The organism is Pleomorphomonas diazotrophica, assembly GCF_002844595.1.
GTDB classification, from domain to species: Bacteria; Pseudomonadota; Alphaproteobacteria; order Rhizobiales; family Pleomorphomonadaceae; genus Pleomorphomonas; species Pleomorphomonas diazotrophica.
On sequence record NZ_PJNW01000002.1, the window covers coordinates 733,985 to 959,142 of the forward strand.

Annotated in this window: 215 protein-coding genes, 4 tRNA genes, 2 pseudogenes and 2 riboswitches (1 of these 223 cut by a window edge); of the genes and pseudogenes, 99 read left to right on the forward strand and 122 right to left on the reverse strand. The window is 63.8% G+C overall.

What is annotated here, in order from left to right:
* Positions 1-237 carry the final stretch of a cold-shock protein gene (locus CXZ10_RS04305; protein ID WP_101287751.1) on the forward strand. 339 nt of this gene lie to the left of the window's left edge, so the window shows 237 of its 576 coding nt (coding positions 340-576); the start codon falls outside the window, past its left edge; it ends in the stop codon at positions 235-237.
* 94 nt (positions 238-331) lie between these two features.
* Entirely contained in the window at positions 332-847 is a 516-nt protein-coding gene (locus tag CXZ10_RS04310; protein ID WP_101287753.1) for a DUF192 domain-containing protein, read from the forward strand.
* 24 nt (positions 848-871) lie between these two features.
* Here the strand turns inward: CXZ10_RS04310 and CXZ10_RS04315 are convergent, their stop codons facing one another.
* Positions 872-2,710: a potassium/proton antiporter gene (locus CXZ10_RS04315; protein WP_101287755.1), complete on the reverse strand. Its 1,839-nt coding sequence runs from the start codon at positions 2,708-2,710 to the stop codon at positions 872-874.
* A 217-nt stretch (positions 2,711-2,927) separates the two neighbouring features.
* On the opposite strand from CXZ10_RS04315, the gene CXZ10_RS04320 reads away from it, so the two are divergent.
* From CXZ10_RS04320 to CXZ10_RS04330, 4 genes and pseudogenes are all read left to right on the forward strand, one after another.
* Positions 2,928-4,628, forward strand: a complete 1,701-nt coding sequence (locus CXZ10_RS04320) for an ArnT family glycosyltransferase (protein ID WP_101287757.1) — start codon at positions 2,928-2,930, stop codon at positions 4,626-4,628.
* 301 nt (positions 4,629-4,929) lie between these two features.
* Positions 4,930-5,268 (forward strand): annotated as a pseudogene (locus tag CXZ10_RS21740) (phosphatase PAP2 family protein); the annotation flags it as partial.
* Between the two features lie 213 nt (positions 5,269-5,481).
* Positions 5,482-6,237, forward strand: a complete 756-nt coding sequence (locus CXZ10_RS21745) for a glycosyltransferase family 2 protein (RefSeq protein WP_244617108.1) — start codon at positions 5,482-5,484, stop codon at positions 6,235-6,237.
* A complete protein-coding gene (locus CXZ10_RS04330; RefSeq protein WP_101287762.1) occupies positions 6,230-6,571 on the forward strand; it encodes a lipid-A-disaccharide synthase N-terminal domain-containing protein in 342 nt (113 codons plus the stop codon). The genes CXZ10_RS21745 and CXZ10_RS04330 overlap by 8 nt, the downstream gene beginning before the upstream one ends.
* Here CXZ10_RS04330 and ruvX read toward each other — a convergent pair.
* Positions 6,568-7,062 carry a Holliday junction resolvase RuvX gene (gene ruvX, locus CXZ10_RS04335; protein ID WP_101287764.1) on the reverse strand — a complete coding sequence of 165 codons (495 nt, stop codon included), beginning with the start codon at positions 7,060-7,062 and terminating at the stop codon, positions 6,568-6,570. The genes CXZ10_RS04330 and ruvX overlap by 4 nt on opposite strands.
* A gap of 76 nt (positions 7,063-7,138) precedes the next feature.
* Complete coding sequence (locus tag CXZ10_RS04340) at positions 7,139-8,026, reverse strand: GGDEF domain-containing response regulator (protein ID WP_180335852.1); 888 nt, start codon at positions 8,024-8,026, stop codon at positions 7,139-7,141.
* Between the two features lie 440 nt (positions 8,027-8,466).
* Between CXZ10_RS04340 and gatC the strand changes: the two genes are divergently transcribed.
* From gatC to CXZ10_RS04395, 11 genes are all read left to right on the forward strand, one after another.
* The gene (gatC, locus tag CXZ10_RS04345; RefSeq protein WP_101287768.1) at positions 8,467-8,754 is read left to right on the forward strand and encodes an Asp-tRNA(Asn)/Glu-tRNA(Gln) amidotransferase subunit GatC; all 288 of its coding nucleotides are present in this window, start codon (positions 8,467-8,469) and stop codon (positions 8,752-8,754) included.
* Positions 8,755-8,800: 46 nt separating this feature from the next.
* Complete coding sequence (gene gatA / locus CXZ10_RS04350) at positions 8,801-10,276, forward strand: Asp-tRNA(Asn)/Glu-tRNA(Gln) amidotransferase subunit GatA (protein WP_101287770.1); 1,476 nt, start codon at positions 8,801-8,803, stop codon at positions 10,274-10,276.
* Between the two features lie 59 nt (positions 10,277-10,335).
* Positions 10,336-11,766 carry an esterase-like activity of phytase family protein gene (locus CXZ10_RS04355; protein ID WP_425298915.1) on the forward strand — a complete coding sequence of 477 codons (1,431 nt, stop codon included), beginning with the start codon at positions 10,336-10,338 and terminating at the stop codon, positions 11,764-11,766.
* A 176-nt stretch (positions 11,767-11,942) separates the two neighbouring features.
* Positions 11,943-13,421 carry an Asp-tRNA(Asn)/Glu-tRNA(Gln) amidotransferase subunit GatB gene (gene gatB / locus CXZ10_RS04360; RefSeq protein ID WP_101287774.1) on the forward strand — a complete coding sequence of 493 codons (1,479 nt, stop codon included), beginning with the start codon at positions 11,943-11,945 and terminating at the stop codon, positions 13,419-13,421.
* 206 nt (positions 13,422-13,627) lie between these two features.
* Positions 13,628-14,407, forward strand: a complete 780-nt coding sequence (locus CXZ10_RS04365; RefSeq protein WP_101287776.1) for a MotA/TolQ/ExbB proton channel family protein — start codon at positions 13,628-13,630, stop codon at positions 14,405-14,407.
* Between the two features lie 31 nt (positions 14,408-14,438).
* A complete protein-coding gene (locus tag CXZ10_RS04370; protein ID WP_101287778.1) occupies positions 14,439-15,305 on the forward strand; it encodes a flagellar motor protein MotB in 867 nt (288 codons plus the stop codon).
* 64 nt (positions 15,306-15,369) lie between these two features.
* A complete protein-coding gene (locus tag CXZ10_RS04375) occupies positions 15,370-15,666 on the forward strand; it encodes a PilZ domain-containing protein (RefSeq protein WP_101287780.1) in 297 nt (98 codons plus the stop codon).
* 119 nt (positions 15,667-15,785) lie between these two features.
* The gene (locus CXZ10_RS04380) at positions 15,786-16,493 is read left to right on the forward strand and encodes a glutathione S-transferase N-terminal domain-containing protein (protein ID WP_101287782.1); all 708 of its coding nucleotides are present in this window, start codon (positions 15,786-15,788) and stop codon (positions 16,491-16,493) included.
* A 244-nt stretch (positions 16,494-16,737) separates the two neighbouring features.
* The gene (locus CXZ10_RS04385; RefSeq protein ID WP_143741471.1) at positions 16,738-17,070 is read left to right on the forward strand and encodes a PilZ domain-containing protein; all 333 of its coding nucleotides are present in this window, start codon (positions 16,738-16,740) and stop codon (positions 17,068-17,070) included.
* A 342-nt stretch (positions 17,071-17,412) separates the two neighbouring features.
* Entirely contained in the window at positions 17,413-17,679 is a 267-nt protein-coding gene (locus CXZ10_RS04390; protein WP_101287787.1) for an SEL1-like repeat protein, read from the forward strand.
* A gap of 185 nt (positions 17,680-17,864) precedes the next feature.
* Positions 17,865-18,542, forward strand: a complete 678-nt coding sequence (locus CXZ10_RS04395) for an orotate phosphoribosyltransferase (RefSeq protein ID WP_101287790.1) — start codon at positions 17,865-17,867, stop codon at positions 18,540-18,542.
* A gap of 162 nt (positions 18,543-18,704) precedes the next feature.
* On the opposite strand, the pseudogene CXZ10_RS21950 reads toward CXZ10_RS04395, so the two are convergent.
* Positions 18,705-19,049: pseudogene (locus CXZ10_RS21950) on the reverse strand (thioredoxin domain-containing protein); the annotation flags it as partial.
* A gap of 93 nt (positions 19,050-19,142) precedes the next feature.
* On the opposite strand from CXZ10_RS21950, the gene dusA reads away from it, so the two are divergent.
* Both dusA and CXZ10_RS04410 read left to right on the forward strand, forming a co-directional pair.
* Positions 19,143-20,129, forward strand: a complete 987-nt coding sequence (gene dusA, locus CXZ10_RS04405; RefSeq protein WP_101287792.1) for a tRNA dihydrouridine(20/20a) synthase DusA — start codon at positions 19,143-19,145, stop codon at positions 20,127-20,129.
* Between the two features lie 21 nt (positions 20,130-20,150).
* Positions 20,151-21,128, forward strand: coding sequence for a bile acid:sodium symporter family protein (locus CXZ10_RS04410; protein WP_101287794.1), 978 nt, complete (start codon positions 20,151-20,153; stop codon positions 21,126-21,128).
* Here the strand turns inward: CXZ10_RS04410 and CXZ10_RS04415 are convergent, their stop codons facing one another.
* From CXZ10_RS04415 to CXZ10_RS04425, 3 genes are read right to left on the reverse strand one after another with little or no spacing between them, the layout of a single operon-like run.
* Positions 21,129-21,440 carry a hypothetical protein gene (locus CXZ10_RS04415; RefSeq protein ID WP_101287796.1) on the reverse strand — a complete coding sequence of 104 codons (312 nt, stop codon included), beginning with the start codon at positions 21,438-21,440 and terminating at the stop codon, positions 21,129-21,131.
* A gap of 3 nt (positions 21,441-21,443) precedes the next feature.
* Complete coding sequence (locus CXZ10_RS04420) at positions 21,444-21,641, reverse strand: DUF1289 domain-containing protein (protein WP_101287798.1); 198 nt, start codon at positions 21,639-21,641, stop codon at positions 21,444-21,446.
* 5 nt (positions 21,642-21,646) lie between these two features.
* Positions 21,647-22,441, reverse strand: coding sequence for an adenosylcobinamide-GDP ribazoletransferase (locus tag CXZ10_RS04425; RefSeq protein WP_101287800.1), 795 nt, complete (start codon positions 22,439-22,441; stop codon positions 21,647-21,649).
* A 146-nt stretch (positions 22,442-22,587) separates the two neighbouring features.
* Here CXZ10_RS04425 and cobT point away from each other — a divergent pair, with 146 nt between their 5' ends.
* Positions 22,588-23,601 carry a nicotinate-nucleotide--dimethylbenzimidazole phosphoribosyltransferase gene (cobT, locus tag CXZ10_RS04430; protein ID WP_425298907.1) on the forward strand — a complete coding sequence of 338 codons (1,014 nt, stop codon included), beginning with the start codon at positions 22,588-22,590 and terminating at the stop codon, positions 23,599-23,601.
* A 60-nt stretch (positions 23,602-23,661) separates the two neighbouring features.
* On the opposite strand, the gene CXZ10_RS04435 is transcribed toward cobT, so the two are convergent.
* Positions 23,662-24,618 (reverse strand): polyprenyl synthetase family protein, encoded by a 957-nt coding sequence (locus CXZ10_RS04435; RefSeq protein WP_101288358.1) that lies wholly within the window; start codon positions 24,616-24,618, stop codon positions 23,662-23,664.
* Positions 24,619-24,856: 238 nt separating this feature from the next.
* On the opposite strand from CXZ10_RS04435, the gene CXZ10_RS04440 reads away from it, so the two are divergent.
* Positions 24,857-25,102 carry a putative signal transducing protein gene (locus tag CXZ10_RS04440; RefSeq protein WP_101287804.1) on the forward strand — a complete coding sequence of 82 codons (246 nt, stop codon included), beginning with the start codon at positions 24,857-24,859 and terminating at the stop codon, positions 25,100-25,102.
* Positions 25,099-25,872, forward strand: coding sequence for a tRNA1(Val) (adenine(37)-N6)-methyltransferase (locus CXZ10_RS04445; protein ID WP_101287806.1), 774 nt, complete (start codon positions 25,099-25,101; stop codon positions 25,870-25,872). Before CXZ10_RS04440 ends, CXZ10_RS04445 begins: the two co-directional genes overlap by 4 nt.
* Before the next feature lies 1 nt (position 25,873).
* On the opposite strand, the gene CXZ10_RS04450 is transcribed toward CXZ10_RS04445, so the two are convergent.
* The 3 genes from CXZ10_RS04450 to CXZ10_RS04460 form a co-directional block, all read right to left on the reverse strand.
* The gene (locus CXZ10_RS04450) at positions 25,874-26,908 is read right to left on the reverse strand and encodes an endonuclease/exonuclease/phosphatase family protein (protein ID WP_180335855.1); all 1,035 of its coding nucleotides are present in this window, start codon (positions 26,906-26,908) and stop codon (positions 25,874-25,876) included.
* Positions 26,909-27,042: 134 nt separating this feature from the next.
* On the reverse strand, positions 27,043-27,552 hold the full coding sequence (locus CXZ10_RS04455; protein WP_101287810.1) for a methylated-DNA--[protein]-cysteine S-methyltransferase: 510 nt from the start codon (positions 27,550-27,552) through the stop codon (positions 27,043-27,045).
* Between the two features lie 7 nt (positions 27,553-27,559).
* Complete coding sequence (locus CXZ10_RS04460; RefSeq protein WP_425298906.1) at positions 27,560-28,483, reverse strand: DMT family transporter; 924 nt, start codon at positions 28,481-28,483, stop codon at positions 27,560-27,562.
* 108 nt (positions 28,484-28,591) lie between these two features.
* Between CXZ10_RS04460 and CXZ10_RS04465 the strand changes: the two genes are divergently transcribed.
* A complete protein-coding gene (locus tag CXZ10_RS04465; protein WP_101287814.1) occupies positions 28,592-29,194 on the forward strand; it encodes a bifunctional transcriptional activator/DNA repair enzyme AdaA in 603 nt (200 codons plus the stop codon).
* On the opposite strand, the gene CXZ10_RS04470 is transcribed toward CXZ10_RS04465, so the two are convergent.
* The 3 genes from CXZ10_RS04470 to CXZ10_RS21455 all read right to left on the reverse strand — a co-directional run bounded on the left by CXZ10_RS04470 (position 29,182) and on the right by CXZ10_RS21455 (position 31,222).
* The gene (locus tag CXZ10_RS04470) at positions 29,182-29,829 is read right to left on the reverse strand and encodes an SGNH/GDSL hydrolase family protein (RefSeq protein WP_101287816.1); all 648 of its coding nucleotides are present in this window, start codon (positions 29,827-29,829) and stop codon (positions 29,182-29,184) included. The genes CXZ10_RS04465 and CXZ10_RS04470 overlap by 13 nt on opposite strands.
* A 30-nt stretch (positions 29,830-29,859) precedes the next feature.
* Entirely contained in the window at positions 29,860-30,891 is a 1,032-nt protein-coding gene (locus CXZ10_RS04475) for an acyltransferase family protein (RefSeq protein WP_180335856.1), read from the reverse strand.
* Positions 30,892-31,060: 169 nt separating this feature from the next.
* Complete coding sequence (locus CXZ10_RS21455) at positions 31,061-31,222, reverse strand: hypothetical protein (RefSeq protein ID WP_180335857.1); 162 nt, start codon at positions 31,220-31,222, stop codon at positions 31,061-31,063.
* A gap of 198 nt (positions 31,223-31,420) precedes the next feature.
* Between CXZ10_RS21455 and CXZ10_RS04480 the strand changes: the two genes are divergently transcribed.
* The 5 genes from CXZ10_RS04480 (at position 31,421) to CXZ10_RS04505 (ending at position 35,503) form a co-directional block, all read left to right on the forward strand.
* Complete coding sequence (locus CXZ10_RS04480; protein ID WP_244617076.1) at positions 31,421-32,275, forward strand: S49 family peptidase; 855 nt, start codon at positions 31,421-31,423, stop codon at positions 32,273-32,275.
* Positions 32,276-32,351: 76 nt separating this feature from the next.
* Positions 32,352-32,531 (forward strand): hypothetical protein, encoded by a 180-nt coding sequence (locus CXZ10_RS04485; RefSeq protein ID WP_101287820.1) that lies wholly within the window; start codon positions 32,352-32,354, stop codon positions 32,529-32,531.
* A gap of 560 nt (positions 32,532-33,091) precedes the next feature.
* Complete coding sequence (locus tag CXZ10_RS04495) at positions 33,092-34,030, forward strand: glycine--tRNA ligase subunit alpha (RefSeq protein WP_101287824.1); 939 nt, start codon at positions 33,092-33,094, stop codon at positions 34,028-34,030.
* A gap of 20 nt (positions 34,031-34,050) precedes the next feature.
* The gene (locus tag CXZ10_RS04500; RefSeq protein WP_244617075.1) at positions 34,051-34,728 is read left to right on the forward strand and encodes an HAD-IA family hydrolase; all 678 of its coding nucleotides are present in this window, start codon (positions 34,051-34,053) and stop codon (positions 34,726-34,728) included.
* A gap of 4 nt (positions 34,729-34,732) precedes the next feature.
* The gene (locus CXZ10_RS04505; RefSeq protein ID WP_101287827.1) at positions 34,733-35,503 is read left to right on the forward strand and encodes an ATP12 family chaperone protein; all 771 of its coding nucleotides are present in this window, start codon (positions 34,733-34,735) and stop codon (positions 35,501-35,503) included.
* A gap of 3 nt (positions 35,504-35,506) precedes the next feature.
* On the opposite strand, the gene CXZ10_RS04510 is transcribed toward CXZ10_RS04505, so the two are convergent.
* On the reverse strand, positions 35,507-36,055 hold the full coding sequence (locus tag CXZ10_RS04510; RefSeq protein WP_101287829.1) for a GNAT family N-acetyltransferase: 549 nt from the start codon (positions 36,053-36,055) through the stop codon (positions 35,507-35,509).
* Positions 36,056-36,240: 185 nt separating this feature from the next.
* Here CXZ10_RS04510 and secG point away from each other — a divergent pair, with 185 nt between their 5' ends.
* Both secG and CXZ10_RS04520 read left to right on the forward strand, forming a co-directional pair.
* A complete protein-coding gene (secG, locus tag CXZ10_RS04515) occupies positions 36,241-36,747 on the forward strand; it encodes a preprotein translocase subunit SecG (RefSeq protein ID WP_101287831.1) in 507 nt (168 codons plus the stop codon).
* A gap of 197 nt (positions 36,748-36,944) precedes the next feature.
* Positions 36,945-38,573 carry a CTP synthase gene (locus CXZ10_RS04520; protein ID WP_101287833.1) on the forward strand — a complete coding sequence of 543 codons (1,629 nt, stop codon included), beginning with the start codon at positions 36,945-36,947 and terminating at the stop codon, positions 38,571-38,573.
* A 62-nt stretch (positions 38,574-38,635) separates the two neighbouring features.
* Here CXZ10_RS04520 and CXZ10_RS04525 read toward each other — a convergent pair whose 3' ends face one another.
* The 3 genes from CXZ10_RS04525 to CXZ10_RS04535 are packed head-to-tail and all read right to left on the reverse strand — an operon-like array spanning position 38,636 to position 41,765.
* On the reverse strand, positions 38,636-39,622 hold the full coding sequence (locus CXZ10_RS04525; RefSeq protein WP_101287835.1) for a TRAP transporter substrate-binding protein: 987 nt from the start codon (positions 39,620-39,622) through the stop codon (positions 38,636-38,638).
* A gap of 23 nt (positions 39,623-39,645) precedes the next feature.
* A complete protein-coding gene (locus CXZ10_RS04530) occupies positions 39,646-41,439 on the reverse strand; it encodes a TRAP transporter large permease (protein ID WP_101287837.1) in 1,794 nt (597 codons plus the stop codon).
* On the reverse strand, positions 41,436-41,765 hold the full coding sequence (locus CXZ10_RS04535) for an NIPSNAP family protein (RefSeq protein ID WP_101288361.1): 330 nt from the start codon (positions 41,763-41,765) through the stop codon (positions 41,436-41,438). Before CXZ10_RS04535 ends, CXZ10_RS04530 begins: the two co-directional genes overlap by 4 nt.
* Before the next feature lie 48 nt (positions 41,766-41,813).
* A riboswitch (TPP riboswitch) is annotated at positions 41,814-41,916 on the reverse strand.
* Positions 41,917-42,106: 190 nt separating this feature from the next.
* Between CXZ10_RS04535 and CXZ10_RS04540 the strand changes: the two genes are divergently transcribed.
* From CXZ10_RS04540 to CXZ10_RS04550, 3 genes are read left to right on the forward strand one after another with little or no spacing between them, the layout of a single operon-like run.
* Positions 42,107-43,273, forward strand: coding sequence for an aminotransferase (locus CXZ10_RS04540; RefSeq protein ID WP_101287838.1), 1,167 nt, complete (start codon positions 42,107-42,109; stop codon positions 43,271-43,273).
* Between the two features lie 4 nt (positions 43,274-43,277).
* Complete coding sequence (locus tag CXZ10_RS04545; RefSeq protein ID WP_101287840.1) at positions 43,278-44,300, forward strand: asparaginase; 1,023 nt, start codon at positions 43,278-43,280, stop codon at positions 44,298-44,300.
* Between the two features lie 29 nt (positions 44,301-44,329).
* On the forward strand, positions 44,330-44,509 hold the full coding sequence (locus CXZ10_RS04550; RefSeq protein WP_101287842.1) for a hypothetical protein: 180 nt from the start codon (positions 44,330-44,332) through the stop codon (positions 44,507-44,509).
* 6 nt (positions 44,510-44,515) lie between these two features.
* Here the strand turns inward: CXZ10_RS04550 and CXZ10_RS04555 are convergent, their stop codons facing one another.
* On the reverse strand, positions 44,516-45,808 hold the full coding sequence (locus CXZ10_RS04555; protein WP_101287845.1) for an MFS transporter: 1,293 nt from the start codon (positions 45,806-45,808) through the stop codon (positions 44,516-44,518).
* 40 nt (positions 45,809-45,848) lie between these two features.
* The gene (locus tag CXZ10_RS04560) at positions 45,849-46,247 is read right to left on the reverse strand and encodes a MarR family winged helix-turn-helix transcriptional regulator (protein ID WP_180335858.1); all 399 of its coding nucleotides are present in this window, start codon (positions 46,245-46,247) and stop codon (positions 45,849-45,851) included.
* Positions 46,248-46,584: 337 nt separating this feature from the next.
* On the opposite strand from CXZ10_RS04560, the gene CXZ10_RS04565 reads away from it, so the two are divergent.
* From CXZ10_RS04565 to CXZ10_RS04590, 6 genes are all read left to right on the forward strand, one after another.
* Positions 46,585-47,601, forward strand: coding sequence for a substrate-binding domain-containing protein (locus CXZ10_RS04565; protein WP_101287849.1), 1,017 nt, complete (start codon positions 46,585-46,587; stop codon positions 47,599-47,601).
* 121 nt (positions 47,602-47,722) lie between these two features.
* Positions 47,723-49,225 (forward strand): sugar ABC transporter ATP-binding protein, encoded by a 1,503-nt coding sequence (locus tag CXZ10_RS04570; RefSeq protein WP_101287851.1) that lies wholly within the window; start codon positions 47,723-47,725, stop codon positions 49,223-49,225.
* Entirely contained in the window at positions 49,222-50,166 is a 945-nt protein-coding gene (locus CXZ10_RS04575) for an ABC transporter permease (protein ID WP_101287854.1), read from the forward strand. Before CXZ10_RS04570 ends, CXZ10_RS04575 begins: the two co-directional genes overlap by 4 nt.
* Positions 50,167-50,176: 10 nt before the next feature.
* The gene (locus CXZ10_RS04580; protein WP_101287856.1) at positions 50,177-51,133 is read left to right on the forward strand and encodes an ABC transporter permease; all 957 of its coding nucleotides are present in this window, start codon (positions 50,177-50,179) and stop codon (positions 51,131-51,133) included.
* Complete coding sequence (locus tag CXZ10_RS04585) at positions 51,133-52,170, forward strand: LacI family DNA-binding transcriptional regulator (protein ID WP_425298913.1); 1,038 nt, start codon at positions 51,133-51,135, stop codon at positions 52,168-52,170. Before CXZ10_RS04580 ends, CXZ10_RS04585 begins: the two co-directional genes overlap by 1 nt.
* A gap of 20 nt (positions 52,171-52,190) precedes the next feature.
* Entirely contained in the window at positions 52,191-53,435 is a 1,245-nt protein-coding gene (locus CXZ10_RS04590; RefSeq protein WP_101287861.1) for a Gfo/Idh/MocA family protein, read from the forward strand.
* Between the two features lie 6 nt (positions 53,436-53,441).
* Here CXZ10_RS04590 and CXZ10_RS04595 read toward each other — a convergent pair whose 3' ends face one another.
* Positions 53,442-54,020, reverse strand: a complete 579-nt coding sequence (locus CXZ10_RS04595) for a GNAT family N-acetyltransferase (RefSeq protein WP_101287863.1) — start codon at positions 54,018-54,020, stop codon at positions 53,442-53,444.
* Positions 54,021-54,266: 246 nt separating this feature from the next.
* On the opposite strand from CXZ10_RS04595, the gene CXZ10_RS04600 reads away from it, so the two are divergent.
* From CXZ10_RS04600 to CXZ10_RS04640, 9 genes are all read left to right on the forward strand, one after another.
* Positions 54,267-55,757, forward strand: a complete 1,491-nt coding sequence (locus CXZ10_RS04600) for an efflux transporter outer membrane subunit (protein ID WP_244617074.1) — start codon at positions 54,267-54,269, stop codon at positions 55,755-55,757.
* Between the two features lie 165 nt (positions 55,758-55,922).
* Positions 55,923-57,170, forward strand: coding sequence for an efflux RND transporter periplasmic adaptor subunit (locus CXZ10_RS04605; protein ID WP_101287866.1), 1,248 nt, complete (start codon positions 55,923-55,925; stop codon positions 57,168-57,170).
* 3 nt (positions 57,171-57,173) lie between these two features.
* On the forward strand, positions 57,174-59,138 hold the full coding sequence (locus CXZ10_RS04610) for a MacB family efflux pump subunit (RefSeq protein WP_101287869.1): 1,965 nt from the start codon (positions 57,174-57,176) through the stop codon (positions 59,136-59,138).
* 111 nt (positions 59,139-59,249) lie between these two features.
* The gene (locus tag CXZ10_RS04615; RefSeq protein WP_101287871.1) at positions 59,250-60,047 is read left to right on the forward strand and encodes an alpha/beta hydrolase; all 798 of its coding nucleotides are present in this window, start codon (positions 59,250-59,252) and stop codon (positions 60,045-60,047) included.
* 89 nt (positions 60,048-60,136) lie between these two features.
* A complete protein-coding gene (locus CXZ10_RS04620) occupies positions 60,137-60,841 on the forward strand; it encodes a CerR family C-terminal domain-containing protein (RefSeq protein WP_101287873.1) in 705 nt (234 codons plus the stop codon).
* Entirely contained in the window at positions 60,838-61,851 is a 1,014-nt protein-coding gene (gene hlyD, locus CXZ10_RS04625) for a secretion protein HlyD (protein WP_101287875.1), read from the forward strand. The genes CXZ10_RS04620 and hlyD overlap by 4 nt, the downstream gene beginning before the upstream one ends.
* Positions 61,848-63,593: an ATP-binding cassette domain-containing protein gene (locus CXZ10_RS04630; RefSeq protein ID WP_101287877.1), complete on the forward strand. Its 1,746-nt coding sequence runs from the start codon at positions 61,848-61,850 to the stop codon at positions 63,591-63,593. The genes hlyD and CXZ10_RS04630 overlap by 4 nt, the downstream gene beginning before the upstream one ends.
* Positions 63,593-64,720, forward strand: a complete 1,128-nt coding sequence (locus CXZ10_RS04635) for an ABC transporter permease (protein ID WP_180335892.1) — start codon at positions 63,593-63,595, stop codon at positions 64,718-64,720. The genes CXZ10_RS04630 and CXZ10_RS04635 overlap by 1 nt, the downstream gene beginning before the upstream one ends.
* Before the next feature lies 1 nt (position 64,721).
* Positions 64,722-65,834 (forward strand): ABC transporter permease, encoded by a 1,113-nt coding sequence (locus CXZ10_RS04640; RefSeq protein WP_101287882.1) that lies wholly within the window; start codon positions 64,722-64,724, stop codon positions 65,832-65,834.
* Between the two features lie 49 nt (positions 65,835-65,883).
* On the opposite strand, the gene CXZ10_RS04645 is transcribed toward CXZ10_RS04640, so the two are convergent.
* A complete protein-coding gene (locus CXZ10_RS04645) occupies positions 65,884-67,917 on the reverse strand; it encodes a HAMP domain-containing methyl-accepting chemotaxis protein (RefSeq protein ID WP_101287884.1) in 2,034 nt (677 codons plus the stop codon).
* A 715-nt stretch (positions 67,918-68,632) separates the two neighbouring features.
* Here CXZ10_RS04645 and ugpB point away from each other — a divergent pair.
* From ugpB to ugpC, 4 genes are all read left to right on the forward strand, one after another.
* Positions 68,633-69,952 carry a sn-glycerol-3-phosphate ABC transporter substrate-binding protein UgpB gene (gene ugpB / locus CXZ10_RS04650; RefSeq protein ID WP_101287886.1) on the forward strand — a complete coding sequence of 440 codons (1,320 nt, stop codon included), beginning with the start codon at positions 68,633-68,635 and terminating at the stop codon, positions 69,950-69,952.
* Positions 69,953-70,061: 109 nt separating this feature from the next.
* Positions 70,062-70,946: a sn-glycerol-3-phosphate ABC transporter permease UgpA gene (gene ugpA, locus CXZ10_RS04655; protein WP_101287888.1), complete on the forward strand. Its 885-nt coding sequence runs from the start codon at positions 70,062-70,064 to the stop codon at positions 70,944-70,946.
* 10 nt (positions 70,947-70,956) lie between these two features.
* Positions 70,957-71,805: a sn-glycerol-3-phosphate ABC transporter permease UgpE gene (ugpE, locus tag CXZ10_RS04660; RefSeq protein ID WP_101287890.1), complete on the forward strand. Its 849-nt coding sequence runs from the start codon at positions 70,957-70,959 to the stop codon at positions 71,803-71,805.
* Positions 71,806-71,807: 2 nt separating this feature from the next.
* Entirely contained in the window at positions 71,808-72,884 is a 1,077-nt protein-coding gene (ugpC, locus tag CXZ10_RS04665) for a sn-glycerol-3-phosphate ABC transporter ATP-binding protein UgpC (protein ID WP_101287893.1), read from the forward strand.
* On the opposite strand, the gene CXZ10_RS04670 is transcribed toward ugpC, so the two are convergent.
* The 3 genes from CXZ10_RS04670 to CXZ10_RS04680 form a co-directional block, all read right to left on the reverse strand.
* A complete protein-coding gene (locus tag CXZ10_RS04670) occupies positions 72,869-73,561 on the reverse strand; it encodes a cysteine hydrolase family protein (protein WP_101287895.1) in 693 nt (230 codons plus the stop codon). The genes ugpC and CXZ10_RS04670 overlap by 16 nt on opposite strands.
* Before the next feature lie 150 nt (positions 73,562-73,711).
* Entirely contained in the window at positions 73,712-74,611 is a 900-nt protein-coding gene (locus CXZ10_RS04675; protein ID WP_101287897.1) for a proline iminopeptidase-family hydrolase, read from the reverse strand.
* A 66-nt stretch (positions 74,612-74,677) separates the two neighbouring features.
* Positions 74,678-75,460 (reverse strand): helix-turn-helix transcriptional regulator, encoded by a 783-nt coding sequence (locus CXZ10_RS04680; protein ID WP_101287899.1) that lies wholly within the window; start codon positions 75,458-75,460, stop codon positions 74,678-74,680.
* Between the two features lie 158 nt (positions 75,461-75,618).
* On the opposite strand from CXZ10_RS04680, the gene CXZ10_RS04685 reads away from it, so the two are divergent.
* The 6 genes from CXZ10_RS04685 to CXZ10_RS04710 all read left to right on the forward strand — a co-directional run bounded on the left by CXZ10_RS04685 (position 75,619) and on the right by CXZ10_RS04710 (position 83,109).
* Positions 75,619-76,509, forward strand: coding sequence for a proline iminopeptidase-family hydrolase (locus tag CXZ10_RS04685; protein WP_101287900.1), 891 nt, complete (start codon positions 75,619-75,621; stop codon positions 76,507-76,509).
* A 45-nt stretch (positions 76,510-76,554) separates the two neighbouring features.
* Positions 76,555-77,493, forward strand: a complete 939-nt coding sequence (locus CXZ10_RS04690) for an ABC transporter permease (protein ID WP_101287902.1) — start codon at positions 76,555-76,557, stop codon at positions 77,491-77,493.
* Positions 77,490-78,326, forward strand: coding sequence for an ABC transporter permease (locus CXZ10_RS04695; RefSeq protein ID WP_101287904.1), 837 nt, complete (start codon positions 77,490-77,492; stop codon positions 78,324-78,326). Before CXZ10_RS04690 ends, CXZ10_RS04695 begins: the two co-directional genes overlap by 4 nt.
* Complete coding sequence (locus CXZ10_RS04700) at positions 78,323-80,044, forward strand: dipeptide ABC transporter ATP-binding protein (RefSeq protein WP_101287906.1); 1,722 nt, start codon at positions 78,323-78,325, stop codon at positions 80,042-80,044. Before CXZ10_RS04695 ends, CXZ10_RS04700 begins: the two co-directional genes overlap by 4 nt.
* A 17-nt stretch (positions 80,045-80,061) precedes the next feature.
* On the forward strand, positions 80,062-81,576 hold the full coding sequence (locus CXZ10_RS04705; protein ID WP_101287908.1) for an ABC transporter substrate-binding protein: 1,515 nt from the start codon (positions 80,062-80,064) through the stop codon (positions 81,574-81,576).
* A gap of 177 nt (positions 81,577-81,753) precedes the next feature.
* Positions 81,754-83,109 carry an esterase-like activity of phytase family protein gene (locus CXZ10_RS04710; RefSeq protein ID WP_101287911.1) on the forward strand — a complete coding sequence of 452 codons (1,356 nt, stop codon included), beginning with the start codon at positions 81,754-81,756 and terminating at the stop codon, positions 83,107-83,109.
* Positions 83,110-83,182: 73 nt separating this feature from the next.
* On the opposite strand, the gene CXZ10_RS04715 is transcribed toward CXZ10_RS04710, so the two are convergent.
* The 5 genes from CXZ10_RS04715 to rpsF all read right to left on the reverse strand — a co-directional run bounded on the left by CXZ10_RS04715 (position 83,183) and on the right by rpsF (position 87,371).
* The gene (locus CXZ10_RS04715) at positions 83,183-84,670 is read right to left on the reverse strand and encodes a replicative DNA helicase (RefSeq protein ID WP_101287913.1); all 1,488 of its coding nucleotides are present in this window, start codon (positions 84,668-84,670) and stop codon (positions 83,183-83,185) included.
* 249 nt (positions 84,671-84,919) lie between these two features.
* On the reverse strand, positions 84,920-85,483 hold the full coding sequence (rplI, locus tag CXZ10_RS04720; RefSeq protein ID WP_101287915.1) for a 50S ribosomal protein L9: 564 nt from the start codon (positions 85,481-85,483) through the stop codon (positions 84,920-84,922).
* Between the two features lie 57 nt (positions 85,484-85,540).
* On the reverse strand, positions 85,541-86,482 hold the full coding sequence (locus CXZ10_RS04725) for a hypothetical protein (RefSeq protein ID WP_101287917.1): 942 nt from the start codon (positions 86,480-86,482) through the stop codon (positions 85,541-85,543).
* Between the two features lie 191 nt (positions 86,483-86,673).
* Positions 86,674-86,922 carry a 30S ribosomal protein S18 gene (gene rpsR, locus CXZ10_RS04730; protein WP_084632951.1) on the reverse strand — a complete coding sequence of 83 codons (249 nt, stop codon included), beginning with the start codon at positions 86,920-86,922 and terminating at the stop codon, positions 86,674-86,676.
* Between the two features lie 2 nt (positions 86,923-86,924).
* The gene (gene rpsF, locus CXZ10_RS04735; RefSeq protein ID WP_101287919.1) at positions 86,925-87,371 is read right to left on the reverse strand and encodes a 30S ribosomal protein S6; all 447 of its coding nucleotides are present in this window, start codon (positions 87,369-87,371) and stop codon (positions 86,925-86,927) included.
* A 370-nt stretch (positions 87,372-87,741) separates the two neighbouring features.
* Here rpsF and CXZ10_RS04740 point away from each other — a divergent pair, with 370 nt between their 5' ends.
* Positions 87,742-88,278 carry an isochorismatase family protein gene (locus CXZ10_RS04740; protein WP_101287922.1) on the forward strand — a complete coding sequence of 179 codons (537 nt, stop codon included), beginning with the start codon at positions 87,742-87,744 and terminating at the stop codon, positions 88,276-88,278.
* A 7-nt stretch (positions 88,279-88,285) separates the two neighbouring features.
* Here CXZ10_RS04740 and CXZ10_RS04745 read toward each other — a convergent pair whose 3' ends face one another.
* The 3 genes from CXZ10_RS04745 to CXZ10_RS04755 form a co-directional block, all read right to left on the reverse strand.
* Positions 88,286-88,483: a hypothetical protein gene (locus CXZ10_RS04745; protein ID WP_101287924.1), complete on the reverse strand. Its 198-nt coding sequence runs from the start codon at positions 88,481-88,483 to the stop codon at positions 88,286-88,288.
* 138 nt (positions 88,484-88,621) lie between these two features.
* Positions 88,622-88,698, reverse strand: a tRNA-Asp gene (locus CXZ10_RS04750).
* 349 nt (positions 88,699-89,047) lie between these two features.
* On the reverse strand, positions 89,048-91,060 hold the full coding sequence (locus tag CXZ10_RS04755) for a lytic transglycosylase domain-containing protein (RefSeq protein ID WP_180335860.1): 2,013 nt from the start codon (positions 91,058-91,060) through the stop codon (positions 89,048-89,050).
* A gap of 229 nt (positions 91,061-91,289) precedes the next feature.
* On the opposite strand from CXZ10_RS04755, the gene dapA reads away from it, so the two are divergent.
* The 4 genes from dapA (at position 91,290) to CXZ10_RS04775 (ending at position 93,797) form a co-directional block, all read left to right on the forward strand.
* On the forward strand, positions 91,290-92,165 hold the full coding sequence (gene dapA / locus CXZ10_RS04760; protein ID WP_101287928.1) for a 4-hydroxy-tetrahydrodipicolinate synthase: 876 nt from the start codon (positions 91,290-91,292) through the stop codon (positions 92,163-92,165).
* Between the two features lie 13 nt (positions 92,166-92,178).
* Positions 92,179-92,661: an SsrA-binding protein SmpB gene (gene smpB / locus CXZ10_RS04765; protein ID WP_101287930.1), complete on the forward strand. Its 483-nt coding sequence runs from the start codon at positions 92,179-92,181 to the stop codon at positions 92,659-92,661.
* Positions 92,662-92,712: 51 nt separating this feature from the next.
* Positions 92,713-92,802: transfer RNA gene (locus tag CXZ10_RS04770), tRNA-Ser, on the forward strand.
* A 252-nt stretch (positions 92,803-93,054) separates the two neighbouring features.
* Positions 93,055-93,138: riboswitch (ZMP/ZTP riboswitch) on the forward strand.
* Positions 93,139-93,158: 20 nt separating this feature from the next.
* Positions 93,159-93,797, forward strand: a complete 639-nt coding sequence (locus CXZ10_RS04775; RefSeq protein ID WP_101287932.1) for a LysE family translocator — start codon at positions 93,159-93,161, stop codon at positions 93,795-93,797.
* 193 nt (positions 93,798-93,990) lie between these two features.
* Here CXZ10_RS04775 and CXZ10_RS04780 read toward each other — a convergent pair whose 3' ends face one another.
* Positions 93,991-94,854, reverse strand: a complete 864-nt coding sequence (locus CXZ10_RS04780; protein WP_101287934.1) for an alpha/beta fold hydrolase — start codon at positions 94,852-94,854, stop codon at positions 93,991-93,993.
* A gap of 51 nt (positions 94,855-94,905) precedes the next feature.
* Positions 94,906-95,847 (reverse strand): GlxA family transcriptional regulator, encoded by a 942-nt coding sequence (locus CXZ10_RS04785; protein ID WP_101287937.1) that lies wholly within the window; start codon positions 95,845-95,847, stop codon positions 94,906-94,908.
* Between the two features lie 77 nt (positions 95,848-95,924).
* Between CXZ10_RS04785 and CXZ10_RS04790 the strand changes: the two genes are divergently transcribed.
* Positions 95,925-96,629: a DJ-1/PfpI family protein gene (locus CXZ10_RS04790; RefSeq protein ID WP_101287939.1), complete on the forward strand. Its 705-nt coding sequence runs from the start codon at positions 95,925-95,927 to the stop codon at positions 96,627-96,629.
* A 79-nt stretch (positions 96,630-96,708) separates the two neighbouring features.
* Here the strand turns inward: CXZ10_RS04790 and CXZ10_RS04795 are convergent, their stop codons facing one another.
* The 25 genes from CXZ10_RS04795 to motA form a co-directional block, all read right to left on the reverse strand.
* The gene (locus tag CXZ10_RS04795; RefSeq protein ID WP_101287941.1) at positions 96,709-97,383 is read right to left on the reverse strand and encodes a response regulator transcription factor; all 675 of its coding nucleotides are present in this window, start codon (positions 97,381-97,383) and stop codon (positions 96,709-96,711) included.
* A gap of 331 nt (positions 97,384-97,714) precedes the next feature.
* Positions 97,715-98,281, reverse strand: a complete 567-nt coding sequence (locus CXZ10_RS04800; protein ID WP_101287943.1) for a transglycosylase SLT domain-containing protein — start codon at positions 98,279-98,281, stop codon at positions 97,715-97,717.
* Positions 98,235-99,452, reverse strand: a complete 1,218-nt coding sequence (gene fliK, locus CXZ10_RS04805) for a flagellar hook-length control protein FliK (RefSeq protein ID WP_101287945.1) — start codon at positions 99,450-99,452, stop codon at positions 98,235-98,237. Before fliK ends, CXZ10_RS04800 begins: the two co-directional genes overlap by 47 nt.
* Positions 99,449-100,621 (reverse strand): chemotaxis protein, encoded by a 1,173-nt coding sequence (locus tag CXZ10_RS04810; RefSeq protein WP_101287946.1) that lies wholly within the window; start codon positions 100,619-100,621, stop codon positions 99,449-99,451. Before CXZ10_RS04810 ends, fliK begins: the two co-directional genes overlap by 4 nt.
* Positions 100,618-102,048 (reverse strand): MotB family protein, encoded by a 1,431-nt coding sequence (locus tag CXZ10_RS04815; RefSeq protein WP_101287947.1) that lies wholly within the window; start codon positions 102,046-102,048, stop codon positions 100,618-100,620. Before CXZ10_RS04815 ends, CXZ10_RS04810 begins: the two co-directional genes overlap by 4 nt.
* Before the next feature lie 5 nt (positions 102,049-102,053).
* On the reverse strand, positions 102,054-102,677 hold the full coding sequence (locus CXZ10_RS04820) for a hypothetical protein (protein WP_101287948.1): 624 nt from the start codon (positions 102,675-102,677) through the stop codon (positions 102,054-102,056).
* The gene (gene fliF, locus CXZ10_RS04825; RefSeq protein WP_101287949.1) at positions 102,677-104,338 is read right to left on the reverse strand and encodes a flagellar basal-body MS-ring/collar protein FliF; all 1,662 of its coding nucleotides are present in this window, start codon (positions 104,336-104,338) and stop codon (positions 102,677-102,679) included. The genes CXZ10_RS04820 and fliF overlap by 1 nt, the downstream gene beginning before the upstream one ends.
* Positions 104,339-104,505: 167 nt before the next feature.
* Entirely contained in the window at positions 104,506-105,531 is a 1,026-nt protein-coding gene (locus tag CXZ10_RS04830; RefSeq protein WP_101287950.1) for a flagellin N-terminal helical domain-containing protein, read from the reverse strand.
* Between the two features lie 264 nt (positions 105,532-105,795).
* A complete protein-coding gene (fliP, locus tag CXZ10_RS04835) occupies positions 105,796-106,554 on the reverse strand; it encodes a flagellar type III secretion system pore protein FliP (protein ID WP_101287951.1) in 759 nt (252 codons plus the stop codon).
* Positions 106,551-107,075, reverse strand: a complete 525-nt coding sequence (locus CXZ10_RS04840; RefSeq protein ID WP_101287952.1) for a flagellar basal body-associated FliL family protein — start codon at positions 107,073-107,075, stop codon at positions 106,551-106,553. The genes fliP and CXZ10_RS04840 overlap by 4 nt, the downstream gene beginning before the upstream one ends.
* A gap of 8 nt (positions 107,076-107,083) precedes the next feature.
* Positions 107,084-107,767, reverse strand: coding sequence for a flagellar basal body L-ring protein FlgH (locus CXZ10_RS04845; protein ID WP_101287953.1), 684 nt, complete (start codon positions 107,765-107,767; stop codon positions 107,084-107,086).
* On the reverse strand, positions 107,764-108,330 hold the full coding sequence (locus tag CXZ10_RS04850) for a MotE family protein (protein WP_101287954.1): 567 nt from the start codon (positions 108,328-108,330) through the stop codon (positions 107,764-107,766). Before CXZ10_RS04850 ends, CXZ10_RS04845 begins: the two co-directional genes overlap by 4 nt.
* An 83-nt stretch (positions 108,331-108,413) precedes the next feature.
* Positions 108,414-109,481: a flagellar basal body P-ring protein FlgI gene (gene flgI, locus CXZ10_RS04855; RefSeq protein WP_101288363.1), complete on the reverse strand. Its 1,068-nt coding sequence runs from the start codon at positions 109,479-109,481 to the stop codon at positions 108,414-108,416.
* Positions 109,482-109,753: 272 nt separating this feature from the next.
* Entirely contained in the window at positions 109,754-110,212 is a 459-nt protein-coding gene (gene flgA / locus CXZ10_RS04860) for a flagellar basal body P-ring formation chaperone FlgA (RefSeq protein ID WP_101287955.1), read from the reverse strand.
* A gap of 18 nt (positions 110,213-110,230) precedes the next feature.
* Positions 110,231-111,019 (reverse strand): flagellar basal-body rod protein FlgG, encoded by a 789-nt coding sequence (gene flgG, locus CXZ10_RS04865; protein WP_101287956.1) that lies wholly within the window; start codon positions 111,017-111,019, stop codon positions 110,231-110,233.
* 10 nt (positions 111,020-111,029) lie between these two features.
* Positions 111,030-111,365 carry a flagellar hook-basal body complex protein FliE gene (gene fliE, locus CXZ10_RS04870; RefSeq protein ID WP_101287957.1) on the reverse strand — a complete coding sequence of 112 codons (336 nt, stop codon included), beginning with the start codon at positions 111,363-111,365 and terminating at the stop codon, positions 111,030-111,032.
* Positions 111,365-111,781, reverse strand: a complete 417-nt coding sequence (flgC, locus tag CXZ10_RS04875; protein ID WP_101287958.1) for a flagellar basal body rod protein FlgC — start codon at positions 111,779-111,781, stop codon at positions 111,365-111,367. Before flgC ends, fliE begins: the two co-directional genes overlap by 1 nt.
* Before the next feature lie 3 nt (positions 111,782-111,784).
* Positions 111,785-112,165, reverse strand: coding sequence for a flagellar basal body rod protein FlgB (gene flgB, locus CXZ10_RS04880; protein WP_101287959.1), 381 nt, complete (start codon positions 112,163-112,165; stop codon positions 111,785-111,787).
* Between the two features lie 79 nt (positions 112,166-112,244).
* A complete protein-coding gene (locus CXZ10_RS04885; RefSeq protein WP_101287960.1) occupies positions 112,245-112,676 on the reverse strand; it encodes a hypothetical protein in 432 nt (143 codons plus the stop codon).
* A complete protein-coding gene (flhB, locus tag CXZ10_RS04890; RefSeq protein ID WP_101287961.1) occupies positions 112,673-113,773 on the reverse strand; it encodes a flagellar biosynthesis protein FlhB in 1,101 nt (366 codons plus the stop codon). The genes CXZ10_RS04885 and flhB overlap by 4 nt, the downstream gene beginning before the upstream one ends.
* Before the next feature lie 8 nt (positions 113,774-113,781).
* Positions 113,782-114,813 (reverse strand): flagellar motor switch protein FliG, encoded by a 1,032-nt coding sequence (locus CXZ10_RS04895; protein ID WP_101287962.1) that lies wholly within the window; start codon positions 114,811-114,813, stop codon positions 113,782-113,784.
* A 17-nt stretch (positions 114,814-114,830) separates the two neighbouring features.
* On the reverse strand, positions 114,831-115,277 hold the full coding sequence (gene fliN, locus CXZ10_RS04900) for a flagellar motor switch protein FliN (protein WP_245412972.1): 447 nt from the start codon (positions 115,275-115,277) through the stop codon (positions 114,831-114,833).
* A gap of 46 nt (positions 115,278-115,323) precedes the next feature.
* Positions 115,324-115,641, reverse strand: coding sequence for a hypothetical protein (locus CXZ10_RS04905; protein WP_101287963.1), 318 nt, complete (start codon positions 115,639-115,641; stop codon positions 115,324-115,326).
* A complete protein-coding gene (locus tag CXZ10_RS04910; protein WP_101287964.1) occupies positions 115,622-116,554 on the reverse strand; it encodes a flagellar motor switch protein FliM in 933 nt (310 codons plus the stop codon). The genes CXZ10_RS04905 and CXZ10_RS04910 overlap by 20 nt, the downstream gene beginning before the upstream one ends.
* Positions 116,554-117,456 carry a flagellar motor stator protein MotA gene (motA, locus tag CXZ10_RS04915; RefSeq protein WP_101288365.1) on the reverse strand — a complete coding sequence of 301 codons (903 nt, stop codon included), beginning with the start codon at positions 117,454-117,456 and terminating at the stop codon, positions 116,554-116,556. The genes CXZ10_RS04910 and motA overlap by 1 nt, the downstream gene beginning before the upstream one ends.
* Before the next feature lie 132 nt (positions 117,457-117,588).
* On the opposite strand from motA, the gene CXZ10_RS04920 reads away from it, so the two are divergent.
* From CXZ10_RS04920 to fliI, 3 genes are read left to right on the forward strand one after another with little or no spacing between them, the layout of a single operon-like run.
* Positions 117,589-118,713 carry a DUF1217 domain-containing protein gene (locus CXZ10_RS04920; protein WP_180335861.1) on the forward strand — a complete coding sequence of 375 codons (1,125 nt, stop codon included), beginning with the start codon at positions 117,589-117,591 and terminating at the stop codon, positions 118,711-118,713.
* A 3-nt stretch (positions 118,714-118,716) separates the two neighbouring features.
* The gene (gene flgF, locus CXZ10_RS04925; protein WP_101287966.1) at positions 118,717-119,442 is read left to right on the forward strand and encodes a flagellar basal-body rod protein FlgF; all 726 of its coding nucleotides are present in this window, start codon (positions 118,717-118,719) and stop codon (positions 119,440-119,442) included.
* On the forward strand, positions 119,439-120,788 hold the full coding sequence (gene fliI / locus CXZ10_RS04930) for a flagellar protein export ATPase FliI (RefSeq protein ID WP_101287967.1): 1,350 nt from the start codon (positions 119,439-119,441) through the stop codon (positions 120,786-120,788). Before flgF ends, fliI begins: the two co-directional genes overlap by 4 nt.
* A gap of 80 nt (positions 120,789-120,868) precedes the next feature.
* Here fliI and CXZ10_RS04935 read toward each other — a convergent pair whose 3' ends face one another.
* The 18 genes from CXZ10_RS04935 to CXZ10_RS05020 form a co-directional block, all read right to left on the reverse strand.
* Positions 120,869-121,324, reverse strand: coding sequence for a hypothetical protein (locus CXZ10_RS04935; protein WP_101287968.1), 456 nt, complete (start codon positions 121,322-121,324; stop codon positions 120,869-120,871).
* The gene (locus CXZ10_RS04940; protein WP_101287969.1) at positions 121,321-121,782 is read right to left on the reverse strand and encodes a flagellar biosynthesis protein FlgN; all 462 of its coding nucleotides are present in this window, start codon (positions 121,780-121,782) and stop codon (positions 121,321-121,323) included. Before CXZ10_RS04940 ends, CXZ10_RS04935 begins: the two co-directional genes overlap by 4 nt.
* A 27-nt stretch (positions 121,783-121,809) precedes the next feature.
* Positions 121,810-122,391, reverse strand: a complete 582-nt coding sequence (locus tag CXZ10_RS04945) for a rod-binding protein (protein WP_101287970.1) — start codon at positions 122,389-122,391, stop codon at positions 121,810-121,812.
* A gap of 44 nt (positions 122,392-122,435) precedes the next feature.
* Positions 122,436-122,849, reverse strand: coding sequence for a hypothetical protein (locus tag CXZ10_RS04950; protein ID WP_101287971.1), 414 nt, complete (start codon positions 122,847-122,849; stop codon positions 122,436-122,438).
* Entirely contained in the window at positions 122,846-123,598 is a 753-nt protein-coding gene (locus CXZ10_RS04955) for a flagellar biosynthetic protein FliR (RefSeq protein WP_101287972.1), read from the reverse strand. The genes CXZ10_RS04950 and CXZ10_RS04955 overlap by 4 nt, the downstream gene beginning before the upstream one ends.
* Positions 123,595-125,688, reverse strand: coding sequence for a flagellar biosynthesis protein FlhA (gene flhA, locus CXZ10_RS04960; protein WP_101287973.1), 2,094 nt, complete (start codon positions 125,686-125,688; stop codon positions 123,595-123,597). Before flhA ends, CXZ10_RS04955 begins: the two co-directional genes overlap by 4 nt.
* 177 nt (positions 125,689-125,865) lie before the next feature.
* Entirely contained in the window at positions 125,866-126,132 is a 267-nt protein-coding gene (gene fliQ, locus CXZ10_RS04965) for a flagellar biosynthesis protein FliQ (RefSeq protein ID WP_100079153.1), read from the reverse strand.
* Positions 126,132-126,527 carry a flagellar hook assembly protein FlgD gene (flgD, locus tag CXZ10_RS04970; protein WP_101287974.1) on the reverse strand — a complete coding sequence of 132 codons (396 nt, stop codon included), beginning with the start codon at positions 126,525-126,527 and terminating at the stop codon, positions 126,132-126,134. Before flgD ends, fliQ begins: the two co-directional genes overlap by 1 nt.
* Positions 126,528-126,543: 16 nt before the next feature.
* A complete protein-coding gene (gene flbT, locus CXZ10_RS04975; RefSeq protein WP_244617072.1) occupies positions 126,544-126,951 on the reverse strand; it encodes a flagellar biosynthesis repressor FlbT in 408 nt (135 codons plus the stop codon).
* On the reverse strand, positions 126,948-127,295 hold the full coding sequence (gene flaF / locus CXZ10_RS04980; protein WP_101287975.1) for a flagellar biosynthesis regulator FlaF: 348 nt from the start codon (positions 127,293-127,295) through the stop codon (positions 126,948-126,950). Before flaF ends, flbT begins: the two co-directional genes overlap by 4 nt.
* 52 nt (positions 127,296-127,347) lie before the next feature.
* Positions 127,348-128,403: a flagellar hook-associated family protein gene (locus CXZ10_RS04985; RefSeq protein ID WP_101287976.1), complete on the reverse strand. Its 1,056-nt coding sequence runs from the start codon at positions 128,401-128,403 to the stop codon at positions 127,348-127,350.
* 14 nt (positions 128,404-128,417) lie between these two features.
* A complete protein-coding gene (gene flgK / locus CXZ10_RS04990) occupies positions 128,418-129,863 on the reverse strand; it encodes a flagellar hook-associated protein FlgK (RefSeq protein WP_101287977.1) in 1,446 nt (481 codons plus the stop codon).
* Positions 129,864-129,889: 26 nt separating this feature from the next.
* Positions 129,890-131,167 carry a flagellar hook protein FlgE gene (locus tag CXZ10_RS04995; protein WP_101287978.1) on the reverse strand — a complete coding sequence of 426 codons (1,278 nt, stop codon included), beginning with the start codon at positions 131,165-131,167 and terminating at the stop codon, positions 129,890-129,892.
* A 360-nt stretch (positions 131,168-131,527) separates the two neighbouring features.
* The gene (locus CXZ10_RS05000) at positions 131,528-132,613 is read right to left on the reverse strand and encodes a DUF4037 domain-containing protein (RefSeq protein ID WP_101287979.1); all 1,086 of its coding nucleotides are present in this window, start codon (positions 132,611-132,613) and stop codon (positions 131,528-131,530) included.
* A 13-nt stretch (positions 132,614-132,626) separates the two neighbouring features.
* Positions 132,627-133,952: a TadE/TadG family type IV pilus assembly protein gene (locus CXZ10_RS05005; protein WP_101287980.1), complete on the reverse strand. Its 1,326-nt coding sequence runs from the start codon at positions 133,950-133,952 to the stop codon at positions 132,627-132,629.
* Positions 133,953-134,075: 123 nt separating this feature from the next.
* Positions 134,076-135,377, reverse strand: a complete 1,302-nt coding sequence (locus tag CXZ10_RS05010) for a glycerate kinase type-2 family protein (protein WP_101287981.1) — start codon at positions 135,375-135,377, stop codon at positions 134,076-134,078.
* A gap of 10 nt (positions 135,378-135,387) precedes the next feature.
* Entirely contained in the window at positions 135,388-136,359 is a 972-nt protein-coding gene (locus tag CXZ10_RS05015) for a nucleoside hydrolase (RefSeq protein ID WP_101287982.1), read from the reverse strand.
* 185 nt (positions 136,360-136,544) lie between these two features.
* Entirely contained in the window at positions 136,545-137,597 is a 1,053-nt protein-coding gene (locus CXZ10_RS05020) for a sugar phosphate isomerase/epimerase family protein (protein WP_101287983.1), read from the reverse strand.
* Positions 137,598-138,094: 497 nt separating this feature from the next.
* Between CXZ10_RS05020 and CXZ10_RS05025 the strand changes: the two genes are divergently transcribed.
* From CXZ10_RS05025 to CXZ10_RS05035, 3 genes are all read left to right on the forward strand, one after another.
* On the forward strand, positions 138,095-139,426 hold the full coding sequence (locus CXZ10_RS05025; protein WP_101287984.1) for a 2-hydroxycarboxylate transporter family protein: 1,332 nt from the start codon (positions 138,095-138,097) through the stop codon (positions 139,424-139,426).
* A gap of 91 nt (positions 139,427-139,517) precedes the next feature.
* The gene (locus CXZ10_RS05030; protein ID WP_210199840.1) at positions 139,518-141,410 is read left to right on the forward strand and encodes a sensor histidine kinase; all 1,893 of its coding nucleotides are present in this window, start codon (positions 139,518-139,520) and stop codon (positions 141,408-141,410) included.
* Complete coding sequence (locus CXZ10_RS05035; protein ID WP_101287986.1) at positions 141,407-142,768, forward strand: sigma-54-dependent transcriptional regulator; 1,362 nt, start codon at positions 141,407-141,409, stop codon at positions 142,766-142,768. Before CXZ10_RS05030 ends, CXZ10_RS05035 begins: the two co-directional genes overlap by 4 nt.
* Before the next feature lie 5 nt (positions 142,769-142,773).
* Here the strand turns inward: CXZ10_RS05035 and CXZ10_RS05040 are convergent, their stop codons facing one another.
* The 12 genes from CXZ10_RS05040 to CXZ10_RS05095 form a co-directional block, all read right to left on the reverse strand.
* Complete coding sequence (locus tag CXZ10_RS05040; protein WP_101287987.1) at positions 142,774-143,526, reverse strand: ABC transporter ATP-binding protein; 753 nt, start codon at positions 143,524-143,526, stop codon at positions 142,774-142,776.
* A complete protein-coding gene (locus tag CXZ10_RS05045; protein ID WP_101287988.1) occupies positions 143,523-144,323 on the reverse strand; it encodes an ATP-binding cassette domain-containing protein in 801 nt (266 codons plus the stop codon). The genes CXZ10_RS05040 and CXZ10_RS05045 overlap by 4 nt, the downstream gene beginning before the upstream one ends.
* A complete protein-coding gene (locus CXZ10_RS05050) occupies positions 144,323-145,174 on the reverse strand; it encodes an ABC transporter permease (protein WP_101287989.1) in 852 nt (283 codons plus the stop codon). The genes CXZ10_RS05045 and CXZ10_RS05050 overlap by 1 nt, the downstream gene beginning before the upstream one ends.
* Positions 145,171-146,136 carry an ABC transporter permease gene (locus tag CXZ10_RS05055; RefSeq protein WP_101287990.1) on the reverse strand — a complete coding sequence of 322 codons (966 nt, stop codon included), beginning with the start codon at positions 146,134-146,136 and terminating at the stop codon, positions 145,171-145,173. Before CXZ10_RS05055 ends, CXZ10_RS05050 begins: the two co-directional genes overlap by 4 nt.
* Positions 146,137-146,215: 79 nt before the next feature.
* Positions 146,216-147,655 carry an ABC transporter substrate-binding protein gene (locus tag CXZ10_RS05060; RefSeq protein WP_244617104.1) on the reverse strand — a complete coding sequence of 480 codons (1,440 nt, stop codon included), beginning with the start codon at positions 147,653-147,655 and terminating at the stop codon, positions 146,216-146,218.
* 270 nt (positions 147,656-147,925) lie between these two features.
* Positions 147,926-148,348: an OsmC family protein gene (locus tag CXZ10_RS05065; protein ID WP_101287992.1), complete on the reverse strand. Its 423-nt coding sequence runs from the start codon at positions 148,346-148,348 to the stop codon at positions 147,926-147,928.
* A gap of 162 nt (positions 148,349-148,510) precedes the next feature.
* Entirely contained in the window at positions 148,511-149,239 is a 729-nt protein-coding gene (locus tag CXZ10_RS05070) for an SDR family oxidoreductase (protein WP_101287993.1), read from the reverse strand.
* 65 nt (positions 149,240-149,304) lie between these two features.
* Positions 149,305-150,183 carry an L-ribulose-5-phosphate 3-epimerase gene (locus CXZ10_RS05075; protein ID WP_244617071.1) on the reverse strand — a complete coding sequence of 293 codons (879 nt, stop codon included), beginning with the start codon at positions 150,181-150,183 and terminating at the stop codon, positions 149,305-149,307.
* A 26-nt stretch (positions 150,184-150,209) separates the two neighbouring features.
* On the reverse strand, positions 150,210-151,703 hold the full coding sequence (locus CXZ10_RS05080) for an FGGY-family carbohydrate kinase (RefSeq protein ID WP_143741473.1): 1,494 nt from the start codon (positions 151,701-151,703) through the stop codon (positions 150,210-150,212).
* A 164-nt stretch (positions 151,704-151,867) separates the two neighbouring features.
* Positions 151,868-152,866, reverse strand: coding sequence for an ABC transporter permease (locus CXZ10_RS05085; protein ID WP_101287996.1), 999 nt, complete (start codon positions 152,864-152,866; stop codon positions 151,868-151,870).
* The gene (locus CXZ10_RS05090) at positions 152,859-154,352 is read right to left on the reverse strand and encodes a sugar ABC transporter ATP-binding protein (RefSeq protein WP_101287997.1); all 1,494 of its coding nucleotides are present in this window, start codon (positions 154,350-154,352) and stop codon (positions 152,859-152,861) included. Before CXZ10_RS05090 ends, CXZ10_RS05085 begins: the two co-directional genes overlap by 8 nt.
* Positions 154,353-154,455: 103 nt before the next feature.
* The gene (locus CXZ10_RS05095) at positions 154,456-155,367 is read right to left on the reverse strand and encodes a substrate-binding domain-containing protein (RefSeq protein ID WP_210199861.1); all 912 of its coding nucleotides are present in this window, start codon (positions 155,365-155,367) and stop codon (positions 154,456-154,458) included.
* A 262-nt stretch (positions 155,368-155,629) separates the two neighbouring features.
* Between CXZ10_RS05095 and CXZ10_RS05100 the strand changes: the two genes are divergently transcribed.
* A complete protein-coding gene (locus CXZ10_RS05100; RefSeq protein WP_101287999.1) occupies positions 155,630-156,538 on the forward strand; it encodes a helix-turn-helix domain-containing protein in 909 nt (302 codons plus the stop codon).
* Between the two features lie 7 nt (positions 156,539-156,545).
* Here CXZ10_RS05100 and CXZ10_RS05105 read toward each other — a convergent pair whose 3' ends face one another.
* Positions 156,546-158,105, reverse strand: coding sequence for an FGGY-family carbohydrate kinase (locus tag CXZ10_RS05105; RefSeq protein WP_101288000.1), 1,560 nt, complete (start codon positions 158,103-158,105; stop codon positions 156,546-156,548).
* Positions 158,106-158,439: 334 nt separating this feature from the next.
* Here CXZ10_RS05105 and CXZ10_RS05110 point away from each other — a divergent pair, with 334 nt between their 5' ends.
* The 6 genes from CXZ10_RS05110 (at position 158,440) to CXZ10_RS05135 (ending at position 163,407) form a co-directional block, all read left to right on the forward strand.
* A complete protein-coding gene (locus tag CXZ10_RS05110) occupies positions 158,440-158,886 on the forward strand; it encodes a helix-turn-helix domain-containing protein (RefSeq protein WP_101288001.1) in 447 nt (148 codons plus the stop codon).
* 34 nt (positions 158,887-158,920) lie between these two features.
* Positions 158,921-160,885: an AfsR/SARP family transcriptional regulator gene (locus CXZ10_RS05115; protein ID WP_101288002.1), complete on the forward strand. Its 1,965-nt coding sequence runs from the start codon at positions 158,921-158,923 to the stop codon at positions 160,883-160,885.
* A 25-nt stretch (positions 160,886-160,910) separates the two neighbouring features.
* Positions 160,911-161,171: a hypothetical protein gene (locus tag CXZ10_RS05120; RefSeq protein ID WP_143741474.1), complete on the forward strand. Its 261-nt coding sequence runs from the start codon at positions 160,911-160,913 to the stop codon at positions 161,169-161,171.
* A gap of 54 nt (positions 161,172-161,225) precedes the next feature.
* Positions 161,226-162,383: a YcaO-like family protein gene (locus tag CXZ10_RS05125; RefSeq protein ID WP_101288004.1), complete on the forward strand. Its 1,158-nt coding sequence runs from the start codon at positions 161,226-161,228 to the stop codon at positions 162,381-162,383.
* Between the two features lie 95 nt (positions 162,384-162,478).
* On the forward strand, positions 162,479-163,084 hold the full coding sequence (locus CXZ10_RS05130; RefSeq protein ID WP_244617070.1) for a TfuA-like protein: 606 nt from the start codon (positions 162,479-162,481) through the stop codon (positions 163,082-163,084).
* A 92-nt stretch (positions 163,085-163,176) separates the two neighbouring features.
* Positions 163,177-163,407: a hypothetical protein gene (locus CXZ10_RS05135; protein WP_101288006.1), complete on the forward strand. Its 231-nt coding sequence runs from the start codon at positions 163,177-163,179 to the stop codon at positions 163,405-163,407.
* A 146-nt stretch (positions 163,408-163,553) separates the two neighbouring features.
* On the opposite strand, the gene CXZ10_RS05140 is transcribed toward CXZ10_RS05135, so the two are convergent.
* The 5 genes from CXZ10_RS05140 to CXZ10_RS05160 form a co-directional block, all read right to left on the reverse strand.
* Positions 163,554-164,636: an ABC transporter ATP-binding protein gene (locus CXZ10_RS05140; RefSeq protein ID WP_101288007.1), complete on the reverse strand. Its 1,083-nt coding sequence runs from the start codon at positions 164,634-164,636 to the stop codon at positions 163,554-163,556.
* 11 nt (positions 164,637-164,647) lie between these two features.
* Positions 164,648-166,162 carry a DUF5060 domain-containing protein gene (locus CXZ10_RS05145; RefSeq protein WP_101288008.1) on the reverse strand — a complete coding sequence of 505 codons (1,515 nt, stop codon included), beginning with the start codon at positions 166,160-166,162 and terminating at the stop codon, positions 164,648-164,650.
* A gap of 24 nt (positions 166,163-166,186) precedes the next feature.
* Positions 166,187-167,059: a carbohydrate ABC transporter permease gene (locus tag CXZ10_RS05150; protein ID WP_101288009.1), complete on the reverse strand. Its 873-nt coding sequence runs from the start codon at positions 167,057-167,059 to the stop codon at positions 166,187-166,189.
* Positions 167,056-167,955, reverse strand: a complete 900-nt coding sequence (locus tag CXZ10_RS05155; protein ID WP_244617069.1) for a carbohydrate ABC transporter permease — start codon at positions 167,953-167,955, stop codon at positions 167,056-167,058. The genes CXZ10_RS05150 and CXZ10_RS05155 overlap by 4 nt, the downstream gene beginning before the upstream one ends.
* Positions 167,956-168,038: 83 nt before the next feature.
* Positions 168,039-169,283, reverse strand: a complete 1,245-nt coding sequence (locus tag CXZ10_RS05160) for an extracellular solute-binding protein (protein WP_101288010.1) — start codon at positions 169,281-169,283, stop codon at positions 168,039-168,041.
* 305 nt (positions 169,284-169,588) lie between these two features.
* Between CXZ10_RS05160 and CXZ10_RS05165 the strand changes: the two genes are divergently transcribed.
* Positions 169,589-170,776 (forward strand): ROK family transcriptional regulator, encoded by a 1,188-nt coding sequence (locus CXZ10_RS05165; RefSeq protein ID WP_244617103.1) that lies wholly within the window; start codon positions 169,589-169,591, stop codon positions 170,774-170,776.
* A 64-nt stretch (positions 170,777-170,840) separates the two neighbouring features.
* Here the strand turns inward: CXZ10_RS05165 and CXZ10_RS05170 are convergent, their stop codons facing one another.
* The 5 genes from CXZ10_RS05170 to CXZ10_RS05190 form a co-directional block, all read right to left on the reverse strand.
* Positions 170,841-172,505 carry an ABC transporter permease gene (locus CXZ10_RS05170; protein ID WP_425298905.1) on the reverse strand — a complete coding sequence of 555 codons (1,665 nt, stop codon included), beginning with the start codon at positions 172,503-172,505 and terminating at the stop codon, positions 170,841-170,843.
* Between the two features lie 43 nt (positions 172,506-172,548).
* On the reverse strand, positions 172,549-173,559 hold the full coding sequence (locus CXZ10_RS05175; protein ID WP_101288012.1) for an extracellular solute-binding protein: 1,011 nt from the start codon (positions 173,557-173,559) through the stop codon (positions 172,549-172,551).
* A gap of 374 nt (positions 173,560-173,933) precedes the next feature.
* Positions 173,934-174,983, reverse strand: coding sequence for an ABC transporter ATP-binding protein (locus CXZ10_RS05180; protein ID WP_101288013.1), 1,050 nt, complete (start codon positions 174,981-174,983; stop codon positions 173,934-173,936).
* Positions 174,984-175,075: 92 nt separating this feature from the next.
* On the reverse strand, positions 175,076-175,606 hold the full coding sequence (locus CXZ10_RS05185) for a dihydrofolate reductase family protein (protein WP_101288014.1): 531 nt from the start codon (positions 175,604-175,606) through the stop codon (positions 175,076-175,078).
* Between the two features lie 113 nt (positions 175,607-175,719).
* The gene (locus CXZ10_RS05190) at positions 175,720-176,958 is read right to left on the reverse strand and encodes an MFS transporter (protein WP_101288015.1); all 1,239 of its coding nucleotides are present in this window, start codon (positions 176,956-176,958) and stop codon (positions 175,720-175,722) included.
* Positions 176,959-177,027: 69 nt separating this feature from the next.
* Between CXZ10_RS05190 and CXZ10_RS05195 the strand changes: the two genes are divergently transcribed.
* On the forward strand, positions 177,028-177,453 hold the full coding sequence (locus tag CXZ10_RS05195; protein ID WP_101288016.1) for a helix-turn-helix domain-containing protein: 426 nt from the start codon (positions 177,028-177,030) through the stop codon (positions 177,451-177,453).
* 71 nt (positions 177,454-177,524) lie between these two features.
* Here the strand turns inward: CXZ10_RS05195 and CXZ10_RS05200 are convergent.
* The 4 genes from CXZ10_RS05200 to araD all read right to left on the reverse strand — a co-directional run bounded on the left by CXZ10_RS05200 (position 177,525) and on the right by araD (position 181,144).
* Positions 177,525-177,618 (reverse strand) — tRNA-Ser (locus CXZ10_RS05200).
* A 178-nt stretch (positions 177,619-177,796) separates the two neighbouring features.
* Positions 177,797-178,783, reverse strand: coding sequence for an aldo/keto reductase (locus CXZ10_RS05205; protein ID WP_101288017.1), 987 nt, complete (start codon positions 178,781-178,783; stop codon positions 177,797-177,799).
* A gap of 189 nt (positions 178,784-178,972) precedes the next feature.
* Positions 178,973-180,379 (reverse strand): L-fucose/L-arabinose isomerase family protein, encoded by a 1,407-nt coding sequence (locus tag CXZ10_RS05210; protein ID WP_101288018.1) that lies wholly within the window; start codon positions 180,377-180,379, stop codon positions 178,973-178,975.
* 63 nt (positions 180,380-180,442) lie between these two features.
* A complete protein-coding gene (araD, locus tag CXZ10_RS05215) occupies positions 180,443-181,144 on the reverse strand; it encodes an L-ribulose-5-phosphate 4-epimerase AraD (protein ID WP_101288369.1) in 702 nt (233 codons plus the stop codon).
* A 364-nt stretch (positions 181,145-181,508) separates the two neighbouring features.
* Here araD and araC point away from each other — a divergent pair, with 364 nt between their 5' ends.
* The 3 genes from araC (at position 181,509) to CXZ10_RS05230 (ending at position 185,124) form a co-directional block, all read left to right on the forward strand.
* Positions 181,509-182,465 (forward strand): arabinose operon transcriptional regulator AraC, encoded by a 957-nt coding sequence (gene araC / locus CXZ10_RS05220; protein WP_101288019.1) that lies wholly within the window; start codon positions 181,509-181,511, stop codon positions 182,463-182,465.
* Positions 182,466-182,817: 352 nt separating this feature from the next.
* Positions 182,818-183,975: a galactokinase gene (locus tag CXZ10_RS05225; protein WP_101288370.1), complete on the forward strand. Its 1,158-nt coding sequence runs from the start codon at positions 182,818-182,820 to the stop codon at positions 183,973-183,975.
* Between the two features lie 108 nt (positions 183,976-184,083).
* Positions 184,084-185,124 (forward strand): UDP-glucose--hexose-1-phosphate uridylyltransferase, encoded by a 1,041-nt coding sequence (locus CXZ10_RS05230; RefSeq protein ID WP_101288020.1) that lies wholly within the window; start codon positions 184,084-184,086, stop codon positions 185,122-185,124.
* Positions 185,125-185,201: 77 nt separating this feature from the next.
* On the opposite strand, the gene yjfF is transcribed toward CXZ10_RS05230, so the two are convergent.
* From yjfF to lipB, 5 genes are all read right to left on the reverse strand, one after another.
* Positions 185,202-186,209, reverse strand: a complete 1,008-nt coding sequence (gene yjfF, locus CXZ10_RS05235) for a galactofuranose ABC transporter, permease protein YjfF (RefSeq protein WP_101288021.1) — start codon at positions 186,207-186,209, stop codon at positions 185,202-185,204.
* On the reverse strand, positions 186,206-187,240 hold the full coding sequence (locus tag CXZ10_RS05240; RefSeq protein WP_101288022.1) for an ABC transporter permease: 1,035 nt from the start codon (positions 187,238-187,240) through the stop codon (positions 186,206-186,208). Before CXZ10_RS05240 ends, yjfF begins: the two co-directional genes overlap by 4 nt.
* Complete coding sequence (gene ytfR, locus CXZ10_RS05245; RefSeq protein ID WP_425298904.1) at positions 187,240-188,760, reverse strand: galactofuranose ABC transporter, ATP-binding protein YtfR; 1,521 nt, start codon at positions 188,758-188,760, stop codon at positions 187,240-187,242. The genes CXZ10_RS05240 and ytfR overlap by 1 nt, the downstream gene beginning before the upstream one ends.
* 156 nt (positions 188,761-188,916) lie before the next feature.
* The gene (gene ytfQ, locus CXZ10_RS05250) at positions 188,917-189,873 is read right to left on the reverse strand and encodes a galactofuranose ABC transporter, galactofuranose-binding protein YtfQ (RefSeq protein WP_101288024.1); all 957 of its coding nucleotides are present in this window, start codon (positions 189,871-189,873) and stop codon (positions 188,917-188,919) included.
* Between the two features lie 568 nt (positions 189,874-190,441).
* On the reverse strand, positions 190,442-191,152 hold the full coding sequence (gene lipB, locus CXZ10_RS05255) for a lipoyl(octanoyl) transferase LipB (RefSeq protein ID WP_101288025.1): 711 nt from the start codon (positions 191,150-191,152) through the stop codon (positions 190,442-190,444).
* 118 nt (positions 191,153-191,270) lie between these two features.
* Here lipB and CXZ10_RS05260 point away from each other — a divergent pair, with 118 nt between their 5' ends.
* Both CXZ10_RS05260 and CXZ10_RS05265 read left to right on the forward strand, forming a co-directional pair.
* Positions 191,271-191,537, forward strand: coding sequence for a FliM/FliN family flagellar motor switch protein (locus CXZ10_RS05260; RefSeq protein ID WP_101288026.1), 267 nt, complete (start codon positions 191,271-191,273; stop codon positions 191,535-191,537).
* A gap of 127 nt (positions 191,538-191,664) precedes the next feature.
* A tRNA-Leu gene (locus CXZ10_RS05265) sits at positions 191,665-191,749 on the forward strand.
* A 53-nt stretch (positions 191,750-191,802) separates the two neighbouring features.
* Here CXZ10_RS05265 and CXZ10_RS05270 read toward each other — a convergent pair.
* Positions 191,803-193,857 carry a methyl-accepting chemotaxis protein gene (locus tag CXZ10_RS05270; protein ID WP_101288027.1) on the reverse strand — a complete coding sequence of 685 codons (2,055 nt, stop codon included), beginning with the start codon at positions 193,855-193,857 and terminating at the stop codon, positions 191,803-191,805.
* 487 nt (positions 193,858-194,344) lie between these two features.
* On the opposite strand from CXZ10_RS05270, the gene CXZ10_RS05275 reads away from it, so the two are divergent.
* From CXZ10_RS05275 to CXZ10_RS05305, 7 genes are all read left to right on the forward strand, one after another.
* A complete protein-coding gene (locus CXZ10_RS05275) occupies positions 194,345-195,910 on the forward strand; it encodes a putative bifunctional diguanylate cyclase/phosphodiesterase (RefSeq protein WP_180335865.1) in 1,566 nt (521 codons plus the stop codon).
* 200 nt (positions 195,911-196,110) lie between these two features.
* Positions 196,111-197,523 carry a magnesium transporter gene (mgtE, locus tag CXZ10_RS05280; protein WP_101288029.1) on the forward strand — a complete coding sequence of 471 codons (1,413 nt, stop codon included), beginning with the start codon at positions 196,111-196,113 and terminating at the stop codon, positions 197,521-197,523.
* On the forward strand, positions 197,520-198,329 hold the full coding sequence (locus CXZ10_RS05285) for a glycoside hydrolase family 25 protein (protein WP_210199841.1): 810 nt from the start codon (positions 197,520-197,522) through the stop codon (positions 198,327-198,329). The genes mgtE and CXZ10_RS05285 overlap by 4 nt, the downstream gene beginning before the upstream one ends.
* Positions 198,330-198,439: 110 nt before the next feature.
* Positions 198,440-198,928 carry a lysozyme inhibitor LprI family protein gene (locus tag CXZ10_RS05290; RefSeq protein WP_180335866.1) on the forward strand — a complete coding sequence of 163 codons (489 nt, stop codon included), beginning with the start codon at positions 198,440-198,442 and terminating at the stop codon, positions 198,926-198,928.
* A gap of 134 nt (positions 198,929-199,062) precedes the next feature.
* Positions 199,063-199,683, forward strand: a complete 621-nt coding sequence (locus CXZ10_RS05295; protein ID WP_101288032.1) for an ATP-dependent Clp protease proteolytic subunit — start codon at positions 199,063-199,065, stop codon at positions 199,681-199,683.
* Between the two features lie 224 nt (positions 199,684-199,907).
* A complete protein-coding gene (locus tag CXZ10_RS05300; RefSeq protein ID WP_143741475.1) occupies positions 199,908-200,249 on the forward strand; it encodes a hypothetical protein in 342 nt (113 codons plus the stop codon).
* Between the two features lie 39 nt (positions 200,250-200,288).
* Positions 200,289-201,089 carry a YdcF family protein gene (locus CXZ10_RS05305; RefSeq protein WP_101288034.1) on the forward strand — a complete coding sequence of 267 codons (801 nt, stop codon included), beginning with the start codon at positions 200,289-200,291 and terminating at the stop codon, positions 201,087-201,089.
* A 35-nt stretch (positions 201,090-201,124) separates the two neighbouring features.
* Here CXZ10_RS05305 and CXZ10_RS05310 read toward each other — a convergent pair whose 3' ends face one another.
* The 3 genes from CXZ10_RS05310 to CXZ10_RS05320 all read right to left on the reverse strand — a co-directional run bounded on the left by CXZ10_RS05310 (position 201,125) and on the right by CXZ10_RS05320 (position 204,143).
* Positions 201,125-201,493: a DUF3253 domain-containing protein gene (locus CXZ10_RS05310; protein ID WP_244617068.1), complete on the reverse strand. Its 369-nt coding sequence runs from the start codon at positions 201,491-201,493 to the stop codon at positions 201,125-201,127.
* On the reverse strand, positions 201,490-202,179 hold the full coding sequence (locus tag CXZ10_RS05315) for a DUF599 domain-containing protein (RefSeq protein WP_101288035.1): 690 nt from the start codon (positions 202,177-202,179) through the stop codon (positions 201,490-201,492). The genes CXZ10_RS05310 and CXZ10_RS05315 overlap by 4 nt, the downstream gene beginning before the upstream one ends.
* Before the next feature lie 74 nt (positions 202,180-202,253).
* On the reverse strand, positions 202,254-204,143 hold the full coding sequence (locus CXZ10_RS05320) for an ABC-F family ATP-binding cassette domain-containing protein (protein ID WP_101288036.1): 1,890 nt from the start codon (positions 204,141-204,143) through the stop codon (positions 202,254-202,256).
* Between the two features lie 211 nt (positions 204,144-204,354).
* On the opposite strand from CXZ10_RS05320, the gene CXZ10_RS05325 reads away from it, so the two are divergent.
* From CXZ10_RS05325 to CXZ10_RS05340, 4 genes are all read left to right on the forward strand, one after another.
* On the forward strand, positions 204,355-205,965 hold the full coding sequence (locus tag CXZ10_RS05325; protein WP_101288037.1) for a hypothetical protein: 1,611 nt from the start codon (positions 204,355-204,357) through the stop codon (positions 205,963-205,965).
* Between the two features lie 96 nt (positions 205,966-206,061).
* Entirely contained in the window at positions 206,062-207,093 is a 1,032-nt protein-coding gene (locus CXZ10_RS05330) for a histone deacetylase family protein (RefSeq protein ID WP_101288038.1), read from the forward strand.
* Between the two features lie 81 nt (positions 207,094-207,174).
* Positions 207,175-207,567: a VOC family protein gene (locus CXZ10_RS05335; RefSeq protein ID WP_101288039.1), complete on the forward strand. Its 393-nt coding sequence runs from the start codon at positions 207,175-207,177 to the stop codon at positions 207,565-207,567.
* A 61-nt stretch (positions 207,568-207,628) separates the two neighbouring features.
* Complete coding sequence (locus CXZ10_RS05340) at positions 207,629-208,009, forward strand: VOC family protein (RefSeq protein WP_101288040.1); 381 nt, start codon at positions 207,629-207,631, stop codon at positions 208,007-208,009.
* Positions 208,010-208,011: 2 nt separating this feature from the next.
* Here CXZ10_RS05340 and CXZ10_RS05345 read toward each other — a convergent pair whose 3' ends face one another.
* Together CXZ10_RS05345 and CXZ10_RS05350 are read right to left on the reverse strand one after the other, a co-directional pair.
* Positions 208,012-208,674, reverse strand: a complete 663-nt coding sequence (locus CXZ10_RS05345; RefSeq protein WP_244617067.1) for a class I SAM-dependent methyltransferase — start codon at positions 208,672-208,674, stop codon at positions 208,012-208,014.
* Positions 208,671-209,900, reverse strand: coding sequence for a BtaA family protein (locus CXZ10_RS05350; protein WP_101288041.1), 1,230 nt, complete (start codon positions 209,898-209,900; stop codon positions 208,671-208,673). Before CXZ10_RS05350 ends, CXZ10_RS05345 begins: the two co-directional genes overlap by 4 nt.
* A 342-nt stretch (positions 209,901-210,242) precedes the next feature.
* On the opposite strand from CXZ10_RS05350, the gene aspS reads away from it, so the two are divergent.
* A complete protein-coding gene (gene aspS, locus CXZ10_RS05355) occupies positions 210,243-212,024 on the forward strand; it encodes an aspartate--tRNA ligase (RefSeq protein ID WP_101288042.1) in 1,782 nt (593 codons plus the stop codon).
* An 81-nt stretch (positions 212,025-212,105) separates the two neighbouring features.
* On the opposite strand, the gene CXZ10_RS05360 is transcribed toward aspS, so the two are convergent.
* Together CXZ10_RS05360 and CXZ10_RS05365 are read right to left on the reverse strand one after the other, a co-directional pair.
* Entirely contained in the window at positions 212,106-214,289 is a 2,184-nt protein-coding gene (locus tag CXZ10_RS05360; protein ID WP_101288043.1) for a hypothetical protein, read from the reverse strand.
* Between the two features lie 141 nt (positions 214,290-214,430).
* Positions 214,431-215,603: a hypothetical protein gene (locus CXZ10_RS05365; RefSeq protein ID WP_101288044.1), complete on the reverse strand. Its 1,173-nt coding sequence runs from the start codon at positions 215,601-215,603 to the stop codon at positions 214,431-214,433.
* Positions 215,604-215,890: 287 nt separating this feature from the next.
* On the opposite strand from CXZ10_RS05365, the gene CXZ10_RS05370 reads away from it, so the two are divergent.
* Entirely contained in the window at positions 215,891-217,537 is a 1,647-nt protein-coding gene (locus CXZ10_RS05370; RefSeq protein ID WP_101288045.1) for an EAL domain-containing protein, read from the forward strand.
* A gap of 28 nt (positions 217,538-217,565) precedes the next feature.
* Here the strand turns inward: CXZ10_RS05370 and CXZ10_RS05375 are convergent, their stop codons facing one another.
* The 4 genes from CXZ10_RS05375 to CXZ10_RS05390 form a co-directional block, all read right to left on the reverse strand.
* A complete protein-coding gene (locus tag CXZ10_RS05375) occupies positions 217,566-217,850 on the reverse strand; it encodes a DUF6455 family protein (RefSeq protein ID WP_101288046.1) in 285 nt (94 codons plus the stop codon).
* 316 nt (positions 217,851-218,166) lie between these two features.
* The gene (glpK, locus tag CXZ10_RS05380; RefSeq protein WP_101288047.1) at positions 218,167-219,654 is read right to left on the reverse strand and encodes a glycerol kinase GlpK; all 1,488 of its coding nucleotides are present in this window, start codon (positions 219,652-219,654) and stop codon (positions 218,167-218,169) included.
* Positions 219,655-219,741: 87 nt separating this feature from the next.
* Positions 219,742-221,235, reverse strand: coding sequence for a glycerol-3-phosphate dehydrogenase (glpD, locus tag CXZ10_RS05385; RefSeq protein WP_101288048.1), 1,494 nt, complete (start codon positions 221,233-221,235; stop codon positions 219,742-219,744).
* 215 nt (positions 221,236-221,450) lie between these two features.
* Positions 221,451-221,918: an Lrp/AsnC family transcriptional regulator gene (locus CXZ10_RS05390; RefSeq protein ID WP_210199842.1), complete on the reverse strand. Its 468-nt coding sequence runs from the start codon at positions 221,916-221,918 to the stop codon at positions 221,451-221,453.
* 162 nt (positions 221,919-222,080) lie between these two features.
* Here CXZ10_RS05390 and CXZ10_RS05395 point away from each other — a divergent pair, with 162 nt between their 5' ends.
* Both CXZ10_RS05395 and CXZ10_RS05400 read left to right on the forward strand, forming a co-directional pair.
* Positions 222,081-223,253 carry an amino acid aminotransferase gene (locus tag CXZ10_RS05395; protein ID WP_101288050.1) on the forward strand — a complete coding sequence of 391 codons (1,173 nt, stop codon included), beginning with the start codon at positions 222,081-222,083 and terminating at the stop codon, positions 223,251-223,253.
* A 28-nt stretch (positions 223,254-223,281) separates the two neighbouring features.
* Positions 223,282-224,952: a thiamine pyrophosphate-dependent enzyme gene (locus tag CXZ10_RS05400; protein WP_101288051.1), complete on the forward strand. Its 1,671-nt coding sequence runs from the start codon at positions 223,282-223,284 to the stop codon at positions 224,950-224,952.
* Positions 224,953-225,158: the final 206 nt, after the last annotated feature.

Genomic DNA, 225,158 nt, shown 5'->3' on the forward strand with positions numbered 1-225,158 from the left:
AGCGGTCTCGAACAGGTCGAGGTGAAGTGGTTCAACCGTGTTCGCGGGTTCGGCTTCCTCACGCGCGGCGACGGGACCGAGGATATCTTCGTCCACATGGAAACACTTCGCCGCTTCGGCATCACCGAGCTCCGTCCGGGCCAGCGCGTGCTGGTGCGCTATGGTGATGGGCCGAAAGGCAAGATGGTTGCGGAAATCCGTCCGGTTCAGCCCGGCGGCATACCTTCGTCACATTGATGCCCTAATGGGGCGACGCGCGGAGCCGGGGTGGTCCGGCGAGGCGCGTCTTTTCGTGTGAAAAACGCCGAACAGTCAGGGATCGAAGGCCAAAATGTCGGAAGTCACCTCGTGGCGCCTCGTAATACGGGCGCTCGCCGCAGGTCTTGTTGCTGCAATCGCGATTCTCTACTTCTTCGGAAACGGCTCCAACGCCGGTCAGGGCAATAATCCCGTGGGCCCGCGTTCCAGCCTCAGCGTGGAGACGTCCACCGGCGTCTATCCCTTTGAGGTGGAGCTTGCCGATACCGACGAGAGCCGGTCGCGTGGCTTGATGTTTCGCCGCGAGGTCGAGCCCGGAACAGGCATGCTTTTCGACATGGGCATGACCCGAGACGTCGCCTTCTGGATGCACAACACATTCGTACCGCTCGACATCGCGTTCATTTCCGATAAGGGCTTGGTCGTCTCTGTGGCTCACGGCGCCAAGCCGCAATCAGATGCCCGCATTCCCTCGGGCTCCCCTGTGCGTTTCGTGCTCGAACTCGCAACGCCCGAGGCGAAGCGCATAGGCCTTTCGGCGGGCGATCGAGTTCGCCATCCGGCAATCGATGCCGTCGCCGGTCAGTGACGAATCCTTCGAGCTGCACCGACTTTATTTTGAGGGCTCGGCCGGCTTTCCTTGGGCCGAAAGCCGAAGACGCAGCCGATCGTAGAGACGACGAACCAGTGTCGGCGGCGGCAGCTGCGGTGCCCGCATGGAGAGATCGACGACATCCTCCAACCTGAGGCTGGCCTTGATGAGATGGCCGTCCTCGACGACGCGTGCAACGAGCTCGGCGTAGGCGGCCAGCGTCAACCGACTTCCAGCGTGCAGCCGGTTGCCATGGCGGGCCGAGAAAGCCTCCGCCACGGTTAGGCCGGCGAGGTTTGCGGGCACCTGCATCTCGTAGAAAGTGGCGAGATCGGAAAGCGAGGCATCCGGTGCCACGGCAAACTCTCCGAAGGCCGTGCGCTTGGCGGCCGCCAACGCTTCCGCCGGCAAAGGCGCGAACAACCTGTCGAGGCGATTGACGCGGTCCTGCGGCGAGATGAAGTAGGCGTAGTCACCGGCCTTGATCTGGCCGGCCTCGGCGGCGTTCTTGACAGCCCCATCGCGGACTACGAGCACCGGCTTCAGCCAGGCGGGCAGGGAGGCCGGCCGAAGCGCGGCATAGCTGTCCGGCTTGACGGGATAGCCCACCATCTCGTTGTCGGTCTGGCCCGGCAAGTCGATCTCGACACGGCGAGCGCTGGTCGCCAAGCGCTTCAGCGCCATGCCGAAGAAACGGGCGGCTGGTGCGATAGTCCATCCTTGGACAAGCAGCGAGATCAGCACCACGAAGAAGGCGACGTTGAAGTACATCGGCGCATTGGGAACGCCCGCCAATGTCGGAACGGTGGCCAGAAAGATCGAGACCGCACCGCGCAACCCGACCCAGGAGACAAAGTTTATTTCCGGCGGCGTAAAGCCGAAGGGCTTCAAGCAAACCCAGACGGCGGCCGGCCGGCCGATCACCATCAGAAAGAGGGCGATCGCCAGCCCCTCCGGCGCGTACTCGATCAGCTTGCTCGGCGTTACAAGCAAGCCCAGTATCAGAAACATGACGATCTGGCACAGCCAGGTTGCGCTTTCCAGGAACTTGCTGATGGCGGGATAGGCGCGGACACTGCTGTTGCCCACCACCAGACCGGCCACGTAGACGGCAAGGAAGCCCGATCCGTCGAGATAGGAAGTTGCGCCGAACACGCTGACGGTCAGCGCGATGACGAACAGCGGGTGGAGCCCGCCCGGCAGGGTCAGGCGGTTGAGGGCAACGGTCGCCAATGCTCCGCCAGCGACGCCCATTGCGCCTCCGAGGATCGCTTGCCGGGCCAGAGAGGTCAGCGTGCCGAAACCCGGCGCCGAATGGGCGATGGCGAGTTCGGTAAGGGCGATGGTGAGAAAGACGGCAACCGGATCGTTGGAGCCCGACTCGATCTCCAGTGTCGAGCCGATGCGCGGCCTGAGCTGTAGACCTCCCGTCTTCAAGAGGAAGAAAACCGCCGCCGCGTCGGTCGAGGCGACGATGGAGCCAAGTAGCAGCCCTTCGATGAGATCGTAGCCGAGCACCAGATAGCCGAACGTGCCGATGAGAATGGCGGTCACCGCCACGCCGGCGGTTGCCAGCGTGAGCGAGGGGCCCAGCGCCTCGCGCGTCTCGGCGAGGCGCGTCCTTAGACCGCCGTCGAACAGAATGATGGCCAGCGCGCACGAACCGATCAGGTAGGTGAGGCGATAGTTGCTGAACTCGATGCCGCCCGGTCCGTCGACACCGGCCAGCATGCCCACCACCAGGAAGACAAGAAGCAGCGGGGTGCCGAAGCGCGACGCCAGGAGGCTCGAAAGAATGCCGAGGAGGATCAGCGTCGCGCCCAAGGCCAAGACGAGGTTGGCGACCGCGATCTGATGCATACGAGCCTCGGATGGTTCAGGAATCTAGGATGACATGCTTCCACATTGGGGCGGCTTTGGGAACCGGTTCATGACGATCAACCGTTTTTTGCCGCGTTGCGCGGCTCGGTTCCAACAGGGGCATGGTTGCGCAAGTGTGATGCCCAGACCGGCCTTTCCGTGATAAGAGGCGCGCGTGTCCCTCGGCAGAGGGTTTTCTCGGTGCGGATTTCGATGCATGGACGATGTGAACGACAAGCTGGCCAGTGACGGGGAGGCGCCCATTGCGCCGCCGGTATCCGGCAAGACCCAGTGGTTCGCGCGTTCGCATCTCGCCAATCTGATCGCCCTTTTCCTGGTCGCTCTTGCGCTGCTGGCTCCGGGCATATCGTCGCTGCCGCTGACCGACCGCGACGAAGCGCTCTACGTGCAGGCCTCGCATCAGATGCTGGAGACCGGCAACTGGGTGGACATCCGTTTCCAGAACGAACCGCGCTACAAGAAGCCGGTAGGCATTTACTGGATACAGGCTGCAACGGCCGAGCTGTCCGGCTACGCTGCGAACGCCCCGCTCTGGGTCTACCGCTTTCCGTCTCTGGTGGGCGCCGTGCTGATGGTGCTTTTCACCTATGGCATCGCCGCGACGCTCGGCACGGCGCGGGCGGGCCTGTTCGCCGGCCTTCTCGCGGCGTCCACGATGCTCGTCGGGTTTGAGGCGCGCATCGCCAAGACCGACGCCATGCTCTGCGCGACGGTGCTTGCCGCCGAGCTCGCGTTGGTCCGCGCCTATGTCGATCCGGCAAGGGCGAGGTCGTTTCCACGCAACGCGCTGTTCTGGACGGCCATGGGCATCGGCATACTGATCAAGGGACCGATCACACCGCTGGTGGCCGGCCTCACGCTGCTTGCCGTATCGGCAAAAGAGAGGTCGACGACGCTCTGGCGGTCGCTGTCGCCGCTACGAGGCATCGTTTGGATGCTGGTTCTCGTGCTGCCCTGGCTCGTTGCCATCGGCTGGATATCCGGCGGCGCCTTCTTCAGCCAGGCGATCGGACACGACATGCTTGGCAAGGTGGCGACCGGGCAGGAGTCGCATGGCGCCCCGCCCGGAGTGCATTTGCTGGTGGCGCTTGGTACCTTCTGGCCGCTGTCGGTGCTGGCGCCTCTCGCCGTCGTCCAGGCCTGGAAGGCGCGACGGGAGCCTGCGATCTTCTTCCTGATCGCCTGGGCGCTGCCCGGCTGGATCGTGTTCGAGCTGGTGGCCACCAAGTTGCCCAACTATGTGCTGCCGTTCATGCCGGCGTTCGCCGTGCTCATAGCCCTGCTGCTCGACAACGGCGCATTGAGCTCGGCCCGGCGCGGCTGGCGGCTCTCGGTCGCCTTCATCGCGGTGGGGGTGTTTCTGGTCGGCTTCGGTATCAACATCGCTTTTCTCATCTATCAGGGATATGCGAGCTGGCAGGGGTTGGTGGGGGCGGTCGTCGTCGCCTGCCTCGGCTTCGCGGCGACCAAGCTCCTCGTTTCCGGGCGGCTGCGCTCCGGCCTGGCTGCCACGATCGCAACTTCGGCCGGCCTGATGCTGCTCGGCTACGTAATCCTTCTGCCGTCCGCGCGACAGATCTGGCTCAGCGACGACCTTGCCGATGCCGTGGCCACCGTTCGCCGCTGCGAAGCGCCCGCCATTTCGATCGCCGGATATGGCGAACCGAGCGCGGTCTTCCACCTGGGTACTGCCACCCTCAGGGTCGACGCGTCTGGTGCGGCGGACGTCTTTCGCGCCAATGACTGTGCCGTCGCCATCGTCGCGGCGGATGCTCGGGACGAGTTCGTCGCAGCGCTGGGCGAGGGCGAGAAGGCGCCGGAACCCGTTGCCACCGTTTCCGGCCGCAACCTCAACGGCATGAAGCTCCGCACCATGCTGCTGTTCTCGAAGCCGTAGGGAGCCGGTCATGCTGATCAACAGGCGGCCGGCTCGCTGGCGCGATCCCGACGTGGTCAAGACCGGCCTCTGGCTGGCAGGGATTCTGACGGTTCTCGCCGTGCTCGTATCCAGCCACTTCGACGAAGAGGCGCGCGCCTTTGTGGCAGCCGGTGGACCATCCGCTCCCATCTGGCAGATGTTGACCCGGCTGGGACAATCCGACTGGATGCTGATCCCCTCGGGCCTCGCCGTCATTCTTCTTCACTATCTCAATCGGCCGAAGTTTGGTCCGAAGGGGCAGTTTGAAACTTTGCAGGGCATGGTGCTGTTCTTCTTCACCGCCATTGCCGCGACGGGCATTGCCGTCCTGGTCATCAAATACTCGCTCGGCTTTTCTCGCCCGTCGGTCGAAGGCGAGCGGGTGATGCGGCTTTTTGCCTTTCGTCCGTCCCACGCGTCCTTTCCTTCGGGACACTCGACGACGGCGGCCGCCTTCGCCTTGTCGCTCACGCTTCTATGGCGGCCGGTGGCTGTCGTGGTCTGGCCGTTTGCCGTCGCCGTCGCTGCGTCGCGGGTGATGGTGAATGCCCATCGGGTCTCCGACGTGGTGGCCGGTCTCTCCTTTGGTGCCTGGGGTACGCTGTTCGTCGCCGTTTGGTTTGCACGGCGAGGGAAGTTGTTCCGGCTGTCGGAAAGCGGGCTGCCAATGCCGCTTCGCCTTGGGATCGACACACTCTCCAACGAGGCGAGGGCCTTGTTGGCGCGGCTTCGACTTGCCATAAGCAGGCGGAGCATCGTTCCCGATTTGCATCTTTCAGGGGTAGGGCAGCCGGACGCGGTCGTCGCCGCGCATCCGGTCGGAGTGACCAGCATGATCGTACCGAAACCATCCGAGACCGGCTTCGTCTCGGTCGTCATTCCCGCCCGCAACGAGGCGGATAATCTCTCGGTCATCGTGCCGGAAATCCTCTCGGCCATGGCGGGGCGGGCTTTCGAGGTGATCGTCGTCGACGATGGCTCGACCGACGGCACGGCAGCTGCCGTCGCTGCCTGGAAGGCGGAGGGCAAGCCTGTCCGGCATATCCGCCACGTCGAGGCCTGCGGTCAGTCGGCGGCCGTCCGCTCGGGCGTCCTCGCGGCGCGCGGTGAGATCGTCGCGACCATCGACGGTGATGGCCAGAACGATCCCGCCTATATCCCGAAGCTGATCGATGCGTTGGTGGCGGCCGGGCCGTCGGTGGGGATCGCCGCCGGTCAGCGTCTGAAGCGCACCGATGGGCTTGCCAAGCGCTACGCGTCGCGTTTCGCCAACTGGCTGCGCAACGCCATTCTGAAGGATGCGACGCGCGATACCGGCTGCGGCCTCAAGGCGGTGCGGCGCGACCTCTTCCTGCTGCTGCCCTTCTTTCATGGCTGGCACCGCTATCTTCCGGCGCTGGTGCTCAGGGAGGGCTATGGCGTCACCCACCTCGATGTCATCGACCGCTCGCGCATGCACGGTGCCTCCAACTACGGCATTTTCGACCGCGGATTGCAGGGAATCCTCGATCTTTTCGGCGTCTGGTGGCTGAAGCGGCGCATCAAGCGCCTTCCCATCGCCTCGGAAATCGGAAACGACAATGGCTGACCTTCTCGCGCAATTCGCCGGCTGGCTTCACGACGTGTTCGTCAAGCAGCTCGATTTCTGGGTGATCCTCGGTTTTGTAGCCCAGGCCATGTTCACCATGCGCTTCGTGGTGCAGTGGCTGGCTTCGGAGAAGGCCAAGGCGTCGGTCATCCCGGTGGCCTTCTGGCTGTTCTCGCTGGGCGGCGGCTTCCTCCTGCTGGTCTACTCCATCGCTCGGCAGGATCCGGTGTTCATTGCGGGGCAGGGGCTCGGCCTTCTCATCTATATCCGCAACTTGATGCTGATCCGGAAGTCGACGAAACGCACCGAGGTCGGAGAGGTCAAGGAGTCCTAGAGCCGCCGGGGATCGTCCGCGCGCGCGGAAAGATGCAGGCGATCGAGAAAGCCCTGCAGGATGAAGCTGGCGGCCAGTTTGTCGACCACCTCGTCGCGCCGACGGCGCGAGGCATCCGCCTCAAGGAGCGTGCGGGTGACCGCCGCCGTCGACAGTCTTTCGTCCCAGAACATGATCGGCCGGCTGTCGAGTGGGGCGAGGTTCCGAGCGAAGGCGCGTGTCGACTGGGCGCGCGGTCCTTCGCTTCCGTCCATGTTGATCGGTAGGCCCAGGACGTAGGCCCCGACACCATGCTTGTCGGCGAGTTCGATCAGCGCCGCGGCGTCCTTGCCGAACTTGACGCGAGGCAGGGTTATGAGCGGCGTCGCGATGAGAAAACGTTCGTCGGAAAGAGCGATCCCGATGGTCTTGGTGCCGAGATCGAGACCGAACAGGCGCCGGCCCTGAGGCAAAGCGCCCACGAAGGCGACGGGATCTTCTGCTTCGGTCATCGGTCTACCTCGTCATGCGCGCTGAATGTCGCCAAGTATCATGACCGATGGTCCGACCCAAGTCACGGCGCAGAGTTCAGGAGACGATTTCGGGCGAGGTGGCCGACACGCGGTCCCGACCGGTGTTCTTGGCCTGATAAAGCGCGGCGTCGGCGCGGCGATAAAGGTCATTGACCGTATCGCCCGCCCGGAACTCGGCGACGCCGAAGCTGGCAGTCAGGCGGATCACGCTGTCGCCGCGTTCGACGGTCAGTGCATTGATCTGTTCGCGCAGATACTCGGCGACCGAGACGGCGCCATCGACGGGAATGCTTGGCAGGATCACCGCAAACTCTTCACCGCCAATGCGGGAGAAGTGGACGTCAGGGGGGACGCGGAGCGTTCCGACGGATCGGATCACCTCGTCGCCGGCATCGTGGCCGTAGATGTCGTTGATATGCTTGAAATGATCGATGTCGAACAGGATGAGCGAGAAGGTGCCTTCAAGTTCGGCAGTGGTTATTGCCATGTCGAACCGCTGGCGGAAAGCGCCGCGGTTGAACAGGCCGGAAAGCGGATCGACGGTCGCCATCTCGATCAACCGGCGCTGCATGATCAGCGTTCGCTCGGCCACCCGAAGACGGGCGTTGAGTTCGTCCTGGCGCGGAGGTTTGGACATGAAGTCGTCGGCCCCGGCGTCCAGCACGCCGATGGAGTGCTGCGCATCGTTGGAGGCGGACATGCCGATGACGTAAAGCGGCCGGCCGGCATCGGCAATGAGACGGGCCTCCCAGCACAGTTCGGTGCCCGAAACGCCGCCGATTTCGAAACTGGTAATCAGCACTTCTGCTTGCGGTGTCGTCTGGATGTAGTTCAGCGCCTCGCGACCGTCCGTGAAATAAGCGACGTCGTCACCACGAGGTTCAAGCATCCTCTGCAGGATCATCAGTCCGGTTCGACTGCCGTCGACGAGCACGATGTGCATGATACGCTTGGTATACCTGAAAAGAGGCAAGGCCACCCTGAAAAGCGGGGAACTCATAAACCGTTTTTGTCGAATTCATCAATGAAAAAACAACGAATTGCCGCCAATCGCAGTTCTGAAAGCAGAACTTTACAAAGAGGATTTCGAACAAAAGACCAGCCCTTGCGAGCGCCGATTAAAATATTCGTATGGATCAATATGTTAAGCAACCAACGATACGCAAAAGCCATCGCACCGGGTTGCTAGGTGCGTCTTGATGGTCCGAACTGTCACGGCGTCCGATCGCCTCGCTCGAAGGTTGCGTGGCGTTGTAGTGGGCGACTCACCGGTGACCGGCTGCCAATTTGCCCGCGGGGATTTGCCCGCATGCTGAAGCGGGTGGCTCCGGGCCGCGACCGGTGCTATACGCGGGGCATTCCAGTCTGTTCGAGGGAATCTACATGTCCGTGGATACGGCTACCGTGCGCCGCGTTGCGCGTCTCGCCAGGATCAAGGTCACCGATGACGAGGCGGCGCGCATGACCAATGAGCTCAATTCCATCCTCGGATTTGTCGAGCAGTTGAACGAGGTCGACGTCGCCGGCGTCGAGCCGATGACGTCGGTGGTATCCGTGAAGATGCGCCGCCGGCAGGATGTCGTGACCGATGGCGAGAACGCCGAGGCGGTCACTGTCAACGCGCCTGTCTCCGAGGACCACTTCTTCCTGGTGCCCAAGGTGGTCGAGTAACTCCCGCCAGACGCCAGCCTCTCACGATTATTCCGGGATTTCCGCCGTGACCGATCTCACCGCACTTACCCTTGCCGAGGCGCGCGATGCGCTGAAGGCCAAGTCCTTCACCGCCGTCGAGCTGACCGATGCCTATCTCGCCGCCATGGAGAGGGCGCGCGTGCTCAATGCCTATGTCACCGAGACGCCTGAGAAGGCTCGCGACATGGCCAGGGCGTCCGACGCGCGCCTTGCCGCCGGCAAGGCCGGCCCACTCGAAGGTTTGCCGCTCGGTATCAAGGACCTCTACGCGACCGAAGGCGTTCATACCCAGGCCTGCAGCCACATTCTCGACGGCTTCAAGCCGACCTATGAGAGTACGGTGTCGGCGAACCTGTGGGCCGACGGTGCCGTCATGCTCGGCAAGCTCAACATGGATGAGTTCGCCATGGGCTCCTCCAACGAAACCAGCCACTACGGCTCGGTGGTCAATCCGTGGCGGCGCAATGGGTCCGACGTCAATCTGGTGCCGGGCGGTTCGTCGGGCGGTTCGGCGGCTGCCGTTGCGGCACGCCTCTGTCTCGGGGCAACCGCGACCGACACCGGCGGCTCGATCCGCCAGCCGGCTGCCTTCACCGGCACCACGGGCATCAAACCGACCTATGGCCGCTGCTCGCGCTGGGGGCTCGTCGCCTTCGCCTCCTCGCTCGACCAGGCCGGCCCGATCGCCCGTGACGTTCGCGATGCCGCCATCCTGCTGAAGTCGATGGCATCCGTCGACCCGAAGGACACGACCTCGGTCGACCTTCCGGTTCCCGACTACGAAGCTGCGGTCGGCAAGTCGGTGAAGGGGTTCCGGATCGGCATCCCCAAGGAATACCGTCTCGATGGCATGCCCGCCGAGATGGATGCGCTCTGGAAGAAGGGTATCGAGATCCTGCGCGATGCCGGCGCCGAAATCGTCGACATCTCGCTGCCGCATACCAAATACGCCTTGCCGGCCTACTACATCGTGGCGCCGGCCGAGGCGTCGTCGAACCTCGCTCGTTATGACGGCGTCCGCTATGGCCTGCGCGTGCCGGGCTCGGACATCGTCGACATGTATGAAAACACCCGTGCCGCCGGCTTCGGCGCCGAGGTGAAGCGCCGCATTCTGATCGGCACCTATGTGCTGTCGGCCGGCTATTATGACGCCTATTACCTGCGTGCCCAGAAGGTGCGCACGCTGATCAAGCGCGATTTCGAGACGGTCTATGCCGCGGGCGTCGACGCCATCCTGACGCCGGCGACGCCGTCGGCCGCCTTCGGCATCGGTGAGAAGGCCGATGCCGATCCGGTGGAAATGTACCTCAACGACGTGTTCACGGTGACGGTCAACATGGCCGGCCTGCCGGGCCTTGCCGTGCCGGCCGGACTCAACGCCGAGGGGCTGCCGCTCGGCCTGCAACTGATCGGCCGGCCATTCGACGAAGAGACGCTGTTCACCCTGGGGGCGGCGATCGAGAGGGCTGTCGGCACATTCGCGCCAACGCAGTGGTGGTGAAACGATGGGGCGCCGGTCTCTGACCGGCGCCTTCATATCAGCTTCAAACTACAAGCCTACTGAGCAACCTCTCTGGTTTCACCAAAGAGGTTGCCATGAAGATTCTCCCGCTTTCCATTTTCTCCGTCACGCTTCTTGCCGGCGCCATGGCGTCGGCGGCGGCCGACCTGCCCATCAACAAGGGACTTGTGGCGGCAGGCCGCCTGCCGGCCGATCTTCTCGACAGCTTCGGTGAAACCTTTGGCTCCGGGTCAGGCATGTCCGTCATCGACTGGAAGAAGACCGACAGGGGCTACGAGGGATCGTTCCTGCTGCTGCCCGACCGCGGCTACAATGTGGAAGGCACCACGGACTACCGAACCCGCGTCAACAGGCTGTCGATCGCTTTCGCAGCGCCGGAGGCGGGCAAGGCGGCCGTTGCCGAGCTGAAGCTCGAGAGTACCGTTCTTCTGACCGACAAGTCCGGCAAGCCGATGAGCGGCCTCGATCCGGTCGCCGTCAACAGGGACAACGGCGCCGATCTTCCCGGCGCGGCGACGGGTGCCGTCAGCCTCGATCCCGAGGCAATCGTTCGCCTTCCCGACGGTTCTCTGATGATTTCCGACGAGTATGGACCGGCCGTCTACCATTTCACGGCGGACGGCAAGCTGGTGTCGGCCACGCTGCCGCCGCCGGCCCTCTTGCCGATGCGCAAGGGCGCCATCAACTTCTCGTCCAACAACCCAGGCGTCGGCGCGCCCAAGCCCGATCCGGAGGATCCGGAGACCGGCCGCCAGAACAATCAGGGCTTCGAGGGCATGGCGTTCAATCCGGCCACCAGGGAACTGACGGTGGTTCTGCAGAGCGCTACCCGCCAGGACGGCGGCGACAAGAAGACGACGCGCTTCAACACGCGCGCACTGGTCTATGACGCCGCCGATCCCGACGCGTTGAACCTCAAGGCCGAATATGTCGTGCCGCTGCCGACCTTCAAGGACGGCGAGGGTAAGACCTTGGTGGCCGCCCAGTCCGAGCTGGCGGTCCTGCCGGATGGTCGGCTCTTGCTGCTGTCGCGCGACAGCAACAACGGCTGGGGCGTCAAGGGCGACACCTCGCTCTATCGCCGCGTCGATCTTCTCGACCTTGCGGGTGCCACCAATATCGCCGGCACCGAGTTTGACGGCGGGAAGCCGGTGGCGCCCAAGGGTGTCCTCGACCCATCGGTAACGCCGGCGACGCTCGCCACGGTCGTCGACATGAACGACAATGCCGAGCTCAACAAGGCCGGTCTTCACAATGGCGCGCCGCATGACGCCAGCGACCTCTCTGAAAAGTGGGAGGCGATGGGTGTCGTGCCGGCGCTCGATCCAGAGCACCCGAACGACGTCCTGCTGCTCATCGCCAACGACAACGACTTCATGACCACCAAGGGGCACCAGGTCGGCGCGGACTACAAGGCCGACGCCGATGTCGACACCATGGTGCTGGTCTATCGCCTGTCGCTCGACTGATCCCGGCCGCAGCGCACAGTTGGGAGGGCGTCGCGTCATCGCGGCGCCCTTCGCCATTTTCGGGTCGTTCTTCAACCCGCGACATGCTGGACTGGTGCGCCTTTCCCGTTTACCTCCGGCGCAAAACGGGCTATCCCGCCAGACAGATGTCGTCCGACCGATCCGAGAGACCCTTCATGAACATGGCAGTTCGCACCCCCGACCCCAAGAAGCTCATCAAGGGCGCCACTGGCGACTGGGAGGTCATCATCGGCCTCGAGGTGCATGCCCAGGTCACCTCCAACGCCAAGCTGTTTTCCGGCGCCTCGGCCGTCTTCGGAGCCGAGCCGAACATGCATGTGTCGCTCGTCGACGCGGCGATGCCGGGCATGCTGCCGGTGATCAACGAGGAATGCGTTGCGCAGGCGATCCGCACCGGCCTCGGCCTCAAGGCGGCGATCAACCTCTACTCGGTGTTCGACCGCAAGAACTATTTCTATCCGGACCTGCCGCAGGGCTACCAGATCAGCCAGTACAAGCAGCCGATCGTCGGTGAGGGCAAGGTGCTGCTCGACATGCCGGAAGGCGTCGTGGAGATCGGCATCGAACGGCTGCACCTCGAACAGGACGCCGGCAAGTCGATCCACGACCAGCATCCGACCATGTCCTTCGTCGATCTCAACCGCTCGGGCGTGGCGCTGATGGAGATCGTCTCCAAGCCGGACCTCCGCTCGTCGGAGGAGGTGAAGGCTTATCTCGCCAAGCTCCGCACGATCCTGCGCTATCTCGGCACCTGCGACGGCAACATGGAAGAAGGCTCCATGCGCGCCGACATCAACGTCTCGGTGCGCAAGCCCGGCGAGCCGCTCGGCACGCGCTGCGAGATCAAGAATGTCAACTCGATGCGCTTCGCCGCCCAGGCGGTGGAGTTCGAGGCACGCAGGCAGATCGGCATCCTGGAGGATGGCGGCAAGATCGATCAGGAGACCCGTCTCTACGATCCGGGCAAGGGCGAAACACGCTCGATGCGCTCCAAGGAAGAGGCGCACGACTACCGCTACTTCCCCGATCCGGATCTGCTGCCGTTGGAACTCGATCCGGCCTGGGTGGAGAGCCTGAAGGCCCACCTTCCGGAACTGCCGGACGAGAAGAAGGCCCGTTTCGTCGCCGACTACGGCATTACACCCTATGATGCCATGGTGCTGACGCTCGAACGCGCCTCGGCCGACTATTACGAGCAGGTCGCCAAGAATCGCGACGGCAAGGCAGTCGCCAATTTCATGCTCAATGAGCTGTTTGGCCGTCTCAACAAGGACGGCAAGGGCATCGAGGCATCGCCCGTTTCCCCCGACCAACTCGGCGCCATCGTCGACCTGATCGGCGACGGCACCATCTCCGGCAAGATCGCCAAGGATCTGTTCGAGATCGTCTATACCGAAGGTGGCGATCCCAAGAATCTGGTTGAAGAGCGCGGTCTCAAGCAGGTCACCGATACCGGGGCCATCGAAAGGGCCGTGGACGAGGTGATCGCCGCCAACCCCGACAAGGCCGAGCAGGCCAAGGCGAAGCCGACTCTCAGTGGCTGGTTCGTCGGGCAGGTGATGAAGGCGACCGGCGGCAAAGCCAACCCGCAGGCGGTCAACGACCTCGTCAAGCGGAAGCTTGGAATCGAATGAGCCGGGAAAGGGCGGCACAAGCTGCCGTCTGCAAAGCAGAATTTGCATGAGGGTGGCCTTCGGGCCGCCCTTTTTCATGCCTCGGAAGGTTTGGTTAACCCTGTTCGTTAAGCCTGCCTTATCGCCACCGTCCCTAATATTGGAAGGCCGGGGTTCGGCGGCGCAAGCCGCACTGCCTGTTTCATTCCCCCCGGATTGAGCGACCGATGGATATTGCAACCCTTCTCGGTGTTTTTGGCGGCTTTGCCGTGCTCTATATAGCCGTCATCCTTGAAGGTTCGAACATCATGATGTTCATGAACCTTCTGGCGACCGTGGTGGTGGTTGTCGGCGCCCTGGTTGCGATGCTCGGCCGCTATACGCTCAAGACGTTTCCTGTGGCCGTATTCGGCGGCTTCAAGGAAGCGATCATGTACAAGACGCATGATACCTTCCACTTGCTCGATCAGTTGACCGAGATTGCCGAGGTGGCGCGCAAACAGGGGCCGCTCGGTCTCGAGAAGCTGGAGATCGACGAACCCTTCCTTCAGAAGGCGATCCAGATGATCGCCGACGGCTATTCCGGCGAGACCATCCAGCACGTTCTCGAGCGCGAGCGTGACTTGCAGCACGAGCGCCTGCACATGGGGCACACGGCTTGGGCCAAGATCGCCGAGGCGGCGCCGGGCATGGGCATGGTGGGCACCATCATCGGCCTCGTGTCGCTGTTCGCCCACATGTCGGATCCCAAGCAGATCGGTCCGGCCATGTCGATCGCGCTGCTGACTACCCTCTACGGCGCGGTCGTCGCCAACGTCGTTGCGGCGCCGGTGGCCGACAAGTTGTCCAACCGGGCCAATCACGAAGCGGAGATCCAGTCGATGATCATCGACGCGGTCTTGATGATTCGCGAGAACAAGAGCCCCAAGCAGGTTCATGAGGAGCTCCTCTCCTACCTGCCGCTCAAGCATCGGGCCAAGGCCGAAGCTGGCAGGGAAGCGGCCTGAAGGCCGGACATAAAAACGGAAGGGCAGCTGAATGAGCGGCAGGAAGAAGGGCGGCGGTGGAGGAGGGGGACATGGCGGGGCGCCATGGGTCATCACCTTTGCCGACCTGATGGCCCTCCTGATGGCTCTCTTCGTGATGATCGTGTCCTTCTCCAGTCAGGACGAGCAGAAGCTGCATGACGCCGCCGGCTCGATGCGCGACGCCTTCGGTTACCAATCGGTGCAGCGCCCGGCCGGCATGATCGAGCAGAGCGGCCTGCCCGAGCGCAAATATCTGCGCAACGTTCAGCCCATGTCGCTGTCCGAGGCCGTCGAGTTCGCCACCGACTTCAACGACCAGTATGAGAAGCAGGGACCGGAGGTGAACACCAACCGGTTCGAGAAGGCGGCCGAGAGCAAGCCGCGCGAGTATCTCACCGCCTCGGAATCCTTGCGGCAAGCGTTGCAGGACCTGCCCGACTACGCCGAACTCTCCAAGCAGATCGTGCTCAGCGTTACCCACGACGGTCTGCATATCTCGATCATCGATCAGGATGGCCGGCCGATGTTTGGTGCGCAGTCGAGCGAACCGACAGACCGCATGAAGATCGTTCTGTCGCGCATCGCTCCGGTCATCCAGCAGATGCCGGGCCGGTTGCAGATTATCGGGCACACCGAATCGACCGGCGACATGGCTGTTCCTGGCGGCGCGGCCTGGACGCTCTCCACCAAGCGGGCGCTTGCCACGGCAGAAATCCTCGGCAGCTTTGGTCTCGGACCGGGCAGCCTCGCTCAGGTGATTGGTGTCGCCGACAAGGACCCCATGTTCCCCGACGATCCCTTCCTGTCGGGCAACCGTCGCATCGAACTGGTCCTTCTCAAGGAAGCGCCCGCCCTGCCCAGCGAGAGCCCTTTCTGAGGCGCAAGGCTGAGGCAAGCGAGTGAAGAGACGTTCGGTCAGTCTCTTTCCGCAAAGCCGTGTCATGACCGACCCTGCCCCGCCAAACACCGGCAATCGCCGCCGGGAAGATCGCCACAGGACGCGCCTCAGAGCCGGCATCCTGCGCAGCCGTGACGGTCGTCGGCTCGGTGACTGCATCATCCGCGATCGATCCGACAATGGCGCCAGACTCGTCCTCACCGAGCCGGTGCCCTTGCCGCTGGAGCTGCAGCTTGAAGATGAGGCGGACCACCGGCGTTACGACGTTCGCATCGTCCGTCGCGACGGCCAGGAGATCGGCGTTGTCATGGAGCGGGCGAGTGACGGCAAGATCGGCTGAAGCGGCTGACCCGTCCGTCTGAACACGCGGAGTTCATCACCGACCTCTTTTCGCGTCCGTAGCGGGACAATATGCTGCCTCGTGGAATACTGTTCCCCAAAACAGGCGAGGAGAAGCCGATGACTGCGATCCAAACCAAGCCGATCGACCTCTATTACTGGCCGACGCCCAACGGCCACAAGATCACCATCATGCTCGAGGAACTCGGCGTTCCCTACAATCTGCATTTCGTCAACATCGGCAAGGGCGACCAGTTCCAGCCGGACTTCCTGGCTATCTCGCCCAACAACAAGATGCCGGCCATCGTCGATCCGGAGGGGCCGGACGGCAAGCCGATTTCGGTATTCGAGTCGGGCGCCATCCTGCTGTACCTCGGCCGCAAGTTCGGCAAATTCTATCCGCAGGACGAGCGCGGCCGCGTCGAGGTGGAACAGTGGCTGATGTGGCAGATGGCGGGCTTCGGCCCGATGCTCGGCCAAAATCATCATTTCGCGCTCTATGCGCCCGAGAAGATACCCTACGCCATCAAGCGCTACCGGGACGAGACGCACCGCCTCTATGGCGTATTGGAGAAGCAGCTCGCGGGCAGGGACTATGTCTGCGGCGACTATTCCATCGTCGACATCGCCTGTGTGGGCTGGGCGCGTGGGTGGGAGCGGCAGGACATAAAGGCAGCCGAGTTCCCGAACGTGATGGCTTGGATCGACCGGGTGTCAAGCCGGCCGGCCGCGGCCAAGGCCCTGGCCATTACCGCGCCGACACCGCCGAGCAACCTTGCCGACGACAAGGAGGCGCAGAAGGTATTGTTCAACCAGCGTGCTCGCTGAAGAACGCCTCTTGCGCACTGCCGCCCGAGAAGCCGGCAGGCGAGCGGGGAGTCCTGCTATTCTATACGACTAAAGTCTTATGCCATGTTGGCCCCGGCAATGCGCCGGGGCTTTTTCATTGAACTGTGAATGGTTCATGCATTCAGGCGGTTGTTCAATATTTGATCGGATTTTATGTATTTTAGGAGTCATTATGAATAAATAGATCTATGTGCTATTGTTGTTGTCCTACCTGGCAGTCTCGATGGGTGCAGGCATGGCGGCTTCGCAAAACTCGATGCATATGCAAGACGTTCTGAAGCAACTTCGCAACCCGAATGTCAGGGTTGGGGATGGCCGCCGGCATAAGCGAGCGAAGTGTTTCTTGTTGGCCACCGTGCAGCACAACAAATATACTTGTGAATGCATTGTCGAAGACATGAGTGTTGGCGGTTGTAAGGTCAACAATACCGATGGTCAGCTTGCGATTGGCCAGTCGGTGGTTATCAGCATTCCGGAACAGAACATGTCGCTGAATGGCATGGTAATGTGGGTTCGCGGTAAGGCGGCAGGGCTCTGCTTCAACCTGTCCATCTAGAATAGCTCCGTCGAATCTCGGATTGCCGACGTTCTCCCTGTTTCGGTCAGACAACCCGCCTCAACGTCTGTTGGACTGCGCCGGTTATTCTCCGGTGTGGTTTCCGGAAGGTTTCACCCGGTGAGCGGCCTGTCCTGGTGTTTGAGATGGGAATGGCCGGAAACTGGGGAATCGATGGTTTATATCTACTGAACACAATACTTCATTTAGAACTCGTTTGTCGCTTGTTAAGTCTGCAATTTAATCTGCTTTTTAATCAATTGGCGCAGCATGATCACATCGTTCGGCGAACGAAGATACGGGGCGAAAGACCTCGAACAATACAGAACAGGGAATGTGATCATGGCTCGTCTTGAACTGAACTCGACCGATCAACTGGCCGGCGGCTCTGGTGCCACCAGCGACATCCTCTACGAACTTGGTGTGATGTATGCCGTGGGTCGCGATGTTGAGCAGAACCTCATCGAAGCCCACAAATGGTTCAACATCGCCGCTTTCCGTGGCTCCGAAAGCGCTGCCCGTTATCGCCGCGAACTCGCAGACGAGATGTCTTCAGCTGATATCGCCGCGGCCCAGCGCCAGGCGCGCGAGTGGATTTCGCTGCATTGATCGCTGCGGTCGGCCCCGGAACGGGCCCCGCAACGGAACCTGGATATTCCACGCCCGGGACAGTGGGCGACTGACGGCGGTCCTTCCTGAGGAAGGGCCGCCGTTTCGTGTTGTTGGCGCCGCGAAAGGCAGGACAGGGCGGGCAAGCTGTGCTATGGCCGGGCAAATCAGCTAGGGGACCCTCCATGGACAAGTCGTTCATCGCCCGCGAGACCGCCCGCCTTCTGCTGGAGGTCGAGGCCATCCAGTTCAACCCGGAAAAGCCCTATATCTTCACGTCCGGCTGGGCGAGCCCCGTCTACACCGACTGCCGCAAGCTCATTTCCTTTCCGCGCCTGCGCAAGCGGCTGATGGCCTTCGCCGAGGAGATCATTCTCTCCGAGATCGGCGCCGAGTCGCTCGATGCGGTCGCGGGCGGTGAGACGGCCGGCATTCCCTTCGCCGCCTGGCTGTCGGATCGACTTGAACTGCCGATGCTCTACGTGCGCAAGAAGCCCAAGGGCTTCGGCCGCAATGCTCAGATCGAGGGCGACGTCAAGGAAGGCGCCCGTGCCATCCTCGTCGAGGACCTCGCGTCCGACGGCCGCTCGAAGCTGATATTCACCAAGGCGATGCGCGACGCCGGCCTCAAGGTGAGCCACGCCTTCGTCGTCTTCCATTACGGCATCTTCCCCTCGTCGACCGAGGTGCTGGCCGCCGATGGCATCACGCTGCACGCGCTCGCCACCTGGTGGGACGTGCTCGCCGAAGCCAAGGCCTCGAACCGGTTCCCGGCGGCGATGCTGGCGGAAGTCGAGAAGTTCCTGCACGCCCCGGCCGAGTGGTCGGCGGCCCATGGGGGCAGGGCTTCCTTCGAGGGGTAACAATAGCTGAGGGGCGGGGATTATCCCGCCCGCTTGCCCTCGGCGTCGATCACCAGCTCGCCATACTCCTTGGCGAAGGGGGGGCGGCCAGCGGTCGAGGAGATCGAGCACCTGTTCGCTCGGCCGGCAGAGCGCGGTGCCCTTGGCGGTCACGACGAACGGCCTGTCGACGAGGATGGCGGGCGCGATCATCGCCTCGAGAATGTCCTCGTCGGCTACCGACGGGTCGGTGAGGCCCAGGTCGACGGCCGGCGACTTCTTGACGCGCAGCGCGTCGCGTGGCCCGATGCCGGCGGCGGCGAAGAGCGCAAGAAGCTGAGGTTTGGTCCAACCGGTCTCGAGATATTCGGGCACGGTCGGCGTATAGCCCGCCGCCTCGACGATGCGGACGACGTTGCGCGAGGTGCCGCAGTCGGGATTGTGAAAGACGACGACGTCTGTGACGGGCGTGGCGGGTCTCCCTGGATCGGTCTCGTTATAGCGGCCGCAGTGGCCAACCGAAACGATTTGCTGGCCGTCGCGCGCTTTTGAACTCGGCTATCCCTCGTCTTTTCTCGACTTTTGGCTTATGGGAGCGGAAACCCAAGCCGCAAGGACCCGATGAGCCACTATACCGCCCCTGTTTTCGCCGTTGCACCGATGCTCGATTGGACCGATCGCAATTGTCGGCTGTTCCATCGACAGCTGAGTGCGCGGGCGCTGCTCTACACGGAAATGGTGACGACGGCGGCGATCCGCTTTGGCGATCGCGAGCGGCTCTTGGGCTTTTTCCCTGAGGAACACCCCGTTGCCTTGCAGCTTGGCGGCTCCGATCCGGCCGAGTTGGCCTTTGCGGCCAAGGTGGGCGAGGATTGGGGTTATGACGAGATCAACCTCAACGTCGGCTGCCCGTCGGATCGCGTGCAATCGGGCCGCTTCGGCGCCTGCCTGATGCTGGAGCCCGAGCTGGTCGCGGACTGCGTCGCGGCGATGCGCCAGGCGGTCAGCGTGCCGGTCACCGTCAAGTGCCGCATCGGCGTCGACGAGCAGGATCCCGAGGAGGCGCTCGACAAGCTCGCCGATGCCGTGATCGCTGCCGGCGTGTCCGCGCTCTGGGTGCATGCCCGCAAGGCGTGGCTCAAGGGCCTCAGCCCCAAGGAAAACCGCGACATCCCGCCGCTCGATTATGACCGCGTCCGTCGCCTCAAGGCGCGCTATCCCCATGTGTTCATCGGCATCAACGGCGGCATCAACGATCTCGATGCGGCCGTCGATCTTCTGAAGACACTCGACGGCGTCATGCTGGGACGCGCTGCCTATCAGGAGCCGGCATTGCTCGGTTCGGTCGACCGGCTCATTTATGGCGAAGCCACCGACGATGCCGATCCGTTCGCCGTGGTGGAACGGATGCGACCCCATATCGCCGCCCATCTCGCCGCCGGCGGGCGCCTGTCCGCCTTCACCCGCCATATGCTCGGCCTCTATCACAAGGTCCCCGGCGCTCGTGCCTGGCGCCGCATCCTGACCGAGGGGGGTGTCAAGGAAGGCGCCGGCCTTGAGGTGATCGATGCGGCTATCGATGCGCTCCAGCGCCGCAAGGCCGCCTGACCTCCGAAAGCTCGTCCGCCCGTGTCCCTCCGCCTTCCCAAGCTCGACTACTTCCTCATCGGCCTCGTGTTGATGGTGGCGCTGGCGCTGATCTGGCCGACGCCCGGCACGAGCGGCGGACCGCTGCATTTCGAGTATGTCACCACCTACGGCGTCTCCGTGGTGTTTTTTCTCTATGGGCTGACGCTGTCACCGGAACGGATGAAGGCCGGCGTGCTGCATTGGCGTCTGCACATCTGCGTGCAATTTGCCACCTTCGTGCTGTTTCCGCTCTTGTTGCTGGCCGCCCGGGCGCTGATGCCCGGCATGTTCTCCGACGATCTCTGGCTCGGCTTCTTCTACGTGGCGGCGCTGCCATCCACCGTGTCGTCGTCGGTGGCGATGACCAACATCGCCCGTGGCAACGTGCCGGCCGCCGTGTTCAATGCGTCACTGTCCAGTCTCCTTGGCGTGTTCGTGACGCCGCTTCTGATGAGCTGGTACATGAAGAGCAATGGCATCGACATGCCGCTGCTGCCGGTGATCCTCAAGGTGGTGATGCTGGTGCTGGTGCCGATCGTGCTCGGCCAGATCGCCCGTCGCTGGCTGGGCGGCTGGGCGCATCGCAACGCCTTCTGGGTGAAGCTCGCAGACCGCTCCACGATCCTCGCCATCGTTTATAACTCCTTCTGTGATTCCGTGGCGGCCGGCGTCTGGAGCGCCAGCGATCTGACCGTCGTGCTGGAGATCGCCGTGGCCTCTGTGGCGCTGTTCCTCGTGGTCTATCTGATCATGAACGGCGTTTGCGCCATCATGGGCTTCAACATCCGCGACCGCATCGCCTGCCAGTTCTGCGGCTCCAAGAAGTCGCTGGCGACCGGCGTGCCTCTGGCGCCGGTGATGTTCGGCCAGAATGCCGCGATCGGCCTGATCGTGGCGCCCATCATGGTCTTTCACTTCCTGCAGTTGGTGATCGTCAGCGTGCTGGCGGCGCGCTTTGCCAGGAGAGCAGGAGATTGATCAGACTGCCGTCGAACGGACGTTCTCGTTCGGCACCACCACCGTCGGCGCCTGATGGAACCAGCGATAGCCGGCGGCAAGCGCCAGGAAGACGGCGAGCCAGACGGCAATGTGCCATAGGCGCGCGTTGATGCGGTGGCGCCCGAGGGCGAGCGAGGCGCCGATCAGCAGGGCAAAGATCGAGAGATAGGCGACATTGGCGAACTCGGCCGGGGCCAGACCGGCTATGCTGCCCGATCCTCCAAAGAGCAGGAGAACGCCGGTGGCGACGACAAGGATCGCCACGGCGAGATAGAGCACGGGTTGCCGCATCGCTCAGGCCTCCGACTGGGACTTGCTGTCCCGAATGTCGGCGTGCCGCAGCCGCTCCGCAAGGCCACCCATGATCGCCCGCCGCTCTTCCGGACTCATCGACGTCCAACGGGCGATTTCGTCGAGCGTGCGGCCGCAACCGCGACAAAGACTACCGCCTTCCAGTATGCGACAGACCTTGATGCAGGGCGTCTCCACCATTGATGTCACCTGGCGATCAGGAGGCCGATGAGAAAGGCGGCTTCGGTGAGGACCTGCGTCGCGCCGAGAATGTCGCCGGTCTGTCCGCCGATTTTCTCGCGGGCAAGGGCGCCGAAGGCGAGGGCGGCGAGCCCGGCAAAGACGACGCCGAGCAGGACAGCCGGCGCGCCTAGGAGCGCCGGCAGCGGCGACAGGAGAAGCACCGTCACACCGGCGCCGATTGCCACCGCGAGGCGGTCTGGCTGGCCGAGCCGCGCCGCGAGGCCGTCGGGCCGTGCATTGGGCAACGCCGCCCAGAGAGTGATCATCGAAAGACGACTGAGGGCACCGCCGCTCAGCACGGCGAAGACACCCGCTGTCGGGTCAAGAAAAAGCAGGGCGCCGTAGGCGCTTGCCCGAATGAGCGTCGACAGAATCAGGGCGAGGCCGGCGAAGGTGCCGATGCGGCTATCCTTCATGATCAAAAGCCGCTTTTCCACCGTGGCGCCGCCGACAAGGCCGTCGGCGCTGTCGGCGAGGCCATCCTCGTGCAGCGCACCGGTCGGCGCGACCAGCGCAGCGACCACGAGAAGACCGGTGAGGAGATCTGGCAAGCCCGCAGTGGAAGCTCCGAGACCGACGAGCGCCGCCGGCAGGGCGATCAGAAAGCCAGCGAGGGGAAAGGTCGCCGCCGCCCGTGGCAGCACGGGCAGCGCGCCAGTGTCGTCCAGCCGGCCGAACTGGGGCACGGGCAGGCGCGAGAGGAAGCGGAGCGAGGCGCCGAGATCGGCAAGACGGTGGAGGAGTTCGTCACGAAGCATTCTTCGTTTGTAGGCCGTGGAGCGAGTCATGTATAGCGTGAACCCGCTAAATGTTGTGTCATTTCGTGGTATTGCGGCAGTCTGCCCACTAAATCCAGACTTGCCGTTTCCAGTTCAATCAGAAAGACGATGATATGATTCCCTCGATGTCCGGTTTGCCGTTCGACGATTTCCGCGAACTGATCCGCTCGATGCCAGGGCCGGACGAGGCTTCGATTGCCGCCGTCCGCGCTCGCAATGCCGAGCTCACCAAACCGCTCGGCTCGCTCGGCCGGCTCGAGGAGCTTGCCGAGTGGCTGGCCGCCTGGCAGCGGGTTGAGCGGCCGGCGGTACGGCATCCGATGGTGTCGATCTTCGCGGCCAGCCATGGCGTAGCTGCCAAGGGCGTGTCGGCCTTCCCGGTCGAAGTGAACTTCCAGATGGTCGCCAACTTCACTGCCGGCGGCGCGGCGATCAACCAGCTTTGCAAGAGCTACAACTACGGGCTCAAGGTGTTCGAGCTGGCGCTGGAGATGCCGACGCCGGACATCACCGAACAGGATGCCTTCGACGAAGCCGGCTGCGCCGCCACCATGGCCTTCGGCATGGAATCGGTGGCCGGCGGCACCGACCTCCTGATGCTTGGCGAGATGGGAATCGGCAACACCACGGTGGCGGCCGCCATCTATCACGCGCTCTATGGAGGAGTGGCTGCCGACTGGATCGGACGCGGGACCGGCGTCGATGACGCCGGTCTTGCCCGCAAGCGCGATGCGGTCGCCGCCGCCGTGGAGCGCCTCGGCAAGGGAGAACGCGACGGCCTGGAGGTTCTGCGCCGGGTCGGCGGCCGCGAGATCGCCGCCATGGCCGGCGCCATCATCGCCGCCCGCCATCAGAACATTCCGGTGGTCGTCGACGGCTATGTCGTCACCGCCGCGGCCGCAGTGCTGCACGCCGTTGACCCTCGCTCCATCGATCATGTTCAGATCGCCCATGCCTCGGTGGAAGGCGCCCATCGCGACGTCATCGCTCGGCTCGGCAAGGAGCCGCTTGTCGACCTGCGCTTCCGTCTCGGAGAAGGCACCGGGGCGGCCATTGCCGGATCAATCATTCGGGCGGCAGCCGATGTCCACTCGGGCATGGCGACCTTCGCCGAGGCCGGCGTCTCCAATAAACACTAGGCAGGAAAATTCAGCCCGGGCAAGAAATTGCCCGGGTTTTCTCATTCGCTATCTTAGGAATCAACTCACACGGCTGACGCAGAAATAGACCACGTCCTCCAGGGCTGCCCGGTATGGGCCCTCCTCGAGCACCTCCAGCGCCGCGATGGCCTTGTCGCCATAGGCCCGGGCGCGCTCGACGGTGGCGGCAATGGCCTGATGCTTTCCGAGCAGCTCGATGGCGTGGTCGAGATCGGCGTCCTCGATGTCGCCCTGTTCGATGGTGCGTTGCCAGAAGGCACGGTCGTCGTCACCGCCACGGGCGGCGGCGATCAGGATCGGCAGGGTCACCTTGCCCTCGCGGAAATCGTCGCCGACCTTCTTGCCGAGCGTCATCGACGAGCCGCCGTAATCGAGTGCGTCGTCGACGAGTTGGAAGGCGAGGCCGAGCTGCGTGCCATAGTCGGCGAGGCCGGCTCGTACCTTGGCGCTGCTGCCGGCGATGATCGGGCCGACCTCGGTGGCCGCTGAGAACAGCGCCGCCGTCTTGGCGTTGATCACCTGCAGATACTGCTCTTCGCTGGTGGAAAGGTGCTTGGCGGCCACGAGCTGCAGCACCTCGCCCTCGGCAATCACCGCCGCGGCACGCGACAGCACGGCGAGCGCATCCAGCGAGCCGACCTCGACCATGGTGCGGAAGGCCTGGCCGAGCAGATAGTCACCGACCAGCACGCTCGCCTGATTGCCCCAGACCATGCGCGCCGACGGCTTGCCGCGTCGAAGCTCGCTTTCGTCGACCACGTCGTCGTGCAGGAGTGTCGCGGTGTGCATGAACTCGACGGTGGCCGCCAGCTTGACATGTCCATCGCCCCGATAGCCGCAGGCGAGGGCGGCGGCCAGTGTCAGCATCGGCCTCAGGCGCTTGCCGCCGGAATCGATCAGATGGCGGGCGATCTCCGGGATCATCTCGGCGTTGGCGGCCGCCATGTCGAGGATCATCTGGTTGACCCGCTGCATGTCGGCATCGACGAGCTGCATGAGGGGCGCGATCGACGTCTCGCGCGGTGCCGCCGGAGCGTTGCTGTGCTGAGGTGCGACCGAGCTCAAACCTTCACTCCCGAAACCGTCCGTCCGGCTTGCTGCCGGTTGTATCCACAACGCTTCCCGTCACGAGTCGGTGCCCGCACCGGAAAAGATTAATTGGGTGACCATTAGGCCGCCAAGCGGATAATGTCCAATCCTGTCGGGGAAGGCCACCGGCAATTCCGGAGGTTTCATGGAAGAATTGATCCGCACCAACGATCTCGTCCTCATCTCCTTTGTCGAGGCGCTGCTCAAGGACGCCGATATCGCATATCTCGTTGCGGACCAGGCGATGAGTGCGCTGGAAGGCATGGTTGGCGCTTTTCCCCGCCGTGTCCTGGTCGACACCGACGAGGCGGACCGTGCCCGGCGTCTTCTGACCGACGCCGGCCTTGGACACGAGTTGCGTCCGAAGTCCAAGGCGGGCCGTGAAGTATGACCCTTTCCGGCGTCACCAGTCGTGATGGTTTCCTCGACAACAAGCTGATGATCGATCAGCCATTGTCCGGGGCACATCGGGCCGGCCTCGATGCCGTGCTGCTGGCCGCCGCGCTGCCTGAAAGGACGACCGGCCATGTCGTCGATCTCGGTGCGGGCGTTGGGGTCGCCGGTCTCGCCGCCGCCCACAGACTGCCGGAAATCAGCGTCACGCTGGTGGAGATCGATCCGGAACTCGCAGGTCTTGCGGAAGGCAATGCCGCGCTGAACGCCGGTACGGCCGGTCGCGTCAGCATCGTCATTGCCGACGTGCTGGCGCCGGCCGCCGAACGCCGGGCTGCCGGGCTTCTCGACAACATGGCGGATCATCTCGTCATGAATCCGCCCTTTCATCCTGCCGATCGAGGCCGGTCGTCGCCGGCAGCGTCGCGGGCACGGGCGCATGCGCTTGCGGCGGATGCGATGGAGGGTTGGGTACGCGCTGCTGCCGCCGTCCTGAAACCATCCGGTACGCTGACGGTGATCTTTCGCGCCGACGAACTGCCGAGGTTGCTCTCGGCGATCGGCAATCGCTTTGGCTCGCTCACGCTGCTGCCGATCCACGCGCATGCCGGCGAGCCGGCACATCGGCTGATCCTGCGCGGCCGGCCGCAAGGGCGAGCGCCGCTCCGCATCCTGCCGGGACTGACCCTGCACGCGCCAGACGGTGGATTTCTGCCGGAGGCTGAGGCTGCGCTGCGCGGTGGGGGGCTGCCTGTGGTCTGGTGGTAGCTCAGGGCAGGCGCAGGTCGGCGAACACTGGAAAGTGGTCGGAGCCGATGTCCGGGCCGACCTCGAAATGTCGAACCTCGATGTTGCGCGAGACGAGGATATGGTCGACCGGCGAGCCGAAGGCGAAACGCTTGACAAGGGCACGCCTGGAGAACCGGGTGGTGGCCGGCCAGCCGGTGCCAGCGGCGTCGATCAAGCCGGATTTCTTCAGGAACGATTGAAAGAACGGCGACCAAGTGGGCGTGTTGAAGTCACCCATGGCGATAACAGGGGTTCCCGGCGTTTCCGCGGCGATCGCTCGCGCAACGGTATCGAGATAGGCGTTGCGGCTCTCCCACTGGTCGAAACTGCGCGGCGTCGTGGGGTGAAGGATGTAGACGACAAGGACGGACTGCCCTGTGACACTGATTGCCTCAGGCAAACCGGGTGGGGCGAGTTCCAGTCTCAACGGGTTGCCACCCCAGCCGAAGACCGGATCAAGGGTAACGTTCTTGACATGCTCGGCCTTGAGAATTTTCCAGCCGGACCAGGCCATGACTTCGGGGTGACGGCCCAGAAGCTCGGCGGGCGGGGTTGAAGGGAAGTGAGCGCGCAACGCGCCGAACCGCCTAAGCTGGTAACCGCTGACCTCCTGCTGGCCCAGGATGTCGATGCCGGATTGAGTGCTCCAGGCGATGAGGTCACCGTAATCGCTGCGGCCGCCCAGAACGTTGCTGGTGGCAACGCGCAGTTCACGGCCGCCCGCCGAAGCGGCACCGCGCTCGACCGGCAAGACCAGTGGCAGTCCGTTGACGAGCGAGAGGACGACGGCGATCGCTGCGGCAAGGCGGTTGCCTGTTATAAGCGCAAGGAGCGCGGCGGCGACGCAAAGCGCAGCCAGGGCCGGCAGGAAGAAGGTAAGGAGGTCGCCGAAATAGAGACTATCCGCATTGAGCCGGGCCAGCGTGACGAGCCCGATCGCGACGATCATGGCGGCCGTGACGAAGCTGGAGATTTTTCGCCGGGCAGGAGCCGCACCTAACTCGAATACCGTCATACGAACTCCCCAAGCCTCGACGATACATTCCAGCATCGATCGTCGGGAAAGTCTGCGGCAATCTTGTGAACGCCGACCCCGAGCAGCCACCGGTACAGGAAAAGCAAGGCCCAGGCCAGCTTGCGCGACGCGGCCTAAAAGAGGCTGCCCTGGAGGTCTCCGGGATTGCCGCCCGTCTCATGCGCCACCAGCCAGCGCTTGGTGTCGATACCGCCACCGAAGCCGGTCAGGGCGCCCGACGTACCGATCACCCGGTGGCAAGGCACGATGATCGGGATGGGATTGGCGCCATTGGCGGCGCCGACGGCACGGCTTGCCGAGGGACGATCGATGCGCCGGGCGAGTTCGCCGTAGGACATGGTTGCGCCATAGGGGATGGCTGTGAGCGCTTGCCAGACGGCAAGCTGGAAGGGTGTGCCCGCCGGCATCAGATCGAGGTGGAAGGTGCGCAGTTCACCCGCGAAATAGGCCGAGAGCTGGGCGCGTGCCTCGATGAACTGGCCGTCGTCGCGCCGCCAGTGATCGTGCGGCGCGACACGCCCCTTGCCGTTGGGAAAGCCGACCTTCGACAGCCGGATACCATCTCCGGCCAGAAGCAACGGTCCGATGGGGCTTTCGAGATAGGTATAGACGAGGTCGAACATGGGCGCCTCACGTGGCTGGGGCTCGCCTCAACATGGCGAAGATCCGGCCGTCGATCGACAGGAGACCGAGGGCGATCAGCGCCATGCCGAGAAAATGGTTCGGCGACAGCCGCTCGCCCAGCACGAGGCTGCCGAGCAGGATGGCCGAGACGGGGATCAGCAGCGTCACCAGTGACGAGTTGGTCGCTCCGCCGACCGACAGAACGTGGAAGTAGATGATGTAGGCGAGCGCCGTCGAGATCAGCGCGAGGGCAAGGATTGCGCCGATGGTGACGAGATGGGGTGCCGCGAGCTGCCATGGCGCGTCGGCGAAAGCGACGAGCGGCAGCATCATCACCGTGCTGGCGGTTGTCTGGCCGAAGGCGCCGACGGCCGGTGAGATGCCCATGCGGCGAAATCGGCGCCCGAGGATGCCGGCGAAGCCGTAGGAGAGGGCGGCTCCCAGGCAGGCGAGAAGCGCCCAAAGCGGCGGACCGTCGCCTGCAAAGGCATTGCCGCCCATCAGAACAGCGACGCCGAGAACCCCGAGCAGGACACCGGCGATCTTCTGCGGCGTCATTTTTTCATCTGCGGTCAGGAGGTGTGCAACGAGAATCGCAAAGATCGGCGTGGTCGCGTTGAGAATGGAGGCGAGACCGGAGGCAATGGCCGTCTGCCCCCAGAAGATCAGGCTGAAGGGGATGATATTGTTGATCACGCCCATGCCGAAAAAGAGGCGCCACGCTTCGCCACTCGCCGGAATCACCCGGCCGGTTGCCCGAAGATAGAGGTAAAGCGCCGTCGCGGCGATCGCCACGCGGCAGAGAACGACGGTGAAGGGCGGCAGTTCGGCAAGCGCCACCTTCGAGAAGAAGAAGGACCCGCCCCAGAGGATGGAGAGGACAAGGAGAAGACCCCATTCGAGGAGGCCCATCTGCGGTGCTTTGGTCAAGGAAGCCTCCAGGATGGCGGGTCGAACATGGCCCACCGAGGAATGATCGGCTCGCCGAAATCGGACTCGGTTCGTTGAACTTGCCAGATCGTGTATACAATTCCTGTCATGAGCCTCGATATCACTCTCTGCGAAACCGCCTGGGCGGCCCGTGATCCGGCCTATGACGGCGCCTTCTTCGTTTGCGTCAGGACGACCGGCATCTACTGTCGCTGCGTCTGCCCGGTGAAGCCACCGCTCAGGCGCAACGTCGAATTCCTGCCGAGCGCCACGGCGGCCGAGCTTGCCGGTTATCGCCCCTGCCTGCGTTGCCGACCGGAGACGGCGCCGTTCTGTCCGGCGTGGAAAGGCACGCTGACCACCGTCGAGAAGGCGGCGCGGCTCATCAGGGACGAGGGGGTGCTTGATGGCAACGGCAGCGTCGAAACTCTCGCGGAGCGCGTCGGCGTCGGCAGCCGCCATCTCACGCGCCTGTTCCGCCGCCATCTCGGCGCCAGCCCGATCGAAGTGGCGAAGACGGCCCGCGTGCAGCGCGCCAAACGCCTCATCACCGACACCGACCTGCCGATGACCGAGGTCGCGCTTCAGGCGGGTTTCGGCAGCCTCCGCCGCTTCAATGCGGTGTTCCGGGAGGTTTACAAGCGGCCGCCAGGCGAGATGCGGCGAGGACGGAGAGCGAACGAACAGCCGTCCGTCCATCAGACCGGATAGTCAACCGCCGTCAGGAACGCACGGGCGATGATCATGTGGCCGGTCAGGGTCGGGTGGACGCGGTCGGTGGCGATGCCCATGGGGTGGATTTCGGCCATCACCTCATCGAAGGCGGCCTGGGTGTCGACGAAGACGGCGTCGTGCTTGTCGGCGAGCTTTTTGACCACCGCACCGTAGTCGTCGATCATCTTGCGCATGGGATCCGTGCGGTTGAACTCGACGAAATAGGGCGCCATCAGCACAAGGCCCTTGAGGCGGGGCAATGTGCGCAGGATCAGGCGTTCCAGCGTCGCTTCATACTCGCCGATCAGCACGTGGTTCTCGGTCTGGAGGCGGGCGTCGAACTGCCGCCAGACGTCGTTGACGCCGATCATGATCGACAGCCAATCAGGCTTCAGCGCTTCGACGTCGGTCGCCCAGCGTGCCTCGAGATCGCGCACCGTGTTGGCGCTGACGCCCATGTTGACGACGCGGATGCGGTGGGCGGCGTGCGTGACGTTGAGGAAGGCATTGACGAGGCCGACGTAGCCGGTGCCGAGCGAGTCGAACAAGGCTTCGCCGATCGGCCGGGCGCGGCTCCAGTCGGTGATCGAGTCACCGATGAACAGCAGCTTGCTGTCCTCATGGATCTTCACTTCATCGTCCTCCCATTCAAGCGGCGGTCCTCACCACACCCGATTGAGCCATGTCCTGACGCGATTCTCGTAGGCATAGAACGTCAGGAAGCCGATCGCCACGGATAGCACCATACCGACCAGCGCATGGCCAGGCAGACTGGCAAACAGGTGTCTTTTGTATTGATAGAAGGGCTGCTGCCACAGGTAGATCGAGAAGGACGCGATGCCGAGCAGCCTGAGCGGCGCCAGCGAAAGCGACGATCGTACCCACTCCGGCGCCTCGGCCAGATGATTGACGGTGAAGGCCAGGAAGAAGGGCGCAACCGTCATGGTCAGCATCCACGGAAACACCGAGCCGACATAGAGCGCTGTGGCCACGGCGAAGGCGGCGACAGGCATCCACGGGCGAACGTGGGGCGCCGTGCGGTCCCTGAGGAGCGCGTAGCCGGCCGACAGAAGAAGACCGGTCGCTGCCACCTCGCTCCGCACCCAATATTCCTTGGGCGGAGCGATGTCAGGGAACGCGTAGTAGCTGAGGTGTATCGCGATGGTGAGGAGGCCGACGGCGATCAGAGCACCGGCCTCGCGACCGCGCAGGAATGGGAAAAGCGTCAGGAGCGACAGGAAGATGTAGGAATGCTCCTCCACGTTCAGAGACCAGAGGTGTCCTATCGGGTAGGAACTGGCGAACATGTGGAAGTCGGCCGGCAGGTAGGAGCGGAGGAACAGGACCGTCGGTACCACTTCGCTCGCAGGCGCCGTCTTGCCGATCAGCGCGGCAATGCCGAAGACGATCAGAAGGAAGAGCAGGAAGGCCGGGATGATGCGGGATATGCGGCGTTTGTAGAAGGTGGCGAGGGGGACGCGCCGCTGGAACAGGATGCGGCTCATCAGAAGGCCGGACAGGCAGAAGAAAACGTCGACGCCCATCCTGCCGCTGTGCCAGCCCTGGATGGCTAGGAAATGACCCTGCAGTACCAGAAAGATAGCCAGCCCCCGCCAGCCGTCCAGGTAGTCGATGCGCTGCAGTTCGCTGGCGCCGTGCTGCGCCGACGAAGACGCAATTTTCTCGATCGTCATCATTTGGCTCGAAAAGAACCAGTCGCGAGACTGGCGGCCGGGGTGCGGCAGTCATTCAGTAAAATCGTGATAAAATGGTGACCGTCGCCGGCGGAAATCCCATATACGACAAAGCGCCCGGCATCCCCTCGGGGATCGGGCGCTCACATCGCATCAGTGGCTTGACCTCTTAGAGGCCGAAACCCTTCAGGAAACCGCGCTTCGGCGCGCGAGCCTTGCTGCCGGCGGTCTCTTCGTAGTGGGCGATCGCCTCGGCGACCTCGCGTTCGGCGGTGCTCTGGCTGTGGCGCTTCTTGTTGGCACCCAGCATGGCGAACATCATGGCGTCCATCGTTGTTCTCCGTTCTCTTCTCTGTCTCTCTTCTTACAGCCTCAATATAAGTGTCATGCCCAATGGGGACAAATCGTATCTTCTGAAAGGCGCCTTCAGATTTCCTGCAACCGGCAACGGGAACAACGCCACCGTTTGAATCTCTTCGGTCCGCTTCCTACATGCGAGGCGACGAACCCTCCGCAAAGGAACCCGCCCTTGGTCGATCTCAGGTCCTGGCTGCCGCGACGGTTTCGCGGCGACGTGCCCGTCGTGCCGCTCGTTCGCCTGTCTGGGGCCATCGGCATGCCTGCTGCGCTAGGTCGCGGATCATTGTCGCTGTCCGCCATCGACGGCACGCTCAAGAAGGCGTTCTCGGTGACCGGGGCAAAAGCGGTGGCGCTCGCCATCAACTCGCCCGGCGGCTCGCCCGTTCAATCGCACCTGATCTTTCGCCGCATTCGCCAGCTTGCCGATGAAAAGAAGCTGCCGGTGATCGCCTATGTTGAGGATATCGCGGCGTCGGGCGGCTACATGCTGGCCTGTGCGGCCGACGAGATCGTCGCCGACCGCTCGTCCATCCTGGGATCGATCGGCGTGGTCTCGGCGACGTTCGGCCTCGACAAGGCCATAGCTCGCCTGGGCATCGATCGCCGCGTCTATACGGCCGGTACGCGCAAGGTGACGCTCGATCCTTTTCAGCCGGAGAACGGCGAGGACGTCGAACACCTCAAGACGCTGCAGCGCGACATCCATGCCTTCTTCATCGAGCTGGTGAGGGAACGCCGCGGCACCCGACTGACCGGTGGCGAAGAGCTGTTCTCCGGCCTCTACTGGGCCGGCGAGCGATCGGCGGCGCTCGGCTTGGTCGACCGGATCGGGACCGCCCATGACGATCTCGTCGCTCGTTTTGGCGAGAAGGTCGACATACGCCCGTTCGAGCCCGGACGGAGCGGCTTCCTGCGGCGCCGCCTGTTCGGTGCCACGGCGGGAGAAACGAGCGGCCTCGTGGACTTCGATGATGTTCTCGCGGCGATCGAACGGCGCAGCCTGTTCTCGCGCTACGGTTTGTGAACCCTTCACAGGAATTTGCGCTTGCCAGGAAACCGAGACGGTGGTCTCATGGTTTCGTCAGCAAAGGAGACAGGCCATGTCCCATCTGGTTGGATTAGCTCTCATCGGGGCCGGCATTTATGTCGTCGTTCGGGTGCTGAAGCGTGAGATGACGCGCGTGGCCGAGATTCTCCACGAGGCCAACGCTCAACCGGTACGCGTCGAGATCCGCATGGAGCGCGATCCGGTGACTGGCGTCTATCGCGAGCGGCGCTAGGCATTGCTTGCCTTTTGGTGGGTCTTCCACCGTGATCGAGCCCGGGGCCGAAGCGGATTGCTTCGGCCTTTTTCATGTCAGGCCTACGGTGGCAGCAGGTTCCCGGCGACGCGGCAGTCGGGCGCGCGGATCTTTCGGCTCCCGCGTTCAGGTTTCTTTTCGGAACAGACGACCTTCCACGTCAGACGTCCGACGGCATTCCTTTCATGTACCGTGCGGCAATAGCAGAGCTTGCCCACCGAAGCCGGCTCAACCTCTCTTTCCTGCTGACGACGATCCGGCTGGATCGGCTCGATCAGTTGGTGGCGCCTTTCGGCGGCGAAGGTCGAGGTCGCAGCAATCAGCGTGGCGAGGAAAGCCAGGGATAGGCGGAGGGGTCTTGATGTCATCGTCCTGTCCTGTGACGACATCAGCCAGTGGATGTCGTTTCTTTCTTGGACGATGGTCGCCGCTTTTCCGGGCGGCGTTTTGCGGTTGACGGGGCGAGGGGCGGCACCTAATTTCGCGCCCGATCCCGCCCGGCATCTGCCGGCGCTCCAGCCTTTTTCAGGTAGCTTCCGATGACCCAGACCGCCGACGTCAACGATCCCCGCCGCTCTTTCCAGGGGCTGATCCTGACCCTTCAGCGCTTCTGGGCCGAGAAGGGTTGCGTCATCCTGCAGCCCTACGACATGGAAGTCGGCGCCGGCACCTTCCACCCGGCGACGACGTTGCGCTCGCTGGGGCCGAAGTCCTGGAAGGCCGCCTATGTACAGCCGTCGCGCCGGCCGAAGGATGGCCGCTATGGCGAAAACCCCAACCGTTTCCAGCACTACTACCAGTTCCAGGTGATCCTGAAGCCGTCGCCCGAGAACCTGCAGGAGCTCTATCTCGAAAGTCTCGAGGCCATCGGCATCGACCTCAAGCTGCACGACGTGCGCTTCGTCGAGGACGACTGGGAGAGCCCGACGCTCGGCGCCTGGGGGCTCGGCTGGGAATGCTGGTGCGACGGCATGGAAGTCAGCCAGTTCACCTATTTCCAGCAGGTGGCTGGCATTGAGTGTTCGCCGGTGTCCGGCGAGCTCACCTACGGTCTTGAGCGCCTCGCCATGTATCTGCAGGGCGTGGACAATGGCTACGAGCTCAACTTCAACGGCCGCGACGGCGAGGACAAGGTCACCTATGGCGACGTCTTCCATCAGGCCGAGGAAGAATACTCCCGCCATAACTTCGAGTATGCCGACACCGACGTGCTGATGCAGCATTTCAAGGACGCCGAGGCCGAATGCAAGGCGCTGCTCGAGAAGGGCGCGGCGGCGACCGGCAACGACGGGCTGCACAAGTGCGTGCTGCCGGCCTATGACCAGTGCATCAAGGCCAGCCATCGCTTCAATCTGCTCGACGCACGCGGCGTCATCTCGGTGCAGGAGCGGCAGAGCTATATCCTGCGCGTTCGCGAACTGGCGAAGGCCTGTGGCGAAGCCTGGCTCAAGACGGCCGGCGGCGGCGCGCTGGCGTGAGCGGCGCGGGAAGCCCATCGATGATGCCGAAGCTCGTTCTGTTCGATTGCGACGGCACGCTGGTGGACAGCCAGCACATGATCGTGGCCACCATGACGGAAGCCTTCGCCAAGCTGGGCCACGCGCCGCCCGGCCGAGACGGCATCCTTTCCATCATCGGCCTGTCGCTGCCGGAGGCGATCGGGCGGCTCAATGCCAACCTGGACGCCATCAGCGTCGGCCTCGTCGCCGACGCCTACCGCGACACCTATCAGGCGATGAAGTTCCGCCTCGCCGAGACGGCGCCGCTTTATCCCGGTGCGCTCGATGCGCTGAAGGCGCTGACGAGCCGGGATGACGTGGTGCTCGGCGTGGTCACCGGCAAGTCGCGTCGCGGCCTCGATGCCATCCTGGAAACGCACGGGCTCACGAGCCTGTTTTCAGTCCTGCGCACCGCCGATGACGGCCCGTCGAAACCTCATCCCTTCATGGTGGTTGATGCAGTGGCTGCGCTTGGCGGTCATGTATCGCAGACGGTCGTGGTCGGCGACACCAGCCATGACATGCTGATGGCCCGAGCGGCCGGCGCTTTCGCGCTAGGCGTCAGTTGGGGTTATCACGGGCGAGACGAGCTTACGCAGGCGGGTGCCCAGGTGCTCGCCGACAATTTTGGCGACGTGCCGGTTCTTGCAATGAAACTCCTTGACGGGGAGGTGTGAACCGATGGCCGATCTCTTCGAGGACCTCGCCGCTTCCTTCGATCCGGTGCTGGCGACCGAGCGGGCACGCGCCAACGTGCAGCGCTTGCTGCCCAAACGCTTTTATAAGGTCGTGTCGGTCGAGCCGGTCGATGGACTTCATCGCGTGCTGCTCGATGGCAAGCCAGTGCGGACGCCGGGGCGCCACCAGCTCGCCGTCGCGTCGTTGCGCGCCGCCTGCGCCTTGGAAGCCGAATGGGCCGGGCAGGGCGAGTATGTCGATCCCATGACCATGCCGCTCACCCGCCTCGTCAACTCGGCGATCGACGGCGTATCGAGCGAGATCGACGCGGTGAAGGATTCCATTGCCGCCTATGCCGGATCCGATCTCACCTGCTATCGCGCCGGCGAGCCGCCGCGCCTCGACGAGCGGCAGCGCCTCGCCTGGGAGCCGGTGCTCGACTGGGTCAGGGAGCGGTTCGGCGTGCGGCCGGTCGCGACCATAGGCGTGATGGCGGTCACCCAGCCGCGAGAGCTCGTCACGGCGATCCGCGCCGCGCTGCCGGACGACGCCATCCGTCTTGCCGCCATCGAGCAGATCACCACGCTGACCGGGTCGGTGTTCCTGGCGCTGGCGCTCCTCGAAAAGCGTCTCCTGCCCGACGACGTCTGGCTGGCCGCCCATGTCGACGAGGATTGGAACGCCGAGCTCTGGGGTGTCGACAGCGAGGCGCGCCAGCGACGCGACTTCCGCCGGGCCGATTTTGACGCGGCGGCGTTGCTTCTTCTGGACTGATCCTCAACGTTGGAAATCGTCCCGCTTCAGGCGATAGAGCACATGCGGCCTTAAGGGATGATCCTCCGGCAGCTGCGGGTGCTGAAAGTCGTCGGCTGCATCGTGTGTCATGCCGAGGCTCGTCATCACCGCCTGCGACGGCAGGTTGGAAACTGCCGTGAAGGCGACGATTTCGGGGAGGCCGAGGACATCGAAGCCATGGGCGAGGGCGGCCCGCGCCGCCTCGCCGGCATAACCCTGTCGCCAGAACGCCTTGGCGAGCCGCCACCCCACCTCGACCGCCGGTGCGAAGGGGAAGGCGGGGTTCAAAACCTTCTGAATGCCGACCATGCCAATGAAGGCGTCGTCTTCCCGACGGCGCACGGCCGAGAAGCCATAGCCGTGTTCGCTCCACATGCCCTGGAGCCGCCCGACGACGGCGTTGCTTTCCTCGGTTGTCAACGTCTTCGGGAAGTAACGCATCACCTCGGTATCGGCGTTGAGCGCCGCAAACGGGGCAAGATCCTGCTCCGCCCAGGGAGCAAGCACGAGGCGCGGCGTGACGAGGATCATGGTCGGCTCCTTCCGGGCTGCCAGGGGCTTGTAACAAGGTGGCGGCTTTCCAAAATAAACGCCATAGAAAGGTGGAAAGGCCGCCGGCCTTCGTGTACAACGCCGCGGACTCGGACCGCACATGCGGTCGGTGTGCCCTTTGGCGCGTCCCCGGCCGGGATGCCCATCCAGAGTTTTGGGGTTACATGCAAACCGTTCTTCTCGTCATCCACCTGATGGTGGTCGCAGCCCTGGTGGGCGTCGTGCTCCTGCAGCGTTCCGAAGGCGGCGCGCTCGGCATTGGCGGCGGCGGTGGCTTCATGACCAGCCGCGGCACCGCCAATGTGCTGACCCGCACCACCGCCATCCTGGCGGCGCTGTTCTTCCTGACCTCGATCGGTCTGTCGATCCTGCCGCGCTTTACCGGATCGCAGGGCTCGATTCTTGACCGGGTACAGACGGCCCCAACCGCGCCGGCCGCCGACCAGCCGATCGGCACCGGCAAGGGCGGCGTCCTCGACCAGCTCAACCAGATGAGCAAGCCGGCGGCCCAGCCCGGCAACGCGCCGGTTGCGCCCGCGGTGGAGATTCCGGCCGCGCCGGCAACCCCGGCCCCGGCGACCGAAGCGCCAGCGGCTCCAACGACTGATTCGGCCCCCGCCGCTCCGGCGCCGGCCCCCTCGGCACCGGCCGCGCCCGCGCCGACGCCCTAAGGACGAAACCCGTCCGGCAGACAGCGGATAGAGACGGTCGCGGACTTCCGCGGCCGTTTTCGTGAGGCAGAACAATAGCTTGAAACGACGTGTCGACCGGTGGGTTAACGCCTTCCGGGACGGCCTTTTCGTTTTGTTTTGGAAAAACCGGTCGGCCCCCTCCCCAACGGGTCCGCGAAAAGATAGGTTGAAGGCCCATGGCGCGGTACATTTTCATTACTGGCGGCGTGGTTTCGTCCTTGGGCAAGGGGCTCGCGGCAGCGGCTCTTGCGTCTCTCCTGCAGGCGCGTGGCTACAAGGTTCGTCTCCGTAAGCTCGACCCCTATCTGAACGTCGATCCGGGGACGATGTCTCCGTATCAGCACGGCGAAGTCTTTGTGACCGACGATGGCGCGGAGACTGACCTCGATCTCGGCCACTACGAGCGCTTCACGGGGCGCCCGGCCAACAAGCAGGACAACATCACCACCGGTCGCATCTACCAGGAGATCATCGCCCGCGAACGACATGGCGATTATCTCGGCGGCACGGTGCAGGTGATCCCGCATGTCACCGACGCCATCAAGGCGTTCATTCTCGACGGCAACGAGAACTATGATTTCGTGCTCTGCGAGATCGGCGGCACGGTGGGCGACATCGAGGCGATGCCCTTCCTCGAGGCGATCCGCCAGCTCGGCAATGAACTGCCACGCCGGCATTGCGTCTACATTCACCTGACGCTGATGCCCTACATCCCCTCGGCCGGCGAGCTCAAGACCAAGCCGACGCAGCATTCGGTGAAGGAGCTGCGCTCCATCGGCATCCAGCCGGACATCCTGCTCGTTCGCTGCGATCGGCCCATCCCCGAAGGCGAGCGCAAGAAGCTGTCGCTGTTCTGCAACGTCCGCCAGTCAGCGGTCATTCCGGGCCTCGACGTCGGCACCATCTACGAGGTGCCGCTCGCCTATCACAAGGAAGGCTTCGACGACGAGGTGCTGGCCGCCTTCGGCATCGAGGCGGCGCCGGCCCCCAAGCTCGACCGCTGGCAGGGCATCGTCAACCGCATCAAGAACCCCGAGGGCGAGGTGAACATCGCCGTCGTCGGCAAGTACACGGTGCTGAAGGATGCCTACAAGTCGCTGATCGAGGCGCTGGTGCACGGCGGCATCGCCAACAACGTGCGCGTCAAGATCGAGTGGATCGAGAGCGAGGTGTTCGAGAAGGAAGATCCCACCCCCTATCTCGACCATGTGCATGGCATTCTCGTGCCGGGCGGTTTCGGCGAGCGCGGCTCGGAAGGCAAGATCCTGGCGGCCCGCTTCGCGCGCCAGCACAATGTGCCCTATTTCGGCATCTGCTTCGGCATGCAGATGGCGGTGATCGAAGCGGCGCGGGCATTGGCCGGCGTGGCGGACGCCTCGTCGTCGGAGTTTGGTCCGACCGAACAGCCGGTCGTCGGTCTGATGACCGAATGGCTGAAGGGCAACGCCCTTGAGAAGCGCAAGGCCGGCGGCGACATGGGCGGTACGTTGCGTCTTGGCTCCTACGAGGCGCACCTCGCCAAGGGGTCGAAGATCGCCGAGATCTATGGCTCGGAGATCATCCACGAGCGTCATCGTCACCGCTACGAGGTGAACATCGACTATCGCGAACGGCTTGAGTCCTGCGGCCTGTCGTTTGCCGGCATGTCGCCGGATGGCGTGCTGCCGGAGACGGTGGAGATTCCCGACCACCCCTGGTTCATCGGCGTTCAGTACCATCCCGAGCTGAAGAGCCGGCCGTTCGAGCCGCATCCGCTGTTTGCGAGCTTTATCGGAGCGGCTGTGGAACAGAGCCGCCTGGTTTGATGCCAGATGTCAGGTAAAAATCGGAAGCCGGCCGCCGCGAGGCGAGCCGGCTTTTTCGTTGTCTACAGGGCGGCGAGGGCCTTGATGCGCTCGATGCCGCCAACCTTCGGCGCCAGGGCGGTCCAGACACTTTCGGCTCCCTGCGCCCAGGAATCTCGATCTTCCGGGACGATTGTCTGACCGCCTGCCGCTTTTGCGGCTTCCATCGAGACCGTCTCGTCAGCCTGCATCAGTTCGTCGAAATAGGCAGATCCCTCCGAGATCGCTGCCGCGAACACGGTCTTCTCGTCGTCGGCGAGGCTGTTCCAGAACCCGGCCGACAGATAGACGGCGCCGGTCGCCCAGATGTGGGCGGTCTCGATGAGATAGGGCACCACCTCGTAGAGGCGGAAGCCGGCGTAGGCGGACTTGGTAAGATCCATCATGTCGACGACGCCGGTCTTCAAGGCGTTGTAGGTCTCGGTGATCGGGATGGGCGTCGGCAGGGCACCATAGGCCTTCCAGAGTTCGACGTGCAGCGGGCTCTGGATGACGCGGATGCGCTTTTCGGCCACGCCCTCCGGCGTCGTCACCGCTTCCTTGGCGAGCAGATGGCGCGCGCCGTAGTTGATGAAGCCAAGGGTGACGAAGCCCTGGCCGGTCAGCGTCTGCTTGAACTCGTCGCCGATCGGGCCGGAGGTGGCGCGACGGACATGGTCGCGGTCCCGGAAGACGAAGGGCAGGTCGAAGAGCTGTGTTTCCGGCACCCAGGCCGACAGTACCGACATGGTGGAGAGGCTGGCCTGGATGGAATCGAGACGGATGCCCTCGGCAACCTCCTTCTCGCCACCCAGCGCGGCGTTGCCGACGATGCGGAAATCGAAGCGGCCGGGGAGCTTGGCTTCCACGAGATCGCGCACCTTCAGCCAGATCTTGGTTTCCGGCTTGTCATCACCGAGCAGCGAGGCGACGGTCAAGGTGCGCGGCGCGGCGCGGGCTGGCCGGATGATGGACGGAAGGGCAAGAGCGGTGAGACCGGCGGCAAAGGCGCGACGGGTGAGAATGGGCATCGAGTTTTCTCCGAGGTTGGGTGTCAGACAAGCGCCCAAAGGGCGACGACGAGCGCCATCGCCGAGGTGGCGGCGACGAGAGTGAGGGTCAGCGGCAGCGCGGCCCGGAAAACGGCGCTGGCGGAGAGGCCGGTGATGCCGGCGGCGACGAACACCAGCACGCCGACGGGTGGTGTCAGCCCACCGATCATCAGGTTGATCGTGAGAATGACGCCGAAGGCCACCGGATCTATGCCGGCGGCGGTGACCGATGGCAGCAGCAGCGGTGCAAACAGCAAGATGCCGGGACCAACATCGAGCGGCCCGCCGACGACGAGCAGGATCAGGTTGGCGATCAGCATGATGGCCAGCGGATTGCCGCCCAAAGCCGTTACCCAGCCGGCCAGCGCCTGGGGAAGGCCGTCGATGGCCAGCAGGAAGACCAGCGGCGCCGATGAGGCGACGAGAAGGCCGATGGCGGCCGTCTCGCGCCCCGCCTGCAAGAAGGCTGCCCGGGTGGACCGACGGCCGCCCGGGCCGACCACCGCCGCGATGAGCGCGTAGACCGAGGCGACGGCGGCCGCCTCGGTGGGCGTGGCAATGCCGAGGCGAATGCCTAAGAAGACCACCAGTGCCAGGCCGAAAACCGGGATCGCGGCGGTGAAGGCGGCAAGGCGCTCCACCCGATGAACAATCGGACGCGTCGGGGTCTCGGTGGCAAAATGCAGCATCACGGCCATGGCCGCCGCCAGGATCAGACCGGCGACGAGCCCGCCCTCGAACAAGGCGCCGACCGAGAGGTTGGTGGCCGAAGCGAGCAGCAGGAAGGCGATCGACGGGGGGATGATGTTGGGCAGGACCGCCGTGGCGGCGACGATGGCCGCCGCCTTCTCAGGTTTGACGCCATCATCAACGAGAGCAGGCGCCAGCACCTTGGCGCCGAAGGCGGCGTCGGCGATCGATGAGCCGGACACGCCGGAGAACATAAGGTTGGTTACGAGCGTCGCCTGGGCCATGCCGCCGCGACGGTGACCAACCAGTGCCGAGGCGAAGCGGACGAGGCGGTGGGCCAGACCGCCGGCGTTCATCAGCATGCCGGCAAGCAGGAAGAAGGGAATGGCGAGCAACAGGAACTTTCCCATGCCCGACACCGTCTGCTGCACGATGGCCGCTTCCGGCAGTCGGGCGCCGAAGGGCACGGCAACGGCGAGCCCGACCAGCAGCGAGTGGACGAACGGCGCGCCCGCAGCGAGCGCAAGACAGGCGGCGAGGCAAGCAATAAGGCTCGGCGAGACCACCGGCACCAGCACCGGCAGGTGGGGCAGGGCGGCGAGGCTCATTCCGCCTGCGACAGTCAAAGCGGTCAGCCAAGAACGACTGCCGGCGACCGATTTCAGCACCACTTGCCCCGCTGCCAACCCGCCACCGATCGCTACCGGCCAGAAGCGCCAGCTTTCGGGAATGCCGAGAGTGGGCGACGTTCCGCCGATCAGCGCTGCCACCTTGCCGGCGCCGAGCGTCAGGACCAGAGCCGCGGCGAGCGTGATGGCGTCAGAGGCCACGTCGGCGATCGCTCGCGCCCTTGGACCAAGGCGGCGGGTTGCCACGTCGATCCGCATGGCGAGTGGTCCGCTGGCGCAAAGCGGCAAGCCGAGGAAGACAAGCGCCGTGTGGAGGAGAATGCCGAGATCCTCGGTGGCGACGAAGCCGGTTGAGAAGAGGTAACGCAGCAGCGTGGCGCCGAACACCAGCACGAGCAGCGCCGCGAGAACAACCGCCAGCAGACCGGCAAGTACCCGGTCGATCGCCCGGGAAAGGCGTGCCGCGATCGTCCTCATGGTGTCCCCGAGCCGCCGAGCGGCGAGAACCACGTCGGCTTGAGGATGCGGCTGCGCATGGCCTGTACCAGGGGCGCCGCCTTGGCGCGGAAGGCCTGCCAGGCAGGGTCGGCCTCCATCGCGGCGCGCCGGCGTTCTCGGTCGGCAAGATCCTCGTATTGCCAGATGTGGACGACGTCGTTGACGGTGCCGATGTCCTGGGTGAACCAGCCGATCAGCATACCGAGATGGCCTGTTTGAATCGCCATGCCCTCGCGGACATAGAGATCGAGATAGGTGCCGACATGCGCCGGCTCGATGGTGTAGGTACGTTCGTCGAGAATCATGGTCGTTCGGCCGTCGTTGGAATGGCGGGCGGCGGAACGCGTCAGGCGAATGTCTGCATGGCTCTATCCCTCCGCCGGCATGACCCGGATCAGGTTCGTCGGGTTGGAGAAACTCCTCTCAGCCCCGGATGGGGCACCCCGTGAGATGCAAGGAGCTTAGCCGGATGAGGCGTGATGCGCCATAGGCAAAGACCTCAGGCCGAGCCATGCGCCGGGAAAATCACTTGAGGTGCCACGTGGCGCCGATCGCCCTTTGAACTCGTCTCGGATTATCCGAAAACCGGTTTCCACTTTTCGGCCCGATGCTTTAGGGTCGGGACGTTTTCTGCGATTGATTAGCGATGAAGCCCACCAACCCCATCTTCACCGGCCTTCCCACCACCATCTTTGAGGTGATGTCCGGCCTTGCCCGCGAGACCGGCGCCATCAACCTCGGTCAGGGCTTTCCGGATATCGACGGTCCCGAAGAGGTGCGGCGCGCGGCAGCGGAAGCCTTTCTAGCCGGCCCCAACCAATATCCGCCGATGATGGGCCTGCCGGTCCTGCGGCAGGCAGTCGCGGCGATCAACAAGCGCTTCTATGATCTGAACATCGACTGGCAAACCGAGGTGATGGTGACGTCGGGCGCCACCGAGGCGCTCGCCGATGCCATTCTCGGTCTCGTCCGTCCCGGCGACGAAGTGGTGCTGATCGAACCGCTCTACGACAGCTACCTGCCGATCGTCCGGCAGGCCGACGGCATTCCCAAACCGGTGCGCATCGCGCCGCCGACCTGGGAACTCGACCCCCAGACGCTGGCCGCCGCCTTTTCGGACCGAACCAAGGCGATCCTGATCAACACGCCGATGAACCCGTCCGGCAAGGTGTTCTCGCGCCAGGAACTCGATCTGATCGCCAGTCTCTGTCTGAAGCATGATGCGGTGGTGATTTCCGACGAGGTCTACGAGCATCTGGTGTTTGATGGCGGGCGGCACGTCTCGCCGATGCAGCTTCCCGGCATGCGTGACCGCGTCGTCCGCATCGGCTCGGCCGGCAAGACCTTTTCGCTGACCGGCTGGAAAGTAGGGTATGTCACAGCCGCACCCGCCTTGATGGAACCGATCGCCAAGGCGCATCAGTTCGTCACCTTCACCACGCCGCCGGCACTGCAGACGGCCGTCGCGCACGGACTTTCATTGGGCAATGACTATTTCGACGGGTTCATCGCCGGGCTGCAGGCAAAGCGCGACCGTTTGTCGAAGGGCCTTTCGGCGCTCGGCTTTTCGGTTCTGCCTTCGGCCGGCACCTATTTCATCGTGACCGACACCGGGCCGCTCGGCATGGATGACGATGCCGAGGCATGCCTGAGGATGACGCGCGAAGCCGGCGTCGCGGCTGTGCCTGTTTCGGCTTTCTATGTTTCCAACCCGCCGAAGCGGTTCATCCGCTTCTGTTTTTCCAAGCGCGACGAGGTGCTGGACGAGGCCGTTGCCCGTCTCGCCGCCTGGATCGACAAACAGGGACAATAGGTCGATGGAGAATCCGGTTCTGGTCGAGGTGACGCGCGGCCCCATCGTCGAGAGCTTTCACCGCGGATCGGTGGCGATCGTCGATGGCGACGGCCGCTTGGTTTTCGGTGCCGGCGACATCGAGCGACCGAGCTTTCCGCGTTCGGCGGTGAAGCCGTTCCAGGCGCTGTCCTTCCTGGAGAGTGGCGCAGCCGATCGCTTCGGTTTCGGTGATGCGGAGATCGCCCTTTCCATGGCATCGCACAGCGCCGAGCCTCGACACGTCGAGACAGCCAGGGCAATGCTTGCGGCGGCGGGTCTCGACGAGGGGTGCCTTGCCTGCGGTCCCCATTGGCCGGGACGGCACGATGACCAGGGCGAACTGCATCGGCGAGGTGAGAAGCCCGGCCGCATCCACAACAACTGTTCCGGCAAGCACGCTGGCTTTCTTTGCACCTGCGTCGTCATGGGCGCGGACCCGCGCGGCTATGAAAAGGCTGAACATCCGGTGATGCGCGAGGTGATCGCCGCCGGTGCCTCGATGACCGGCACGCCGCATGCCACCGATATCTGCGGCACCGACGGGTGTTCGATCCCCACCTTCGCCGTGTCGCCGCGGGCGCTGGCCCATGGCTTTGCCCGCTTTGTGACGGGCGTCGGCCTCACGGCCACGCGGGCCCGGGCGGCCGAGCGGTTGAGGCTCGCGGCGGCGGCCGAACCCTTCATGATCGCCGGCACGGGGCGCTTCTGCACGCGGGCGATGACGGCGCTCGGCAACCGCGTCCTGGTCAAGACCGGCGCGGAAGGCGTGTTCATTGCGGCGATCAAGGAGCTCGGCCTCGGCGTTGCCCTCAAGATCGACGATGGCGCCACTCGAGCCTCCGAAGCGGTGATGGCTCGAATTCTGATCGATCTCTTGAAACTCACTCCCGATGATGCGGGTTATGCCGAGATGCAGGACCTCGCCAATCCCCCAGTGAAGACGTGGGCGGGCGACAAGGTCGGCGAAATCCGCGTGACTGAAGCGCTTGATGGCGTTACGGGCTGAGCGGCAAGGCAGGGACGGAGGGTGGTCTGATGGGCGAGGTCGTCAAGCTCGACAAGAAGGCGCGTGAGGCGCGCAGAAAGGCCGCGGCTGCACGGGAGGCCGGTGGAAACGCGTCCGGCAGCCGTGCCTCGGGAGGCGGCCGGCCGGTCGTTGCCATTGTCGGCGGCCTGATCCTCGTCTTGATGATCGGCGTCACCTTCTTCCTGTGACTCAGCTCAGGCGGCCTGCGGCAGCGGTGCCGCTGGTTCGCGCTTGCGCTCGATGGTGAGGCAAAGCGCCGCCGCCACGAGGCAGAAGCCGCCGGCCACCACCAGCGCCGGCACGTAGCTTTCAAGGTCGGTACGGCTCCAGCCGGCGCCATAGGCCGCGGTGGCCGCGCCCAGCTGGTGGGCGGCGAAGACCCAGCCAAAGACCAGGCCGGCCTTCTCGGCGCCGAAGCGCTCAGCGGAGATCTTGACGGTAGGCGGCACCGTTGCCACCCAGTCGAGGCCGTAGAAGACGGCAAAGCCGGCGAGCAAAAGCGGATCGAAGCCGGTCAGCGGCAGATAGAGCAGCGACAGGCCGCGCAGGCCATAATACCAGAACAGCAGCCAGCGATTGTCGTAGCGATCCGACAGCCAGCCGGAGAGCAGCGTGCCGGCGAAGTCGAACAACCCAACGAAGGCGAGGAATCCGGCCGCACTGACCGGCCGGATGCCGTAATCGCCGCAAATCGACACCCAATGGGTCTGGATGAGGCCGTTGGTGGACAGGCCGCAGACGAAGAAGGTGATGAACAGCACCCAGAACACATAGGAGCGCGCGGCGTCGCGCAGGCCGACGATTGGCGCCGATACCAGCGTCAAGAAACCCGTCGTGTGGGCCGGAGCCGGCTGGTGCGTGCCGCCGAGCGGCGCAAGGCCGACGTCAGCCGGCCGGTCGCGCATCAGGACGAGCACGCCGACGAGTGCGATAGCGAGCAGGACCACCACGAGGCCAAGGGCGGTGCGCCAGCCCCAGGCCTCGGTGGCGGCGGCAATCACCGGCAGGAAGATGAGCTGCCCAGTGGCGTTGGACGCCGTGAGCAGGCCGACAACCAGACCACGCCGACTGACGAACCAGCGAGTCGCCACCGTGGCGCCCAGCACCTGCGCGGTCATGCCGGTGCCGAAACCGATGACGAGGCCCCAGAACAGCATCAACTGCCAGAGTTGCGTCATGGTGACGGAGAAGCCGAAGCCGGCGATGATCAGGAAAAGTGCGGTGACGACGACACGGCGGACGCCGAAGCGGTTCATCAGCGCTGCCGAGAACGGGCCCATCAGGCCGAACAGCACCAGGCGGACGGCGAAGGCGGTAGAGATGTCGGAGTTCTGCCAGCCGAACTCTGCTTCGAGCGGCCGCAGCATGACGCCCGGTGCCCCAAGCGCTCCGGCCGTTGCCAGCATGGTGACGAAGGTGACGGCGGCCACCACCCAGCCATAGTAAATGTTGCGACGGGCAAAGAAGGCCGGAAGGGCGGTCGTCATCGGCGGTCTTTCAAGGAAAAGGGATGGGAGAAAAAGCGAACTACAGGGCGTCGGAGAGGGTCGTGAGCGCGACGATCTGATCCGGGGCGAGCACGGCCTCGATCTCGGCCTGCGCTGCCCGCCAATGCGGAGCGGCGGCGGCAAAGCGCTGTCGACCGGTTTCCGTGAGCTTCAGCATGCTGCGACGACCATCGCCGCAACTGCATTCCGCAACGAGATCGTGTTTCTCGAGCACCTGGGCATTGCGGCCAATCGTCGAGCGGTCAAGATCGCAGGCGGCGGCCAGTTCGGAGATCGACAGTTCACCGGCGCGTTCGATCTTCTTCAAGAGTTTGTACTGGGCGAGCGTCAGCCCGACCTCGGCGAGGTGCCGATCGTAGATGGCGGTCGTCTTGCGCGCCGCCGTCCTCAGGAGATCGCAATAGCAGGGTGAGTCCATAACGCGGGTATATACCCCTATTGAACTTGCGGCAAGTCCTTGCGCATGCCGGACTGTCGGAACACCGATGTCATCCCGACGATTATCTCTATGGCACTCGGCAAGGGCAGCATAGGCCTCAACGTCGCTTCCCATGGTTGCGGATTCTCTGGCCAGCTATAGGCGAAAGGGCTTATTGACGGAGAATGTAACCGGTTACATCATCGCTTCGGGCAGAGAGGGCCCAGGGATTGTTCCGGCCAAGGCGATTGCCATGGAGCGAAATCCCGGAGGAGCGATACCAAGCGACAGGCCGACGGGCCGGAGGGCCGGTTCGCGGCGCGTCAGGGAGGCGACAATGAAATCAGTTCTGTTGGCGGCCGGCATCGCCGTGGCCGCGGTCAGCGCGGCGTCGGCGGCCGAGACCTTCACCATCGGCCTGTCGAACGGCTGGGTCGGCAGCGAGTGGCGCACCCAGATGATCGAGGAGGCGCAGGCGGCCGCCAAGGCGTGGGCCGACAAGGGCGTCACGGTCAACGTCGTGGTGCAGTCGGCCAACGTCGACGTGCAGGGCCAGATCGGCAACGTCCGCAACTTCATCAATCAGGGCGTCAACGCCATCATCATCAACCCGAACAGCCCGACGGCCTTCGACCCGATCTTCGCCCAGGCCAAGGCCAAGGGCATCCTGGTCGTCGCCACCGACGCCGAGGTGTCGTCCAAGGACGCCATCTACGTCGGCATCGACCAGAAGGGCTGGGCGATGAAGTCGGCCGAGTGGCTGGCCAATGCGTTGGGCGGCAAGGGCAATGTCGTCACCATCAACGGTGTCGCCGGCCATCCGGCCAACCAGATGCGCGTCGAGGGCTATACGGAAGTCTTCAAGAAGTTTCCGGACATCAAGATCCTCAACGAGGCCAACGCCAACTGGGATCAGGCGCAGGGCCAGCAGACGGCGCAGACGCTGCTCGCCACCTATCCCGACATCAACGGCATCTGGGTGCAGGACGGCATGGCGGCCGGCACCTGGCGCGCCATTATGGCGGCCGGCAAGCAGAAGTCCATCGTCGCCACCGGCGAGATCCGCAAGGACTTCATGGACCTGTGGTCGAAGGAGGGCCTGACGTCGGGCGCGTCCGTCAATCCGCCGGGCGTGATGGCCTCGGCGCTCAATGTCGCGGTTCTGAAGCTTCAGGGCAAGGAGTTCAAGGATGACGTATTCGGTGGCGTCTATGGCAACGCCATCTACATCCCGATCCCCTTCGTCTCCAATGACAACCTCGCGGAGAAGCTGAAGGAAGCCGAAGGCAAGCCCGGCTACTGGTCGGTGACCGACGTCGTGTCGATCGACGACGCGGCCAAGTTCTTCAAGTAAACTCCTGAACGGGCCGGCCTGTCTTCCTCCCGGGACCGGCCCGTCCTTTTCCCTTCGGCCCGGCGTGCGCTGTTCATGCGTGCGACTGCGCTGTCTTGCCGATCCGATCCGGATGCGACCGATGCAACCAATCCTCCGCGCCCGCGACATATCCAAGAGCTTCGGCGCCGTGCGTGCGCTCGAGAAAGCCCGCCTGACGGTGGAGCGCGGCGAGATCCACGCGCTGCTCGGCGCCAACGGCTGCGGCAAGTCGACGCTCTGCAAGATCATCGCCGGAACCGTCGCCCTCGACAGCGGCGAGGTGCTGATCGATGGCGAGGCAGCGGCACTCGGTTCGCCGCGCCTTGCCGAAGAGCAGGGTGTGGCGTTGTTCTACCAGGAACTGTCGCTGGTGCCGCAGCTTTCGCTCGGTGAGAACATCTTCCTCGGTCGCGAACCGCGCAATGCCCTGGGCTTTACCGATCGGGCGGCCATCCAGTGCGAGACCGAGGCGCTGATCGCTCGCGTCGCCGCCGTGGCCGGTACCGGATTCACGCCGGATGCCCGCGTGTCGGATCTTTCGCCCGATCAGCGCCAGCTCGCTGAAATCCTGAAGGTTTTGGCGCGCAAGCCGAAGATCATCATCTTTGACGAGGCGACGGCGACGCTCGATCGCAGGCAGGTGGAGGTGTTCTTCGACATCCTGCGCGAGCTCAAGGCCGAAGGCGTCTCGTCGATCTTCATTTCGCATCGCATGGACGAGGTGTTTGCCATCGCCGATCGCATTACCGTGATGCGCAACGGCGAAACGGTGGCAGAGTTTTCCGCCGCTGAAACCGATCGCTATGCAGTCGTCTACGCCATGGTGGGCGAGACCGGCGCCATCGCCGCATCGGTCCGCGACCACGAGCCGCTTGAGGGCGATGCCCGCCTCGTCGTGGACGGCGTCAGGTCGACCCGGCTCGGGCCGGTGTCCTTTGTGGCGAAGCGTGGCGAGATCCTGGGGCTTGGCGGCTTGCAAGGGCAGGGGCAGAAGGCGCTGCTATCAGGCCTGTTCGGCGCCGAACCGTTCCACGTCGGGCGCGTCACGCTCGACGATGTCGACGTCACGGCCCGCCGGCCGGCTGACGCCATCGCCCACCGCATCGCCTATGTCTCCGGCGACCGCGGGCGCGACAGCGCGCTGCCCGGCCGCTCGATCCTGGAGAACACCGCCATCGCCAGCCTGGTGCGAGAGAAGCGGCACGTCATTCCCGGAGCACAGTTTCGCGAGCGTTTTGCCGACGTGCTGACCGGGCTCAACACCCGCTATGCCGGTCTCGACGCGCCGATCGGCTCGCTGTCGGGCGGCAACCAGCAGAAGGTGTTCATTTCGCGCTGGCTGTCGCCGGCACCGGGCCTCTTGCTGCTCGACGATCCTACCAAGGGCATCGACCTCGGCGCCAAGGGCGACTTTTATCTCCTGGCGCGCAAACTCGCCGACGAAGGGGCGACCGTGATCATCTATTCGTCAGAGGACAGCGAACTCCTCTCGCTCTGCGACCGCGTCCTGGTGCTGAACGGCGGCGTCATCACCGCCGACCTCCAGGGCGATCGGCTGACGCCCTTCGAGTTGACGCGCGCCTCCTATGGAGATGCGGCATGAGCGGCCTCGGCAAACTCGGCGGACGCGCCTGGCTGGTGACGGCGGCGGCGCTTCTCGTTCTCCTCATGGTCAACGCTGTGCTCCAGCCCAACTTCCTGGAGCCGTCAGTCATCCAGTCCAATCTCACCACCTTCCTGCCGCTGGTGCTGGTGGCGATCGGCCAGACCTATGTCATCCTGGGCGGCGACATCGATCTGTCGGTTGGCGCCATCGTGGCGCTCGTCAATGTCGTCACTGTGACGGTGATCGCTGCGCTCGGCGGTGAGGGCACCGCCGTCATTGTCGGCCTTCTCGTCGGCATGGGGGTCGGCGCCGGCTCCGGCCTCGTCAACGGCCTGATCATCGCCGGCCTGCGCTTTCAGCCGATCGTCACTACCTTTGCGACGTCGATCGTCTTCTCGGGTCTTGCCCTCTGGGTTCTGCCGCAGGCGGGCATGCCGGTACCCGAACCCTACTGGCGCACCTATGCCGGCACGATCCTCGGCGTGCCCACCGTCTACGTCATCTATCTCCTTGCCTTTCTTCTTGCCGCCTTTTTGGCTGCCCGGCCGTTCATGATCCGCCTCAAGGCTGTCGGCGGCCTCAGGACAGCCGCCTTCCAGACCGGCCTCGACCTCGGACGGTTGAGGGTTTCCGCCTTCGCGCTGTCCGGCCTCTACGCCGCCTTCGCCAGTCTCTGCCTCACCGGCGAGACCGCCAGCGGCGATCCGCTGATGGGGCAGACGCTGGCCATGTCGGCGATTTCTGCCGTGGTTCTGGGCGGCACCGCACTGGCCGGGGGCGTCGGCGGCGCGCTCGGCTCGGTGCTCGGTGCCTGGGTGGTCGGGATGATCGGTTCGGTGATCTTCTTCGCCGGCCTTCCGTTCGAGTACCAGACGCTGGTGCAGGGCCTCATCATTCTCGCCGCGCTGGCCGGCGGCGTCCTCGTCACCCGGCGCTGAGGAGAAAGCCATGAACCGCTTCGCGGACCATGCCAAGAACCCGCTGCTGATCTCCTCCATCGCCATTCTGGCGCTGCTCGTCATCGGCGAACTGGTATCGCCGGGCTTTGCGCGCGGCGACCAGATCGTCCGTCTTCTGACGGTATCGGCCATCCTCGGCATCGCCGCCGCTGGACAAAACCTTGTCATTCTCGGCGGGCGCGAGGGCATCGACCTGTCGATCGGCGCCGTCATCTCGCTCGGCGCCGTCATCGCCGGCAATGTGATGAACGGTTCCAACGCCGCCATACCCCTGGCCTTCGCCGCCGCCTGCTGCGCCGGTTTCCTGATCGGAGTCGTCAACGGGCTCGGCGTCACCTATCTGCGCATTCCGCCGCTGGTCATGACGCTCGGCATGATGGGTGTCATCCAGGGCGGCCTCGTGGTGCTGTCTCGCGGTGTGCCCTCTGGCAACGCGGCACCCGCCTTGATGGCTTTCGTCAGCCGCTCGGCCTTTCTCGGCATTCCCGGCATCCTGTTTGTTTGGGCGGCGATCATCGCGCTGATGGCGCTGGTACTGAAGCGGACGCGTTTCGGCTGGTCGATCTACGCCATCGGCTCCAACGAGAACGCCGCGGTGCTGACCGGCCTGCCGGCGCGCCGCATCCGCGTGCTGCTCTATGGTCTCGCCGGTCTCTTCGGCGGCTTCACCGGCGTCTGTGTCATCGGCTACACCGGCAACTCGTTCATCAGCGTCGGCGACCAGTATGTGCTGCCATCGGTGATCGCGGTGGTGATCGGCGGCACGTCGTTGTCGGGCGGTGCAGGTTCCTATACCGGTACGGCGCTTGGTGCCATTGCTCTGATCTTGCTGCAAAGCGTGCTGACCACGCTGAACCTGGAGTTCTGGGGACGGCAAGTGATCTTCGGGGTGACGCTGCTGCTCTTGATGCTGCTTTATGGTCGGCAAGCGCGGTTGAGGGTGTGATTGCCATGGCAGATTCCGTCAATATTCGCGACGTCGCCGCGATGGCCGGCGTGTCGGTGGCCACCGTGTCGCGCACCCTCAAGAACCCCGATCTCGTGCGGCCGGAAACGCGCGAGACGGTGCTGCGCTGCGTCGCCGAGCTCGGCTTCGTACCGAACGCCCAGGCGCGCCATTTCCGACGGCAGGCCACCGACACGGTGATCCTGCTGGTGCGTGACATCTCCAACCCGTTCTACCTCGACGTCTTCAAGGGCGTGGAAGACGTGGCCTCTTCGGCTGGTTACAAGGTGCTGATGGGCGACGCCCGCTCCGATCCGGCGCGCGTCCACCATTATATCGACATGGTGCGCGAGCGGCATGCCGACGGCCTCATCCTGATGACCGGCTCGATGCCGGTGGAGCTTGCGGATGCGGGATTGCCGCCGATGGTGGTGGCGCTCGAATATCTGCCGACGCGCAAGTTGCCGACCGTACTGATCGACAACGAAGGGGCTGGCGCCAAGGCGACGCAGCATCTGCTGGATCTCGGACACACGGCCATCGCCCATATCAGTGGGCCGGTGCCGGAGGTGATGAGCGTCGCGCGCGTCGCCGGCTGGCGCAAAGCCTTGGCGGAGGCCGGCATTCCTCCCGACGAGCGGCTCACGGTGCGGGGCGACTTCAGTCTGGCCTCTGGTGAGGCGGCGGTCGATGAACTCTTCGCGCGAGGTCTGCCCTTTTCGGCCATCTTCGCCGCCAACGACGAAATGGCGGTCGGCGCCATCAACCGTCTCAGGGCGCGCGGGGCTTCGGTGCCGGGCGACATCTCCGTGGTCGGCTTCGACGATACGATCTTCGCCGTCGCCTGCAATCCGCCGCTGACCACCGTCCGTCAGCCGCAGCGCGAGATCGGCGTCGAAGTCATGCGGCTGATGATCGAGCGGCTGGAAGGCCGCCTTGCACCGGATGCGACCGTGGTCATGCCGACCGAACTCATTCTGCGCTCATCGACCACTGTGGCCAAGCCGGATGCCAGGATGGCCGCCGGACAAAGATAAACGATCTGGGAGGACAAGACATGACGACCGATTTTCCGCGCCAGACCCTCCGCATCGGCTTTGTGGGCAGCGGCTTCATCGCGCATTTCCATCTGAAGTCGCTGGTCGGCGTCCGCAACGTCGAGGTAACCGGTGTCTATTCGCCGACCGAAGGCAAGCGCAGGGCCTTCGCCGGCGCCGTGCGCGATCTCGATCTTGGTTCCTGTACCGCCCATCCGAGCCTGGAAGCGCTACTGACGGCGCCTGATGTCGATGCCGTCTGGGTGCTGTCGCCCAACTATACGCGTCTCGACGTGATGCGGGCGCTGCATGATCTCAAGAAAGCCGGCCGCTCGACGATCCATGCCGTTGCCTGCGAGAAGCCGCTCGCCCGGACGCTGCGCGAGGCACGCGAAATGCTGCGGCTCGTCGAGGACGCCAAGCTCATCCACGGTTATCTCGAGAACCAGGTGTTTTCGACGGCCGTCATGCGCGGCAAGGACATCATCTGGCGGCGCGCCGTTCCGGCGGCCGGGCGCCCCTATCTGGCGCGCGCCGCCGAGGAGCACGCCGGCCCGCACGAGCCTTGGTTCTGGAAGGGCGATCAGCAGGGCGGTGGTGTGCTGCTCGACATGATGTGCCATTCCGTCGAAGTGGCGCGCTTCCTGTTGACGCGGCCGGATGCGCCGCGCTCGTCGCTGAAGCTCAAGTCGGCGACGGGCGCCGTCGCCTGCCTTAAATGGACGCGACCGAACTATGCCGCCGAACTCAAGGAGCGCATGGGACCGACGGTCGACTACAGCCGGCGGGCCAGCGAGGATTTCGCACGCGGCATGATCACGCTTGAGGATGACCTTGGTCAGGAAGTGATCATCGAGGCGACCACATCCTGGGCCTATGTCGGCGCTGGTTTGCGTATCCAGCTCGAGTTGCTAGGCCCCGAGTATGCTCTCGAATTCTCCTCGCTCAACACCGGTCTCAAGGTGTTCATGTCGCGCCGGGTCAGCGGCAGCGAGGGCGAAGATCTCGTCGAGAAGCAGAATGCCGAGCAAGGCCTGATGCCCGTGTTGGAGGACGAGGCCGGCATCTATGGCTACACCGACGAGAACCGCCACATGGTCGAGCGCTTCCGCAAGGGACAGGCGCCGGACGAGACGTTCGCCGATGGCGTGGCCGTGATCGAGATGTTGATGGCGCTCTACAAGTCGGCAGAGGAGGGGCGCACCGTCTATTTCGATCGCGAGGATCTTTCCGATTTCGTTCCAGCCGTCGGCCGGCCCGACTGATCCAGTCTATGCGGTCTCCTGCGCCTGGAACTCCCCGCGCAGGAGGCCGTAGCAGAGCGAGCCGGTGATCGAACCGTCGGGGTGGCGTTTGTCGGCACGCAGATGTCCCTCGCGGCGCATGCCCAGCCGTTCGGCGATGCGCTGGCTGGCGAGGTTGGTATCGTCGCACCAGAGCCCGACGCGCCATGCGCCGCATTCGCGGAACAGCGCGGCAACCGTGGCCGATACGGCCTCAATCGTATATCCCTGCCTCAGGTGCGCTTCGTCGCAGAAATAACCGACGAGGTAGCCGGGCAGGTTCGAGTCGCCGACGCCGACGTAGACCTGTCCGATAAAGGTTCGGTCGCTGCGGCGGAAGGCGCCCAGGAAAGCGGCCGTGCCGGTGTCCGCTGCTTCGTGGAACGCCTTTATCGCGGCGAGCGCATCCGCTTCACTGGCGATCTTCATCGCCGCATTGCCGCTCTCGAAACGGGCAAGATGGGCGCGGTTGCGAAGCGCCATCGTGGCGTACCAAGCGGCATCGTCCGGCGTGTAACGACGCAGGACGAGACGTTTCGTGGTAACGCTCGAAGGGAGGATGGGCATCGGGCAAACTCACATGCAACCATGGGACGCGGTGGGTTTGGATGGTGACAGGTGTCGCGTCAAGCGTGGTGCTTTTCCCGATGCAACCGATGGCACTCGTGTCGGAACCTATCGGCAGAGGCATCCCCCTCCAACAATTCGGTGGGTTGCAAAGAATGGATACACTTTTCAACCTCTTTTGATTTGCCGGGCGCCCCCGAAGCGGTCCAAATCCCAGCGGTTTCAAAACGGATAGCCAGTACAGCCATGGTTTTGCGCGCGGATATGATGGTCAATGCTTCCCCTTCCTTCCGCCGCGCAGCCGGGATCACCATCCCGCTCCTCGGCCTCATTCTGTCGGGCTGCGCCGTCGGCCCGGACTACATGGTGCCGAGGCTTGCACTGCCGGTGAGCTGGAGTTCGTCGGGCACCGAAACGCCGTCGCGACCGGTTGAGCTCGCGCGCTGGTGGGAACGGCTTGGCGACAAGGAACTCGACGCCCTGGTCGAGGAGGCGGTCGCAGGCAATCTCGACGTTGCTGCGGCCAAGGCCAGGATCCGCACGGCGCGTGCCACCGAGCGCCAGACGAATGCGGCGCTGGCGCCATCTGCCGACGCCTCGTCGTCGGCGGCGCGACAGAAGTCGCAAGGCGAAGTCGGCAATCAGTTCAAGGGTGGTTTCGACGCTTCCTGGGAACTCGACTTGTTCGGTGCCAATGCTCGGTCGTCGGAAGCAGCACGTTACGGCAGCCAGGCGGCCGACGAGGATCTCAATGCGGTACTTCTGACGCTGGTTGGCGACGTCGCTTCCAACTACGTGGCGGCACGCGGCTATCAGGCCCGCATCGCGCTGGCCCGGCAAAGCGCTGCGTCGCAGCGCGAGACGGCGGCCCTGACGCGCAAGAAGTTCGAGGCGGGTTCGGCGTCGGCGGTCGACGTCGCCAATGCCGAAGGGCAGGCGGCGAGCACCGAGGCCAAGGTGCCGGACCTTCAGACGTCCTATGCCGAGGCCGTCCATCGCCTTGCCGTCCTGACGGGCCGTGGCCCGGCGGAACTCGATGCCCGCATGAAGCGGGGTGGCCCCATCCCGAGGCCTCGACGGCCCGTGCCGACCGGCTTGCCGGCCGACCTTCTCGCCAACCGGCCGGATATCCGGCAGGCCGAGCGTGAGTATGCCCAGGCGACGGCAAAAATCGGCGCTGCCACAGCCGCGCGCTATCCGTCGGTCAGCCTGTCCGGCGCCATCGCGACAACCGCGACGAGCGTGGGCGATCTCGGCAAGTCCTCATCCATTTCCTGGAGCCTGGGGCCGTCCCTGTCGGTGCCGATCTTCAACGCCGGCAAGCTCGCCGCCGCACAGGAGGCCGCCGAGGCGACGCGCGACCAGTATTTCGTCGCCTACAAGGCTGCGGTGCTCGGCGCGTTGGAGGATGTGGAGAACGCCATCGTCGCCTACCGGCAGGAGCGCATCAAGAACGGCCGCCTCGCTGCCGCCACGCAGTCATACCGCAAGGCGTCGGAGCTGGCGCAATCGCTCTACCAGTCGGGGTCATCCAGTTTCCTCGATGTGCTCGATGCCGAGCGTTCGCTCTATTCGGCCGAGGATTCGCTGCTCACCAGCACGGTCGCCATCGCCGACAACTATATCACCCTCAACAAGGCGCTGGGCGGCGGGTGGGACGGTATTGTCGACGCCTCGAAGCCAGAGGTCGTGGATGCCAACACCGGCCCGCGCCTACGGAAAGTGTCCGCCAACTGACCCAATGGCTTTGGGCCGCGAGCCGGCGCATCCCCGGCGAGCTCCGGAAACAATGTCCCTTTTCGTGCCTGCCGTCGTCAACCCCCTGGGCTTGACCGTAACTCCCGGCAATCCGTTCGCCGGTTGCGTGTTCGTCTTGCCGGCCCATTTCACAGGATGCCGCGCATGACCATCGCCCCGCGCAAACGCAAGAGCCGCCGCGGCCCGATCCTCCTCGTGGCGCTTGTTGCCCTCGCCGTAACCGCCTACGTCGTCAAGGACCGCTACTATGCGGCGCCGACGGTGACCATGATGACCGCCACCGTTACGCCGGGCAGCGTCGAGGAAACCGTGTTGGCTACGGGCCAGCTCCGGCCTGTGAAACTGGTGGCCGTCGGAGCACAGGTCTCGGGCCGCATCACCTCGCTCGCCGTCGGGCTCGGCGATCGCGTCAAGGCTGGTGATCTGATCGCCGAGATCGACTCGGTGACGCAGCAGAACGATCTCAAGAAGGCCGAGGCCTCGCTTGCCAGCGTCCGTGCCCAGCGATCGGAAAAGGAAGCGTCGCTGACGCTGGCCCGGCAGACGCTGGAGCGTCAGCAGACCATGGTCAGCCAGAACGCCGTGGCACGCGCCGATCTCGAAAGCGCCGAGGCAAGCGTCAAGACAACCGAAGCGCAGATCGCCGCCCTCGATGCCGAGATCCAATCCTCGGAAGTGGCTGTGGCGACGGCTGAGGCCGATCTCGGCTATACCCGCATCACGGCGCCGATCGACGGCACGGTGCTCGCCGTGGTCAGCCAGGCCGGGCAGACGGTCAATGCCGTTCAGTCGGCCCCGACCATCGTGGTGCTCGGCCAGCTCGATACCATGACCGTACGCGCGGAGATCTCCGAGGCCGACGTCGTTCATGTCACGCCGGGCCAGAAGGTCTATTTCACCATCATCGGCGACCCCGACCATCGCTATGACGCGACGCTCGAAAGTATCGACCCGGCACCGGCGTCGATCCGCAACGACTCCGACATCACCTCGTCGAGTTCTTCCTCCTCGTCGAGCTCATCTTCGACGGCCATCTATTATTACGGCAACTTCAACGTCCCTAATCCCGAAGGTCGTCTCCGCACCTACATGACCGCCGAGGTGAACATCGTGCTCGGCCGCGCTGAGAACGTGCTGACGGTACCGGCCGCTGCTCTGGGCAACCGCGAGCCCGATGGGGCATATCGCGTCAAGGTTCTCAATACCGACGGCAGCACGGACGAACGGCGCGTCGAGATCGGTCTCAACGACAAGGTCACCGCCGAGGTGAAGTCCGGCCTTTCCGACGGCGACAAGGTGGTGACTGGCGAAATGACCGCAGCCCAACGGGCAGCATCCTCGTCCTCGCTGAGGCTTGGCCGGGGAGGTGGCGGGCCACCTCCGGGGATGTGAGCCATGGCCGACCTCATCCGGCTGGAAAAGCTCCGGCGTGAATTCCCATCCGGCGACGGCACCATCACCGTTTTGAAGGACCTAGACCTGGTGATCGAGGCCGGCGAGATGGTGGCCATCGTCGGCGCCTCCGGCTCCGGCAAGTCGACACTGATGAACATCCTCGGCTGCCTCGATCGGGCGACGGCCGGCAGCTATCGCATCTCCGGTCGGGAAACCGCCTTGCTGGAGCCGGACGAACTCGCCGCCCTCCGGCGCGAGCATTTCGGCTTCATCTTCCAGCGCTATCATCTGCTTGGCGAGCTCGACGCGCTCGCCAATGTGGAGATACCGGCCATCTATGCCGGCATGGCGCCGCGCGACCGGCGGGCGCGGGCGGAAAGCCTGCTCGACCGGCTTGGCATGAGCGACCGCACCGACCATCGGCCGGGGCAGCTTTCGGGCGGTCAGCAGCAGCGGGTTTCCATTGCCCGCGCCCTGATGAACGGCGCCAACGTCATCCTCGCCGACGAACCGACCGGGGCCCTCGACAAACACTCCGGCGAGGAGGTGCTGCGTATCCTCGAGGAGCTGAACGCCGAGGGCAAGACGATCATCATCGTCACCCACGACATGAACGTCGCCAGCCGGGCGCGCCGCATCATCGAAATTTCCGACGGCGTCATCCTCAGCGATCGGCGACGCGAGCCGGCAGCGGACATCGCTCCCGTTGCCGAATCGGTACCGTCTGGCGAAAAGCCGCGGCGCGGCGGCTATCTTCGGTCGTTGACCGATCGCTTCCGTGAGGCGCTGCGCATGGCGGTGCTGGCCATGGCGGCACATCGTCTTCGCACCTTCCTCACCATGCTCGGCATCATCATCGGCATCGCCTCGGTGGTGTCGGTGGTGGCGATCGGGCAGGGCACGCAGCAGCAGGTGCTCGCCAATATCTCCAGCCTTGGCACCAACACGCTGGAAATTTTCGCCGGACGCAATTTTGGCGACACCCGGTCCGGGAAGATCACCACGCTGGTGGTATCCGATGCCGAGGCATTGGCACGCCAGAGCTACGTCGCAGCGGTGACCCCCACGGTTTCCACCAGCAAGACCCTGCGCGTTGGTTCGCAAGAGGCGAGTGCCCTCGTCAACGGTGTCGGCGAGCAGTATTTCGCCGCGCGCGGCACCAAGCTCGCCGAAGGCAGCTTCTTCGACGCCCGGTCGGTGCGCAGCCGGGCCACCGACGTGGTCATCGATGAGAACACCCGCAAGACCCTGTTCGCCGATGATCCGGTGTCGCCGGTGGGGCAGGTGCTGCTGATCGGCAACGTGCCGGCGCGCATCGTCGGGGTCACGGAGCCACAGCAGGGTGGTTTCGGCTCCAGCCAGAACCTTTCCGTCTATCTGCCCTACACAACGGTGCAGACCCGTTTCCTGGGCGATCTGTCGCTGCGCTCGATCACCGTGCGCGTTGCCGACGACGTCGATACGAGCCTTGCCGAACAGGACGTCACGCGCTTTCTGACACAACGTCACGGCAGCCAGGATTTCTTCATCCTCAACACCGACGACATCCGGCAAACGATCACCTCGACCACGCAGATGCTGACCTTGCTGATCGCGGCGATCGCCGTCATCTCGCTGGTGGTCGGGGGCATCGGCGTCATGAACATCATGCTGGTGTCGGTGTCCGAACGGGTGAGCGAGATCGGTGTGCGCATGGCGGTCGGCGCCCGACAGGGCGATATCCTGCAGCAGTTCCTGATCGAGGCCGTGCTGGTGTGCCTGATCGGCGGCCTTTGCGGCATCGGTACCGCCTTCGGCATCGGCCAGTTGGTACGACTGGCGTCCAGCGACTTCACGCTGATCTACTCTACGACCTCGATCATTGCCGCCTGCCTCTGCTCCACGCTGATCGGGGTGGTGTTCGGCTTCCTGCCGGCCCGCAACGCCTCGCAGCTCGATCCGGTGGTCGCCTTGTCGCGAGACTGAGGGAACGTGCAACTCGGAAACGAGTTCGCAGGCCATAGACACGCATGCCCGGACGCTGAAATACTGCCGTCAGTTAGGCTTGGATGCTCCCTGCGGATCAGAGGTGCAGCAATGAGTGAACTCTCATCTGTCGGTTTGTCGGTCGAATCCGGCGTCGTGCCCGGCTGGAATGTACCAATCCGGACATACAGGAACCCGGAGGCAAATCCCAAGGCCCAGCTGGTATTCGCCCACGGAGGGGGCTTCAGCTGGGGCACCCTGGATGACTACGACCAGATCTGCCGAAACCTGGCGGCGGGTACGGTAAGCACCGTGATTTCCGTCGACTATCGTCTGGCACCCGAAAACCCATTTCCGGCCGGTTTTGACGATGTCTACCATGCCGCGGTGTGGGCGGCTTCCCAGCTCAACAAGTTCAACGAAGAGAAGCTGATCATCGCCGGCGACAGCGCAGGCGCCTGCCTTGCGGCGGGGGTGGCGCAGCGCGCCGCGGCCGAACAGTCCATGAGTTTGGACGGACAGCTCCTGATCTATCCCATGATCGAGTACTATGACCGCACTCCACCCGAGTTCTTCACCCTTTCGGACCGCTTTCATCCCAGCTTCGACGCGATCCGCGGCGCCTGGGATACCTATCTTGGTGGGCCAAGGACAGAGCTGCCTCCCTATGCGGTCCCTCCCAGAGCAACGGACCTGTCAGCTCTCCCGCCTGCTTTTCTCGCCGTGGCAGAAAACGATCCGCTGAGGTTCGAGGCCCTGTCCTACGCTGCGGCGATGCACGCAGCCGGCGTTCGTGTCGAGCACAGACAATACGGCGGGGTCGGGCACGGCTTTCTGTCAGAGCGCCCCGACGCATCAAGCGTGCGCTCCGCCATCCTCGATATAGCGACCTGGATCGGGCGGTTGTGATCCAGCGCCCGGCGTCTCTGCGTTTGCCGGTCTTGACGCCACATAAATCAGTCGATTGACTGAAGTGATTCTGGGTGTAGAATGGCGGCATGACCAAAGCGCCTTCCTCCCGGTCCGCCACTGACGCTGTTCGCAATGACGGCGCTCGCGAAAAGCTGCTTCTTGCCGCACTCGAGCTGTTCGGACAGTACGGCTTTGACGGCGTGTCGACCCGCAAGCTCGCCGAGCGAGCCGGGGTGAACCTCCAGGCGATCAACTATTATTTCGACAACAAGCGCGGTCTCTACAACGCCGTCGCCGACTATCTGATCGAACGATTACAGGTTCGCATCGGCGAGCGGCGGAAGATGGTGCTCGGACGTTTCGCAGAGGCCCAGTTCGGAGGACGGCCGATCGATGTGGACGAGGCGCGCGCCATCCTCACCATGCTCGGCGAGTCCATGCTGACTCTGTTCGCCGATGACGAGTCGGCCGTGTGGGTCCGTTACATGGTGCGCGAGCAAGCCGAACCAACCGAAGCCTACGACCGCATCTACACGGGCTTCATGCAGCCGATGCTGACGGCCGTACGCCATCTCGTCGGCATCCTTCTCGAAGCTGATCCCAACTCCGAGCGCGTAAGGCTGCGGACGCTGTCTCTGGTCGGTTCGCTGATCGTCTATCGCGTCGGACGGGCAACCATCCTGCGCGAGATGGAATGGTCGTCGGTCGGCCCGAAGGAAATCACCGCGATCCGCCGTATTGCCTCCGAACTCGTCGCCAGCATCCACCCCATCGGGGAAAATCCAACATGAACAAGATCGTCCCCGTCGTCCTGCTCCTTGCCGCCGCTGGTGCTGGCGCTGCCTGGCACTTCGGCCTGCCGCAGCGCTACGGCTACTTCCTGCCGGCGCCGCCGGCGCAGGTGCTCTACGGCAACGTCGACATCCGGCAGGTGTCGCTCGGCTTCCGCGTTGGCGGTCGGCTCGCCGCCGTGGCGGTGGAAGAAGGCGATGCGGTGAAGACCGGGAATGTGCTGGCCCGCCTCGATGCCGGTCCCTATGAGATCGCGGCTCGCGCCGCCGAGGAAAATGTCGCGGCGCTCAGGGCAACGCTCGACAAGCTCAGGGCGGGCGCCCGTCCGTCGGAGATCGAGAAGGCGCGCGCCGCCTATCAGGAGCAGGTCGCCAACCTTGCCAATGCCGAGCTGGCGCTCTCCCGGGCCGGTCAGTTGCGCAGCCAGGGCACCGTGGCCCAGTCGAGCCTCGATACGGCCACCGCCGCCAAGGACATGGCAAGCGCCCGCGTCGCCAATGCCAAGGCTGCGCTGACACTGATCGAGGAGGGCAGCCGCACCGAAGATATCGCTGCCGCCGAGGCACAACTACGGGCCGCCGAGGCGCAGCTCGATGCCGCCCGCACGTCGCTTGCCGACACCGAACTGAAGGCACCGGCCGATGGCGTCATCCTGTCGCGGGTCAGCGAGCCGGGCGCCATCGTTGCCTCGTCGACCAATGTGCTGGTGCTGGCGCTGACCGAGCCGGTCTGGGTGCGCGCCTATGTGTCCGAGGTGGATCTCGGCCGTGTCCATCCGGGGCTGAAGGTCAAGGTCACCTCCGACAGCATGACCGGCGCCGGCTACGAGGGGCAGGTGGGCTTCATTTCGCCGGTGGCCGAGTTCACGCCGAAGTCGGTCGAGACGCCGGATCTGCGCACCGACCTCGTTTACCGGCTCCGCATCGTCATCGACCATCCGGGCAAGGATCTCAGGCAGGGCATGCCGGTGACCGTTCACCTGCCGCCCGCGGCGAGCGAGGCAAAATGAGCACCGGCGACGGCAAGCCCGTCCTCGTTCGTCTCGCCGGTGTCGTCAAGCGCTTCGGCGATGGCGCGCCGGCGCTCGACGACGTGTCGGGCGACATTCGTGGCGGTGAAATCACCGGTCTCGTCGGCCCCGATGGCGCCGGCAAGACGACGCTGATCCGCCTGATGACCGGCTTGATGCAGCCCGAAGCCGGCCGCATCACCGTGCTCGATCATGACGCCCGCGCCGAGGCGCCGGCCATCCAGGCGGCGATCGGCTACATGCCGCAGCGCTTCGGTCTCTACGAGGACCTGTCGGTTCAGGAAAACCTCGATCTCTATGCCGACATGCGCGGCCTGCCGCACCGCCAAAGGCCGGCCGTATTCGACGAGTTGCTGACCTTCACCGACCTCAAGCGCTTCACGGCACGGCTTGCCGGCAAGCTTTCCGGTGGCATGAAGCAAAAGCTCGGCCTCGCCTGCGCACTGATCCGCAAGCCGCGTCTTCTGTTGCTCGATGAGCCGGGCGTCGGCGTCGATCCCATTTCGCGGCGCGAACTTTGGAAGATGGTGGAGAACCTCACGGACGAGGGTATCGGCGTCGTCTGGTCGACCGCCTATCTCGACGAGGCGGAGGCTTGCGACCGCGTTCTTCTGATGAACGCCGGCAAGCTCCTCTATTCTGGCGCGCCGTCCGGCCTCACCGATCGGGTTGCCGGCCGCGTGCAGCGACTGACCGGCATCGAAGGCAGCCGACGCCGATTGCTGGCCCGTCTGCTGGACGAGGACAGGGTTGTCGATGGCGTCATCCAGGGCGAGGCGATCCGGCTGGTGTTGGCTGAAGCGGGTGACGCCGACGCCGTCGCAAAAGCGATCAATACCGACGCCACCCGCCTGGTTCCTGCGACGCCTCGTTTCGAGGACGCCTTCGTCGACATGCTGGGGGGTGGTCCCGGTGGACGCTCGGCGCTGGCCGAGGCACAGGCGCCGCGCGAAACCGGCAATGGCCGACCGGTCATCGAGGCACGCGGATTGACCAAGCGCTTCGGCGACTTCACTGCCGCCGATCGCATCACCTTCGACATTCCGCGCGGGCAGATCTTCGGACTCCTTGGTCCGAATGGCGCCGGCAAGTCCACCACGTTCAAGATGCTCTGCGGCCTCCTGAAGCCGACGGAGGGCGAGGGCAGGGTGGCCGGCTTCGATCTGCGCCGCGATGCGGCCGAGGCGCGCAACCGGCTCGGCTACATGGCGCAGAAGTTCTCGCTCTACGGCGATCTGTCGGTCGCCCAGAATCTCGACTTCTTCGCCGGCGTCTACGGCCTGTCCGGCGCGCGCCGGCGGGAACGCATCGCTATGATGCTCGACATCTTCGACCTGAAGCGGCAGGCCGCCATGTCGGCCAAGGACCTGCCGCTCGGCCTCAAGCAGCGTCTCGCGCTCGCGGCGGCCGTCATGCACGAACCCGAGGCTCTGTTCCTCGACGAACCGACCTCAGGCGTCGACCCCATCACCCGCCGCGAGTTCTGGACGCATATCAATGGTCTCGTCGAGAAGGGGGTGACGGTTCTGGTCACCACTCACTTCATGGACGAGGCGGAGTACTGCGACCGCATCTCGCTGATCTATCGGGGCAAGTCGATCGCCCTCGGCTCGCCCGACGAGCTCAAGGCCAAGGTGGCCAAGCCCGACCGGCCGGACCCCACCATGGAAGACGCCTTCATCTCCCTGATCGAGGCGAGCGAGCAGGAGGCCGCCGCATGATCACGCATCGCCGCGGCAGAGCCCGCCGTGTCCTCGCCCTCATTCGCAAGGAAAGCTTCCAGATCGTCCGCGACCCCTCCAGCATCCTCATCGCGCTGGTCTTGCCGCTGATCCTTCTGTTCCTGTTCGGCTATGGCGTGTCGCTGGACACCACGCGCACCCGCGTCGGGCTCGTGCTGGAGGAGACCACCCCCGTTACCCTCGACCTCGCCGCCAGCTTCCAGAACTCGCGCTATTTCGATGTGACGATCGGTCGCGACCGGCGCGTGTTCACGGCAGATCTTGTCCAGAGTCGGATCGGCGGTATCCTGGTCATACCCGACGGCTTCACCGCCGATCTGACGGCCGCTCGCCACCCGGCTGTGCAGGTGATCGTCGATGGCGCCGACCCCAACACGGCCAACTTCGTGCAGAATTACGCGGCCGGTACGGTCTCCACCTGGGAGGCGCAACGGGCGGCCGAGCGGGCGTTGACGGCGATGCCGCTCGCCGTTCAGCAGCGCGTCTGGTTCAACCCCGAGCTCACCAGCCGCAACTTCCTGGTGCCGGGATCGATCACCATCGTCATGACGCTGGTCGGAACGTTGCTCACCTCGATGGTGATCGCCCGCGAGTGGGAACGCGGCACCATGGAAGCGATGATGGCAACGCCCGTCACGGCCTGGGAGTTGCTCGCCGGCAAGATCGTGCCCTATTTCCTGCTCGGTCTCGGATCGATGAGCCTCTGCGTCGCGCTCGCCGTCTGGCTTTTCGGTGTGCCGTTCCGGGGATCGGTTCTGGCGCTTTATGCGCTGTCGTCCGCCTTCCTGATGCCGGCGCTGGGGCAGGGCTTCCTGATATCGGCGGTCACCAAGAACCAGTTCCTCGCCTCGCAACTGGCGCTGTTGTCGGGCTTCCTGCCGAGCTTTCTCTTGTCGGGCTTCATCTTCGAGATCAACTCGATGCCCCTGGTGATCCAGTACATCTCGATGATCGTGCCAGCCCGGTACCTGATCCCGAGCCTGCAATCGGTCTTCCTGGCCGGCGACATCTGGCCGCTGTTCCTGCGCTCGATCCTCGTTCTCCTGGCATTCGGCTTCGTTCTCTTTGCCGTCGCCATCCGCAAGACCGCCAAGAGGATCGCCTGACATGGGACTGACACGTCTCTTCGCCCTCGTCCGGAAGGAGTTCCTCGCCCTCTTTCGCGATCCCAAGAGCCGGATGATCCTGATCGCGCCTCCGGTGATGCAGTTGCTGGTGTTCTCCTACGCGGCCACCCTTGAAGTGCAGAACGTCGACGTCATGGTGCTCAACCGCGATGCCGGTCATTGGGGAAGCGAGTTCACGAGCCGCATCGAGGCATCGCCGCAGTTTCGCCTCGTCCAACGCACCCAGGACCCCGCAGAGCTTCGGGAGGCGATCGACCGCGAGCGGGTGATCGCGGCTGTGGAAATCGGCGCGGACTTCTCGCGCAACATCGAAGCCGGCACGACCGCCGATCTCGCCATCATTCTCGACGGCCGGCGGTCCAACGCTTCGCAGATCGTCGGCGGCTACCTTTCCTCCATTGCCGCCGGTCTCGCCGCCGACACCCCGGCCGGCAAGCGGCTTGCGACGGTCCGCGTTGGCACCGTGGCACGCAACTGGTTCAATCCCAGCCTGGATTTCAAATGGTTCATGGTGCCTGGTCTCGTCGCCTCGATCGCCATGCTGGTTGGCCTGTTGGTGACGTCGCTTTCCATCGCCCGTGAACGTGAACTGGGCACCTTCGATCAGTTGATGGTGTCGCCGCTTCGGACCCATGAGATCCTGATCGGCAAGGTGATCCCGCCGATCCTGATCGGCTTGCTGCACATCACCCTGTTCATTCTCGCCGCCGTCTGGATCTTTGGCATTCCCCTGCGCGGGTCGCTGATCGCCCTCTATGCGGCGGCCTTCTTCTACCTGATCTCGCTGGTCGGCTTCGGCCTGTTCATCTCGGCCATGGCGGCTACCCAGCAGCAGGCCATCCTTGGCGCCTTCCTGTTCCTCGCGCCGGCGATGCTGCTCTCCGGCTTCGCCACGCCAATCGCCAACATGCCCGAGTGGTTGCAGGCGCTCACCTACGTCAATCCGCTCCGCTATTTCCTGGTGATCGTGCGCGGCGTGTTCCTGAAGGACATCCCGCTTGCCGAGATCATCGCGGAAACCGTGCCGTTGGCGCTGATCGCCTGCGTGACGTTGCCTGCGGCGGGATGGCTGTTCCGGCGGCGGCTGGAATGAAAAGCGGCGACCCGAGGGCCGCCGCAAGATCGCTATCGCATGAAGCTTCTCAGGCGCTACGGACCGAGGAGAGGAAGCGGCTCACCTCGTCGCGCAGCGTGTCCGACTGCCGGGCGAGATCGTCGGCCGACGACAGTACCTGCGTCGCCGCGCTGGAGGACTCGGTCGCCGCCTGAGTGATGCCGACGATGTTCTGCGACACCTGATGGGTGCCCGACGAAGCCTGGGAGACGTTGCGGGCAATCTCGTTGGTCGCCGCGCCCTGCTGGTCAACGGCCGCAGCGATGGACGACGCGATGGCGTTGAGCTGCTCGATGATCGAGGTGATGCCGACGATCGCTTCGGCCGACGACTGGGTCGACGACTGGATTTCGCCGATCTGGCGGGAGATCTGCGAGGTCGCCTTCGACGTCTGGTCGGCGAGTTGCTTCACCTCGGCGGCAACCACCGCGAAGCCCTTGCCGGCCTCGCCGGCCCGTGCCGCCTCGATGGTGGCATTGAGCGCCAGAAGGTTGGTCTGGCTGGCGATGCTGTCGATGAGGTTGACCACCTCGCCGATGCGGTTGGCGCTTTCCGCCAGCTCGCGGACGCGGTTGGCGGTCGCCTGCGCGTCGCTGGCCGCGCGGGAGGCGACACGGGTGCTCTCGTCGGCTTGCCGCTTGATCTCGCCGATGGAGGAGGCGAGTTCCTCAGCCGACGCCGCGACGGTTTCGACGTTGGTGGACGCCTCCTCGGCGGCGCTCGCCACCGTGATCGACTGCCCCGACATCTCCTCGGTGGCCGAGGTCATCGATCGCGCGGCAAGCTGCAGCTGGGACGATGCGCTGACCACCGACTGCACCACGCCGCCGACGGCCATCTCAAAGGCGTCGGCGAGCTGGTTCATCTCGCCGCGCCGGCGCTCTTCGGTCACGGCCTTGGCGTGATCCTGCTCGACGCGCAGACGCTCGTTCTCCTGCAGCCCCTCCTTGAAGACGTTGAGTGTCGCGGCCATCGTACCCACTTCGTCTGCCCGGCCGAGGCCGGGAATGGTCACTGCGAGCTCACCGGTCGACAGGCGCTGCATGGCGCGGGTGATGGAGACGATTGGACGGGAAATGCCACGGCCGAGCAGAAAGGCGAACACCAGCCCGATGACGAGACCGCCGGCCGAGATGCCCCACAGCATGGTCTCTGACGACGCCAGCATCTGCTCGGACTTTGCCTGCAATGCGGCCTGGCTCTTGGTGGCGACGCCCATGAAGGCGTTGAGCGTGTCGGTGATGGCGGCGACCTTGTCATTGAGCGCCGCGACATCCTTGATGTTCTGAAGACTGGAGGCTTGAATGACCGTGAAATCGGACTCGTATTGCTGCGCCTTGTCGCGCAGCTCGGCAAATGTTGACCGCAGTTCCTTCGGACCGGACTTGGCCGTGGAATCGATCCAGCTGTCCGCCGTGGTCAGCGTGTCGAGCGCCGTCTGAAGCGACTCGTCGTCGAGGTTGGCAAGGGCGACATTCACCTGATTCTGCACAAGCAGGATCAGCCGCAGGATCTCGTTGACGGTATCGCGCGTGGCGGCGTCGCTGGTGGCCAGCGCAATGGCGGCCACGTCCTCAAGGCCCTTCTGCACGGCGGCGACGGCCGGTTCCATCGACTGGGCGCGCATCGTGGCCAACTTGGCTTTTTCGCTACCGATGCGGGCGAGTTCCGTTGCGTAGGACTCGAACTCCAGGCTGAGTTCCTGAAGCGTATCGCGTTGCCCAAAGTCGGAAACCTTGCTGGTTCCCTCGGCAATGGCGGCGCGCAGAAGTTCGGCCTGCTTTTCGGTGGCCTGAGCCGTACCGGGCAGCGAGGTGTAGATGAGCTCGCGGCTCAGACGGCGATACTCCAGGAACTTGGCCTGGATGTCATTGGCGATGCTGACTTCGACATTGCGCGTGGCAAGGTCGGTCACGACGCTGTTCGACTGGGAAAACGTCCGGAGCGCGACGCCTGCCACGATAGTCATCAACGTTAGCGCTATCAGAAAACCCGAAACGATCTTTGCCGATATGCCGAGCCGCCAGGCCTTTCCCTTGAGCTTGCCAACAGTCCAGCGCATCTCTCTCTCCCAAAAGCAATCGTCCGGGCAATTTCCTGCCTGAACCGCGCGTTCAAACCTGTGGGCTCATTTCAGGACTGACTGGGTTAAGCCGCCGTTTATTCCCGCGACAAACTTGAGAAGCTGACGCTGCTGCCTGAACAAATGTCGAGATACTTGACGATGTGCTTTGTTCCGGTTTGAGGTGAAACGATACAATCTGTAGTGAACCACTGTAGAGTCTATTGTATATTTTCATTCACTGATAGTATATTTGATGTGTATGTGGACTTACGACGTAACTCCACTGTAAAGATGGCTTGCAGCCTTCGGAGAAAGCGTCCCTTGCCTGGCCGCTCTCCAGCGTCGTCTTGCAAAACGAAGGCGGGTTATTGGCTGACCGGCTTCCCAAGATACCCGTGTGCCAACGGTTTCCTTCAAGTTGGTGGAAGCCACATCAGGCTCAAATGGGCCGAGTGAAAGTACGTATCGACGAAAGGACTAGATGTTTTTCCCGTCCCGCTGCGCTGTCGGCGCTTGGTCCGAAAGGTGCGAAATTGCAGACCGCTGCCGATTCCTGTCGGTTTTCCGGTCCGGGCCGGTGGTTGGCGGGGGCGTCAATGGCCCTTCCGAACCGTCTTCGCTGTCGTCGAACCGTCATGGCGCAGCAATCTACCCGTCACACACCGCTCCTACTGCTTGCCGTCACCGACAACCTTGAGAGTAGGAAAACGCCATGCTGACGCGGTCCTTCATCGCTGGACTTGCCCTGACCTTCCTGTCCGGCTCGTCTTTCGCCGCCACCGAAATCACCTGGTGGCATGCCATGGGCGGCGAACTCGGCAAGAAGCTCGATGAAATCGTCGCCAAATACAACGCCTCTCAGGGCGACTATAAGGTGACGGCCGTCTACAAGGGGTCCTATCCCGAGACCATGACGGCTGCCATTGCCGCCTTCCGCGCCAAGCAGCAGCCCGACATCGTACAGGTGTTCGAGGTCGGCACCGGCACCATGATGGCGGCCGAGGGCGCCGTCTATCCGGTCTATCAGCTGATGAAGGATACCGGCGCCACCTTCGATCCGAAGGCCTTCCTGCCGGCCGTCGTCGGCTACTACACCGATACCGACGGCAGCATGCTGTCGATGCCGTTCAACTCGTCGACGCCGATCCTCTACTACAACAAGGACGTCTTCCAGAAGGCCGGGCTCGATCCCGAGCAGCCGCCCAAGACCTGGGAGGAGGTGGAGTCCTTCTCGAAGAAGATCATGTCGTCGGGCGCTGCCAAGTGCGGCTTCACCACCGGCTGGATCTCCTGGATTCAGCTCGAAAACTTCTCGGCCTGGCACAATCAGCCGATCGGCACCCAGCAGAACGGCATCGGCGGCATGGACGCCGAACTAACCTTCAACGGCGACCTGCAGGTCCGCCACTGGACCAATCTCAAGAAATGGCAGGACGAGGGGCTGTTCCAATATGGCGGCCCGGCCGGCGGCAACGACGCTCCGCCGAAATTCTACAGCCAGGAATGTGCGATCTACATGAACTCCTCGGCCTCGCGGGCCGGCGTGATCGCCAACTCCAAGGACTTCAAGGTCGGCTTCGGCATGCTGCCCTATTATTCGGACGTTCAAGGCGCGCCGCAGAACTCAATCATCGGTGGCGCCACGCTCTGGGTTCTGAAGGGACACGACGAAGCCGAGTACAAGGGCGTCGCCAACTTCTTCACCTTCCTGTCGTCGCCGGAGGTACAGGCCGACTGGCATCAGTATTCCGGCTATCTGCCGATCACCGAGGCCGCCTACAGGCTCGGTCAGGAGCAGGGCTTCTATGCCAAGAACCCCGGTTCGGACGTCGCCATCAAGCAGATCACGCTCAATCCGCCGACCGACAACTCCAAGGGCCTGCGCTTCGGCAACTATGTGCAGATCCGTGACGTGATCGACGAGGAGTTCCAGAACCTGCTCGCCGGAAAGAAGGCTCCGAAGGAGGCGCTCGACTCCGTCGTGACGCGCGGCAACAAGCTGATCGCCGACTTCCGCGCCGCCAACGGCTGAGACCGCAAACCCGATCAAGCGCGGCGCCGGCGGGTTCGCCCGTTCGGCGCCAGCTTTCATCACGGCGGCTGATACGCGATGCCGCCCGGCTTCTCGATCCGGTTTTCTCATGCAGACCAAGCGCACCGTCTTCGGCAACCGCCTGCTGCCTTACGCGCTCCTCTTGCCGCAGATCGCAGTGACCGTCGTGTTCTTCCTGTGGCCGGCGGCCCAGGCGGTTCTCCAGTCCTTCCAGCGAGAGGACGCCTTCGGTCTTTCAACCACCTGGGTCGGCCTTGCCAACTACCTCGACCTTCTGGACGACCCGAGCTATCTCAACTCGCTCAAGGTAACGGCCATCTTCGCGCCGGCGGTAACGCTGTTGTCGGTGGGGCTCGGGCTCGTCTTCGCCGCCAGTCTCGACCGGCTCGTCCGCGGCGGCCGCGCCTATTCGACCTTGCTGGTCTGGCCCTACGCCGTGGCGCCAGCCGTCGCCGGCATCATGTGGTGGTTTCTGTTCAATCCCACCGTCGGCCTGCTGCCTTACCTTCTTGCCATGATCGGTTATCGCTGGGACCATGCGTTGCAGCCAACAGACGCCATGATCTTGGTGGTGATCGCCGCGAGCTGGAAGCAGGTTTCCTACAACTTCCTGTTCTTCATGGCCGGTCTGCAGGCGATCCCCAAATCGATGATCGAGGCGGCGGCCATCGACGGCGCCGGGCCGGTGAAGCGCTTCTTCACCATCGTCTTCCCGCTTCTGTCGCCGACCACCTTTTTCCTGGCGGTGATCAACCTCGTCTACGCGATGTTCGACACCTTCCCGGTGATCCACGCGACCACCGGCGGCAATCCGGCTCAGTCGACCAACATCCTGGTCTACAAGGTGTTCGTCGACGGCTTCATCGGCCTCAACCTCGGCTCGTCGGCGGCGCAATCGGTGGTGCTGATGGCCATCGTGGTGGCGCTCACCGTGATCCAGTTCAAGTGGGTCGAGCGCAAGGTAACCTATTGAGGAACCGGCCATGATCGACCGCCATCCCTGGCTCGACGCGCTCGCCCATGCCGTATTGATCATCGGCGTGCTGGTCGTTGCCTTTCCCGTCTATGTCGCCGTCATCGCCTCGACGCACGGCCCCAACGACTTCATGTCCGGGCTGGTGCCGTTGCTGCCGGGCGGCGAGATGGTCGCCAACTACCGCTCCATGCTGACCGACGGTCTGTCCAGTTCCGGCGCGCCGCCGCTCGGCGGCATGCTGTTGAACTCGCTGGTGATGGCGCTCGCCATCGCCTTCGGCAAGATCGTCATCTCCATCCTGTCGGCCTATGCCATCGTCTACTTCCGCTTTCCCTTCCGGGCGGTCGCCTTCTGGATGATCTTCATCACGCTGATGCTGCCCGTCGAGGTGCGCATCGTGCCGACCTTCAAGGTGGTGGCCGATCTCGGCCTTCTCGACAGCTACGCCGGCCTGACGATCCCGCTGATCGCCTCGGCGACGGCCACCTTCCTGTTTCGGCAGTTCTTCCTGACGGTGCCGGATGAACTGATGGAAGCGGCTCGTATCGACGGCGCCGGGCCGCTCAAGTTCTTCCGCGACATTCTGCTGCCGCTCAGCCGGACCAACATCGCCGCCCTGTTCGTCATCCTCTTCATCTACGGCTGGAACCAATACCTCTGGCCCTTGATGGTCACCACCACCTCTAGCCACTACACCATCGTCATGGGCATCAAGCGCATGTCGGACGTCGCCGACGCTCTGCCGCAATGGAACGTCGTCATGACCACGGTGGTGCTCGCCATGCTGCCGCCGGTGATCGTGGTGGTCGGCATGCAGCGGCTGTTCGTCAAGGGCCTCATCGAAACGGAGAAGTGAGCATGTCCGCCATCGAAATCGCCGCCGTGAGCAAGGTCTACGCTGGCGGCGTTCGGGCCGTTTCCGAGGTCAGCCTGTCCATTGCCGACGGCGAGTTCATCGTGCTGGTCGGCCCGTCCGGCTGCGGCAAGTCGACGCTGCTCAGGATGATCGCCGGCCTAGAGACGATCTCGTCGGGAACCGTCACGATCGGCAGCCGTGTGGTCAACGACATCGATCCGGCGGCGCGCAACATCGCCATGGTGTTCCAGAACTATGCGCTCTACCCGCACATGAGCGTCTACGACAATCTCGCCTACGGTCTCCGGAACCGCGGCGTTCCCAAGGCGGACATCGACGCCCGCGTTGCCGAGGCGGCGCGCATGCTGGAGATCGAACCATTTCTTGAGCGCAAGCCGAAGCAGCTGTCCGGCGGCCAGCGGCAGCGCGTTGCCATGGGGCGAGCCATCGTCCGTAAGCCCGACGCCTTCCTGTTCGACGAGCCGCTCTCCAATCTCGACGCCAAGCTGCGCGTTTCCATGCGGGGCGAGATCCGCCAGTTGCAGCGCCGGCTCGGCGTCACGTCGGTCTATGTGACGCACGACCAGCTCGAGGCGATGACGCTGGCCGACCGGATCGTCGTCTTGAACGGCGGCCGCGTCGAGCAGGTCGGTCGGCCGCTCGACGTCTATCACAGCCCCGCATCGACCTTCGTTGCGAGCTTCATCGGCTCGCCGGCCATGAATCTCGCCGATGCCGAGGTGATGGGCGGCTCGGTGGCGATCGGCGGGCAAGTGGTAGCACGGGGCGTCGCCGGCATCGTCGACGGCAAGCTGACCGTAGGCCTCCGAGCCGAGGACATCCAGCTAGCCACCTCGGGGGCCGGTGTGCCCTTTGTGGTCCGCTATGTCGAGGAGCTCGGCGCTCTCCGTCTGGTGCATGGCTCGGTCGAGGGGAGGCACCTGACCATGGCACTGTCGCCGGATTTGCCGCTTTCCGACGAGATGAAGGTGGCGGTCGCTGCCGACCGGCTGCATTTCTTCGAGGGAGCTAGTGGCCGGCGGTTGGCCCGGCCGGCTGACGCTCAGGTCGGCAGGTAGCCGATCGCCTCATCGGTGCTCATCACCGAGCAGTAGATCATGTTCATGATCTCAAGCTCGCGATCATGCAGGTCCATGGTGCCGGCAGCGCAGGCATCCTCGGCGACGATGACGTCGAAGCTTTCATCGGCGAGGCTGCGCACCGTCGAGGCGACGCACTGGTCGGTGAAGATGCCGCAGCAGACCACGTGGGTGATGGCGAGGTTGGCGAGCACCAGGCGCAGATTGGTGCCGGTGAGCGCGCTGTCGGTGGTCTTGGTGACGACGATCTCGTCGCCCTCAGGCGCGATGGCCGGCACGATCTGGGACGCCAGCCCATCCTTCGGCAGCAGGAGGTTATTCCAGCCGGGCTTTTTCTGGCTGAGGGAGCGGTCGCGTCCATCATGGCGCAGGGCCGCGATGCGGGCATAGAGCACATCGAGGCCACGGCCGCGGAAAGCGGCAAGCAGCTTCTCAATCGATGGGATCACCGTGCCGTGCATGCGCTCGTGGAAGGGCGTCCAGGCATGATATCGGGCGAGGTCGTCGCCGATCAGTTTCGTCGGATCCGGGCGGTCGAGATAGACGTTCTGAACGTCGATGATGAGCAGCGCCACCTTGCCGGGAAGGAGCATCGGGTCCTCCGGGGCGGGTGCGCCGTCATAATAGAAGGAGCGACGGGCGGTCTTCCAGGTCATGGTTGCTCCTCAACGATGCTGCTTCTTCATGAAGGCTGCTTCTTCATGAAGGCCCGCCCTCGCTTCCGCCGAGGCGAGGCGGGAGGCGAGGGCGGCAGGCCCCTCCGAGTGGCTGGCTCCACATGTACGGAGGGTGAAGGCCGAAAACGGTCACTCGTCGACCGATTTCAGGAAGTCCGACACGGTCGCAAGGCACTTTTCCTGTTCTTCGACGTGCGGCATATGGCTCGACTGCTCGAACAGCACCCAGCGGATGCCGGGCACCTTCTCGACATAGGGGCGGACCACCTCAGGCGTCGCTTCGTCGTACTTGCCGGAGATGAGCAGCGTCGGCACGTTGATCTGCGGCAGGCGGTCCTCGATGGTCCAGTCCTTCATCGTACCGATGACGTGGAACTCGGTGGGGCCGTTCATGTTGATGTAGACGGTGTTGTCGAGGTCCATCAGCTCGAAGGTGCGGCTCACCTCCTTCGGCCAGGGATCGAGCCGGCAGACGTGACGGTTGTAGAATACCCTTGACGCCGCGACATAGTCGGGATGGGTGATGGTGCCGGCTTCCTCGTGCTTCAGTAGCGTCGCCTGTACCTCGGGCGGCAGTTCCTCGCGCAGGCGGTTGGCCTCGCTGACCCAGGTGTGCATGTTGGCCGGCGAGTTGGCGATGATGAGCGCCTTGAGGCCCTTCGGCCGGCGCACGGCATGTTCCGCGCCGAGCATTCCGCCCCAGGACTGGCCGAGATAGGCATAGCGGTCGGCGATGCCGAGATGAGAGAGCAGGGCGTCGAGCTGATCGAGGAACAGCTCGACCGTCCAGAAGTCCTTGCCCTTGTCGGGCAGGTGGGTCGAGTTGCCTGAACCGAGCTGGTCGTAGTGGATGATCGCACGACCATCGAGGTCGGCGATGTGCTTGAAGCTGTCGACGTAATCGTGGGTGCAACCCGGTCCGCCATGGGCGACGATCATCGGCAGTCGGGGCGACGATAGCGAGCCGGTGACGCGATACCAGGTTTCATAGGCGCCGAAGGGCGCAAATCCTTCCACGACATCGACCACTGCTTGCCCTCCGATGCATATGCGTTGGGCAAAAACATAGCGCGACGAAAAGCTGAGCAGCAGCTATCAGAAGTTATAGGTCGGGGGTTCGTCGAGGAGCCGATAATGGATGGCACGCACGACAGCCTGGGTGCGATTGCGAGCACCGAGCTTGCGGATGGCCGAGTTGAGATGCATCACCACCGTCGGCACCGAGCGATCGATGATGCGGGAAATCTCCTTGGCCGACAGCCCCTCGGCCGAATGGCGAAGGCATTCGCGCTCGCGATCGGTGAGGCGCGGCATGGCACCGACGCGGACCGGAGCGTCGAAGGCCGAATAGGCGGTTTCGTGGAACAGATGAGCGAGCAAGCCGAAATCGGCGATGGCTCTCTCGGCAGCATGCTGGAAATCGGGGCCGGCACCAAAGCGGACGCCGGTCACCGTCGCATAGTCGCCGCGCGGCAGGTGCACGGGAACGGTGACGCCGGAGGTCAGACCACGGTCGCGCAGATAGCTTTCTACCGGGCGACTGTCGTCACAGAGATAACGGCGGATCGCGGTGTCGGCGTTGCGGTCATAGTTCCAGAAGAACGGCGTCGATGTTCTGAGTGCCAGTTGCTGCACCGGGTCGAAGCGGAAATAACCGCGGCCACACCAATACTCGTGCATGTCCTCCGGCACGTTCCTGAGCTTCAGGAGCGATGGGATGTTCATGCTGCCGTCGACGTCATAGGGCACCGGCGTGTAGTCGTAGATGAGCGCATCGAAGCCGAAGCCTTTGACCATGTCGAAGGCCTGGTCGATGCACCCCTCCAGGCTGGTCTCAGTGGCGAGACGCTCCCTGATGGCGGCAATGTCGACGGGCATCTATAGCTACTCCGGAGTGGAAAGCCCCGTGAAAGGCGGCTTAGGCTCCTCCATCGCGTTGACCCTATCACTTCTAATAGCTGGTGTTGAGCGCCAATTCATCCAAAATTTGATCACGCTCAAATCGTGGGCTTTGAACTAAGCAGCGGAGATCGGTCATGTGGCGGGAAATCGCCCCGGATGCCACCCACGTGGTGAAAGTCGACGGGTATGATGTCATCGCCTACGAGTTTGGTGAGGGCGATGAGGTCGTGTTCCTGGCCAACGGCGGTCCAGGTCTCCCTTGCGACTATCTGCGCGAGGCTCACTCCTGCCTGATCGACCACGGCTATCGCGTCGTTGCCTTTGACCAACTCGGTACCGGTGCCTCCGATCGTCCGACCGATCCCGCACTCTGGACGATCGGCCGCTATGTCGAGGAAACCGAGACGGTGCGGAGGGCTCTGGGCCTCGGAAAGGTGCATTTCCTCGGTCATTCCTGGGGCGGTTGGCTGGCGATCGACTACGCGTTGACCTATCCGGATGCGCTCAAGACGCTGGTCCTTGAGGATACCGTCGCCGATATGCCGCATCTCATCACCGAGCTCGAACGGCTGCGCGGCGCGCTCGGGTCGGAGACGGTGGCGATGATGCAGGCACACGAGGCGGCCGGCACCATCGATCACCCCGAGTATATGGCGGCGATCACGCTGCTCAACTATCGCCATGTCTGCCGCCTGAAGGAATGGCCGGCGCCGGTCAACCGCTCGCTATCGGACTGGAACATGGGCCCTTACGCCACCATGCAGGGGCCGAACGAGTTCCTCTACATCGGCAACCTCAAGGACTGGAACCGAGTTTCCGACCTTCACAAGATTACCGTGCCGACGCTGATCACCTGTGGCGAGCACGATGAGCTGACGCCGGCCTGCGCGTTGCGCATGAAGCTCAATCTGCCCAACGCCGAGCTCAAGGTGTTTGCGAACTCCAGCCATATGCCCTTCTATGAGAACCCGAGGGACTACTATCCGGCGCTTCTTGCCTTCCTCGGGAAACACAGCCAGCGATGATGCCCGCACCAATCATGACATGCCTTGCCACATCCGGACGCTACGATGCACCGGTATAAGTTCGTCCTCTATCGTCCCCTGCAGTTCCTGCCGGTGCTGTTCGGCATCAGCCTCATCACCTTCGTGCTGGTGCGCCTGATCCCCGGCGATCCGGCGCGCGTACTGCTCGGCACCAAGTCGACGCCGACCGCCATCGCGGCCATCCGCGCCCAGTACGGTCTCGATCAACCGATCTGGCTGCAATATTTCTACTTCCTGCAGAATCTCGCCCAGGGCGAGATGGGCAAGTCGATCCTCTACAAGATCGACGTGCTCAGGCTGATCACCACCCGCATCGAACCGACGCTGGCGCTGGTACTTTGCTCTGTGCTCCTGTCGCTGATCATCGCCGTGCCGCTCGCCTCGCTGGCCGCACGGTCGAACGGCGGCCCCGCCGATCACATCGTACGCTTCATCTCGACCTTCGGCATCGGTTTCCCACCCTTCTGGCTGGCGCTGATGCTGATCATCTTCTTCTCGGTGCGGCTCGACCTGTTCCCCGTGTCCGGCTATGGCGAGAACCTTGCCGACAAGCTTTATCACCTGATCCTGCCGTCGCTGACCATCGCCCTGTCGCTGTCGACGGTGCTGATCCGGTCGCTGCGTACGGCGATGATTGCCGAACTGAAGGGCGATCTCGCCACGGCGGCGCGGGCGCGCGGCATGCCCGAGAGCATAGTCTTCTGGCGGCATGTCGTACCCAACTCGCTGGTACCGACGGTCAACCTCCTCGCCGTCAACATCGGCTGGCTGATCGGCGGCACGGTCGTCGTTGAAAGCGTGTTCGCTCTGCCCGGCATGGGCCAGTTGCTCGTCCGCGCCATCTTTTCCCGCGACTATATGGTGGTGCAGGGTGTGGCCATGGTGTTCGCCTGCGCGACGGTTCTGGTGAACTTCATTGCCGATATCGTCACCGTCGCCATCGACCCGAGGGTGAAGCAATGACCGCCGCGCTCGCTCCCGCCTGGGTGGCGGTTCGGCGGCGGCCGACGCTGCTCGCCGGGTTGATCCTGCTCACCGCCTTTCTCCTCATCGCCCTCACGGCGCCGCTGATCGCACCCTACGATCCGATCCTGCAGAACGGCGACCTGCGCCTCCAACCGCCGTCCTGGGCGCATCCCTTCGGCACCGACAACTTCGGCCGCGACATCTTCTCGCGCGTCATCTGGGGCACGCGGGTCGACCTTCAGATCGCGGTGATCGGCGTCGTCTTTCCCTTCCTGATCGGCACCACGGTCGGCACGGTCGCCGGCTATGTCGGCGGCAAGGTCGACATCGTCTTCATGCGCGTCATCGACATCATCCTCGCCTTTCCCTTCCTGGTGCTGATGCTGTCGATCATCGCCATCCTCGGGCCGGGTCTTCAGAGCTTCTACATCGCCATGGCGCTGGTCGGCTGGGTATCCTATGCCCGGCTGATCCGGGCGCAGATGCTGGTCTTGAAGACGGTGGACTATGCGACGGCGGCGCTCAGCCTCGGCTTTTCCGGGCCACGCATCATGTTCCGCCACCTGCTTCCCAATGCCATTGCGGGATCGGTGGTGTTCTCGATGTCGGATTGCGTGCTGGTGCTTCTTTCCGGCGCTGCCATCAGCTACCTCGGCCTCGGCGTACAGCCGCCCATCGCCGAGTGGGGCGTGATGGTGGCGGAGGGCCAGAGCTTCATCACCACGGCCTGGTGGATCACGCTCTTTCCAGGCCTTTCCATCGTGACGCTGGCATTCGGCTTCTCCCTGACTGGTGACGGCCTCGGCGATCTACTGGGGGTGCGCGAATGAGCGAAGCGCTGCTCTCCGTCCGCGACCTCAGCGTCGTCTTCGCCGGCGACGATGGACCTCGCACGCTGATCGACAACCTGTCGTTCGACCTCGGCCAGGGCGAGATCCTCGGCCTCGTCGGTGAGAGTGGTTCGGGCAAGAGCCTCACCTGCCGTTCCTTGGTTCGGCTGATGCCATCGCCCAAACTCGCGATCACCTCGGGTGCGGTGATGCTCGACGGCCGCGACCTCACGAAAGTCTCGGAAGCCGACATTCGCGACGTGCGCGGCCGCGACATCGGCATGATCTTCCAGAACCCGACCAGCCATCTCGATCCCCTGATGCACATCGGCGACCAGATCGCCGAAGGAATCCGGGTGCATCGCGGCGTTGATGGCAAAGCGGCGAGGGCGGCCGCTCTGGATATTTTGGCGCAGGTTGGCTTTCCGCATCCGGCCCGGCAGTACAACGGCTACCCGCACGAGTTCTCGGGCGGCATGCGCCAGCGCGCCATGATCGGTGTGGCACTCTCCTGCGATCCGCGCATCCTGATCGCCGACGAGCCCACCACCGCGCTCGACGTGACCATTCAGGCGCAGATCCTGAAGCTGCTGATGGATCTCCGGGAGAGCCGGGGCCTGTCGGTGATCATGATCACCCACGATCTCGGCATCGTCGCCCAGACTTGCGACCGCATCGCCGTGCTCCGGCAGGGGAAACTGCTGGAGATCGGCGGCAAGCGCGACCTTCTCGGCCGGCCGCAGCATCCCTACACGCAAAACCTCATCGCCTCGCATCCGTCGATGCCGGCACGGCAGGCGGCGATGTCCAGCCACATCGTCCACCCGACCGCCGTCGTTCCGAAGGCGCGTCCGCTCATCGAGATCGACGACCTTCATGTTCGTTTCCCGGTAACCGGGCGCGGCTTGTTCTCAGGTGGACCGCGCGAGTTCTCGGCCGTCAAGGGCGTCAGCCTGCAGGTGATGCCGGGTGAGACGGTGGGTATCGTCGGCGAGAGCGGTTCGGGCAAGTCGACGCTGGCGCGAGCGCTGTTGGGGCTGACGCCCATTTCCGACGGGCATGTGTCCTTCGACGGCGCCGACATCGTCATGGAGAGGGCCAAGGCGCTGAGCAAGCTTCGCCAGGAGACGGCGATGGTGTTCCAGGACCCCTATAACGCGCTCAACCCACGCCTCACCATTGGCACCATGCTGGCCGAGGTGCTCGCCGTGCAGGACAGCGTGCCGAAGGAGCGGATCCCCGAGCGCATCGGCGAACTCCTCGACCTCGTCGGTCTCGAGCGCGAGTTCGCCGGCCGCAAGCCGCTCTCCATGAGCGGCGGCCAATGCCAACGCGCCGGTATCGCCCGGGCGCTGGCCGTCAATCCCAAGCTGATCGTCGCCGATGAATGCGTTGCCGCGCTCGATGTGACCATTCAGGCGCAGATCGTCGATCTCTTCCGCGACCTCAAGCGACGGCTCAATCTGACGCTGCTGTTCATCGCCCATGATCTCGCCATCGTCCGCAGCCTCTGCGAGCGAGTGGTGGTCATGTACCACGGCGAAATCGTCGAGGAAGGGCCGACGGAGGACGTGTTCAGCGCGCCGCGCGAGGCTTACACGCGGGCACTGATCGACGCCATTCCGGATATCGATCCCGACAAGCGACTTGTGCCTCCACGGGGTGGAGATGCCTTGATTGAAGAAACGTCCGGGTTAGTCACGGACGAGATATCATAACCAGAAGGGAACTCGACATGACCGCAAAGTGGACCAAACTCAGCGTGGCGACCGTTCTCGCCACCCTCATTTTCGGAGCTTCGATCGCCGAGGCCGCCGGCGTGCTCACCATCGGCCGCCGCGAGGACGGCACGACCTTCGATCCCATCAAGACGGCCCAGAACGTCGACAACTGGGTGTTCTCCAACGTGTTCGACGTGCTGGTGCGCGTCGACAAGACCGGCACCAAGCTGATCCCGGGCCTTGCCGAGAGCTGGAGCGTGTCGGACGACGGGCTGACCTATACCTTCAAGCTGCGCGACGCCAAGTTTTCCAACGGCGATCCGGTGACCGCCGACGACGCGGCTTTCTCGATCCTTCGCATTCGCGACAATCCGGGGTCGCTGTGGGCCGACAGCTACAAGATCGTCGATACGGCCACGGCCGCCGACCCGAAGACGCTGGTCGTCAAGCTGACCGGCCCGTCGGCGCCCTTCCTGGCGTCACTTGCCCTGCCCAACGTGTCGGTACTGCCGAAGAAGGTGGTCGAGAGCATGGGCGAAGACGCCTTCGGCGAGGCGCCCATCGGTTCCGGTGCCTTTGCCGTCAAGGAATGGCGTCGCGGCGATCGCGTCATCCTCACCAAGAACCCGGAGTATTGGGACGCCGCCAACGTCAGCCTCGACGGGGTCGAGTGGATCTCCATTCCCGATGACAACACTCGCATGCTGAAGGTACAGGCTGGCGAGATCGACACGGCCATCTTCGTGCCCTTCTCGCGCATCGCCGAACTCCAGAAGGATCCCAATCTCAAGATCCATCTGGACACCTCGACGCGCGAGGATCACCTCTTGATCAACCATGAGCACGGCGCGCTCGCCAAGAAGGAGGTGCGTCAGGCGCTGGACATGGCGATCGACAAGAAGGCGATCGTCGACGCGGTGACCTTCGGCCTCGGCGAGGTCGCCTATTCCTATGTTCCGAAGGGTGCCCTCTACCACTACGCCGACAATCTCCAGCGCCCCTACGATCCGGAGAAAGCCAAGGCCATGCTGGCGGAAGCCGGCGCTGCCGATCTCAACCTCAACTATGTCGTCAATGCCGGCGACGAGGTCGACGAGCAGATCGCCGTGCTGTTGCAGCAGCAGCTTGCCAAGGCAGGCATTACGGTGAGCCTGCAGAAGGTCGATCCAAGCCAGAGCTGGGACATGCTGATCGCCGGCGACTACGACATATCGGTCATGTACTGGACCAATGACGTGCTGGACCCGGACCAGAAGACCACCTTCGTGCTCGGCCACGACAGCAACATGAACTACATGACCCGCTACAACAATCCGGCAGTCAAGGATCTGGTCGGCGCCGCGCGCGTCGAGATGGACCCCAAGAAGCGCGAAGAGATGTACATCGAGCTCCAGAAGATGGCGAAAGACGACGTCAACTGGATCGACCTCTACTACAGCCCCTATCGCAACGTGTCGCGCGCCAACATCGAGACCTTCGATCAGAACCCGCTTGGCCGCTTCTTCCTCGAAGAGACCAAGAAGAACTGAGCCGTACCGCGCACGTGCGACATATCGGCTGAAGCGATCGCCCCGGCAGCGGACCTGACGGGGCGTCATCGTATCTACATCCGACGCATCATCGAACCGTCATCGCGGCGTCAACCCACTGACACCTGAGCTTTTTACCAATGCCGGGCTTTGTCCATTCCTTTTCAGGTGAGCCCGATGAAGATTTTGCTTTTGGCGTCCGCCGCCATCGTCGTTTCGTCCGCTGTTTCCTTCGCCGATGAAACCGCCTTCAAGGCGACGCTGGTGTCGCAGACCGTACTGCCGGCCAACAGCGTCATCGCCGCTCCGGCCGACGCGCCGGCGTTCCTGAAGCAGGCCGGCAAGTTCTCGACGCCGGATCGCAAGCGCGCCACCACGCTCGGCTCGGTGCCGGGCCTCGACGGCGTCCGCAAGACCGGTCTCGGCCTGCCGTTCGACGGCCAGGCGATGCAGGGCTTCTCGGGCATCAAGACCATGACCGACGGCACCTTCTGGACGCTGAGCGACAATGGTTTCGGCAGCAAGGCCAACTCCAGCGACGCCATGCTGATGCTGCACCACGTCAAGCTCGACTGGCAGGCCGGCACCGTCGACCGCCTCGACACGGTGTTCCTCAGCGACCCTGACAAGCTGGCGCCGTTCCCGATCGCCATGGAAGGCGCCGACAAGCGCTACCTCACGGGCGCCGATTTCGACATCGAGTCGATCCAGCCGGTGGGCGACGGCTTCTGGATCGGTGAGGAACTCGGCCCCTATCTCATCCACGTCACAGCCGACGGCAAGCTGACCGACGTCATCCCGACGCTGGTCGACGGCAAGCCGGTGCTCTCTCCGGACAATCCGACGATGGCGCTGCCGGCCGACCCCACCAAGCCGCTGCCGGCCTTCAACGTTCGCCGCTCCAACGGCTTCGAGGGGCTGGCGCGGTCGAAGGACAGCAGCAAGCTCTATGCGCTGATGGAAGGGCCGCTGTACCTCGGCGACGGCAAGTTCGAGCAGGTCGACGGCGCGAACGCCATCCGCATCATCGAGTTCGACGTTGCCAAGAAGGCATGGACCGGCCGTTCCTGGCTCTATCCCTTCTCGGGCGCGGGTACCAACATCGGCGATTTCAACATGATCGACGAGAGCACGGCGCTGGTGATCGAACGTGACGGAGGTGCCGGCCTTGCCGACAAGGCTTGCGCCGATCCGGCCAAGCCCGAGCCGACCTGCTTCGACAAGCCCTCCAGGCACAAGCGCATCTACAAGATCGCCTTCGGCGACGACAACGTCGGCAAGGCGGTGCGCAAGGTCGGCTACATCGACCTCCTCAACATTGCCGATGCCAACGGCAAAGCCAAGCAGGGCACGGAAAACGGCATCTATACCATGCCCTTCGTCACCATCGAGAATGTCGACGTGGTCGACGCCACGCATATCGTGGTGGGCAACGATAACAACCTGCCGTTCTCGGCCGGCCGCGCCGTCGACAAGGCCGACGACAACGAGTTCGTGCTGCTCGAGGTGGGTGAATTCCTGGCTGCGAAGTAAGCGATACGAGGTTTGAAAATGGAAAGGCCCCGGAGCTTCGTGCGGCCGGGGCCTTTTCAGTTGGAGAGGATTCTTACTCGAAACGCTCGGGCAAATAGTCTTCCTTGGCGAGATCCGAGAAGCGGGTGACGGAGGCGTCGAAGGCGAGCTGCACGGTGCCTGTAGGGCCGTGGCGCTGCTTGCCGATGATCACTTCGGCCTTGCCCGTGACGCGGTCCATCTCGGCCTGCCACTTGAAGAAGTCCTCGGTGCCTTCCTTTGGCATGCGCGACTGCAGGTAATACTCGTCTCGGTAGATGAACATCACCACGTCGGCGTCCTGCTCGATCGAGCCGGACTCACGCAGGTCGGACAGCTGTGGCCGCTTGTCGTCTCGGCTTTCGACCTGACGCGACAGCTGGGAGAGCGCGATGATCGGGACCGCTAGTTCCTTGGCCAATGCCTTGAGACCAGTGGTGATCTCAGTGATCTCCTGCACGCGGCCACCCTGTGCCGACTTCGACGAGCCGGACAGTAGCTGCAGGTAGTCGACGATGACGAGGTCGAGGCCGCGTTGACGCTTCAGGCGACGGGCGCGGGCGGCGAGCTGGGCGATGGAAATGCCACCGGTGTGGTCGATGTAGAGCGGCAGCGTCTGCATGCGCTGGGCGACGGCGGCGAGCTTGGCGAACTGGTTCTCATCGATATTGCCGCGGCGAATGTCCGACGACGACACCTCCGACTGCTCGGCGAGAATACGCGTCGCCAGCTGCTCGGACGACATTTCCAGGCTGAAGAAGCCGACGATGCCACCGTTGACCGTTTTCAGCGACCCGTCCGGTTGCTCGGCGGCCTCATAGGAATTGGCGACGTTGAAGGCGATGTTGGTGACGAGCGACGTCTTGCCCATGGCCGGACGGGCGGCGAGGATGATCAGGTCGGATCGCTGCAGGCCACCCATGGTTCGGTCGAGGTCGTTGAGGCCGGTGGCGATGCCCGAGAGATGACCGTCGCGCTGATAGGCGGCGGCGGCCATGTCGATCGCTTCGCGCAACGCGTCGGAGAAGGTGTGGAAGCCGCCTTCGTAGCGGCCGCTTTCGGCAATGCCGAACAGCCGACGCTCGGCGTCCTCGATCTGGGCGCGCGGCGGCATGTCGATCGGCGCGTCATAGGCGATGTTGACCATGTCCTCGCCGATGCGGATCAGGTCGCGGCGAACGGCGAGGTCGTGGATGATGCGGCCGTAGTCCTCGGCATTGATGATGGTGGTCGCTTCGGAGGCGAGGCGCAGCAGATACTGCGTTACCGGCATCTCGGCGATCTGATAATCGGCCGGGTAGAAGGTCTTCAGCGTGATCGGCGAGGCCACCTTGCCGCCGCGGATGAGCTGGCCGATCTTCTCGTAGATCGCCTTGTGTTGCTCGATGAAGAAGTGGGGCGGCTCAAGGAAGTCGGAGACGCGGAAGAACGTCTCGTTGTTCATCAGCATGGCACCCAGCAGCTGTCGTTCCGCCTCGACGTTGTGCGGCGCGCTGCGGGTGAGCGCGGTAGCCTGATCTTCGACGCGGCGGATGGTGGACATGGGACGGACGTGTTCCTGCTGGCGGATGAAGAAGGGACAGTATCAAGCTGTCTTGTGACAGAGAGCGGCAGTTATCTCAGACTCCCGCAATCCACACAGGAGTCGGATTTCTCCGATGATGGTCATTGACTCTTGCTGCCTGGCGAGTCCGCGTGGAGAGAATCGTCAGGCTGTTGTTTTGGCAAGAAAAACCCCGGGATTTGACTCCCGGGGTAGATCCGTTGCGACGTAGTCGGAACCGAAGCCGGCTCAGAGCTCCTCGCGGTCCATGCCCTCGTCGTCGAGCACCGAACCGACTTCGCGAACGAAGGTGTCCTCGCGGGCGCCGGCGGTGACGTCCTCGCCCTTGGCCTGACGCTGGGCTTCGTCCTCGGAGCGAGCGATGTTGAGGGTGATGGTGGCGCGCACGTCGGCGTGCAGCACGATTTCGATCTCGTGAACACCGAGGTTCTTGATCGGCGCGTTGATGTTCACCTGCGAGCGGGTGATCGTCTCACCGGCGGCGGCGAGGATGTCGACGATGTCGCGCGCAGCGACGGAGCCGTAGAGCTGGCCGGTTTCGGCAGCCTGACGGACGACGACGAAGGAGCGCTGATCGAGACCGACCTTGATCTGCTCGGCCGACGACTTGCGCTCGGCGTTGCGAGCCTCGAGGTTGGCGCGCTCGCGGTCGAAGCGGGCCTGGTTCTCCTTGGTGGCGCGCAGCGCCTTGCCCTGCGGCAGCAGGTAGTTGCGGGCGAAGCCGTCGCGGACCTTGACGGTCTCGCCGAGGGTGCCGTGCTTGCCGATGCGCTCGAGAAGGATGACCTTCATTTTCTGTACTCCGTTCTGTTTGTTGTGGCGTTGCCGCCGGTTCGGGGATCGGGGCCGTCAGGCACCCGGTCGTTTGTTGAGCCGCTTGGCCCTGAGGCCGAGCGGACCGTCGAGAATGCCGGCGATCGCCAGCGGAACGAGGGGGATGGAAAGCACGAAGGTGGCGCCATAGGTGACGCCGAGGATCAGCGGAGCTGCCGGGTTGGCGCGCACGACGACGTGGAGCACGGCGAAGCCGACCATCGCAAAGCCCATGCCCGCCGCGCCGGCGATGACGCCGGCAACAAGACCGAGCGAGCCGTCAAGGCCGGCGAGCAGCGCCGCGCCGGCGAACACCCCAGCCATCCACATCGGCAGCGACAGCGTTTCGGCAATGGAATCGTCGCCGCGCTTCAGGCGTCCCGAAAGACGCACGACGCGGCTGCCCAGCCAGAGATTGAACGCCGTCAGCACCAGCCAGAACGCGCCGAGCGCGAAGGGCATCAGGCGCATGTAGAGGAGGAGGGCAGGCAGCAGATCCTCACGGGTCGGCGCGCCCGGCTCACCCGAGGCCTGCCCCATGGCCACCAGCATGTCGGCGACTTCGCCGGCGGTTGCCTCGATGTCGAAGCCGATGACCATGCCGACGCCAATGATGGTGGCCGCCGTGATCAGCACCATGGCCGTGAAGACGCGGCCGAGCGGATACCACTCGAAGCTCCTGCCGTCTTCGTCGAGCGGCCGACCGAGGCCGACGAGATAGCTATAGAAGGCCATGGGGGCGGCAACCACCAGGGCATGCAACAGCGCCGCTTTCCAGGAGACGAAGACCCACAAGCCAACGACGGCGGCCAGCACGGCGGCGATGCCGGCGAGCGTACCCCAGCCGATGGTGACGATGGCGACGGGAAGCGCGGACATGAAGAACAGCGGCGTGCCAAGGGCACCGCCACTTGTGACGGCCGCGAAAAGCAGAGCGGAGGCGGCACCTGCGGCGATGCCGAGAAGAAGTCCGTTCACGTTTCTCTCGCTGTCCCGCGCGATCGTCCAAAAAGACGACCGATGCTGTGATCGACGGCCGATGCCGCCGGGCGGTTAGGGGTGCCGAGCCCAAGGGCCGCATCCCAACTTTGCAGGAAAGGCGCCGCGACCGATCGCGACGCCGGATGTTTCAAGGTCATGAAGCCGCCTCCGGCAGCTTCAAGCGTTCATCACTTGATGATGAACGGCAGCAGGCCGAGGATGCGGGCGCGCTTGATCGCCTGGGCGAGCTCGCGCTGCTTCTTGGCCGACACCGCGGTGATGCGGGACGGAACGATCTTGCCGCGCTCGGAGATGTAGCGCTGCAGCAGGCGCACGTCCTTGTAGTCGATCTTCGGGGCGTTGGCGCCGGAGAACGGGCAGGTCTTCCGGCGACGGAAGAACGGACGGCGAGCGGCGGGGAGGGAGGTGATTTCCATGATTATTCCATATCCCCAGCTTCGGTTTCACGACGGGGAGCACGATCGCGGCGCGGGCCACGGTCGCCACCACGGAAGCCGCCACGGTCGCCACGGCCGGCGGGAGCGCCATCGCGCTCGTCACGGTCGCGCTTCTGAAGCATGGCCGACGGGCCTTCTTCCAGCTCGTCGACGCGAATGGTCATCGTGCGAAGGATGTCCTCGCTGAGGCTCTCCTGGCGCTCCATCTCGGCGACGGCCGCGTGCGGCGCATCGAGATTGAACAGGACATAGTGAGCCTTGCGGTTCTTCTTGACGCGGTAGGCGAGGGCGCGCAGGCCCCAGTTCTCCACCTTCTTCACCGCGCCGCCATTGCTTTCAATGACGGCCTTATACTGGTCAGCGATCGCTTCCACCTGCTGGGCGGAAACGTCCTGGCGGACCAGGAACACGTGCTCGTAGAGCGCCATGTCGGTACAGCCTTTCTCGGTTCATTGACCACCCGGCGCCAAGCCTCTGCGAACCCTCCGAAAGGCTCCACAGATACGAGATCGAGAGCGGAGACACGGGAAGACAATCCATTTTCAGGATCAGAAGCCTTGTCTTGCGACGCGGCCACCTTCCGTTCAGCCCCCAGCCGGGTACCGTCCACTTTGAACGATGGGCGGCTCTTACAGGAAACGGGCCGACGCGACAAGCGAAAATCGGCCCTCAAGACCGCTTTGCGTCCGAGACTGCCGGAAATTGCGGCAGCGCACAGGGATTTGCCCGAATGGTCAAGTTCATCGCGCCATGGTTGGCTGGCCGTCCTTGAAAGACGGCACGGCAGGGAGGGCCGATATGGACGTGATGCTCGTCGTCGACATGCAGGTCGGCCTCAGGAATGGACTGCCGAAATACGATCTGCTGGGTGTCGTCGGCCGTATCAACGCCCTTGGGGCGGCCATCCGCAAGCGAGGCGGCCGGGTGGTGTTCATCCAGCACAATGGCGGTGAGGGCGACAGCTTCGAGCCGGGCACGCCCGGCTGGCGTTTCCTGCCGGAACTGAAGCGGGCACCCGATGATCTCGTGGTAGCCAAGAGCCTCAACGACGCCTTTCACGACAGCCCGCTGTCGGAGATTGTCGACAACCTCGGTGCAAAGCGTCTGTTCGTCACCGGCTGGGCGACCGATTTCTGCGTCGATTCCACGATAAGGCGGGCCGTGACGCTCGGCCGAACCGTGGTGCCGGTTGCCGATGCCCATACGGTCTCCGACCGGCCGCACCTGTCGGCCAGGGCCATCATCGAGCATCACAACTGGGTCTGGGGCGGCCTGATCGCGCCCGGTGGCGTCGAGGTGATGCCGACCCACGCCATCCTGAACGGCAACACCTGATCGCCCCTCAGGACGCAAACCCATCGCCGAGCTTCGGAACGACCTCTTCGCGCCAAAGTCGTTCTTCTTCGTCCGACAGGGCGGCCTCGCCTTCGCTGATGACCTTCTGGGCGGCGAGATAGGCGTCGGAGCCTTCTCGCAGTTCACCGTTGTCGACCAGCGTCAGCAGCGCTTCCGATAGCAGGAGATTGGATTGTCCGAGCATGGGATGAGCCTCCGGATTGACGGCATGGAGGCCTAACGCGTCAAGGATGGAGATGTTCCCAAATGCAACAGGGATTCTGAAGTCAAATATGAAAAACATCGCCCTGGGCGATGATTTTATTTCTCTTTCAGGAGAAAGTGGCGGGAGTGACGGGGCTCGAACCCGCGACCTCCGGCGTGACAGGCCGGCACTCTAACCAACTGAGCTACACCCCCGCTGGGCCGTATCGTACCGCTCGCTGTCTGTCGGCAGCGCCGCGTTCCGTGTTGGTGAGCGGTGAATTAGGGGATGCCTCCGGGGAAGTCAAGCGGCCTTTTTCGACTTTTTCTCGGGCCGGGGTGCCCCGCATGCGAAACTGGCGGAATCCTCCTGAATTTCCTCGTCAATTTCCTCCTGTGGGTTGTCATGCGAGAGGCCGTTTGACGGGCGGCACTGTATCCAAGAGGACTTTGCCGGCGAATCCAAGCGAACGCTTCGGACGATAGCGCGACCGCGCGCGCTCAACGCCCTGGGGAAGCGCCGACACATCGTTCCACGGCTTGGCATGGTACCAACGGCAGCCGATCAACTTCCGCGGCGGAGATCGTCTGCAATGGCAAGGCGGGCGCCGTCGAGGCGCTCGCGATAGACCTGGATGTTCTCGAGGACCCGTTGCACGTAGTTGCGCGTCTCGCCGTAGGGGATGCTCTCGATCCAGTCGACAGGGTCGACGCCGGGATTGCGCGGGTCGCCGAAGCGCTGCACCCATTCGCGAACACGGCTCTTGCCGGCGTTGTAGGCGGCAAAGGTCAGGATATAGGAACCGCCGAACTCATCCAGAAGCTCACGAAGATGGGCGGCGCCCAGTGTGGCGTTGTAGCCGGGATCGCTGGTGAGGCGATCCTTGGAAAACTTGACGCCGATCGCTTTCGCCGTGTTGGCTGCGGTGGTCGGAATGAGCTGCAAGAGACCGAGGGCGCCGGCCGACGAACGGGCGCGCGGATCAAAGGCGCTTTCCTGACGGGCGATGCCATAGACCATCGCCGTTTCCACCAGCTTCTGATGGCGGGCGCTTTCGGGAATCGCGTCGAGCGGAAAAGCGAGGCGCTCGGCTCCGAGGCCGCGATCGGCGGCAAGCTTGCCGATCTGGAGGGCAAGCCGGTGGTCGCCCTGGCTCTCGGCGAAGCCAGCGAGCAGCGCCACTTGGCCGCCGGTGGGCAGCGTCTTCGCCAGTTCGAGATAGAGGAGGTTGGCATCGCTGTCCCGACCGGCCCTCAGCAACTGCACCAGAACGCGAGCAAGGTCGGTGCGCGCGAAGGCGGCCCGGTCGGCGTCGCTGGGTTTCGGCGCCGGCGGCATGCCAAGGGTCGGAAGGCCAAGCTTCACGCGCGACAACTGACCGTAGAAGGTAAACTCGTCAGCGGCGGCACGGCCGTAGCGGTTGCGCGCGTTGTCGATGCGGCCGGCGGCCTCCTCGGCGCGGGCAATCCAGTAGTTGGCACGGGCGCGGGAAATCGGCTTCTGGGACACCGTTTCGAGATCGGCGAAATGCCGGAGCGCCGACTGCGGATCCTTGAGGAAGCGCAGGGCATACCAGCCGGCATGGAAATAGGCTTCCTGCAGCGTGGTTTCGTTGCCGCCCGCCTGGCTGGCCACGACCTTGTAGGCGAGGCGATGGCTGCTCTTCTCCATGAGGTCGCGCGACACGATGCGCCGCTCCACCCACCACTCATCGCCGTGCGGCGCCGTTGCCTTGGCGGCGACCGACAGAATGGCCTTGGCCGCATCCTCCGGCCGGTCGGCGCGGCGATGCCATTCGGCGAGCGTGAAGGCGTAAAGCGGATCCTTGCGGGCAGCCTTCGGCACGGCGTCGAGCTTGCGGCCGGCGTCAGAGCTGCCGCGCAGCACGGCGGTGCGGGCTGCGGCGAGGGCGGCATAGCCGTCGGTCAAGTAGGGCGTGAGCGCCGCCGCCTGGGTGACGCGGTCGGCGTACATCAGCATGTCGTAGCGCGCCTTGTGCTGGGCGCGGGTCAACACGCCTCCGAACTCGGCCATCACCGCCTTGTCGTCGGCCGGCGACAAGGGTTCGCGCGCCCACCAGGCACCGAGCAGCGCCGATGCGTCGGCGTTGCGGCCTGTGGCGATCAAGGCGCGGGCGAGCGACTTCGTTCCCTTGTCAGAGATCGGTGCCGAACCGCCATAGGCGGCGATCTCGTCGGCCGGGGCGAGATTCATGTCGGTGAGTGCCTGCTCGGCCCGGCGGCGCATCAACTCCACCGAGGGCCAATCGGGGCGGCGGCGCGCGAAATCGGTGATGGTGGCGGGCGTCAACCCTTCGGCGCCGCGACGAATGGCCATCCAGGTGACGATGTCGCGATCAATCTCCGGCAGGCTGGCGGCGATGGTGAGGGCACCGGCGAGGTTTCTGGAATCGAGCGCGTCAAGGGCCGAACGCAGACCGTCGACACTGCTCTGCGACAGGTTCGGCAGCGCACCTGTGATGTCGGCAGCGGGGCCGGCAAGGCTCGGTAACGGCTCCGACAGCATGGCCGGCAGGGCGATCAGCAGCGCGGCAACGAGCGAAGGCGTCTTGAGCATGGCAACCCTCATCAAGTGAAAATTAACTTCAAGATGTCGCCACTTTGTTGAGGAAATCTTGACGCCGCCGACGGGGGGAGGGTGAACCCGATTTATGACACGGCTTTGTGGCAAATTTCCACAAAGGCGGGCGGAGCAGTTGTCCTTCGCCCATCCTCGCCTTATTGTCCGCCGGCTGCGGACCGGGGGGCACTTTCGCTTCCCGCCCAGTCCATCATGAAGAGGGATCATGTTCAAGGGATCGATCACCGCGCTCGTCACGCCTTTTCGCGACGGTGCCATCGATTGGAAAGCCTTCGAAGCTTTCGTCGATTGGCAGGTCACGGAAGGCAGCCACGGCCTGGTTCCGGTGGGGACCACGGGCGAAAGCCCGACGCTTAGCCATGACGAGCACAAACGGGTGGTCGAGGCCTGCATCAAGGTGACGGCCGGCCGCGTGCCGGTGATCGCCGGCGCCGGCTCCAACAACACGGCCGAGGCCATTGATCTCGCCCAGTTCGCCGAAAAGGCCGGGGCGAACGCGCTGCTCGTCGTCACGCCCTATTACAACAAGCCGAACCAGGAAGGCCTTTACCGGCACTTCAAGGCGATCAACGACGCCGTCGGCCTGCCGATCTTCATCTACAACATCCCCGGACGGTCGGTGATCGACATGTCGGTGGAGACGATGGCTCGGCTCAACGAGCTCAGGAACATCGTCGGGGTCAAGGATGCCACGGCGAAGCTCGAACGCGTGTCCGCCCAGCGGCAGGCGATGGGTCCCGGCTTCATCCAGCTCTCGGGCGAGGATGGAACAGCGTTGGCCTTCATGGCCCACGGCGGGCATGGCTGCATTTCGGTGACGGCCAACATCGCGCCGCGCCTTTGTGCCGAGTTCCAGAACGCTTGCCTCTCGGGCGACTTCGCGACAGCGCTGTCGATCCAGGACAAGCTGTTCCCGCTGCACAACGCGCTGTTCATCGAGCCGAACCCGCAGGGTGCCAAATACGCCCTGTCGCTGATCGGCAAGATGCAGAACGAGCTGCGCCTGCCGCTGGTGCCGGTGGCGCCCTCGACGGAAGCGGCCCTGCGCAAGGCGCTCGAGCACGCCGGCCTTCTGAACTGACGGATGGCAGGTGATGGCGCAGAAGAAGAAAAAGGCCGATCCGAACCGGAAGGTCGTCGCCGACAACCGGGCGGCGCGCTATCACTACGCGCTCGGCGAAAAGCTCGAGGCGGGCATCATGCTGCTCGGCACGGAGGTGAAAAGCCTGCGTGCCGGGCGCATCAACCTGGGAGAGGCCTATGTCGGCGTCGCCGGCAGCGAGGTCTACCTCTACAACGCCCACATCCCCGAGTATCTCCAGGGCAACCGGTTCAATCACGAGCTCAGGCGTCCGCGCAAACTCCTGTTGCATCGCAGGCAGATCGACCGGCTGATCGCCTCGATCCAGCGCCAGGGCATGACCATCGTGCCGCTCCGCCTCTATTTCAACGAGCGCGGCATGGCGAAATGCGAGATATCGGTGGCCGAGGGCAAGAAGCTGCACGACAAGCGGCAGGCGACCAAGGAACGCGACTGGAACCGCGAGAAGGCACGGCTGCTTCGCTCGCACAACTGAGCGAATCCCTTGCCAAGACGACGAAAAGTCGACATGGTCGCGCGCCGGCAGGGACGGATGGCCGAGTGGTTTAAGGCAGCGGTCTTGAAAACCGCCGAGGGTGCAAGCCCTCCGTGAGTTCGAATCTCACTCCGTCCGCCATCGGGCGCCGATAGCCCTCTATTGTGCGATATGACCGCCAATGGTCGCGCGTCCAGCAAGTGGCGCGACGGTTGACGATTCTAGGCTTCAGCTCGGGTATGTTCGGCAGGACCACACATTGATTCAGTGCAACTGTGGCAAGTTACGCCCTCATTTGCGACGTAGAACGCCAAGTGGAGATGGGGAATCTAACGTTCGTGAAACATCCCCGCCAACACCTGTTGTACAAGATCCGAGACCGCAACATTGTGACGCGATCCGCGTGACCGGCGAGGTCAGTGGGATCACCATCGGGGAGCGCGGATCGTTTGGGACGCCGCTCGCCGAGCTCTCCGCTAAACGAAGGGAGACTGCCGATGTCTGCATCTCTTGCAATCTTCAGCATCCTCGGAGCGATTCTCCTCGGCGCTGTTAGTCCCGGCCCAAGCTTTGTCCTCGTGTCCCGCATTTCCATGAAGTCATCCCGTATGGACAGCTTGGCGGCGGCTTTAGGAATGGGCATCGGAGGTGCGATCTTTGCGACATTGGCGCTGTTTGGTCTCGTGACGATCCTTCTTCAGGTGGAATGGCTGTACTTGGCGCTTCGCGTTCTCGGCGGCTTCTACCTAGTCTACCTCGGCATCCGCATATGGTGCGGTGCGTCGGAGCCGCTCGACGTTTCGAACGCAGACACGACGCGTCCATCTTCGACCGTCCGTTCGTTCGCACTGGGGCTCGTCACACAGCTAAGCAATCCCAAGACGGCGATCGTTTATGCCAGCATCTTTGCAGTTCTCCTGCCCGCATCGGCGCCGTCGTGGTTATTCCTGTCGTTGCCGCCGCTGGTCTTTGCGCTGGAAACGTCATGGTACGCCGTTGTCGCCTTAGCTTTCTCGGCACAAAGGCCCCGCGCTGCCTACCTGCGCTCAAAGGTATGGGTGGATCGGGCTGCCGGTGCGGTACTGGGAGTCCTTGGGGCACGGCTTGTCTCGGAGACGTTCCTCTCGAGGAGCTGACGCAGCCAACGGCATGGAGGTCTCCGCTTCCTGGATCCGGAGACAGAAGCGGACGGCCCCCCATCCTCCATCGTCGCTCCACTGAGGTTGAGGAGAGGCATGGCGGGCTGTGGCGTAAACGTAGTTCTCCATTTCATCGCTCTCAACTCGCCAGAGCGATACGATGACCATGTTTGGGTGCGCTTTGACGCCGCTAAGTTTGGCGAGCGGAGAGGCCGTCGGCGAACTGGAGCAATGCTGCGACAAGCAGGTCCGGCGCCTCAACCGACAGCAACTCGCCACTGCCCGGAATCGTCTTTCCCTGTACCCGGCTGGCGCCTGCCTTGCGTAAGCCATCAAGATACGGGTCGATTGGCCGGCGATCGGCGTCGCCACGCAGGTAGAGAATGGGGGTGTCGATCGGTTGGGTGACGGCGTTGTGCTCCGCATCCTGGGGCATGGAGCGGTACCAGTCGAAGCCGGTACGAAGCGCTGATGGCGTCGCGTATTGCTCGACGCAGGCTCGGCGAAGCTGGTCGTCGAGCTTCGTCTTGTCGGCAGCCAGCATGTCGAGAAAGAAATCGAAATAGGCCCGTTCGCGTCCGGTGACCAAGATTTCCGGAAGATTGGTAATTTGGTGCAGGGCGAAATGCCAGATTTGCGGATGGGCGAGCAGCTCGTTCCACGGATCGAGCCCCGGCAGGACCGTGTTCATGATCACCGCGCCGGCGACCCGGTTGCCGAAGTCGCGCGCCGCCGCGAAGGCGATCATGCCGCCGACGTCGACACCCGCCACAATGAGGTCCCTGGCGCCTAGGGCATTGGCACCGTCAAGGATCGCCTCGGCGATATCGGCTTTCAACGTTGGGATCGGGGTGCCGCCTGTCGATTTGCCAGTGCCGGGAAGGTCGAACGCGAGGACGAACCGCTCCTTGCTCAATTGCGGCATTACCGGCGCCCAGATCGCGCTGCAAAGCGGCCAGCCATGGAGAAGGACGATGGCGGGGCGTTCGGATGAGCCGGCAGTGAGCGCCGCAAGGCGGAGAGCTCCGACTTCGGCGAATGCTTGCGTGGACATCAGCCGGTAACGGCTTGGCCGTCATTTGGTTCCCGGAAACCTACCGCATTGTCATCCGAAGGCGCGGCGGATGGCTTGCGGCGGCTGCCGAAAGTGCCTCAGGAAGGCACGACGCATGCGTTCCGGGTCACCGAACCCGGTCGTTGCCGCAATCTGCTCGATCGGTTCACGCGAGTTTTCCACCCGCTCTCGCGCCGCTTCCAGCCTGAGACGCTCGACCGCCTTGGCGGGGCTGGTACCGACCTCGCGCAAGAAGGCGCGCGCGAAATTGCGCGGGCTCATGGCCATGCGCTCGGCGAGTTGTTCCACCGTAAGCCGCTCGGCAAGATTGGCACGCATCCAATCGAGCAGCGGAGAGAAGATTCCGGCGTCGCCGCCCAGCTCGGCAAGCGCGGAGAACTGCGACTGGCCGCCCGGCCGGCGATAATAAACCACCATTTCCTGCGCCACACGCCGGGCGACCTTTTCGCCCAGATCGTCGGCGATCAACGCAAGGGCGAGGTCGATGCCGGCGCTGATCCCCGCTGACGTCCAGGTTTCGCCGTCGCGGATGTGGATACGATCGGCTTCGACCATGACCGCCGGAAACAGCTGCTGAAGCTGTTCCGCTCGACGCCAATGGGTCGTTGCTCGCTTGCCATCGAGCAAACCTGCCGCAGCCAGCGGAAATGCACCGGAGCAGACGCTGCACATGCGTCGGACATCGGCAGCGCGGTTGCGCAGAAAGGCAATCGTATCAGGGCATTGCATCGCATCGCGACTGCCGTTGCCGCCGGAGACGATCAGTGTGTCGAGGTTGGCGGCCTTGGACACAGCCACGCTATCCATCGAGGCACCCGACGAACTTGCGACCGATCCGCCCTCGATCGACAGGATCGTCAGCCGATAGGCGTTCGGCCTTGCCCGGCCGGCAATCTCGAACACGGTGATCGGCCCGGCGACGTCGAGGAGCTGGAAGTCGTTGTAGAGAAAGATGCCGATGTTCTTGGTCATGGCTGAAAACGAGGGATCCTTGTCGTTTCGCCAGGTTGCTCGCTCCGGCATGATGGAGCAAGCAAAAAGGAAGTCCCATGACCATGTCGCCATTCAGAGTCGTCTTCGCCATCTATCCCGGCATGACACAGCTCGACTTCACCGGGCCATATCAGTTCTTGTCGCGCCTGCCGCAAGGCGAGGTGGTCGTTGCCAGCGCGGCAGGGGGAAACGTGGCCAGCGAAGGGCTGATTTTCGCGGCAACCCAACGGCTTGCCGATATTTCTTCCTGTGACCTGATCTGCGTTCCCGGCGGCGCAAATGCGACGACCGTTGCGTTGGACACCGATTTTATCGGAGAAATCAGGCGCCTGGCGTTCACCGCGCGTTATGTCACGTCGGTCTGCACCGGGTCGCTGATCCTCGGCGCGGCGGGCCTTCTGAAGGGACGGCGCGCCGCCTGCCACTGGGCATGGCGGCATCTGCTGCCCTTATATGACGCAATCGCCGATGAGGGGCGTGTTGTTCGGGACGGCAACCTCATCACCGGTGGTGGGGTGACGGCCGGTATCGACTTCGCGCTGGCAGTGCTGGCTGAGGTCGCCGGAGCCACAGCGGCTCAGGCGATCCAGCTCGGGCTCGAGTATGCGCCGGCGCCGCCTTTCAGCGCCGGGCATCCCGACAGTGCTCCGCCTGCGGTTCTCACCGCCTATCGCGAACGAATGGCCGGCCTGCTACCGCTTCGGGAAGCCGAAGCTCGCGCAGCTGCCGAACGACTCGCTGCCATGGCGAGCGAAAGATGACGGAGATTGTCATGCATCCTCACGGACGCATGACAACTTCGCTTTGTCATCGCATCGGACCGCGGCTGGACGTTGGCCTTCAGCCGTTTTCCAGCATGTAGCCGACATAGCGTTTGGAATCGATCGGATCGAAGCCGAGGCGCGCCCGCAACTTCTTGCGCAGCTTGCTGATGTGGCTTTCGATCACGCTCTCTTCGACCTCTTCGTTGCAGAAGCCGTAGACGAAGCCGAAGATCTTTTCCTTGGTGACGCGTTTGTTTTGATTTCGCACCAGGTACTCAAGGATCCGGCGTTCGCGGCGCGGTAGCACGAAGGGTTCGCCATTCACTTCCGGGTCGCGCCCGTCGAAGAAGACGCGCATCGACCCGATGATCCGGCAATCCTCGGTCTGACCGCCGGCCCGGCGCTGGATGGCGCCGGCCCGGGCGATGATTTCGCGGACATGAACCGGCTGCCGGACGACGTCGTCGACGCCGACGGCGAACAGATTCAGTGTCTGCTCGAGGCTGGGAACGTCACTGAAGGCAATCAGAGGAGCACCGCATCTCTCACGGATGATTTTCGGCACCGACTGACGATCTTCGCAACTGCCCAGCAGAAAGCCCTCGATGGTTAAAAGGTCGCTGTCAGGTGCGGCCCCCATCCAGTCTCGGAACTCCGGCGATCGAAACCCGATCGAGGAAACCCCTTCTCGTTCAAACCCTGACGCATAGCCGGAAGTTACAATCTTCCGGTCATCAATGATAACGAACATAGCTCACATTCCCCGTCAATCGACCTGTTGGTAAAGATCAACGTCGGGAATACGCTAGGTTGATAAGTGTGGATTGGTCAACGTTTTGCCATATGTATCTGGCATGCTTCTGGAGACGTGTTTATATATTTGGAAACGCTACCAGTCCAATTTGTCAGACAAACGCCGCGATTAAGTACTGAAAAATTCGATAAAATTAAGAACTGTTGTCAATGAAGTTCATTTTCTATTCATAATGGGTTTCATCTATACGCCGTTCCCAACCCCGGTCAAGTCCCCTGGGGTATACGCTCCGTGTATTTGCTTAAACTTTGATGAGCGATCAGCCGGTCTAGTGGCCGCAGAACGCCGCCGAGTTGGGCGTCCAGGCACCAAATCCGCTCCGCACCATGTTCCCGATGACAAGGCAAACATAGCGCTTCTGCGCCGGATTGTTGTTCGGGCCGGCGTGATAGCGGGCAACGGCCATCGTCCAGGTGTCGTGCCTTGCGTGCAGCTCGTTGAGGAAGCGGGCGGCATATTGGACGTTCTTGTGAGGATCGAACATCTCGGTCACCGAGGCGAAGCGTTCGCCGTGATAGTGGTGGTTGATCTGCATGCAGCCGAGGTCGATGAGCTTGACGCCGCGCGCCCGCTCCGTCTCGAAACGTGCGAGGCCCTCCGCAAGGCTGGGGGCAACATAGGGTTTGCCGGCGATGTTCATCGCCAGCGGCTGCAATCCTTTCTTGCCGCCGCTCTCGGTCATGCCGACGGCGTAGAGCACACCGAGCGGGATGCCGTACTCGTCGGCCGCAGCCCGCATTTCGCGCTCGCAGATGGTCAGTTCCTCGGCGGGGGCGCTATCCACGCAGCTAAAGGTAGAGATCGCCGCCAGAACGGCCAACGCCGCTGTCTTCATGGGTCACTCCTTGGGTCTGATTGGGGCGGGCCGGCTGTCGATCGCCGCCGCCCATCGCATTGTTCGGGTCTCGATGACCGCCCGCCTGGGCGCCGGACTGACCGGCCGAAGCCTGGCTGCCCGAGCGGCTATCGCCCGCCATCTGGCCGCCGTCGGGTGTCGTTGAGGTGGTGATGGCCACGACATCGGCGGTGTAGCCCGAACCGCGCAAAGCCCGCGTCAGCATGTCCCGATCCTTGGCGAGAAGATCGGCGGTTTCCTGGCGGGAGGCTACCACCTCCAGCTCCAGCGTCTTGTCGACAAGCCGCATCTTGAGAACGACAGCGCCGAGATCCTCCGGTTCGAGCTTGACGTGCAGCACCTTGAGCGGTCCGGAATGGCGGGACGGCTCCGTCGTCTGCGAGCTGGTGTCCGCTGGAGCCGCGTCGGCGACATTGGCGAGGTCCTCACCGATCGCCGTAGCGATCTGCTGCACCGGCGAGAGGCGCGCCACCGGCTCGAAATGCGTCTCACGGGTGACGACGGACATCTTGATGGGGTCGAGGTCCGGCGTTTCCGTTTCGACAGACGCATCCGTGACACGATCGAGCAGGGACGATAGCGCCGTGAAGGGATCAGCCGCCTCGGTCGTCATCGGCTGGACCGTGTCGGTAAGCGCGAGATCCAGACCGGCCGTGGAAGGCAGCGTCAGGCCCGCCGCCCGGTCGAGACGATCGGCTGGGTGGGCGGTCTTTTGCGGCGGCTGAGCCGCGACATCGATGCCCGACTCGCGTGTCGCAACGAGGGCCGCCAGATCAACTGCCGCGGCACGCTGCTGGCCTTGCGGCTCACCGCCCAGAATGGTCTGCCAGGCGAATGCCGATTCTCCGCCGGCTGGCGGCTCGACGAGTTGCGCGGCGGCGTCGGTCTCGATTGCCGGATCTGCCGTCTTGTCGTCCTTGGGCCCAATACGGTGGCGAAGGGTCGACCCGAGCCTGCCGTCATCGAGAGGCGTCTTCGTGTCCTTGCCGGCAGTCCCCTTGGCGGCGTTTTCGTGATTGCCCAGCTGTTTGAGCAGCGACCGGAAAGCAGCCTGCCGGCTGTCGCCCTCCTTGGAAGCGGCTTTGCCGACGGTCTTGTCGACCGGTTTGTCCGAGGTCGGTGGAGCAAGCGGCGTCTCGATCCTGGTCATGGGCTGTTCGCCTTTTCAAGAAGGGCATCGGCGGCGGAAAGACCGGCTTCGGCGGTGCGCATGGTCGCGGTCACCCATTTGTCGCCGCGCTGGGCATCGGCGGCGACCACCGGGACCGGGTCGAGCGGGGAGGGGGCGGCCGGCACCTCGCCAACGGCGGCGGCGACCGCGACCGCGGCGTCCAGGAGATCGGTGTCGCGTCGGCCGAGCTGACGACGGTTGAGGCTGTCGAGCCGCTTGCGCACGTCGCCGATGTCACGGCCGGCGACGATCGAGGCGGCGGCATCGTAAAGACCGGCCCGCATGGCGTCGCTGCCGCCGAGCGGGGCGAGTGCCGCCGCGTCGGCCGCCGCCGACCGTGCCGTGCCGAGCTTGCCGTGGACGACAGCCGCCTGGGCGAGTTGCAGGAACAGCGCCCGCTGGTTTTCCGGGTCGGAGGATTTCAGGATCGCCTCGAGGCGCGGAAAGCGGTCGTCGCCGTCGGCGATGCCCAGACGGGCGATGGCGGTCGCAAACCTCTGGCGAAAATCCTCGGCATAGATCGACGTGCCGAAGCGGCGAAGATACTGGCGCGACAGGAACTCGAAGCGATCGAGGTTGCCGGTCTGGGCGATGAGGAACACCTCGCGGCGCAGCGCGGCTTCTTCCACGAGCGTACCCGGCATCAGCAGACGAGCGTCGTCAAGAAGGCGGATCGCCTTGGGAATATCCTCCCGGGCGATGAGGCCGGCCTGAACCAGCGCCACCTGACCGCTGAGCGACATCGGCAGCGCGCGGGCGTCGATCGGCAACAGGCGCTTGCGGGCTTCCTCCTCGTGGTTCTCGATATAGGCGAGCGCGCCCCTTGCAAGATCGGCGTCGACGGCGATTGGTGGCTGGAGCGAGAGAAGGCGCCGCATCAGCCGGGGGCTGCCGCCGGACAGGGTATAGGTGACGGCGGCGCGCGCATTGCGCCCGTCCCGCCAGACGGCCGGATCGGCAGCAAGGGATCTCCGTTCCATCAGTCCGAGCAGTTCGCGCTGCGCGGCGACGGCGGCGGCGTTGCCGCCGGCGATCTGCGCCTGCAAGGTCTGCAAGGTGCGCACCATCTCGAAGGGCGGAGCGACTTCCTCGGCGGCGAGCGGACCTGCGGCCAAGAGCGAGACGAGCAGGAGGATGCGGCGGATCACGTCGATGCCTCCCGGATCAGGATCTCGATGCGACGGTTCTCAGGCGCCTCCGGGTCGCCGGTGTTCTTCAGCCAGTGATCGGCATAGCCTTCGATCTTCTCGAAGCGCGTTTCCGGAACGCCGCCCCGCACCAGCATGTAGTAGGCCATGTGGGCGCGAGCGGTGGACAGGCGCCAGTTGTCATAGTCCTTGTTGCGGAACGGACGGGCGTCGGTGTGGCCGCGCACGACGATCTTGCCGGGCCGCTTCTCGATCAGCTTGCCGATCGCATCGATGGTGCGGATGAGTTCGGGCTCAGGTTCGGCCGAACCGACGGCGAACATGCCGAACTTGCGCTCGTCCATCAGCGTCACCAACAGGCCTTCCGGCGCTGCGGTCACCTCGATGCCCGGTGTCGGACCGATGTTGCCGACGGCGGCCTGGATGTCGTGGTCGAGCGTCGTGGCGTCGACGCCGGTCTTGGCTTCGGCGACCTTGGCCGGCGCGGGCGCCGGGCTTCCGATTGGCTTATCGGGAGCGAAGAGAGGCTTTTCCGGCTGAGCGCCATTGGCCTTGTCAGGCTCGATCGCCACCGATGGCGGGGTCGGTTCCGGCTGGGACGCCTTGGCAGCGACGTGAATCTCCTTGGCATCCTCGGCGCTCGGTGACGCCGGAGGCGGAACGGCAGGTGCGTTGGCGAGCGTCTCGCTCTTCTCAACCTCGTTCGGCACCGGCTTGGCGGGCGGGGTGGGCGGGACGGCGACCTTGGCCTCGTCCTTTGCGGCAGTATTGGCTTCGGTTGCAGCGGGTTGGGCCTCGATCGGCTTGCGCTCCACCTTGTCGTTGGCGACCTCGGCGCCGCCCGCCTCCTCACCGTCACCAGGGGACGGCGTCCGGGACATTTTCCAGTAGACGGGGTCGAAAGGATCGCGTTGGGCGTCGCCGCCGTTGAGACCGGGTTCGCCGGACTGGCCGAGCGTCTCGAAGGCACCGACATTGTCCGCCAACTGATCGGGTTCAGAGCCGGCGACCAGCGCCGCCAGCACCGCGTAGGGGTCCTCGAACAGGGCCGCTTCCGAGTAGCGCGGCTTGCGCTCGTTTGGCTTGTCGAGCGTCTGGCTGTAGCCTTCCAGGCTGGCGTCGACGCTTTTCACGGCCGACCGTTGATCCTTGCCGTCGGGCACGCCTTCCTTCTCGGTTTCCAGAGGATCGCGCAGACCCTTCTTGTCGACGGTGGCCTCGGCGAGCTTGATCGGGTTGAAATAGCTGGCAACGGCCTCGCGCGTCTTCTGGTCGGTGGCGTTGATCAGCCACATGACCAGAAAGAAGGCCATCATGGCCGTCATGAAGTCGGCATAGGCGATCTTCCAGACACCGTGCTGCGGCGCTTCGATCCTGCGGTTCAGCGAGCGGCGGACGAAGACGATTTCCGGGGGTTCGGCACTCATGGCGCTCACTCTTCACTGTGCAAGAGGCGGGCAACCCATTCCCGGAGGCGGGTCTCGATCAGGGTTTCACCCGCCGTCACGACGATGTCGGCATGATCGCCAGGGCGAAAGGTGATGGCGGCAGCGTGTCCGCCCAGCTTTTCGGCAAGCCGATCGAGAAGGTCGGCCGGCCCGGTGATCTCCAGGGGCGGCGCCGAGCCGTCGGTCATCAGGCCACGGAGGCAGTCGGCGAGGTCGTCCACCGACCGATCGACCACGCGTTCGACCAGAAACGGCCTGAGCGCGCGGGCAGCGGCGACACCAAGCTGTTCGCCGAGCTCGGCGAACCGCGCATCGATGGCCGCAGCGATGCGGTCGGACTGCTCCTCGACCCAGGCGTTGCGGGCAACCTCCTGCTCGGCGCGGAGCGATCTCGCCTGTTCGGCCAAGGCCTCGGTCAGTTGCCATTCGGCATCGGCGCGTTCCTCCGCCCGTACGGCGGCGACCGCCTCGGCGACCCGGCGCTCGATCTCCTCGGCAACGGAGTAGCCGAGCGGCTCGATAGGAGGCTCGGCCTCCAGCGCCACCGGTGGCGGATCGGGTCGGTCGAGATCGAAGACGGCGAGGACGTCGATGGCCGAACGGAGCATCAGGCGGCCTCCTCTTCGCTCATCCACTGCCTCAGGATGCTGGCAGCCTGTTCCTCATCCATCTCGACAAGCTGCTCGAGCACCTTGAGCGGCGAGTTGCGCATGCGGGCGTTCATGTCTTCGATCAGATGCTGCATGGCACCGGCGGCCTCTCCGACCGGAAGCGCCGCCTGTCCGGCGCCGGGCAGGGCGGCAGCGGCTTCACCAGAGGTATCGGCAAGAGCGACGGCTTCCTTCTCGTCGGCCTTCGCTTCGAGGCGCGGCAGCAGAGCGTTCATCGCCGGCCGGAGGCCGAACCAGATGAGCAGCAGGGCGACGGCGAGAATGACCACCGCATTGACGACCGTACCGGCCTGGCGCAGCAGCACGTCCTTGAAGGTCAAAGGCGGCACGGGCTGCATGTCGGCGTAGTTGTCGCTGAAATCGACGGCGGTCACCTGAATGCGGTCGCCGCGCTTTTCATTGAGTCCGGCGGCGGAGGCGGCAAGGTTGCGCATTTCCGTCACGCGCGCCTCGACGGCCTCGGCAGTGGGATTGTCGCCGAGGGACTGAGCGATGCGATTGCGGTTGACGATGAGAGCGACCGACAGCGACTTCACCTGATAGCCGTCGCTGATCACCTCCTTGGTGGTGGTCGATATCTCGTAGTTGGTCAGCTCCTCGCGGCGCTGGTTCTCTTCGCTGGAGCGCTCGCCAGCGTCGGCCGACTGCACCGTCTCCTCCGGCAGGTTCTGCTCGACGGTGGTGGGCGCATCCTGGCTGGAGTTCTGCGAGTTGCCGCTCTCCCGCACGGTGCGAACCGACCGTTCGACGCGCGAGTCCGGGTCGAACAGCGTCTGGTTGGTGCGGGTGCGGTCGGTGTTGAGTTCGGCGGCGACACTGATCTGGAAGTTCTCGGACCCGAGATAGGGCGTCAGCGCGTGGCGAATGTTGGCCTCGATGCCGGTCGCCACGGTGCGTTCGAGACGGTTGGTCTTGCTGCCAGGCAGGGTCGTCGCGTCCTCGCCCGAGGCCAGCACGGTGCCTTCGGTGTCGAGTACGGTGATGCGGTCAACGCCGAGGCCCGGTACGCCGCCGGCCACCAGTTGCCGGATCGCCTCGGCCATGCGGACGTCTTCGGGCACGTCGGTGCGAATGATGACCGAAGCCGACGGCGGCTGCTGGTCGCGCCGGAACGAGCCACGGTCGGGCAGAACAATATGGACGCGTGCCGCCTTGACGCCCTTCATCGTCTGGATGGTGCGGGCGAGTTCACCTTCGAGCGCCCGCACCCTGGTCACTTCCTGCATGAAGGAGGTGAGGCCGAGCGAGCCGAGCTCGTTGAACAGCTCATAGCCCGCTGCGGCGCTGCGCGGCAGCCCCTTCTCGGCCAAGAGCATGCGTGCCTGCGAGGTCTGGGCCGGCGTGACGTAGACCGTGGCGCCGTCGGCGCTGACATCGAAGGCGATGCCCGCGTCGGTCAGCGCCGAGCCGATGCGCGAGGCGTCGCCGTTCTCAAGGCCGGTGTAGAGCACCGTGTACTGCGGGCGGCTCAGGTAGTAGGCCGATCCGGCGATCAGCGCCATCATGGTGGCGGCGACCATTGCCAGGGCGGCGAGCCGCCGCGGTCCGAGGTCGAGGAGATTGAGCCAGAGGGTTTCGGCGTGTTCGCGAGCGGTCATCTGTCGATCTCGATGCGGTCCGTTGCGTCAGGGGCGGAGCCGGCGGGGCCGGAGGTCTTCTTGCCGGCCAGTGTCGGTCGGCAAACTTGCGCGAGCATTGCCGCCAAGGAAAAAGCCACGCCCCGGAGGGCGTGGCTTCCAGACGGCTTTGAGCGGGTGGTGGCCGCTTAGCCGCGGAACAGCGACAGGATGTTCTGGCTGTTGGAGTTGGCGATCGACAGCGCCTGGATGCCGAGCTGCTGCTGGGTCTGCAGAGCCTGGAGGCGGGTCGACTCGGCGTTCATGTCGGCGTCGACCAACTGGCCGATGCCGCGGCCGATGGCATCGGTCAGCGCCTGGACGAAGTCCTTCTGCGTGTCGATGCGGTTCTTGACGGCACCGAGGTTCGAGGCACCGTCCGTCAGCTTGCTGAGGGCGGCGTCAACGATCTCGATGTAGGCCGTCAACTTCTCCTGGTCGGCAGCCGAGTCGGTGAGCGCAGAGATATCCAGGTCCTTGATCGACAGCGTCTGGGCCGTGTAGGCCGGGGTCGCCGCACCGTCAGACGTGGTGATGGCCCACTGGGAGTCGAACAGACCCTGGCCGCCGACCTTGACCGCACCCAGCGCGAAACCAGCGGCGTCGGCGGTCGGGGCGGTACCAACGGCGGTGGCACCGGTGTTGGCGTCGTAGAGCTTGATCTCGTTGACGTCGACCTTGATGGTCTCGATCGAGATCGCATCGCCGACACGCGAGAAGGAGGCGACGACCGACTTGTCCTTGTTGAAGTCGGCAGCCGCGGAATCAACCGACAGCCAGTTCTCGCTGTTGAACACCGACGACGAGGCGATCGAGCTCATCTGGCCGAGACGGGCCTTGATGTCTTCCTGGATCTGGCCACGGTTGACGCCCGGGGTCTTGGCGCTGACGAGCAGCTTGCCGATCTCGGTGAGCTCTTTGACGGTGGCTTCGAGAGCGGTGTACTGCACGTCCACCGTCGCGGCGCCGAGGCCAAGGCTGTCCTGCACGGCAGACAGCGACTTGTTGTCGGAACGCATGGTGGTGGCGATCGACCAGTAAGCGGCACCGTCGGAGGCCGTCGAGATGCGCATGCCCGTGGAAATACGGTTCTGCGTTGTGTCGAGCGACTTGTTGGTGGACGCGAGGGTCTGGAGGGCGGTCATTGCCGCGGCATTGGTCAGAAGGCTGGCCATTTTCGTATGTCCCTTTGTGATCAGTGAAATGGGACATTCCGGGTTTTCACCGGGATGGCAGGAGCGGCATCATGCCCTTGGATCCTCTTGGTTCGCTGAGCGATCCAACCTGCCATGGCCACACCATGTCCGATGAGGCTTGCGCGAAGCTGACGCGCCGCAAATGGCCGAAAACGCCAGTTTTTCCGCGACAGTGGTCTGTTTCCAAATGCAAAAGCCCGCTCCGGCAGGGGAGCGGGCTTTGATGGACAAGACGTTTGCCGGCTAGAAGAAGGACCGAACCAGGCCGCCGACCAGCATGTTCCAGCCGTCGATCAGCACGAAGAACAGCACCTTGAAGGGCAGCGACAGCACGGTGGGGGGCAGCATCATCATGCCCATGGACATGGTGAGCGTCGCCACGATCATGTCGATGACGAGGAAGGGCAGGGCGATCAGGAAGCCGATCTCAAAGCCGCGCCTCAGCTCGGAAATCATGAAGGCGGGGATCAGCACCCGAAGCGGCGCGGCGCCGCTTTCGGGCTTGATGCCGAGATGTTCGACGGCGAGATCCTCGAACAGCTTCATGTCCTTGTCACGGACGCGTTCGGCCATGAAGTCGCGGAACGGATCCGAAATCTTCTCGAAGGCCACTTCCTCGGTGATCTCGTTGCGGGTCAACGGCAGCACGCCGTCGGTCCAGGCCCGATCAAAGGTCGGCGACATGACGTAGAAGGTCATGAACAGCGCCAGAGAGATCAGGATGAGGTTGGCCGGCGTCGTCTGCAAACCGATGCCGGAGCGCAGGAAGGACAGCGCGACGACGATGCGCGTGAAGCTCGTCACCATGATGAGCAGCCCGGGCGCCACCGACAGGACCGTCAGAAGGGCAACCAGTTGGACGATGCGGCCGGATGCCGATCCCTCGCCGGCCGGGATCAGCGAGCCGAGATCGGGAATGCTGCCACCGAGGCCGGGAATCTGAGCGAAGGCCGGCGCGCCTGAGACGGCCAGCAGCAGGATGGCGAGCAGGAGTTTTTTCACTGGACGACCAGGCTTTCGATGATGAGATCACGGACGTCGCCGCCCGAGCGGATGGCGACGCGGTCCTTGAGATCTTCGCGCAGGTGCTGAAGCTGGGTTGCGCCCTCGAGTTGTCCGACCTTCAGCGTCTTCAGGAAGGCGAGGAGATCCTCGGAGATTTCCGCCGAGATGACCTCGGAGTTGGGCATCTCGTCCTCGAAGACGATCGCCGCGTCGAGACGAAGCCAGACGTCGGCCGGTTCGGTCAGGTTGGTCACGATCGGCTTCAGGCGATAGAGCCGTGAGGTGCGGGGATCGTGCTCACCTGCGGCAACCGTATCCTTCTCCTTGGTGGCATCGGCGATCTGCGCATAACGGACGAGATGGATGCCGAGGCCGAGACCGGCCGCCACGGCCAGTATCGTCAGAAACAGCGCCGGCTTCAGTACGCCTACGCGTTCGGGCATCGGCGGCCTGCGCACCTCGGCGTCGGCCTCGGTGGGCGCCGCCTCGCGGGCGGCTGGAAGCGAGAGCTTGGCCATGCTGCCTCTCAGAAGGGAGCCACGCGATCGTAGAGCTGGTGGAGGACACCGGGCTGCTGCACTTCGGTCAGCCGGCCACGGCCGCCATAGGAGATGCGGGCCTCGGCAATCTTCTCGTAGGGCACGACATTGGTGCCGGAGATGTCGCGCTGACGAACGATGCCCTGGATATTGACCACCCGCATCTCGTAGTTGACGCGCATTTCCTGCGAGCCGGAGATGATCAGATTGCCGTTGGGCAAGACGCTGGTGACGACCGCCGCCAAGGTAACCTTGATCGCCTCGGAGCGTTCGACCGCGCCTTCGCCCTTCGAGCGGGACGAGGAGTTGACGCTGCCGTCGAGGCTGGCATCCGACCCTTCGCCGGCCACCGAGAAGCCGAAGCCGGCGCCGAAGCCGGCGCTGGAGACGCGGGAGCGCTCCGACGAGTTGTCGAGCGCGGCCTTGTCGTTCATTTGGATCAGAACGGTGAGGACATCACCGACCTGATGAGCGCGGGAATCACGAAACAGCCCCTCTCCGCCATGGACATAGGTGGAGTTGGGGTCGCGGAACATCGCCGGCGTGGGCGTCAGCGCGTTGAGCGGCAACGCCGCGCCGACCTGCGACATCGCAGGCTCGGTATTGAGATCGGGAGAAGTCGTGCAGCCGACGAGCGTCAGGCCGGCGATGAGAAGCAGGACGCGCTTCAAGGGGTCTCTCCTTTGGCGGACAGTTCGGTCATGCCGGCCAGTGCGCTGGCGAGCTGCGAGGCGCGGGCAGGGTCCATTTCGTTGAGAATGGCGCTGGAGGCGCGGGTGTTGAGCCGGGCGAGGACGGCCGCGGCCATGTCGTCGTCCAGGGCGGTGAGCTGGCCGGCGGCGGCTTCTGGCCGCATCTTGGCGTAGATCGCCACGACATCCTCGCGGGCAGCGGCGAGGAAATCCTCGCGCTTCTTCAGCCAGGCCTCGTATTCGGCCCGCTTTTCCTCAAGGGCGGCGATGCGCTCGGCGATGCGTTTGTCGAGCGCTTCCAGCGTCGACTTCTGCCAGGCGTAGCGGGCGTCGGCGGCGACGTCGCGGATGTTGACACAATACTGGCGCGCCTCTTCGGTCAGCGCCCGCATTTCGAGGCCTGAGTGACTGGTGGCGGCGGTCTCGATCGGCGACACCGTCTTCGGTGCCGTCTCGGCTGCCTGCGTCACGACAGGGCAGAGCTGAAGCGCCAGGGTCGCTGCGAGCAGGCGAAACAGAATGCGCCGTCGGATCGACGTCATGCCGAAACCCCTTCAGTCGTTGAGTTCATGGGTTGCAGGATCGCACCGCAGTCTTGCGCGGGGCTGGCTCCGCTGGGCGCGGATCACTGCACCACGAGATCCGCCTGGAGTGCGCCGGCGGTCTTCATCGCCTGGACGATGGCAATGACGCCGGTCGGTTTGAGGCCGATCTGGTTGAGGCCGCGCACCAGCGTCTGAAGATCGGTGCCGCCGATTATGGCAAGGTTGCCGCCGCTTTCGCTGGCGTCGACCATGGTGCGCGGCAGCACGACCGTTTCGCCCTTCTCAGAGAATGGAGCCGGCTGCGAGGCGACCGGCGCTTCGGTCACGCGGATGCTGAGGTTGCCGTGCGTGATGGCCACCGTCGAGATGCGGACGTCGGCGCCCATCACCACCGTGCCCGAACGCTCATCGATGACGACACGAGCCGGCGTGTCCGGACGTACCGGCAGTCCTTCGATCTCGGCGATGAAACGGGCCGCCGACATGCCGCGCGGTTTGATGAGCGCAACGGTGCGATAGTCGCGTTCCTCGGCGACAGCCGCGCCATAGCGGCGCCGGCTGTAGGTGTTGATCGCATCGGTGATGCGGATGGCGGTGCGGAAGTCGGGATTGCGCAATTTGAAGGTCAGTGCGCCGAGACCGTCGAGGTTGGTCTGGAGCTCGCGCTCGACCAGAGCGCCGTTCGGGATGCGGCCGGCTGTCGGCGTGCCCTTCTGTACGCTCTCGGCCATGCCGGCGGCGCTGTAGCCGGTAACCGCGATCGGTCCCTGCGCCACCGCGTAGACCTCGCCATCGGCGCCGGCGAGCTGGGTGATGATCAACGTGCCGCCCTGCAGCGAACTGGCATCGCCGAGCGAGGCAACGCTGACGTCGATGCGCGAGCCGGCGCCGGCGAAGGCCGGCAGTTCGGCAGTGGCGATCACCGCGGCAATGTTGCGCGTACGGAGCGCGCTGTCGCGGACGTTGACGCCGAGACGCTCCAGCATCGACTGCAGCGACTGCTCGGAGAAGGCGGCGTTGCGCAATGTGTCGCCGGTCCCCTGCAGGCCCACGACGAGACCGTAGCCGACGAGCTGGTTCTCGCGGACGCCCTCGACGGAGGCGATATCCTTGATGCGCACGTCGCCGGGCGACAGCGAATGCACCATGGTATCCGGTGTGGTCGGGGCCTTGGGCTCAGGGCCCGTTCGCGCCACGACGGGCGTGACGGTGGGAGGCGGCAACAGCGGCGCGTTCGGCGCCATGTCGGCGGCCAGCAGCGTCGGTTCGCGACCGTCGACGAAGGGCAGGCGGCCGTCGACAATGCTGACCACCTCGCCGGTCTGGGGATCGAGGGTGATCGGCATCCGCGGGCCATCCTCGGCGAAGGCCGACTGGAAACCGAGGAAGCCGGTGACGAGGCCGGCGATAAGGAGACGCATCAGCTCTTTCCTACGACGATGCTGCCGTCGGCCTGGACGACGCCGACGATGACGGTGCCGGACTCGGTGTTTCGTACCCGGATCACCTCACCAACGCTGCCGGACTGCATCGGCTCGGCGTAGGTGATGATGGTGAGCCCGCCCTCGACGAAAACGAGACGAACCGGGACTCCGCGCCGCACCAGCTTGGGGTTCTCGACGGCATTGACGGTGATCGGCTGCCCCGGCAGCAGGGTGCGCCGCGCTACCTTGCCGACCAGCATCTCTCGGCCGGCGACGACCGCTTCGAGTGAGGCGCGCGTCAGACGGAAGCGGCGCTCGGTCAGCATGTCGTCGGTGATCGGATCGCCGGGGTAGATGGTGATGCCGGGGACCGGCAGCGTCGACACCATCTGAGCGCCCGCCGGCAGAGTGGCGGCGAGGAAGGCGAAGGCGGCAATGAGCAGCAGGCGTTTCATGGAAAAGCCTTTCCGGCGTCAGCGCAGTCCGTTGGAAACGGTGCCGGCCATGGAGTCGGCCGCCTGGATGACCTTGGAGTTCATCTCGTAGGCGCGCTGGGCGGAAATGAGCTCGGTGATCTCAGAGACGGGATCGACGTTGGACGCCTCGAGATATTTCTGGCGGATCTTGCCGAAGCCCGGATCGGTGGGGATGCCGGCGACCGGCGTGCCGGAGGCGAGCGTCTCGCGATAGAGGTTGCCGCCGATCGGCTCCAGGCCGACGTCGTTGGTGAAGTTGGCAAGCGACAGCTGACCGAGAGACTGCGGCGCCGCCTGTCCGGGAACCGTGGCGAAGATCTCACCGGACTCGTTGACCGTGAGGTCGGTCGCGTTGGCCGGAACGAGGATCGCCGGCTGCACGGCGTAGCCGTCGAGCGTGACGAGCTGGCCGTCGGCGTTCTTGTTGAAGGCGCCGGCGCGGGTGTAGAGCGTCTCGCCGTTCGGCCCGTCGACCTGGAACCAGCCGCGGCCGTCGATCGCCATGTCATAGGTGTTGCCGGTCAGCGTCAGGCCGCCCTGGAGGTGAAGGTTGCGAATGGCCGCGGCGCGAACGCCCAGGCCCTGTCGTACGCCTTCGGGGATCACCGACTGGCCGCCCTGGTTGGGCACGCCCTGCATACGCTGGGTCTGATAGAGCAGGTCGGTAAATTCGGCGCGCGACCGCTTGAACGCGGTCGTGTTGATGTTGGCGATGTTGTTGGCAATGACCTCGACGTTGAGCTGCTGGGCGGTCATACCGGTGGCGGCGATGGCGAGCGCTTTCATCTCTGGCTCCTCAAATGGCCATGCGGCCGATTTCCTGGTAGGCGGATACGACCTTGTCGCGAACGGCGAGGGCGGTTTGCAGCGACTTCTCGGCGGACATCACCGCTTCGACGACCTGCTGCACGCTCATCTTGCCTTCCATGCCGGCGATGGAGGCGGCTTCGCCGGCCCTGAGGTCGGCCATGGCCGAGCCGGAGACTTCGGCCAGCACGTCCATGAAGTCGACCGGTTGAGCGGCCGTCGAGGCGGCGGCTTGGGTGGGCGCGGCGGCACGCACGGAAGGGGCTGCGGTCGGCGGCGACAATCGGTCGAGGTTGAAATCGAGCGAGGAGATGGGGTTCAGCATCACGAGTTCCTCAGGAGGTCGATGTTCATCGTCAGCATCGAACGGGCCTGGGTGATCGCCTCGACGTTGGCCGAGTAGGACCGATTGGCCTGGCGAAGGTCGCTGAGCTCGATGAGCACGTTGACATTGGGCATCTTGACGTTGCCGTTGGCGTCGGCAGCGGGATTGCCGGGATCGTGGGTCACCTCGAAGGGACTGCGGTCGGCGCCGATATCCTTGACCACGACGGTCGGCGTTCCCATGGCGCGGTCCATCTCCTCGGCAAAGGTCACGGTCTTGCGACGATAGGGATCAGCGCCGGGCGTTCGGCCGGTCGACTGGGCGTTGGCGAGATTTTCGGAGACGATGCGCATGCGCGTCGACTGGGCCTGCATGCCCGATCCGGAAATCTTGAGGGCGGCGGCTAGCTGGTCCATCGGTCAGCCCTTCACGGCGGAGGTCAGCATGCGGCCGAAGGCGGCGACGATGCTGCGGTTGAGGGAGAAGCTGGTGTGAATGTCGCCGGCCTTGATCATCTCCTGCTCAAGGCTGACCGAGTTGCCGGAATGGGTGATTTCCCAGGATTCCTCGCGGCGGACGTCGGTCGCCGCGGCATCAAGGCCACTGGGCGCCATATGCGCAGGATTGGTTGAAGCGAGCTGAAGCCGCGTCTGGGAAAGGATGTCGCCGAAGGGTTCCACGTCGACGGCGCGGTACTTCGGCGTGTCGGCGTTGGCGACGTTCTGGGCGACCGTCGCCTGACGGACGGACAGCCAGTCGGCTTGCCGGGAGGCGATGGAAAAGAGATGGATGGGCTGCAAGGCGATCCCTCCGATTGTTCGGAAAGGATCATGGCGGCGAAATCTTGCCCGAGGCTGGCCTCGTCAGCAGCCGCGCCGATCAGCCGATCGGAACGAGCCGCGCGTCGGCAATGGCTTCGACGAGACGATGTGTGTTCTCTTCCGGATCACCGGAAGAACCTGAGACGGCAAAGTAGTGGATCTCGACACCGGCGTTGAGCGGGCCGAGGATCAGGCTGAAGAACACCGTCACGCCCTGGTTCTGGAACTCCATGTCGAGCGTCACCGTGGTCGGTCCGGACCAGTCGGTGTCGACGGCGGCGCGCCAGCCGTAGCGAAGCGTGTCGGGCTTGAAATAGAGCTCGACCGAGGAGGCAACGAGGTCGTCAAGGTTGCCGTGCTTCTCAAGCTGGATGTAGACGACCAGATTGACGATGTCGATCAGGCGCAGCTCGGCCGCGACGTCCTTGACGCCCTCGGCGATAGCCTTCTCTCGAGCTATGGATCGGTGGTCGTTCCGGGTGTCCGTCATGGGTGGCCGTTGACGATGGCAGGCAGGTGACTATCGGTCGACCGAACCTGAAGCAGATAGATGATTTCCGCCACGGCCCGGTAGAACTCGACGGGGATCATCTGGTCGAGTTCCACCTTACCGTACATGGCCCTGGTTAGCAATTTATCCTCAACCACCGGGATTCCATTCTCTTCGGCGATCTCGCGGATCTTCAGGGCAACGAGGTCCTGACCCTTGGCGAGCACCACCGGCGCGCCGCCTTCCTCGTAGACGTAGCGCAGCGCGATGGCATAGTGGGTGGGGTTGGCGAGCACCAATGTCGCGCGGGGGACGCTGGCCATCATGCGATGACGGATGCGATCGCGGGCCAGCGAGCGCATGCGCGCCTTGACCAGCGGGTCACCCTCGGTGTTCTTGAACTCGTCCTTCACCTCCTGCTTGGTCATGCGCAGGTTGCGCCGCCACTGGATGCGAGCCCAGATGAGGTCGGCGGCCACCAGCAGCACCGTGGCGATGCAGACGGCGGAGAGCAAGTGGATGGCGATGCCGACGGTGGAGTCGACCAGGGCGCCTGGGTCGGAGAACATGGCGTTCACCATCCGATGCTGTTCGGTTTTGAGGATGATCGACACCACGAGAGCCGTGGCGCTGAACTTGAACAGCGCCTTACCGAACTCGACGAGGCTCTGAAGACCGAAAAGACGCTTCCATCCCTTGGCGAGGGAGAGACGCCCAAGCTCCGGCTTGATGCGGTCGAACACCACCTGCGGCACGTTCTGCACGAAGGCGCCGGCCAGGCCGGCGACCGTGAAGATGACGATGGCCGGCACCAGGAAACGGCCCATTTCGAGGCCGATGGCATTGAGCAACAGAACGGCATCCTGTCCCTGTTCAAGGCGGACGTCTCCGGGGTTGTCGAGGAAGCCGCGAAGGGTGGAGGCAAGCCGCGCGGCGCCGTTGCCGAGCACCCAGACCATGACGATCAGCATGGCGCCGAGGGAGAACAGGACCGGCAGTTCGCGCGACTGGGCTATGTTGCCCTTCTCGATGGCGTCCTGAGTTTTCTTAGGGGTTGCTTCCTCGGTTTTACTGTCTTGTTCCGGCTCGTCGCTCATGACGCACCTCAGCGCACGTAGGTGTCGTCATCCTGATCGGAATTGAGCTCGATCTCGCCGCGACCGGCCATATCGAGCGCCAGATCGGCAATCACCCGGCGTGCCTCGAGCACGTCGCGCTGTGGCGAGGGCTCGCTGGTGGCCAGTTCGTTCTCGACGATGCGGCGTGCGCGCGCGGCGAGGGACGACAGGATGGCGTCGCGGAACTCGAGGTCGGTGCCCTTGAGGGCCAGCACCACCCGTTCGGTCGGGATCTGGTCGAAGATGGCCTGCCGGGCGCGCGGGGCCAGGTTGACGATGTCGTCGAAGGTGAACAGGAGGCCCTTCAGCATCTCGGCGGATTCCGGCTTCACCTTCTTGATGCCCTCGAGCGCGTCCTCCATGTCCTGACGTTCCATCTTGTTCAGGATGTCGGCCATGCGGGCATGGGTGTCGGCACCCATGTTGCGCGAGAAGTTCAGCATGAAGTCCTCATGCAGCGTGCGTTCGGCGATCGCCACCGTGTCCTCGACGATCGGCTTGAGGTTCAGCATGCGGCGCATCAGCTCGTGGCGCAGCGGCTGCGGCAGATGGCTCATGGTGCGGGCAGCGAAGCTCGGGCGCACCTTGGAGAGGATGAGCGCGGCCGTCTGCGGGTGCTCCTTCTGGAGGTAGTTGGCGAAGATCGCCTCGGAAACCGAGGAGATCCGGTCCCAGATGGAGCGGTTGGCGTAGCCGAGCACGTCCGACATGATGTCGGACACCTGGTCGGGCGGCAGGATGCCCGTCAGCATCTTCTCGACGTCGCTGACCGTGCCGAGCAGATTGCCGCCCGTGAAGCGGGTGGCAAACTCCTCGACGATGTCGGAGATCTGCTTGGCCGAAACGGCGCCGAGATCGGCGATTGAACGGGTGACCTGCTTGATCTCGCCGGTATCGAAATGGGAGAGCAGCCGACCCGACAACGGCTGGCCGAGGGCCAGCAGCAGGACCGCCGCCTTGTCGGGGCCCTGCAGGGCGCGGTCGCTCTTGTTCTTTTTCGCCGAAGCCGAGGCTGCCATGATCTTCCGTCTGCTGTTCAGGCGTTGGAGGCGTTGCCGCCGATGATCTCGGTGAGCGAGATGCCGAAGCGGGACGTATCGTCTTCGACCACCACCACTTCGCCGCGGGCGACGGTGCGACCGTTGACCACGACGTCGACCGGCTCGCCGACGCGATGGTCGAGCGGAATGGCCGAGCCGCGCCGCAGCTTCATCAAGTTGGCGACCGGCATGACGGCGGAGCCGAGAACCACCTGGATGGTGACGGGGATGCGCATCACCGCCTCGAGGTTGCGCACCGTCCCGAAACTGTCTTCGACGCTGGGGCCACTCTCTTCCCGAGGCTCGTCCTCGGCCTCGCGGCTGGCGATCGTCTCGACGGCAACTGCCTCCAGAACATCTCCGGCCGGTGTCGGGGCGGAGGGGCCGTCCATCTCGGCCATGATCTCGTCAATGTCGCGCTGAGTCTTGGAACTGCGGGCCATGATCCTATCCTTTTTCCTGAAATTGCGTTGGGACGGGGCCTGGCGATCAGCGGCCGGCGGTTCGCGCGGCGCGTCTCGTCGGTTCAGCCGGGGCGAGGCCGGCGGCCTTTTCCAGCTCATCGAGCATGGACCGGGCCCTTTCGATTTCGACGATCAGGTTCTGAAGCGTGGTCAGGCCCTGCATGTTGATCTCGCGGATGGCGTTGCCGACCGTCATCAGGGCAACGCCGGTCTCGTCGAGCGAGCTGGCATAGGTTGCCTGATGGGACTTGAGCTCGCGCAGTTCGCGCCGGAAGACGAGCAGGCCGGCGATGGTGCCAATCAGTGCGATCAGCAGGATGCTTTCAACGAGAAAGGATGTCATTGAGGAACTCCTGATCGGCATCGACGTGTTCGTCGATCTTGATGGTGTAGAGACCGTTGCTCTGGCCGAGCTGGCACCAGAACAGAGGCTCGCCGCGACAGGTCAGCTTGACGCGGCTGCGTGGCGTCGCCTGCAGTTCGATGACCTGGCCGACCTCGAAGTTGGTGACATCGAGGAGGTCGATCAGTCGCTCTTCGAGGATGGCGTCAATGCGCATCTCGGTGCGCTGCACCTCGCTCTGGATCTGGCGCGCCCAGCGCGGATCGCGCGGCGCCGCCTCGCCGGCCATGGTGTTGGCCAGCGTTTCACGCACCGGGTTCAGGGCCGACTGCGGCAGGATGACGAACATCTCGCCGCCGCGATTGAGGGCCTGCAACAGAAACCTGGCGACCAGTGCCTGGTTGTTGCGACGCCCGATGATCGCGAAGTCCATGCGCGTTTCGATGCGCTCGAACTTGAAGGCGGTATCGTGAGGGGCGCCGAAGGCGAGCGGCAGCACCTTGGCCATGCGCTCGAAGATCGCCTGGGCGATGTTGATCTCGATGTTCGAGAAGGGACGCTCGACGTCGATCGGCGGTTCGCTGCCATCGGCGCCGAACAGCACCTCGACCATGGAGAAGACGAAGTCGCGGTCGAAGCCGACGAGAATGCGCGAGTCCCAGGCCGGCACGTGGAAGACGCCGGCGATGGCGTTGGCCTCGTATTCGTCCAACACGTCGTCGATGCGCGCCGGGGCGACATTGGATAGCGAGAAGTAGGCCGGGGAGGCCGACATCTGGCGGAGACTATCCGCGCAGTGCGTCGCCAGACGGTCGAAGGCGACGTGCAGCATCGGGATGCGGTCGACCGAAATGCCGCTCGCATCGAGAAGCTTGTCGGAAACCGGGCGGGTGGCGCTATGCAGGCTGGCCATCAGGCAGCACTCCGCTGGGCGGCTTCACCGGCCTTCGCGGCGGCCTGCGTGGGTGAGGAGATGACCTCATCCTCGACGTCGTCGATGGTCGGCCGCTGGTGGGCAGGGATGGTCTTGCGCCCGTATTCGAGCGCGATCTGGGGCACGGCCCCGTTCATTGAGGCGATCAGCGTCTGCTTGATCAGAATGTAAGGGGCGAGCTGGCGCTCGCGTGTCGCCTTGATCTTGCCGGCGATCGGCGCCACCACGCCGTAGGACAGGAAGATGCCACCGAAGGTGCCAACCAGGGCGGCGCCGATCAGCGCGCCGAGAATCTGCGGCGACTGGTCGATGGCGCCCATCGCCTTGATGACGCCGAGCACGGCGGCGACGATGCCGAGCGCCGGCAGTGCCTCGGCAATCGCGCCGAGAGCGAGGTAGGGCATCAGCCGCTCGTGGGCGATGGTCTGGATTTCCTCGTCCATCAACTGCTCGACCTCATGCGGCCGGGCGTTGCCGACGATGATCAGCCGGAAGTAGTCGCAGATGAAGGCGCGCATTTCCTTGTCGCGGGTGACATAGGGTACCTTGCGGAAAATTTCGGAATTCTCCGGGTCTTCGATGTGCTTCTCGACGTCGCTGCGCCCCTTGGATCTCAACTCGCGCATCAGGGCGTAGAGCACCTCGAGCACGCCGAGATAATGCTCTCGCCGGGGCACGTTGCCCAGCACCGCCTCTAGCACGCCGCGGCCGGTGTCCCGCACCGTGCGCAACGTGTTGCCGACGATGAAAATGCCGAGGGCCGTGCCGCCGATGATCACGAATTCCCACGGCTGCCACAGCACCGTGAGATGTCCGCCAAGCGCCGCGTAGCCGCCGAGCAAGGAGCCGATCGCGATGATGAAGCCGATCAAACTACCCAAGGCTCTGCTCCTTCTCGTGGTTGCCTGCCGTCGGGTCTAGGCGGCGAGGCTTGTGCGAGGCTTGGGCGGTCTCTGACCAGCCACGTGCAAGGTTCGGGCGGCAAACATCAAGGCAAGACAAGGAGAAAGGCCATGCTGTCGACGCCGCTCAGCTATCAGATGATCACCCGCGACATGTCGGCGACGGTGAAGCGCACGGCGGCCCAGCCGGACGTCAAGCGGGCAAGCGAGTATTACCGTGAGAACATCGGCAAGGTGGCGAACCTTGAGGAGTTCTTCGGCGATCATCGCCTGTACTCCTATGCGATGAAGGCCTACGGCCTTGAGGACATGACCTACGCCAAGGCCTTCATGCGCAAGGTGTTGGAGAGCGACCTCAGCGACCCCAAGAGCTTTGCCAACAAGCTCGTCGACAAGCGCTACCAGGAGTTCGCCAAGGCCTTCTCTTTCCTCAAGCCCTCGGCGCAAAGCCCGGAAGCGCTCTCCGACATCGAGAATAGATATGCCGTCAAGGCCGCCGAACAGGGCGACTCCGCCACGCTGATCCGCTTCGGAACGCTCGCCTATGAGGAGATGCTGCCGACGGTGAAGACGGTCGACGATTTTCTCGCCGACAACACGCTAGTCGCCTATGCCACTACCGCCTTCGGCGTCGAGCCCCCTGGCACGGCAGCCAGTGCCAAGTCTTTTCTTCGGCGCATCCTCACGTCCGATCCCGCAGACGCCGACAGCTTCGCCGCCCGCCAGACCAACCCGGCATGGAGGGACTTCGCTGCGGCATTCAACTTCTCCGAAGACGGGACCGTCCGCGTCCAGACAAGCAAGCAGGTGGAGACCACCGTCTCCAGCTATCTTCGGCAGACGATCGAAACCCAAGCTGGCAAGGAAAACGAGGGCGTTCGCCTTGCCCTTTATTTCGAGCGCAAGGCGCCGACCATCACGTCCGGCTACAGCATTCTCGCCGACCCCGCGCTTCTCAAGGTGGCGCAGACCGCGCTGGGCTTGTCGTCGCAGACCGGCAACGCCGACATCGACGTTCAGGCCAAGTACATGGAAAGCAAGATCGACATCAAAAGCCTTTCAAAGCCGGCCGAACTCAAGAAGTTTCTCACCCGCTTCACCGCCATGTGGGAGGCTGCCAATCCCAGCAGCACGGCGACATCGTCAGTCGCCACGCTGATCACCGGCCAGAGCCGCACGGTGATGAGCGCCGATACCTTGAAAAGCCTGCAAGGGCTGAAACTCGGAGGCCGTTGAACCGTGCAGAGTTCTCTCTACGTCTCGCTGTCGGCGCAGGTGGCGCTTGCCAACCGCCTCGATACGCTGGCCAGCAACGTTGCCAATCTCTCTACGGCCGGCTATCGCGCCGACGAGGTGAAGTTCGACACCTATCTGTCGCGGGCCGGCGCCGATCCGGTCGCTTACTCGTCGACGGGCCAGACCTTCATTTCCCGCGACAAGGGCGGACTACGCCAGACGGGCAACGATCTCGACGTCGCCGTGGACGGCGAAGGCTGGCTCGCGGTGCAGACGCCGACCGGCAATGTCTACACCCGTGACGGCCGTTTGCAGATCTCCGCCGACGGCGTTCTCCAGACCGTGGCAGGCAATCCCATTCTCGATCCGGGCGGAGCTTCGATCCTGGTCGACACCGACGCCGGCCGCCTCACCATCGGTCGGGATGGCATGATCTCCCAGAACGGCCGGGCGATCGGCGCCATCGGCCTGTTCTCCATTCCCGACGAGGCGAAGCTCGCACGTGGCACCAACTCGGGCGTCATTCCCGATCAGCCGGCGGTGCCGGTGGTCGATTTCGTCGGCCAGGGCGTTGCCCAGGGCTTCGTCGAAGAGGCGAACGTCAACCCGGTGCTCGAGATGACGCGTCTCATCGAGGTGACCCGGGCCTTCGAGCAGGTCACCAACGCTTCGACCAAGTCCGAACAGTCGATGCAAGACGCCATCAAGCGGCTGGGTCAGGTCTCGTGACGAAAAGCTTCGGCCTTGAAAACCTTGCCGACCGAGTCGCGACGGCGGCTCATGAACTCGGCTACGTGCGGATTGGCGGGCGGGTGTCGGAGGTCGCGCCTGACGCGTTCCGCCTGCGCGGCCTGTCGCGCCATGTTCGCCTCGGAGACCGCGTCGAGATCGCAGCCGCCGACGGCGCAAGGCTCGCCGAAGTGCTGCGCATCGATGGCGATGGCGTCACCGTCAAACCCTTTGCCCCGCGCCTCGACGTCGGTCTTGGCGCCGCTGCCTGGCATGCCGGGCCCGTGGTGCTGGCCCCGCATCCGTCGTGGAAGGGGCGCGTCATCGACGCCATGGCAGCGCCGGTCGACGGCCTCGGGCCGCTCACGCCGGGCGGCGTCGCCGTGCCGGTGGACGGTCGGCCGCCCAACGCGCTTCGGCGCGCCCGCGTCAAGAAGCCTATCCGTACCGGCGTCCGCGCCTTCGATCTGTTTACGCCGATCTGCGCCGGCCAGCGCATCGGCATCTTCGCGGGATCCGGCGTCGGCAAGTCCACAACGCTCTCGATGATCGCCCGGTCGCGTGCTTTCGACACGGTGGTCATCGCGCTGGTCGGCGAGCGCGGCCGCGAGGTGCGCGAGTTTCTCGACGATTCCCTTGGCGACAACCGCGCCCGTTCGGTCACGGTGGTGGCGACCGGCGACGAGAGCCCCATGATGCGGCGCCTGGCGCCTCGCACCGCCATGGCGGTCGCCGAGTATTTTCGCGACCGTGGCGAGGAAGTGCTGCTGATCGTCGACTCGGTAACGCGCTATGCCCATGCGGCCCGCGACGTAGCGCTCGCCGCCGGCGAGCCGGCCGTGGCGCGCGGCTACGCGCCGAGCGTCTTCACCAGCCTGCCCGAGCTCCTGGAACGGGCCGGCCCCGGCGAGGAGGGCGGCGGGTCGATCACCGGCGTGTTCGCCGTCCTGGTCGATGGCGACGATCACAACGATCCGGTGGCCGACAACATCCGCGGCACCCTCGACGGCCACATCGTGCTGGATCGGTCGATCGCCGATCAGGGCCGCTATCCGGCCGTCAATGTCCTCGCATCGATTTCCCGCCTTGCCCAGCACGTCTGGAGCCGCGAGGAACGCGATCTCGTGCTTAGGCTCAGGAGCCTGATCGCCCGCTTCGAGGATACCCGCGACCTGCGCCTGATGGGCGGCTATCAGTCCGGCCAGGACCCCGAGCTCGATCAGGCGGTATCTCTGGTGCCGCGCATCTACGACGGCCTCCGACAGAACCCGACGGATCCGCTCAGTCAGGACGCCTTTCGGGAACTTGCCGAGAAGATGCAGCCGCCGCCGGCGCCATCCAACTGAACCGGTCCGACGCAGTTGCAACGAAAGAGGCGGCCCTCCAACCAAGGAGAGCCGCCTTTCTTGCAAGCCGGAACTGAAGACTACTGCTTCATGGCGTCGCGCGAGAAGTAGCTGATCTGGTCGACCAGAACCTCCTGGACGATGTCGCTTTTCAGGCGCACGTTGACCTTCTGGCGGATGCCATCGGCGAAAGCCTTGAGATCGTAGCGCTGGATGTGGTCGAGATCGACGGTTTCATCGCCATAGATCGTTCGGAAGGCCTCGTCTGTGACGAACAGCTCCGGCGGCACCGGCGCTTCCTTGAGGCGGGTGCTGTCAGCCGTAAACACCAGTTCCAGGACGCTGTAGCCCATCAGCTTGCCGTCGCGGATCATCGGCACGTTGATCGGCTCCGTCTTGACATACTGGAGACCCTCCCAGGTTGGCTCGGCCGTCGGCTTTGCCACGCTGCCGTTCACCAGCCACCAGGCGGCGCTGTAGGCCGACAGCAGCGTGACGACGCAGACCCAGAGGCCGGTGAGAAGCAGGCGGCTCATTGCGGCAACGTCCACAAGCGCTGCGGCGGCGCGTATGTACCGTCGGATTCGGCGTCACGGATGGCCGCAGTCAGAATGGCCGAGATCTCTCGTGTGGCGTCGAGGTGGGTCTTGAGCAGCATTCGGTTGCGCTCAAGCTGTTCGCGGAAGCTCTCCAGCCGGTCTCGCAGGTCATCGCCAATGCTCAGGGGGTCGACGAGGCGCATGGCCCGCGTCAGTTCCAGGAGACCATGGCTCTTGCGATAGTTGAGGTCCTCAAAGGCCGGCGTCTCGCCAGCGCGGAGGGTTTGCGTTTCCTGATCCACCACCTGTTCGAGACGGGCAATGGCCTTGAGAAGCGCATGAACCTCGATCGGCGTGCTGTCGTCCGGACCGTTCCAGACGTCGGGGGTGGTGGACAACCCGGTAGGAGTGGCGGATTCAAACGAAGTGGAGACGGCGGCGAGCGGTTCGTCCATCAGGAAACTCCGAAATTTGGTCGGACGTCAGATACGCGGGACGGTTGAAAGAAGCGCGGCAAGGCGCAGCGGAGAGGGGCCGGCCGCGCCCGTGCTGGCATCGGCCACATGTCCGGCAGCGAGGCGATCGGCTATGCCGATGCCGCCGGCTCTTGCCATCTGCACGCCGAGCTGGTCGGAGAGCATGGATTTCCATACGTCGCCGGCCGTGCCGGAGCCATAGACGCCCTCCGCCCCTTCAGGAAGCATCGAGCCGATAAAGGTGCCGAGCACCATTGCCTCGAAACTTTCAAGTGTCTTGGAGCGACGGTCACCAGCAAGGGCCTCCGCGGCGTCCACACGGCTGGCCAGAGCCGTCTCGTTCTGAAGGCGAAGGCGGGCGCGGTGAAGATCGAAGGGTGCCGAGGGGCTCGGGTCCACGACCGGCGCCGTGTCGGCCAAGGCGACCAGAGCGTTGCCGGCCTCGGATACGGCGGGCATCAGGTCGGCAAAGGCGGTGCCGGCGGTCTCCGCCAGGCGGTCGAGCTTGGCAGTTGCCACCTTGAGCCGCTCGGGGTCGGCGGCGCGGGCGACGTCGAGAATGATATCCGACGGGGGAGAGATGGCCATCAGCGTCCTCCGGAAACGTTGCGAAACAGATTAGCCGGCCGAGCTTAAGCGAGGCTGGCGTGGCGTCGTCGGGCGAGGGCGCCTTCGACGAGGCTTTCGAGCTGGCGCTTCTCCTCCTCGGCGGCGACGCCAACCTCCAATCGGTCGATCATGGTCTCGGCGAAGCGCGTGTGGCGCGCCTCCGTCATCACGGCGGCAATCTGTTGCGCCTTCAGCGGTTCGAGCAGCGCACGCTGCTCTGTTAGACGTTTGAGACGGCTCGCCATATGGCCGGCAAACAGTCCGTGCAACGGCGTGTCGTCGTTGAGCGTGGCGATCAGCGCCACGCATTTCTCGTCGATCTCAGCTTCCTCGCGCATGACGCGGGCAAGGCGCAGTTCCTCGATCTGCTTGAGCTGCCGGCGGAGCTCGGCGATACGACGCATGGCTTCGAGGCGTTTCTTGTCGGGCGCGGTCATTGCGAAGCCAGCCAGTCGGAAAAGCCGAGCACGAACAGTTGCTGGAACTCGACTGCGGTGAAGTAGAAAAGCATCAGGCCGCCGAACATCACGAAGGGCATCGAGATGAAGTAGACGGGGATCGAGGGCGTCATCTTGTTGACGAGGCCGAGGGTGAAGTTGATCACCAGGCCATAGATGATGAAGGGGCTGGCGAGACGCAGCGCCAGCCAGAAGGCGGTGGAGAGCGTATCGGTCACTTCGATGAGGCTGCCCTGCGGATCGAAGGCGCCGGCAACCGGCAGCACCCTGTAAGAGGAAATGACCGCTTCCAGCACCTTGGCGTGCTGGTCGGTCAGGAAGAACATCAGCGTCGCCGTCAACATGATCAAGGCCGTCATGGCCGGCAACGCCTCCTGATCCTCGATCGCCGTGTCGGGCATCGAGAAGCCGGCGGTCATCGCCATGGCATGCGACAGCATCTGAAGGGCGAGGAAGAACAGGCGGCCCAGAAGTCCGATGAAGAGGCCGGTGAAGGTCTCGGCGGCGATGAGGCGCAGAAGCGTTACCGGCGCGTCATCCGTTATGGCCGCAGCGGCCTCGTCGACCAGCATGGGAGCCACGGCGAGCGTCAGGCCGAAGGCCAGAAACAGACGCACCTGCATGGGCACGCGGGCACTGGACACGCCGACCATCAGCATCAGCACCCCGCCGATGCGGCAGAACAACAGGCATACGGCCAGAACGGTGGTCGAGCCGACGCCGGTCATGAAATGGTTCCGAGCGCTTCCACTTCGACGCCGCGGGCGATTTCCACGTGGCTCAGCACCGGCAGCGACGGGAACAGCCGCTCGACGATGAGCCGCACATAGGGGCGGGCCTCGGGCGCGGTGACCACGGCAAAGCTGTGTCCCTGCGACAGGCGGCTGCGGACCGCTTCCGACACCTCGGTGCCGAACTGTTCGACGAGGCGCGGATCGATGTCGAACTCGATGACGTCGCCCTTGCCGTCGCGTTTCAGGCCCTGATGGAACGTCAGGTCCCAGCGGTTGCCGAGGCGCAATACCTTGAGCGTGCCGCCATCGGCCAGGTCGCCGCAGATCTGCTGGGCGATGCGCATGCGAACGTGCTCGGCGATCTGCTCGGCACGCCGGACATGCGGGGCGATCTCGGCCACCGCTTCGAGAATGAGATGAAGGTTGCGGATCGACACGCGCTCGGCCAGCAGCAGCTTCAGCACCGCCTGGAGGCCGGAGAAGGAGATCTGCGACGGGCAGATGTCGTCGACGAGGCGCTTGTACTCGGGATCGAGGCGATCGATCAGGACGCGCATGTCCTTGTAGGACAGGAGCTGCGGCAGATTGTTGCGTAGCACCTCCGACAGGTGGGTGAGCATCACCGACATGCTGTCGATCGGCGAGTAGCCCTCGCGCGTCACCTCGTTCACATAGTCCTGCGACACCCACATCGCCTTCATGCCGAAGGCCGGCTCACGAGTCTCGTCGCCGGGCACGTCGGGCCCAGCCGTATCACCGGTGATGACCATCACCTCGCCGAGCCGCAGTTCCTGGGCGGCAATGACCGTGCCGTGGATCTTGATGCGGTACTCCTTCTGCGGCATCGCCACGCTGTCGCCGAGCTTGATATCGGGGACTACGAAGCCATACTGCTGGGCAAACTTGCGCCGCATCTTGCCGACGCGATGGGCCAGCTCGCCGTGATTGTTCATCATACGCGCGGCAATCTGCTTGCCGAGGCAGAGTTCGATCTCGTTGGTGCGAAGCTGTTCCTTGACCGAGTCCTTGGTCTCAGACTTGGTTGCCTGTTCGAGCCGGCTCTTCTCGGCCGCCTCGGCGGCGGCACGCTCGGCGCGACGCTTGGGGATCGCCCGGGCGACGAAGCCCATCAGAGCGGCCGGGATGAGGAAGGGCAGGAGCGGCAGTCCGGGAACCAGCGACAGGCCGGCCAGAAGGCCGGCGGCCACCACGAGGGCGCGCGGATAGCCGCCCAGCTGCCCCATGACCGCCTGTTCGGCGGAACCGCGCGTACCGCCCTTGGATACCAGGAGGCCGGCGGCCAACGAGACGATCAACGCCGGAATCTGGGTGACAAGGCCGTCGCCGACGGCGAGCTTGACGAAGGCGTCGGCCGCCTCCGACACCGGCAGGCCGTGGCGGGTGGAGCCGATGACGATGCCGCCGAAGATGTTGACGGCGGTGATGATGATGCCAGCGATGGCGTCGCCGCGCACGAACTTCGAGGCGCCGTCCATCGAGCCGAAGAAGGTGCTTTCCTCCTCAAGCTCGCGCCGCCGCTGCTGCGCTTCCTTGTCGGTGATCAGGCCGGCCGACAGGTCGGCGTCGATGGCCATCTGCTTGCCGGGAATGGCGTCCAGCGTGAAGCGGGCGCCGACCTCGGCGATGCGGGTGGCGCCCTTGGTGATGACCACGAAGTTGACGACGATCAGAATGGCGAAGATGACCAGACCGATCACGAAGTCGCCGCTCATCACCAGCCGCGAGAAGCCCTGGATGATGTGTCCGGCAGCGCCGTCGCCGGCGTGCCCTCCCGCCAGGATCTGGCGCGTCGTCGCCACGTTGAGCGCAAGGCGCAGCAGCGTGGCGATCAGGAGGACGGTCGGGAAGGAGGAGAAGTCGAGCGGCCGCTGGATCCACAGCGCCACCATCAGGATGAGCACCGAGAGAGCGATCGACATTGCAAGCCCGGTGTCGATCAGGATCGGCGGGATCGGCAGGAACAGCACAGCCAGGATGGCGACGATGCCGATGGCGAAGCCGATGTCGCGCGAGCCTGAAGCACTCTTGGCACCGGCCGGGGGCGACAGGCTGAGGTTCGACATGCGGTGTGCTCCTGAATGCGGTCAGTTCTGAAATAATCCCGGTAGATGGAGCGGGGCTTGCGCCCCATGTCCTGGGCTAGAGGTTCTCCGGGAAACAGGTTCGCCGGGGAACCTCTATATCCTTGTTAAGACGCAGTTCCGGACGCAAAACCGGTTCCCACTTTTGCTGGAACTGCTCTAGAATCCGCTTTCGATGCGGCCGTAGACGATTTCAGTGAAGGCGTAGATCTGGGCACCGATGAACGGGCCCGTGGCGACGATGGTCAGCAGGATGGCGACGATCTTGGGGATGAAGGTCAGCGTGATTTCCTGCACCTGCGTCAACGCCTGCAACAGCGCGATGACCACCCCCACCGTCATGGCCGCAAGGACTGCCGGCCCGGAGCCGATGATGATGGTCCAGATGGCGTCTCGGACCAGGTCGAGGGCGTCGAACTCGTTCATCAGGTAACGACCACGCCGGGGCCGAGCACCACCGACTTGCCGGTGTCGAGGTCGGCCAGCGCGCCGCCGTTGACGATGCGAACCGCGGTGACCTTGCCGGAAATGCTGCCATCTTCGGAGGTGAGCGTACGGCCGATGATGCCGTCGGCCTGCGACAGGGCAAGGGACGACAGGAGGCCGTCGAGCTTGGTGTTGGTGGCTACCGATTGTTCGACCTGCGAGAAGGTGGCGAACTGCGCGATATACTCCGTCGAACTCGTCGGGGCCGTCGGGTCCTGGTTCTTCATCTCGGCCATGAACAGCTGCAGGAAGGCGTCGTAGTCGAGGGAAGGACTGCTGGAGGATTTTGTCGTCGATGACGAAGTGGAGTTCTGGTTGTTGGTGTTGACTTGCATGGCGCGTCCTCCGGGATCAGGCGGCTATGAGCCCGCCCAGCACGCCGGCCTCGACCGGAAACAGCGAGCGGATGGTTTTGAGCGCATCGAAGGGGCGTTCGGCGGCAAGCTGTGCCTCGACTGCCCGGAGGCCGGTGCGGATATCGGGGTTGATCAGCGTCCGGTCGAGCGAGGCGATCAGTCCGGCGGCGATCGAGCGGGCACTGCGATTGTCGGCGCCGTCGATCATGATCATCTGGACGGCAAAGTAGAGCTGGCGCAGTGGGGTGGTGGTCTCTTCGGGCTGCATGACATGGGCTTCGAGCAGGAAGCTCACGTCGTTCAGAAGCTCGATGGACACCTTGCGATCGACGCGGATGACCGCGCCGTTGATGTAGAGGCGCTCGCGGGCGCGGAGACCGATGTGCATCGAACGGCTGCTCATGCGAGACCCGCCCGAATGATGGCGTTGATTTCAATCAGTCCGTCGAAGTTCTCGGACTCGTTGCGGCGGATCTGCTCGGCCTCCTTGATGATCCAGAGGCCGATGGAAATGAGGTCGGCGCGCAGCTTGTCCGGCAGGTCGTTGTCGGGGCTGGCGAGGTCCTCGATGAGGTAACTCCACAAACGGCGGAGATAGAGGACCGCGTCGGTCGCTTCGCGCGACCGGCTGCCCTTGGTCTTGGCCCGTTCGAGGAGTTCGACGGCATGGTCCATTGCCTCGGCCTCGTGCTGGCGCGCGAGGTTGACGGCATCGCTGACGATGTCGGCGTAGGAAAACTGATGCATGAAACACCCTGCGGGTTGAGATGAAGCGAGCCGCCCGGCGGACCGGGAGGGATCAGAGGTAGTTGAGCAGGCTGAGCTGCTGCATGCGGCTGGTCAGCGCGAACGCCATGTCGAGCTGCGTCTCCAGCGCGGAAATGCGCGTTTGGGCTTCGATCGGGTCGACCTGCTCGAAGTTGTTGATGTTGCGATTCAAGATGTCCATCTGGGCCTTGATGCGACCGTTGGCATTGCTGACGCGCTCCTGCGCGGTGCCGAGCCGCGCCTTGACGACGGTGACGTCCACGGTGGCGTTGCCGACGATCTGGGCGGTCTTGTCGATCAGGCTCTGATAGGCCATCTCCGACAGGCCGCTGTCGGCAAGTTCGCTGATCATGGTGTAGGCCATGGCCAGCTTGCGGAAGGCCGGATCGTTGGCGTTGGCCGAAGTCTCGATCAGTTCCGATGTCGAGATACGGCTCTTGACGTTCTGACCTGAGGCAGACGACCAGCCGGTCGCCGGGTCGGTCCAGCTTGTCGCGTCGAACATGCCGGCAAGGTTGACGTCGATGAAGGTCGCAAGATCGCTGGCCGAGAGATCGCCGGGCGTGGCGGCGCCGACGCTTACGCAATAGTTGGCAAGCTCGGTGTCGAAGGCCGCCTTGGTGGCCGAGGTCGGCGTGGCGAAATAGTCGGCAACCGGACGGACGTCGGTGTTGATGCCGGCGAACAGATATTCGCCGTTGATGGACGTGTTGAGCGAGGCGATCAGCGACTGGAGGTTGTTCTTGGCATCGTCCGCGATCACTTCCGCGCCGACCTTGCCTGACCGGACGGCGATCAGCGAGGCCGCAAAGTCCTGGGCGCTCTTCAGCACGCCATCGAGCGCCGCCTGGCTAGTGTCGAGGCGCGAGGCGACGAGACCGTTGGTATCGCGGATGGCGTCGAGGCGCTGGTAGTCCTGGCGGAGCGAAATGGTGCGCCCAGTCTTGTTGCCGAGCTCCAAACCGACGTCGGCCCAGCGGCCGGAACTCAGCTCCTTGGTGTTCTTGGCGAGCTCGGTCTGCATCTTGAGGATGGAAAGACGGGACGCCGTGGACGCCGCCTGGGTCGAGATGTAGGTGGTTTTCATGTCTCACTCCTCTCTCAGACGGCGTTGAGCAGATCTTGAAGCATTTGGTCGACCGCCGAGATGAGCTTGGCGGACGCCGCGTAGGTGCGCTCGATCTCAAGCTGCTTGGACAGCTCGTCGTCGAGGTTGACGCCGGTGGTGTTGGACAGCGCTTCGGAGGCGCGCTGCAGCATGGTCGACTGGTAGGTCGATGACGTGTCGACCTGCTGCCGATTGAACTCGAGCCAGCTGGCCGAGGATGCGGCGTAGTCGGCGAGCGTGTTCGTGGGGTCGGCACCCGAGTCCGGATCGAACACCCGCGCTTCGCCAAGTTCGGTGACGATAGCGTTCAGGCGCGTGGCATAACCGGCCTCGTTGGTGGTGTTGTAGTCGTAGGTGATGCCGTCGCGAATGAGGTCGAGGTTGCCGCCGGTCGAAGGATCGACAGCAGGATTGACCTTGATGAGGCCGGCAAGCCCGGTTTCGATGGTGGCTGTGGCCGGTATCGTGCCCGCCGGCCAGGTGAACAGTCCCGGCACGTCCGGACCGATGCCGGACGGATCGGTTTCCGAGAATGCCTCGATCAGGCCGCGGGCAATTTCATCGAGCTGGCTCTGATAGGTGACGCCCACCTCGTCGCGCAACGTGGCGAGGCCGGCAAGGCGGCCAGTCGTGCTGGGCATCGAAGACGAGCCACCAACCACGGCGACGCCGTCGACATAGACCGCATTGCCGACGGTGGATGCGCTGAAGATATTGGTTGCCTGGAAGCTAACCTCGCGGGGGTGGGTCTCGAACAGGGTCACGCCGCCGTCCGTGTAGATGGCGACATCATTGTTGTCGCGCGCCACCACGGAAATACCAATCTCCTCGGAAAGCTGGGAAATCAGGTTGTCGCGGCTGTCCAGGCTGTCGGTGATGTCGGCACCGGTCACCGTCCCGTGGACGATGGTGGTATTGAGCGTATCGATCTTGGCGAGCAGATCGTTGATGCGCTGGACCGAGGTTGCCATGTCGGCGTCGGCAAGCGCTCGCGTGGACTGAACCGTCGTGGTCGCCTGGTTGAGGGTGGTGGCCAGAGTGGAGGCCGAACTCAGGACCGACTGGGCGAGAATGGTGTTGCTGGGATTGGCGGCATACTGCTGCAGTTTGTCGTTGAGATCACCCAGCTTGGCCGCCGGGCTCTGATCGAGTTCGGGGTCGCCAATGGTCTGGGACAGCTTGGTGAGACCGTCGAGCAACGCGTCCTGCGTGGCCGAGGCTGAGGTCGCCTTCAGCATGGTCTTGTAGAGGGCGGCATCGGTGGCGCGCTGGATCGACATCACCTGAACGGTGCCGCCGGTGCCGGTGACGACCACGGCCGACTTGCGCGAGTAGGAAGCCTCCTTGGCGCCGGCGATGTTGCGCGACGTCGTCGCCGTCTGCACACCGGAGGTCTGCAGCGAGGAGTTGGCGACGTTGAGGGCCATCGAGAGGGACATGGGAGGATTCCGCCGGGGGTTGGAGGTCAGCGCTTCAGGTTGACGAGCACGTCGAGCAGATCGGAGCCGGTCTGGAAGACCTTGGAGTTGGCCGTGTAGCCGCGCTGCGCCTCGATCATGGCCGTGAGCTCGCTCGCCATGTCGGCGTTGGACTGCTCCAGCGAGCCGGATTTGATAACGCCGAAGCTCGACGATCCGGCAAAGCCGAGGCTGGGATCGCCCGAGTCCATCGAGATGGAGTAGGCGTTGCCGGCGATGGGCGTCAGGTTGTCCGGGCTCGGAACGTTGGCGAGCGGGATCTGGAAGGTGGCCTTGCGGGTGCCGTCGCCGAAGATGGCGTAGACGATACCCTTGTCGCTGATTTCGATGCTGTCGACCGCCTGCGCCGCGTTGCCGTCGGTGTCGCCGGTCGGATTGAACTCCTTGGTTCCAAGCTGCGTCATGGACGAGAGGTCAAGCGTCATCGTCTGCGACGAACCGCCGTTGGGCACCGAGAAGGAGGCGATCGCCGGGGCGGTCAGATTGCCATTGGCGGGATTGAAGTTGAGCGTGCCCGTGCTGAGAACCGGACCGACGGCCGGCGTTCCGGTGGCAACGTAGGGGAAGCCGCCGCCCGTGGCGCCGGCGCGGTCGAAAACCGCGTACTCCCACTGATTGGCACCGGTCTTGGTGAAGTAGACGTCCAGCATCACCTCGTTGCCGAGGTTGTCGTAGGCCGTCAGCGAGGTCTTGTTGGTATAGGTGGAGGCCGCCGTGTTGCCGCTGGCCGGGGTCGCCGATGCCGTGGCATTGGAATCGAGCGTGGCGGTGAGATAGCCGCTCGTCGTCGGCGAGGCCGTCATGCCCAGGGCGTCGACATTGACCGGCACCAGGCCCGTCAGACTGTTGGCGGACGGGGAGGGCGGGCCGTTGGCCAGATCATAGCCGAGAAGCGTGAAGCCGCCGGCGTTTTTCAGCGTGCCGTCGGTCTGTTCAACGAAAGAACCGGCGCGCGTTAGGTAGGGGGTACCGCCGGCGTCCTGCACCACGAAGAAACCTGAACCGGTGACGGCGAGATCGAGGCCGCTGGTGGTCGACAGATAGGAACCAGCCTCGCCAATGGCGTAGCGCGTCTGGGTCGTTACGCCGGCCGGCTGGTAGGCGCCGGACCGGCTGTTGCCGATCACCATCGACGAGAATTCGGTCGAGGCGCGCTTGTAACCAACCGTATTGGCGTTGGCGATGTTGTCGGCGGTGGTAGCCAACCGGCTGCCCTGGGCGTTCATTCCGGAAACGCCGCTGCGCAAGACACCGTAAAGACTCATCGCTCATCTCCTGAAGCACTGTCATTGCTTGCAGGAAACACCGCCACCCTTGCGCGAAGCTTGTGATTGGAAAGCTAAAATTGGAAGTAAAACACTATCAATGCAGATATTATCTCGGTGTCTTCTGCCAGCATAGCTGGCGTTAACACGATATTCCGGATCTTTGCCCCTCTTGGCAAAAATACCAAGTCTCTTGACCGGTCATTTACGCCGAATGGGCCTCATACCCCACCGTCGTCAGTCTTGGGGAGCTTTCTCACCAGAACTGTGCCGAGTTGGAACACCACGGTTCGCCTGCCGACACAAGACACCTTGGCAACTTTTGATTGTATTCGCTGTCGCGTGGGGCGGCTGGGCGGCTCAGCTCTTGGCGCGATCCGCAAGCAAGGCGAAGGTGGCCTTTCGGGCCCCTTCTGGCGAGGCGATCAATGGCGTGGCATCGGTGACCTGATCTATGGAGCCGACAACCGGCCGGCCGCGCAGGAGCGGATCGACAATACTCGCGGCAAGGTCGGCGCTGAGGTCTTCCGCGTTGATCGTCGGAAACGGGCGGTCGTAATAGGGGCCGATCCTGGGCGTCACGGACAGCGGAAAGCCGGCAGCCGCATGCATTTCGGCGACAACAAGGCAAGCCTGCGCGAGACCTGCCTGGCGAGGCTCCCAGGTCTCGGCCTCCAGCACTGCCGTAAGCATCGGCAACAGTACCTCCGAGCTTGCAAGTCGAGCGAATGCCGAACCGAACCATTTGGCATAAGGCGCGTAGCGGCCTTCGAGCAGGAAGCAAACTCGCATGATGTCGCGTACGAGCCGCGCGGCGATGACGCGGGAGCCGAGGTCGTCACCGACGTAACCCGCCCGGCCGACAAAGGCCTGCTCGTCGGCGATGCGGCGCCACTGCGCCGCGAGCTTGTAAAGCGTGACGTCGCGCGGACAGCGAGCGAAGGTTTCCCTGAGATGCGGGAGAGCGCCTAGGCCGGTGTGGAACACCTCGCCGGCCGTCAGTTCCAACAGTTTCTGTTCAGGCAAGGAAAGCCAGATCAAGGCATCGAGCGGTGTCCCCGGATCAAGCGCAAGCGTCGTTCTCAACATGCCCTTGGCGGTGAAGACCTCGACGCCGTGTTCTGGACGCCCAAGGGCGTCTTCTGCGACAATCGGAGGATGCGGGCGAGAGCGGTAGCCGATGGGCTCGCCAAGGAAAGTCGCGGGCTTCACCGCGTCAAAGCCATCGATGATCGCCGCAGCGTGCGTCGCAAAGTCCCCATCGGTCACCACGAGCTGGACACGCGGTCCCCAATTGTGGTCACGCGACATGTCGTCGTCGAAACCGAGGAGCTCGGAGCCGTAGCCGAAAATCCCCGCATCGTGCCTGAGGCTGGGAAATGCTTCGTCCAGCCAGGGACGGACGACGTTCCGATAGAACAAGTTTGAGAGATGGACACCCTTCATCGCCGGTTCCGACTCAATGGGTCAGGTGCGTCTCGTTTACCACATTGGCGAACAACTGGGTCAGAACGGCGCTGACGTCACCGGATGGCGCGACTTCGGCATACAGACCTTCCGAGGCACAGGTTTTCATGTTGGTCGCGATCTTCGACTGGAAGGGCGCGATCCAGGTCGTGTACCAGGTGTTGCTCGGGATCTTCTGGTAGGTGGTGTAGAGGCTGGCGAGCTTTACGGCGTTGGCCTTGATATCCGAGCAGGCTGTGGTGTCGAGCGGTTGCTGACAACGGTCGCCAGTGAGCTTCTCCTTGCAGTTCTTCGGACGCTCGGCATCCTCCACGCCGTCGCTGATGAGGAAGAGAACCTTGATGGGATCATTCGCAGACAGCCCACTACCGCTCGTGCCAATGAGGGCCTTGATGTCCTTGAGGGCGGTCAGCAGGTCGGTTTGCTGATCGTTGTCGTAGTTCTGATAGGGAATCGTCATGAGGTCGACATTGGCCGCCGCGGTGGCGACGGAGGAAAGCGACGATGACAGGGCGGCGACCTGGGTGAGCTTGGTGACCTGCGCGTCGGGTCCCAGGGAGTAGACTGCCATCTTGTACTGGTTCGACACGAGCTGGCTGGCGGCCGCCTTGTTGATCATCGACTGAACGGCTCGGGACACCACCTGGTAACGAAGGGTGATGCCTCGTTGCTTGGCAAGGATGTAGGTGTCGTAGGTCGCGCCGGTGATATGACAGGCAAAGGCGCAACCCCCGTTCACGGCTTCAAGGGCGGAGATGTCGGCTGCCGTGGCACCTAGCCCCATGGATGGGCTGTTATCGATCAGAACATAGAAATTATAGTAGTAAATCGGCTTGTTTTGCGCCGTTGCACGCGCCGTGACTGCGACGTTGTTGACGCCGAACAGGCGAACGAAATAGGTGGGCACATCCGACGTCAGAGTGACGTCGGAGTTGAACGTATTGCTGGCGTAGCGCACCGAGATCTGCGATGATGTAATGCTTGAAAACCTTGAGCCACCGAAATTCGTCTGGGCGATCTTGAGAGCGTCACTCTCCGCCACCGCTATGTTGCCGACCGTCCCGGTCTGGATGACCTGCTTCACGGCGCTGGAACTCATGGATATGGCGCCAACGGCGGCGGCGTCAGCCGCCGACTGCAGCATGTCCTTGGTACGAGAGGCGATCGCATAGTCGACCGCGGCCCCGATCACGATCATCAACGGCAAGATGACAAGCGCAAAGATGATACTGATAGCGCCGGACCGGTCCGACCAGATCCCATCCCTGCCGCCCTGCAATCGTTTGCCCGGTCTGGCAATCTGCTTTGCGAAGAGCACCGATCACCCCCGTTTCGGCGAGGCAAGCCTTCTGGCCGCCGGTCATGCAGGCGTTCCGGCGTCCATCCCGCAAGCACCTGCATCGACGATCTGCGCATGAGCCGGTGAAATAATTGCTAAAGCTTAGGAGATTGCCACCTCGACGGGAGGCGGGTTGTAAAGTAAGGTGATCAGGATGGCGCGGAAATCGTTGACATTGGTCAGCGTCGGGCCGGTGATGATCGCATCGCCGAGCGCGCCGAAAAAGCCGTGACCATCGTTGTTGTCGAGGGCGGCTTGCGGGTTGATGCCCCGCGCCCAGGCACGGGAGAGACTGTCCGGCGTCAACAAGGCGCCGGCGATTTCTTCAAGACCATCGACGCCGTCGGTATCGCCGGCCAGTGCCCAGACGCTCTCAAAGCCCCGCAGATGCAGGCCGAGCGACAGCAGGAGTTCCACGTTACGACCTCCGCGCCCACCGCCGCGTAGCGTCACCGTGGTTTCCCCGCCCGACAGCAGAACGCAAGGCGGGGTGAACGGCTGGCCGCGCTGGACGACTTGACGCGCGACTGCGGCCAGCACGGCTCCTACGTCGCGCGCCTCGCCTTCAAGAGCATCACCGAGGATATGGGCGGCGAAACCGGCCTCGCGGGCCACGGCAGCGGCCGCCTCCAACGAGGCCTGAGGGGCGGCGACGATATGCGTCTCGTTGCCGGCGAGGCGAGGATCATCCGGCTTCACCGTCTCGCCACTTCCACTTTCGAGCAACGCTTCGGCAGCCGGCGGCAGGGCGATGCGGTAACGGCGGAGGATGGCGAGGGCATTCGCGCAGGTGGTGGGATCGCCGACGGTGGGGCCGGACGCGATATCGACAGGGTTGTCGCCCGGCACGTCCGATATCAGCAGCGTCACCACCTTGGCCGGATGGGCGAGGGCGGCGAGACGACCGCCCTTCACCGCCGACAGGTGTCGGCGGACGCAGTTCATCTCGGAAATCGGCGCGCCGGAGGCAAGCAGCGCCCGATTGACGGCTTGCTTGTCATCAAGGCTGATGCCATCCAGCGGGAGGGCAAGTAAAGCCGATCCACCGCCGGAGATCAGGCAGAGCACCGTATCGTCGGGCTCGGCAGCGGCGGCGAAGTCGCGGATGCGACGCGCCGCCTGAAGACCTGCGGCATCGGGTACGGGATGTGCCGCCTCGACGATCTCGATGCGCTCCGTCGGCACAGCATGGCCGTAGCGTGTCACCACCAGCCCTTCCAGCGGTCCGCTCCAGTGACGTTCCACAGCCCTTGCCATGGCAGCCGACGCCTTTCCGGCACCAAGGACGATCAGGCGCCCCTTTGGACCGGCCGGCAGGAAGGGCGGAATGCAGCGGTCCGGCTGAGCAGCAGCGATCGCCGCATCGAACATGGAGCGGAGGAGGGCGCGTGGATCGGCGGACATAAGCTTCACCTCAGCCTAACGAGCGGATCGCCGCCTTGTAGCTCTCGACGACGCCGGCACAGTCGGCCTCGGCGGCCACCAGCTTCGACGGGTGACCGTCCCAGGCGTTGGGACCGAAGCTGTGGCCGTCCGGTTTCTGGATCGTCTGACCGATGGCGATGCCCTCGGTAACGACGCGCACCGGACCCGAGCGGAGGGTGAACAACTCCGGCGCCACGAGATAAGCAGCCGCCGCGACGTCGTGCAGGCAACAGCCATCGACCTGATTGCGGCGTTGATACAGAGCCTCATATCCGCGCGAGATATCCCAGAGGAAGCGGCCCGCCTCGCCGCTTTCCGCCAGTTCCGCCGCGTCCGCGTGGCTCGCCACGCAATGACTGGTGACGTCGAGGCCGATGGCTGTCACCGGCCAGGCGGCGGTAAAGACCATATCGGCGGCATGCGGATCGTTGTGGACGTTGGCCTCGGCCGCCGGCGTCGCGTTGCCGCGCCGTCCGCCCCAGCCGAAGGCGCCGCCCATGATCACCACGTCTTTCACCAGCGTGGCGATGCCGGGATCGCGTTGAAGGGCGAGGGCAAGGTTGGTCAGCGGCGCGACGGCGAGAATGGTGACCTTGCCCGGGTTGGCCCTGACGATCTCGACCATCCGGTCCGCGGCATGGCCTCCGGCCGGTTCTGCGATGAAGCCGTCAACGACATGGGCGTCGCCGAGGCCGTCCTCGCCGTGAATGAAGGCGGGCGCCGACCGGCGAGCGATCGTCAGGGGCCGGCTCGCTCCCGCATAAACGGGCACGTCGATGCGGAAGCGTTGCGTGAGGTAGAGCGCATTGCGCGTGGTGACGTCGATTTCCGCATTGCCGAACACCGTGGTGACTGCGGCAAGCTTGATGCTGGGTTGCGCTTTCAGGAAGAGGAGAGCCATGGCGTCGTCGATGCCGGGATCGGTATCGAAGATGACAAGGTTTTTCTCGGTGTCGGCCATTCCTCATTTCCTTTGGCACAAGTCGGTCAACCGAAGCCGCGACAAGTGGCCTCGCCCATGTCAGCGACCATGGTTGCAAGGGATCAGGCGATCTCGTTGGCGATACGGTGGACGGCGCCGATGAAGGCGGTAGGACCGCCGCCGATCATGCCAAGTTTGATGCGGGTCTTGCTCATGTCCTGTCCTCAACCGATGCCGAGCAGCCGGCGGTTGGTCGCCGCGTCGACACCGCTCTGGGCGAAGTCGTCGAAGGCATGTTCGGTGACGCGAATGATATGGTCCTTGATGAAGGGGGCTCCCTCGGCGGCGCCGTCCTCGGGATGCTTCAACGCGCATTCCCATTCGAGCACGGCCCAGCCGGGATAGTCGTTTTGCGCCATCTTCGAGAAGATGGCCGAGAAGTCGACCTGACCGTCGCCGAGCGAGCGGAAGCGGCCGGGCCGGTCCACCCAGGACCGGTAGCCGCCATAGACGCCGGAACGGCCGGATGGATTGAGCTCGGCATCCTTGACGTGAAAGGCCTTGACGCGCTCGTGGTAGATGTCGAGGAAGGCAAGATAATCGAGCGCCTGCAGCACGAAGTGCGAGGGATCATAGAGGATGTTGGCGCGCGGATGGTTGCCCACCGCTTCCAGGAAGCGCTCGAAGGTGGCGCCGTCGTGCAGGTCCTCGCCGGGATGCAGCTCGAAGCAGGCGTCGATGCCAGCATCCTCAAAGGCATCGAGGATCGGCCTCCACCGACGAGCGAGCTCGGCGAAGGCCTCCTCGACAAGCCCTGCCGGTCGCTGCGGCCAAGGATAGACATAGGGCCATGCGAGGGCGCCCGAGAAGGTGGCATGCGCCGCAAGGCCGAGCCGGCGCGACGCTTCCGCGGCGAGCTTCAGCTCACGGGTTGCCCATTCGGTACGAGCCGCCGGATTGCCCCGCACCGCCTCCGGAGCAAAGCCGTCGAAGAGTTGATCGTAGGCCGGATGCACGGCGACGAGTTGGCCCTGGATATGAGTGGATAGCTCGGTGATCTCGACGCCGACCTCCCGCAACCGGCCTTTCAGCTCATCGGCATAGGTCTGGGATGTCGCGGCCTTCCTGAGGTCGAACAGACCGGCAGTGGTCGGAAGCTGCAATCCGACATAGCCGAGACCGGCCGCCCAACGCGCCAGTCCATCGAGGCTGTCGAAGGGCGGCGCGCCGCCGACAAACTGCGCCAGGAATATGCCCGGTCCCTTGATCGTTTTCATGGCGGTTCCCTCGTCTCCCGACGCCGCCGGGTCGCGCGGCCGACGGCACTCGAGGCAGCTTACATATCGTTTCAAGGGGAGGTAAGCCCCCGCACGACTTAGGTAGGCATCCTCGCCAGACAAGGCTGGCAAGAAACCCAACAAAATCAGTGATATCACTTACTTCCAGCTCACAAAACCGTCCGGTTTTCCGGACGGCTGTGAAGGACCTGTGTCCGAAAAGCCGGAAAAGCCGCCGCGTCAGCCTCAGAATTAAATCGATAAAACAATCGGTTAGCCGGCAGTTCAAGTTGGCACGCCTGATGCCATTCAAACGGCATGCGACGGCCGCCTTCCGAGGAGGGAACAAGGACGGAGGGTCGGGGCATGGTCGATCGGCCAAGGCAGCTCACAGGGCAGTCTCCGATCGAAGCCATCTCGGCGCCGGCGCGACCGGACGGCCGGACAGTCCAAGGGAAGGCCCGCCACGGGACGTGCGCCGGGCAGGAGGAACGAACATGACGGACATCACGCAGAACAATGCGATCGCGGTGGAGACGGGCGGCAGCCTTCTGTCCCGCGTCGCCACCTACAAGGTCGGCCCTGTGCCGCTTCCGCTCTATCTCGCCATTGCCGGCGTGGTCTTCGGCGCCTCGGTGATCGGCAAGCTGCCGGCCGACATGATCGGCGGCTTCGCCGCCATCATGGTGCTGGGGTTCCTGCTTGGCGAAATCGGCGGCCGCATCCCCTATCTGAAGAGCATCGGCGGCTCGGCCATCCTCTGCCTGTTCGTGCCCTCGGCCATGCTCGGCTATCAGATCATGAATCCGGCGACGTCCGATGCCATCAAGGCGGTGATGAAGACGTCGAACTTCCTCTATCTCTACATCGCCTGTCTGGTCACCGGCTCCATGCTCGGCATGAACCGCAAGGTGCTGATCCAGGGCTTCCTCAAGATGTTCGTGCCGCTTGCCGTCGGGACGATCGCCGCCGTCGCGGCCGGCGGGCTCGTCGGCATGGCCTTCGGCTACGAGTTCAAGCACACCTTCTTCTTCATCGTCATGCCGATCGTCGCCGGCGGCATCGGCGAAGGCATCCTGCCGCTGTCGCTTGCCTATTCCGACATTCTCGGCACGGCCCAGCCGGAACTGATCGCCTCTCTGATCCCGGCCGCCCTGATCGGCAATGTCGTTGCCATCATCTCTTCGGGCGTCCTGAAGCGCATCGGCGAGAAGAAGCCCCAGTATTCCGGCAACGGTCTGCTGGTCCGCACCGGCAACGACAACGAGCTCCTCAAGGAGATGGCCGTCGAGAAGAAGATCGAACTGCCGCTGATGGGCGCTGGCCTGCTGATGGCCTGCACCATGTTCATCCTCGGCGCCTTCCTGTCGCCGTTCACCGGCATTCCCGGCCCAATCCTGATGATCATCGGCGCAGCGCTGCTCAAGGTGTCGAAGCTCATCCCCGAGCGGATGGAGACCGGCGCCCACCAGATGTACAAGTTCATGACCACCAACATGACCTTCCCGCTGCTGGTCGGCCTCGGCACGCTCTACGTCCCCTGGAATGACCTGATCGCCGCCTTCACCCCCGCTTACTTCGCCATCTGCGCGTCTACCGTTCTGGCCATGGTCGCCTCGGGCTGGCTGATCGGCAAGGTGCTGAAGATGTATGAGGTCGAAGCGGCCATCGTGACCTGCTGCCATTCCGGCCTCGGCGGCACCGGCGACGTCGCCATTCTCTCGGCGTCGAACCGCATGGGCCTGATGCCCTTCGCCCAGATCTCCACCCGCATCGGCGGAGCGGCCATGGTGGTGCTGGCAGTGTTCCTCCTGAAGGCCCTCGGCTGATCCCTTCAACCCCGACATGCATCGGCCGCCCGGCTTTCCCGCCGGGCGGCCTTGCGCTATCGATGGATCACGATCAGCGGGAGGATCCGGATTGGCCGAGGACGCCGAGAGCATCGAGCCGAAACGCCGTCGGTTTCGCCTCGCAGCGGTACTGCCGTTGGCGGGAGCGCTTGCCATCGCGGCCGTGGTCGCCTTCGTCGCCTATCGCGCCGTCTTCGAGCTGTCTCTGTCCGGCACCCGGGCCAATGCCAGCCACCGGCTCGATCTCTATGCGGCGAGCTTCGAGCGCGAGATCGGCAAATACGCAAGCTACCCCTATGTGATGGCGCTCGACGGCAGCATCCTTGCGCTGCTCGCCAATCCCACGGATTCGCTGCTGCGCTATCGGGCCGACAGCTACCTCGAAGCGCTGAACGATCGCATCGGCACGCTCGACGTCTTCCTGCTCGACAAGACCGGCCGGGTGATCGCCTCCAGCAACTGGAACAAGTGGGACAGCTTCGTCGGTCGCGATCTTTCCTATCGACCCTATTACCAGAACGCCGGCGTCGGCCGGGTGACGCGCTTCTACGGCATCGGCACCACCAATCGGCAGCCGGGTTATTTTCTGGCGACGGCGATCTCGCGCGGCAACGACACGCTGGGCATCGGCGTGGTGAAGGTCAGCCTCGAACAGCTCGAACGCTCCTGGGCATCGGCGGAATCTCCGGCCATTCTCAGCGATGAGCACGGCGTCGTGGTGCTGTCGTCAGTGCCGGCCTGGAAATACGGAACGCTGGTGGCGCTCGACGAGAAGGCGCGGCGGGAGATCGCCGAGGCCCAGCAATACAACGACCGGCCGCTTGCGCCGATCGGGCTTTCCACCCTGCGCCAACTCGACGACGGCACCCGCATTGTGCGCCTGCCGGGTGCGGCCGGGTCGGACAGCAGCTTCTCGACGGAGGGCCTGTTCCTTGCCGAAAGCCGGGCGATGCCCGAGACGCCGTGGACGCTCACGGTGTTCACCGATCTCTCGGAGATGGACGATCTCGCGCGTCTGTGGGCGGCGCTCGCCGGCCTCGGCAGCCTCTTGTGTCTGGGGCTTCTGGCGGTCTATCGCCAGCGGCGACGGCATCTTCGCGAAATCCTGGCGGCGCGCGCCGCGTTGCAGCGCGCCCACGATCACCTCGAAAGCCAGGTGGCGGACCGGACAGCGGCGCTGTCGTCTGCTAACGAGCGGCTGCGGGAGGAGGTGGAGGAACGGGAACGTGCCGAGCGCACGCTGCGCGATGCGCAGTCCGGCCTCGTACAGGCCAGCAAGCTCGCAAGCCTCGGCCAGCTTTCGGCCGGCATCGCCCATGAGCTCAACCAACCTCTAGCCGCCCTCGTTACACTGTCCGGCAATGCCGTGAGATTCCTCGAGCGTGGCGAGTTCGACACCGTCCGCGGCAATCTCGAACGCGTCCGGCCACTGGTCGAGCGTATGGGCAACCTGACGGGCGAACTCAAGAGCTTTGCCCGCAAATCGTCCGGCGAGCCGCAGCGCGTCGGATTGCGCAAGCTCATTGACGACGTGCTGTTCCTGCTCAACCATCGCCTGACGCGAGGAGGGGTGGCCGTGACGATCGACATCGACGGAGGCGATATCGAGCTCTGGTGCGACGCCAACCGCTTCGAGCAGGTGCTGCTCAACCTGATCGGCAACGCCGTGGACGCCATGGAAGGGCAGGATGATCAGCGCATCCATCTCTCCGCCCGCCTCGAGGGCGACTTTGCCCGCATCGATATTCGCGACAGCGGCCCCGGCCTGCCGCCGGAACGGCTCGCCCACATGTTCGAGCCCTTTTTCACCACCAAGGCGCCCGGCGTCGGTCTCGGTCTGGGGCTGACAATCTCGGCCGGCATCATTCGCGACTTTGGCGGTGAGCTCGTCGCCAGCAACGCCGAGGGGGGAGGCGCCGTGTTTTCGATGACCATTCCGATCGGAGCCGGGGAGGCGACATGACGAAGCCCACGATCGATGACCTCCGGGTGCTGATCGTCGAGGACGATCCCGACGTGTTGCTCGGCTGCGAGCAGGCGCTTCAGCTTGAGGGCATGCAGACGATCGGCACGGGTTCGGTCGAGGAGGCGCTCAGGCGGATCGCCGAGGCGCGGCCGGGCGTCATCGTCTCGGATGTGCGTCTGCCCGGCCGCGACGGCCTGTCGCTTCTGAGGGAGATGCAGGCCGCCGATGCCGATCTCCCGGTGATCCTGATCACCGGCCATGGCGATGTGTCACTGGCCGTTCAGGCCATGCGATCGGGTGCCTACGACTTCATCGAGAAGCCCTTTTCGCCTGAGCATCTGGTCGAGGTGGTGAGGCGGGCCCGCGAGAAGCGGGCATTGACGATCGAGGTCCGCCGCCTCCGCCATAAGCTCACGGACGGCGGTCGGCTGGAAGGACGGATCATCGGCCGCTCGCCGGCCATGGTGAAACTCCGGCGCGTCATCGCCGACATCGCGAGCACCAATGCCTCGGTGCTGATCAGCGGCGACACCGGCACCGGCAAGGAACTGGTCGCCCGCTGCCTGCATGACGAAAGCTCGCGTCGCAAGGGGCATTTCGTGGCGATCAATTGCGGTGGCCTACCGGAGCATCTCGTGGAAAGCGAGCTGTTCGGCCATGAGGCCGGCGCCTTCACCGGCGCCACCAAGCGCCGCATCGGCAAGATCGAGCATGCGAGTGGCGGTACGCTGTTTCTGGACGAGGTCGAGACAACGCCGGTCAGCGTTCAGATCAAGCTCTTGCGTGTCTTGCAGGAGCGGACGCTGGAGCGGCTCGGGTCGAACACGTCCGTTTCAGTTGATTGCCGCATCGTCGCCGCCGTCAAGGGCGACCTCGGCAAGATGGCGGCCGAGGGCCGCTTCCGGTCCGATCTCTACTACCGCCTCGCCGTCGCCTCGCTGGCATTGCCGGCACTCCGGGATCGGCGCGAGGACATTCCGCTGCTGTTCGCCCACTTCGCCGAACAGGCGAGCGTCGTGCATGGCCGCCCCGCGCCGGTGCTCGACGACACCCGTCTCGGCACGCTGATGGCCTATGACTGGCCGGGCAACGTGCGCGAGCTCCGGAATGTTGCCGATCGCTGCGTCCTCGGCATTGAGGCTGGGTTCCCCCCCTTTGCCGAGGCGACCGCCGTCGAGCCCTTGTCGCTGACCGAGGCGGTCGCGGCCTTCGAGCGAGCGATGATCGTCGACGCGCTCGGCCGCAGTGGCGGTGGCCTCGGCCCGACCGCGCAGTTGCTCCGAATCCCGAAGTCGACCCTCTACGACAAGATGACGCGTCTCGGCCTCGCCGATGGCGACCGAGACGCGCAATAGCCCGTTCAGGCGAATTCGGGTAGACGCGGCGTGCTGGCGAGGAGACGCTGCGTATAGGGATGCTTGGGTGACGAGAGTATATCGCGTGCCGTCCCCTGTTCGACGATGCGGCCCTTTTCCAGGATGACAAGATCCTGGCAGAGAAGGGCCACGAAGCCGATGTCGTGCGAGACCAGAGCCAGGGTCGTCCTTGCCGACAGGGACTTCAGAAGCTCAACGATGCGGATGCGCGTCGTAAGATCGAGCGCGCTCACCACCTCGTCGGCCAGCACCAGCTCCGGCTCCGATACGATGGCTCTCGCGATGGCGATGCGCTGGCGCTGGCCACCGGAGAACTCATGCGGATATCGGCCGGCAGCGTCGGGCGGCAGATCAACCGATGCCAAAGCCCCGGCGACGGCGGCATCGATGTCGGTTTCCACGTTCAGAGATCGCAGGGGCTCGGCGACGATGTCGGCGATCTTCTGGCGCGGATCGAGCGAGGAATAGGGGTCCTGAAAAACAGCTTGGACCGATCGGCGGAAACCGCGCATGAACGGCCGGTTGCGCGGATCGAGTGGCGCGCCGCGAAAGGTGACCTTGCCGGAGGTCGGCTGGGCGAGGCCGAGCAGCAGGCGCAGGATGGTGGTCTTGCCGGAACCACTTTCTCCGACGATGCCGAGATTGCGGCCGGCCTCGATGCTGAGGTCGACGCCATCGAGCACCTTGCGGCCACGGCCGTAGGCGAAGGAGACGGCGGCGAGATCGATGAGGCTCATAGCGCCGCTCCGATGGCTTGATCGAAGGCGCGCGCCGCTTCGACGAGGCCGAGGGTATAGGGATGGCGCGGCCGGCCGAACACCTCGGCTATAGGTCCTTGCTCGACCATCTCACCGGCTCGCAGAACCACGACACGATCGACGGCCGTTCCTACCACCGGCAGATCATGGCTGATGAAAAGGAGGCCCATGTTCTCCTCGCGCACCAGCGTTTCGAGAAGCGTCAGTACCTCGGCCTGCGTGGTGACGTCGAGCGCCGTGGTCGGTTCGTCGGCGATGAGCAGGCTCGGCCGGCAGGCGAGCGCCATGGCAATCGCCGCCCGCTGGCGCTGACCGCCCGACATTTCATGCGGATAGGCGCGGGCGAGGCGCGCGGGATCGGGCAGGGCGACGCGGACCATCAGACCGAGCACTTCGGCTTGGACATCGACCGACCGGCCGTCGCGGTGGGCACGGCGGCGCACCGCCTCGGCGATCTGCTTGCCAATACGCATCAGCGGATCGAGGGCGGTCAGAGGCTCCTGGAAGATGGTGGCCACCGCCGTTCCCCTGAGACCTGCGACATCGCGATCTGCAGAGCCGATCACTTCCCTGTCGGAAAGACGGATGGAACCGGAGGCGGTCATGCCATCTGGCAACAGGCCGATGGCAGCGAGGGCCGTCAACGACTTGCCGGACCCGCTCTCACCGATCAGGCCGACGCGTTCTCCAGCGGCGACCGACAGCGACACGTCGGAGACCAAAGGCCGGCCGACGTGACGGATAGTGAGATTTTCGATGGTGAGAAGATCGGCCATCAACGCCTCCGCCGGGTCGGGTCGGCGACGTCACGGAGGCCGTCGGCGAAGAGGTTGAGGCCAATCACCAGCGATACCAGAGCGATGCCGGGAGCGATGGCGCCGAAGGGAGCCGTGTAGACGGTGGCCTGGGCCTCCTGCAGTAATCGTCCCCAGGACGCATTGGGCGGCGGCGCACCGAGACCCAGGTAGGACAGCGATGCCTCGGCGATCACGGCAAGGCCGAACTGCAGGGCGAAGTTGACGATGAGCGTCGGCCAGATATTGGGCAGCACGTGGATGCGGACGATGCCGAGCCAGCCGGTTCCCGATACGCGCGCGGCGGTGATGTAGTCCATCGCCAGCACGCGCCTTGCCAGGATGCGGGTCAGGCGGGCGACGATGGATGAGGCGGCAATGCCGATGGCCAGAATGGCGGTGCCGAGACTAGCGCCGTCGCTGGCTGCCACGATCAGCATGGCGAGCAGCAGCGTCGGGAAGGCGATCAGGATATCGAGCGTCGCCGCCAGCACGTCATCGACAGCGCGCGAAGCGAAGGCGGCCAGCAGTCCGACCGTGACGCCGATGGCCGCCGCGATGGCCACCGCACCGATGCCGACGCTGAGGGCGATGCGCGCGCCGATCATGATCTCGGTGAAGAGGTCGCGGCCGAGCCGGTCGGTACCGGCCCAATGGGCGAGCGACGGCGGCGCGAGGCGGCCGCCGGTCATGGCTGTCGGGTCGTAAGGCGTCCATATAAGCGTCAGAAGGCCGACGACGACATGAAGGCCGACCAGCGTTGCGCCGATGAGGAAGGCGGGTGTCAGGCGCAACCTGGGCAGCGGGGCGAAGGCGGGGGTTGCGTCGCTCATGGCCGGGCTCCGCTCGGCCCGCGCAGGCGGGGATCGACGAGGCGCTGCACGAGGTCGGCGGCGAAGCCGACCAGCAGCACCAGAAGCGTCGAGATGAACAGAACGCCCTGAACGCTCGGATAATCGCGCTGCTCGATGCCGCTCAGCAGCATGGAGCCGAGGCCGGGCAGCGAGAAGACACGCTCCACCACCACGGCGCCAAGCAGCGTCGAGGCCAGTTCGATGCCGAGAATGGAAATCACCGGTACGGCGCCGTTGCGAATGCCATGGCGGACGAGCGCTTCCCCATAACCGGCGCCGAGTGCGCGGGCGGTTCGGAGATAGTCGGAGCCGATGACGTCGAGCGTTGCCGAGCGAACGTAGCGAATGAGAGAGGCCGACATGACCAGGGCGATAGTCAGGATCGGCAACGCAAGCTGATGGAGGGCGGCGAGCGGATCGCGCCACCAGCCGGACGTCGGAAAGCCGCTCGACGGGAAGAGACGCAGCTTCACGGCGAAGGCGGTGACCAAAAGGATGCCGATCCAGAAGACCGGGATGGCAACACCGAGCTGCGAGATCACCGAAATGAGACTGCCATACCAGCGGTCGCGCTTGACGGCGGCCAGGATGCCGAGCGGCAGGGCGATCAGGATCGCGCCGGTGAAGGCGAGAGCGGTCAGCGGCAGCGTCAACGTCAGGCGGCGCCCGATTTCCTCAAGCACCGGCACGCCGGACACGAAGGATGCGCCGAGATCGAAACTAGCGAGCTGGCCCAGATAACGAACGAACTGTGCGAAGATCGGCAGGTCGGAGCCAACCTGACGGCGGGCCGCCTCGATCTGTTCGGGATCGGCCCCCACGGAGACGAGCGCATTGGCGGGATCGCCAGGCAGGAGGCGCAACAGCAGGAACAGGACAGCGGCGGCGATCAGCACGGAAACGAGGAGGATCGCCGTCCGACGGACGAGATAGGCGAGAATGGCGGCACCTTTGAAAAAGCGGCTAACGCCGCCCGAGCTTAGGTCGGGCGGCGTTGGGTGTCGAGCGAGGCGAGAGAGATCATTCCGCCTTCTTGATGCCGTAGGCGAAGAACTGCGAGTTGAGGCCGTTGAGCGGGTAGCCGGTGACCGACTTCTTCGACACCACGATCTGCGGATAGAGGTAGAGCCAGTTGCTGGCCGCGTCCTCGGCGATCTGGATGTTGGCTTCCTTCAGCTTCTCGGTCTGCTCATCGACGGTCTTGGCTTCCTCGGAGGCCTTGATCAGATCGACGACCTTGGGGTTGTTGTAGCCCCAGTAGAAGTCGGGGTTGCCGTAGAAGACGATGTCGCGGTGGTTCACGTGCTCCTGCAAGGTCGCCTGGAAGTCGTGCGCCTTGTAGATCTTGGTGTACCACTCGTTGGCCGTGATGACGTTGATCTCCACCTTGACGCCGACCTTGGCCAGCTCGCCCTGCAAGAACTGCGCGGCGATCGGATGCGGGTCGTAGTTGGGCGTGTCGATGGTGAAGGTGAAGCCGTCGGGGTAGCCGGCCTCGGCGAGCAGCGCCTTGGCGCTTTCCGGATCGTAGGCATCGGTCTTGGTGAGATCGACGTACCAGGGATCGGTCGGCGGCACGAAGGAGCCGATCAGCGTGCCATACTCTCCCCACACCGCCTCAAGCAGCTTCTTGTCGTCGACAGCCCGGGCGAGCGCCTTGCGCACCTTGACGTTGTCGAAGGGAGCGACACGGTCGTTGTAGGCCAAGAGCAGCTTGGTGGTCGACTTGCCCTCGGCAACGGTGAAGTCGGGATTATCCTTGAACTGGGCCAGCGAATCCGGGCTCTGCACCGAGGTGATGACGTCGACGGCACCGGTCAGGAGCGCGTTGTTGAGGGCAGTCGCCTCGGTGAAATACTTGAAGACCACTTCGCCGTTCTCCGGCTTCGGACCCCAATATTTGTCGAAGCGCTTGACGGCAAGCTGCGAGCCGCGCTGCCAACCTTCGAGGGCATAGGGACCGGTGCCGTCCTCAGTGGATTGCAGGTCCTTGGCCTTGTCGTTGATCACCCAGACATAGGAGAGGTTGTAGGGGAGCGAGATCGAGCGCGAGGATAGCTTGATGATGACGGTTGCCTCATCAGGCGTTTCGATCGAGGCGATCGGCTTCAGCGAGTTCTTGCGCGAGCTTTTGCTGTCGGACGAGGTGACGCGCTCGATCGACCACTTGACGTCGGCCGACGTCAGCGGGTCGCCGGAATGGAAGGTGACGCCGGGCTGCAGCGTGAAGGTGTAGGTGAGGCCGTCCTCGGAGACCTTGAAGTCCTTGACGAGGCTGGGCGACACCGTGCCGTCGTCATTGAGGCGGAACAGCGCCTCGTAGACATTGCCGTTGAATGCCTCGTTGATGCCCTGGCCGGCGCCAGCCGTATTGTCGAGGTTCTGCGGCTCATAGAGCGAGCCGACATTGATGGTGGCGTCGGGACCGCTCTCGGCGGCGAAAGCCGGTGCCAAGCCCATCAGAAGCAGCGTGGCGGTCGTCGTGGCCTTCAAAACCGAAAGCGGTTTCAAGGCGGAGCGCACGGGCGAAGCGGTCATGTTTCTCTCCTCGGATGGCGGCCGACTGGGCGACCTGTTGGCGGCCAGTCTAGCCGAGGCACGGGAAATGAGAATGTCGGCGCCGCCTCAAATGGTCGGCGTCATGGAAACAGGTTTGCACAAACTGGGCATTATCCGGATTAATTTACTCGTCTAGACATCCCCAAGCAAGGCAGGCTGGATTGTCGGAATTTACAGGAGTGGCTCGCCGTCGATGATATCGATCGACGCGTGATAGCTGTTGCCGATGGTGCACACCTTGTGCGCCTCTTCGATGAGGGACCGGCGCTCGGCATCGTTGAAATCACCCTCGATGGCAAAGCGGCAGGTCTGGCGGGCAATGCGTGACGGCGGTTCGGTGGCCTTGGCGCCGATCACCTCCACCGAAACCGCGCCAAGCCGATCGTTGAGGCCGAGGTTGCGCGCCGCGATGCGAACGCTGAGCGCAAGGCAGCCGGCCAACGACGCATCCAACAGTTCCAGCGGGTTGAAGCCTTCCATCGACGGCGAACCGGCCAGGGGCAGGCTGGCGCCCGAGCGGGCGACCACATTGCCACGGCCGCTGCGATCGAGACTGGCGGTGGCGCCCATCGGGCGGATCCTGACCTGCGACATGGAGTTCTCCTCTCAGGTAACGCGTGGCGTCAGGATATCCGGATTGAGGGATAGTTGCGAGAAACGAATGCCCGCAAAAGAAGCGGCGGCGGATCGTTGCCGATACGCCGCCGTAGTCTGTGGGGGGAGGTTTGCTGCTTTTCTTGGGGAGGACTGGGATCGTTACACGTCGAAGAGAGCCGGCAGGATCACCATGTCGCGGACGATGACGTTGCGCGGCCGCGTCAGCATGAACAGAACGGCTTCGCCGACTTCCTCGGCCTCGATCAGGCCACCGGCGGCCTTCTCGGCAGCGAGGCGTTCCGGCACCCAGTCCTTCAACAGGGCGGTGACAACCGGACCGGGCTGGATCGCGCCAACGCGCACGCCATCCTTGGCCACCTGGCGGCGGACGGTGTGGACGAAGGCCTGCACGGCGTGCTTGGACGCGGTGTAGATCGGCTCGACCTTGACCGGCACCACGCCGGCCACAGAACTGGTCACCAGGATGTCGCCGCGCTTGCGTTCAATCATGTAGGACAGAACCGCATGCACGCTGCGGAAGGCGGCGTTGATGTTGAGGTTCAGCATGCGGTCCCAGGCGTCGGGATTGCCGGTGGCGGCGTCACCGCCGATATAGGCGCCGGCATTGGCATGCAGGATGTCGAGCTTGCCGGCCTTTTCCAGGATCTGCGGCAGCATGGTGGCGACGCTCTTGGGATCCAGAAGGTCGACGCGCACCGGGAAGGCATTGGCGCCGATCTCGGCGCAAGCCGTAGCAAGGCCCTGTTCGTCGCGGTCGACGATGGCGACCTTGGCGCCGGCGCTTGCCAGGGCCTTGGCGGACGCCAGGCCGATGCCGGAAGCGCCACCGGTGATGGCGGCAACCTGACCTTCGATACTCACAGCCATTTCAGTCTCCTTTGTCCGTAACCCACGGACTTTCGCTTCTGTTTATTGGGCGTTTCCTCTGGCCTTCACGCGGCTTGAAGCAGGCCGCCGAGGCGCATTTGTTCGATCATCCAGCGCCGGGCCGTGGCGATTTCCACCACCGGCTCGTCGGACTTCTCCGTCCACATCTCCATCAAGAAGGGGCCGCGATAGCCGAGCTCGGCAAGCGTGGCGAAGCAGGCCTTGAAGTCGACGCAGCCGTCGCCGAAAGGCACGTCGCGGAACTGGCCGGGATAGTCGCCGGTGACCTTGCGCGTGTCTTTCAGGTGAATGGCGACGATGCGGTCGATGCCCGCCCGAAGCTCCGCCTGGACGTCGTTGCCCCAGGCAGTGAGGTTGCCGAGGTCGGGGTAGACGCAGAAGTAGGGTGAGTGGATGAGCTGGTCGTATTCGCGCCAGCGGGTGATCGAGTTGATGAAGGCGGTGTCCATGATCTCGACCGCCAGCATCACCTGCGACTTGGCCGCCTCACGCACCGACCACTGCAAGCCCTCGATGAACCGCTCCTTGGTGCCAACGTCGGCCTCTTCGTAGTAGACGTCATAGCCGGCGACCTGAATGGTGCGGATGCCCAGGTCGACGCAGAGGTCGATGGCCCGGCGCATGATATCGCGCGCCTTGACGCGGGTCGCCGCATCGCGGCTGCCGAAGGGGAAACGGCGGTGCGCCGACAGGCAGACGCTCGGCACTGACACGTCGAAATCACGCACGGCGGCGCAGAAGGCCGCGCGCTCCGCCTTCGACCAGCTCAGCCGCGTCATGCGCTCGTCGGTCTCGTCGATCGACATTTCCACAAAGTCGAAGTCGAGAGCCTTGGCGAGCGCCAGCCGCGCCGGCCAGTCCAGGTCCTTCGGCAGCGCCTTTTCGTAGATGCCCAGCGGGTTGGGCAACGCCTCTCGGGTCACGTCATCCTCCAGATCTGATGGCTCTCTCAGCGTCCGGCCGGAAGGGCGGACAGCGTTTCGGCCAGGCGGCGGAACGCCGCATATTTCTCGCGATAGGCAGGGAAGCTCTTGGCGTCGGGCTCGATCAGCGCACCGGACGGGCACATGGCGGCCATGGCCTCACGGAACCCCTTGTGGACGCCGGAGCCGACGGCGGCGGCGATGGCCGCACCCAGGCAGCCGGACTGTTCGACGTGCATCACTTCGACCGGCATTTCCGAGATGTCGGCGACCATCTGCATCCAGGGCTTGGAGCGGGTCGGGCCACCGGTGAGGCGCAGCGTCTTGTCACGACCGGACAGCTTGACGATCCGTTCGAGGTGAACGTGCTGGGAGAAGCAGATGCCCTCGTAGACCGCTTGCAGCACCTGGCCGAGGCCATGGGCGTTGGCGAGGCCGTGCAGGCCGGCCGACAGATCGTCGCCGAGGTTGGAGGCGAAGAGATAGGGCAGGAACTGGATGCCGGTGCCCGCCTTCGGCAGCGCCGAGATCATCAGGTCGGCTTGGCGATAGCAGTCGGGCATGCCGCCGAGGAAGGTACGGACGAACCATTCGAGGTTGCCGGCCGAGGTCGGGCTGCCTTCGTGAACGAAGTAGCGATCCGGCATGCAGTAGCGACCCCAGATGTAGGGCCAGGTGTCGCCCTGCGGCTTCAGGATTTGGTCGGTGGTCCATGTGACGATGGTCCAGGTGCCCATCACCACGTTGACAAAGCTCGGATCGGCCAGACCGGCACAGACCGCAGCCGACACCACGTCAAAGAAGCCGCCGAACACCGGCGTCCCGATCTTGAGCCCTGTTTCGTCGGCGGCCTTGGCGCTCAGTCCGGCGACACACTCCTCCGACCCGACGACCGGCGGCAGGCAGCCCTCCATCTCGTCGATGCCGAACATCTTGAAGAGCGCGGGGTCGTAGGCGCCTTTCTCGACGTTGTAGAGATTGCTGCCGGAGATGTTGGTGACCTCGGCGGCGAAGACTCCCGTCAGCTTGTAGCGGATGAAATCGTGGGCCATCAGCACGTGGCGCGTCCGGCGGTAGTTGTCCGGTTCGTTGTCCTTCATCCAGGCGAGTAGCGACACCGGATGGCCGGTCCAGAGCTGCTGGTAGCCGTAACGATAGCTCGCCGCGTCGAGCCCCTTCGCCTTCCAGTCCTTGACGATGGACAGCGAGCGGTTGTCCGAGGAAATGACGCCGTTGCGCACCGGCTCGCCATCGGCATCAAGGGCATAGAGGCCCTTGCCGTGGGCGGAGAAGCTGACGCCGGCGATGTCGTCGGCTGCGACACCAGCTTCCGCGACAACCCGGCGGATGGTGCCGACCACGATGCGCCACATGGCGTTCATGTCGCGCTCGGACCAGCCGAGGTGGGCGGCAACGCCGTTGTCCACTTCGGAGGCCACGGCCTTTTCGTGCCCTTCGGCGTCATAGAGGCCGCTCTTGATGACGGTGCCGCCGATATCGATTCCGAGAAAATAGGTCACGGCTCTTGGTCCTCTTGGAAACGCGGGACTGGTCCGGCCGGATGCCGGCAAAGAGGGGTCGTCCGCCGAACGTGTGGGTTCGGCAGGGGCTTCGCGGTTGGAGTGGTCGGGTCGTGGTCGGGGAGGCGCCCCAAGAGGGTCGAGGCGCCTCGTTTGTTTCGATGTCAGCGGGAGTTCTGCTTGCGGAGGTAGCCTATGAGCACGGCGACCAGCAGGATCACGCCCTTGACGACACGCTGGCTGTAGGGGGACAGGCCAATCATGTTGAGGCTGTTGTTGAGCACGCCGAGCAGCAGGGCGCCGATCAGGGTGCCGACGATATGGCCGCGGCCACCGGTGATCGCCGTGCCGCCGAGGACGACCGCCGCGATGGCGTCGAGCTCCACGCCGATGGCCGAGTTGGGCTGGCCGGACAGGAGGCGAGAGGTCTGGATCATGCCGGCGATGGCGGCGGTGAAGCCGGAGATGGCGTAGACCATCAGCTTGATGCGGGCGGTGCGGATGCCCGAGAGGATGGCCGCGTCCTCGTTGCCGCCGACGGCATAGACGTAGCGGCCGATCGGCAGGCGATTGAGCACGAAGTAGGCCGCCGCGAAGACGATCAGCATGATCAGCGTCGGGATCGGCAGGCCGAGCACGTACTCACGGCCGAGGAAGCCGAAATCGCGGTCGATCGGAAGCGGATAGCCGTTGGTGTAGATGAGCCCGAGGCCGCGCGGGATCTCCATCATTGCCAGCGTGACGATGATCGGGGGCAGGGCGAAGCGGGCGATGAAGAAGCCCGACACGGCGCCGGTCAGAGCGCCACCGAAGATGGCCACTAGCGCCGCTGCCCAGAAGGGGAAGCCCATGTTGGCGATCATGCCGGCCATCAGTGTCGAGGCGAGCGCCACGATGGCGCCGACCGAGAGGTCGATGCCGCCCGTCAGAATGACGAAGGTCATGCCGACGGCGATGATGCCGGTGGTGGAGACCTGACGGGTGATGTTCATCAGGTTGTCGACCGTGAAGAAGTTCTCGTTCATCGTCGCGGTCAGGATCATCAGGACGATCAGCGCCACGAAGGAAACGAACTCCGGCCTGGCGACGGCGGCCCTGGCAAGGCCGACCAGTCCGGCGGGCTGTTCGCGCGACGTTGTGCCGCTGGCAGCAGCTTCACCCATTTTCACCTCCCGAGGCGTAAAGCATGATTTTTTCTGAGTTGATGTCGGCGCCGGTCAGCGTGGCGCGGATGGAGCCGTAGCGCATGACCAGGACGCGATCGCAAAGGCCGATCACCTCCGGCAGATCGGACGAGATCACAACGACGCCGAGACCCTGCGCCGCCAGTTCCTGGAGCATGACGTAGATTTCGGCCTTGGCGCCCACGTCGATGCCGCGGGTCGGTTCGTCGAAGATCAGGAGCTTGCAGTTGCTGGCCAGCCAACGGGCGATGATCACCTTCTGCTGGTTGCCGCCGGAAAGCTCCGAAACCGTCTTGAGGTCGGAGGTGGTGCGGATACGCATGCGCTGAATGAAGCGGTCGCTAAGAACCTTCTCCTCGCGCGGCAAAACCATTCCGAGCTTGTTGGTGAGCCGGTTGAGCGTGCTGATGACGATGTTGGAGCGGATGGAGAAGGGCAGGAACAGTCCGGTCCGCTTGCGATCCTCCGGCAGGTAGCCGATGCCGTGGCTCAGCGCCTCGTGCGGCGAGCGCAGTTCGATCGGCTTGCCCTGGAACAGCACTTCCTTCTCGATGGAGGCGTCGCGGCCGATCAGTGCCAGGAAGCTTTCGGTGCGCTTGGCGCCGACCAGCCCGGCAACGCCCAGGATCTCGCCGCGGCGCACCTCGAAGGAGATGTCGTCGGATCCGGGGAAGCGCAGCTTGCGCACCTCCATGATCGGCGGTTCGGCGTCGTCGGCCGTTCCCCGCTTGGGCGGGAAGGCCTGTGTCACCTCGCGGCCGACCATCTTGGAAATCAGTTCGTCCTGGGTGCAGCCGGCGACCGGCCCGGTGTGGACGTGACAGCCGTCGCGCAGCACCGACACGGTGTCGGCAATCTCGAAGATTTCCTCGAGATGGTGCGAGATGAAGAAGCAGCCGACGCCGAGGGCCTTGAGACGCTCGATCACCTCGAACAGCTTCTTGACCTCACGTGGGGTCAGCGTCGCCGTCGGTTCGTCGAGCACCAGGAAGTTGCATTTGAAGATGGTCGCCTTGACGATCTCAACGGACTGCTGCTCGGCCACCGTCAGTTCGGCGACGGGGCAGTCGAGCGGGAAATGCATGTCGAGCCGGTCGAGGGCCTCGCGGGCCATGCGGCGCATGGTGCGGCGGTCGAGGGTGCCGAGCTTGGTGCGGATCTCGCGGCCGAGAAACACATTCTCATAGGCATTGAGGTCGGGGACGAGGCTGAATTCCTGGAAAATGATGTTGATACCGAGCTTTTCCGACTCTCGCGTACGGGTCGGATGGACCGCTTCTCCATCGATCAACAACTCGCCCTCGTCGGCCTGATAGACGCCGGAGAGGATCTTCATCAGCGTCGACTTGCCGGCGCCGTTTTCGCCGACCAGCGCGTGGACTTCGCCGCGCTTCAGCGAGAGGGACACATCGTTGAGGGCGACGATGCCGGGGAACCTCTTGGTGATATGTTTCATTTCGAGCATGGCGGAACCCTCGGAGCGCCGTCGAGACGGCGGTACTGATCGGACTGTCCGGAAAGCGGGTTCGCCGCGGGGAGGGCGCTGGCCTCTCCCCGCGACGGATCGATTACCAGGCGAAGGTTTCCGCGTTGGTCTTGTCGACCAGCTCAACGTCGATCGGGATCACGGCCGGAACATGGGCACCCATGTACTTGGCGAGCGCGATCGCGAGACCGATGCGCATCTGGTCGCGCGGGAACTGAGCGGCGGTCGCCTTGAAGGCGGAGCCGGCATTGATCGCCTTGACCGCTTCCGGAGCGCCGTCAACGGAGGTCAGCACCACGTCCTTGCCCGAGCCTTCGATGGCAGCGAGAACGCCCATGGCGCCGCCGTCGTTGACCGAGAAGATGCCCCTGAGATCCGGATGGGACTGCATCATATTCTCGGCGACGCCGACGGAGATGTCGCGCTCCTGGCGGCCATTCTGGATGTCGACCAGCTTGACGTCCGGCGCCTTGGCGAGGGCGTCCTTGCAGCCGCGCACGCGCTCGAGGATCGGAACCACGGCGATACCGTCGAGAATGGCAACTTCACCCTTGCCGCCGATTTCCTTGACCAGTGCATCGCAGGCGAGCACGCCGGCATCGTAGTTCTTGGAGCCGACGAAGGCGTCCACGCCGGCGGCCTGCGCGTCGACGGACACCACCGTCACGCCCTTGGCCTTGGCGGCTTCGACGGCGCTGCGCACGCCCTCGGAGTCGGTCGGGTTCACCACCAGGATGTTGACGCCCTTGGAGACCATATCCTCGATATCGCTGAGCTGCTTGGAAACGTCATGACGCGCGTCAGCGACGTAAACTTCAGTATTGTCGCCGAGCAGCTTGGCGAAGGCCGTGACTTCCTCGTTCATGACGATGAAGTAAGGGTTGTTCATTTCCTGAAAGGAAACACCGATCTTGGGAGCATCCTTGGCGAGAGCTGCACCTGCCGACAGAACAAGCGTCGCCGAAGCGGCGAGAAGCGCCGCCTTTGCATGGATATTCATAACGTCTCCTCCGTAATTATTTGCCTTTCGGCGGATTCGTTCTAGCCGAAGGACGCGTCGACCCCTAGACGGTTTTCCTGATTTGTCTTGTACTTTTTCTACCCATCCCTTGAGTCATCTACGGAATTTGCTCTGCCGATTAGCCTTTGGTCTGAGTGGAAAAGGAGGGGTCTGCGGCCGACTTGACAGGGGTGCCGCCGCCTTCCGATCATTGGAGTGAGCGAGCCTTTGCTGGGCGCCGAATGAAGGATCGACCATGCCCGAGATGAAGCCGTCACTCGTCGTGAACGACAACAACCTCGGGAACTCCTTCCGCTTCGAGCGCTGCGGATGGCCCAACGACAGCGACAAGTGGCATTTCCATCCGGAGTACGAGCTGCATCAGATCGTCCGAACCAGCGGCAAGCTGTTCATCGGCGACAATGTGCTGAACTTCCGTCCCGGCAGCCTGTTCCTGATCGGCCCCTATACGCCGCACAACTTCGTCAGCGACGCCCGCAGCGGCACAATGGTTCCAGAACGCGACCTCATCATCCAGTTTCGCAAGGAATGGATCGAGGCGAGCGCCAACGTGCTGACCGAAATGCGCGTGCTTCGGCCGGCCTTCGACGAGGCAGTCTTCGGGGTCGAGTATGGCGGCGAGACGCAGCGGGCGGTCTACGGCTTGATGAACACCATCGACGCGCAGGAGCCACTGGAGCGCCTGATCTCCTTCATGCGGATCATCGACCAGCTGAAGCAATGCCGCCGGAAAACGGTGCTCGGCACGTCGCGCTACTTCATCGACATGCGCACCGCCTCGCTCAGGCGCTTCAACAAGGTGGTCGATTATATCCACGAGCACATCGAGGAGGACGTTTCGATGGAGGCGGCGGCCGACCTCGTCGGCATGAGCTACAAGATGTTCTCGCGCTGGTTCATCGAATGCACCGGCATCGGTTTCCGCCGATATGTGATCAAGACGCGCATCAACAAGTCCTGTGAGTACCTATTCTCCACGTCGCGCTCCATCCAGGAGATCTGCTACCTCGTGGGCTTCAACAACGTATCCAACTACAACAGGCTGTTCCGGCAGGTGATCGGAGTCACCCCCAGCGAGTTCCGGCACAAGTCGCAGGAGGCGCAGGAGTACGAGTTTCCGCTCGAAGGCTTTGCTGCCGCCTGAGGTGGCGTCAGGTCTCGGTTGCCGTCGGGAAATAGGACTTCATGTGTTCATAGAGCCGCTTGAAGTTGTCGAAGCTGCGCTCGTAGACGGCGTTCGCGGCCGCATCCGGCGTCAACACCTTTGCCGGCTGAACGCTCAGCCAATCGGCCATCTGCTGCCGGTCGATCATTCCGATGCCATAGGCGGCGATCACCGCCGCGCCGTAGGCCGCCTTGCCGCTGTGAGGCAGGACCCGAACCGGCCGGCCGGTGACATTGGTGATGATCTCCACCCAGAGATCGGACTTCGAGACGTCGCCCACCACCGTCAACTGATCTTCCAGTCCGCGGAAAGCGGCGCTGCCGTAGTCGATATTGTTCTTGAGCGCATAGGCAACACTTTCCAGCATGGCCCGGTAGAGGTGCGACTTGGTGTGGTTGAGTGTCAGTCCCGTGATGGTGCCACGTGCGTCGACGTCCCAGATCGGGCTGCGTTCACCCATGAAATAGGGCAGCACCATCAGGCCGTTGGATCCCGGCTGAATGGTCGAGGCATGCTCGTCCAGAAGGTCGAAGGCGGAAACGCGTCGTTTGCCGCCGCTGGTGAGCGTCTCAACCAATCGCTCGTTGTCAGCGAAGTTATCGCGGAACCACTGGACCACCGAACCCGACGTCGCCGAACCGCCGTAGGAGTAGGTCAGCGTCTCGCTATCGATGACATAGGGCATCGAGACGAGGCCGGGAAAGCGGTCGGCGCTGGCATGGATGAAGCCCCAGCAGGTGGACGAGCTCAGCATGGCCGCATGCTGGCCTTCACGCATGACGCCGGCCCGGAGTGTGGCGACCGCAGCGTCCACACCGCCGGCGCAGACCGGCAACCCTTCCATCAGCCCCAGCATGCGGGCGCCAGCCTTGTGAAGCCGCCCAACGATCTCCTGGGAGCCGACAAGCCTCTCAGGGAAGAAATAGGGCGGGATGTCAAGTATATCGGCCATTTCCTCCGACCAGGCGCGCTTGCCGAGGTCGTAGACGCCGCCGATGTTGCAGGCCTGCGAGTGGTCGACGGCGATCTCGCCAGTCAGTCTGTAGATGATGTCGGCATTGGGCGGCAGGAAATAGTTGATGCGGGACCAGACCTCCGGTTCGTGGTTCTTGATCCAGAGGATCTTGGTGAAGCCGAAGTAGGAATCGGCGCCGTTGCCGGTGATGGCGTAGAGATCCTCGTCGCTGATCATCTGCCGGACGCGTTCGCTCTCGATCTTGGCGCGTCGGTCAAGCCAGAGAAGACAGGGGCGGATCGGCTGCATGCCGACATCAACGGGAATGCCGGTGCCGCCGCCAATGGCCGACACCGCCATGCCCTTGACGTTCTGCGCCGTAATGCCGGCGCGCAGCAGCGTTTCGCGCACCGCCTCGGTGAAGGCGTGCAGCCAGGCTTCAGAGGATTGCTCGGCCCAAAGGCTGTGAAGGCTGACGAAACCGTATTCCGCCCGACCCTGGCCGAGAATACGGCCATCGCGATCCACCAGAACCGCCTTCACCGACGACGTGCCCAGGTCCACGCCCAATACACAATCGGCCCCGGTCATTCGCACCAGGCCTCCTTTTTCGCTTCATCCCTTCGGCGGCGGGATTCTTGCGCCCGCCTGCTCATGTGCGATGATAGTAGTCCATTCCCGCTCACCGGGGCAATCAAGGGATTCAGACGATTGGAACGGCAAGGCTAAGTCCGTTCTCTGGCCCCTTTGCTACTTAAGTACAAATCACAATCCAGCTTCGACATTAAGTGTCAGTACGTTCTCGCTACTTTATTTTGTGCGTTTCATGAAATACACTAATTCGTGGTGTGGCTCTCTCGGCCAGCTCCCTAAGCTACCTTGATCGTTACGTAGCCCGTCGACCATCGCCAAGCTGGAGACTCCAATGACCGTAAAGTCGCCTAACCCGATCGACGTCCATGTCGGATCCCGCGTGCGCATGCGTCGGTTTCTGGTCGGGATGAGCCAGGGCAAGCTGGCCGAGCAGTTGGGCGTGACCTTCCAGCAGGTGCAAAAATACGAGAAGGGGATGAGCCGGATCAGTGCCTCCCGCCTCCAGACCATTGCCAACGTTTTCGAGGTGCCGATCAGCTTCTTTTTCGAAAATATCGCGAACCATGAGCCCATTGACAACGATCCCTTGCTTGACGCTGCCGATGCCTCTTTGCTGACGCATGACGGCGTGGCCCTCAACCGAGCCTTTGTTCGGATCAGGAGCGCGAAGGTCCGGCGGTCCATCATCGAGTTGGTGAAAATGCTTGCCGACGATTGCGACGCATCCCTGACAGACCTCTCCATCGACATGGATATCCGAGGGCTTCGTTCCAATTGAGCCCAGGGCGCTTTCAACCTGAAGGAGGGAGGGTGTGCCCTTCGCATTGAAGACCTTCGGTGAAACGCGGCTGACCGGACCGGACGGTCAACCGGCTGCGTTTCCCGACAAGGGACTCCTTGCCATCGTATTTCTGGGATTCCGGCCGTCCGGCCGGGTCTCCAGAGCCGAGCTTGCATCCTTTCTGTGGGGCGAAGATAGCGACGGCGGTGCCAAGTCGCTTGGCAACCTTCGCCAGCTTCTGTCGCGGGTGAGGGTACGTCAACGTGAGCTCGGAACGGCGTTTCTCGACATCGAGTCCGCCGATATCACCCTGTGTCGGTCCGATATCAACTTCGACTTCGATGAGGTGCAGCCGGGTCTCCTCGAGGATGCCGTGGCGCGCCTCGAAGCGTTCCAGAGGATCATGCCCGGACAGTTTCTCGCCGACTTTGACATTCCCTCGGAAACAGGTCAGCTCTGGCTTCTCGAACGGCGCGATTTCTGGCTGGCCGAGTTCGCGACCACCCTAGAAGAGGCTGCAGCCGATCTTTCGCGCCAAAACGGTTCCTCGATCAAGGCCGCTGCGGCGCGGCTCATCGAGCTCGACCCCTACAGCGATGTCGCCCATCAGGTTCTGATGCGGGTTTATGCCAAGGATCGGCGACTGTCGCAGGCCCGGCTCATCTACGATCGCTATCGGCAGCAGCTCTGGTCGGAACTCAATACCCGACCGTCCGAGGACATGCTTCGTTTCGCCCGTCTGCTCTTCAAGGACGAGGAGCGGGCGACCGCTGCGGCGGAGCCGGTCGCGGATCTGGTTGAAACGCACGCACCTGAACCGACCTCGGTCTCCCGGCCGCAGTTACCTCGCCTTTTGTTGCTGCCGCCGAGGCGCCCCGACGATCAGCGAAACTGGGCGCTCATCTCGGGTTTGATCGAAGACGTCACCATCGGCCTTTGCCGGGTCCGGACGATGGCGATCGTCGCCCCCCATACCGCCAGACGGATCGCTGGAATGAGCGGCGACGAGGCGGACCTGCTGAAGCAGTATGATGTCTCCTATGTCCTGGAGACGCGGGTGCAGGAGCGGGGTGGCGACGCGGCGCTCTACGCCACGCTGGTCCATGTCGCCAGCGACGAGGTTATCTGGTCGGAGAGATTTCGCGGCCGTCCGGATGATTTCCCCGATACATATCGCGAACTCGTCGCCCGCATCGTGCTGGAGACCGCCGGCTCGATCGAGAGGAAGGAACTGGCGAAAATCCAGACCGTCGCGAAGCCGACCGCCTACCAGAACTTCCTTCTCGGGCAGCACAGCCTATCCTTGACCGATCTGCCTGGCGTCCGTCGCGCCCGGAAGTTCTTCCGCGCCGCGCTGCACGACGCTTCCGACTATGCCTCGGCGATCGCCGGGCTGGCGCGAACCGAACATCTCGAATGGCTGCTGACGGCGCGCGGCGACGACGACCTGCTGCGCTCGGCGGAGGCCCACGCAAGGGATGCGATCCGGATCGGTGCCGACGATGCCGGGGGCTATCATCAGCTCGGCGTCGCCAAGCTCTATCAGGGGCAGTTCTTCGAAAGCATGGAAGCCTTCCTTGAGGCGGAGAGCCGTGCTCCATCGCATGCCGACCTCATCGCCGACCATGCAGACACGCTGGTGCATGCAGCGGATCCGATCCTTGCCCTCGACAAGATCAAACGGGCAATCGAGCTCAACCCACTGTGCCCCGATCTCTACTGGTGGACGGCGGCCGGTGCGAATTTCTTCCTGGAGGAATACGGGGAGGCCATCGCCTGCATCGGTCGCATGGCCGATCAGGCGAAGGCGGGACGGCTGGCCGCGGCGGCCTATGCCATGCTTGGCGATCAACGCAACGCCAAGAAGGAAATGCGCCGAACGCTCGCCATCTATCCTGACTTTACGGTGGACGATTGGCTGACGAAAGTGCCCATCCGCGAAAAGTGGAAGATGGACATGTTTCGGGAGGGCCTGCGCAGATCGGGCTTCAAGTGACGCCCGTTTTTGAGGAGAGACGAACATGGCTAAGTTGGCAGTTCTGGGTATCTCCGGTGAGTCCGGATATTGGTTGGTCGATTTCGAGAACGGAACGGTGTCCGCCCTGCCGGATACCGCCAAGGAACCGTTCGATTTTTCCAAGACGGCTCGTGACAAGGGTGCCAAGCTGGTTGCCGGCGTCGACCTTGCGGTCGCGCTCGACAGCGGCGACGAGGCGTTTGCCGGAAACGGCGAAGCCTTCTCCGGTCGCCTCAGTGCCTATTCGGGCCGCCTCAACGGCTGACTTTCCTTCGGTCCGACGTAAGTGACATCCAGTGGACATAACTACTCGGACCGCATGTGCAGTCCGGAGGATACTTTGGCACGCGTGGCGCCAGCTCTAGCGGAGCATGGTGTCACGCGCCTCGCCAAGGTAACCGGGCTCGACCGCATCGGCATTCCCGTGTGGAATGCCATGCGCCCCAATGCCCGAGCCTTGTCCGTCCACCAGGGCAAGGGCATTACCGACGTCGACGCCAAGGCTTCGGCGGTGATGGAGGCGCTTGAACGGTCTTGTGCCGAGCGGCCCAGACTGCCCCTCCGGACCGCGTCTGCCAGCGAACTTGGCACCGAGGTGTGCGACACCCTCGATGACCTCGTTGCAATCGGCCATCAGCCCCTGGATCACGGTTGCCGGCTGGACTGGGTCGAAGGACGAGACCTGACCAACGGGAAAGTCATCTGGGTTCCGTATGAAGCCGTCCTGCTCGACTTCACCCGTCCGTCCCATTTCTGGCAGTCCTCCGATGGGCTCGCCTCCGGTAATACCGAGAGAGAGGCGATCTTCCACGGTCTGCTCGAGCGTATCGAGCGCGACGCCGACACTCTCTGGACGCTCGGGCGCATCGAGCAGCAGGCGAAAACATGTGTTTCCGCCGCCGATTTCCGAGATCCGGTCGTCGATGCGCTGACGGATCGGATTGAGCAGGCCGGCTTCCGGCTTCAGCTCTTCGACATGACCAGCGATCTGGGCGTGCCGACGCTCTCCGCTCTCCTGTCGCCAGCGGAGACGTCAGCGCGTCGATCGCTCCGCTATATGGACGTGACCATGGGAAGCGGCACCCATCCGGTGGCCTATCGAGCCGCCCTCAGGGCGATCACAGAAGCTGTCCAGTCGCGTCTGACGCTGATCACCGGGACGCGCGACGACGTCGAGGACGAAGTCTACGACAGCCAGGCATCGGACCTTCTGCGTCGCAAGTTGGACTTGCGGCCTCGTGCCCAGGTTCCAAAGGATCTTTGCAGCGTCGGCGAAGGCGTCGAGGCAATGCTGGTGCGCGTTCTGGACAGGCTCAGGCAGTGCCGGATCGGTCGTGTCATCGCTGTCCGGATGAATCCCCACGAGGATCGCTTCGCAGTGGTCAAGGTGATCGTGTCGGGTCTGGAACATCCCGAGGGACGGCGGCAACGCCGCTTCGGCGCCCGCGCTCTCTCGCGCCTGCTGGTGTTTCGATGAAGCTGCTATTTGCGGGTCCTTCACTTCGCGGGGTCGAAACGCCCCCCGGACTTGGCCTGCGTCCACCAGCGGGGAAGGGCGACATATGCCGAGCGGTGGAGGAGGGCGTCGACGTCATCGGCCTCATCGACGGGTATTTTGAGACGACCGCAGCGGTCTGGCACAAGGAGATCCTCCATGCCCTGTCGAGCGGAGTGCGCGTGTTTGGCGCAGCAAGTATCGGCGCCTTACGGGCCGCCGAGTGCGCCGTTTTCGGCATGAAAGGCATTGGCGCAATCTTCGAGGCCTACGCCGCAGGACGGATTGAGGATGACGCCGAAGTGGCGCTTCTGCATGCACCGCGCGAGCTTGGCTATGCGCCGTTGTCGGAGCCGCTCGTCAACGTCAGGGCGACGCTCGACCGACTGCTGCGAGACGGCTCCATCGATGGCAATCAGTTCCAGAGGCTGACGGAAGCCGCGTCGTCGATCTTCTACAAGGAGCGGACCTGGAGGGCCATTCTGGTCGCCGCGTTGCGGTCGTCCGACGAGCGCGCTCACATCGGCGGGCTGGTGCGGAGCTTTCGAGTCGATCAGAAGGCGATCGATGCGATGGCTCTGATGAGAGCGGTGGAACTGGCAGATGATGCCCGTTTGACCGAGGCACCGGGCTGGGAGTTCTCGCATACGTCCTACTTCGGCATGCTTGCTACCCAGGGGTAGCCCCGTGTATCTCGTCTGTAACGGCACTGTCACGGCCAAGTTGGTTATGTCCCCATGCTGTCGCTGTTTCGCGGGCTATGAAGGGGATAGAGATGCTGGATAGAACCGCCGACAAGGCCATCGTGGCCGATACCGAAGAATTTGCTGCCCTTGCGCGCCTGATCATCTACGCGCGGCAGACCTCGAAGACGCTGAACGCCGAGTTCACGTCCTACTGTCTCGATCTCGCGCTCGCCGCCGTCATCGACGAGATGGAAAAGGCGGGGCTCGACACGTCCATCATGGCTCCCAACGCCGAAGCCGTGATCGGCGAGTTGCACTGAGAAAACCTGGCGAACTCCTGGCGCCTCGCCCGTTCCCGGGCGTGCGACCAGTGGTTCGCCGCGGAACAGAGACGGTTCGCTTCCGGGCGCTGGAAACGAAGGTTTCCGGCGCCTTCTGCGTCAATGGAGCCGCAGCGTTGCTCGGGTCACGCTTGGCCTGAACTCAGGATGAGCCGCTGACCGCTTTCCGCATCAAAGAGATGTCCTTGTCCTTCCTCAAAGACGATCGGAAGCCTGTCGCCGACTGAAATCGGCATGCGGCGTCGGATGAGGGCGACCAGCTTCTCGCCAGCGACATCGGCCACCACATGCGTCTCGGATCCCGTTGGCTCAACCACGTCCACAAGGGTGTCGAGACCTCCGGTTTCCGTGACCTGAATGTGTTCCGGTCGGATGCCGAACTCCACTGTCCGTCCAGTGAGTTCGACCGGATAGGCCCCGATGGCGATGACCGACCCGGATGCGACCTTCAGCCCGGCCTGATCGACCTGCAGGGTGCCGCGCAGAAAGTTCATGGCCGGCGAGCCGATGAAACCGGCAACGAAGCGGTTCACCGGGCGATCGTAGAGTTCGAGAGGCGTGCCGATCTGTTCGACGCGGCCGGCGTTCAGCACCACGATCTTGTCGGCCATCGTCATGGCCTCGATCTGGTCGTGCGTGACGTAGACGACGGTCGTGCCCAACCGCTGGTGCAGGCTCTTGATCTCGGCGCGCATGGCAACGCGCAGCTTGGCGTCGAGGTTGCTGAGCGGCTCGTCGAACAGGAATACCTTGGGGTTGCGGACGATGGCCCGACCCATGGCGACGCGCTGCCGCTGGCCACCCGACAACTGGGCTGGCTTGCGGTCGAGCAGCGGCTCCAGGCCAAGGATGGCGGCTGCGGCATCCACCTTCTGGCGTATCGTCGCCTTGTCGACCTTGGCCAGTTCCAGCGCGAAGCTCATGTTCTGGGCGACTGTCATCTGCGGGTAGAGCGCGTAGTTCTGGAACACCATGGCGATATCCCGGTCCTTCGGCTCCAGATGGTTCACCACCTTGTCGTCGATGGCGATCGTGCCGGCGGAGATGTTCTCCAGGCCGGCGATCATGCGCAGGAGCGTCGATTTGCCGCAGCCCGACGGGCCGACGAGCACGACGAACTCGCCATGACGGATATCGATGTCGACGCCGTGAATGACGGAGACGGCGCCATAAGTCTTGCGAACACTGCTGATCGTGACGCTGGCCATTGGCTCTCTCCTCAACGGCGCCGACGAATGCGGATGGCGAGATGCGGCTTGCCGGGCAGTTCGACGGCGAAGACCGCATCCGGCCGTCGCGACCGCGTCTGCGCACCGTGCCGGGTCGGGTGGTTGGCCGGCGCATCGACGATCCGGGCCGGGTTGACCGTCATGTTCCAGGTGTCGATCACATCCACGTCGTAATCGCCTGGCTCGGTCGGCAAGCCGGGCGCCCAGATGACCGGCTGGTGTTCACCAAGATAGATGTAGACGACATCGCCGTCGCTGGCGCCGGAGACGCGGCTCCACGGCCAGTTGTCGGAGGGGGCGAGCGGCGTGAGGCCCTTCTTGACGTCCTGTTCGAGGATATCGCGCAAGAAACCGATCCTCTTCCAGGCTTCGCCATGCAACACGCCGCCCTTGGCCCACCACAGGATGTCTTCGGGGTGCATGAAGGTCTCGCCGTGGCCGGCATAGCCGCCGCGCAGCAGCGTGATCCAGTAGCGATGGACCAGTTCCTCGGCTGAAATGTTGCCCCATGACAGGAGGATGTTGCCCTCGTATTCCGGCTCGTCGTTGACCACCGGCTTGCCATAGGCGTCACGCCATTCCTGGGTACGCTTGACGTCCCAGTTCTGGATACAGACGTGGCTAACCCAGGGCTTGCGATGGTCGTAGTTGGCCTTCACGTCGCCATTGTGGATCGACTTGAGGTGCCGGTAGGGGTCGTTTTCCTCGATGATCTGGAAATAGCGGTCCCACTGCGCCATCGGCTTGGAGTTGAGCAGGAAGTCATACTCGTTGGCGAGCGACCACCAGACGTTTCGGAAGGCCGCGAGGCGCGCGGTCAGATAGCCGACGAAGCGATAGTCCTGAGCTGAGGACATGTCGCAGTAGCCCCAGCGGTCATAGGGGTGGAAAATGATGATGTCCGCCTCGATGCCGAGTTTGCAAAGCGCAGCCACCTGCATCTCGAAATGACGAAAGGCGACGGGATTGGGGCGGTCGAAATCGAGTTCGCCCTCTTCGTCACGCTCGAAGATGTCGAACAGCGGCTCGTTGACGTTGAATGGGTAGTCCTTGGGGAAGACGGCCATGCGCATCTTGTTGAAGCGCGCGCCGGCCAGCGTTTTCAGCGTCTCGGCCTGCAGGTCCAGCGGCTGGTGCGTCCAGGCATAGCTTGTGGTGCCGAAGGGAAGATAGGGCGTGCCGTCGGCATAGGCGAAATGGAACTGGTTCGCCACATGGACGGGGCCGTGGTTGCCTGCAGTTGGCGGCATGACGCTGAAGGCGCCCGTCTGCCCATCGAGTTCAGCAACGCTGGAAATGGTCGTGTAGGTCCATTCGCCTTCGTTGTCGGGCATGAAGCGAACCTTGTAGGTGCCGGCTCCATCGTAGAACCCGGGCACGCGGACGACGCGGCTGTTCTGCTTGAAGAATGCCTCGAAGCTGACGTCGATATATGGGTTGCCGGCATCGGGGCCGATAAAGCTGGCCTCAAAGAGATCCCACTTGGATACGCTCTGCTTGGACATAGTCTTGTTATCCCGGTTGAGGCTTCAGCCCTTGACGGCGCCGGACGTCAGGCCGGACACGAAGTAGCGCTGGAAGATCAGATAGACGATGGTGGCGGGCAGCACGGTCATGACGATCGCCGCATTGAGCTGGCCGTAATCGCGCGAGAACTGCCCCTGGAAGGCGGAGAGGCCGAGCGGCAGCGTCCACATCTCCCGATCCTGCAAAAGGACGAGCGCCATGGCGAACTCGTTCCAGGTTGCAACGAAGTCGAGGATGAACAGCGCCGCCAACACCGGCAAGGATACCGGCAGGAACACGCGCCGGAAGGTTACGAAGTGCGAGGCGCCGTCGATGCGGGCCGCCTCACTCAGCTCATGCGGGATGCCGCGGAAAAAGCCGTAGAGGATGAAGACCTGGTAGGGAATGCCGAAGGCGAGATAGGGCAGGATGACACCAGGATAGGTATCGATCAGCCCCAGGCCGTTCACCAGCGTGAAGATCGGCGCCAGCATCACCTGGAAGGGGATCATGGTTCCGAACAGGATCAGCACCAAGATCAGCCGGCCGAAACGCATGGGTATCTTGGCCAGCGCATAGGCGGCCATGGCCGAAATGAACAGCCCGAGCGGCACCTTGATGGCCGCGATGATGGCCGAGTTGACAAAGGTGATGTCGAAGCGACCACGCGCCCAAGCCTTTGCATAATTGACGAATTGCGGGTCGACAGGCGGCGCGAAGGCGCTGGTCGTCGTCACCTGCGCGGTCGACTTCAAGGAGGTGAAGACGATGAAGACGAACGGGGCGATCCAGATCGCCGCGACGACGACCAAGGATATCCAAAGGCCGATCAGCACCCAGTCGCGCGGTGGCTTGATGACGGTCTCGTTCGCGAAGGCAGACGGGCTCAACGTCATTGCGCGGCCTCCTCGCGCTTCTGGTTCCAGCGCATGTAGGGGATGACGACGGCGAGCGTCACGGCGAGCAGGACGACGGAGATGGCACTGCCACGGCCGAAGTCGAAGATCTGCATCGACTGGGTGAAGGCCCAGAGCGCCAGCATCTGCGTCGACTGGGCGGGACCGCCGCCGGTGAGGCCGTAGACGATGTCGAAGGCCTTGAGCGAGGAGATGATGGCAAGGACGAGCACGATGGTCAGCGTGGTGCGCAGGGCTGGCAGCGTCACGTAGCGGAACACGCCCCAGCGGCCGGCGCCGTCGATGCGTGCGGCTTCGACAAGCGACTTATTGACCTCCTGCACGCCGGCGAGAAACAGGACCATCGAGAAGCCGACCGATTGCCAGACGTGGGCAGCGAAGGCCGAGTAAAGGGCTGCGTCGCGGCTGCCGAGCCAGTCCGGCACATAGGCACCAAGTCCGAGCAGGGTCATGATCTGGCCGAATAGGCCGAAGAAGGGGTTGTACATCCACCGCCACATCGTGGCGACGGCGATCGGTGCAATGATCACCGGCAAGTAATAGACGGCACGAAGCGAGTTGCGACCGAAGATCGGTTGGTTGAGGCCGAGTGCCAGCGCGAGCCCGACCATCGGTGGAATGGAAACCGACAGGATGGTCCAGATGACGGTGTTCTTGAAGGCAACCCAGAACACAGGATCCTTGGTGAAGATATCGACATAGTTGGTAGCGCCGACATACTCCTTCACCGGGTCGAGGCCATTCCATTTGAAGGCGCTCAGCCAAATGACATCAAGCATCGGGAACACGGCGAAGACGACATAGATGACCAGGGCCGGCCCCAGAAGCAGCCAAGTCTGGATTCGGATATCTGAGAGAATGGCTCTTTTGGCCACGGCACATCTCCTCGCCGCGTCGGGGACGAAAAAGAGCGGCCGGCACAAAGCGAGGCCGGCCGCATCTGTCCTTGGAGAAAGCCTCAGCTCTTGTTATCGATGAACGTCTGCATCGCCTTGACGGCGTCAGCAGGCGCCATGTTGCCGCTCACCACCTCGTTGATGATGCGGAAATACTCCGTCGTCACATCGAGCGGGAAAGCCTGATCACCGTTCAGATAAACCTCTCCGTAGGTGTTGAAGACGTCGAGCCACTTCTTGTCGAGCGGCCGCATATCTCCGTAGACGACATTCTTGTTTACCGAGGTCGTGCCGAACGAGCCCAGCGCTTCCTGTTGGACCGGCGTCGATGCGAGATAATCGAGGAACTTCGCGGCAAGATCCGGATTCTTGCTCTTCGAGCTCACATAATTGTAGTCAGCAAAGCCGTAGAGACGGTTGGTTCCGGTCGGGAAGGGGAAGAAGTCGACATCTTCGAGCTTGCCGGCCTCGTCCAGCATACCAACCAGCCAATCGCCCTCCAGGACCATCGCGGCGCGATCGGCAACGAAGAGGTTGAACGCCTGGGCGTCATCGATGCCCATGAACGGCGACAGGATGTAGTTCTTGCCCCATTTCTCGAGTTCCGTGAAGGAGGCCGCAGCGCAAGCTTCGTCAGACCACTTCGCGGTCATTTCCTTCAGCGCGTCGTGCTTTTCCGCGCCGCATTTTGATTCAAGGATGACGTCCATCAGGCGCATGACGTGCCAGTTGACGGTACCGCCAAAGGTGATTGCCGGGATGCCAGCGGCCTTCAGCTTCTCGGCGCCGGCGACCATCTCGTCATAGTTCGCCGGGAGCGAGGTAATGCCGGCCTTTTCGAACAATGCCTTGTTGTAATAGATCGCTTCGCCGCGGAAGGTCGACGGCACGCCGTGGCGGCCGCCGGGGTACATGCGGGAGAAAGACAGCGCCGCCGGCATCAGTTCGTCGTCCCACTTGTACTCGGCATAGTATTTGTCGAGCGGCAGGCTGAGGCCAGCCTTCACATACTCGCCGCCGAGACCGAGGCCGGCCCACATGAAGTAGATATCCGGGCCCTTGTCGGTGCCGGCCGCGACGCGGATGGCAGTCTTGTGGTCGTCGGTGCCGCGGTTGACGATGGTTATCTTGGTGCCGGGGTTGGCAGCCTCAAAGTCGGACACGAGCTTTGCCCAGATGTCGGCTGAAGCCTGAGAGCTGTAGTTCAACATCCAGAATGTGAGTTCCTCGGCCGAAGACAGGCAAGTCCCGGCCAGCAGCAGGCCGCCAGCGAGCGCGGCGCGCGAGACAGCAGACGTCAATGTCATGGTTTTTCCTCCCAGTCGTTTCTAGCGCGACTGATCCGGGAGTATGTCCCGCCTTTACCCTCTGTCAAGGATCATTTTGTCATTCATGACATAATTACCGGCGGCTTCTTCGCCAATTTACGCCGAATTAGGTGATATGTGATTGAATTATCGGTAGCATGGGTCGAAAATTCGATTTTGAGACCCGCCAGGCCCCGATTATGTCATTGACGACGGAAAGGCGCCTCACTACCGTTTTGTCGTGGAGGACGTTAAGGCGTCGGCGACAGTATCCCTTAAGTTCGGCGGAGACAAAATTGGCCAACATGCTCACCAGCGAACTCAAGGGGCTGCTTTACGGCCGCGAGCTGGATTCGCCGGTTGTGAAGGTGGTGAGGGCTCTGAGCGGCCATGGTGCAGTGAGCACGTCGCAGATCGCCCGCAACACCGGGCTCGCGCGATCGACCGTATCCACCATCCTAGCCGACCTCAAGCGGTCGAACCTCGTGATCGAGATGGAGGCCCGCAACCCCGGCCCGGGCCGCCCGGCTGTGGCCCATTCGCTCAATCCCGAAGCGGGAACCTGCGTCGGAGCGCTGCTCGACGTGGACGAGATCCGGGTCATCGTAGCGGACGTAGCGCACAACGTGGTTGCCGATCTGGCGATGCCGGTCGAGAGGGAGTACTCGCCTACCAAGGCAGCCCGCGTCGTCAAACATGCCGTCGATACGCTCTACAAGGAACATAGCCTTGCCCAGGCCAGCCTGATCGGCATTGGATTTGCCGTTTCGGCACCGCTGGCGCCCGACGGAAGGATCATGCGCTCCTCGGCTTTGCCGGGCTGGCAGGGGACGGATTTCCGGGAAGCCTTCGAGCCGGTGCTGCAGAAGCCGATCTTTGCCGACAGCGAGAGCAACTGTGCCGCCCTGGCCGAGATGATGTGGGGCGCCGCCAGCGGTTGCAGCGACTTCGTGCTGCTGAAGCTGAACCAAGCCGTCAGCGGAGCCGTCGTCGTCGACGGCAGGGCGCTGGTCGGCGCCTCCGGTTCAGCCGGCGAGATGGGGCATATCGTCATCGATCCGCACGGACCGCTCTGCCGGTGCGGCAACCGGGGTTGCCTTGAACTTTATTGTGGAGCCGGTTTCGTTTCCAAGATGGCGGCTGACTGGCTTGGCCGTTCCATTCCCGTGACTGAGATCGTCACAAGGGCCGTGCAAGGCGAAACGGGTTTCCGCCGTCTCATTGGCGACGCTGGCGAAGCCGCCGGTCGAGGTCTCAGCATGGTCGGGGCGATGGTCAACCCGCCGCTCTTCATCATTTCCGGCACGCTGGCCGGTGCTGGTGAACTGCTGCTCGCTCCGCTACGCGCCAGCTACGAGAAGCATTCCTTCGTGAAACGCGAGGACGTGGACGAGGCACATTACCCGGTGTTCAGGGCCGGCAAGTTCCTCGACAACGACAACTGCCTCGGCGCGGCCGGTCTTGTCCTCCGCCACAGCAGCCGGTTGAAATGACCGAGTTGATGGGCACCCCCGCCCTTCGGAGGGATCGTTCAAGCCGGAGTGAGCTGGGGCGCTTTCAGGCGTTTCGCCCGACCCGCGACAGCACGATGACCGGCAGGATGCCGACGGCGACGATGGCCAGGGCGGCGATCGAGGCCTCCTCGTAGGTGCCGCGCGCCGCTTCGCCATAGAGGTGGGTGGCGAAGGTCTCGAAGTTGAGCGGGCGCAGCAGCAGGGTTGCCGGCAGTTCCTTGACGCAATCGACGAAGACCAGGAGCGCGCCGGCCGAGAGCGAGGCGCGCGTCAGCGGCAGGTGAACCGCACGCAAGGCGCCGCCGGCCGTATAGCCGAGCGTGCGGGCCGCATCGTCGAGGGACCGCGGCACCCGGGCAAGACCGGCGTCGGCGCTGCCGGCGGTGATGGCCAGGAAACGGACGGCGTAAGCGTAGATCAACGCTGCGCCCGACCCGATGAACCACAGGCCGGTGGAGACACCGAACCATTGTCTCGACGTTCCGTCGATGAAGCGATCGAGCGGCGCCACGACCAGCAGCACGCCGATGGCGACCACCGTGCCCGGCATGGCGTAGCCGATAGTCGACAGACGGTAGAGCAGGGCAGGCAGCCGCCCCGCTGACAGACGAAGGGCGAAAGCGGCGACGACGCCAGCGACAAGCGTCAACACGGTTGCTCCGCCGGCATAGAGGACGGTGTTCAGCGCCTCGCTGACGAGACGCGGCGACAGGCCGGCAAACTGCCAACGCTTGAAGGCCTCCAGAACGAGATAGCCGGCCGGTACCACGAAGCCGAGACACACCGGCACCGCGCCCAGCAGGAAGAGGCCGGTCCCCCGCAAGCCACGCGATCTCAGGGGCTCCATCGGCCGACTGCGTGCAGCCGTGGCATAGCCCTGCCGACGCCGCGCCCAGCGCTCGAACGAGACGAGCGCCACGACAATGAGCAAAAGCAACAAGGCGATCTGGGTGGCGCCGGCGAGATCGTTCCTGGTGATCCAGGTGGTGTAGATCGACACCGTCAGCGTCCGCACGCCGAGGAACTCCGAAGCGCCGATGTCGTTGAGCGCTTCCATCAGCGCCAGGCTGACACCGACGGCGATGGCCGGACGGGCAAGCGGCAGTGCCACGCGGCGGAACAGATGTCGTCGCGGGACCCCGAGAGTACGGGCGGCATCGCAGAGATTGGCCGACTGCGTGAGGAACATCGCCCGCGTCGTCAGATAGACGTAAGGGTAGAGCACCAAGGACAACAGAAAGATGCAGCCGATGAGCGAGCGGATGTCGGGCAGACGGAAATCACGCGGGCTGGAATAACCAAGGAACCAGCGTATCGCGCCTTGAAGCGCCCCTATCGGATGCAGGATGTCGAGATAGGCGTAGGCGACGATGTAGGTGGGTACGGCGAGCGGCAGCAATAGCGCCCATTCAAGCAGACGACGGCCAGGAAAGTCGTGCGCTGTGACGAGCCAGGCGAGCGCCACACCCAGGCAGCCGGCGATCAGGCCGACGCCGGTGAGCAACACCAGCGTATCGGCCAGCGCCGACAAAAGAACCGTACCGGCTAGATGCGACCACAGGCCGGTCGAACCGCGCGCTGCCTCGGCGCCAAGCGAAAGTACCGGCAGCAGCGCGAGCATGCTCGTCAGGCCGGCTGCCACGTGCCAGCCGGTCCACCTGCGGCGAGGAACCGCTTCCAACGTGAGTGTTTCGGCAAGAGAGGTCATGGGGGAAGCAGGCGGGACGCGCGCGGGCGTCCCGCCCCATCGATCAGCTGTCGAACCCGACCTTGTCGACGAGTTCGCTGGCTGTCTTGCGGTGCTTGACGATTTCGCTCAGCGGCGTCTTGTCGACCACCAGTTCACCAAAGGAAGCGATGATCGGGTCGGCGGCGATACCCGCCTTCACCGGGTATTCGAAATTGGCCTTGGCGTAGATTTCCTGGGCTTCGTCGGAGACGAGATACTCCAGGAACTTGACCGCTTCGTCCTTGTTGGGGGCATGCTTGGCAATGGCCGCGCCAGAGATGTTCACCTGCGTGCCGCCATCGCGGAAGGTGGGCAGGATCACCTTGATCGCCTCGCCCCACGGAACCTGCTCTTCGCCGCCTGCACCCGACCGCATCAGCCCGACGTAATAGGAGTTGGCGACGGCGACGTCGCAGATGCCGCCGAGGATGTCGCGGGCACCGTCGCGGTCACCGCCGGCCGCCTTGCGGGCGAGATTGGCCTTGAGGCCGGAGAGCCAGTTTTCGGTGGCCTCGGCGCCGTTGTGCACGATGTGGCTGGCGATGAGCGCCGTGTTGTAGGGGTGCTGGCCCGAGCGGATGCACACCTTGCCCTTCCATTTGGGATCGGCCAGGTCCTCGTAATGGAGGGCGTTGATATCGAGATCCTTCGCCGCGTAGACGACACGGGCGCGATAGGAGAGACCGAACCAGTGACCGTTCTCGTCGCGGAGCTGCGCGGGTACGGCGTCCTTCAGAACCGTGGAGTCGATCGGCTGCGTTACGCCCTTGTCAACGAGGTCGACCAGATTGCCCGCGTCGACGGCCATCAGAATATCGGCCGGCGAACTCTCGCCTTCGGTGGCGACGCGCTCGGCGAGACCGTCCTTCAGAAACACGGTGTTGACGGCAACACCCGTTGACTTGCTGAAGCTGTCGATGAGCGGCTGGATCAGCCCCGGTTCGCGCGTCGTGTAGATGTTGACGTCGGCAGCGGCTTGACCGGCAGCGGCGAGGGTGGTGAGCGCCGTCAGGCCGAGGAGCATCTGTCGCATGTTTGGTTCTCCCAGTATCAGACAGCCGGGAGGCAATCATAGATGCAATTGATAGTCAAATGCATATCGAGGTTCCGTAATTTGGAATTATTCAAGAAAAGCGGCGAACTCCATTTGAATCTCGCGGAATAAAGCGAGAAATCAGCGGATTTCTGAGATGATGGAAGCTTCGGATATATCGCCGATGGCGCAGCCTTGTGGGCGATGCATACCAAAAACCAGAGAAGCAAAAGCATATTATTAGAATTATTCTTATTCCAAAGCTACCCGTGCCCGGCGTCCTCCTCCGGCCGCAGGGTCGCCGGAGAGGCGGTCTCGGGCGCGTCGCCTGCTTCCGCTGTGTCGCGAAGAGTTTCATGCCGCAAGGCGATCTCTCAAACCTTGAAGATCATCGCCTGTTCGGGCCTCATCTGAACGGCCACGTGGCCCACATTCGCCGGCAGACGACTTATGGAGCGGATCTCCAACGGCACGTCGAGCCCCGGTATGGCGACCCACACCGCCTCCATCTCGCCTCGCATCTGCCGAGCCGTCACCTTAAAGGCGAGGCTCTCCCCTTCATGCCGGGGAGATACGTCGATGGCCGATGGGCGCACCAGAACGGCGACGCGGTCACCATCCGACAGACGCCCGGCTAGCGGCAGCACGCCAATGGCCGTCTCGATATGCCCGTTTGTGACGAGACCGGGCAGGTTGTTGCAGGCGGCGAAGAAGCTGGCGGCATATGTGCCGTTCGGCCGGTCGTAGAGGTCGTAGGCCGTGCCGGACTGCACGATTTCGCCGGATCGCATCAACACCACTTGGTCCCCCAGGGACAATGCCTCCTCGGGGTCGTGGCTGACGATGATCGCGGTGGTTCCCAACTCCCGGATCAGCGACACGGTGTCGCGCCGGACGCCCTCCCGGAGCGCACGGTCGAGATTGGAGAATGGCTCGTCCATCAGGATGAGGCGCGGGGAGGGTGCGAGCGCCCGCGCCAGCGCGACCCGCTGCTGCTCGCCGCCGGAAAGCTCATGCGGATAGCGGTGCGCGTGGCCACCCAGTCCGACGCCATCTAGCATCTCCCGTGCCCGCAGGATGGCGTCGCTTCTTGCCATACCCCGAAGACCGAACCGCACGTTTTCCTGAACAGTTAGATGTGGAAACAGGGCATAGTCCTGGAAAACAAAACCAATGCGCCGCTGCTCCGGCTCGACGAACCCCTTCGGACCGGCAACTTCCTGACCGTCGATCCGGATGATCCCTGCATCTGGCGCGTCGACCCCGGCTATGAGGCGCAGCAGGGATGATTTCCCACAGCCGGAGTGCCCGGCAAGGCAGAGAAGCGCACCTCGGTCGACGGCAAGGCTGACGTTCCGCACCGCAACCGTTTCGCCAAAGCGGCGGCTGAGCGAAGCGATCTCAAGTGCGGGCGTGGGCAACACTCTACCTCGTAGCGATTGGCTTCTGCCAATACATCCGAATTGCAGGAACGCATCAAGCCGAAAGCTCGCCTCGTCAGGCCACAGAGGGAGCCTCAGATTGGAGCGTAAGACAGCCGGATCACATCCTCGCCGATCCTGTCATGAGCGATGAGACGAAGTGGCGGCCGAGCGCCTGCGAAGTATGGCTTGCCGCCGCCCAGCACGACGGGATGCAGGTAGATCTGGTACTCGTCGATCAAGCCGAGTTGGGTGAGGCTTTGGGCGAGGATCGTTCCCGCCACCTCGATCTCCCCGTCATGCTCGGCCTTCAGGCGGCGAACCGCATGGTCAAGATCGCCTTCGACAAGCCTGGCGTTGGGGCCGACTGAGGTGAGAGTACGGGACACCACCCATTTCGGCTGGCGCCGCCAAGCTGACGCAAAGGCATGTTCATCCGCATTCCACTCGGGATGGTCGTCATCCCAATAGCGCATGATCTCGTACATCTGACGGCCATAGAGGCTGCCTGTCAGACCCTCGGTCTCCTTGACGAAGTGCCGGAACAGCGTGGCATCCGGCTCGAACGCCATATGGTCGACATAGCCGTCCAGGGACTGGTTCATTCCGAATATGAGCTTGGCCATTTCTTCCTCCCCCGGCAGAGCGCCAGTCCAATTGCAGGGCGCAACCGGTTCAAGGCTAACCCGACCGATTTCAAATTGCAATTGGTTAACCGGGCAGATTGGCATATCGAGCATTACGTCCGGCGTCCGGTGGCGTTGCGATGTGCGGATACGATGCCGATCGCGGCGATCATCATTCCGCCGGCAAGAAGAAAGGTCAGCTGCATCCCCTCGGCGATGTCCGCCGGGGACGCCTCGGCGAAGTCCTCTGTCCCGACGCCGAATGCGAAAATGGCGCCCATGAGGGACGCGCCGGCAATCAAGCCGATATTGCGTGACAGATTGAGCATGCCCGAAACCATACCGCGGCGGTCCCTCGGCACGTCGGCCAGCGCGACGGTGTTGTTGGCGGCCTGAAAGAGCTGGTAGCCCGGCGTCAGCACGGCGATGGACAACAGATAGCCGACGACGCCCATGCTTTCTGGCGCAAATGCCAGCATGACGGCGCCGGCGGTCAGCAGGGCGAGCCCAGTTGCGAGTACGCGCCGGCTTCCCCAGGAATCGACGAGCCGACCGGACGGAACGCCGCTGAAAATGGATATCGCCGGGCCGACCGCCATGACCAAGCCGACATGGCTTGCCGCGAGGGCAAGACCGAGGCTGAGAAAGAACGGGCCAACCACAAGCGTCGTCATCATGACCGCGGCAACCAGCATGTTGACGAGAATGGTCGGCATGAGGGCTCGATCGATCAAGGCGCGAAGGTTGGTGGGTTCTGTTTCTGCTTTCCTCGGTTCGTTTGGCAGCGCCACAACCGCGAGGAGCGCGGCGACAGCCCCCACCGGGACCTGTACCCAGAAGATGCCACGCCATCCCGTTACCGGGATCAGCAGGCCGCCGAGTGCGGGACCGAGTGCCGTTCCGAGAGCCGACACCGTGCCAAGCACCCCCATGGCTCGCCCTATGCGCGCCTCGTCCGCCGTCTGGCGCATCAGTGCCATGGCGAGGGTCATGAGGAAGGCGGCCCCGACGCCCTGCAGCAGTCGAGCGCCGACCAGCGGCCACAGACCGGGCGAGATCGCGCACAGCAGCGACGCAACAATGAAGATGACCAGGCCCACCACGAGCATCGGCTTCAGCCCAAAATGGTCGCCGAGGCGGCCGGCAATGATCACGGACACCGTCAGGGCCGCGAGATAGGCGACGACCACGGCTTGGACCTCTGCGAAGGGCGCCGAGAATGCCTCGGTAAGCGTCGGCAGCGCGATGTTGGCGATGCTGGTGCCGAGCGAGGCCAGCAGCATCGCCAGGGACAATGTCATGGTGATTGCCGTTGGCGTCCGTGTCGACGCTTGCGATTCCACCTGTTCCATTCTCTTGCCCTCTTGCCGGAAATTCGGTTTGAAGGCAGGCTGCCACTTCAAGCCAACTTGAGGTCAAGCATGAAATTTCTGGATATCGGGGAGGTCGCGGCACTAAGCGGAACAAAGCCTTCGGCGCTGCGCTATTACGAGGAGGCAGGGCTGATTGCCTCGGTCTCACGGCACGGTTTGCGCAGGCAGTTCCCGCCCGAGGTTCTGTTGCAGCTCAAGCTGATTGCGATGGGAAAATCAGCGGGGTTCACGCTGGAGGAGATCGCCGGCATGTTCGGCGACAATGGCGCTCCGGATCTGCCGCGCGACATACTCCGCGAGAAGGCGAACCAGATCGACCGCCAGATCCACGAGCTGACCGCGCTCCGCGACACGCTTCGCCATGTCGCCGACTGCCCGGCGCCCTCACATATGGAGTGCCCGACATTCCGGCGACTTGTCGATCTGGCTGGCAAACGCGGCGGAAAGCACAAGAGCTCAGCAACGCGAAAGTGATGCCGTCCGGCGGCGATACCCAGTCGGCAATACAGCGCAATCCATTGATCTTGCTTGCGATTTCTTGAGAATGGCGGAGCCGGAGGGATTCGAACCCTCGGTACGGGTTTAAGCCCGTACGCCGGTTTAGCAAACCAGTGCCTTCAGCCTCTCGGCCACAGCTCCGTTGCGAAGTTGTCTAGAGATTCTGCGGCAGTCGGTCAAGCCCTGGCGGCGTCGGTTCCGCCGATGACGTGGGGCGAGACGAACCTGATCGAGCCGACCTCGCACCGGAACATCTGGAAATGGCAAGCGGCGGAAAACGCAAGCTTTTCCGCCGCAGGCAAAAGGAACGCAGATCAGGTTACCAACGCTGATGAACGTGCGGTGCGACCAGGCGGGCGTAGATTTCCCGCGTTGCGGCCATCACGTCGGCCGGAATGGCTGGAAGGTCGGATGCAGCGGCGTTGCCAAGAGCCTGGGCGGCGTTGCGGGCACCCGGGATGACGACGCTGACCGCATCGGCCATCAGGATCCAGCGCAACGCAAAGGCCGCCATGCTCTGGCCGACGGGAACCAGCTGGCGAATCTCCTCGACCGCCTGCAGGCCGACCTCGAAGGGCACGCCGCCGAAGGTCTCGCCGACGTCAAAGGCCTCGCCATGCCGATTGAACAGGCGATGATCATCGGCAGCGAACTTGGTGTCTGCCGTGATCTTGCCGGAGAGCAAGCCGGAAGCGAGCGGCACGCGCACGATGATGGCGACGCCGCGCTTTTTGGCTTCCTCGAAGAACAGTCGATCCGGCCGCTGGCGGAAGATGTTGTAGATGATCTGGATGGAGACGACGCCGGGGTACTCGATCGCCTTCAGCGCCTCTTCGACCTTTTCGACGGAGACGCCATAATTGCGGATCTTGCCCTTGGCCTTGATCGCCTCCAACCCCTGGAACAGGGCAGGGGTGTAGAGCACTTCGGTCGGTGGGCAGTGGAGCTGCACGAGGTCGAGCGTCTCGACGTCGAGATTCTTGAGGCTGCGGTCGATGAAGGCTTCGATGTTCTCCGGCGTATAGCCGGCGGCGAGATGGGGATTGAGCCGGCGACCCGCCTTGGTGGCGACATAGGGACGCTTGCCCGTCCATTCCTTCAACACCGAGGCGATGATCCGTTCGGAACGGCCGTCGCCATAGACGTCGGCCGTGTCGATGAAAGTGACGCCCGCTTCGAGGGCGGCCTCGAGGGTGGCCCGTCCGTCGGCCTCGGTCACTTCGCCCCAGGCGCCGCCGATCTGCCAGGCACCGAAGCCGATATCGGATACCTCGACCGGCACGCGGCCGAACTTGCGGTAATGCATCACTTTTCTCCCCGAATAATTGGCCTTTCGGCTTTGATTTCGAGGCGAGATTAATGCCGTTGAAACGCGAGAGCGCAAATGGATTCTGGCGATGGCCGGCATCGATGGCGGAGATCGCCGCCTTGTATTGCCCAAACAAAAGGGCCGGCTTTCGCCGGCCCAGTTTCGCTTGCTTGGGAGGAGAGCTTATCAGACCTCGACGTACTGAATGCCGACGAGATCGCAATAGGCCTTCCACTTGGCGCGGGTGTCGCCGAGGTGCAGGACCTGGTGATGCGTGCCGCCGTTCTTCAGCCAGCCGTTGAGGCATTCCTTCACGCCGGTGGCCGGCTTGAAGAAGAAGTAGGGCATCTCGACGGTGGGCAGTTCCTCAGTGTCGAGGATCTCGCCCTGCGACACGACGAGGCGGTACTTGTCGGCGCCGAGCGACACGAGGCTGACCAGGGTGGCCGGCCCGGGCTCGCCCTGGAACAGGACGGTCGGCGGGTTGTCGAGGCCGCCGATGCCGAGCGGACGATCGATGAGGCGCGGCTTCTTGTCCTTGCGGGCGACCTTCCAGTTGCCTTCGCCCATGTGGCTCTGCAGAGCCGCATCGAGCTCGAAGTCCATGGCGTACATTTCGGTGAACTGCGGATCGGCCTGCAGGGCGCGGGCGGCGACCATCAGCGAGGCGCAGTTGGTGTCGCCTTCAGCGGCGTACCCGTAGCCGTCCGCCATCAGGTTCGACGCGGCCATCATGTGCGTCTGCTTGAAGCGACCGTCGAGACCGATCTCGTTGAAGTAGAGCGAGAAGGCGTCATAGCCGCCGGCTTCCAGCACCTTGGTGATGGCAACCTGGATCTTGGCGGCTTCCTCGAGCTGCGGCTGCGTCAGCTTGGGATCCATGTCGAAGTTCGCCTTGCAGTAGGCGATGACGGCCTGGATCTCCTGGGTGTTGACCTTGTCCATCTCGGCGGCGATCGAGCCCATGCCGATGTGATCGACCTGCGGGCCGATGACGCGCATGAAGGTGTGCGGATCGGTCAGGATATCGCCCATGCCCGGCATGCGGCCGAAGACGGCGACCTTGGTCTCCTTCATCACCGCCACGGCGTGGGCAGCGGAAGCGAACACGTCGAACGCCTTGACGAACTCCTCGTCCTTCCAGTCACCCGACCAGACCGAGAACTGCTTGCCGAGGTGGATCAGCGAGTTGGCCGTATCCTGAACGCCGTGGACGCCCTGATTATAGGTGAGATCGTCCATGTTCCACGCCTTGGTGACGCGCGGCTCCGGCTGGATGTTGGCCAGGAACAGCGGCGTCGACACGTCGCGGAAGGCGTTGACGAGACGCAGGCCCGGACCATAGGTCAGGTTGACGATCATGATGCCGTCGACCTGCTCGGCAGCGAAGATCTTCAGCACTTCCTCGATGTCTTCGCGGCAGCGCGCGGCCTTCGGGAAGAGCACGTCGGCAACGCCCGTCAGGCGGGCCGAAACCTCGCGGGCATAGCCCTCCTGCCGCTTCGTGATGTTCGGCAGCGTGTTGTCGTAGAGTTCCTGCATGATGCCGAGGAAACCGATCTTCGGCTTCCGCGTGATGTCCTTGAGCGCCATTTCCTTGCCTCCTAGAAAATTGTTGTCCTTGCCTTGTTACCGCTCCCCGATCCGGGAGGGCGATCAGCCCTTCTTCTGCCCGTACCAAGCTCCGGGCCCGTGCTTGCGCTGATAGTGGTACTCGGAGACATACTCCTCGACCGGACCAGCATTGGGGGCCAGCATCACGGTGGTGGTGGCGATGCGGGCAATTTCTTCGAGAAACACGGCGTTGAGCACGGAATCCGGTGCGTTCTTGCCCCAGGTGAACGGACCGTGGCCGGCCACCAGCACCATTGGCTTGGCGAGCGGATTCTCGTTGCCGAGACGGCGGACGATGGCCTCGCCGGTATTGCCCTCGTAATCCGCCGCAACCTCTTCAGCGGTGAGCGGCTGGGTCAAAGGCACGGCGCCGTGGCAATAGTCGGCATGGGTGGTGCCGAAGCAGGGAATTTCCTTGCGGGCCTGGGCCCAGGCCACGGCATAGGCCGAGTGGGTGTGAGTGACACCGCCGATGGTCGGGAAGGCGCGGTAGAGAACGAGATGCGTCTTGGTGTCGGTCGAGGGATTGAGGTCGCCCTCGATCACCTTGCCGTCGGCGAGGTTGACCACCACCAGCTTGTCGGGGGTCAGCTTGTCGTAGGACACGCCCGACGGCTTGATGACGATATAGCCCTTTTCGCGGTCGATGCCCGAGACGTTGCCCCAGGTGTGAACGACGATCTTGCGACGGTCGAGCTCCAGGTTGGCCTCGCAGACCTGTTCGCGGAGTTCCTTGAGTTTCATTTTGGCTGCCTTCAGCATGAATTGGTCGCCGGCCGCGACTCGCGACGGCCGGCACCGCTAGATAACCCAACGATGGGCATCGGTCTCGGCGCAAGCGTCGAGCTGCTGCCCCGTTCTGGTCGCGGTTGATCCTATCGCGTCACATGAAACCGGAAAACATGGCCATCGACGCGCCAACGAGACGCGCCACGTGGTTTCGCTTAAGCGTTAGCCGCGATGCGGACGAATTTCGCCTGTGAAGCGAAACGCCCAGCCTCTTCCTCCTTGTCGGCTATCAAATCCAAGCCGCTGTTATTGCTCATTTTGGTTGGGAGGATTATAGTGCGCTCCGTCTGCATCCCAAAGGGCAAATCCAGCTTTTTACATGGACGATACTGCCGCCCCTCTCTCCGCACCGGCTCAGGTCGAAAGCGTCATTCGCCGTTTGTCGCTGTTGCAAGCGGGCGGAGAGACGACGGCTGATCCCTTCGTGGCCCCCCTGTTCCCAGGGTTCCATTTCGACACGCGCCTTGTCGCCGGCATCACGCCGATCGAACGTGGCGGTCCGCTCGATTTTCGTATCGAACGGCCTGAAGGCATGCGCGGGTGGATCGTCAACCTCACGGTCAAGGGCAGTGGCGAGGTCTTTGACGGCGAAAACCGCTTCACGGTCGAGCCGGGTGATCTTGTGCTGTTTCCGCCGGGTGCCATCCATGACTATGGACGCGCCCCGGGAGCATCGGAATGGTGGCACCGCTGGATCTATTTCCAGCCACGCGCCTTCTGGAGCGGCTGGCTGTCCTGGCGCGGTGCGCGCGGCGCGTTCTTCGTCCAACGGGTCGAGGACAAATCGCTGGTCGCAACGCTGGAAGCGCTGTTCGGCGAGGTGGCGAGCTGGTCGGCCAACACCGATCTGCTGTCCATGGAGCTGGCAATGAATCTTCTCGAGAGGGTCATTCTGCTCTGCGCCAAGAACGACCGGGCCACCGCACCGCCGGGGCACTTCGACCAGCGGCTGCTGATGGCCTGCAAGTTCGTCACCGACAATCTGCATCGTCCACTGTCGGTAGCGGAAATCGCCCAGGCGGTCTGCCTGTCGCCGTCGCGTCTTGCCCACCTGTTCACCCAGACCCTGGGCCGGTCGATCCTGAAATGGCGCGAGGAGCAGGTCATCCAGTTTGCCTGCCATCTGCTGCTGGTGACACCCAGTCCGGTGAAACAGATCGCCGCGCAGGTCGGTTACGAGGACCCGCTCTATTTCAGCCGTGTCTTCCGTCGCTATACAGGATGCAGCCCGAAGGCCTTCCGCGCCGAGCACAGCCGTACCCAGGGCATGCCTTAGAGCCTTCGCCGACCAAACCGAAACATTTGGTCGACCAACGAAGCCGCCAGGTTTATTTGCTGGAGCAGCCGCTTTTCGATCAGGTTGTTTCAACCTGATCGGCGGACACTCCAGGGAAAATTCTATCAGACAGTCTGCCTGTCCGCGGCTCGTCAAGAGCGCGGAATCGCGGCCTCATACGCAAAGGCGCGAAAGCAGCCGACGCTTGCCGGGTTGTTTTATGCTGTCTATAAGGAAGCGTCGCCTCGCTGCGTGAGCCCGAAGCGGCGCACTTGCACCAGCGCATTCATCCATGCCGGCAGCCGTTTCGGAGGGGGTGCCGGCCATGACCTTCGGGAGGCAAAAAGCCAACATGTTCAGCGTCGACGAGCTCAAGGCGGGATTCAAGAATATCTTTGGAAGCGAGCCGCTTCTCATCAGGGCGCCCGGACGCGTCAACCTGATCGGCGAGCACACCGACTATAACGACGGCTTCATCATGCCGGCGGCGCTCGAATATGAAACGCGGGCCGCCGTCGCGCCTCGCACGGACAGAATCCTCCGTGTTCATTCTGCCAAGATCGGCGAGACTCGCGAGTTCGATCTGGACGATCCTGCTCCCCAACCGAAGCGCGACTGGACCGATTATGTGTTCGGCGTGGCGGTTGCGTTGGCCGGAGCCGGCAAGGCGCTGAAGGGGGCCGACATCCTGGTCGCCTCGTCGGTGCCCGTCGGCTCGGGCCTGTCGTCGTCGGCAGCACTGGAAGTGTCGATCGGCTACAGCCTGCTCACCGTCGCCGGGCTGCCGATCGACAAGGTGGAACTCGCCAAGCTCTGTCAGAAGGCCGAGAACGAGTTCGTCGGCATGCGCTGCGGCATCATGGACCAGTTCATTTCCTGCAACGGCGAGCACGACCACGCGCTGATGATCGATTGCCGCAGCCTTGAAAAGCGGTCGGTACCGATCGATCCGCGCGCCCGCATCGTCGTCGCCAACTCCATGGTCCATCACGAGCTGGCGTCTGGTGAGTACAACAAGCGCCGTGCCTCCTGCGAAGAAGCCGTGCGCCTCCTGTCGCCCGTGCTCGGCCCGATCAAGGCGTTGCGCGACGTGACGCCCGCCGGTCTCGAAGCCAACAAGGCTCTGCTCTCGGATGTCACCTATCGCCGCGCCCGCCATATCGTCACCGAGAACGAGCGGGTGGTCGAGGCAGCCGACGCACTGGCGGCGGGCGATCTCGTGCGCTGCGGCGCCCTGATGAACCAGTCGCACGCTTCGATGCGCGACGATTACGAGATTTCCTGCGAGGAAGTCGACCTGCTGGTCGACATCGCCCAGAAGCAGCCGGGCGTGTTCGGTTCGCGGATGACCGGCGGCGGCTTCGGCGGCTGCACGGTGAGTCTCGTCGAAGCCGGCGCGGCCGACGCCTTCATGGCAAACGTCAAGGCGGCCTATGAAAAGGCCACCAGCCTCAAGTCGACCATCTTCGCCTGTTCGCCGCAGCAAGGTGTCGGCCCGCTCGCGGGCTGAGGAAAGGCGGGGCGGGCGTCCGGAACGGTCGTTCCGCCCCTTGTTCCCGGAACGCCGCGGGCGGTCCGGCCGGCCGCCGACCGGCCCATCGGCCAGGACGGAACGATCATGAACGCATTCGCCGATCATCCCCATCGCCGGTTCAACCCGCTCACGGGAGAATGGGTGCTGGTGTCGCCGCACCGGGCCAAACGACCGTGGCAGGGGCAGGTGGAGAAGCTGCCGCCAGTCGCCGGCGTCGCGCACGATCCGAAGTGCAACCTCTGCACCGGCAACCTGCGCATGAACGGCGAGCGTAACCCGGACTACAAGCACACCTTCGTCTTCACCAACGACTTCGCGGCGCTGACGCCGGACGCACCGTCGGATTATCGCGACGATGATGGCCTGATGATCGCCGAGGGCGAGTCCGGTATCTGCCGGGTGCTGTGCTTCTCGCCGCGCCATGACCAGACGCTGTCGCGCATGTCGGTGGAGGAGATCACCTATGTGGTCGATGCCTGGGTCGAGCAGTTCATCGATCTCGGCTCGAAGCCCGACATCGGCTCGGTGCTGATCTTCGAGAATCGCGGTGAAGTGATGGGCTGCTCGCAGCCGCATCCGCATGGTCAGATCTGGTCGAGCCGGCACATGCCCAACGAGACAGCCAAGGAGACCGACCGTCAGCTCGCCTATTTCAAGGAAAAGGGCAGGGCGATGCTGCTCGACTACGTCGAGAAGGAGCTGAAGCTCGGCGAGCGCGTCATCCATGAGAACGACCATTTCGTCGTGCTGGTGCCCTACTGGGCGATCTGGCCCTTCGAGACCATGGTGCTGCCCAAGCGGCGGATCGGCGGCTTCGACGAGTTCACCGCCGGTGAGCGGGTGTCGCTGGCCGATGCGCTGTCCAACATCGCCATCCGCTACGACAACCTGTTCGAGACGTCCTTCCCCTATTCGATGGGCTTCCACCAGAAGCCGACCGACGGTGAGCCGCATGAGGAATGGATGTTCCATGCCCACTTCTATCCGCCGCTCCTGCGTTCGGCGACGGTGAAGAAGTTCATGGTCGGCTTCGAGATGCTCGGTTCGCCCCAGCGCGACCTCACGCCGGAGACCGCGGCCCAGCGGCTGCGCGACCTGCCCACCGTGCACTATCTCGATCGCTGAGTGAGCTGGTATCCCAAATGGAAACCGCCGTCGGATCGCTCCGGCGGCGGTTTCGTTTCTAGGCTGTGGTTCTGCGATCAGGCGCCGCTTGCCTGGGCGGCGGCCGAAGCGTGGCGCATGTTGCGGGCGCTGCGCTCGGACATCCACATCAGACCGCGCTGCAGAGCGATGAAGCCGAACAGCAGAAGGCCGATGACGATCTTCGTCCACCAGCTCGACAGCGTGCCGTCGAACACGATGTAGGTCTGGATGAGACCCTGGATGCAGATGCCTAGGAAAGTGCCGGCAACGAAGCCATAACCGCCGGTGAGCAGCGTGCCGCCGATCACGACCGCGGCGATGGCGTCGAGCTCGACGCCGACGGCCGCCAGCGAATAGCCGGCCGAGGTGTAGAGCGAGAAGACGATGCCCGAGAGGCCGGCCAGGAAGCCAGACAGGGCGTAGATACCGATCGTCGTCTTGGCTACCGGCACGCCCATCAACTGCGCCGAGGTGAGGTTGCCTCCGAGCGCATAGACATAGGTACCGAAGCGGGTGCGCTGGGCAAGGATGATGCCGAGGGCAAACACCGCCAGCATGATCATGGCGATCAGCGTCAGCCGGCCGCCGCCGGGCATCCGGATGTAGATCTCCTGCAGCGTGGAATAGAACGGATGGGTGATGGGCACCGATTCCGTCGTCAGCAGGTAGGAGATGCCGCGGGCGAGGAACATGCCGGCCAGCGTCACGATGAAGGGCGGCATGTCCAGGAAGAAGATGACCCCGCCCATCGCGGCCCCAAAGGCGGTGGTCAGCACCAGCACGATGGCAAAGGCCGCCAGCGGGTGGATAGATGTATCCCTCAGGATCACCGACAGGAACACGCCGGTGAAGGCGATGACCGAGCCGACCGACAGATCGATGCCGCCCGACAGGATCACGAAGGTCATGCCGACCGCCGTGATGCCGAGGAAGGCGTTGTCAGTGAGGAGGTTGCCGGCAACGCGAGTCGACAACATGTTCGGGAACACCGAAATGCAGATGACATAGCCCAGCACGAAGACCACGAAGGTGGCCAACAGCGGCAGATACTTGGAATTTTTCATCGCGCCGCGTGCTCCCTGCTTTCGGTCTTGATGGCCACGGTCTGCCGATTGGCGCGGAAGTTGGCCATGGCCGCCTGGCTGGCGGGCGACTGGACGATCAGGATGATCAGGATGATCGCCGCCTTGATGATGAGGTTGAACTCCGGCGGGAAGCCCGCCATCAGGATGCCGGTGTTGAGCGACTGGATGATCATGGCGCCCATCAGCGAGCCGACGAGCGAGAAGCGACCGCCGAGCAGCGACGTGCCGCCGATGACCACCGCCAGGATGGCGTCCATTTCCAGCCAGAGACCGGCGTTGTTGGCGTCGGCGCCCTTGATGTCGGCGGCGGCGATGACGCCGGCCGTTGCCGCGCAAAGCCCGGACACCGCGTAGACGGCGAGCAGGATGACGCGGGAATTGACGCCGGAGAGCGTGGACGCCCGCCGGTTGACGCCGATCGCCTCGATCAGGAGGCCGAGCGCCGAACGCCGGACCACCAGGATCGCCAGGATCGCGACGACAACCCAGATGATCACCGGCATGGGCAGGCTGAGGAACGAGCCGGAGCCGACGAAAATCAGTTCCGGCTTGTCGTTGAAGGTCAGGATGACGCCCTCGGTGATGAGCTGGGCGATACCACGGCCGGCCACCATCAGGATCAGCGTGGCAATGATCGGCTGGATGTCCAGCAGGGCGACCAGCGCACCGTTCCAGATGCCGCAGGCGAGGCCCACGAACAGCGCCCCGGCCAGCGTCGCCGGCAACGAGTAGCCGGAGGTGATCAGCGAAGCCGCGACAGCGCCGACAATCGCCATGACCGCACCGACCGAGAGGTCGATGCCCTTGGTGGCAATCACCAGCGTCATGCCAATGGCCAGAAGGGTCACCGGCGCGCCGCGATTGAGCACGTCGATCAGCGAGCCGTAGAGTCGATCGTTCTGGATCTCGATCGAGAAGAAGCCCGGCGAGATGATGGCGTTGAGCGCAAGGATCACCGCCAGGACGATCAGTTGGGGTGTCCGCTCACGGATGATGGTAGGAACGGCCATTACGCTGCCTCCCCGGTCGCGCCATGCGAAGCGATGGCCTTCATGATGTGGTCGGTGGAAATCTCGTCGCCGGTCAGCTCGCTGACCATCTTGCGATCCCTCAACACGATGATGCGAGAGGAGTAGCCGACAAGTTCGCCGAGCTCCGACGATATGACCAGCAGCGCCATGCCACGTTCGCAAAGATCGATGATCAGGCGAATGATTTCGGCGTGGGCGCCGACGTCGATGCCGCGGGTCGGCTCATCGAGGATCAGGAAGCGCGGGTTGGTAGCCAGCCAGCGGGCCAGCAGCACCTTTTGCTGATTGCCGCCGGACAGGAACTTGATCGGCTTCTCGCGATCGGACGTGCGGATGTCCAGCGCGGCGATATAGCGGTCGGCGAGCGCCTCCTGCTCGGAGCGGGACAGGGGACGCATCCAGCCACGCTGGGCCTGGAGCGCGAAGATGATGTTCTCCCGCACCGACAGATCGCCGACGATGCCGTCGGTCTTGCGGTCCTCGGGACAGAAGGCGAAGCCCTGGGAGATCGCCTTGCGGGGCGAGGTCATGTTGACCGGAGCGCCGCCGACGCTGATGGTGCCGCTGTCGGCGCGCTCGATGCCGAATACCAACTGCGCCGTTTCCGTGCGTCCTGAGCCGAGCAGGCCGGCAATGCCGACCACTTCGCCCTGGCGGATGTCGAGGTCGAGCGGATCGACGCTGCCGCGCTTGCCAAGGCCGCGCAGCGAGACCAGCGGTTCGGACTTGGCCGTGTTGGGGTCGATCGTGCGCTTGATATCGGCCTCGAGCTGGCGACCGAGCATCATGGAGACCAGCTTCAGACGATCAAGACCGGCCACCGGCACTGTGTCGATCAGCCGGCCGTTGCGCAGCACCGTGATGCTGTCGGCGATCTCGTAGACCTGATCGAGAAAGTGGCTGATGAAGATGATGCCCATGCCCCGCGCCCGAAGCTGCCGGACCACGGCAAACAGCATCTCGACCTCGTGGGCGTCGAGACTGGCGGTGGGCTCGTCGAGCACCAACACCTTGCCGGAGATGTCGACGGCGCGGGCGATGGCGACAACCTGCTGAATGGCCACCGAGAAATTGGCGAGCGGCGCGGTGACGTCGATATCGAGGCCGTAAGTATCGAGGATGGCCCGCGAGCGACGGTTCATCTCGCGCACGTCGGTCAGGCCGAACCGTTTGGGCTGGCGTCCGAGGAACAGGTTCTCCGCCACGGTCAGGTTGGTCAGGAGGTTGACCTCCTGGTAGACGGTGCCGATGCCGAGCTTCTGGGCGTCGACGACGTCGCGCGGGTGGATAGGCGTCCCCTCAAGCAGGACCTCGCCTTCGTCTCGACGATATGCGCCCGTGATGATCTTGATGAGGGTCGACTTGCCCGCGCCGTTCTCACCGAGAAGGGCGTGCACTTCACCGGCCTGCAGCGTGAAATCGACATTCTCGAGCGCGGATACGCCGAGAAAGGCCTTGCTGACTCCGCGTACGGATAGCAGCGGCTGAGCGTTCGCCATGATAGCTGGTCCAACTATTGCCGATCAAAGAAACGGGCCGCCCTCCGATGCGGCGGCCTCACCCCAAGGGACAAGCCCGCCGGCAGCCGGAAAAAGCGGCCCGGCAATGAAGGAGAACGCCGCCCGTTCGGAAAGGGGCGGCGTTCCGGGTCGGTATCAGTAACCGAGGCCCTTCTTCTCGTCGTAGACCTTCTGCGGGTCATCAGCCGGCGTGTAGAGCTTGGACTCGGTCTGGATCCACTTGGCGGGCTCCTTCTTGTCCTTGAGATAGGCGTCAAGGGCGTCGAAGGCCGGGCCGGCCATGTTGGGGGTCAGTTCGACGGTGGCGTTGGCTTCACCGGCGATGAAGGCCTGGAAGATATCCGGAACGGCGTCGATGGAGACGACGAGGATGTCCTTGCCCGGCTTCAGGCCAGCTTCCTTGATCGCCTGGATGGCACCGACGGCCATGTCGTCGTTGTGAGCATAAAGGGCGCAGATGTTCTTGCCGCCGCCTTCAGCCTTGATGAAGCTTTCCATGACTTCCTTACCCTTGGTGCGGGTGAAGTCACCGGTCTGGCTGCGGACGATCTTCAGGTTGGCTTTGCCGGCGATGGCTTCGTCAAAGCCCTTCTTGCGGTTGATGGCCGGCGACGAACCCGTCGTGCCCTGAAGCTCGACGATGTTGCAGGGCTTGTCGCCTACTTCCTTCACGAGCCATTCGCCGGCAACCTTGCCTTCGAAGACCGTATCGGACGTGACGGCAGTGAGATAGAGGTCCTGGGGAGCGTCGACGGTACGGTCGAGCAGGATCACCGGAATATTGGCTTCCTTGGCTTCCTTGAGGACGGCATCCCAACCGGTGGCGACCACCGGGGCGATCAGGATCGCGTCCACGCCCTGGGCGATGAACGAGCGAACGGCCTTGATCTGGTTTTCCTGCTTCTGCTGGGCGTCAGCGAACTTCAGGTCGATGCCGCGCTTCTGAGCTTCGAGCTTGGTGACGCTCGTCTCGGCAGCGCGCCAGCCGGATTCCGAACCGATCTGCGAGAAACCAACGGTCAGCGCAAAGGCGGACGAAACGGAAAGAGCCGTCGCAAAGGCGGTCGCGGCGAGCAAATTAAGCGTGCGCATTCTCTCCTCCACATTTGTTCCGGGAGCGGCCGGAAAGACCTCGTATTACTCCCCGGACGCCGGCCTCCACACCGGCTGAGGGCAAGTTAACCCAGAGGGCTTTTTCACAAAAGAGACAAATCGGTCTCCTTCATGGAATATTCTGCTGATCCGCAGGAAACATGGACCTATACTAAGGTATTATATCCGGGTCCGGCGCACGGTTTTTCACGGCTCTTCTGGTGAAAAGACAACCAGATCACAGCCCGCGCGTTTGATGACCGTTCCCGTCCAGTTTTTGACTACTAAAGTTGTATCGTTTTCTTAAGTATGACAATTGCACCGGGGCAGCGACCAACTCTCTTGAAAAGTCTGGATCATTCGGCCTGCAGCGCGGAGTCGCCGGATTTCACGGCCCGCCGTGCTCGGACATGTGAATGGAGAAAATCGCATATTCTCCTTGCATACGATCATACGTTCCAGAAACACGTAGTTTCGATGGATTTGGTTCCCGTAGCCAAATCCTTGCGCCCGTCGGCCAAGGCTTCCGTCCATGTCCATGACCCGGAAGATCCGTCGGGACGGCCTCTCATCCCGGCGATGACGAGCAAGGACCAAAAACTTCGACGAAGCTCTCCCTAAGGGCGAGATCCGCGTCCTCCATGGTTACCGGCAGACCGAGATCGACAAGGCTGGTGACGCCGTGCCCACGGATGCCGCAGGGCACTATGCCCGAAAAGTGGTCGAGATCCGGCTCCACGTTGAGGCTGATGCCGTGGAAGGTGATCCAGCGACGGACGCGGATGCCGATGGCGGCGATCTTGTCCTCGACACCGTCTCCCTTGTCCGGTCGTCGAACCCAGACACCGACGCGATCTTCCCGTCTCTCGCCCCGCACATTGAAAGCGGCGAGCGCGCCGATGATCCAGCGCTCCAGGGCTGCCACAAAGGCCCTAACATCCTTTCCGCGACGATCGAGATCGAGCATGACATAGGCTACACGCTGGCCGGGGCCGTGATAGGTGTATTGTCCGCCTCGCCCGGTCGGGTAAACGGGAAAGCGGTCAGGCTCGACGAGGTCGCTTGCGTCGGCGCTGGTCCCGGCCGTGTAGAGGGGAGGGTGCTCGACCAGCCAGACGAGTTCCGGCGCCCGTCCCTCGGCAATGGCGGCGACGCGTGCCTCCATGAAGGCAACGGCGGCGTCATAATCGGTGAGCCCCGGCTCGACGCACCATTCAACCGGCGGCGAACCGGGGATGGCGTGCATATCCGTCCTGATTTCGGAACGCTCATTAACCATTCGGTAACCTTATGCCGCAAACACTCAGCGGACGACGACGCGTCGGCTTGCCGCTTCGTGTTCCGGGTGGCACCGGCAGTCGTTGAGGCGCCCGCCGGCGAGACGGAAGATAGGACCGATGGCAAGTTTGGAGAAGATCAAAGTCGAGATCTCTGTCGTGCTCGGTGGACAGACCATGCCCATCCATCAGCTTCTGCGCATGGGCCGCGGCGCCGTCATCGAACTGGACCACTCGGCTGACGACGACGTCGATATCCTCGCCAACAACCTGCCCGTTGCGAAGGGGCAGGTGGTCCTGAAGGGTGACCGCGTCACGGTGTCGATCACCGAGGTGCTGGCTCGCCCTGCATCTTACCGACGCCTCGACGACGTGGTGAAGATCTGAAGATTTTTCCCTGTATTCTGGCGTTTTTCCGATGCTGGCAAAATTCTTCTTGCCTCCCTCTTGTGCCCCGGGGAATCTCTTGCTAGATACCCGGCGCCGGCCCGGAAGGGGCGGCAACTACCAAGATGCGGTCGTGGCGGAATTGGTAGACGCGCAGCGTTGAGGTCGCTGTGTCGCAAGACGTGGAAGTTCGAGTCTTCTCGACCGCACCATCTAAAAAAGCCGGGCTCTCAAGCGCCCGGCTTTTTTGCATTTATTCCCCTTGTCAGCTCGCCCGCAATCCGGCGAGCACCTCGGCCACTTGTGTCTTCAAGCGATCGATCTGTTCGCCGAGGCTCGAAGCGGCCCCTTTGACTTCCGACGAGGCTTGCGAGGTCTCCCGGGCGGCCAAGGCCACGCCGGCGATGTTGGCATCGACTTCTCGCGTCGACTGGAAGGCGATTGCCACCGCTCTCGCCACCTCGGATGTAGCCGCCTCCTGCTCGGCCACCGCGGCGGCGATTCCGGTGGATGTGTGTCCGATGTTCCGAACCTGGGAGGCGATCGCGTTGATGGCGTCGGCGGACGTCCGGGTTGCCGATTGAATTGTGGTCGCCTGCGAGGAGATCTCAGAGGTGGCGCGCGCGGTCTGCTCGGCGAGTTGCTTCACTTCCTGCGCGACCACGGCAAAGCCTCGTCCGGCTTCGCCGGCCCGGGCCGCTTCGATTGTGGCATTCAGAGCCAGCAGGTTGGTCCTGGCGGCAATGTCGCTGATCAGTGTGACGACGGTTCCGATTTGCGCCGCAGATTCGGCAAGCCCGAGCACCCCTCTGGCCGTTTCGTCGGCCATCCCGACTGCCGCGGTCGCCGCTTCGGTCGACACCTCGACCTGTCGGCCGATTTCCCGCACCGACGCAGCGAGTTCCTCGGCGGCGCCGGCGGCTGACTGAACCCCTGACGCTGCGAAACCGGCAGCCCTGACAACGGCGGTCGACTGGTTGGACGTTTCCTCGGCACCGGCCGCGAGGGTGTTCGCCGATGCTTCCAGTTGCTGGCTCGCCGCGCCAAGCGTCGAGACGACCACGCCGATCGTCGCCTCGAAACCGTCAGCGAGTTGCAGCATTTCCTTGGTCTTTCTCAGCGCCACCGCCCGCTTGGTCTCCTCCTGTTCGGCGCGAAGCTGACTGGCTTCCAGCAGTGCGTTCCTGAAGTCGGATGTCGCCCCGAACAACTCACCGATCTCATCTTTGCGCTTCGGAACCAAAATCTCATTGCCAAGGTCGCCGCCGGCGAGCGAGCGAGTAATCCGCGTCAGCCGCGCCAATGGTTTCGCCAAGCCGAAATGAATGACCCCCGCCGTAACCAAGACGATGATCAGCGCAGCGGAGAGCGCCAGCAGCGCCCACGCGAGCGACCGATTTGCCTCGTCCAGCCGTTTGGCAGTCTGACTCGAAATATGTTCGCCCAAGGCCGATTGGACCCCGGCAAGCATGTCGACGGCTTCGGTCGCCTGCGCAAACCATTCGGGAGCGGGCAGGGTGGCGGGAACTCCACGTGTCAGGGCGGAGTAGACGGACTTGCGAGTGTTCTCAAAGCGGCCGAAAACCGCCTCGTTGGCGTCTTGTGCGCGCGACCAGAGCGGTCCGTCGATCAGTTCCAGTCGTGAGTAAGCCGCCTCCCATGCCGACATGACGTGACCGCGGTATTGGGCCAACTGCGCCAGTTCGTCCGGACTCGCAGAACGACCGGCCGAAAGAATGCCGTTGAGCATGCCCCGCTCGCGCGCCACATACTCGCCGGCCTCCCATATCTGTCGGCGCGCTTCGGTGGCCCGCGCAAGAGACAGACTGATTGTCCCATCTCCTTCGGCCGCGACATGCCGTCCAAGCTCGTCAACCGCCTCGATGGCAAGGGACTGCGCCGCGAACCAACGCGCACCTATGTCGGAAGGAGGTTTCGTCCCGGCTGATGTTGCGTCGTAAATCTGCTTGCGCAGGGCATCTGCCACCGAGATGACTGATCTCAACTTACTCGCTTGGTCAGGGGTCGCTTTTCCAAGGAGCAGCGCCAGCGCTTCACCGGCTTGCGAGCGACTTTTACTCAGTTTTTCCGCAACCGCCTGGCTGAGCTGTCGCCCGGTGGCAACCCCGCTTGTCTGTCCGCGATCCAACGCGAAAGCCGCGGTAATGCTGAGCGTCTGATCTTGCACAATCTGCGACTGAAGAATTGCGGTGGCGCTGGATTTCGCTTCGATTGCAGATACAAGGGACTCCCTTACTTCCGCAGCCAGCAGGACGGTCATCGCGGCAAACGTCAGGTATAGCTTCCAGCGGATTTGCATCCTGCCACCTTTGCATTTCAGAGAGAATGGAAGCCACAGCCAAGGCAAATTCCGCAAGTCTTAGGGTGACCTGCATGCACGGCTCGTGCGCTCTTAGAAAAGAGATTGCATAAACTTCTTAAGCGCACGTTTATAGGGTAGTAAGCACAGCAACTCGGCAGCGATTTTTCCTAGGTATATTTTGCGAGGAAGCGCCAAATCATGAGAGCGTGCTCGCTCCATCGAATCAAATGGATTTCGAGGCGACACATGGGGAGCTGGCAAGTGAAGATGGCACCATGGCGTCCGTGCCGCCGCGCGCGAGACTCATTGTGTTAAGTCAGGCCTGTTCATCACCCCCCTGCCAAATACACCAAGCCCAATTGTAAAATATTAAATAACTCAGCACCCACTTATAAAGTATGCTTGTTGCGGTTGTAGTTTTTTGTATTCATCGACTCAAATGCGGCGCGTCGAAGGTCGCGAAGGCGCAGCGAGAGGTGAGCAAATGCGGCTTTTGAGGGCGGGACGAGCAGCCCGAGATGCAGCAACCCTCGTTGTCATCGGCATCTTGCTTTTTGTCGGCTTCCGCTGGTTCAACGTCTACGAGACATTCGTTGCTTTCCTGAGAGAGCATGAGTTCATTCAGCTCGACGAAGTGCTGATGGCACTGTTGATAACGGGACTCCTGGGCTTCGTCTTCGGCTATCGGCGCCTTCGCGATCTGCAAGAAGAAGTGGCCCATCGGAGCCGTGCCGAACGGGATGTGTCCTGGATTGCAGCGCACGATCCGTTGACTCGCCTTCCCAATCGGGTCGGGCTCAAGCAGGAGGTTGAGCGCCTAAGGGCGGGCGACAAGGCCGGCAAACCTCACATGGCCATGGTGATCGACGTCCAGGGGTTCAGGAACATCAACGACATCTATGGAAATGAAGCAGGCGACGAGATCCTGGTGGCCATCGCGGACAGGCTGCGTGAGATTTTTGTCGGCTGCTATCTGTTCAGGCTCGGCGGCGACCAGTTCTATGCCGCGCTGGAAAGCACACAAACGAAGGATTGGGAAAAGCTCGCCCGCCGGGCCATCAAGCAAATATCGACGCCCATCCTGGTCAACGAACGCTATTACGAGGTATCCGCCTACATCGGAATGGCGCGCTACCCGGATGACGCCGCGAACATCAAGTATCTTCTCAGGTGCGCTCTCTCGGCGGTCTCGTCCGCAAAACGGGAGCACTCCGGCGAGCCGAAGTGGTTTGACCCAGCCATTGACGAGGCGACAGCCAAATACGCGGAACTCGACAGGCAGCTGCGTGCGGCGCTCAAGTCGGGAGAGGTGAAGCCCTACTATCAGCCGATGATCGACCTGACATCGGGCCGCATCGTCGGCTTTGAGGCGCTCGCACGCTGGCGCCGGTCCGACGGCACCTTCATTCCGCCGTCCGAGTTCATAACGCTCGCCGAAGAGACGGGTATGATCGGCGAGTTGTCTGAAGTGCTTTTCCGTCAGGCCTGTCTGGACGCCGCCAAATGGCCCCGGACGATCCGGTTGTCGTTCAACGTATCACCCGCCCAGTTCAGCAGCCGCAGTTTTGGGAGGAAGATGCTTGAGACGCTGGCCGAGACAGGGCTTTCGCCACAACAGCTCGAAGTCGAAGTGACCGAGTCGATGTTCGTGAAGGATGTGCAACTCGTATCTGCGTTGCTCGAGGAACTAAGGGAGGCTGGTGTCCACATCGCCATTGATGATTTCGGCACCGGCTATTCCAGTCTGTCGCAACTGTCGCGGCTGAGATTCGACAAGCTCAAGATCGACCGCAGCTTCGTGTCGTCGTTCCTGGACGATGCGCGCCAAGCCATGATCATCAGGGCGATGATCGGACTGGGACGTGGCTTGGGCATGAAGACCATAGCCGAGGGCATCGAGGAGGCGTCTCAGGCGGAAACGCTGCAACTGCTGGGCTGCCATCAAGGGCAGGGGTTCCTGTTCAGTCGCGCCGTTCCGGCCGAGCAGGCGGCCACCATGCTTCAAATGACCTGGCCGGTAAAGCCGGAAGGCAACACCGCTGTCAACTGAATCAAGGCGTGCCGGAAAGGCGAGCGAACGTCGGAGCGAGTTGTTGGCGACGGCGTCGAGGATCATCGCCCTCTGTCCGCCGCGTCGGAATTTCTTCCTTGCGCCGTAGGGTTTGTCGGCCTTAACTCCGGCGCGGCGGTGCCAACCGTCGCCGTCGATTCAATCCTGTTCGCCACCTCGAGATCCACGGGAGACGCGCCATGGCCGAAACCGAGCCCAACGCGCCTGAAACGCTGAGCTTTGACGGCATGCCGCCGCTCAGAACAGAGGATGGCGACCTCGATCCGCTGTTCCTCGACGCCATCAGGGCGGCGATCGAAGCGGCCGATGCCCGAACCGTCGAAGCGCTCGCGGCAGATCTCCACGAGGCCGACGTCGGCGACATCATCGAGGCGCTGTCGGCCGACGAACGTGTTCCCTTCATCCAACTGCTCGGCGAGCATTTCGACTTCACTGCACTGACCGAAGTCGACGAGACCGTTCGCGTCCAGCTCATTGAGGAACTGTCGCCCGAGGAAGTTGCCGAAGGCGTCCGTGAGCTCGATTCCGACGACGCGGTCTACATCCTCGAAGACCTTGACGACGAGGACCAGGAAGAAATCCTTGCCAAGCTGCCGGCGGTCGACCGCATGGCGCTGCGTCGCAGCCTCGATTTTCCGGAGGAGACGGCGGGTCGTCGGATGCAGACCGACTTCATCGCCGTGCCACCCTTCTGGACCGCCGGCCAGACCATCGATTACCTCAGGGATCAGAAGGATCTGCCGGAGGAGTTCTACGAGGTCTTCGTCATCGACCCCGGTTTCCGGTTTCTCGGAGCCGTGGCCCTCAATCGCCTTCTGAGGGCTCCGCGACCGACGCGCATGGCCGACATTATGAATGATGAACGGCAGCGAGTGCTCGCCACCGACGATCAGGAAGACGTGGCGCGCATGTTCGAGCGCTACAATCTGGTTTCGGCAGCGGTGGTCGATGAAGCGGAACGGCTGGTGGGCGTCATCACCGTCGACGACGTGGTGGACGTCATCCAGGCCGAGGCCGAAGAGGACATTCGCGCGCTAGCCGGCGTCGGCGACGAAGAAATCTCCGATTCGGTCTTCTACACGCTCAGAACGCGTTGGGTCTGGCTGCTGTTCAACCTGCTGACCGCCTTCCTGGCCTCGTCGGTGATCGGCATGTTCTCCGGATCGATCTCGAAGATGGTGGCGCTCGCCGTACTGATGCCGATCGTCGCTTCGATGGGCGGCAACGCCGCGACGCAAACCATGACCGTGACGGTACGCGCCTTGGCGACCCGCGATCTCGATGCACACAATGTTTGGAGGATTTTCGGCCGAGAATTAAGCGTTGGTTTACTCAACGGCGGCAGTTTTGCTTTGATCGTCGGCTTGGCGGCCGCGCTCTGGTTCCAGGACCCGCTCCTTGGAGGCGTGATCGGCGCTGCGATGATCGTCAACCTGTTGTCTGCGGCAACGGCCGGCATCCTGATACCCTTGGCGTTCGAGCGGCTCGACATCGATCCGGCAGTCGCTTCGGGGGTTTTCGTGACGATGGTGACCGATGTCGTGGGGTTTCTGGCGTTCCTCGGGCTCGCGTCATGGATTTTGCTTGGGTGAAGACGGCATTTCGGAAGAAGCGACCTCGGCGCGGCAAACCACTGCCGACCGGCGCCCGTCGCTGGGCAAGCCTCGCCGCGCGGCTCGTCAATCCAGTCGCGCTCGGCTCACTTGCTCTTGGCCTGTCAGCCTGCGCGCTGTTTGACTACAGCCCTCCTGGTCCGGATGATTATCCGGTGAAGGGTATCGACGTCTCCTATTACCAGGAGGACATCAACTGGCGCTCCGTCGTGGCCGATAACACCGCCTTTGCCTGGCTGAAGGCCACCGAGGGCGGTGACTGGTCGGATCCAAAGTTCAGCGCCAACTGGTATGGTGCCGCCATGGCCGGCCTGCCGCGCGGCGCCTACCATTTTTGGTACTTCTGCCGGCCGGCCATGGAGCAGGTGAGCTGGTTCCTGCAGAACGTTCCCTATGATCCCTACGCGCTGCCGCCAGTGCTCGACATCGAGTGGGTCGATTCCAAGACCTGCCCGGGCCATCCGCCGCGCGAGGCGATCATTCCGGAGGTCAAGATCTGGCTCGAGGCCATCGAGCGCTATTATGGCAAGCGGCCAATCATCTATACGTCGATCAGCTTCTACAACGACCGCCTCCGGGGCGCCTTTCCCGACCATTTCGTCTGGATAGCGTCCTACAAAGGTCATCCCGTCATCCGCGATCCAAGCCTTCGCTGGCATTTCTGGCAGCATACGGAAGCCGGACGCGTGGCTGGCATTCGGGGGCGGGTGGATCGCAATGTCTTCAACGGATCGGCCCGCGAGTGGCGGGCCTTTCTCGAGGGACGGCTCTCCCCGCAAAGCTGAGTTGCGTACAGCATAAATATGTAACGCTTTGCGCTGGAGCTTGCCTGAAAACAAAGAGATAAAGGCATACCGGTGAACTGGTTTCACTGGTATGCCTTATGGAGATGCCGATGCGCGGTTTCCTCGCTTTCTGTCTTGCTATGGTCATTGGGGGAGTGGCCCAGGCTCAGGACGGCAATCCGGCCGAGCCGACTGACGCCGACCGGCAAAAGATTGCCGAATGCGTGGCAAGCGCTCCGCACGAGAACGTCAGCCCGCTTGGTTGCATCGGCATGGTCTCCGACCCTTGCCTCGCAGAACCGGACAACGAGAGCACACCGATGATGGCCGCCTGCCTCGAGCGCGAGGCCGCCATCTGGGACGAGCGCCTCAATGACGACTATCAGGCGCTGATCGACCGCCTCGATAAGACTGAGGCCGCCAAGCTGCGGGACAGCCAGCGGGCCTGGCTCGCGGTTCGTGATGCCACCTGCGACATCGAGGGCTCGTTCTGGCAGGGCGGCACCGGCTATGGCGGCGCCATTGCCGGCTGCATGCTGCGTGAAACCGGAGCCAGGGATATTTCGCTCGTCGCTCTTCGTACCTATCTCGACCAGTGAGAGCGCCGTTCACCCTGTCCGTCCGGTCGGGTTGCCGTCCGCTCCCCTGATGGGATACGAATGGGATCCATCAGGATTTGCGAGTCCCGAGGCCCGACCCCTTCGTCGCGGCCGCCACCCACGAGAAGGTCCACATGATTTCCAAGGATCAGGAATACGTCCGCTTCGACGACGAAGAGGAGCAGGACGAGAAGGCCAAGGACGCGGCCCCCGCCCCGCAGGTCGACAAGTATCTCTTCAAGTCGCGCACGGTTCTGATCACCGGGCAGGTGACCCAGGAGATGGCCAAGGACGTGACGTCGCGCCTTCTGGCGCTGGCCGAGGCGAGCGCCACCGATCCCATCACCGTCATCGTGTCATCGCCGGGCGGCCACGTCGAATCCGGCGATATGATCCACGACATGATCGGCTTCGTGCCCGCTCCTGTGAACATCATCGGCACGGGCTGGGTGGCGAGCGCCGGCGCACTGATCTACGTGTCGGTGCCCAAGGAGCGCCGTTTCTGCACGCCCAACACCCGTTTCCTGCTGCATCAACCGTCGGGCGGTACCGGCGGTATGGCGACCGACATCGAGATTCAGGCGCGTGAAATCATCAAGATGCGCGATCGCCTCAATCGGATCTTCGCCGACGCCACCGGCCAACCCGTCGAGCGTATCGAGAAAGACACCGACCGCGACTACTGGATGAGCGCCGAAGAAGGCATCGCCTACGGTCTGGTCGGCCGGGTGGTTCGGACCGCTTCGGACATCTGATCCAACATGACGCGGGGCGGCCGGACCGCCCCGCTTCCTTTGGCCCCACGCATCCGCCGAACGGGCCGATCGACATCCAGGTCCGCCAAGAGCGTTCGTTGATATCCTGGTATTTTATTGAGGGATACGAATGTTTTAGGCGGATCAACGGATTGACCGCCCGGCATTCGTCGGCTCATCTCCATGCCAGGATGGAAGCGGCCGGGCGGCCCGGGAGGACGAGATTGAACGTCTTGAGAATGATGGCTTTCTCGATCGGCTTTGGCTTCGGGGCGGGAGTCGCTCTGGCCCAGTCGCCGAGCCCTTACGACATGACCTACGCATTGCGCGACGGCAAGCCGACGTCGCTCTATGCCGACATGAGCGAGAAGGCTGCGAAGAAGGGCTCGGTACCGGGCGACGCCAAGGGTATCGTGTTGCGCTGGTGTCGTGACGAGATCCCCTTCGGCTCCTGGCAGTTCGGCAGCCGCAAGTCCCAGCTTGCCCTGCTCGATGCGCGCTGGTGCGAGATTTCCTACAATGGCGTCGTCGGCAGCGTGCCGGGCAAGGTACTGACGCCTCAGTAACAGAACTGTCCTGAAGGCTTCGAGGGGAGGGCATGCGGCGTGTTCTATGTGCTCTCCAAGCTCGGCTTTCTGTTCCTGCGCCCTTCCAATGCGCTGGTGCTGGCTCTGCTCGTGGGGGCCGGACTGCGGCTTCTCGGCTGGCGCCGCCGTGGTGCGGAGTTGATCGGCATCGCGCTCGTGCTACTTGCGGCCTGTGCTTGGACCGGAGTTCCGACCCTGCTGTTGCGGCCGCTGGAGCAGCGCTTCTCGCTGCCGGCCAGTCCCGACCGGCTCGACCCAGCAGGCATTCTCGTGTTGGGAGGTGTTGTCGACACCGGTCTGACGACCGAGCGCCGAACGGTCGAACTCATTGACGGCGCCGAACGGCTTATTGTCGCTGCCGAGCTCGCTCGGCGCTACCCCGAGGCGCGCGTTCTTCTTTCTGGCGGGTCCAACGGCGTCTTTGCCAATGACGAGTTCGCCGAAGCGACCATCGCTCGCGATCTGCTGATCGAGTTCGGCGTGCCGGCCGAGCGGATCACGGTCGAGGATCGTTCCCGCAACACCCACGAAAACGCCATCAATAGCTTCGCCACCATCGAGCCAAAGCCGCAGGAGCAGTGGCTGCTTGTCACCTCGGCCTTTCATATGCCGCGGGCCATCGGCACCTTCCGTGCCGCCGGCTGGAATGGCGTTGTCGCTTGGCCCGTCGATCATCGCAATGGTGTCACGACCAACTGGCTGGGCGGGCGCACCGCCGCCGAGGGGCTGAACATGACCGACATGGCCGTTCGCGAGTGGATCGGCCTCGTTGCCTATCGCTTCGTCGGCTATACGGATGCTTTGTTTCCCGCGCCTTAGGCCGTCCACGTTTCGGCGAAGATCAGGGCGATATTCTACGCCTCGTCGTCGCCATCCAGCAGGAAATCATCGTCGTCCAGGAGGTCGTCGGACTTCGGCGCGTCATAGACCGGCATCGGCTCGCCCTCGGCCCTGAGGCGGATGCGGTAGAGACCTCGCACCCGGTCTGGATCGACCGGCTTGCCCTTTCGCAGAAGAACGACCTTGCCATCCTTGGCGAGGCGCGCCGCCTCGTCCTTGATCGGCTTCATCAACCGGCGCCAGACCTTCTCGTCCTTGCCGGCGATGGCGCGGGCGACGGCGTCCGGGCCGATCGGCTTTCCGGAAGGCGATTCGGCAGCCATCAGAAGCAGAACGTCGCGGATCTGGCCGGCCTTGACACGGTGTGGGTCGACGTCGGTCACTCGTATCTCCTCATGGCCTTGACGGCGTTGGAGGTGAACTGGCGGCGGGCGAGCACCACCGCGATGAAGGTGGAACTGGCGATCAGCGGTATCGGCCCGAGGAAACAGCCGAGATAGCCGATCGACATGAAGAAGGCGCGGAGGCCGCGGTTGAAGTTGGTGCCGGCCACCACGATGATCGCCGAGGCTCGCGCGACCGCCTTGTCCATTTCCGTGGTCTCGGCCTCGGCCGGTGGGGGCAAGGCGCCGAGCAGGATCGAGCCGAAGTTGAACATGCGGTAGGCCCAGCCGAACTTGAAGAAGGCATAGGCATAGATGCCTAGCAGGCCGAGGACCTTGTATTCGAAGGCGGTTCGGTTGGTGGCGGTGAGATCGGACAGTGCGGAAACGACACCGACAGCGGCATCCACCGAGTTCAGCAGAGTGAACCCGCCACCGATGGCGAGAAGCGACGTCGAGGCGAAGAAGGCCGTTCCGTTCTGAAGGCCCGCGACGATGGCCGTGTCGACCATGCGCAAGTCGCGCGTCGCCGCCTGCCGCACCCAGCCGTGACGGCCTATGTTGATGAAATGGGTGAGCGAGTGCTCGGCCCATGGGCTCTTTTCGGTCAACCAGGCCTGTCCGAACCACATGGCCAGGAACCAGACGAAGGCGGCGATATCGAAAGGCGTGAAGGCGGTCGTCATGGCGGTCTTTCAGAAAGACGAGGCAGGCGGACGATACAGGCTTCCGACGCGCCGCAAAAGCGGCCGGACGTCGATCAAACGTCCGCCGCCTCTGCCTCCTCATACTCGGCCGATAGCGTCAACCATTCTTCCTCTAGGGTGTCGAGGCCACGAACGGCATCCGCCCGCTCCTTGGAGAGCCTGGCGCCCTTGGCCGGATCGCTGGTGAACAGAGCCGGGTCGGCCAGCGCCGCGTCGATGCGGGCAATCAACTTTCTCGCCTTCTCCATCTCCGCCTCGATGCCTTGGATACGCTTCCTGAGCGGGGCGAGTTGGGCGCGGCGCTCGGCCGCAAGGCGGCGGCGATCGGCGTTGGTGACCTTCAGCTCCTCACCTCTGGAGGCCCGGTCGGCGTCGCCGGCCCCAGAGAGGATGAAACGCTTGTAGTCGTCCATATCGCCGTCGAAGGGGGTGATGCCGCCTTTGTCCACCAGCCAGAGACGATCCATGGTCGCTTCGACCAGATGGCGATCGTGGCTGATCAGGATGACGGCGCCCTCGAAATCGTTCAGCGCCTGGATGAGGCTTTCGCGGCTGTCGATATCGAGATGGTTGGTCGGTTCGTCGAGGATCAGAAGGTTCGGCCCATGGAAGGTGGCAAGGCCGAGGAGAAGGCGGGCCTTCTCACCGCCGGAGAGCTCGCGGGCCGGCGTGTCCATCTTGTTGGTGTCGAGCCCCATCTGCGCGACTCGCGACCGCACGCGGGCATCGGGCGCGTCGGGCATCAGGCGGCGAACATGGGCAACGGCCGTCTCGTCGGGATGCAACTCATCGAGCTGGTGCTGGGCGAAGAAGGCGATCTCCAACTTGCCCGCCTTGACGATATTGCCGGAAAACGGCGCCAGCCGGTCGGCCAGTGCCTTGGCAAAGGTGGACTTGCCATTGCCGTTCTTGCCGAGGAGGGCGATGCGGTCGTCGTCGTCGATGCGGAGCGTCAGGCGCTTCAGCACCGGCTTGTCCGGATCGTATCCGAGGTCGACCTTGTCATAGGTGACGATCGGTGGCGCCAGCTTGGCCTTCGGATTGGGGAAGCTGATCGCCTGGACGTGCTCTTCCACCACCTCGGCGATGATGTCGAGCTTCTCCAGCATCTTGATGCGCGATTGCGCCTGCGTCGCCTTGCTGGCCTTGTAGCGGAATCGATCGACAAAGGCCTGCAGGTGCTTGCGCCGCGCCTCGATCTTCTCGCGGGCCTTTTCCTGCAGCAGCATCTTTTCCTGCCGCTGACGGGCAAAGGAGGTGTAGCCGCCCTTCCAAAGCGTCAGCTTGCCCTCGGACAGGTGGCAGATGTGATCGACGGCGCTGTCGAGCAGGTCGCGGTCATGGCTGATGAGCACGACGGTGTGGGCATAGCGCTGCACATAGTTGGTGAGCCAGAGCGTGCCTTCGAGGTCGAGGTAGTTGGTCGGCTCGTCGAGCAGCAACAGGTCCGGCTCGGTGAACAATACGGCGGCGAGCGCCACACGCATCCGCCAACCGCCGGAAAAGTCCGAACAGGGGCGGCGCTGATCGGCCGCGTCGAAGCCGAGACCCGACAGAATTGTGGCGGCACGCGCCTCGGCCGAATGCGCCTCGATGTCGGCGAGCCGTACCTGGATCTCGGCGATGCGGTGCGGATCAGTGGCTGTCTCGGCCTCGGCCATCAACGCGGTCCGCTCGGTATCGGCGGCCAAGACGAAGTCGATCAGCGAGATTTCCGAGCCCGGCGCCTCTTGGGCGACACGGCCGATGCGGGCACCGCGCTTGAGATCGATCGAGCCGCTTTCGGCCGAAAGGTCGCCGGCAACGATGTTGAACAGCGTCGTCTTGCCGGTGCCGTTGCGGCCAACAAGGCCGACCTTGGCGCCGTCATGAATGGTGACGGAAGCGCCTTCGATGAGGGTGCGGCCGGCGATGCGGTAGGTGAGATCGGATATGATCAACATGGCCCGGCGATTTCGCCCGAATGGACGGGAAAGGCAAGACGCGGAGCACGAAAATTCACGCTCCCCGACCGCGCATGGAACACCGGCCGATCCGGCGGCCATCGTCAGCACTGCCGACCGTGAGAGCAACCTGGAAACAAGCAAGTAGTTAACCTCCCTGGCAGCGTGTGCATCGCACACCCACCTCGGCTCCAGAGCTGTGAGGGGGTCGATGCGAGGGAGAAAACTGAGACTTGCCGCCGCCATTCTAGCAGCTGTCGTTGCCGGAGCTGGCGTCGTTGGCTACCAAGTCTACCAGTCGTTCGGCTCGGTGCCCTACCTCTTCCGGCGAAACGCGGAACTCAAGGCCGAGGGTTACTACATGGCCGAGTTCGAGTTCAGGATGCTCGGTGTCGTCAAGAAACTGTCCGACGGCGACTATCTCGACGCCTATTCGACCCTGAGCAAGCTGCGCCGGCAAATGGAAAGCGGCGAGGGCCTTGCCAAGATGCCGACCGACCCCTCGGCGAAGGCACGCTACGCCTTCCTTCTATCTCGCCAGGATCCCACGACCGGCGCTTTCATGAGCCCGGACTATCCGGCGTTCACTTTTGTCGCTCCGACGCTCAACGTCGTCGAGGCGCTCGACGGACTGGCCAAGGAGATCGGAGAGCCGCTGCGGCTCCGCTATCCGCTTCATTTCCTGGACGCCATTGCCACGCCGGAGGCACTTCGCGCCTATCTCGACGCCCATCTTTACGTCGGCCCCTTCTGGGCAAAGCGCGTTCCCGGACCGGGCGTCTACGGCCCCGGCATTTCGGAACTCGCCTATGTCGATCTCTTCGAGACAACCGGTACCTATCACTTCACACCGGCGTGGCACGCAGCGTTTCGCGGCTGGCTCGATGCGACGCAGGATCCGGAATCCGGCATGTGGGGTGCCCGGGTGGGCACGCCGAGCGCCTTCAAGACCAGGCAGGACGCGAACTCCACCTATCACATCTTGCATTATCTGCTGACCGATGACGGCAACGACCGTGATCCGGCGCATCCGTTGCGCCATGCCGACGCGCTGGCACAGAGCCTGATGCGGGCAGTGACAGAGCCCATACCGGCCGGCGAGGACGAACAGCATAGCTGGAGCCTCGAACAAGCCCAGGCGACGCAACTGCTAACGCGCCGCCTATGGAGCCACCTCAATGAAGAGGAGAAGACGACGGTTCGCTCGGCTCTCGAGGTGGCACTCACGGAACGCTATCGCCTGATTGATGACACGAAGGGCGGCTTTTCCCTCTACCTCGGCTCACCGGCCGACGTCGACGGGACGACGACAGCGCTCGGCCTCATCGAGGCGACGGGCAGCCTGCCGGGAACACCCGATCGCGTTCGTCTGTGGGGCGAGCCGGAAGTTTCCCCAGTCGATATCGTTACCATCATGTGGCCGAGCCCGATCGAACTGCCCAAGGATCCTCGCGTCAACTCGTATCGTCTCTATGCCGGACGGGTGCTGCCAGCCGATGATCTAGGCATTGGCCCGCCGCTCGCCATCCTCTATCCCGCCGGCAAGGGAAAGGTGCGAGACATGGTGGACCTCCGGCAGAGCGTTGGGCGCTTCCTCGACGGTGCGGGCGCCAGCTTCGGCAACTGGTCAACCGCTGACAGCCTTCGCAGTTCGGCGCTGCATCCCGACCCAGGTGAACCCGCCATCCCGGTGCTATGGGCCGACCAAAGACTTGACGATGCGGTCGGCGATATCGCCAAGGATGCGCGTGACCTTTTGATCGTGGGTTATGACGTCTTTCAGCGACCAGTCCTTGCGCGTCACTGGCATATCGAAAGGTAACGGTGGGCACTCGAGACAGGTGCGAGTTTTGGCTTGCCGCCAACCATCGGCAAACTACTGTTGGCGCACAGTCGCCACCGCATTGAAAGCTCTGCCATGAGAATCGTCTATTCGCCTCGCCATCGCCTCCATGCCGACAATCAGGAACTCAATGCCGGTGTCATTACCCCGGCCTTCGAGTTGCCGGCGCGCGTCGACTTCATCCTGAAGCGGATCGAGGCAGTCGGTCTTGGCGAAGTGATCGAGGCAAAAACCATTGATGCCGTCGCGGCCGCGGTGAAGGTGCACGACGCCGGCTATCTTCAGTTCATGGCCGATTTCTGGACGCTGTGGCTTGCCGAAGGACGTAGCGGGCCGACCATGCCCTATGTCTGGCCGGCGCGCGGCCAGCGCGACATCCGGCCCGAACACGTCAATGGCCTGATGGGCTACTATTCCTTCGACGGCGGCGCATCCTTCGTTGAGGGAACATGGGAAGCGGTGCAGTCCGCTGTCTGGTCGGCGATCGGCGCCGCTGAGCTGATCGGCGGTGGCGAGAGAGCCGCTTATGCGCTCTGCCGACCGCCGGGGCATCATGCCGGATCGTCGACCATGGGCGGCTATTGCTTCATCAACAATGCCGCCGTGGCGGCACAGTGGTTTCTCGACCATGGCGCCAAGCGTGTCACCATCCTCGACGTCGACTACCATCACGGCAACGGCACCCAAGAGATTTTCTACCGGCGCGGCGATGTGCAGATAGTCGACCTCCACGCCGATACGGCCGTCGCCTATCCCTTCTTCTCCGGGCGGACCGACGAAACGGGCGAGGGGCAGGGGGAGGGCTTCACGCTCAACCTGCCTATGCCTTTCGGCACGGATTGGCAAACGTGGGGTGCTGCCCTGGACCATGCCTGCCGGGCGATCGAGGCCTTCGGGCCTGATGTCGTCGTGGTGTCGCTCGGCCTCGATACGTTCGAGGGCGACCCCATCTCGAAGTTCAGGCTGAAGCGCGAGGACTATCCGAAGATCGGCGCACGCATTGCTGCCCTTGGCCGGCCGACGCTGTTCGTTCAGGAGGGCGGCTACGCCGTCGAAGATATCGGCCACAACGCAGTTGGTGTGCTCTCCGGATTCGAGGGAGCATGACGGGTAGAGACAGTAGGCACTCCTGACAGGGGCTGGCAGGACGACCGGCTATGTCTGCCGTCGTCAATTCTGGAGGCAACAATGCTGGATCATATGGGCTTTCCGGCCGTCGACTTTGAGACGTCGAAGGCATTCTACGACAAGGCGCTGGCGCCGCTCGGTATCAGCGTGGTGATGTCCGTTTCGGCCGAGGAGACGGGCGGTGAGGCTCACGCCGGCTATGGCAGCGACGGCAAGCCGGACTTCTGGGTGTCCACGGGCCGGCCGGCCGGCGAGAAGATGCATTTTCACGTGGCTTTCGTAGCCAAGGACCGGGCGAGCGTCGATGCATTCTACGCCGCGGCCATTGCGGCCGGTGGTCGCGACAATGGCGGACCAGGGCTTCGGCCGCATTACCATCCCAACTATTACGGCGCCTTCGTTCTCGATCCCGATGGCAACAACATCGAAGCGGTCTGCCACAAGCCTGAATAAGAAAGGATGGACGGGCCGCGACCGAGACACCCTGGCCCGTCCTGACCCGTCCTGACCCATCATGTTCGATCATATCGACTGTCCGGTGACGGATATCCGACGCTCTGTCACCTTCTACGATGCCTTGCTGGCACCTCTGGGGCTTGTGAGACTGATTACCCGCCTGACATCGGCGGCTGGCGGCGCATCAAATGCCGGCTACGGTCGCGATGGCCATGCCGGATTCTGGCTTTCGGATGCCAGCCGCAAGGGGCGTCTCCACGTCGGCTTTTCCGCCGCGACGCGCGAGGCCGTCGAGGCCTTTCACGCGGCCGGGCTGGCGGCCGGCGGCACCGACAATGGCGCTCCCGGCCTTCGGCCCTACGCAGCCAACTATTTCGCCGCCTACATCATCGATCCTGACGGCCACAATATCGAGGCCGTATGCCGGGCGGCCGGCTGATTTCAGGAGACGACGCCGAGCTGGGCATAGCCGCGCGCCGGCCGCTCGAACTGGAGCGTCCGGCCGCTGCCTCGCGCCAGGCGAGCCATTTCCGCCTCAAGACCGGCGCGCGGCGTGACGTGGAAGAGGGACAGCCAACCATGCAGGAGAAGGCGGGCTGGCGCTCCCAAATCGTCGCAGAAGCCGAAATCGACGACCGACAGGCGACCATCATCCTTGAGCAGACTGAGGCCATGGGCAAGAGCCGCCGTCCAGTCGGGAATCATCGACAGCGTGTAGGAGAAGTAGACGCGATCGAAGCGGGCAACTCCGAAAGCAGCCTCGGGGTCGAAGGCGCAGGCGTCGCCCTCGGCGAGGCGGATATCGAGGCCGGAACGCTCCACGTTGCGACGGGCCGTCTTCAGCATTTCCGAGGAGATGTCGAAGCCGTGGAGCCGAGCACCTGGATAACGCCTGCCGGCGGCAATGAGATTGCGGCCGGTGCCGCAGCCCATCTCCAGAACCGTGCCGCCCGGCGGCACATCAATGCCGTCGATGAGGCGATCGCGGCCGAGAAGATAGGGCTTGCGCGTCGCGTCGTAGACATGCCGGGTCAGCCGATACATGCGGTCCATGGCCGCCTTCTGCCTCGCCGACGACGGAGCAGCCGACTCGGCGCCCGTCACGCCGACGCCCTCACGTAGAGGTGGAACCCACCATAGATCGACGAGCGATCGCGGGCGACATAGCCGGGAACCGTGGAGGGATCATAGGACCAGCGCGAACGGATGTCGGCGGGCAGTACTGCCTCGAGCGGGCTGTCTAGCCCGGCGGTGCGGAAGATGACGCGGGCGCCGGGACGCGCCGTGCGGCTGATCTCGGTCCATAGGGCGATCATCTGGGCCGGCGTCATCCAGTCCTGAGCATCCAGCAGCACGTAGCCGTCGAGGCTCTCGGCCGGCAGGCCGGCGAGTTCGTCGGTCATCGACGCCTGAATGGCGGTAACGCGATCGGCGTTGGCGCGGATGGCGTCATAGGCCGCATGGGTGAGATAGGGAGGCACGGCGCGGCGGCTCTCGCGGTCGTAGCGGCGGCCAAAGGCTTGCCAGGCGAAATAGTTGTCCTCCAGCGGGAAGTCGCAGGCCAGGCGCGCCAGGCGTTGGCGCAGCAGGCCGGCGAGATCGCCGTCGGCGTCGGCCGAGAGATAGGCGAACTGGGCCGGCGGTATGCCGAGGCCATAGAGCGACACCGGCATGCGACATAGCCAGCGGACGAGCCGGGAGTCGAAGACCGGCGCCAGGTTTTCCTCGAACAGCCGACGCTGTTCGTCAAGCCCTTGGGCCGTCAGCATCAGGCGCGGGTTTTTGCCGTAGGCGCGGGCAAGCAGATGCATGATGCCGATGAACCGGCCAAGCAGGCCGTAACGATAGATGTTGCGGGTGAAAATGGAGATCTGCCGGCGGCCGGTCAGGCTGCGCTTCTCCCAATAGGCGCGGGCATCGTCCGACAGGTGATCGCGCAGAAAGCGATCGTAGCGGGCGGTGTTCTCGCCTTCGTCGGCGTGACCGAAGAAGCGGAAGAAACTCTCGTGGTTCGGCAAATGGCGGGCCGCGGTCAGCTTCAGCTTGAGCAGCGCGATGTGGGCCGGATTGAGATCGACGGCGATGATCTCGGCCGGCGAGGCCGTCAGGTAGTTCATCACGTTGCAGCCGCCGGAGGCGATGGTGATGATGCGCTTATCCGGCCCGAGTTCGAGCGCGGCCATGTCGACCGCCGGGTCTTCCCAGATTTGCGGGTAGACAAGACCGGAGAAGGCGAGGGTGAACAGGCGTTCGAGAATCCCCTCCCGGCTAGCGAGCTTGTTGGCATGCACCGCGTTCGCCAGGAGGTCCTTGGTCTTTTGCTTGCTCATGGAGAAATCCCTGTCAGCCGGCAGAAAGCCGCATGAGTCGTCGCGCGGCCTGCCGTCTGAGCGAAGGCTTCTCCCACAATCGAGTGACACTATTCCGACGAAGCCGGCAAACTGCGAGGCTGCCGCTTGAAAAACGCCGGCAATGGGAAGTTCTTCCGCCTCCGCCGGTCCGGCTTTCAACTGTGATCGGGTAAAGTTGCCGAGCCGGCGAAGCGCGCAAACTCCGTCAGAATTCTTGACAAATCTGCCTCGCCGTGCGCTTGTCGCGCCCACAGATCCGGCCGTCCCCAAGCGGGAATCCGGAGCCGTTCCCAACGGATTCAACGAGACAGGACGATAACCATGCACGCCTATCGCACCCACACCTGCGGCCAGCTTCGAGCCAGCGACGTCGGGCAGAATGTGCGGCTGTCCGGCTGGGTGCACCGGGTGCGCGATCATGGTGGCCTGCTGTTCATCGACCTGCGCGACCACTATGGCATGACGCAGGTGGTGGTCGATCCCGACAGCGCTTCGTTCAAGCTGGCCGAGACCTTGCGCTCCGAGTGGGTGATCCGGGTCGACTGCCTCGTCCGCGCCCGCACGCCGGAGACCGTCAACGCCAACCTCGCCACCGGCGAGATTGAGGTGTTCGCCAACGAGATCGCCGTGCTGGGCCAGGCCAAGGATCTGCCGCTGCCGGTGTTCGGCGAGCCGGAGTATCCGGAGGACGTTCGCCTCAAGTACCGCTTCCTCGACCTGCGCCGCGAGACGCTGCACGGCAACATCGTCAAGCGGACGAAGATCATCCGCTCCATGCGCCGCCGCATGGAAGATGCAGGGTTCACCGAGTATTCGACCCCGATTCTCACTGCCTCCTCGCCGGAAGGCGCGCGCGACTTCCTGGTGCCGAGCCGTATCCATGCTGGCAAGTTCTACGCGCTGCCGCAGGCGCCCCAGCAGTACAAGCAGCTGCTGATGGTGGCGGGCTTCGACCGCTACTTCCAGATCGCGCCCTGTTTCCGTGACGAGGACCCGCGTGCCGACCGTCTGCCCGGCGAGTTCTATCAGCTCGACCTCGAGATGAGCTTCGTGACGCAGGACGATGTGTTCAACACGATGGAGCCGGTGATCCGTGGCGTCTTCGAGGAGTTTGCCGAGGGCAAGCCGGTCACCCAGCAGTTCCGCCGCATCAAGTATGACGACGCCATCCGCCTCTATGGCTCCGACAAGCCGGATCTTCGCAACCCGATCGAAATGCAGGCGGTGACCGAGCATTTCGCTGGTTCCGGCTTCAAGGTGTTCGCCCGCATGATCGAGGCCGACCCGAAGACGGAAGTCTGGGCGATCCCGGCCAAGACCGGCGGCAGCCGCGCCTTCTGCGACCGCATGAACTCCTGGGCACAGGGACAGGGCCAGCCCGGCCTCGGCTACATCTTCTGGCGGTCGGAGAACGGCGCACTGGAAGGCGCTGGCCCGCTTGCCAAGAACATCGGGCCCGAGCGCACCGAGGCGATCCGTGCGCAGCTCGGCCTCACCGAGGGCGATGCGGTGTTCTTCGTCGCCGGCGACCCCTCGAAGTTCTACAAGTTTGCCGGAGAAGCGCGCAATCGAGTCGGCTTCGACCTGAACCTCGTCGATACGGAGCGCTTCGAGCTCTGCTGGATTGTCGACTTCCCCTTCTACGAGTGGAACGACGAGGAGAAGAAGCTCGATTTCGCTCACAATCCCTTCTCAATGCCGCAGGGCGGCCTCGATGCGCTGAACAACCAGGACCCGCTGACCATCAAGGCCTTCCAGTACGACATGGTCTGCAACGGCTATGAGATGGCCTCGGGTTCGATCCGCAACCAGTCGCCGGAGACCATGGTCAAGGCGTTTGAGCTGGTCGGGACGTCCAAGGCCGAGGTCGAGGCACGTTTCGGCGGCATGTATCGCGCCTTCCAGTATGGCGCACCGCCGCATGGCGGCATGGCGGCCGGTGTCGACCGTGTGGTGATGCTGCTGTGCGGTGCCCAGAATCTCCGCGAGATCACGCTGTTCCCGATGAACCAGCGCGCCGAGGATCCGCTGATGGGGGCGCCGTCGGAAGCCTCGATCAAGCAGCTTCGCGAGCTGCATCTCAAGCTGAACCTGCCGAACTGATCGGCAGCGTAGAGAAAAGAGAAGGCCGGGGAGGGCACCTCCCCGGCCTTTTTCTTGGGTTTTACCGTACGGCGTAAAGCTTTACTGATTGGCGATCACGCCGACATTCAAGAGGCGGATAAGATCGTTCGGCTTGTCGGTGTTGACCTTTTCAAGCTCGGCGAAGGGAACCGGCTTGTCCGGCGCCATGGTAAGAGTGATCGACTTCGGATCCTTGATGAAGTCGGCGATCGGCTTTTCGAACTTTGCCTGTAGCTTGGGGTCTTCCAGGAAGCTAAGCATGAGCGGCAAGGCACCGGCGATGTTCTCCCTGAGCTTGTCGCCATCCTGGCCGTTCTTCTTTGCCTGTGCCTCGAACGCCTTCTCGACGATGCCGCCGTTGCCGTAGGTGACGGAGGCGGAGACGAGGTTGGCCTCTTTCATCCGCGCTTCGATCTCCTCAGGCTTTTCGATCAGGGACAACGGCAGGCCGTCGAGATGGAAGTCGCTGGACACGGCGCCCATATCGGCTGCCTTGAGGGTAAGGTCCTCAAGATGGAGGTCGCCCTTCTCGGCATCCCAGGACACCGTCAGGCCACCGGAAACATCCAGGGTTTCATACCCCATGCCGGTCAGCTCGGAGACGACAGTCTCGTCCATTAGCAGCGCCACCGGCAGCGACAGCGACGTAAAGGTGAAGTCACTGCGCTGGGGTAGGGTGCCCATATAGTCGCCGCTGGTGAGGGCGAGTGAACTTAGCCCCACGGAACCGAGCGGCGATTCCACCGACAGCGTGCTCAGCTCGATGAAGCCGAATGACGTTCCGCCGTTGACAAGGGCCTCGCGCATCGCCTCGCCGGACGGCTGGTTACCTTCGGACGCACTCTTGCCAAGATCCAGAAGCGATGCCAGCGAACCGAACCGGATGTCCTGGAGGGTCAAGAGCGACAGGCTGCCCTTGATCGACGTGTCCTTGGAAGAGGCAGTGATATCGCGCAGGGTGAAGGCACCGATGCCATTGCCGCTGATGTCGTTGCCGTCAAAACTGTTGACGCCAAAATCGAAGCTCTCGTCGTCGGCCTTCACCTCGATCTTGCTGGCACGAACCAGGCCCACTCCCATGAGCTGCGTGTAGTTAGGGAGAACGGTGGAGATGAAGGTAATGGGGTCTGCCTCGATCTGCTTGGGATCGCCAAGCGCTTCCATGATCTGTTTGATCACCGGCTGGTTGGTCTGGCGAAGGAAAACGTTGTTGGCCTCGATGTTTCCGATACTCGCTGTCGCGCCGTCGAATGCGAGAACGATGTTGTTGAGGCCGTATTGCGAGTAAATCGTGCGCGCCCTGCCATCGCCAACGCCGCCGACATACTTGGCCGGATCGAGCGCTTCGAGGGCCTTGCCAAAGTCCGTGCCGATTACATAGGTGCTGTCGATCGTCACGGACTTCAGCGGCGACGTCTCGTCCTTCGGTTTTTGCTCCATCGAGTTGATGCCAGCCCGCTCGACACGGCCGTCATGCATGCCGGACATGTAGGCCAGCGAGTAGGTCGTGACGAAATCGCCTTCGGACATGCCGCTGGTCTCGAGCCGGACTTCGTTCACCTCGGCCCAATCGGCCCTTACGCTGGTCATCCAGCCGGCGTAGCTGAACACTGTTTCATAAACGGGTCGGTCAGAGGGCAAAGCCTTCGGTGGCCGCGGGAAAACCAGCCGTTCGACAAGCATCGTCTCGGCAGAGAAGGAATAGTCGACAACCGGCGGGGCGGTCGTTTCCGTCTCGGAATCGCGTTCGGGCGCCGACGGCGTCTTGTCGTCGGTCTGGTTGTCGCTGCGGCTTTCCTCCTGCATCTTTTTTGCCGGCTTCTGTTTGGGCGCGGGAGACGCTGCCTTGTCAGGCTCCTTGCCCGAACTGCCGGACTCCAGCGCGGCCAAGCCAGGGAACCACTTGGCGACGTCGTAATGAATGTCCACCTTGTAGTTCGATGCGCGAACGGCGTGGGCGGCGAAGGCGTCGCCCGGCGCTAGGCGCGGATCTTCGACGGACAACTCGTCGAAATGAACGGCGATGAGGTCATCATCGAGTTCGCCGATGCTGACGTCGGAGAGGGTTACGGTCTGCGTGGCAGGATCAAAGTTGCTGCCGCCAATGGTTACCGGTAGCCCGAAGGCAGCGGTCTCAAGCCATTGCCGGACCAGGGTTTCCCGCGGCGTCTCGGCCTGGGCAAGCGAAGGGCAGTTAAACGCGGCAAGCGCGGCGACCACGCCAAGCGAAGCGCTGGTCTTCATCGACGATACTCCCGGATGTGCAGTGTCTGGGGCCGGCGAACCGGCCCCTTTGTAGTCCTGACGATTACGGGCAAATCGCCTCCGCCGCGGCGCATGGCCTTGACAGAGTGAGCCGGCCCGTACGGCGGGTCGGCTACTCGATCAGTTGGTGTCGGTGCCTTCGCTAGCCTCGCCATCCTCGGTTTCCGGCTGATTGGCCATCACGTCGGCCTTCAGGACATCAGGAAGCGTCTGGGGCGCGGTCTGCGACGTGGCGAGAACTTCCATCAGCGGGATCGGCGCCGCCGGCTCGACGCTAATCGTCAGATTCTGCGGGTCCTTGAGGAAAGTGGTCACTCCCTGCGCCAGCTTGTCCTGGAACGGCTGGTTGCCGATCGACGACAGGAGCAAGGGCAGGGCGCCGGTTATCTGGCCGACGAAGGCAGCCGGCTCCTGTCCCATCTGCTTGGCCTGCTCGGCGATGATCCGGCCAGCCAACGAGGCGTCGCCATAGTAGATCGAAGCCTGCTTCAGGGTGATCTTGCCGAAGGCGTCCTGCGGCGGGTTGGGCTGCTTGAGCTGCTTGACGACATCGGCCGTGAGCCCGCCGAAAGTGCCGGTGAGCCTCAGGGTTCCGAGATCGGTCCCGTCGATGGTGATCTCCTTGACGACGAGGTCGCCGCTGGCGTCATCGAGTGAGCCCGAACCGTAGAAGCCGAGCGTGAGCTTGTCGTAGCCCATCGCCTTGAGCTGCTTGGCGACTTGATCGTTCTCATCGGCGAGCGCCGCCGGGTCGACCACGATGCCCTCGACGGACAGGTCGATGGCCTGCGGCACGTCGTTGGTATAGTCCGAGAAGGTGAGGGCGACATTGTCGATCAGGACCGGCGTCTTGCCCGGCTTGGTGACGGAAATGCCGTCGACCGAGACGGCATCAACGCGGTTGCCCGTTTCGGTCCCGGTGAAAACCGGGGCGGTGAGCTCGAGCGAGGCAACCGCGAGAGCGTCGCCATCGGTCGTGCCGGTAATGTTCTCGGCGAGGATGGAATCGGCGCTCAGCGTGTCGCCTTCCACGTTCGGATTGCCTACGGTCAGTACCGCGATCTTGGTCTCTTCACCCTCGGAAGACTTGATCGAGACGTTGTTGTAGACGACCCCCGCGTCCGACTGGGTCGGCGTTCCCAGCGTGAAGGTTGCCCCCTTGTCCGTCGCCAGCAGTTTGGTCAGGGCCGCCGTCACCTGTTCCGGCGTTGCCGCCGAGAAGGCCGGCCCTGCGAAGCCCGCGGTCAACGCCACGACAGCGACGGTAAGGGACCAGCGACTGGAAATCGTCATTTCACACTCCCAATTAAGTCTTTATCGACAAATAGAGATAACCCACGCCTATCGAGACCGGCATTGTGGCCAAATGACGGTCGGCGTACAAGCCATGCTTCCGATCAATTTTCGCAGCCCTGCCACGAGCTTATCGGCTCGAAAGAAAAGAGCGGCCAACCGAGCGCGGGAAACCATTTCTTCATCCAGGCCGACCAAAGATAAATTATCGAAACGACGGTATCTGTTTCCACGCGCCAAGACGTGGGGCCGTCAAGTGGCTGGGCTGAAGATCGAATGGATGCGACGTGAAGTTCCGCTGGTTGAAATGGCTGAGGCTGCTCGCCCTGTCGGCGGTCGTCACGACCGTTCCGATTGCCGCCGCTGACTATGTTCTCTCCCAGCATGCCATTTCAACCGGGCAGACCGAAGCCGATTCCATGGCCGCGCGTTATCTCGCGCGCGCCGAGACGACCGTCGCCGAGGCGCTGAGGTTACTCGCTGATCTCAGGGCAAGCGGCCGGGTCACCTGTAGCCTTCCAGATCGTACCGCCTTCGGCATGACCGCCTTCAACTCGGAGTTCGTCGTGCAGATCGGACTGACCGACGAGGCGGGCACGCTGATTTGCGGTGAGCCGATGGGCGCGCTGGCCGCGCCGGCCCGGTTGCCGGTGGCGGAGAAGGGTGACCCCTCGGTGATGCTGTCCGTGTTGAGCGACGGCAAGGACAAGCGACAGGCGGTGGTCACGCTACGCGTGGACGACCGGCTGCGCCTCGTTGCCCGCCTTGCATCGCGGGCCCTCGATATCCAGGCCGGGGCCAGCTATTTCGAGGACTCCAGCGTCACATCCATCTACCTCGACGATGGCTCGGAGTGGAGCAAGTTCGCGGGCAAATGGACCGAGAGCGACCAATCGTCGCCCCTGGTCTCAACGATGTCCTCGGAGCGCTATCCGATCAAGGTGCGGGTGGCCGTCGATGAGGCGGCAGCCAAGAAGTCGATCGCAAGCCTCAGAGCCATCACCATCATTCTGTCGACGCTTGCCGGCCTCGGCGTGTTCATCATCGTCACCTGGTCGATGTGGCGCCAGTCCGATGGCGACAGTTTCTCGCGTGCCGTCGACAATCACGAGTTCATTCCCTACTACCAGCCCGTCTTCGATCTGATGACCGGCGAGATTCGCGGCTGCGAGGTGCTGGTCCGCTGGCTGCGCCCCGATGGCACCATGGTACCGCCGGGTCAGTTCCTGCCCTATGCCGAGGCGACCGGTGCCATTCGCGACATAACCCGCCAGCTCATGGCGCAGACGGTGGTCGACGTCTCCGACATCTACGACAAAAACCCCGACCTCAAGCTGGCCATCAACCTCACTGCCATGCATTTCAACGATCTTGAGATCATGGACGACATCAAGCGGATCTACGGCAACTCCAAGATCCGCTACGAACAGCTTTGCTTCGAAGTCACCGAGCAACACCCGCTCAAGGATCTGGCCCTGTCACGCGCCATCATCGGCCGCATCCAGGCGCTCGGCGCCTCGGTGGCGCTCGACGACGTCGGCACCGGCCATGGCGGTCTCGCCTATCTGCAGAAGCTCGGTGTCGACATCATCAAGATCGACAAGATGTTCATCGACCACATCGGCACCGATCATTCGTCGCAGACGATCGTCGACACGCTGGTCGAGCTTGGCCACCAGCTCGGCCTCGGCATCGTCGCCGAGGGCGTCGAGCGGCCGGATCAGGTCGAGCACCTCAAGTCGATCGGCGTCGTCCAGGCGCAAGGCTACATTTACTCGCCGCCCATTCCCGTGAAAGCGTTCCGCGAGTTCGCCCTGAAGTCGCTTGAACGGGCGAAGTCCGGCCTTGGCACCCGCACCGACAAACCGGTGGAGGTGTCTGACAGCTTTGCCTCGCTGACCGTTTCCGTCGACGATGAGGCCGACGCCGCGTGACGCTTGGCGGCCGTGCGCCTCCGTCCCGTCAGAAGGATGACGAGGCGGCGTCGTTGCTGATTTCCTCGAACAGATCAGCGTTGCGGCAGAACTTCGGGGGATGCACGGCACCGCGGATCGAGGTGATGTCGAGCCAGACCTTGCAGGCTTCGAGCTCGGTGCATTCGTGGCATCGGTCGGCGGCCAGCTTGCGCTCGATACCCTGGAGAAACTGGTCGGAATCGAGCGTCATCGCCATGCGGCGCATGAGTTCCGGTTCCCGATCGCAGCCGCAGCCCTCTCCACCTGCCTTGGAGGACGATTTGTCGATCATTCACACCTCCACACGTTCACGCTATCCGATGCCCTCATGATTAGCCTTAAGGCTAGTTTCGGCGATGACATGGATCAAAACGATGTGGATGTGATTGCCCCGTAGCGATCGGGACAAGTCGAACGCGTGCGAAACACTCTTCCGATGAAACAAATATCGCTTTGGGCGGTGGAATTGACAATCAATCCCATCTTCCTCTCCGCGAAACTACTATGAGGAATTTGAACAAGAATTAGGCAGGGACGGGGAAACCATGGACGAGGGGCGGGATTGGCCCGCCACACCCCGTCGATGGAGGCGGCGGGCCGGAAGATCTTCAGGTGGTCAAGGTTCTCCTGACCGCGTCGGCCCAGCCAGCCAGCTTTCTCTGCCGGGTCTGGTCGTCCATTTGCGGCAGGAAGCGCCGATTGCGTTTCCAGCTGGCAGAGAAACCCTGCATATCGGGCCAGACACCCGCCTTGTGGCCCGCCAGCCAGGCAGCGCCGAGGGCGGTGGTTTCCAGCACCAGCGGACGATCGACGGGCGCGTTCAGAAGATCGGCGAGGCGCTGCATGGTCCAGTCGCTTGCCACCATGCCGCCGTCGACGCGCAACACGGTCTCCGACGAGCCGGTCCAGTCGCGACGCATCGCCTCGAGCAGATCGTGTGTCTGGTAGCACACCGCCTCCAGCGCGGCGCGGGCGATTTCGGCCGGTCCTGTGTTGCGGGTCATGCCGAAAAGGGCGCCGCGCGCCTCCGCATCCCACCAGGGTGCGCCAAGGCCGGTGAAGGCCGGCACGAGATAGACGTTCTGGTTGGGATCGGCGTGGTCGGCCAGTGCTCCCGCTTGGTCCGAGCGCTCGAAAAAGCGAAGACCATCGCGCAGCCATTGCACGGTGGCGCCGGCCATGAAAATCGAGCCCTCGAGGGCGTAGGTCATCTTGCCATCGAGGCGATAGGCAATGGTCGACAGGAGCCGGTTGGAGGATCGAACGATCTCATCGCCGGTATTGAGCAAGGCGAAGCAGCCGGTCCCGTAGGTCGACTTCAGCATGCCGGGCGAAAAGCAGGACTGGCCGACGGTCGCCGCGTGCTGGTCGCCGGCAATGCCGCGGATCGGAATGGCAACGCCGAAAAGATCGGGGTCGGTCTCGCCAAAGTCGGCGGCGCTGTCGCGCACGTCGGGCAAAATGGCGCGCGGCACGCCGAACAGGCGGAGGAGGTCGTCATCCCAGTCGCCGGCGGCAATATCGTAGACGAGGGTGCGGGAGGCATTGGTGGCGTCCGTGGCGTGGACCCGGCCACCGGTGAGGCGCCAGAGCAGGAATGTGTCAACGGTACCGAAGGCCAGGCGTCCGGCTTCGGCGGCAGCGCGGGCACCTTCGATGTTATCGAGCAGCCAGGAGATCTTGGTGCCGGAGAAATAAGGATCAAGCAGCAAGCCAGTCTTCTCACGCACCATGTCCTCGGCCCCGTCGGCCCGCAACGTGGCGCAGCGATCGGACGTGCGGCGGTCCTGCCAGACGATGGCGCGGTGGATGGGCTTGCCGGTATCTCGGTCCCAGATCAGCGTCGTTTCGCGCTGGTTGGTGATGCCAATGGCCGCGATATCCTGCGGCGACACTGCGGCGCGGGCGAGAGCGTATTGCATGGTTTCGAGCGTGGTGTGCCAGATGTCTTCCGGCTCATGCTCGACCCAGCCCGAATCCGGGAAGTGCTGCGGAAACTCCTGCTTTCCGACACCCTTGACGCGATAGTCCTCATCGAAAACGATGGCCCGCGTCGATGTGGTGCCCTGGTCGATGGCGAGTATGAATGCGGCCATGGTCGGTCTCCTCCCGTCCTTGGTTTTGCTTGAGTTGTAGTTGTCCGGCGAGGCGGCGCAAGCGCCTGTCCGAGCCTTCTCCCCGGCTCAACGCAATCCGGCGATGAAAGCGTCGATGTCCTGAGCGGCCTCCCTGGGCACGCGGAGCCCCAGCTTGGTACGCCGCCAAAGGATGTCCTCGGCGCTTTTCGCCCATTCCTCCCGGACGAGATAGGCAACCTCGGCTTCGGTCAGGCCGGCACCGAAATCGCGTCCGAGGTCGGCGGTGACGGCGGCCCCGGCAAGGATCATTTCGGTCTTGGTGCCGTAGGTATGAACAAGCCGTTCGATCAGGTCCGGATCGATGCCGGGGCGGTGGGCAATAATATAGGCTTGGTAGGCAGCGAGGTCGCCGGCCGGCGGATTGCCACCCGGCAGTATCGCACCCTTCGTCCAGGACGCGCCTCTGAAGCCGAGCGCCTCGCCGATCAGCGACAGTGCGCTTTCGGCAAGTCGGCGGTAGGTGGTGATCTTGCCGCCGAAGACGTTGAGCAACTTGGCCTCGTCTTCCGCGCCGTCGAGCTTCAGCACGTAGTCGCGCGTCGCTTCCTGGGCTTTCGATGCACCATCATCGTAAAGCGGGCGAATGCCGGAATAGGTCCAGACGACGTCGGCATCGGTAATCGGCTGTTCAAAATAATCCGAGGCGGCGGCGGTGAGATAGGCAACTTCCTCCTTTGTGATCCCCACCTCGGCCGGATCACCGGAATAATCCCGGTCGGTGGTGCCGATCAGCGTGAACTCGCCCTCGTAGGGAATGGCGAAGACGATGCGCCCATCGCCGTTCTGAAAGATGTAGGCGCGATCGTGGTCGTAGAGCTTGCGAACGACGATATGCGAGCCCTGCACGAGGCGAACATGGCGCGCCTCCGGCATGCCTGTGACGGAGCGCAGCACGTCATCGATCCATGGGCCGGCGGCATTGACGAGGAGACTGGCGGTGACAGTTCTGATGTCTCCGGTCTCGGTGTCGGTGAGCGTGACCTCCCAGCGGTCACCGGCACGAACCGCTGCGGTGACACGCGTCCGGGTGAGAATGGTGGCGCCGTGGGCAGCGGCGTCGGCAGCATTGAGCACCACGAGGCGGGCGTCCTGCACCCAGCAGTCGGAATACTCGAACCCCTTGCCATATCCGGCCTTCAGCGCCCGTCCGGCAACGTCGGCGCCAAGGTCGAGCGTTCGGGTCGGCGGCAGCCGTCGGCGACCGCCGATATGATCGTAGAGGAAGAGACCGAGCCTGAGCAGCCAAGCGGGCCTGAGGCCGGCATGATGGGGCAGCACGAAGCGCAGCGGCCAAATGATGTGCGGCGCCATGCCCCAAAGGACTTCCCGCTCCGTCAACGCCTCACGGACGAGACGGAACTCGTAATGCTCAAGATAGCGAAGGCCGCCATGGATCAGCTTGGTCGAGGCGGACGACGTGCCGGAAGCAAGGTCCCCCATCTCGGCGAGTAGCACGGAATAGCCGCGCCCCACCGCATCACGGGCAATGCCGCAACCGTTGATGCCGCCACCAATTACCAGGATGTCCACGCCCGTCATCGCAGCCCTCCAGCTGTCGCACCGTTTTTGTCGGCACGCTTTCAGTCGGTTGCGACCCTAGCAAAACTACGAAAGCAAATGAATATAAAACGAAAGCAAGTGCGTCGATTTCATCGAGGCGGGCGAGCACCTCCCAATCCCGCCAAGGAGGGTGGTGCGCCTGAAGACAGTGACACTCGATTTTGGAGAAGAAAGCCGTCTCTCAACGGGCGAACTCACGCGCGAATCGGCACCGTGGTGGTCCGCTTGATGGCCTTAAGCGCCACGAAGGAGCGGAGCGAGGCAAAGCCGCCGACGGCGGTGATCAGCCGCTCGATGAGGCTGGCCAGTTCGCCGAGGTCCTTCACCATGATCTTCAGGAGATAATCGGCATCGCCGGTCTGCGACCAGCACTCGACCACCTCGTCGGCAGCATCCACGAAAGCCCGGAAGGCCTTGCCCGTTTCGTCGTCATGATTGCGCAGGCCCACCAGCGTGTGGGCGATAATGTTGATGCCCAGTCGCTCGGGATCGAGAATGGCGACGATATCGCGAACAAAACCATCGGCCCTGAGGCGCTGCAGCCGGCGGGCGCATTGGGTTGGCGACAGATGCACGATTTCCGACAGTTCCGCCTGGGTCATGTCGCCCTTCGCCTGGATTGCGGCGAGAAGACGCAGGTCGAAGACATCCAACTCTTCCAAGGCGCGGAACTCCGAAAGGCGCCACGCAAGAAACATGCGCGAGCGGCCGGCATAATGCTGAAAATCTTCGCCGCGAGCAATTGTCTTTCAGGAAATCGCAGAGAAAAATCCGTGGAACCCCATTAAGGTGGAGTTATTCACCGCCATCTGGATGTGCCTCAAATGTTTGACACACTGCCCGAACAGCCAGCCGACGCCTTGCTTGCCCTCATCGGGCTCTACCGTGCCGATCCACGCCCCCAGAAGCTCGACCTCGGCGTCGGCGTCTACCGCGACGACAGTGGCGTTACCCCGATCATGGCGGCGGTGAAGGCTGCCGAGAAGGTGCTTCTCGAAACTCGGACCACCAAGGCCTATCTCGGGCCGGAAGGCGACCCCGTCTACACCGATCTCTTGAAGCCCATCGTCTTCGGCAAGGATCCGGGCGGCCGCGTCGCCGGCATCCAGACCCCCGGCGGCACCGGCGCCGTGCGGCTCGCCGCCGATCTGGTGGCACTGGCGCGTCCCGACGCCAAGATTCTCTACGGCGCGCCCACCTGGCCGAACCATCTGCAAATCCTCAACGCCACCCGCCTCAAGGCGGTGCCGCACCCCTATTTCGACGTGAAGGCGCAGACGGTGAACGTCGCCTCGCTGGTGGCGGCGATCGAGAGCGCCTCGGCCGGTGACGTCGTCCTGCTGCATGGTTGCTGTCACAATCCGACCGGCGGCGAGCTGGAGCCGGCCGATTGGCGGACGGTTCTGAAGGCGCTGCAGGAGACCGGCGTCGTACCGCTGATCGACTTCGCCTATCACGGCCTCGGCAAGGGGCTCGAAGGTGACGCCTATGGCGTGCGCCTTCTGACGGACAACCTCGACGAGGTGATGGTCGCCTATTCCTGCGACAAGAACTTCGGTCTCTACCGCGAGCGCGTCGGCGCGCTCTACGTCAAGGCGCGCGACGAGAAGGCAGCCTCGGTGGTGATGTCCAACCTTGCCGCCTTCAGCCGGGTATCCTGGTCGATGCCGCCGGACCATGGCGCGGCCATCGTCCGGACCATTCTCGAGGATCCCGAGCTGACGCGCATCTGGCGCGAAGAGATCGACCGCATGGGCGCCCGCGTTCGCGGAGTGCGCTCGGCACTGGCCGCAGCCGGTCCGGGCCTCAAGGCGCACGAAACGCAGACCGGCATGTTTTCGACGCTGGCGCTCGGCCCCGAGCAGGTACTGGCCCTTCGCAAGGACCACGCCGTCTACATGGCCGGTTCCGGCCGGATCAATGTCGCCGGCCTGCATGTCCGCGACATTCCGGCCTTCGTGACGGCGCTGAAGGCTGTTGGGTATCCGGTCGACTGACCTGACGACGTCTTCGGGGGAGAACATCATGCTACAAGTTCGTGACGCCGTCTCCGGCGGTCGCGCGATCGTTGACGCGCTCATTGCCAATGGCGTCGACACGCTGTTCGGCCTGCCGGGCGTGCAGACCTATCCGCTTTTCGATGCGCTGGCCCTGTCGGCGGACCGGATCCGTACCTATGGCGCCCGCCACGAACAGGCCTCGGGCTACATGGCCTTCGGCTACGCCCGCTCCACCGGCCGGCCCGGCGTGTTCTCCGTGGTTCCCGGACCCGGCATCCTCAATGCCGGTGCGGCGCTGATCACCGCCCTCGGCTGCTGCGCGCCGGTGTTGCTCATCACCGGAAACGTGCCCACGTCCTTCGAGGGCAGGGGGCGCGGTCATCTGCACGAGATCCCTGACCAGCTCGGCCTGTTGCGGCGCATGACCAAATGGTCGGCGCGCATCGAGCGGGCGGAGGATGCGCCTGATCTCGTCAACGAAGCCTTCCGGCAGATGCTGAGTGGCCGGCCCGGCCCAGTCGCCCTTGAAATGGCCTGGGACAGCATGGGGGAAACGGCGATTGTCGAGCCCCCCGGAGCCGCCATCATTCCGCCGCCGCCTGAGCCAGATGCAGCGGAGATCGATGCAGCCGCACGGCTGCTCGTCACAGCCCGCCGGCCGATGATCATGGCCGGTAGCGGCGCCCAGCATGCGGCGGAGGAGGTGAGGGCGATCGCCACGCTTCTCGACGCACCGGTCACCGCGTTGCGCGGCGGCCGGGGCATTGTCGCCGAGAGCGATCCACTCGGTCTGTCGTCGGCCGTCGCACACCGTCTCTACAAGGAAACGGACGTCGTGCTGGGTGTCGGCACGCGCCTGGAGCTGCCGACCATGCGCTGGACCGGCATGATGACCTATCACGAGCGGCTGCCCGGCGGCCGCAAGCTCGTTCGTATCGACATCGATCCCGAGGAACTGGTGCGTCTCAAGGCCGATGCGCCGGTGGTCGCCGATGCGAAACTCGGCCTCCGCGCGCTGATCGCCGCGATCCGTCGTCTTGAGGCCGATGCGCCCGGGCGTGACGGCGCCACCATTCGCAGCGAGATATGCGCCGCCAAGGCCGCCGTGGAGAGCGAGATCGCCAAGATACAGCCGGAGGTGAACTATCTCCGGGCCATCCGGGCCGCGTTGCCGGACGACGGCTTCTTCCTGACCGAGCTTTGCCAAGCGGGCTTTGCGTCCTACTTTGCCTGGGAGGCGAAGCTGCCGCGGACCTATGTCAGCGAGGGCTACCAGGGTACGCTCGGCTACGGCTTCCCAACGGCGCTCGGCGTCAAGGTCGCCAACCCCGGCCGCAAGGTGCTGGCCGTCTGCGGCGACGGCGGCTTCCTGTTCGGCCTGCAGGAGCTGGCAACCGCCGCGCAGGAGGGTATCGGCGTGGTGGCGGTGGTGTTCGACAATGGCGCCTATGGCAACGTTCGCCGCGACCAGCGGACCCGCTTCGAGGGACGTTTCATCGCCTCCGACCTTCGGAACCCCGACTTTCCGAAACTCGCCGAGGCCTTTGGCATCGAGGCGCATTCGGTGAGATCGCCAGCCGAACTTACCGATATTCTGCCGAAAGCGCTCGCCGCCGAAGAAACCGTGTTGATCCACGTCGTCGTGCCGCGCGATGGAGAAGCCTCGCCCTGGCCCCTTATCCATCCGACGTCCTGATCGGCATCGAATCCGCTCGCCGTTGGCAAGCCGTTAATACCTTGTCTGATTTAGTGACCGCCGTCGCGTGAGCGGGCGACCGCGGTCGGAATCCGGCCGGAAATGATGCACATCGTTAAAATTTTAGCGATGGTGAGAACGCTCCTTTCAGGTCCTCGGCGTAGGCTTCCTTCGGTGATCCGGATCATCCGCCATCCGGCTCGAAA

Excerpts from the sequence above, each read along its gene's own strand:
- CXZ10_RS04420 (WP_101287798.1), bottom strand. The coding sequence starts at position 21,641 with ATGGTGGAGACGCCCTGCATCAAGGTCTGTCGCATACTGGAAGGCGGT.
- CXZ10_RS05060 (WP_244617104.1), bottom strand. The coding sequence starts at position 147,655 with ATGGGCTTGGCACCGGCTTTCGCCGCCGAGAGCGGTCCCGACGCCACC.
- CXZ10_RS05320 (WP_101288036.1), bottom strand. The coding sequence starts at position 204,143 with ATGTTGATCATATCCGATCTCACCTACCGCATCGCCGGCCGCACCCTC.
- CXZ10_RS04715 (WP_101287913.1), bottom strand. The coding sequence starts at position 84,670 with ATGTCCACCATCCGCCGCGTCGAAGATCAGGCTACCGCGCTCACCCGC.
- CXZ10_RS05205 (WP_101288017.1), bottom strand. The coding sequence starts at position 178,783 with ATGCATTACCGCAAGTTCGGCCGCGTGCCGGTCGAGGTATCCGATATC.
- CXZ10_RS04395 (WP_101287790.1), top strand. The coding sequence starts at position 17,865 with ATGGACAAGTCGTTCATCGCCCGCGAGACCGCCCGCCTTCTGCTGGAG.
- CXZ10_RS04695 (WP_101287904.1), top strand. The coding sequence starts at position 77,490 with ATGACCGCCGCGCTCGCTCCCGCCTGGGTGGCGGTTCGGCGGCGGCCG.
- CXZ10_RS04850 (WP_101287954.1), bottom strand. The coding sequence starts at position 108,330 with ATGACGTCGATCCGACGGCGCATTCTGTTTCGCCTGCTCGCAGCGACC.
- CXZ10_RS04340 (WP_180335852.1), bottom strand. The coding sequence starts at position 8,026 with ATGCACATCGTGCTCGTCGACGGCAGTCGAACCGGACTGATGATCCTG.
- CXZ10_RS05070 (WP_101287993.1), bottom strand. The coding sequence starts at position 149,239 with ATGGCTGTGAGTATCGAAGGTCAGGTTGCCGCCATCACCGGTGGCGCT.
- CXZ10_RS04790 (WP_101287939.1), top strand. The coding sequence starts at position 95,925 with ATGACCATGTCGCCATTCAGAGTCGTCTTCGCCATCTATCCCGGCATG.
- fliN (WP_245412972.1), bottom strand. The coding sequence starts at position 115,277 with ATGGCCCGCAGTTCCAAGACTCAGCGCGACATTGACGAGATCATGGCC.
- flgK (WP_101287977.1), bottom strand. The coding sequence starts at position 129,863 with ATGTCCCTCTCGATGGCCCTCAACGTCGCCAACTCCTCGCTGCAGACC.
- CXZ10_RS05330 (WP_101288038.1), top strand. The coding sequence starts at position 206,062 with ATGAGAATCGTCTATTCGCCTCGCCATCGCCTCCATGCCGACAATCAG.
- gatB (WP_101287774.1), top strand. The coding sequence starts at position 11,943 with ATGAACATGGCAGTTCGCACCCCCGACCCCAAGAAGCTCATCAAGGGC.
- CXZ10_RS04885 (WP_101287960.1), bottom strand. The coding sequence starts at position 112,676 with ATGACGGACACCCGGAACGACCACCGATCCATAGCTCGAGAGAAGGCT.
- CXZ10_RS04670 (WP_101287895.1), bottom strand. The coding sequence starts at position 73,561 with ATGACCTGGAAGACCGCCCGTCGCTCCTTCTATTATGACGGCGCACCC.
- CXZ10_RS05395 (WP_101288050.1), top strand. The coding sequence starts at position 222,081 with ATGTTTGACACACTGCCCGAACAGCCAGCCGACGCCTTGCTTGCCCTC.
- CXZ10_RS04465 (WP_101287814.1), top strand. The coding sequence starts at position 28,592 with ATGAGCCTCGATATCACTCTCTGCGAAACCGCCTGGGCGGCCCGTGAT.
- ruvX (WP_101287764.1), bottom strand. The coding sequence starts at position 7,062 with ATGACCGAAGCAGAAGATCCCGTCGCCTTCGTGGGCGCTTTGCCTCAG.
- CXZ10_RS04435 (WP_101288358.1), bottom strand. The coding sequence starts at position 24,618 with ATGCAGCTCGTCGATGCCGACATGCAGCGGGTCAACCAGATGATCCTC.
- CXZ10_RS05360 (WP_101288043.1), bottom strand. The coding sequence starts at position 214,289 with ATGAAGACCAGCGCTTCGCTTGGCGTGGTCGCCGCGCTTGCCGCGTTT.
- CXZ10_RS04940 (WP_101287969.1), bottom strand. The coding sequence starts at position 121,782 with ATGGACGAACCGCTCGCCGCCGTCTCCACTTCGTTTGAATCCGCCACT.
- CXZ10_RS04370 (WP_101287778.1), top strand. The coding sequence starts at position 14,439 with ATGAGCGGCAGGAAGAAGGGCGGCGGTGGAGGAGGGGGACATGGCGGG.
- CXZ10_RS04415 (WP_101287796.1), bottom strand. The coding sequence starts at position 21,440 with ATGCGGCAACCCGTGCTCTATCTCGCCGTGGCGATCCTTGTCGTCGCC.
- CXZ10_RS04510 (WP_101287829.1), bottom strand. The coding sequence starts at position 36,055 with ATGATCCTCGTCACGCCGCGCCTCGTGCTTGCTCCCTGGGCGGAGCAG.
- cobT (WP_425298907.1), top strand. The coding sequence starts at position 22,588 with ATGTCCGGTTTGCCGTTCGACGATTTCCGCGAACTGATCCGCTCGATG.
- CXZ10_RS04540 (WP_101287838.1), top strand. The coding sequence starts at position 42,107 with ATGAAGCCCACCAACCCCATCTTCACCGGCCTTCCCACCACCATCTTT.
- CXZ10_RS05375 (WP_101288046.1), bottom strand. The coding sequence starts at position 217,850 with ATGATCGACAAATCGTCCTCCAAGGCAGGTGGAGAGGGCTGCGGCTGC.
- CXZ10_RS04545 (WP_101287840.1), top strand. The coding sequence starts at position 43,278 with ATGGAGAATCCGGTTCTGGTCGAGGTGACGCGCGGCCCCATCGTCGAG.
- CXZ10_RS05325 (WP_101288037.1), top strand. The coding sequence starts at position 204,355 with ATGCGAGGGAGAAAACTGAGACTTGCCGCCGCCATTCTAGCAGCTGTC.
- CXZ10_RS04475 (WP_180335856.1), bottom strand. The coding sequence starts at position 30,891 with ATGACGATCGAGAAAATTGCGTCTTCGTCGGCGCAGCACGGCGCCAGC.
- CXZ10_RS04680 (WP_101287899.1), bottom strand. The coding sequence starts at position 75,460 with ATGCCCGTCGACATTGCCGCCATCAGGGAGCGTCTCGCCACTGAGACC.
- CXZ10_RS04330 (WP_101287762.1), top strand. The coding sequence starts at position 6,230 with ATGGCTGACCTTCTCGCGCAATTCGCCGGCTGGCTTCACGACGTGTTC.
- fliK (WP_101287945.1), bottom strand. The coding sequence starts at position 99,452 with ATGACCAGGATCGAGACGCCGCTTGCTCCACCGACCTCGGACAAACCG.
- CXZ10_RS04550 (WP_101287842.1), top strand. The coding sequence starts at position 44,330 with ATGGGCGAGGTCGTCAAGCTCGACAAGAAGGCGCGTGAGGCGCGCAGA.
- CXZ10_RS04505 (WP_101287827.1), top strand. The coding sequence starts at position 34,733 with ATGGCCGATCTCTTCGAGGACCTCGCCGCTTCCTTCGATCCGGTGCTG.
- CXZ10_RS04520 (WP_101287833.1), top strand. The coding sequence starts at position 36,945 with ATGGCGCGGTACATTTTCATTACTGGCGGCGTGGTTTCGTCCTTGGGC.
- CXZ10_RS04615 (WP_101287871.1), top strand. The coding sequence starts at position 59,250 with ATGAGTGAACTCTCATCTGTCGGTTTGTCGGTCGAATCCGGCGTCGTG.
- CXZ10_RS04375 (WP_101287780.1), top strand. The coding sequence starts at position 15,370 with ATGACCGACCCTGCCCCGCCAAACACCGGCAATCGCCGCCGGGAAGAT.
- CXZ10_RS04320 (WP_101287757.1), top strand. The coding sequence starts at position 2,928 with ATGGACGATGTGAACGACAAGCTGGCCAGTGACGGGGAGGCGCCCATT.
- CXZ10_RS05110 (WP_101288001.1), top strand. The coding sequence starts at position 158,440 with ATGACCGTAAAGTCGCCTAACCCGATCGACGTCCATGTCGGATCCCGC.
- secG (WP_101287831.1), top strand. The coding sequence starts at position 36,241 with ATGCAAACCGTTCTTCTCGTCATCCACCTGATGGTGGTCGCAGCCCTG.
- CXZ10_RS04745 (WP_101287924.1), bottom strand. The coding sequence starts at position 88,483 with ATGCTCGGACAATCCAATCTCCTGCTATCGGAAGCGCTGCTGACGCTG.
- CXZ10_RS04605 (WP_101287866.1), top strand. The coding sequence starts at position 55,923 with ATGACCATCGCCCCGCGCAAACGCAAGAGCCGCCGCGGCCCGATCCTC.
- CXZ10_RS04640 (WP_101287882.1), top strand. The coding sequence starts at position 64,722 with ATGGGACTGACACGTCTCTTCGCCCTCGTCCGGAAGGAGTTCCTCGCC.
- CXZ10_RS05365 (WP_101288044.1), bottom strand. The coding sequence starts at position 215,603 with ATGACGATTTCCAGTCGCTGGTCCCTTACCGTCGCTGTCGTGGCGTTG.
- rplI (WP_101287915.1), bottom strand. The coding sequence starts at position 85,483 with ATGAAGGTCATCCTTCTCGAGCGCATCGGCAAGCACGGCACCCTCGGC.
- CXZ10_RS05175 (WP_101288012.1), bottom strand. The coding sequence starts at position 173,559 with ATGCGACAGATGCTCCTCGGCCTGACGGCGCTCACCACCCTCGCCGCT.
- CXZ10_RS04710 (WP_101287911.1), top strand. The coding sequence starts at position 81,754 with ATGAAGATTTTGCTTTTGGCGTCCGCCGCCATCGTCGTTTCGTCCGCT.
- araD (WP_101288369.1), bottom strand. The coding sequence starts at position 181,144 with ATGAAACTCAAGGAACTCCGCGAACAGGTCTGCGAGGCCAACCTGGAG.
- CXZ10_RS05025 (WP_101287984.1), top strand. The coding sequence starts at position 138,095 with ATGACGGACATCACGCAGAACAATGCGATCGCGGTGGAGACGGGCGGC.
- CXZ10_RS04575 (WP_101287854.1), top strand. The coding sequence starts at position 49,222 with ATGAGCGGCCTCGGCAAACTCGGCGGACGCGCCTGGCTGGTGACGGCG.
- CXZ10_RS04945 (WP_101287970.1), bottom strand. The coding sequence starts at position 122,391 with ATGGCCATCTCTCCCCCGTCGGATATCATTCTCGACGTCGCCCGCGCC.
- CXZ10_RS04950 (WP_101287971.1), bottom strand. The coding sequence starts at position 122,849 with ATGACCGCGCCCGACAAGAAACGCCTCGAAGCCATGCGTCGTATCGCC.
- CXZ10_RS05350 (WP_101288041.1), bottom strand. The coding sequence starts at position 209,900 with ATGAGCAAGCAAAAGACCAAGGACCTCCTGGCGAACGCGGTGCATGCC.
- CXZ10_RS05145 (WP_101288008.1), bottom strand. The coding sequence starts at position 166,162 with ATGTCCAAGCAGAGCGTATCCAAGTGGGATCTCTTTGAGGCCAGCTTT.
- CXZ10_RS04500 (WP_244617075.1), top strand. The coding sequence starts at position 34,051 with ATGATGCCGAAGCTCGTTCTGTTCGATTGCGACGGCACGCTGGTGGAC.
- CXZ10_RS04785 (WP_101287937.1), bottom strand. The coding sequence starts at position 95,847 with ATGACCAAGAACATCGGCATCTTTCTCTACAACGACTTCCAGCTCCTC.
- CXZ10_RS21745 (WP_244617108.1), top strand. The coding sequence starts at position 5,482 with ATGATCGTACCGAAACCATCCGAGACCGGCTTCGTCTCGGTCGTCATT.
- CXZ10_RS05190 (WP_101288015.1), bottom strand. The coding sequence starts at position 176,958 with ATGGAACAGGTGGAATCGCAAGCGTCGACACGGACGCCAACGGCAATC.
- CXZ10_RS05230 (WP_101288020.1), top strand. The coding sequence starts at position 184,084 with ATGAACGCATTCGCCGATCATCCCCATCGCCGGTTCAACCCGCTCACG.
- flgA (WP_101287955.1), bottom strand. The coding sequence starts at position 110,212 with ATGAAACGCCTGCTGCTCATTGCCGCCTTCGCCTTCCTCGCCGCCACT.
- CXZ10_RS04705 (WP_101287908.1), top strand. The coding sequence starts at position 80,062 with ATGACCGCAAAGTGGACCAAACTCAGCGTGGCGACCGTTCTCGCCACC.
- flgC (WP_101287958.1), bottom strand. The coding sequence starts at position 111,781 with ATGGACCAGCTAGCCGCCGCCCTCAAGATTTCCGGATCGGGCATGCAG.
- CXZ10_RS04560 (WP_180335858.1), bottom strand. The coding sequence starts at position 46,247 with ATGGACTCACCCTGCTATTGCGATCTCCTGAGGACGGCGGCGCGCAAG.
- CXZ10_RS04440 (WP_101287804.1), top strand. The coding sequence starts at position 24,857 with ATGGAAGAATTGATCCGCACCAACGATCTCGTCCTCATCTCCTTTGTC.
- dapA (WP_101287928.1), top strand. The coding sequence starts at position 91,290 with ATGTTCAAGGGATCGATCACCGCGCTCGTCACGCCTTTTCGCGACGGT.
- CXZ10_RS05195 (WP_101288016.1), top strand. The coding sequence starts at position 177,028 with ATGAAATTTCTGGATATCGGGGAGGTCGCGGCACTAAGCGGAACAAAG.
- CXZ10_RS04600 (WP_244617074.1), top strand. The coding sequence starts at position 54,267 with ATGGTTTTGCGCGCGGATATGATGGTCAATGCTTCCCCTTCCTTCCGC.
- CXZ10_RS05105 (WP_101288000.1), bottom strand. The coding sequence starts at position 158,105 with ATGACCGGGGCCGATTGTGTATTGGGCGTGGACCTGGGCACGTCGTCG.
- aspS (WP_101288042.1), top strand. The coding sequence starts at position 210,243 with ATGCACGCCTATCGCACCCACACCTGCGGCCAGCTTCGAGCCAGCGAC.
- CXZ10_RS04955 (WP_101287972.1), bottom strand. The coding sequence starts at position 123,598 with ATGACCGGCGTCGGCTCGACCACCGTTCTGGCCGTATGCCTGTTGTTC.
- mgtE (WP_101288029.1), top strand. The coding sequence starts at position 196,111 with ATGGCCGAAACCGAGCCCAACGCGCCTGAAACGCTGAGCTTTGACGGC.
- flgD (WP_101287974.1), bottom strand. The coding sequence starts at position 126,527 with ATGCAAGTCAACACCAACAACCAGAACTCCACTTCGTCATCGACGACA.
- ugpA (WP_101287888.1), top strand. The coding sequence starts at position 70,062 with ATGCAGACCAAGCGCACCGTCTTCGGCAACCGCCTGCTGCCTTACGCG.
- CXZ10_RS05340 (WP_101288040.1), top strand. The coding sequence starts at position 207,629 with ATGTTCGATCATATCGACTGTCCGGTGACGGATATCCGACGCTCTGTC.
- CXZ10_RS04800 (WP_101287943.1), bottom strand. The coding sequence starts at position 98,281 with ATGAAGACAGCGGCGTTGGCCGTTCTGGCGGCGATCTCTACCTTTAGC.
- CXZ10_RS05045 (WP_101287988.1), bottom strand. The coding sequence starts at position 144,323 with ATGGCCGATCTTCTCACCATCGAAAATCTCACTATCCGTCACGTCGGC.
- CXZ10_RS05035 (WP_101287986.1), top strand. The coding sequence starts at position 141,407 with ATGACGAAGCCCACGATCGATGACCTCCGGGTGCTGATCGTCGAGGAC.
- CXZ10_RS04495 (WP_101287824.1), top strand. The coding sequence starts at position 33,092 with ATGACCCAGACCGCCGACGTCAACGATCCCCGCCGCTCTTTCCAGGGG.
- CXZ10_RS05210 (WP_101288018.1), bottom strand. The coding sequence starts at position 180,379 with ATGGCGCTCAAGGACATCACGCGGAAGCCGAAGATCGGTTTCCTCGGC.
- CXZ10_RS05165 (WP_244617103.1), top strand. The coding sequence starts at position 169,589 with ATGCTCACCAGCGAACTCAAGGGGCTGCTTTACGGCCGCGAGCTGGAT.
- CXZ10_RS04525 (WP_101287835.1), bottom strand. The coding sequence starts at position 39,622 with ATGCCCATTCTCACCCGTCGCGCCTTTGCCGCCGGTCTCACCGCTCTT.
- CXZ10_RS05010 (WP_101287981.1), bottom strand. The coding sequence starts at position 135,377 with ATGTCCGCCGATCCACGCGCCCTCCTCCGCTCCATGTTCGATGCGGCG.
- CXZ10_RS05020 (WP_101287983.1), bottom strand. The coding sequence starts at position 137,597 with ATGAAAACGATCAAGGGACCGGGCATATTCCTGGCGCAGTTTGTCGGC.
- CXZ10_RS04895 (WP_101287962.1), bottom strand. The coding sequence starts at position 114,813 with ATGGCAGCCTCGGCTTCGGCGAAAAAGAACAAGAGCGACCGCGCCCTG.
- fliF (WP_101287949.1), bottom strand. The coding sequence starts at position 104,338 with ATGACCGCTCGCGAACACGCCGAAACCCTCTGGCTCAATCTCCTCGAC.
- CXZ10_RS05040 (WP_101287987.1), bottom strand. The coding sequence starts at position 143,526 with ATGAGCCTCATCGATCTCGCCGCCGTCTCCTTCGCCTACGGCCGTGGC.
- CXZ10_RS04700 (WP_101287906.1), top strand. The coding sequence starts at position 78,323 with ATGAGCGAAGCGCTGCTCTCCGTCCGCGACCTCAGCGTCGTCTTCGCC.
- CXZ10_RS05050 (WP_101287989.1), bottom strand. The coding sequence starts at position 145,174 with ATGAGCGACGCAACCCCCGCCTTCGCCCCGCTGCCCAGGTTGCGCCTG.
- CXZ10_RS04425 (WP_101287800.1), bottom strand. The coding sequence starts at position 22,441 with ATGCTTCGTGACGAACTCCTCCACCGTCTTGCCGATCTCGGCGCCTCG.
- CXZ10_RS05085 (WP_101287996.1), bottom strand. The coding sequence starts at position 152,866 with ATGGGTGAAGCTGCTGCCAGCGGCACAACGTCGCGCGAACAGCCCGCC.
- glpD (WP_101288048.1), bottom strand. The coding sequence starts at position 221,235 with ATGACGGGCGTGGACATCCTGGTAATTGGTGGCGGCATCAACGGTTGC.
- flhA (WP_101287973.1), bottom strand. The coding sequence starts at position 125,688 with ATGTCGAACCTCAGCCTGTCGCCCCCGGCCGGTGCCAAGAGTGCTTCA.
- CXZ10_RS04985 (WP_101287976.1), bottom strand. The coding sequence starts at position 128,403 with ATGAAAACCACCTACATCTCGACCCAGGCGGCGTCCACGGCGTCCCGT.
- flhB (WP_101287961.1), bottom strand. The coding sequence starts at position 113,773 with ATGAGCGACGAGCCGGAACAAGACAGTAAAACCGAGGAAGCAACCCCT.
- CXZ10_RS04920 (WP_180335861.1), top strand. The coding sequence starts at position 117,589 with ATGCTGTCGACGCCGCTCAGCTATCAGATGATCACCCGCGACATGTCG.
- CXZ10_RS04385 (WP_143741471.1), top strand. The coding sequence starts at position 16,738 with ATGGGTGCAGGCATGGCGGCTTCGCAAAACTCGATGCATATGCAAGAC.
- CXZ10_RS04630 (WP_101287877.1), top strand. The coding sequence starts at position 61,848 with ATGAGCACCGGCGACGGCAAGCCCGTCCTCGTTCGTCTCGCCGGTGTC.
- smpB (WP_101287930.1), top strand. The coding sequence starts at position 92,179 with ATGGCGCAGAAGAAGAAAAAGGCCGATCCGAACCGGAAGGTCGTCGCC.
- CXZ10_RS04740 (WP_101287922.1), top strand. The coding sequence starts at position 87,742 with ATGGACGTGATGCTCGTCGTCGACATGCAGGTCGGCCTCAGGAATGGA.
- CXZ10_RS04570 (WP_101287851.1), top strand. The coding sequence starts at position 47,723 with ATGCAACCAATCCTCCGCGCCCGCGACATATCCAAGAGCTTCGGCGCC.
- CXZ10_RS05295 (WP_101288032.1), top strand. The coding sequence starts at position 199,063 with ATGATTTCCAAGGATCAGGAATACGTCCGCTTCGACGACGAAGAGGAG.
- CXZ10_RS05170 (WP_425298905.1), bottom strand. The coding sequence starts at position 172,505 with ATGACCTCTCTTGCCGAAACACTCACGTTGGAAGCGGTTCCTCGCCGC.
- CXZ10_RS05185 (WP_101288014.1), bottom strand. The coding sequence starts at position 175,606 with ATGGCCAAGCTCATATTCGGAATGAACCAGTCCCTGGACGGCTATGTC.
- fliE (WP_101287957.1), bottom strand. The coding sequence starts at position 111,365 with ATGCTGAACCCCATCTCCTCGCTCGATTTCAACCTCGACCGATTGTCG.
- CXZ10_RS04485 (WP_101287820.1), top strand. The coding sequence starts at position 32,352 with ATGTCCCATCTGGTTGGATTAGCTCTCATCGGGGCCGGCATTTATGTC.
- rpsF (WP_101287919.1), bottom strand. The coding sequence starts at position 87,371 with ATGGCGCTCTACGAGCACGTGTTCCTGGTCCGCCAGGACGTTTCCGCC.
- CXZ10_RS04690 (WP_101287902.1), top strand. The coding sequence starts at position 76,555 with ATGCACCGGTATAAGTTCGTCCTCTATCGTCCCCTGCAGTTCCTGCCG.
- CXZ10_RS04380 (WP_101287782.1), top strand. The coding sequence starts at position 15,786 with ATGACTGCGATCCAAACCAAGCCGATCGACCTCTATTACTGGCCGACG.
- CXZ10_RS04315 (WP_101287755.1), bottom strand. The coding sequence starts at position 2,710 with ATGCATCAGATCGCGGTCGCCAACCTCGTCTTGGCCTTGGGCGCGACG.
- CXZ10_RS04795 (WP_101287941.1), bottom strand. The coding sequence starts at position 97,383 with ATGTTCGTTATCATTGATGACCGGAAGATTGTAACTTCCGGCTATGCG.
- CXZ10_RS05015 (WP_101287982.1), bottom strand. The coding sequence starts at position 136,359 with ATGGCCGACACCGAGAAAAACCTTGTCATCTTCGATACCGATCCCGGC.
- ugpC (WP_101287893.1), top strand. The coding sequence starts at position 71,808 with ATGTCCGCCATCGAAATCGCCGCCGTGAGCAAGGTCTACGCTGGCGGC.
- rpsR (WP_084632951.1), bottom strand. The coding sequence starts at position 86,922 with ATGGAAATCACCTCCCTCCCCGCCGCTCGCCGTCCGTTCTTCCGTCGC.
- CXZ10_RS05090 (WP_101287997.1), bottom strand. The coding sequence starts at position 154,352 with ATGCTCGAAATGAAACATATCACCAAGAGGTTCCCCGGCATCGTCGCC.
- CXZ10_RS04310 (WP_101287753.1), top strand. The coding sequence starts at position 332 with ATGTCGGAAGTCACCTCGTGGCGCCTCGTAATACGGGCGCTCGCCGCA.
- CXZ10_RS05140 (WP_101288007.1), bottom strand. The coding sequence starts at position 164,636 with ATGGCCAGCGTCACGATCAGCAGTGTTCGCAAGACTTATGGCGCCGTC.
- CXZ10_RS04905 (WP_101287963.1), bottom strand. The coding sequence starts at position 115,641 with ATGACATCCTTTCTCGTTGAAAGCATCCTGCTGATCGCACTGATTGGC.
- ytfR (WP_425298904.1), bottom strand. The coding sequence starts at position 188,760 with ATGGCGAACGCTCAGCCGCTGCTATCCGTACGCGGAGTCAGCAAGGCC.
- ytfQ (WP_101288024.1), bottom strand. The coding sequence starts at position 189,873 with ATGCGCACGCTTAATTTGCTCGCCGCGACCGCCTTTGCGACGGCTCTT.
- flgG (WP_101287956.1), bottom strand. The coding sequence starts at position 111,019 with ATGAAAGCGCTCGCCATCGCCGCCACCGGTATGACCGCCCAGCAGCTC.
- CXZ10_RS05100 (WP_101287999.1), top strand. The coding sequence starts at position 155,630 with ATGCCCGAGATGAAGCCGTCACTCGTCGTGAACGACAACAACCTCGGG.
- CXZ10_RS04555 (WP_101287845.1), bottom strand. The coding sequence starts at position 45,808 with ATGACGACCGCCCTTCCGGCCTTCTTTGCCCGTCGCAACATTTACTAT.
- lipB (WP_101288025.1), bottom strand. The coding sequence starts at position 191,152 with ATGGTTAATGAGCGTTCCGAAATCAGGACGGATATGCACGCCATCCCC.
- CXZ10_RS05315 (WP_101288035.1), bottom strand. The coding sequence starts at position 202,179 with ATGACGACCGCCTTCACGCCTTTCGATATCGCCGCCTTCGTCTGGTTC.
- gatC (WP_101287768.1), top strand. The coding sequence starts at position 8,467 with ATGTCCGTGGATACGGCTACCGTGCGCCGCGTTGCGCGTCTCGCCAGG.
- CXZ10_RS04620 (WP_101287873.1), top strand. The coding sequence starts at position 60,137 with ATGACCAAAGCGCCTTCCTCCCGGTCCGCCACTGACGCTGTTCGCAAT.
- CXZ10_RS04445 (WP_101287806.1), top strand. The coding sequence starts at position 25,099 with ATGACCCTTTCCGGCGTCACCAGTCGTGATGGTTTCCTCGACAACAAG.
- CXZ10_RS05065 (WP_101287992.1), bottom strand. The coding sequence starts at position 148,348 with ATGTCGCAGGTCAGGATCCGCCCGATGGGCGCCACCGCCAGTCTCGAT.
- CXZ10_RS04455 (WP_101287810.1), bottom strand. The coding sequence starts at position 27,552 with ATGTTCGACCTCGTCTATACCTATCTCGAAAGCCCCATCGGACCGTTG.
- CXZ10_RS05160 (WP_101288010.1), bottom strand. The coding sequence starts at position 169,283 with ATGACATTGACGTCTGCTGTCTCGCGCGCCGCGCTCGCTGGCGGCCTG.
- CXZ10_RS04830 (WP_101287950.1), bottom strand. The coding sequence starts at position 105,531 with ATGGCCAGCCTTCTGACCAATGCCGCGGCAATGACCGCCCTCCAGACC.
- ugpB (WP_101287886.1), top strand. The coding sequence starts at position 68,633 with ATGCTGACGCGGTCCTTCATCGCTGGACTTGCCCTGACCTTCCTGTCC.
- CXZ10_RS05125 (WP_101288004.1), top strand. The coding sequence starts at position 161,226 with ATGTGCAGTCCGGAGGATACTTTGGCACGCGTGGCGCCAGCTCTAGCG.
- CXZ10_RS04910 (WP_101287964.1), bottom strand. The coding sequence starts at position 116,554 with ATGGCCAGCCTGCATAGCGCCACCCGCCCGGTTTCCGACAAGCTTCTC.
- CXZ10_RS04565 (WP_101287849.1), top strand. The coding sequence starts at position 46,585 with ATGAAATCAGTTCTGTTGGCGGCCGGCATCGCCGTGGCCGCGGTCAGC.
- CXZ10_RS05270 (WP_101288027.1), bottom strand. The coding sequence starts at position 193,857 with ATGCAAATCCGCTGGAAGCTATACCTGACGTTTGCCGCGATGACCGTC.
- flaF (WP_101287975.1), bottom strand. The coding sequence starts at position 127,295 with ATGCATCAGTTTTCCTACGCCGACATCGTCAGCGATGCCGTCAACCTC.
- fliQ (WP_100079153.1), bottom strand. The coding sequence starts at position 126,132 with ATGAACGAGTTCGACGCCCTCGACCTGGTCCGAGACGCCATCTGGACC.
- CXZ10_RS04775 (WP_101287932.1), top strand. The coding sequence starts at position 93,159 with ATGTCTGCATCTCTTGCAATCTTCAGCATCCTCGGAGCGATTCTCCTC.
- CXZ10_RS04590 (WP_101287861.1), top strand. The coding sequence starts at position 52,191 with ATGACGACCGATTTTCCGCGCCAGACCCTCCGCATCGGCTTTGTGGGC.
- CXZ10_RS21455 (WP_180335857.1), bottom strand. The coding sequence starts at position 31,222 with ATGGACGCCATGATGTTCGCCATGCTGGGTGCCAACAAGAAGCGCCAC.
- CXZ10_RS04365 (WP_101287776.1), top strand. The coding sequence starts at position 13,628 with ATGGATATTGCAACCCTTCTCGGTGTTTTTGGCGGCTTTGCCGTGCTC.
- CXZ10_RS05135 (WP_101288006.1), top strand. The coding sequence starts at position 163,177 with ATGCTGGATAGAACCGCCGACAAGGCCATCGTGGCCGATACCGAAGAA.
- CXZ10_RS04450 (WP_180335855.1), bottom strand. The coding sequence starts at position 26,908 with ATGACGGTATTCGAGTTAGGTGCGGCTCCTGCCCGGCGAAAAATCTCC.
- CXZ10_RS04390 (WP_101287787.1), top strand. The coding sequence starts at position 17,413 with ATGGCTCGTCTTGAACTGAACTCGACCGATCAACTGGCCGGCGGCTCT.
- CXZ10_RS05260 (WP_101288026.1), top strand. The coding sequence starts at position 191,271 with ATGGCAAGTTTGGAGAAGATCAAAGTCGAGATCTCTGTCGTGCTCGGT.
- CXZ10_RS04935 (WP_101287968.1), bottom strand. The coding sequence starts at position 121,324 with ATGAGCCGCCTGCTTCTCACCGGCCTCTGGGTCTGCGTCGTCACGCTG.
- ugpE (WP_101287890.1), top strand. The coding sequence starts at position 70,957 with ATGATCGACCGCCATCCCTGGCTCGACGCGCTCGCCCATGCCGTATTG.
- CXZ10_RS05335 (WP_101288039.1), top strand. The coding sequence starts at position 207,175 with ATGCTGGATCATATGGGCTTTCCGGCCGTCGACTTTGAGACGTCGAAG.
- glpK (WP_101288047.1), bottom strand. The coding sequence starts at position 219,654 with ATGGCCGCATTCATACTCGCCATCGACCAGGGCACCACATCGACGCGG.
- CXZ10_RS05150 (WP_101288009.1), bottom strand. The coding sequence starts at position 167,059 with ATGACGTTGAGCCCGTCTGCCTTCGCGAACGAGACCGTCATCAAGCCA.
- CXZ10_RS04820 (WP_101287948.1), bottom strand. The coding sequence starts at position 102,677 with ATGCTCCGTTCGGCCATCGACGTCCTCGCCGTCTTCGATCTCGACCGA.
- CXZ10_RS04755 (WP_180335860.1), bottom strand. The coding sequence starts at position 91,060 with ATGCTCAAGACGCCTTCGCTCGTTGCCGCGCTGCTGATCGCCCTGCCG.
- CXZ10_RS04815 (WP_101287947.1), bottom strand. The coding sequence starts at position 102,048 with ATGAGTGCCGAACCCCCGGAAATCGTCTTCGTCCGCCGCTCGCTGAAC.
- CXZ10_RS04595 (WP_101287863.1), bottom strand. The coding sequence starts at position 54,020 with ATGCCCATCCTCCCTTCGAGCGTTACCACGAAACGTCTCGTCCTGCGT.
- dusA (WP_101287792.1), top strand. The coding sequence starts at position 19,143 with ATGAGCCACTATACCGCCCCTGTTTTCGCCGTTGCACCGATGCTCGAT.
- CXZ10_RS04580 (WP_101287856.1), top strand. The coding sequence starts at position 50,177 with ATGAACCGCTTCGCGGACCATGCCAAGAACCCGCTGCTGATCTCCTCC.
- CXZ10_RS05290 (WP_180335866.1), top strand. The coding sequence starts at position 198,440 with ATGCGCGGTTTCCTCGCTTTCTGTCTTGCTATGGTCATTGGGGGAGTG.
- hlyD (WP_101287875.1), top strand. The coding sequence starts at position 60,838 with ATGAACAAGATCGTCCCCGTCGTCCTGCTCCTTGCCGCCGCTGGTGCT.
- CXZ10_RS05225 (WP_101288370.1), top strand. The coding sequence starts at position 182,818 with ATGTTCAGCGTCGACGAGCTCAAGGCGGGATTCAAGAATATCTTTGGA.
- CXZ10_RS05400 (WP_101288051.1), top strand. The coding sequence starts at position 223,282 with ATGCTACAAGTTCGTGACGCCGTCTCCGGCGGTCGCGCGATCGTTGAC.
- CXZ10_RS04840 (WP_101287952.1), bottom strand. The coding sequence starts at position 107,075 with ATGGCCAAGCTCTCGCTTCCAGCCGCCCGCGAGGCGGCGCCCACCGAG.
- CXZ10_RS04645 (WP_101287884.1), bottom strand. The coding sequence starts at position 67,917 with ATGCGCTGGACTGTTGGCAAGCTCAAGGGAAAGGCCTGGCGGCTCGGC.
- yjfF (WP_101288021.1), bottom strand. The coding sequence starts at position 186,209 with ATGAAAAATTCCAAGTATCTGCCGCTGTTGGCCACCTTCGTGGTCTTC.
- CXZ10_RS05275 (WP_180335865.1), top strand. The coding sequence starts at position 194,345 with ATGCGGCTTTTGAGGGCGGGACGAGCAGCCCGAGATGCAGCAACCCTC.
- CXZ10_RS04530 (WP_101287837.1), bottom strand. The coding sequence starts at position 41,439 with ATGAGGACGATCGCGGCACGCCTTTCCCGGGCGATCGACCGGGTACTT.
- CXZ10_RS04780 (WP_101287934.1), bottom strand. The coding sequence starts at position 94,854 with ATGTCCACGCAAGCATTCGCCGAAGTCGGAGCTCTCCGCCTTGCGGCG.
- CXZ10_RS04685 (WP_101287900.1), top strand. The coding sequence starts at position 75,619 with ATGTGGCGGGAAATCGCCCCGGATGCCACCCACGTGGTGAAAGTCGAC.
- CXZ10_RS04535 (WP_101288361.1), bottom strand. The coding sequence starts at position 41,765 with ATGATTCTCGACGAACGTACCTACACCATCGAGCCGGCGCATGTCGGC.
- flbT (WP_244617072.1), bottom strand. The coding sequence starts at position 126,951 with ATGAGCAGCCGTTCGATGCACATCGGTCTCCGCGCCCGCGAGCGCCTC.
- CXZ10_RS04995 (WP_101287978.1), bottom strand. The coding sequence starts at position 131,167 with ATGAGTCTTTACGGTGTCTTGCGCAGCGGCGTTTCCGGAATGAACGCC.
- CXZ10_RS05120 (WP_143741474.1), top strand. The coding sequence starts at position 160,911 with ATGGCTAAGTTGGCAGTTCTGGGTATCTCCGGTGAGTCCGGATATTGG.
- araC (WP_101288019.1), top strand. The coding sequence starts at position 181,509 with ATGGACGATACTGCCGCCCCTCTCTCCGCACCGGCTCAGGTCGAAAGC.
- CXZ10_RS05000 (WP_101287979.1), bottom strand. The coding sequence starts at position 132,613 with ATGAAGGGTGTCCATCTCTCAAACTTGTTCTATCGGAACGTCGTCCGT.
- flgI (WP_101288363.1), bottom strand. The coding sequence starts at position 109,481 with ATGGTGCATTCGCTGTCGCCCGGCGACGTGCGCATCAAGGATATCGCC.
- CXZ10_RS05240 (WP_101288022.1), bottom strand. The coding sequence starts at position 187,240 with ATGGCCGTTCCTACCATCATCCGTGAGCGGACACCCCAACTGATCGTC.
- CXZ10_RS04610 (WP_101287869.1), top strand. The coding sequence starts at position 57,174 with ATGGCCGACCTCATCCGGCTGGAAAAGCTCCGGCGTGAATTCCCATCC.